The sequence below is a fragment of the Streptomyces sp. NPDC048106 genome (assembly GCF_040706415.1).
In the GTDB taxonomy this organism is placed as follows: Bacteria; Actinomycetota; Actinomycetes; order Streptomycetales; family Streptomycetaceae; genus Streptomyces.
The window spans coordinates 56,596-233,711 of record NZ_JBEZND010000008.1; the positions used below are offsets into that span (position 1 = coordinate 56,596).

156 protein-coding genes, 4 tRNA genes, 5 pseudogenes and 1 riboswitch (1 of these 166 running past the window's edge) are annotated in these 177,116 nt (G+C 71.7%); of the genes and pseudogenes, 67 read left to right on the plus strand and 98 right to left on the minus strand.

The features are described 5' to 3' along the window. Window positions 1-340: the final stretch of an acetyl-CoA C-acetyltransferase gene (locus AB0927_RS10485; protein ID WP_366667156.1), read on the plus strand. 881 nt of this gene lie to the left of the window's left edge; the window shows 340 of its 1,221 coding nt (coding positions 882-1,221); the start codon falls outside the window, past its left edge; the stop codon is at window positions 338-340. A gap of 307 nt (window positions 341-647) precedes the next feature. Next, window positions 648-1,427 carry a hypothetical protein gene (locus AB0927_RS10490; RefSeq protein ID WP_366667157.1) on the plus strand — a complete coding sequence of 260 codons (780 nt, stop codon included), beginning with the start codon at window positions 648-650 and terminating at the stop codon, window positions 1,425-1,427. Between the two features lie 12 nt (window positions 1,428-1,439). On the opposite strand, the gene AB0927_RS10495 is transcribed toward AB0927_RS10490, so the two are convergent. Further along, window positions 1,440-1,751 (minus strand): hypothetical protein, encoded by a 312-nt coding sequence (locus AB0927_RS10495; protein WP_366667158.1) that lies wholly within the window; start codon window positions 1,749-1,751, stop codon window positions 1,440-1,442. A gap of 99 nt (window positions 1,752-1,850) precedes the next feature. Between AB0927_RS10495 and AB0927_RS10500 the strand changes: the two genes are divergently transcribed. Beyond that, window positions 1,851-2,081 (plus strand): DUF4287 domain-containing protein, encoded by a 231-nt coding sequence (locus tag AB0927_RS10500; RefSeq protein WP_366667159.1) that lies wholly within the window; start codon window positions 1,851-1,853, stop codon window positions 2,079-2,081. A gap of 79 nt (window positions 2,082-2,160) precedes the next feature. Here the strand turns inward: AB0927_RS10500 and AB0927_RS10505 are convergent, their stop codons facing one another. Both AB0927_RS10505 and AB0927_RS10510 read right to left on the minus strand, forming a co-directional pair. Next, window positions 2,161-3,051: a Bax inhibitor-1/YccA family protein gene (locus AB0927_RS10505; protein ID WP_366667160.1), complete on the minus strand. Its 891-nt coding sequence runs from the start codon at window positions 3,049-3,051 to the stop codon at window positions 2,161-2,163. 191 nt (window positions 3,052-3,242) lie between these two features. Next, a tRNA-Leu gene (locus AB0927_RS10510) sits at window positions 3,243-3,329 on the minus strand. Window positions 3,330-3,700: 371 nt separating this feature from the next. Here AB0927_RS10510 and AB0927_RS10515 point away from each other — a divergent pair. Next, window positions 3,701-4,501 carry an ABC transporter ATP-binding protein gene (locus AB0927_RS10515; RefSeq protein ID WP_366667161.1) on the plus strand — a complete coding sequence of 267 codons (801 nt, stop codon included), beginning with the start codon at window positions 3,701-3,703 and terminating at the stop codon, window positions 4,499-4,501. Then, window positions 4,501-7,029: an FtsX-like permease family protein gene (locus AB0927_RS10520; RefSeq protein ID WP_366667162.1), complete on the plus strand. Its 2,529-nt coding sequence runs from the start codon at window positions 4,501-4,503 to the stop codon at window positions 7,027-7,029. Before AB0927_RS10515 ends, AB0927_RS10520 begins: the two co-directional genes overlap by 1 nt. Window positions 7,030-7,116: 87 nt before the next feature. Here AB0927_RS10520 and AB0927_RS10525 read toward each other — a convergent pair whose 3' ends face one another. From AB0927_RS10525 to AB0927_RS10565, 9 genes are all read right to left on the minus strand, one after another. Next, entirely contained in the window at window positions 7,117-8,418 is a 1,302-nt protein-coding gene (locus AB0927_RS10525; protein WP_366667163.1) for a class I SAM-dependent methyltransferase, read from the minus strand. Between the two features lie 197 nt (window positions 8,419-8,615). Then, the gene (locus tag AB0927_RS10530; protein ID WP_366667164.1) at window positions 8,616-9,992 is read right to left on the minus strand and encodes an NAD(P)/FAD-dependent oxidoreductase; all 1,377 of its coding nucleotides are present in this window, start codon (window positions 9,990-9,992) and stop codon (window positions 8,616-8,618) included. Window positions 9,993-10,446: 454 nt separating this feature from the next. After that, a complete protein-coding gene (locus AB0927_RS10535; protein ID WP_366667165.1) occupies window positions 10,447-10,890 on the minus strand; it encodes a GNAT family N-acetyltransferase in 444 nt (147 codons plus the stop codon). Between the two features lie 5 nt (window positions 10,891-10,895). Beyond that, a complete protein-coding gene (locus AB0927_RS10540) occupies window positions 10,896-11,867 on the minus strand; it encodes a Ppx/GppA phosphatase family protein (protein ID WP_366667166.1) in 972 nt (323 codons plus the stop codon). Next, window positions 11,864-12,403, minus strand: coding sequence for a DUF501 domain-containing protein (locus AB0927_RS10545; RefSeq protein ID WP_366667167.1), 540 nt, complete (start codon window positions 12,401-12,403; stop codon window positions 11,864-11,866). The genes AB0927_RS10540 and AB0927_RS10545 overlap by 4 nt, the downstream gene beginning before the upstream one ends. Window positions 12,404-12,448: 45 nt before the next feature. After that, a complete protein-coding gene (locus AB0927_RS10550) occupies window positions 12,449-12,925 on the minus strand; it encodes a septum formation initiator family protein (protein WP_366667168.1) in 477 nt (158 codons plus the stop codon). A gap of 150 nt (window positions 12,926-13,075) precedes the next feature. Continuing rightward, on the minus strand, window positions 13,076-14,362 hold the full coding sequence (eno, locus tag AB0927_RS10555; RefSeq protein ID WP_366667169.1) for a phosphopyruvate hydratase: 1,287 nt from the start codon (window positions 14,360-14,362) through the stop codon (window positions 13,076-13,078). Window positions 14,363-14,805: 443 nt separating this feature from the next. Then, window positions 14,806-15,495, minus strand: coding sequence for a transglycosylase family protein (locus tag AB0927_RS10560; RefSeq protein ID WP_366667170.1), 690 nt, complete (start codon window positions 15,493-15,495; stop codon window positions 14,806-14,808). A 4-nt stretch (window positions 15,496-15,499) separates the two neighbouring features. Continuing rightward, window positions 15,500-15,669, minus strand: a riboswitch (cyclic di-AMP (ydaO/yuaA leader). Window positions 15,670-15,846: 177 nt separating this feature from the next. After that, window positions 15,847-16,941, minus strand: coding sequence for a transglycosylase family protein (locus AB0927_RS10565; RefSeq protein WP_366667171.1), 1,095 nt, complete (start codon window positions 16,939-16,941; stop codon window positions 15,847-15,849). A gap of 270 nt (window positions 16,942-17,211) precedes the next feature. On the opposite strand from AB0927_RS10565, the gene AB0927_RS10570 reads away from it, so the two are divergent. Next, window positions 17,212-17,895, plus strand: a complete 684-nt coding sequence (locus AB0927_RS10570; RefSeq protein ID WP_366667172.1) for a DUF899 family protein — start codon at window positions 17,212-17,214, stop codon at window positions 17,893-17,895. Here the strand turns inward: AB0927_RS10570 and AB0927_RS10575 are convergent. From AB0927_RS10575 to AB0927_RS10600, 6 genes are all read right to left on the minus strand, one after another. After that, a complete protein-coding gene (locus AB0927_RS10575) occupies window positions 17,889-19,172 on the minus strand; it encodes a cytochrome P450 (protein ID WP_366667173.1) in 1,284 nt (427 codons plus the stop codon). The genes AB0927_RS10570 and AB0927_RS10575 overlap by 7 nt on opposite strands. Before the next feature lie 34 nt (window positions 19,173-19,206). Then, on the minus strand, window positions 19,207-20,175 hold the full coding sequence (locus tag AB0927_RS10580; RefSeq protein WP_366667337.1) for a nucleoside triphosphate pyrophosphohydrolase: 969 nt from the start codon (window positions 20,173-20,175) through the stop codon (window positions 19,207-19,209). 263 nt (window positions 20,176-20,438) lie between these two features. After that, window positions 20,439-21,092: a SurA N-terminal domain-containing protein gene (locus tag AB0927_RS10585; protein WP_366667174.1), complete on the minus strand. Its 654-nt coding sequence runs from the start codon at window positions 21,090-21,092 to the stop codon at window positions 20,439-20,441. Between the two features lie 188 nt (window positions 21,093-21,280). Continuing rightward, window positions 21,281-22,774, minus strand: a complete 1,494-nt coding sequence (locus AB0927_RS10590; RefSeq protein WP_366667338.1) for a protein kinase — start codon at window positions 22,772-22,774, stop codon at window positions 21,281-21,283. Window positions 22,775-22,812: 38 nt separating this feature from the next. Continuing rightward, window positions 22,813-23,496 carry a hypothetical protein gene (locus AB0927_RS10595; protein ID WP_366667175.1) on the minus strand — a complete coding sequence of 228 codons (684 nt, stop codon included), beginning with the start codon at window positions 23,494-23,496 and terminating at the stop codon, window positions 22,813-22,815. Window positions 23,497-23,597: 101 nt separating this feature from the next. Beyond that, entirely contained in the window at window positions 23,598-25,823 is a 2,226-nt protein-coding gene (locus AB0927_RS10600) for an N-6 DNA methylase (RefSeq protein ID WP_366667176.1), read from the minus strand. 273 nt (window positions 25,824-26,096) lie between these two features. Between AB0927_RS10600 and AB0927_RS10605 the strand changes: the two genes are divergently transcribed. The 3 genes from AB0927_RS10605 (at window position 26,097) to AB0927_RS10615 (ending at window position 29,802) form a co-directional block, all read left to right on the plus strand. Then, complete coding sequence (locus tag AB0927_RS10605; protein ID WP_366667177.1) at window positions 26,097-26,804, plus strand: hypothetical protein; 708 nt, start codon at window positions 26,097-26,099, stop codon at window positions 26,802-26,804. 72 nt (window positions 26,805-26,876) lie between these two features. Then, window positions 26,877-28,634: a M48 family metalloprotease gene (locus AB0927_RS10610; protein WP_366667178.1), complete on the plus strand. Its 1,758-nt coding sequence runs from the start codon at window positions 26,877-26,879 to the stop codon at window positions 28,632-28,634. 55 nt (window positions 28,635-28,689) lie between these two features. After that, window positions 28,690-29,802, plus strand: a complete 1,113-nt coding sequence (locus tag AB0927_RS10615; protein WP_366667179.1) for a hypothetical protein — start codon at window positions 28,690-28,692, stop codon at window positions 29,800-29,802. A gap of 72 nt (window positions 29,803-29,874) precedes the next feature. Here the strand turns inward: AB0927_RS10615 and AB0927_RS10620 are convergent, their stop codons facing one another. The 7 genes from AB0927_RS10620 to AB0927_RS10650 form a co-directional block, all read right to left on the minus strand. Next, window positions 29,875-30,591: an HNH endonuclease family protein gene (locus AB0927_RS10620; protein ID WP_366667180.1), complete on the minus strand. Its 717-nt coding sequence runs from the start codon at window positions 30,589-30,591 to the stop codon at window positions 29,875-29,877. Between the two features lie 213 nt (window positions 30,592-30,804). After that, on the minus strand, window positions 30,805-34,338 hold the full coding sequence (gene mfd / locus AB0927_RS10625; RefSeq protein ID WP_366667181.1) for a transcription-repair coupling factor: 3,534 nt from the start codon (window positions 34,336-34,338) through the stop codon (window positions 30,805-30,807). Between the two features lie 241 nt (window positions 34,339-34,579). Continuing rightward, complete coding sequence (locus tag AB0927_RS10630; protein ID WP_366667182.1) at window positions 34,580-37,162, minus strand: FtsX-like permease family protein; 2,583 nt, start codon at window positions 37,160-37,162, stop codon at window positions 34,580-34,582. Next, window positions 37,159-37,947, minus strand: a complete 789-nt coding sequence (locus AB0927_RS10635) for an ABC transporter ATP-binding protein (RefSeq protein WP_366667183.1) — start codon at window positions 37,945-37,947, stop codon at window positions 37,159-37,161. The genes AB0927_RS10630 and AB0927_RS10635 overlap by 4 nt, the downstream gene beginning before the upstream one ends. Window positions 37,948-38,408: 461 nt before the next feature. Further along, window positions 38,409-39,281, minus strand: coding sequence for a cellulose-binding protein (locus AB0927_RS10640; RefSeq protein WP_366667339.1), 873 nt, complete (start codon window positions 39,279-39,281; stop codon window positions 38,409-38,411). 169 nt (window positions 39,282-39,450) lie between these two features. After that, the gene (locus AB0927_RS10645; protein ID WP_366667184.1) at window positions 39,451-42,159 is read right to left on the minus strand and encodes an SUKH-4 family immunity protein; all 2,709 of its coding nucleotides are present in this window, start codon (window positions 42,157-42,159) and stop codon (window positions 39,451-39,453) included. Window positions 42,160-42,169: 10 nt separating this feature from the next. Then, window positions 42,170-43,192 (minus strand): SMI1/KNR4 family protein, encoded by a 1,023-nt coding sequence (locus tag AB0927_RS10650; protein ID WP_366667340.1) that lies wholly within the window; start codon window positions 43,190-43,192, stop codon window positions 42,170-42,172. A gap of 284 nt (window positions 43,193-43,476) precedes the next feature. On the opposite strand from AB0927_RS10650, the gene AB0927_RS10655 reads away from it, so the two are divergent. Both AB0927_RS10655 and AB0927_RS10660 read left to right on the plus strand, forming a co-directional pair. Beyond that, a complete protein-coding gene (locus AB0927_RS10655; protein ID WP_366667185.1) occupies window positions 43,477-43,989 on the plus strand; it encodes a YwqJ-related putative deaminase in 513 nt (170 codons plus the stop codon). Between the two features lie 49 nt (window positions 43,990-44,038). Next, the gene (locus AB0927_RS10660; RefSeq protein WP_366667186.1) at window positions 44,039-44,533 is read left to right on the plus strand and encodes an SUKH-3 domain-containing protein; all 495 of its coding nucleotides are present in this window, start codon (window positions 44,039-44,041) and stop codon (window positions 44,531-44,533) included. Window positions 44,534-44,643: 110 nt separating this feature from the next. Here AB0927_RS10660 and AB0927_RS10665 read toward each other — a convergent pair whose 3' ends face one another. Further along, window positions 44,644-45,969, minus strand: a complete 1,326-nt coding sequence (locus AB0927_RS10665; protein ID WP_366667187.1) for a histidine kinase — start codon at window positions 45,967-45,969, stop codon at window positions 44,644-44,646. A gap of 166 nt (window positions 45,970-46,135) precedes the next feature. Between AB0927_RS10665 and AB0927_RS10670 the strand changes: the two are divergent. From AB0927_RS10670 to AB0927_RS10700, 7 genes and pseudogenes are all read left to right on the plus strand, one after another. Continuing rightward, window positions 46,136-46,524: pseudogene (locus AB0927_RS10670) on the plus strand (hypothetical protein); the annotation flags it as partial. 95 nt (window positions 46,525-46,619) lie between these two features. Further along, window positions 46,620-46,691, plus strand: a tRNA-Gln gene (locus tag AB0927_RS10675). Window positions 46,692-46,808: 117 nt separating this feature from the next. Next, window positions 46,809-48,257, plus strand: a complete 1,449-nt coding sequence (glmU, locus tag AB0927_RS10680; RefSeq protein WP_366667188.1) for a bifunctional UDP-N-acetylglucosamine diphosphorylase/glucosamine-1-phosphate N-acetyltransferase GlmU — start codon at window positions 46,809-46,811, stop codon at window positions 48,255-48,257. A 155-nt stretch (window positions 48,258-48,412) separates the two neighbouring features. Beyond that, window positions 48,413-49,393 (plus strand): ribose-phosphate diphosphokinase, encoded by a 981-nt coding sequence (locus AB0927_RS10685; RefSeq protein ID WP_366667189.1) that lies wholly within the window; start codon window positions 48,413-48,415, stop codon window positions 49,391-49,393. Window positions 49,394-49,593: 200 nt separating this feature from the next. Then, window positions 49,594-50,190 (plus strand): 50S ribosomal protein L25/general stress protein Ctc, encoded by a 597-nt coding sequence (locus AB0927_RS10690; protein WP_366667190.1) that lies wholly within the window; start codon window positions 49,594-49,596, stop codon window positions 50,188-50,190. A 156-nt stretch (window positions 50,191-50,346) separates the two neighbouring features. Then, window positions 50,347-50,949 carry an aminoacyl-tRNA hydrolase gene (pth, locus tag AB0927_RS10695; RefSeq protein WP_366667191.1) on the plus strand — a complete coding sequence of 201 codons (603 nt, stop codon included), beginning with the start codon at window positions 50,347-50,349 and terminating at the stop codon, window positions 50,947-50,949. An 83-nt stretch (window positions 50,950-51,032) separates the two neighbouring features. Continuing rightward, window positions 51,033-51,542: a hypothetical protein gene (locus AB0927_RS10700; protein WP_366667192.1), complete on the plus strand. Its 510-nt coding sequence runs from the start codon at window positions 51,033-51,035 to the stop codon at window positions 51,540-51,542. Window positions 51,543-51,610: 68 nt separating this feature from the next. On the opposite strand, the gene ppc is transcribed toward AB0927_RS10700, so the two are convergent. After that, entirely contained in the window at window positions 51,611-54,355 is a 2,745-nt protein-coding gene (gene ppc / locus AB0927_RS10705) for a phosphoenolpyruvate carboxylase (protein WP_366667193.1), read from the minus strand. Between the two features lie 304 nt (window positions 54,356-54,659). Between ppc and AB0927_RS10710 the strand changes: the two genes are divergently transcribed. Both AB0927_RS10710 and AB0927_RS10715 read left to right on the plus strand, forming a co-directional pair. Beyond that, on the plus strand, window positions 54,660-55,667 hold the full coding sequence (locus tag AB0927_RS10710; protein ID WP_366667194.1) for a fatty acid desaturase: 1,008 nt from the start codon (window positions 54,660-54,662) through the stop codon (window positions 55,665-55,667). Next, window positions 55,664-56,341, plus strand: a complete 678-nt coding sequence (locus AB0927_RS10715) for a TetR/AcrR family transcriptional regulator (RefSeq protein ID WP_366667195.1) — start codon at window positions 55,664-55,666, stop codon at window positions 56,339-56,341. The genes AB0927_RS10710 and AB0927_RS10715 overlap by 4 nt, the downstream gene beginning before the upstream one ends. Before the next feature lie 12 nt (window positions 56,342-56,353). Here AB0927_RS10715 and AB0927_RS10720 read toward each other — a convergent pair whose 3' ends face one another. Further along, window positions 56,354-56,713: a glyoxalase gene (locus AB0927_RS10720; RefSeq protein ID WP_366667341.1), complete on the minus strand. Its 360-nt coding sequence runs from the start codon at window positions 56,711-56,713 to the stop codon at window positions 56,354-56,356. A 2-nt stretch (window positions 56,714-56,715) separates the two neighbouring features. Next, window positions 56,716-57,528, minus strand: coding sequence for a trans-aconitate 2-methyltransferase (locus AB0927_RS10725; RefSeq protein ID WP_366667196.1), 813 nt, complete (start codon window positions 57,526-57,528; stop codon window positions 56,716-56,718). 103 nt (window positions 57,529-57,631) lie between these two features. Between AB0927_RS10725 and tamR the strand changes: the two genes are divergently transcribed. After that, entirely contained in the window at window positions 57,632-58,129 is a 498-nt protein-coding gene (gene tamR / locus AB0927_RS10730) for a MarR family transcriptional regulator TamR (protein ID WP_285563086.1), read from the plus strand. Here tamR and AB0927_RS10735 read toward each other — a convergent pair. Beyond that, the gene (locus AB0927_RS10735) at window positions 58,088-58,855 is read right to left on the minus strand and encodes a response regulator transcription factor (RefSeq protein WP_366667197.1); all 768 of its coding nucleotides are present in this window, start codon (window positions 58,853-58,855) and stop codon (window positions 58,088-58,090) included. The genes tamR and AB0927_RS10735 overlap by 42 nt on opposite strands. Before the next feature lie 106 nt (window positions 58,856-58,961). On the opposite strand from AB0927_RS10735, the pseudogene AB0927_RS10740 reads away from it, so the two are divergent. Beyond that, a pseudogene (locus AB0927_RS10740) lies at window positions 58,962-59,411 on the plus strand (GNAT family N-acetyltransferase); the annotation flags it as partial. Window positions 59,412-59,424: 13 nt separating this feature from the next. On the opposite strand, the gene galK reads toward AB0927_RS10740, so the two are convergent. The 3 genes from galK to galT are packed head-to-tail and all read right to left on the minus strand — an operon-like array spanning window position 59,425 to window position 62,596. Then, on the minus strand, window positions 59,425-60,576 hold the full coding sequence (gene galK / locus AB0927_RS10745) for a galactokinase (protein ID WP_366667198.1): 1,152 nt from the start codon (window positions 60,574-60,576) through the stop codon (window positions 59,425-59,427). Next, window positions 60,576-61,538: a UDP-glucose 4-epimerase GalE gene (gene galE / locus AB0927_RS10750; RefSeq protein WP_366667199.1), complete on the minus strand. Its 963-nt coding sequence runs from the start codon at window positions 61,536-61,538 to the stop codon at window positions 60,576-60,578. Before galE ends, galK begins: the two co-directional genes overlap by 1 nt. After that, window positions 61,535-62,596, minus strand: coding sequence for a galactose-1-phosphate uridylyltransferase (galT, locus tag AB0927_RS10755; RefSeq protein WP_366667200.1), 1,062 nt, complete (start codon window positions 62,594-62,596; stop codon window positions 61,535-61,537). Before galT ends, galE begins: the two co-directional genes overlap by 4 nt. 158 nt (window positions 62,597-62,754) lie before the next feature. Between galT and AB0927_RS10760 the strand changes: the two genes are divergently transcribed. Further along, entirely contained in the window at window positions 62,755-64,449 is a 1,695-nt protein-coding gene (locus AB0927_RS10760; protein WP_366667201.1) for a sodium:solute symporter family protein, read from the plus strand. A 20-nt stretch (window positions 64,450-64,469) separates the two neighbouring features. Continuing rightward, entirely contained in the window at window positions 64,470-64,787 is a 318-nt protein-coding gene (locus tag AB0927_RS10765; RefSeq protein WP_366667202.1) for a hypothetical protein, read from the plus strand. On the opposite strand, the gene AB0927_RS10770 is transcribed toward AB0927_RS10765, so the two are convergent. From AB0927_RS10770 to AB0927_RS10785, 4 genes are all read right to left on the minus strand, one after another. After that, the gene (locus AB0927_RS10770; RefSeq protein WP_366667203.1) at window positions 64,784-65,464 is read right to left on the minus strand and encodes a LuxR C-terminal-related transcriptional regulator; all 681 of its coding nucleotides are present in this window, start codon (window positions 65,462-65,464) and stop codon (window positions 64,784-64,786) included. The genes AB0927_RS10765 and AB0927_RS10770 overlap by 4 nt on opposite strands. Before the next feature lie 217 nt (window positions 65,465-65,681). Continuing rightward, the gene (locus AB0927_RS10775) at window positions 65,682-67,520 is read right to left on the minus strand and encodes a PQQ-binding-like beta-propeller repeat protein (protein WP_366667204.1); all 1,839 of its coding nucleotides are present in this window, start codon (window positions 67,518-67,520) and stop codon (window positions 65,682-65,684) included. A gap of 76 nt (window positions 67,521-67,596) precedes the next feature. Continuing rightward, complete coding sequence (locus AB0927_RS10780; RefSeq protein WP_366667205.1) at window positions 67,597-69,585, minus strand: PQQ-binding-like beta-propeller repeat protein; 1,989 nt, start codon at window positions 69,583-69,585, stop codon at window positions 67,597-67,599. A 271-nt stretch (window positions 69,586-69,856) separates the two neighbouring features. Next, a complete protein-coding gene (locus AB0927_RS10785; RefSeq protein ID WP_366667206.1) occupies window positions 69,857-71,665 on the minus strand; it encodes an ABC-F family ATP-binding cassette domain-containing protein in 1,809 nt (602 codons plus the stop codon). Window positions 71,666-71,822: 157 nt separating this feature from the next. Between AB0927_RS10785 and AB0927_RS10790 the strand changes: the two genes are divergently transcribed. After that, complete coding sequence (locus AB0927_RS10790; RefSeq protein ID WP_366667342.1) at window positions 71,823-72,416, plus strand: Uma2 family endonuclease; 594 nt, start codon at window positions 71,823-71,825, stop codon at window positions 72,414-72,416. Window positions 72,417-72,420: 4 nt separating this feature from the next. Here the strand turns inward: AB0927_RS10790 and AB0927_RS10795 are convergent, their stop codons facing one another. The 6 genes from AB0927_RS10795 to rsmI form a co-directional block, all read right to left on the minus strand. After that, on the minus strand, window positions 72,421-73,314 hold the full coding sequence (locus AB0927_RS10795) for a 4-(cytidine 5'-diphospho)-2-C-methyl-D-erythritol kinase (RefSeq protein WP_366667207.1): 894 nt from the start codon (window positions 73,312-73,314) through the stop codon (window positions 72,421-72,423). A gap of 31 nt (window positions 73,315-73,345) precedes the next feature. Next, on the minus strand, window positions 73,346-74,215 hold the full coding sequence (rsmA, locus tag AB0927_RS10800; RefSeq protein WP_366667208.1) for a 16S rRNA (adenine(1518)-N(6)/adenine(1519)-N(6))-dimethyltransferase RsmA: 870 nt from the start codon (window positions 74,213-74,215) through the stop codon (window positions 73,346-73,348). Window positions 74,216-74,406: 191 nt separating this feature from the next. Then, complete coding sequence (locus tag AB0927_RS10805; RefSeq protein ID WP_366667209.1) at window positions 74,407-75,606, minus strand: ubiquitin-like domain-containing protein; 1,200 nt, start codon at window positions 75,604-75,606, stop codon at window positions 74,407-74,409. A gap of 105 nt (window positions 75,607-75,711) precedes the next feature. After that, on the minus strand, window positions 75,712-76,617 hold the full coding sequence (locus AB0927_RS10810; protein ID WP_366667210.1) for a TatD family hydrolase: 906 nt from the start codon (window positions 76,615-76,617) through the stop codon (window positions 75,712-75,714). 140 nt (window positions 76,618-76,757) lie between these two features. After that, window positions 76,758-77,189 carry a hypothetical protein gene (locus tag AB0927_RS10815; RefSeq protein WP_366667211.1) on the minus strand — a complete coding sequence of 144 codons (432 nt, stop codon included), beginning with the start codon at window positions 77,187-77,189 and terminating at the stop codon, window positions 76,758-76,760. 330 nt (window positions 77,190-77,519) lie between these two features. Beyond that, window positions 77,520-78,368, minus strand: coding sequence for a 16S rRNA (cytidine(1402)-2'-O)-methyltransferase (gene rsmI, locus AB0927_RS10820; protein ID WP_366667212.1), 849 nt, complete (start codon window positions 78,366-78,368; stop codon window positions 77,520-77,522). 105 nt (window positions 78,369-78,473) lie between these two features. Here rsmI and AB0927_RS10825 point away from each other — a divergent pair, with 105 nt between their 5' ends. Further along, window positions 78,474-80,222, plus strand: a complete 1,749-nt coding sequence (locus AB0927_RS10825) for a phospholipid carrier-dependent glycosyltransferase (RefSeq protein ID WP_366667213.1) — start codon at window positions 78,474-78,476, stop codon at window positions 80,220-80,222. A gap of 243 nt (window positions 80,223-80,465) precedes the next feature. Here AB0927_RS10825 and AB0927_RS10830 read toward each other — a convergent pair whose 3' ends face one another. Genes AB0927_RS10830 through AB0927_RS10850 form a run of 5 tightly spaced genes read right to left on the minus strand, consistent with a single transcriptional unit; the run spans window position 80,466 to window position 84,899 of the window. Then, the gene (locus tag AB0927_RS10830; protein ID WP_366667214.1) at window positions 80,466-80,903 is read right to left on the minus strand and encodes an NUDIX domain-containing protein; all 438 of its coding nucleotides are present in this window, start codon (window positions 80,901-80,903) and stop codon (window positions 80,466-80,468) included. Between the two features lie 30 nt (window positions 80,904-80,933). Then, window positions 80,934-81,731: an SDR family NAD(P)-dependent oxidoreductase gene (locus AB0927_RS10835; RefSeq protein ID WP_366667215.1), complete on the minus strand. Its 798-nt coding sequence runs from the start codon at window positions 81,729-81,731 to the stop codon at window positions 80,934-80,936. After that, a complete protein-coding gene (locus AB0927_RS10840) occupies window positions 81,712-82,770 on the minus strand; it encodes a hypothetical protein (RefSeq protein WP_366667216.1) in 1,059 nt (352 codons plus the stop codon). Before AB0927_RS10840 ends, AB0927_RS10835 begins: the two co-directional genes overlap by 20 nt. Before the next feature lie 49 nt (window positions 82,771-82,819). Next, entirely contained in the window at window positions 82,820-84,727 is a 1,908-nt protein-coding gene (locus AB0927_RS10845; RefSeq protein ID WP_366667217.1) for a nucleotidyltransferase domain-containing protein, read from the minus strand. Between the two features lie 10 nt (window positions 84,728-84,737). Then, window positions 84,738-84,899: a hypothetical protein gene (locus tag AB0927_RS10850; RefSeq protein ID WP_366667218.1), complete on the minus strand. Its 162-nt coding sequence runs from the start codon at window positions 84,897-84,899 to the stop codon at window positions 84,738-84,740. Window positions 84,900-85,169: 270 nt separating this feature from the next. On the opposite strand from AB0927_RS10850, the gene AB0927_RS10855 reads away from it, so the two are divergent. Beyond that, the gene (locus tag AB0927_RS10855) at window positions 85,170-86,489 is read left to right on the plus strand and encodes a tetratricopeptide repeat protein (protein WP_366667219.1); all 1,320 of its coding nucleotides are present in this window, start codon (window positions 85,170-85,172) and stop codon (window positions 86,487-86,489) included. A 256-nt stretch (window positions 86,490-86,745) separates the two neighbouring features. Further along, window positions 86,746-88,410: a penicillin-binding transpeptidase domain-containing protein gene (locus tag AB0927_RS10860; RefSeq protein WP_366667220.1), complete on the plus strand. Its 1,665-nt coding sequence runs from the start codon at window positions 86,746-86,748 to the stop codon at window positions 88,408-88,410. A 9-nt stretch (window positions 88,411-88,419) separates the two neighbouring features. On the opposite strand, the gene AB0927_RS10865 is transcribed toward AB0927_RS10860, so the two are convergent. Continuing rightward, entirely contained in the window at window positions 88,420-88,758 is a 339-nt protein-coding gene (locus AB0927_RS10865; RefSeq protein ID WP_366667221.1) for an SsgA family sporulation/cell division regulator, read from the minus strand. Window positions 88,759-88,906: 148 nt separating this feature from the next. On the opposite strand from AB0927_RS10865, the gene AB0927_RS10870 reads away from it, so the two are divergent. From AB0927_RS10870 to AB0927_RS10885, 4 genes are all read left to right on the plus strand, one after another. Further along, on the plus strand, window positions 88,907-89,953 hold the full coding sequence (locus AB0927_RS10870; protein ID WP_366667222.1) for an energy-coupling factor ABC transporter permease: 1,047 nt from the start codon (window positions 88,907-88,909) through the stop codon (window positions 89,951-89,953). A 1-nt stretch (window position 89,954) separates the two neighbouring features. Then, complete coding sequence (gene cbiQ / locus AB0927_RS10875; protein ID WP_366667223.1) at window positions 89,955-90,716, plus strand: cobalt ECF transporter T component CbiQ; 762 nt, start codon at window positions 89,955-89,957, stop codon at window positions 90,714-90,716. Window positions 90,717-90,723: 7 nt separating this feature from the next. Next, entirely contained in the window at window positions 90,724-91,500 is a 777-nt protein-coding gene (locus tag AB0927_RS10880; RefSeq protein WP_366667224.1) for an ABC transporter ATP-binding protein, read from the plus strand. 100 nt (window positions 91,501-91,600) lie between these two features. Further along, window positions 91,601-92,779, plus strand: a complete 1,179-nt coding sequence (locus tag AB0927_RS10885) for a serine hydrolase domain-containing protein (protein WP_366667225.1) — start codon at window positions 91,601-91,603, stop codon at window positions 92,777-92,779. A gap of 6 nt (window positions 92,780-92,785) precedes the next feature. Here the strand turns inward: AB0927_RS10885 and AB0927_RS10890 are convergent, their stop codons facing one another. From AB0927_RS10890 to AB0927_RS10925, 8 genes are all read right to left on the minus strand, one after another. Continuing rightward, a complete protein-coding gene (locus AB0927_RS10890) occupies window positions 92,786-93,061 on the minus strand; it encodes a DUF1876 domain-containing protein (RefSeq protein WP_366667343.1) in 276 nt (91 codons plus the stop codon). A gap of 129 nt (window positions 93,062-93,190) precedes the next feature. Beyond that, window positions 93,191-94,159 carry an NAD(P)-dependent oxidoreductase gene (locus AB0927_RS10895; protein WP_366667226.1) on the minus strand — a complete coding sequence of 323 codons (969 nt, stop codon included), beginning with the start codon at window positions 94,157-94,159 and terminating at the stop codon, window positions 93,191-93,193. Beyond that, window positions 94,143-94,634, minus strand: coding sequence for a YbaK/EbsC family protein (locus AB0927_RS10900; RefSeq protein ID WP_366667227.1), 492 nt, complete (start codon window positions 94,632-94,634; stop codon window positions 94,143-94,145). Before AB0927_RS10900 ends, AB0927_RS10895 begins: the two co-directional genes overlap by 17 nt. 9 nt (window positions 94,635-94,643) lie before the next feature. Continuing rightward, window positions 94,644-94,835: a DUF397 domain-containing protein gene (locus tag AB0927_RS10905; RefSeq protein ID WP_366667228.1), complete on the minus strand. Its 192-nt coding sequence runs from the start codon at window positions 94,833-94,835 to the stop codon at window positions 94,644-94,646. A 4-nt stretch (window positions 94,836-94,839) separates the two neighbouring features. Then, on the minus strand, window positions 94,840-95,031 hold the full coding sequence (locus AB0927_RS10910) for a DUF397 domain-containing protein (protein ID WP_182788003.1): 192 nt from the start codon (window positions 95,029-95,031) through the stop codon (window positions 94,840-94,842). Next, window positions 95,028-95,879, minus strand: a complete 852-nt coding sequence (locus AB0927_RS10915) for a helix-turn-helix transcriptional regulator (protein ID WP_366667229.1) — start codon at window positions 95,877-95,879, stop codon at window positions 95,028-95,030. Before AB0927_RS10915 ends, AB0927_RS10910 begins: the two co-directional genes overlap by 4 nt. Before the next feature lie 150 nt (window positions 95,880-96,029). Next, entirely contained in the window at window positions 96,030-98,243 is a 2,214-nt protein-coding gene (locus AB0927_RS10920; RefSeq protein WP_366667230.1) for an MMPL family transporter, read from the minus strand. Window positions 98,244-98,356: 113 nt separating this feature from the next. After that, window positions 98,357-98,950 (minus strand): TetR/AcrR family transcriptional regulator, encoded by a 594-nt coding sequence (locus AB0927_RS10925; protein WP_366667231.1) that lies wholly within the window; start codon window positions 98,948-98,950, stop codon window positions 98,357-98,359. Window positions 98,951-99,165: 215 nt separating this feature from the next. Between AB0927_RS10925 and AB0927_RS10930 the strand changes: the two genes are divergently transcribed. Further along, window positions 99,166-102,450, plus strand: a complete 3,285-nt coding sequence (locus AB0927_RS10930; RefSeq protein ID WP_366667232.1) for a S41 family peptidase — start codon at window positions 99,166-99,168, stop codon at window positions 102,448-102,450. A gap of 89 nt (window positions 102,451-102,539) precedes the next feature. Here the strand turns inward: AB0927_RS10930 and AB0927_RS10935 are convergent, their stop codons facing one another. The 4 genes from AB0927_RS10935 to AB0927_RS10950 all read right to left on the minus strand — a co-directional run bounded on the left by AB0927_RS10935 (window position 102,540) and on the right by AB0927_RS10950 (window position 106,243). Then, window positions 102,540-102,764: a hypothetical protein gene (locus tag AB0927_RS10935; protein ID WP_366667233.1), complete on the minus strand. Its 225-nt coding sequence runs from the start codon at window positions 102,762-102,764 to the stop codon at window positions 102,540-102,542. A gap of 94 nt (window positions 102,765-102,858) precedes the next feature. Then, window positions 102,859-103,743 carry an SDR family oxidoreductase gene (locus AB0927_RS10940; protein ID WP_366667234.1) on the minus strand — a complete coding sequence of 295 codons (885 nt, stop codon included), beginning with the start codon at window positions 103,741-103,743 and terminating at the stop codon, window positions 102,859-102,861. Then, window positions 103,740-104,666 carry an alpha/beta hydrolase gene (locus AB0927_RS10945; protein ID WP_366667344.1) on the minus strand — a complete coding sequence of 309 codons (927 nt, stop codon included), beginning with the start codon at window positions 104,664-104,666 and terminating at the stop codon, window positions 103,740-103,742. The genes AB0927_RS10940 and AB0927_RS10945 overlap by 4 nt, the downstream gene beginning before the upstream one ends. Window positions 104,667-104,686: 20 nt before the next feature. Then, the gene (locus AB0927_RS10950) at window positions 104,687-106,243 is read right to left on the minus strand and encodes an NAD(P)/FAD-dependent oxidoreductase (RefSeq protein ID WP_366667235.1); all 1,557 of its coding nucleotides are present in this window, start codon (window positions 106,241-106,243) and stop codon (window positions 104,687-104,689) included. Between the two features lie 133 nt (window positions 106,244-106,376). Here AB0927_RS10950 and AB0927_RS10955 point away from each other — a divergent pair, with 133 nt between their 5' ends. Next, window positions 106,377-107,069 carry a MerR family transcriptional regulator gene (locus tag AB0927_RS10955; RefSeq protein WP_366667236.1) on the plus strand — a complete coding sequence of 231 codons (693 nt, stop codon included), beginning with the start codon at window positions 106,377-106,379 and terminating at the stop codon, window positions 107,067-107,069. Window positions 107,070-107,142: 73 nt separating this feature from the next. Next, entirely contained in the window at window positions 107,143-107,736 is a 594-nt protein-coding gene (locus tag AB0927_RS10960) for a recombinase family protein (protein ID WP_366667237.1), read from the plus strand. Here the strand turns inward: AB0927_RS10960 and AB0927_RS10965 are convergent. After that, window positions 107,654-108,448 carry an exodeoxyribonuclease III gene (locus tag AB0927_RS10965; RefSeq protein ID WP_366667345.1) on the minus strand — a complete coding sequence of 265 codons (795 nt, stop codon included), beginning with the start codon at window positions 108,446-108,448 and terminating at the stop codon, window positions 107,654-107,656. The genes AB0927_RS10960 and AB0927_RS10965 overlap by 83 nt on opposite strands. Window positions 108,449-108,532: 84 nt before the next feature. Here AB0927_RS10965 and AB0927_RS10970 point away from each other — a divergent pair, with 84 nt between their 5' ends. Beyond that, window positions 108,533-109,009: a GNAT family N-acetyltransferase gene (locus AB0927_RS10970; protein WP_366667238.1), complete on the plus strand. Its 477-nt coding sequence runs from the start codon at window positions 108,533-108,535 to the stop codon at window positions 109,007-109,009. 156 nt (window positions 109,010-109,165) lie between these two features. Here the strand turns inward: AB0927_RS10970 and AB0927_RS10975 are convergent. From AB0927_RS10975 to galU, 7 genes are all read right to left on the minus strand, one after another. Continuing rightward, window positions 109,166-109,239 (minus strand) — tRNA-Ala (locus tag AB0927_RS10975). A gap of 92 nt (window positions 109,240-109,331) precedes the next feature. Beyond that, window positions 109,332-110,510 carry a gephyrin-like molybdotransferase receptor GlpR gene (gene glpR, locus AB0927_RS10980; RefSeq protein WP_366667239.1) on the minus strand — a complete coding sequence of 393 codons (1,179 nt, stop codon included), beginning with the start codon at window positions 110,508-110,510 and terminating at the stop codon, window positions 109,332-109,334. A gap of 177 nt (window positions 110,511-110,687) precedes the next feature. Beyond that, the gene (locus AB0927_RS10985) at window positions 110,688-111,302 is read right to left on the minus strand and encodes a GNAT family protein (protein ID WP_366667240.1); all 615 of its coding nucleotides are present in this window, start codon (window positions 111,300-111,302) and stop codon (window positions 110,688-110,690) included. 26 nt (window positions 111,303-111,328) lie between these two features. Next, complete coding sequence (locus tag AB0927_RS10990) at window positions 111,329-111,829, minus strand: molybdenum cofactor synthesis domain-containing protein (RefSeq protein WP_366667241.1); 501 nt, start codon at window positions 111,827-111,829, stop codon at window positions 111,329-111,331. Further along, on the minus strand, window positions 111,826-112,338 hold the full coding sequence (gene moaC, locus AB0927_RS10995; protein WP_366667242.1) for a cyclic pyranopterin monophosphate synthase MoaC: 513 nt from the start codon (window positions 112,336-112,338) through the stop codon (window positions 111,826-111,828). Before moaC ends, AB0927_RS10990 begins: the two co-directional genes overlap by 4 nt. Window positions 112,339-112,440: 102 nt before the next feature. Beyond that, complete coding sequence (gene glp, locus AB0927_RS11000) at window positions 112,441-113,763, minus strand: gephyrin-like molybdotransferase Glp (protein WP_366667244.1); 1,323 nt, start codon at window positions 113,761-113,763, stop codon at window positions 112,441-112,443. Continuing rightward, window positions 113,760-114,671 carry a UTP--glucose-1-phosphate uridylyltransferase GalU gene (galU, locus tag AB0927_RS11005; protein ID WP_366667245.1) on the minus strand — a complete coding sequence of 304 codons (912 nt, stop codon included), beginning with the start codon at window positions 114,669-114,671 and terminating at the stop codon, window positions 113,760-113,762. The genes glp and galU overlap by 4 nt, the downstream gene beginning before the upstream one ends. Window positions 114,672-114,838: 167 nt before the next feature. Between galU and AB0927_RS11010 the strand changes: the two genes are divergently transcribed. Beyond that, entirely contained in the window at window positions 114,839-115,453 is a 615-nt protein-coding gene (locus tag AB0927_RS11010; protein ID WP_366667246.1) for a 5-formyltetrahydrofolate cyclo-ligase, read from the plus strand. Between the two features lie 61 nt (window positions 115,454-115,514). On the opposite strand, the gene AB0927_RS11015 is transcribed toward AB0927_RS11010, so the two are convergent. Next, the gene (locus tag AB0927_RS11015; protein ID WP_366667247.1) at window positions 115,515-118,391 is read right to left on the minus strand and encodes a penicillin acylase family protein; all 2,877 of its coding nucleotides are present in this window, start codon (window positions 118,389-118,391) and stop codon (window positions 115,515-115,517) included. A 217-nt stretch (window positions 118,392-118,608) separates the two neighbouring features. On the opposite strand from AB0927_RS11015, the gene AB0927_RS11020 reads away from it, so the two are divergent. The 6 genes from AB0927_RS11020 to mscL all read left to right on the plus strand — a co-directional run bounded on the left by AB0927_RS11020 (window position 118,609) and on the right by mscL (window position 124,631). Beyond that, window positions 118,609-120,201: a potassium/proton antiporter gene (locus tag AB0927_RS11020; RefSeq protein WP_366667346.1), complete on the plus strand. Its 1,593-nt coding sequence runs from the start codon at window positions 118,609-118,611 to the stop codon at window positions 120,199-120,201. 290 nt (window positions 120,202-120,491) lie between these two features. Further along, window positions 120,492-121,787, plus strand: a complete 1,296-nt coding sequence (locus AB0927_RS11025) for an MFS transporter (protein WP_366667248.1) — start codon at window positions 120,492-120,494, stop codon at window positions 121,785-121,787. A gap of 67 nt (window positions 121,788-121,854) precedes the next feature. Then, the gene (locus tag AB0927_RS11030; RefSeq protein ID WP_366667249.1) at window positions 121,855-122,178 is read left to right on the plus strand and encodes an FmdB family zinc ribbon protein; all 324 of its coding nucleotides are present in this window, start codon (window positions 121,855-121,857) and stop codon (window positions 122,176-122,178) included. A gap of 115 nt (window positions 122,179-122,293) precedes the next feature. Then, on the plus strand, window positions 122,294-123,127 hold the full coding sequence (locus AB0927_RS11035) for an S-methyl-5'-thioadenosine phosphorylase (RefSeq protein WP_366667250.1): 834 nt from the start codon (window positions 122,294-122,296) through the stop codon (window positions 123,125-123,127). 301 nt (window positions 123,128-123,428) lie between these two features. Next, complete coding sequence (locus tag AB0927_RS11040) at window positions 123,429-124,034, plus strand: hypothetical protein (RefSeq protein WP_366667251.1); 606 nt, start codon at window positions 123,429-123,431, stop codon at window positions 124,032-124,034. A gap of 138 nt (window positions 124,035-124,172) precedes the next feature. Further along, a complete protein-coding gene (mscL, locus tag AB0927_RS11045) occupies window positions 124,173-124,631 on the plus strand; it encodes a large conductance mechanosensitive channel protein MscL (RefSeq protein ID WP_366667252.1) in 459 nt (152 codons plus the stop codon). Window positions 124,632-124,635: 4 nt separating this feature from the next. Here mscL and AB0927_RS11050 read toward each other — a convergent pair whose 3' ends face one another. Continuing rightward, window positions 124,636-124,812, minus strand: coding sequence for a hypothetical protein (locus AB0927_RS11050; RefSeq protein ID WP_366667253.1), 177 nt, complete (start codon window positions 124,810-124,812; stop codon window positions 124,636-124,638). A 94-nt stretch (window positions 124,813-124,906) separates the two neighbouring features. On the opposite strand from AB0927_RS11050, the gene AB0927_RS11055 reads away from it, so the two are divergent. The 4 genes from AB0927_RS11055 to AB0927_RS11070 all read left to right on the plus strand — a co-directional run bounded on the left by AB0927_RS11055 (window position 124,907) and on the right by AB0927_RS11070 (window position 129,556). Continuing rightward, the gene (locus AB0927_RS11055; RefSeq protein ID WP_366667254.1) at window positions 124,907-126,145 is read left to right on the plus strand and encodes a low temperature requirement protein A; all 1,239 of its coding nucleotides are present in this window, start codon (window positions 124,907-124,909) and stop codon (window positions 126,143-126,145) included. A 40-nt stretch (window positions 126,146-126,185) separates the two neighbouring features. After that, on the plus strand, window positions 126,186-127,211 hold the full coding sequence (locus tag AB0927_RS11060; protein ID WP_366667255.1) for a P1 family peptidase: 1,026 nt from the start codon (window positions 126,186-126,188) through the stop codon (window positions 127,209-127,211). 223 nt (window positions 127,212-127,434) lie between these two features. Then, entirely contained in the window at window positions 127,435-128,652 is a 1,218-nt protein-coding gene (locus AB0927_RS11065; RefSeq protein ID WP_366667256.1) for an Ig-like domain-containing protein, read from the plus strand. A gap of 157 nt (window positions 128,653-128,809) precedes the next feature. Next, window positions 128,810-129,556 carry a DUF6227 family protein gene (locus AB0927_RS11070; RefSeq protein ID WP_366667257.1) on the plus strand — a complete coding sequence of 249 codons (747 nt, stop codon included), beginning with the start codon at window positions 128,810-128,812 and terminating at the stop codon, window positions 129,554-129,556. Window positions 129,557-129,605: 49 nt separating this feature from the next. Here AB0927_RS11070 and AB0927_RS11075 read toward each other — a convergent pair whose 3' ends face one another. Then, a complete protein-coding gene (locus AB0927_RS11075) occupies window positions 129,606-129,854 on the minus strand; it encodes a hypothetical protein (RefSeq protein WP_366667258.1) in 249 nt (82 codons plus the stop codon). 183 nt (window positions 129,855-130,037) lie between these two features. Here AB0927_RS11075 and AB0927_RS11080 point away from each other — a divergent pair, with 183 nt between their 5' ends. Continuing rightward, window positions 130,038-131,009: a WYL domain-containing protein gene (locus AB0927_RS11080; RefSeq protein ID WP_366667259.1), complete on the plus strand. Its 972-nt coding sequence runs from the start codon at window positions 130,038-130,040 to the stop codon at window positions 131,007-131,009. A 512-nt stretch (window positions 131,010-131,521) separates the two neighbouring features. Here the strand turns inward: AB0927_RS11080 and AB0927_RS11085 are convergent. Together AB0927_RS11085 and AB0927_RS11090 are read right to left on the minus strand one after the other, a co-directional pair. Beyond that, window positions 131,522-131,905, minus strand: a pseudogene (locus AB0927_RS11085) (TetR family transcriptional regulator); the annotation flags it as partial. Window positions 131,906-132,817: 912 nt separating this feature from the next. After that, complete coding sequence (locus AB0927_RS11090; protein WP_366667260.1) at window positions 132,818-133,816, minus strand: sigma-70 family RNA polymerase sigma factor; 999 nt, start codon at window positions 133,814-133,816, stop codon at window positions 132,818-132,820. 193 nt (window positions 133,817-134,009) lie between these two features. On the opposite strand from AB0927_RS11090, the gene AB0927_RS11095 reads away from it, so the two are divergent. Continuing rightward, complete coding sequence (locus AB0927_RS11095) at window positions 134,010-134,540, plus strand: N-acetyltransferase family protein (RefSeq protein ID WP_366667261.1); 531 nt, start codon at window positions 134,010-134,012, stop codon at window positions 134,538-134,540. A gap of 15 nt (window positions 134,541-134,555) precedes the next feature. Here the strand turns inward: AB0927_RS11095 and AB0927_RS11100 are convergent, their stop codons facing one another. After that, the gene (locus tag AB0927_RS11100; protein WP_366667262.1) at window positions 134,556-135,350 is read right to left on the minus strand and encodes a class III extradiol ring-cleavage dioxygenase; all 795 of its coding nucleotides are present in this window, start codon (window positions 135,348-135,350) and stop codon (window positions 134,556-134,558) included. Between the two features lie 144 nt (window positions 135,351-135,494). Between AB0927_RS11100 and AB0927_RS11105 the strand changes: the two genes are divergently transcribed. Further along, window positions 135,495-136,004, plus strand: a complete 510-nt coding sequence (locus AB0927_RS11105; protein ID WP_366667263.1) for a MarR family transcriptional regulator — start codon at window positions 135,495-135,497, stop codon at window positions 136,002-136,004. Between the two features lie 19 nt (window positions 136,005-136,023). Here AB0927_RS11105 and AB0927_RS11110 read toward each other — a convergent pair whose 3' ends face one another. Both AB0927_RS11110 and AB0927_RS11115 read right to left on the minus strand, forming a co-directional pair. Then, window positions 136,024-137,559: an MFS transporter gene (locus AB0927_RS11110; RefSeq protein WP_366667264.1), complete on the minus strand. Its 1,536-nt coding sequence runs from the start codon at window positions 137,557-137,559 to the stop codon at window positions 136,024-136,026. Window positions 137,560-137,896: 337 nt separating this feature from the next. Further along, the gene (locus AB0927_RS11115; RefSeq protein ID WP_366667265.1) at window positions 137,897-138,556 is read right to left on the minus strand and encodes a helix-turn-helix domain-containing protein; all 660 of its coding nucleotides are present in this window, start codon (window positions 138,554-138,556) and stop codon (window positions 137,897-137,899) included. 420 nt (window positions 138,557-138,976) lie between these two features. On the opposite strand from AB0927_RS11115, the gene AB0927_RS11120 reads away from it, so the two are divergent. From AB0927_RS11120 to AB0927_RS11130, 3 genes are all read left to right on the plus strand, one after another. Continuing rightward, window positions 138,977-140,209: a M6 family metalloprotease domain-containing protein gene (locus AB0927_RS11120; protein WP_366667266.1), complete on the plus strand. Its 1,233-nt coding sequence runs from the start codon at window positions 138,977-138,979 to the stop codon at window positions 140,207-140,209. 81 nt (window positions 140,210-140,290) lie between these two features. Then, on the plus strand, window positions 140,291-141,451 hold the full coding sequence (locus AB0927_RS11125; RefSeq protein ID WP_366667267.1) for an alpha-hydroxy-acid oxidizing protein: 1,161 nt from the start codon (window positions 140,291-140,293) through the stop codon (window positions 141,449-141,451). Window positions 141,452-141,590: 139 nt separating this feature from the next. Then, window positions 141,591-141,663, plus strand: a tRNA-Arg gene (locus AB0927_RS11130). A gap of 81 nt (window positions 141,664-141,744) precedes the next feature. Here the strand turns inward: AB0927_RS11130 and AB0927_RS11135 are convergent. Further along, the gene (locus tag AB0927_RS11135; RefSeq protein WP_366667268.1) at window positions 141,745-142,902 is read right to left on the minus strand and encodes a tyrosine-type recombinase/integrase; all 1,158 of its coding nucleotides are present in this window, start codon (window positions 142,900-142,902) and stop codon (window positions 141,745-141,747) included. Continuing rightward, window positions 142,902-143,075, minus strand: a complete 174-nt coding sequence (locus AB0927_RS11140; RefSeq protein WP_366667347.1) for an excisionase family DNA-binding protein — start codon at window positions 143,073-143,075, stop codon at window positions 142,902-142,904. The genes AB0927_RS11135 and AB0927_RS11140 overlap by 1 nt, the downstream gene beginning before the upstream one ends. Between AB0927_RS11140 and AB0927_RS11145 the strand changes: the two are divergent. Continuing rightward, window positions 143,064-144,296: pseudogene (locus AB0927_RS11145) on the plus strand (mobilization protein); the annotation flags it as partial. The gene AB0927_RS11140 and the pseudogene AB0927_RS11145 sit on opposite strands and share 12 nt — an antisense overlap. 106 nt (window positions 144,297-144,402) lie before the next feature. Continuing rightward, window positions 144,403-145,488 (plus strand): phosphotransferase, encoded by a 1,086-nt coding sequence (locus AB0927_RS11150; RefSeq protein WP_366667269.1) that lies wholly within the window; start codon window positions 144,403-144,405, stop codon window positions 145,486-145,488. Here the strand turns inward: AB0927_RS11150 and AB0927_RS11155 are convergent. The 10 genes from AB0927_RS11155 to AB0927_RS11200 all read right to left on the minus strand — a co-directional run bounded on the left by AB0927_RS11155 (window position 145,485) and on the right by AB0927_RS11200 (window position 153,379). Then, complete coding sequence (locus AB0927_RS11155) at window positions 145,485-146,516, minus strand: glycosyltransferase (RefSeq protein WP_366667270.1); 1,032 nt, start codon at window positions 146,514-146,516, stop codon at window positions 145,485-145,487. The two genes, AB0927_RS11150 and AB0927_RS11155, sit on opposite strands and share 4 nt — an antisense overlap. Before the next feature lie 6 nt (window positions 146,517-146,522). Further along, complete coding sequence (locus tag AB0927_RS11160) at window positions 146,523-147,137, minus strand: AAA family ATPase (RefSeq protein WP_366667271.1); 615 nt, start codon at window positions 147,135-147,137, stop codon at window positions 146,523-146,525. Beyond that, window positions 147,131-148,045 (minus strand): PIG-L family deacetylase, encoded by a 915-nt coding sequence (locus tag AB0927_RS11165; protein ID WP_366667272.1) that lies wholly within the window; start codon window positions 148,043-148,045, stop codon window positions 147,131-147,133. Before AB0927_RS11165 ends, AB0927_RS11160 begins: the two co-directional genes overlap by 7 nt. Beyond that, entirely contained in the window at window positions 148,042-148,773 is a 732-nt protein-coding gene (locus tag AB0927_RS11170; protein ID WP_366667273.1) for a glycosyltransferase, read from the minus strand. Before AB0927_RS11170 ends, AB0927_RS11165 begins: the two co-directional genes overlap by 4 nt. Further along, window positions 148,773-149,651: a phosphotransferase gene (locus AB0927_RS11175; protein WP_366667274.1), complete on the minus strand. Its 879-nt coding sequence runs from the start codon at window positions 149,649-149,651 to the stop codon at window positions 148,773-148,775. The genes AB0927_RS11170 and AB0927_RS11175 overlap by 1 nt, the downstream gene beginning before the upstream one ends. Then, window positions 149,648-150,535 (minus strand): glycosyltransferase, encoded by an 888-nt coding sequence (locus tag AB0927_RS11180; protein WP_366667275.1) that lies wholly within the window; start codon window positions 150,533-150,535, stop codon window positions 149,648-149,650. Before AB0927_RS11180 ends, AB0927_RS11175 begins: the two co-directional genes overlap by 4 nt. 65 nt (window positions 150,536-150,600) lie before the next feature. Next, the gene (locus tag AB0927_RS11185) at window positions 150,601-150,795 is read right to left on the minus strand and encodes a hypothetical protein (protein ID WP_366667276.1); all 195 of its coding nucleotides are present in this window, start codon (window positions 150,793-150,795) and stop codon (window positions 150,601-150,603) included. Next, window positions 150,792-151,238: a hypothetical protein gene (locus AB0927_RS11190; protein ID WP_366667277.1), complete on the minus strand. Its 447-nt coding sequence runs from the start codon at window positions 151,236-151,238 to the stop codon at window positions 150,792-150,794. The genes AB0927_RS11185 and AB0927_RS11190 overlap by 4 nt, the downstream gene beginning before the upstream one ends. 194 nt (window positions 151,239-151,432) lie before the next feature. Continuing rightward, complete coding sequence (locus AB0927_RS11195) at window positions 151,433-152,635, minus strand: helix-turn-helix transcriptional regulator (RefSeq protein ID WP_366667278.1); 1,203 nt, start codon at window positions 152,633-152,635, stop codon at window positions 151,433-151,435. Between the two features lie 90 nt (window positions 152,636-152,725). Further along, window positions 152,726-153,379 (minus strand): HAD-IA family hydrolase, encoded by a 654-nt coding sequence (locus tag AB0927_RS11200; RefSeq protein WP_366667279.1) that lies wholly within the window; start codon window positions 153,377-153,379, stop codon window positions 152,726-152,728. 496 nt (window positions 153,380-153,875) lie between these two features. Here AB0927_RS11200 and AB0927_RS11205 point away from each other — a divergent pair, with 496 nt between their 5' ends. The 7 genes from AB0927_RS11205 to AB0927_RS11235 all read left to right on the plus strand — a co-directional run bounded on the left by AB0927_RS11205 (window position 153,876) and on the right by AB0927_RS11235 (window position 160,809). Further along, a complete protein-coding gene (locus AB0927_RS11205; protein ID WP_366667280.1) occupies window positions 153,876-154,292 on the plus strand; it encodes a hypothetical protein in 417 nt (138 codons plus the stop codon). Continuing rightward, on the plus strand, window positions 154,289-156,988 hold the full coding sequence (locus AB0927_RS11210; protein WP_366667281.1) for a hypothetical protein: 2,700 nt from the start codon (window positions 154,289-154,291) through the stop codon (window positions 156,986-156,988). The genes AB0927_RS11205 and AB0927_RS11210 overlap by 4 nt, the downstream gene beginning before the upstream one ends. A 330-nt stretch (window positions 156,989-157,318) precedes the next feature. Beyond that, on the plus strand, window positions 157,319-157,651 hold the full coding sequence (locus tag AB0927_RS11215; protein WP_366667282.1) for a hypothetical protein: 333 nt from the start codon (window positions 157,319-157,321) through the stop codon (window positions 157,649-157,651). 104 nt (window positions 157,652-157,755) lie between these two features. Continuing rightward, window positions 157,756-158,091, plus strand: coding sequence for a deoxyxylulose-5-phosphate synthase (locus AB0927_RS11220; RefSeq protein WP_366667283.1), 336 nt, complete (start codon window positions 157,756-157,758; stop codon window positions 158,089-158,091). 78 nt (window positions 158,092-158,169) lie between these two features. Continuing rightward, the gene (locus AB0927_RS11225) at window positions 158,170-158,349 is read left to right on the plus strand and encodes a hypothetical protein (protein ID WP_366667284.1); all 180 of its coding nucleotides are present in this window, start codon (window positions 158,170-158,172) and stop codon (window positions 158,347-158,349) included. A 209-nt stretch (window positions 158,350-158,558) separates the two neighbouring features. Next, window positions 158,559-160,316: a DUF6528 family protein gene (locus AB0927_RS11230; RefSeq protein WP_366667285.1), complete on the plus strand. Its 1,758-nt coding sequence runs from the start codon at window positions 158,559-158,561 to the stop codon at window positions 160,314-160,316. Window positions 160,317-160,476: 160 nt separating this feature from the next. Next, window positions 160,477-160,809, plus strand: a complete 333-nt coding sequence (locus tag AB0927_RS11235; protein WP_366667286.1) for a hypothetical protein — start codon at window positions 160,477-160,479, stop codon at window positions 160,807-160,809. Between the two features lie 9 nt (window positions 160,810-160,818). Here the strand turns inward: AB0927_RS11235 and AB0927_RS11240 are convergent, their stop codons facing one another. Then, a complete protein-coding gene (locus AB0927_RS11240) occupies window positions 160,819-161,313 on the minus strand; it encodes a hypothetical protein (RefSeq protein ID WP_366667287.1) in 495 nt (164 codons plus the stop codon). 187 nt (window positions 161,314-161,500) lie between these two features. Here AB0927_RS11240 and AB0927_RS11245 point away from each other — a divergent pair, with 187 nt between their 5' ends. After that, window positions 161,501-163,831 carry a heavy metal translocating P-type ATPase gene (locus AB0927_RS11245; protein WP_366667288.1) on the plus strand — a complete coding sequence of 777 codons (2,331 nt, stop codon included), beginning with the start codon at window positions 161,501-161,503 and terminating at the stop codon, window positions 163,829-163,831. A gap of 131 nt (window positions 163,832-163,962) precedes the next feature. Here the strand turns inward: AB0927_RS11245 and AB0927_RS11250 are convergent, their stop codons facing one another. From AB0927_RS11250 to AB0927_RS11270, 5 genes are all read right to left on the minus strand, one after another. After that, on the minus strand, window positions 163,963-164,229 hold the full coding sequence (locus AB0927_RS11250) for a hypothetical protein (protein WP_366667289.1): 267 nt from the start codon (window positions 164,227-164,229) through the stop codon (window positions 163,963-163,965). 918 nt (window positions 164,230-165,147) lie between these two features. Next, the gene (locus tag AB0927_RS11255) at window positions 165,148-167,784 is read right to left on the minus strand and encodes an alpha-amylase family glycosyl hydrolase (RefSeq protein ID WP_366667290.1); all 2,637 of its coding nucleotides are present in this window, start codon (window positions 167,782-167,784) and stop codon (window positions 165,148-165,150) included. 259 nt (window positions 167,785-168,043) lie between these two features. After that, window positions 168,044-168,841: a DUF1963 domain-containing protein gene (locus AB0927_RS11260; RefSeq protein ID WP_366667291.1), complete on the minus strand. Its 798-nt coding sequence runs from the start codon at window positions 168,839-168,841 to the stop codon at window positions 168,044-168,046. A 60-nt stretch (window positions 168,842-168,901) separates the two neighbouring features. Continuing rightward, window positions 168,902-169,543, minus strand: a complete 642-nt coding sequence (locus AB0927_RS11265) for an FxLYD domain-containing protein (protein ID WP_366667292.1) — start codon at window positions 169,541-169,543, stop codon at window positions 168,902-168,904. 214 nt (window positions 169,544-169,757) lie between these two features. Next, window positions 169,758-170,972, minus strand: coding sequence for an MFS transporter (locus tag AB0927_RS11270; protein ID WP_366667293.1), 1,215 nt, complete (start codon window positions 170,970-170,972; stop codon window positions 169,758-169,760). A 101-nt stretch (window positions 170,973-171,073) separates the two neighbouring features. Between AB0927_RS11270 and AB0927_RS11275 the strand changes: the two genes are divergently transcribed. The 3 genes from AB0927_RS11275 (at window position 171,074) to AB0927_RS11285 (ending at window position 173,527) form a co-directional block, all read left to right on the plus strand. Further along, window positions 171,074-172,054 (plus strand): helix-turn-helix domain-containing protein, encoded by a 981-nt coding sequence (locus AB0927_RS11275; protein WP_366667294.1) that lies wholly within the window; start codon window positions 171,074-171,076, stop codon window positions 172,052-172,054. A gap of 43 nt (window positions 172,055-172,097) precedes the next feature. Further along, window positions 172,098-172,586, plus strand: a complete 489-nt coding sequence (locus AB0927_RS11280; protein ID WP_366667295.1) for a glutathione peroxidase — start codon at window positions 172,098-172,100, stop codon at window positions 172,584-172,586. 77 nt (window positions 172,587-172,663) lie between these two features. Then, the gene (locus tag AB0927_RS11285; protein ID WP_366667296.1) at window positions 172,664-173,527 is read left to right on the plus strand and encodes a MerR family transcriptional regulator; all 864 of its coding nucleotides are present in this window, start codon (window positions 172,664-172,666) and stop codon (window positions 173,525-173,527) included. Between the two features lie 101 nt (window positions 173,528-173,628). On the opposite strand, the gene AB0927_RS11290 is transcribed toward AB0927_RS11285, so the two are convergent. From AB0927_RS11290 to AB0927_RS11300, 3 genes are all read right to left on the minus strand, one after another. Continuing rightward, window positions 173,629-173,820, minus strand: coding sequence for a DUF397 domain-containing protein (locus AB0927_RS11290; RefSeq protein WP_366667297.1), 192 nt, complete (start codon window positions 173,818-173,820; stop codon window positions 173,629-173,631). A 190-nt stretch (window positions 173,821-174,010) separates the two neighbouring features. Continuing rightward, window positions 174,011-174,868: a helix-turn-helix transcriptional regulator gene (locus tag AB0927_RS11295; RefSeq protein ID WP_366667298.1), complete on the minus strand. Its 858-nt coding sequence runs from the start codon at window positions 174,866-174,868 to the stop codon at window positions 174,011-174,013. A gap of 300 nt (window positions 174,869-175,168) precedes the next feature. Further along, entirely contained in the window at window positions 175,169-175,924 is a 756-nt protein-coding gene (locus tag AB0927_RS11300) for a GPP34 family phosphoprotein (protein WP_366667299.1), read from the minus strand. Window positions 175,925-176,359: 435 nt separating this feature from the next. On the opposite strand from AB0927_RS11300, the pseudogene AB0927_RS11305 reads away from it, so the two are divergent. Beyond that, a pseudogene (locus tag AB0927_RS11305) lies at window positions 176,360-177,116 on the plus strand (hypothetical protein); the annotation flags it as partial.

A 177,116-nucleotide genomic window follows, 5' to 3' on the forward strand; every position in this document is an offset into this window, starting at 1 on the left:
CGCCCTCTCCCCCGAGATCATGGGCCTCGGCCCGGTCGAGGCGAGCCGGCAGGCGCTGCGCCGGGCCGGTCTGACCACGAACGACATCGACCTGGTCGAGATCAACGAGGCCTTCGCCGCGCAGGTGATCCCCTCCTACCGCGAGCTCGGCTTCGACCTCGACAAGGTGAACGTCAACGGCGGCGCCATCGCCGTCGGCCACCCCTTCGGCATGACCGGCGCCCGGATCACCGGCACGCTGATCAACTCCCTCCAGTGGCACGACAAGCAGTTCGGCCTGGAGACGATGTGCGTCGGCGGCGGCCAGGGCATGGCGATGGTCATCGAGCGCCTCAGCTGACCGCGCCCGCCCGCACCACCTGACCCACCGTCCGTAGCGAATCGGGCACCGGACGTCATGGATCGGCCCAGAACCCCGGAAACCAGCGGGTTCTGGGCCTTTCTGTGATCCAATCTCCCCCAGGATGTGACCTATCTCCCCCCTCCTGGTCATCGGCGCAGGTCAGCAACGGACGACACGCTGTCCGGCGGGACCATGAAGCCAAAGATCTGTCCGTTTCGTGACGTTACGCACTGACAGCTGGGTAGTCCGCCCTTCAAGCTGATGTAGGAAGTCGGGGGTCGACTTTGAACCTGGGAGTACGTCAGTGAGCGCCATGCCGATCGCCCTGCTGCTCACCACGGCCGCCACGGGCGCCGTGGGCGTGGCCGTCCTGCGCACCGTGCTGAAGCTGCGCCGCCAGCTCACCGAGCTGCAGGCCCAGCTCGCGGAGAACCAGTCCGCCGCGATGCACGCGCTGCTGCCCCACGCCCGTACGCACGCCGACACCGAGCGGATACGCGCGGCCGTGGCCGAGGCGCTCGCCGAGGAGCGGGAGCGGGAACTCGCCGAGGCGCGTGCCTTCTGGGCCGCGCAGGAGGCCCGGGACGCCTCCGACGCGCCCTCGGTGCTCGGCCTGTCCGACCACGAGCCGTTCATGCCGCGGCAGTCCGACTTCGCGGGCCTGGAGCCGGTGACGGAGCCGACCGCCGACGCCGACGAGTTCGCCGGAGACTCCCCGGAGCTGGCCGCGGCCCGCCGCCGGCATCCCTCCCACCCGGACTTCGTCCCGGCGCAGTCGGCCGCGGGCGACCACGAGCGCACGGCCTCCACGCTGGAGCACCTGGCCGACGAGCGGGTGGCGCTGTCCGACGTCCGCCCCGGTCCGCTCGGCACCCTCGACGTCTACGTCTTCGCCGACGGCACCACGCTGTGCATGACGCCGGGTCACCGCGAGACGGCCGAGCGCCTCGCGCGGGCCGTGGAGGCGGGCGACGCCCCCTATCTGCTGGGCGGTTCGGGCGTCTCCGGCGCCTACACCCTGACCTTCGCGTGCGGCGAGGACATGGTCTACATCCTGGCGGACCGCGTCATCGCGTCCCTGTAGCGAGGCGGCGGCTCAGACCCCCGCCCTCCCGCGCGCCTCCTCCACCAGCCGCACCGCCTCACCGACCTCGTCGTCGCTGTGGAGCACCAGCGCCAAGTCGTGTGCCGCCACCAGGATCTGATCCGCCACCGCGAACATCCCCGCGTCCGGCATCTCCCGCGGCTCGGCGCCCGGCTCCTCCACCGCCTGCGCCCGCCGGGACAACTCCCGGGCCAGCGCCAGCGCCTCCGCGGCGGCGCTGCGCTGCAACCTGCTCTGCGGTGCGGCGCGCAACCGGTCGGCGAAGTGATCCACTGCTTGGGTCAGGGGCGTCGTATCAACCACGCGCCGAGCGTAACGCGCCGCACTGTTGCCAAGAGGCGAACCCTCGGGCACGGTGACGTGAAGGACCGGCTTACATCCCCTTTGCGCCCGGAGGTGCCGATGTCCCAAGTCTTCTCCGAGGAGACCCATCGCAACATGCTCGCCCGCATCCCGCACTGCACCGGTCGTGAGGTCGCCGACTGGCTGCGCACCGTCGAGGAAGGCCCCGCTCTGTTCCGCTTCGAGGAGAAGGTCAGCTGGCTCCGGCACGAGTACGACCTGGCGTACGGCCACGCGAAGGCCATCGTGCACGAGTACGACCTGCGCAGGGCGGCCCGGAAGCTGCTCTGACCGCCCGCCCCCGGGGACGGCGAAGGGCCCCGGGCTCGATGCCCGGGGCCCTTCGGCCGCGCTACGCGCCGTACGCGCGCTAGTCGTTGTTGGTGAAGATCGCCACCAGCCGCAGCATCTCCAGGTAGATCCACACCAGGGTGACGGTGAGGCCGAACGCGGCGAGCCAGGACTCGTTGCGCGGGGCGCCGTACGCGATGCCGTCCTCGATCTGCTTGAAGTCGAGGGTCAGGAAGAACGCGCCGAGCAGGATCGCGACGATGCCGACGAGCGCGCCGAGCGGGCCGAAGCTGCGCAGGCCGCCGTCCTCGGCGACGCCGAACACGACCAGCAGCAGGTTGACCGCCATGACGACCACGAAGGCCATCGCGATGGCGAGGCCGATGCGGGCGTAGCGCGCGGTGACGCGGATCCAGCCCGCCTTGTAGACGAGGAGGGTGGCGCCGGTGACGGCCATGGTGCCGAGCACCGCCTGGAAGGGGGCGCCCTGCCAGCGGCTGTTGTACATCTCGCTGATGACGCCGAGGAAGACGCCCTCGAAGGCGGCGTAGCCGAGGATCAGCGCGGGCACCGGGGTGCGCTTGAAGTTCTGGACCATCGCCAGGACGAACGCGATCACCGCGGAGCCGACGGCCAGTCCGTAGCTCGTGGGCGAGACCGGCAGCAGGGCCCAGGCGAGGACGGCGCCCAGCGCGACGGTGCCCAGCGTCATGGCCGAGCGCACGACGACGTCGTCCATGGTCATCCGGCCGGTGGCGACCGGGGCCTGCGGCGGGGCGCCGTACGGGACGCCGGCCGGTCCGTAACCACCCTGCGCGTACGGGTTCTGGGCGTGGCCACCCTGTGCGTACGGGTTCTGCGCGTACGGGTTGCCCTGCGGGTACCCGGCCTGCGGTGCGGTGTTGAAGCCGGCGTAGCCGTGGTCGCGGCTGAACCCCCGTCGCGAGAAGACCGGGTTGCTGCTCCTCATCTCACTCCTCCATGGCTGCCTTGCGCAGCCTTGGTTCAAGCGTAATGGATTGGCAAAAGATCGATCGTGCTACCTGAGGAGGATCTTTCCCCTGCCGTATTGACCCACACGCTACGCGGAGCAGGGCGTCCCGGCCATGGGTGATCGCCTTCCATGACGAACTTGCTACCTGACCGAGCGCGGGGAGTGAGTGGTGCCCGGAGCCGGACTTGAACCGGCACGCCCGCGAAGGGGCAGCGAGGTTTAAGCTCGCCGTGTCTGCATTCCACCATCCGGGCAGGCCATGGGCTCCGCTTCGAGTGTCCGAGCCTATCGGGACGCATCCCCCGAACAGCGGAACGGCGGACCGATGTTGTCTTATTTTATTGACGTCTGAGGGTGCATCAGACCACGGGAGTGGCCATCCGCACTTGCCAGTAGCGTGACGTGACGCACGTGCACGTGTATGTGAAATGACGGAATTTCACCGCCCGAAGGAGGGCGCTCCCCCTGTTCTCGGGGCCGGGGTCCGCCTCAGGTAGGAGACGTCGCCCTCCTGGTCCGACCCGAGTCGCCCCCCGGAACCGGAACAGCGGCTGACTTCCCGTGCCCGGGGCGCCTAGACGATGGAGGGGACCCCCGAACACAACGCCCCGAGGAGCACCGTCCCGTGACCATCACACCCACCGCAGGCACGGCCACCGCCGTGGCCGCACGCGCCACGGAGCTGTCGAAGACCTACGGGCAGGGTGAGACCCGGGTGGTCGCCCTGGACCGGGTCTCCGTCGACTTCCGCCAGGCCGAGTTCACGGCGATCATGGGTCCGTCCGGCTCCGGCAAGTCCACGCTGATGCACTGCGTGGCGGGCCTCGACACCTTCTCCTCCGGCTCGGTGCGCATCGGCGACACCGAACTGGGCTCGCTGAAGGACAAACAGCTCACCAAGTTGCGCCGGGACAAGATCGGCTTCATCTTCCAGGCCTTCAACCTGCTGCCGACCCTGACCGCGCTGGAGAACATCACGCTCCCCATGGACATAGCCGGGCGCAAGCCCGACAAGGCCTGGCTGGACCGGGTCATCCAGATGGTGGGCCTGGCCGGGCGGCTGAGCCACCGGCCGTCCCAGCTCTCCGGCGGCCAGCAGCAGCGCGTCGCCGTCGCCCGCGCCCTCGCCTCCAAGCCGGAGATCATCTTCGGTGACGAGCCGACCGGAAACCTCGACTCGCGCTCCGGCGCCGAGGTCCTCGGCTTCCTGCGCAACTCCGTGCGCGAACTGGGCCAGACGGTGGTCATGGTGACCCACGACCCGGTCGCCGCCGCCTACGCGGACCGGGTGGTCTTCCTGGCCGACGGCCGGATCGTGGACGAGCTGTACGGCCCGAGCGCCGACTCGGTCCTCGACACCATGCGCAACCTTCCCGGAGGCACCTCCCAGGCGCCCGCGTCCGACGCGAAGGGCCGTACCAGCTGATGTTCCGCACCGCCCTGCGCAACGTCCTCGCGCACAAGGCCCGGCTGCTGATGACGGTGCTCGCCGTGATGCTCGGCGTGGCCTTCGTCTCCGGGACGCTCGTCTTCACCAACACCGTTTCCGACGCCTACCAGAACAGCGCCGCCAAGGGCTTCGACCAGGTCGACGTCGCCGTCGTACCCCGGCACCAGAGCTCCGAGGGCGACCGGGTCGGCAGGACGCCGGACCTGACCCGGGCCATGCTGGAGCGGGCCGCCAAGGTCCCCGGCGCCGCCTCCGCCACCGGGGTGGTCGGCGGCTTCACCGCGGTCGCCGACCGGCACGGCAAGCTCGTCGGCGGCGACTGGCAGTCCCGCGGCGGCAATTACTGGGGCACCGCGGACAGCCGTTACCCGCTGGTCAGCGGGCACGCGCCGCACGGCGAGCACGAGGTGCTGCTCGACTCCGGGACCGCCCGGCGGGCCGGATACAAGGCGGGCGACACCGTGCGGCTCTCGGTCGACGGCCCTGTGCTCACCCCGACCGTCGCGGGCATCTTCACCACCGACGACGGCAACGTGACCGCGGGCGGCAGCCTCGCCCTGTTCGACACGCCGACCGCGCAGAAGCTGTTCGGCAAGAAGGACACCTACGACGAGATCGACGTCCGGGCGAAGCCCGGCACCGGCCAGGCCGCGCTCAAGGACGCCCTCGACCGGGCCCTGCCCGCGCACCAGGTGGAGACCACCACCGGCCAGAAGCTCGCCGCCGACCAGGCGAAGAGGATCGCCGACTCGATGAGCAGCATGAAGCGCGGCCTGCTGGTGTTCGCCGGGATCGCCCTGTTCGTCGGCACGTTCATCATCGCCAACACCTTCACCATGCTGGTCGCCCAGCGCACCAGGGAGCTGGCCCTGCTGCGGGCGGTGGGCGCCTCCCGCCGCCAGGTCACCCGCTCGGTGCTGATCGAGGCGTTCGTGGTCGGCGCGGTCGCCGGGGTGACCGGTCTGGCCGCCGGCATCGGCATCGGCGCGGGCCTGCGCGCCCTGGTGGGCTCCTTCGGCGCGAGCCTGCCCGACGGGCCGCTCGTGATCAGCCCGGGGACCGTGGCGGCCGCCCTCGCGGTCGGCGTCCTCATCACCATGCTCGCCGCCTGGCTGCCCGGCCGCCGCGCCGCCAGGATTCCCCCGGTCGCGGCGATGAACAGCGTGTACGCCCAGGCGACCACCAGGTCGCTGGTGCTGCGCAACACGATCGGCGCGCTGTTCACGGCGGCCGGCGCCGCGGTGATCGTCGCCGCCACCTCGATGGACGCCGACTCCGGCGAGGGCCCGATGGGCCTCGGCGCCGTCCTGCTGATCATCGGTGTGTTCGTGCTGACCCCGCTGCTGTCCCGCCCGCTGGTCGCGGCCGCCGCCCCGCTGCTGCGCGCGTTCGGCGTCTCGGGCCGGCTGGCCCGCCGCAACTCGGTGCGCAACCCGCGCCGCACGGCGGCCACCGCCTCCGCGCTGATGATCGGCCTGACCCTGATCACCGGCATGACGGTGATGGCGGGCAGCCTCCAGTCGTCCATCGACAAGATGGCCGCCTCCGCGATCCGCGCCGACTACGTCGTCTCCATGGCCAACGGTTCCCCGCTCTCCCCGGACGTGGCGCGGAAGCTCGCCGCCACCGACGGCGTGCGCGCCGACAGCCCGCTGCGCAACGCCGAGTCCCGCGTCGACGGCAGGACCGAGTTCGTGACCGGCGTCGACGGCGCGTCCATCGCCGAGCTGACGGACCTGACCATGGACCAGGGCAGCTTCACGGTCGGCGGCACGAACATCGTCGTGGACAAGGACCGGGCCGAGAAGTACGGCTGGACGCCCGGCTCGCGCGTCACCGCGCACTTCGAGGACGGCAAGGCGCAGACCCTGACGGTCGCCGGGATCTACGACGGCAACGCCCTGATCCGCGGCATCATGCTCGACAACAAGGTGCTCACCCCGCACCTGAGCCACCCCACCGACATGCAGGTCATGGTCAAGACGGCGGACGGCGCGTCGGACGCGGCCAAGAACCGGCTGGCGGAGGCCCTGGGCGCCAATCCCGCGATCAAGATCCAGGACAAGAAGGACCTCTCCAACAGCATCGCGCAGATCTTCACCATGCTGCTGAACATGGTCTACGGCCTGCTCGGCATGGCGGTGATCGTCGCGGTCCTCGGCGTGGTCAACACCCTGGCCATGTCGGTGTTCGAACGCTCCCAGGAGATCGGCATGCTCCGCGCGATCGGCCTGGACCGCCGGGCGGTCAAGCGGATGGTCCGCCTGGAGTCCCTGGTGATCTCGCTCTTCGGCGGGGTGCTCGGCATCGGTCTCGGCGTGTTCTTCGGCTGGGCGGCCGGTGAGCTGATCGGCACCAAGATGCCCACGTACGAACTGGTCCTGCCCTGGGGCCGGCTGGCGCTCTTCCTGCTGCTCGCGGGCCTGGTCGGCGTCCTGGCCGCCCTGTGGCCGGCCCGCCGCGCGGCCCGGCTGAACATGCTGGCGGCCATCAAGTCCGAGTAGCGGACGGCCGTACGACAACACGCCGTACGGCACGCGGAAGGGCCCCGTTCCGTCACCGGAGCGGGGCCCTTCGTCGTGCCGGTGGGGTCAGGCCTGCCAGGTGCGGGTGCGCGGGGGCAGTCCGGGGGCGCCCGAGGCGGGGGTGCGGATCGCGAGGACCTGGTTGATGCCGATCCGGTTGCGCTCGAAGGCGAGTGCGGAGGCGGCCATGTACAGGCGCCACACGCGCGCCCTGCCGGGGCTGGTGAGCCGGACCGCGCGGTCCCAGTCGGCCTCCAGGTTGGCCACCCACTCGCGCAGGGTGTGCGCGTAGTGCTCGCGCAGCGCCTCCACGTCGCGCACCTCGAACCCGGCGCGCTCCAGTTGGGTGACGGTGGTGCCGATGGGGGCGAGTTCGCCGTCCGGGAAGACGTAGGCGTCGATGAACTCGTCGACGCTGTACGCCGATTCGTCGCTCTGCGGCCGGCGGGCGATCTGGTGGTTGAGCAGCCGTCCGCCGGGCTTCAGCAGGCCGTACAGCTGCCGCGCGTACTCCAGGTAGCGTTCGGCGCCGACATGTTCCGCCATGCCGATGGAGGAGATCGCGTCGAAGGGGCCGTCGGCGACGTCCCGGTAGTCCTGGACCCTGATCTCCACCCGGTCGGTCAGGCCCTCGTCCGCGACGCGCTTGCGGGCGTAGCCGGCCTGTTCCTGGGAGAGGGTGACGCCGACGACGCTCACGCCGTGCTCACGGGCCGCGTGCAGGGCCATGGACCCCCAGCCGCAGCCGACGTCCAGCAGCCGCTGACCCTCCTTCAGGCCCAGCTTGCGGCAGACCAGTTCGAGCTTGTCGCGCTGGGCGGACTCCAGGGTGGTGGCGTCCTTGTCGAAGGACTCCCAGTAGGCGCAGGAGTACACCATGGAGGGGCCGAGGACGAGTTCGTAGAAGTCGTTTCCGACGTCGTAGTGGTGGCTGATGGCCTGTCTGTCGCTGTGCCGGGTGTGCAGATGGCGGCGCCTGCGGACCTCCTCGCGCGGCGGCGTGGGCGGGATCGGCGGGCCGGCGAGCTTCAGCAACTCGCGGCCGGCGGACCGGACGGCCGGGTCGCGCAGCGCCCCGAGGAGCGTCCGGCCGTCCTCCCCGCGCTCCCAGATCAGCCCGGCCATCGCGTCCAGCGCCGTGTACAGGTCGCCCTCGATGCCCAGGTCCCCGGAGACCCACGCGCGGGCCAGACCCAGCTCACCCGGTTTGAACAGGATGCGGCGCAGAGCGCGCCGGTTGCGCACGACGAGCGTGGGGGCGCCTGGAGGCCCGGCCTCTGATCCGTCCCAGGCCCGCAGCCGTACCGGGAGCGGAGCCCCCAGCAGCTGCTCGGCAAGACTGCTCAGCCGCGACGCGGCGTCGCTCATGACGCACACCTCCAAGACGTGATCCCGGATGCCGGATACCACGTAAACACCGTCGGCCGTTCAGCACAGTCCCGCAAAGGAGTTACGACTGGGCAAAATAGTTGCAGTTGCCATCAGGACCGGTCCGGAAACGCCGAAGGACCTCCCGCACCACGGATGGCGGGAGGTCCTTCGGATGGTTCAGCGGGCGTGCGGACTCAGGAGGCCTTGGCCTCGGTCTTGCTCGCGGCGGCGACCGGCGCCGGCTTGGCGGCCTCGTAGAACTCCTCGCGGGGGTTCTCCATGGCGCCCAGCGACACGACCTCGCGCTTGAGGAACATGCCCAGCGTCCAGTCGGCGAAGATGCGGATCTTGCGGTTCCAGGTCGGCATGGCCAGACCGTGGTAGCCACGGTGCATGTACCAGGCGAGACGGCCCTTGAGCTTGATCTTCGTCTTGCCCATGACGATCATCGCCACGCCCTTGTGCAGGCCGAGACCGGCGACCGCGCCCTTGTTGGCGTGCTCGTAGTCCTTCTGCGGGAAGCCCCGCATACCGGAGACCACGTTGTCGCCGAGGACCTTGGCCTGGCGCAGCGCGTGCTGGGCGTTCGGCGGGCACCAGGCGTTCTCGTTGCCCGCCTTGCGGCCGACGAGGTCCGGGACCTGGGCGTTGTCGCCCGCGGCCCAGATGTAGTCGGTGCCGGTGACCTGGAGCGTCGGCTGGCAGTCGACGTGGCCGCGCGGGCCGAGGGGCAGACCGAAGCGGGACAGGGCCGGGTTCGGCTTGACGCCGGCGGTCCACACGATCGTGTTGGCGTCGACCTCAAGGCCGTTCTTGAGCACCACGTGGCCGTCGACGCAGGAGTCCATGGAGGTGGAGAGGTAGATCTCCACGCCCCGGCTCTCCAGGTGCTCCTTGCCGTACTGGCCGAGCTTCGGGCCGACCTCGGGAAGGATCTTGTCGGCGGCGTCGACGAGGACGAACCGCATGTCCTCGCGGGACACGTTCTTGTAGTACTTGGCGGCGTCCCGGGCCATGTCCTCGACCTCGCCGATGGTCTCCGCGCCCGCGAAGCCACCGCCGATGAAGACGAAGGTGAGCGCCCTGCGGCGGATCTCCTCGTCGGTCGTGGAGTCGGCCTTGTCAAGCTGCTCCAGGACGTGGTTGCGCAGGCCGATGGACTCCTCGATGCCCTTCATGCCGATGCCCTGCTCGGCGAGGCCGGGGATCGGGAAGGTGCGGGAGACCGCGCCCATGGCGATGACCAGGTAGTCGAACGGCAGCTCGTACGCCTCGCCCACCAGCGGGGCGATCGTGGCGACCTTGCGGTCCTGGTCGATGGTGGTGACCCGGCCGGTGAGGATCTCCGCCTTCGGCAGCACGCGTCGCAGCGGGACGACGACGTGGCGAGGGGAGATGCTGCCGGCGGCGGCTTCGGGGAGGAAGGGCTGGTAGGTCATGTACGACCGGGGGTCGACGACCGTGACGGTCGCCTCGCCGTAGCGCATCTTCTTGAGGATGCGCCGAGCTGCGTACAGGCCTACGTACCCACCGCCTACTACGAGGATCCTGGGACGCTCCGTGGTGCTCATGGCATCGAGTATCCACCCGGGGGAGGGGGGTGGCTCGTGCGCCCCTTCACAAGCTTCTGGAGGGGCTGTGTTAAACTCCGCGCCCCGCGTGACGCAGATCATGCGGCCGCGGAGGAACCGCGAACCGGTTCGTACCGTTGTCAAGGCCGCGTGAGCTGCTGGTCCGGGTCCGCGAGGTGATCACAGGGACCCCGGAGCGACCCGTGGAACCTCTCCTTCCGGCCACTTTCGCGCGCCTCATCTGAACATGTTCAAACGGGTTTTGACCCCTTGGAAGGGCCAACCGGCCCCTTCCGACGGCACCCCGGACCCATTTCCTTGTGAAGAACTTCACGAAGCTTTTCGCCCGGGTACGCACGAGGGGCCCGCAGGGGCCCCTCGGAGACGCTCAAACGTTATCCGGCCTGCTCAGCCAGATGCTACTGATGGGTAACAAAAGAGACCCAGACCACGCTCAGCGGGCCGGCTCGCGCACCATGAACACGTCCACCGGGTCCTCGGTCTCCACCGTGAACCCGTGGCGCTCGTACAGCCGCCGGGCCGGGCTGCCCCGCAGCACGTTCAACCGGACGGGGACACCGCCCCGGTCACAGCGCGCCAGCAGGTCGCGCAGCACGCCCGAGCCGATACCGCCGCCCTGAAGACGCGGCGCCAGGTAGAAGTGCTCCAGCCAGTGGGCGTCCTCGGCCGGCCGCAGCGCCACGCAGCCCGCGAACACGCCGTCCACCTCGATCACCCAGGTGTGTGCCGGCTCGAACCCGTCCCGCAGCCGCTGCCGCACCCGCTGCTCGTCGTACCGCCCGAGCCGTTCCAGATCCCGCCGCAGCACCACGGCACGCAGCTCGGCCACCGCCTCGACATCCGACGCCGAGGCCCGCCGGATGTCCCAGGCCGCCATGAGCGTCAGCCGCCCTGCTTGCCGTGCTCGGTCTCCTCGGCCACCTTGAACGCGATGCCGTCCAGGATGTCGTGCTCGCTGACGACGACCTCCTCGGCACCCGTGCGCTCCATGATCGCGAGGAGGACCAGGGAGCCGGCGCCGATGACGTCGACGCGGCCCGGGTGCATGGAGGGGATCGTGGCGCGCTCGGCGTGCGTGGAGTGCAGGAGGCGCTCGGTGATCTCCCGGACGCGGGCGCGCGAGACGCGGGAGTGGTGGATGCGCGCGGAGTCGTAGTCGGGCAGGTCCTGGGCGATGGCCGAGACGGTGGTGACCGACCCGGCGAGGCCGACCAGGGTGCGCGCCTCGCGCAGCGGGACCGTCTGCTCGGCGAGGTCCAGGGCGGCCTCGATGTCGGCCCTGATCGCGGCGATCTGCTGCTCGGTGGGCGGATCGGAGACCTCGCCGCCGTGCACCAGGTGCCGTTCGGTCATCCGCACGCAGCCGACGTCCACGGAGCGCGCCGCCCGCACCTGGCCGTCGCCGACGACGAACTCGGTGGAGCCGCCGCCGATGTCCACCACCAGGTACGGCGTGGCGAGGTCCGTGCGGCCCGCCAGTTCCCTGGTCGCGCCGGTGAAGGAGAACTCGGCCTCCTGGTCGCCGGTGATGACCTCCGGCTCGACGCCGAGGATGTCCAGGACGCCGCGCACGAAGTCGTCGCGGTTCTCGGCGTCGCGGGAGGCGGAGGTGGCGACGAAGCGCAGCCGCTCGGCGCCGTGCTCCTTGATGACCTCGGCGTACTCGCGGCACGCGGCGAAGGTGCGCTCCAGCGCCTCGGGGGCGAGCCGGCCGGTGCGGTCGACGCCCTGGCCGAGCCGCACGATCGTCATCCGGCGGTCCAGCTCGACCAGTTCGCCCGTCGCCGGGTCCGCGTCGGCGACCAGCAGCCGGATGGAGTTCGTACCGCAGTCGATCGCGGCGACCCGGGTCACTGCGCCTCCCCCTTCGATTCCTCCGGCAGCGTCACGCACGCGCCCTTGCGCCACCACTGAGGCAGCATCGCGAGCGCCTCGTCGCCGAGCGGGTTGACGCCGGGGCCCGCGGCCAGCGAGTGGGCCACCAGGACGTGCAGGCACTTCACCCGGTCCGGCATGCCGCCCGCGCTCGGGAAGCCCGCGAGGACCTCGATCTCGTCCCGGCGCCGGATGTAGTCCTCGTGCGCGGCCCGGTAGGCGGCGGCCAGCTCCGGGTCGCTCCCCAGGCGCTCGGTCATCTCCTTCATGACGCCATTGGCCTCCAGCGTGCCGATGGCCGAGGCGGCCTTGGGGCACGTCAGGTAGTACAGCGTCGGGAAGGGGGTGCCGTCGGGCAGGCGGGGTGCCGTCTCCACGACGTCCGGCTGACCGCAGGGGCAGCGGTGCGCGATGGCGCGCAGGCCCCGCGGGGGACGGCCGAGCTGCTGCTTGAAGGCCTCGACGTCCGCGTCGGTGGGCTCGGTGCGCGAAGTGGTGGGCGGGGGGGTTTCCATGACTGCTTTCAGAGTGGCTTTCTGTGGGTCACCGGCGCGGGCCGGTCACTGGTCGGAGGCGTCGGACTTGTCGACCCCGTCCCAGATGTTCGTGTACCAGGGCCGGCGGGCGGCCCCGAGGTCGGTGCGGGACTGCCGGGCCGCGCCCGGGTCGACCACCACGTACCCGGTCTCGCCGGGCATCACGTAGTGCAGACGTCGGCGGATCTGCTGCTCGGCGTAGGCGTCGTCCTGCCAGCGCGCCTTGAGGTCGCGCAACTGTTCGACACGCTTGCGGGCGTCGGCCCGCTGCCGCTGGAGGTCGGAGATCTGGGCGCGCTGTGAGACGTACTGCCGCATCGGGTAGGCGAGCGCGACCACCAGCGAGCACAGCACCAGCGCGAGCAGCGCGGCCCGGCCGGTCAGCCGGGAGCGCCGGGCCTGCCGCTTGGTCTGCGAGCGGTAGACCCGGGCCGCCGTCTGCTCGCCGAGCAGCCGCAGCCTGGTCGCGGTGGAGAAACGGTCCCGGTCCCTTGCCGCCATGTCGGCTCTCCGCCTCCCCTTTCACGCCCTTTTCGCGCCGTTCTCACGCGGTTTCTCACGTGGTCGCACACGTGCGTACGTCCCCGGACACGGTACGGGACCGGGTACGGGGACGTACGGACGACGGGCCAAGAGGTGGCCCGGGGCGGGTCAGCCCTTGAAGCGCGGGAAGGCGCTGCGGCCGGCGTACACCGCGGCGTCGTCCAGGATCTCCTCGATGCGCAGCAGCTGGTTGTACTTGGCGACGCGCTCGGAACGGGCCGGGGCGCCGGTCTTGATCTGACCGCAGTTGGTGGCGACGGCCAGGTCGGCGATGGTGACGTCCTCGGTCTCGCCGGAGCGGTGGGACATCATGCACTTGAAGCCGTTGCGCTGGGCCAGCTCGACGGCGTCCAGGGTCTCGGTCAGCGAGCCGATCTGGTTGACCTTGACGAGCAGGGCGTTGGCGGTGCCCTCCTCGATGCCGCGGGCCAGGCGCTCCGGGTTGGTGACGAACAGGTCGTCGCCGACGAGCTGGACCTTGTCGCCGAGCTTGTCGGTGATGACCTTCCAGCCGGCCCAGTCGTCCTCGAACAGCGGGTCCTCGATGGAGACCAGCGGGTAGGCCGCCACCAGCTCCTCGTAGTACTCCGTCATCTCGGCGGCGGAGCGCTCCTTGCCCTCGAAGAGGTACTTGCCGTCCTTGTAGAACTCGGAGGCGGCGACGTCGAGGGCGAGGGCGATCTGCTCGCCGGGCGCGTAGCCGGCTTCCTTGATGGCCTCAAGGATCAGGTCGAGCGCCTCGCGGTTGGAGCCGAGGTTCGGGGCGAAGCCGCCCTCGTCGCCGAGGCCGGTGGCCAGGCCCTTGCTCTTCAGGACCTTCTTGAGGGTGTGGTAGACCTCGGCACCCCAGCGCAGCGCCTCGGAGAAGGACTCCGCGCCGATCGGGGCGATCATGAACTCCTGGATGTCCACGTTGGAGTCGGCGTGCGAGCCGCCGTTCAGGATGTTCATCATCGGCACCGGCAGCAGGTGCGCGTTGGGGCCGCCCAGGTAGCGGAAGAGCGGCAGGTCGGACGCCTCGGAGGCGGCGTGCGCGACGGCCAGCGAGACGCCGAGGATGGCGTTGGCGCCGAGGGAGCCCTTGTTGTCGGTGGCGTCCAGGTCGAACATGGCCTGGTCGATCAGCCGCTGCTCGGTGGCGTCGTAGCCGACCAGCTCCGGGCCGATCTGCTCGATGACGGCGAGGACGGCCTTCTCGACACCCTTGCCCAGGTAGCGGTTGGGGTCACCGTCGCGCAGCTCGATGGCCTCGAAGGCACCGGTGGAGGCGCCGGACGGGACGGCGGCACGACCGGTGCTGCCGTCGTCGAGGCCGACCTCGACCTCGACCGTGGGGTTGCCTCGGGAGTCCAGGATTTCCCGGGCTACGACGACGTCGATGGACGGCACGAGCATCTCCTTCTTGGATGTGACGCTGGAAGTGCGGGGCGGCCTGCCTTGCGGCTGTGCCTTGCGACTAGAGCCTAACCGTCCCGGGGTCGCCGGCCACCGACCGACCGTCTGGTGGGCGACGGGGACGCAGGGAAACGGTACCCATTGTTCACCGCCGGAACAAAGGGGTTCGGGATGAGACCTCGCTGAAGTACGGGAAAACGAAAGACCCCGTCCCGGCGCGAACGGGGGAAAACGCGCCGGAACGGGGAGCCCGTGGGGACGGGGATCGGGCCCGGGTCCCGGGGGCCGCATGGGGGGTGCGGGCCCCAGGGCCGTGGGGGCGGGCCTCGGGGTGGGGGCGGAGCGGACTCTCACCGAGTCCGCCGGGGGCCGCCCCCTGGCGGGTCCGGCGGGCCGGGGCGGCTGTGAGCGGGGCCGTACGGCCCGGCGGCCGGACCGGACGGCTACTTCAGGTGGAGCTGCTGGCCCGGGTAGATGAGGTCGGCGTTGGCGACGATGTCCTTGTTCAGCTCGAACAGCTTCTTCCAGCCGCCGGCCACGTGGCGCTCGGCCGCGATGGAGCTGAGGGTGTCGCCCTTGACGACCTTGTACTCGCCGTCGCCCTTCTTGACCTTCTCACCGGTCGGGGTGGTGACGGTCTTGCTCGTGGACTTGGCCGGGGCGGTGCGCTCGGTGGAGCGGGTGGCGGCCTGCTGGTCCGTGGAGCGGGTGGCGGTGCTCTTCGACGCGCTGTCCGGCGTGGCGGCCGACGCGGCGGAGCCGCCGTACGGGGTGCTGGTCAGGCCCGTGCCGCAGACCGGCCAGGCGCCCTTGCCCTGCGCGGCGAGGACCTTCTCGGCGATGGCTATCTGCTGCGGCTTGGTGGCCTTGTCGGCGGTCGAGGCGTAGGCGGTGCCGCCGTACGCGGCCCAGGTCGAGGCGGAGAACTGCAGACCGCCGTAGTAACCGTTGCCGGTGTTGATGGACCAGTTGCCGCCGGCCTCGCACTGGGCGACCGCGTCCCACTGGGAGGCGGTGGCGGCGGAGGCGCTGCCGGACGCCATCAGCGGGGCGGCGCCGGCGACACCGGCCAGCGTGACGACGCGGACGGCCTTGAACGGACGACGGTGCTTGCCCTTGCCGGAAAACAGCATGGAACGATCCCCTCACCGACGCCTACGAGGTGAGCTGTCGGGTTCGGGCCGGTTGAGTTGCCCGGCCACCCCTCCGTCCGGAGGCGTGGCTTCACCCCAAGCCGGTCCGGCATCAACTGCCGGGCCCGGCACTTACCTTGGGTCCCCCGCTCCTGCCTGCGGCGCTTGACGCGACGACTGTTCCCGGGCAGCCGCTGGCAGGATTCGGCGTTGCGGCGGCCGGGGCCCGTGGTGACGAGCGGCCTTGACCGTAGCCACGTGATCCGCGGAATTTCAAAGACGATCAGGGCTTCTGAGACTCATCCCACACTTTCGCCAAAACGGACATTTAGCGATCAAATAGGGCGTCAACTAGCCCTGTTCCGCGCCCGTTTCGTCACTGACTTTCAGGGTCTGACCGGCGGTGATGTGGTTCGGGTCGGCGCCTACGACCTTCTTGTTCGCGGCATAGAGCGCGTGCCATCCGCCGTCGACGTCAAGGGAGTCGGCGATGGCGCTCAGCGAGTCGCCGCCGCGGACGGTGTAGGTGTCCCCCTCGCGGGACGCGTGCCGCCCGGCGGACGAGCCGTTCTGCCCGTTTGCCGCGCTTTCGTCCCCGTTGTCGCCGCGATGGCGTCCGACGCCGAGGGCTCCGGTGTCGACCAGGTCCCAGGAACCGACGCTCTGCTGGGCGTCGTCCGGGGTGCCGGTGGACGGAGCGGGCGCCTGGGCGGTGCCGGCCGGGGCGGACGGCGTGGCCGGGGCGGAGGGGTCGGCCGGGTAGGAGGAGTCGGACGGGTCCGGGGTGGGGACGCCGGTCTCGGGGGCGCCGGTGGGCCGGCCCTGGGTCGGGCTCGCGTGCCTGCCGGTCTGCTTGCCGGAGCCGTGGGCCGGGGAGCCGGAGGGGTCGGTGGGGTTCGAGGAGTCGGACGGGTCGGTGGTGGAGGCGCTGCCGGAGCCGGTGCCCGCCTGGTCGCCGCCCTGCGAGCCGGCCGAGGAGGAGGGGTCCGGCAGGCCGGACGAGCCGGTGGTGCCGCCGTCCTGGCCGCCGCCGGTGCCGCTGACACCCGGATCGACGTCCACCGAACCGGAGTTCGAGGTCAGCCCGGACAGCAGGGCGCAGGTGGCCCAGGGCAGGGTGCCCTTGTCCTTGAGGATCCGCTCGGCCACGGCGATCTGCTGCGAGCGGCTGGCCTGGTCGGCGGAGGAGGCGTACCGGGTGCCGCCGTACTGGACCCAGTCCTCCTGGGATATCTGGAGACCGCCGTAATAACCGTTGCCGGTGTCGGCGCTCCAGGAGCCGCCGCTCTCGCACTCGGCGATCTTGTCCCAGGTGGTGGCGTCGGCCGCGTGGGCGCCGGTGGCGCCGAGCAGCGGGATAGCGATGGCCGAGCCGGTCACGCCGGCCGCGACGAGGAGGGCCGGAGCCTGACGGGGGCGGCGGTGACGACCGTTCCCGGAGATCATGCGGAAGCCTTTCGTGCGACTGCTGGGGCCGGCGCGGCGGATGGTGCCGGGCCGCCACGCTGAGGGGTGAACGTATCGGCACCCGATGACTTGTCACAAGTTCATGCCGCGCGGATCACGTGAAGATCACAGAGACGGATGTTCCTCCTCCGCTCCGTCACACACCTTTTCACCCGTCGGGAACGGCGGCGCCTCACCCCGGGCGCACCCGGTGCCCGGAACCATGGAACCGACCTGTTCCGGAGGGCTTTTCATCCAGGAGGACACCCGATGCGGCACACCCGGTTGCACGGTGAGTCCGCGGAGTACCTCGCCGCCCGCGAGGAACTGCGCGGCGCCGAGATCGAGCTGATGCGGCAACGCGAACGGGTCGCGGCACTGCGCCGGTCGCTGCCGCCGGGGGCCGAGGTCGGCGAGTACGTCTTCCTGGAGGGCCCCGCCCGCCTCGACGCGGGCGACACGCCCGTCCGCGAGGTCGCGCTGGGCGAGTTGTTCACCGGCGGCCCGGAGCGGCCGCTGCTCGTCTACCACTTCATGTACGGCAAACGGCAGACCGATCCCTGTCCGATGTGCACCCTGTGGCTCGACGGCTTCGACGGCGTCGCCCGCCATGTCGCCCGGAACGCCGACCTGGTGGTCGTGGCCGCCGCCGACCCGGCCGCCCTGCGCCGGCACGCGCGCGCCCGCGGCTGGTCCCGGCTGCGGCTGCTCAGCGCCGGGGACAGCACCTTCAAGTACGACCTGGGCAGCGAGGACGAGGACGGCGTCCAGGACTCGACCATCTCCGTCCTCACCCGGGACGCGGACGGCACGGTCCGCCACTTCTACTCCGCGCACCCCCGGATGGCCGAGGACATCGACCAGCGTGGCATCGACCTCCTCAGCCCCGTCTGGCACCTGCTCGACCTGACCCCGGGCGGCCGGGGCGACTGGTTCGCGGGCCTCGACTACTGACCGGGCGGGGTGAACTCCACCGGCAGTGTGCGCAGGCCCCGCATGATGAGCCCGCCGCGCCAGCGCAGCTCGGCCGGGTCGGCGGCGAGCCGCAGGTCGGGCAGCCGCGTCAGCAGCGTGGCCAGCGCGGTCTGGCCCTCCAGGCGGGCGAGCGGGGCACCCAGGCAGTAGTGGATGCCGTGTCCGTAGCCGAGATGCTGGTTGTCCCGCCTGCCGAGGTCCAGCACGTCCGGGTCGGCGAACCGCTCCGGGTCCCGGTCGGCGGCGGCCAGCACGACGAGCACCGGGTCGCCGGGCGCGATCTCCTGCCCGCCGATGGTGAGCGGCTCGGTGGCGAACCGCCAGGTGGCCAGCTCCACGGGCCCGTCGAAGCGCAGCAGTTCCTCCACGCCGCTCGCCAGCAGGTCGTCCTCGCCGCGGGCGAGGGCGTCCTGGAAGCGGTGGCGCTGGTCGGGGTGGGTGAGCAGGGCGTAGGTGCCGTTGCCGATGAGGTTGACGGTGGTCTCGAAGCCGGCGAAGAGGAGGATGAAGGCCATCGCCGCGGCCTCGTTCTCGGTGAGGTGCTCGCCGTGATCGGAGGCGCGGATGAGGCCGGAGATCAGGTCCTCGCCGGGCGCGGGCTCGGCGGGCAGCGCCTCGCGCTTCTTGTGGATCAGTTCGGCGAGGTAGCCGCGCATCTTCTTCACCGACCGCGCGACCCCGCCCCGGGGCCCTCCGCCGTGCCGGATCATCATGCCCGCCCAGTCCCGGAAGTCGTCCTGGTCCTCGCGCGGGACGCCGAGCAGGTCGCAGATGGCGTAGATGGGCAGCGGGAAGGCGAACTCGTGGATGAGGTCGGCGGAACCGCGCTCGGCGAACTGGTCGATGAGGTGGTCGGTCAGCTCCTGCACCCGGTGCCCGAACTCGGCGACGCGGCGGGGCGTGAACGCCTTGCTGACCAGCCGGCGCAGCCGGGTGTGGTCCGGCGGGTCGATGTTCAGCAGGTGCGTCATCAGCTCGGCCTTGCGCTCACCCGGGATGCCGGTCTTGCCCCTGGCGTGCTCGGGCTCGTCGTGATGCGCCGGGTTCTTGCTCAGCCGCTGGTCCGCCAGCGCCTGCCGGGCGTCCGCGTACCGCGTGATCAGCCATGCCTCCACCCCGCTGGGCAGCCGCGTGCGCCGCACGGGCGCGTGCTCACGCAACCAGGCGTACGCCGGGTAGGGATCGGCGGCGAACTCCCAGGTGAACAGTTCGGGAGCAGCGGGAACGGTGTCGTCGGGGCGAGGCTGGTCGGTCACTCCTCGACGGTATCCGGCCGGGCGGAGGGGCGTGTCACCGCCGGTCGGCGGCCTCGCCCGGGTCCGGGTCCACCCCCTCCGCCCTGCGTATCGCGTCCCGGTAGACCCGGGCCGCCGCCCGCAGCGCGGTCTCCGGGTCGGTGCCGGTGGATTCGGCCCGGGCGGCGAGGGCGAGGAGTTCGTAGCCGATGTCGTCGCCCTGGGGCAGGGGGACGTCCAGGCCCCCGATGCGGGCGCGGGAGGCGAGCTTGGCGGCGAGGGCGAGGCCGGGCTGGCCGAGGGGGATGCCCTCGGTGACCGAGGTGCGGCGCTTCTCCTCGGCCTTGACCCGCAGCCAGTTCGCCCTGACCTCTTCCGGGGTCTCCGCCGTCTCCTCGCCGAAGACATGGGGATGGCGGCGGATGAGCTTGGCGACGATGCCGCCGGCCACGTCGTCGATCGAGAACGGCGTCTGCGGGTGCTCCTCGGCGATCCGGGAGTGGAAGACCACCTGGAGGAGGACGTCGCCCAGCTCCTCGCGCAGCTCCGCGCGGTCGCCGGCCTCGATCGCCTCGACCAGTTCGTACGCCTCCTCGATGCCGTACTTGGCCAGGCCCTCGTGGGTCTGCCGGGAGGACCAGGGGCACTCGACACGGATGCGGTCCATGACCTGGACGAGGTCCAGCAGGCGGGCGCCGGGCAGGTCGTACGAGGCGGGCAGCAGCTCCAGGGCGGGCATGCGGACCCGGCCGGAGCCGGCCAGCCGGGCGAGGCCGTCGGTGAGGGCGGGCTCACCCTCACCCGTCGCCACGACCACCACCGTCCGCCCGCCCGCGCAGGCGTCGACCAGCTCCTGCGCCGTGGGCGCCGACTCGGCCACCGCTATGCCGGCCTCCCGCAGATACGGAAGCTGCGGATGTGCGCCGTCCGCGCACAGCACGGCGTCGGCGGCGCGCAGGGCCTGCCACGCGGGCCAGGACAGCAGGCCGGGGGCGACGCGGTGGCTGGTGGTGAGCAGGACGATGCGGCCGGGGCCGGCGGCGGGCTCGGCGCCGGGACCGGTGGCTTCGGATCCGGTCGCTTCGGGTCCGGTGGCTTCGGGGCTGGATGCGTTCACGATCCGAAAGTAACCCACCGCCGCGACGGGCGGATTTGGTTGTCCACAGGGTCCAAGGAGTCCTGTGATCGTATGACCGCCCAAGCCCCGCCGGGCCCCGCACGCCCCGTCAGGCCCCTCCGGGCCCTGTCACGCCCTGCCGGGCCCGGACCGCGGCGCCCGCCCCCGCCCTACGCCGTCAGCGGTCCGCCGCCCGACACCGCCGTGACCTCCCGCACCCACGGCGTCTTCGCGTCCGTCCGGCTGCTCTTCTGCACGTCCCAGGTGCCGTAGCGCGGGTTGACGTCGATGCGCAGTTCCTGCGACGCCTGGGAGAGGGACTTCCAGAAGGCGGGCTGGGTGGTGTCGGTGCCGAGCCGGGCCGCGAGCTTCTGCGCCTCCAGTTGGAGGCGGAGGTTGTCGTCCAGGTGCGCCGGGGCGATGCCGTACTTCTGCAACCATGCGGTCTGCAGGCCCTTGGCGCCGCCCGCCTGCTGTTCCAGGCCGGCGCGCAGTTGCTGGACGTCCTTGCGGGTGACCGAGACGCCCTCGTCCTGCGCGGCCCGGTGGATCACCCGGTCGAGGACCATGTTGTGCAGGGTGTCGCGGGTGAGGCTGCTGGTCTCGGCGAGCACCTGCTGGTACTGGCCCTGGTCTGGTACCGCGGCCCGCTGGGCGTCACGGATCTCGTCGACCCTGTTCTGGAGCTGCGCGACGGTGATCCGCTGTCCGCCGACGACGGCCGCCGCGCCCGGGTGCGCGTCGTGTCCGCAGGCGGTCAGCAGGGGTGCCGCGGCGGCGATCGCGGCGGTGAGGACGAGCGCGGTGCGACGGCGGCGGTGCAAGGGATACCTCCAAGGGGAGATTGTGCGACGGTGCACAAAGTCTTGCGATGATCGATGGTAGGCAGCGGCAGTGCTCCGGCCAACCCATTCGACCAACGATTCACCGCGACTTCGGGCACCGTCACGCCCCCTCGGCTTCGGCCCGTGATCACCGGCCGCGGTTCCCGCCGCCGGCGCGGAAGCGCGCCCTAGCCGCGCACCTGGCCCAGCCAGTGCAGGGTGCGGCGGATCTCGGCGGCCATCGGGTGGCCGGGGCCGCCGAGGCGTTCCACGTCCAGCACCAGGCGGGCGAGCGTGTCGTGCGCGGCGGCCCGGTCGCCGAGGGCGAGCAGCAGATGGCCGATGCGCCGGCGGACCTCGTGGGCCTGCTCCGGATCGCCGGAGACGTACTGGTTCTCGTAGTACGGCAGCAGGGCCCGGTACTCGGCGAGCGCCGCGGCGGGTTCGCCCAGCTGTTCGAGGCATTGCGCGGCGTCGTACCGGAAGCGCAGGGAGGCCGGGTCGGCCTGGCCGGCCTCGGCGGCGCGTTCGTCGGCGAGCCGGCGCAGTTCGGGCAGCGCGCGCCGGTACTGGCCGTCGTCCATGAGGGTCGCCGCGTACTGCTTGCGCAGGGTCCGCACGACCGGGGAGTGCTCGCCGTGCTGTTCGGCCGCGGCGGGCAGGATCGCGCCCAGGATGTCGACGGCCTGGGTGATACGGCCCTCCCCCAGCAGGCGTTTGACCTCGTCGACGGCGGCGGCGACATCGGGCTTGCCGGTCGCCGGGGCCACCGGTGCGGCGGGGGCGGGCCGGGGCGCGGGGGTGCGCGCGCGGTCGGGCCAGGGGGCGTGCGGGCGCAGGAAGGGGCGTGTGGGGTCCAGGGGCGCTCCGCTGGGCGTGCCGCGCGCGGGCAGCAGCGGCACCAGGTGCTCGTACACCTCCTGCGCGGAGTCCGGCCGGTGCTGCGGGTCCTTGGCGAGCAGCCGCAGCACCAGGCTCTCCAGTGCCTCCGGGACCTCGGGGCGGATCCGGCGCACGGGCAGCGGGGGCTCGTACAGGTGCCGGTGCAGCACGCCGAGCGCGGTGGCGCCCGTGAACGGCACCTCGCCGCTGAGCAGTTCGTGCAGCAGCACCCCGAGCGCGTACAGGTCGGTGTAGGGGCCGACCGCGCCGCCCATCGCCTGCTCGGGCGCCATGTAGGCGGGCGAGCCGATCGGGGAGCCGGTGTGGGTGAGCCGGGTGGTGTCGGTGTCCATGACGGAGGCCACGCCCAGGTCGAGCACGGTGACCAGGCCGTCCTGCTTGACCATCACGTTGCGCGGCTTGAGGTCGCGGTGGACGATCGGCACCGCGTGTACAGCGCTGAGCACGGCGCACAGCTGCGCGGCCACCGCGACCGCCCACGGCCAGGGGTACGGGTCGTGCTCGGCGAGGTGGTCGGCGAGGTCGGCGCCGTCGACGTACTGCATGACGAGGAACAGCTCCTCGCCCTCGCTGCCCGCGTCGTGGACGGTGACCAGTCCGGGGTGGTCGACCTGCGCGGTCACCCGGCACTCGCGCTCGAAGCGGCGGCGCAGTTCGTCGGCCTCCTGGCCGGCCACCTTGTCGGGGCGCAGCAGCTTCACGGCCACGCGCCGGTCGAGCCGCTGGTCGTACGCCGTCCACACCTGGCCCATGCCGCCCTGGCCGATGAGGGTGGACAGTTCGTAGCGGCCGGCGACGAGACGTCCTGTCGCCACGGTCACCTTCCGCTTCCGTCCGCGCGCCGGTCGTCCCGCTGTCCGTCGGGCCGCCCGTCGTGCTTGCGCAGATAGTCGCTGAGCTCGTCCAGCTCGGCGCGTACCTGGTCGATGCGCGCGGGTGCTGGGCGGTGCGGCGGAGGCGGGGCGACCGGCGGCGGGCCGGGCACGTGGGTGTGCGGCACCGGCGGGGGCGGGGTGGCCGGAGCGGACGGGGCGGACACGCCGGATATGACGGGGGCGGAGGGCACGCCGGGGACGGCGGGCGCGGCGTAGGGAGCCGCCGGGCCGGGGTAGCCGTACGCCGGGACCGGTATGCCCCGCCGGGCCGCGAACTCCTGGCGGCGGCGCGCGTAGTGGCGTATCTCCACGACGAGGTAGTACACGGTCTCGGCGACCAGCGTGGCGAGCAGCAGGCACATGCCGACATTGCCGCGGACGGTCTCCACGTCGTCGGTGGGATCGCTCCCCACCAGGACGACGCTGAGGATGTCGAGCGCCAGCGCCGCCACGAACAGCCCCCAGTCCAGGGACCTGCGGGTGACGGTGGCCAGCCGCAGCTGCATCACCCAGGCCAGGAAGCCGATGCTGGCGAAGCCGGCGACCACGAACAGCACGCGCAGCAGGACCAGCACCGCGGGGTGCGGCGGCGACTGCGCCGGCGGTCCGTAGCCGTGGCCTTGCATGGCTGCTCCTGTTGCCTGAAGTCCCTGAAACGAGCGTGTGGATCGAGCATATGGCCCGGTACCGACAACACATCCGGGCTCTATCAAACCGTTGCCCGCGCTCAGTCGGGAGCGACGGTGCCGTCGGTGAGGCCGTCGTACATCCCGCGCACCAGGTGGTCCCCGAGCCGGCTCGCGTGGCGCAGCGCCCGCTCGAACTCGTCCAGGGCACGGAACCGGGCGCCGTAGCGGCGCTGCTCCTCCAGCGGCAGCCGGGGCAGCTGGAGCCGGCGCACGTCGAGGCGGGTGGCGGTGGAGGCGTAGCTGCTGGCCTGCCGGTTGTTGGCGGTGCCGCGCAGGAACCCGGCGAGGAACCAGGGGTCGAGCGCCGTGCGGTCGGGGCGCAGGAGGACGAGGTTGCGCCCCAGGGCGGCGCCCGCCGTCGCCTCCTCGATCACGCGCGCCACCGAGCCGCCGCCGAGCACCGGTACGACGACGTCGCCCGGCTCGGTCAGCACGGCCTCCTCGTCGCTCTCGGGGAGCGTGCCCGAGGGCGTGGTGGCGGTGAGGACGTCCGTGTCGGTGAGCACGGGCAGGCGCGCGTGGCCGCCGTTTCCGCCGTTGCGCATCACGAGTGCGCCGGCGCGCGCGAGTTCGCCGATGGTGGTGAGCGGCCAGCGCGCGGGCGCGGCCGGGTCGGCGGCCGGCGGGGTGAGGTCGGTGGTCAGGCGCAGCGTCTCGCCGAGGCGTTCGCGCACCGCGGCGAGCTGCTCGGCGCCGTCGGCCACGGCGGGCGGCGGCAGATGGCGGGCGGGCGCGAGGTCCACGTCGTCGTCGAGGAGTTCGATGACCGGCATCGAACGGGCCAGGCCCGGCTGCTCCGCCAGCCGCCCCGCGCGCGTGAAGGCGCGCCAGGCGTCCAGGACGGCGTCGCGCACCGCCGCCCAGTCCGGGCCCCCGCGCCCCTCCCCGGCGAACTGCCCGGTGTCCATGAGCAGCACCTCGGGCGAGGCCGGACTCCGCTCGGGCCGGCGCAGCACCCAGACGTGCAGCGGGATGTTGTACGGCGGCGCCGCGCCGACCGGTAGCGCGAGCACCGCCCGCAGCGCGCCCCGGCGCAGCAGATCGGCGCGGATCCGGCGCCCGGAGCGGCGGGAGGCGGCGGCCGGCGGCATCAGCAGGACGGCCGTGCCGCCGTCGGTGAGCCGGGCCAGGGCGTGCTGCACCCAGGCCAGTTCCGACTCGGTGCGCGCCGGGAAGCCGTACTCCCAGCGGGGGTCGTAGGCGAGTTCGTCGTGGCCCCAGTTGCGCTCGTTGAACGGCGGGTGGCACAGCACGGCGTCGGCGCGCAGTTCCGGGAAGGCGTCGGCGCGCAGGGCGTCCCCGGCGGCGGCGCGCACGCCGGCGCGCGAGTGCAGCGCGAGCCGCAGCGCGGTGAGCGCGGCGAGGTCGGGGGCGCTGTCCTGGGCGTGCAGCCGCTGCTCGGGGCGGGTGTCCACGGCGCGCAGCAGGGCGCCGGTGCCGCACGCCGGGTCCAGGACGCTGCGGGCGGGACCGGCCAGGTCGGCCATCAGGGCGGCGAGTTCGGAGGGGGTGAGCGTGTACTGGCGGGGGTGGGCGTCCAGGTGCCGGCCCAGGAGGAACTCGAAGGCCTGCCGCGCCCCCGACTCGGCGGCGAGTTCGGCGGCACCGCGCAGGAGGGGGGCGGAGGGGAGCAGCGGGGGCGGGGTGTCCACGACGGTGTCGGCGGGCTGCGCACCGGGGGCCGCCGGTGCCCTGTTCACACCGGGGGCCGCCAGTGCCGCGTTCACACCGGGAGTCGCCGGTGTTGTGTTCACACCAGGGTTCGCCGATCTCTCGTTCACCGCCTGGGGGTCCTCCGGCGTGTTCACACCCGCCGCCGCGCCGCCCCCGCTCGCGCCGCCGCCCCCGGGCATCAGCACTCCGGCCAGCTCGCCGAGCCGCGGGGTCAGCACCCGTTCCAGCGCGGTCGGCAGCAGCCGGGCCAGGCGCTCGTCGGAGCCGGCGCTCGCCTCCAGCCAGACGGTGGGGCGTTCATGGATCAGCAGCAGCGCGCAGCCGGCGTGCACCAGTGCCGTGAGCGGGCCCTCGGGATGTCCCGCGAGCTGCTGCCAGACCCGTTCGCGCAACGGGACTTCGGCGAGTTTTCCCTGCTTGCGCAGCCAGTCCTCGACCTCGGCGAGCGCGAAGGACGGGCTGGTCTCGGTGCCGCCGACCGGCTTGGGGAAATCGGCGTGCCGGCGGCGCCAGTTGCTGACGGCGGCCCGGCCCACTCCGGCGAGCCGCGCGATTCCGGCCGCGGTCACCTCTGTCGCCTGATCCTGCACCGGCCCCGCTCCCCTCGTCCCGTTTGCGCCGAGCATACCGGCGTACACAAGATCCCTGCATTCACGGCGTGTTCATCAGCGGCCTCAATGAACGGTGTTGACTCGGTTCACAGGCTCTGCTGTTATTGACCCAGCGAACGAGCGGTCACCGCAGGGGAAGACCGCCGTTCAGGGGAGGCCGCCACTCCTCTCACTCATCCGTCCGGACCCGCGCCGGACGCGGTACGGCACGCCGTACACACTTCTCCGTTCCGCCAGCCCTGAAGGACTGTCATGCGTCTCTCGTCCCGTGCCGCCACGCTGCTCGCCGTCGCGGCGGCCCTGCCCCTGGCCCTCACCGCCTGCTCCTCCGGTTCCACGGACTCCTCCGCCCCGAGCGCCAAGCAGACCAAGGCGAAGGACCCCAACGCCGGTCTGGCCACGGGCACGCAGCTGAAGAAGGCGCTGGCGCCCGCCTCGGCCTTCCCGGCCGGGTTCGCCATCGAGACCGACAACTCCGCGGACAGCGGTGCCCAGCTCATCACCCCCTCCGCCAGGAAGACCGGCAAGCCGGACTGCACCAAGCTGGAGGCCACGTCCTGGATCCAGGTGACCGGGTACGAGGACAGCGCCTCGTTCGCGCAGAACGACTACGTGAACGCGCAGAAGACCGAGGAACTCGCGCAGGAGATAGACGAGTTCCCGGGCGCCCAGGGGACGGCCGTGATGAAGCAGCTCGCGACCGTCGCCACCGAGTGCGCCACGTTCACGGACACCAGTGAGCACGCCACGGTGAAGGTCGCGGGCAAGGCCACCGCGGGGCTCGGGGACGAGGCGTACACGATCACGCTGACGAGCGGAAAGTGGCAGAACGGCACCACCCTCGTCGCGGCCCGCTCCGGCAGCTCCGTGGTCACCGTGCTGTCCACGGCGGGCAACGACAACGGCGCCGCGTCCGCCAAGAAGCTGACGACGACGCTCCTGGCCGCGCTGAAGAAGTAACCCCGCGCGCGGACGTCCGTCCCGTCCTCCCCGAAGGATCCGATGCGAAGGATGCCGATGCGAAGGACGCCGATGCGAAGGACGCCGACGCCTCACCGCCCCGCCGGCCCCGCGGCCGCGGACAGGGCCGCGGAGGAGCGTGGCGCGCCGGGAGCCTCCCCGCGCGCCGCGCTCGCCCTCGCCCTGCTGCTCGGGTTCTATCTGCTGGCCCTGCTCCTCCTGGTCGCCGTGGCGGTCCTGGACGTCGTCCTGGCCCGGGGCACCTTCACCGTCGTCACCGTCGAGGGCTACCTCGGCTCGCTGGCCGTCGCCTGGTGCGCGGTGCGGGTCGTCCTGCTCAGCCGGGCGCCCGAGGAGGGGCGGGCCGGACCGCCGGGACTGACCCTGACGCCACGGGAACAGCCGGAGCTGTGGCGGCACGTGCACGACCTGGCCGAGCGGGTGGGCACGCGGCCGCCCGGGGAGATACGGATCGTCCCGGGCGCCGTCGCCATGGTGCAGGAGGACGCCCGGTCGCTCGGGCTGGTCCCGGGCGAACGGCGGCTCTTCCTCGGCGTGGCCCTGCTGCTGGGCCTGCCCGAGGCCGAGCTGGACGCCGTACTCGGACACGAGCTGGGCCATTACGCCCATCACGACACCCGCCTCGGCAACCTGGTGGCGGCGCTGCGCGGCCGGCTGGTGCACACCGTGGCCACGCTGCGGGAGCGGGCCGCGCGCGAGGAGGCCGAGGAGAAGGCGCGGTTCGCCGCGAAGGCCGCCCGGCGCCGGGCGGAGGGCAGGCCGCCGCCGATGCGCCGGGCGCACACCCGGGGCCCGGACCACTACCTGGCCCTCGTCTTCACCGCGTACGCCAGGCTGTGCCTGCGGCTGACCGAGGCGGTCAGCCGCCGTCAGGAGTACGCGGCCGACCTGGTCGCCGCCCGGATCGCCGGTCCGGACACCACGGCCGGCGCGCTGCGCCGCATCCCCGCGCTGGAAGCGGCCGACAGCCTCTACCTGAACAGCTACGCCCTGATGGGCTGGGACGCCGGACTGCTGCCGCCGGAGGGACAGTTCTACGGCGGGTTCGCCCTCCTGCTCGCGGACGGCACCCGCCGAACCCGGCTTGCGGAACTGGCGCGGGAACCGCTGCCGGAGGAGATCTCCGAGGAACGGTCCCCGTACGACTCCCACCCGCCCACGGCCGACCGCGTCCGGGCGCTGGAGGCGATCCCCCAAGACGGCCTTGCCCGCACCCCCGTACGGCGCCCGGCCGCCGCCCTGCTCCAAACGCCCGAGCGCCTGCTGGCCGACCTGGAACGGGCCACGCTCAGCCCGGAGGCGCTGGCCAAGCGGCGGGTTCCCTGGGCCGAACTGCCCTGGCAGGCGCACCGGGAGACCCTCGCGCGGGAGGCGGAACCGCTGCTGGCGGCCATGGCCGGACTGACCGGCACCAGGGCCGCCCCCGGCGCCGCGTCCCTGCACCACCTCCTGGACCTGCTCGACCACGGGCTGCTGCACGACCTCGCCGCCCGGCTGCCGCAGTCCGAGCAGGCCGCCCGCAGCAGTGGCCGGGCGGCGCGCGAGTTCGCCCGGACGGCCTTCCGCTCGGCCCTGCGCCGGCTGGCCCTGCTCGCCGCGCTGGAGACGGGGCTGTGCCGCTGGGAACTGTGCTGGGCGGGGCCCCCGGTGCGACAGACGGCCCCCGCGTGGTTCACCGGGGACCTGCCGAAGGCACTGGACCAGGCGGTGGCCGAGCCGGCCGTCACGGCTCCGTTGCGTACCCTGCTGCGCGGCAGTTCCCACGGACCGTTCGACGGCACCGGGCCCGCACCCCGCACCCTGGCCTGACGGCCGCACTCCCCGGTCACCTCCCCAGGCGGCCCCGAACCCCGAAAGACCCGGTATGAACGTCCTGATCGACATAGCCGGCGCCGGCGCCCTCGTCTACGCGGCCGTCACCATCCCGCGCAACGCCCGCAAGGCACGCGCCCAGCGGGCCGAGGAGAAGGCCAAGGCGCCGGTCACCATCGACGCGGCCGCGTACGGCCTGGTGCCGGCCGCGCAGCTCGACAAGCGGTACGCGGGCCCCGACCCCGAGGCCGACGCGGTGGCCGCGGCCGCGCTCGCCGGTGACTGGCGGCGAGCCGCCGGCTACCTCGCCGAGGCGGGCCGCGACTGGGACCTGCGCTGGTACCGGACCGGCATCCTGGTGCACGCCGCCGTGGAGGACGACACCTGGGTCAAGGCCTGGCGCACGGAGTACCCCGACGACCCGTCCGCCGCGCTGGTGCACGCCGACGCGCTCGTCTCGCTCGCGGGCAAGGTCCGCGGCGCGAAGCTGGCGAAGCAGACCACGTCCGAGCAGTTCGAGGGCTTCCACCGGCTGCTGGCCGAGGCGCTGCCCGCCTGCCGGGAGGCCGCGCGGATGGCGCCCGAGGACCCCTGCCCCTGGATCGCGCAGATCACCATCGCCCTGGGCCTCGGCTGGTCGCACGACGACTTCCGGGCGCTGTGGGCCGAGATCACCGCGCGCGACCCGCACCACTTCGGCGCCCACGTCAGCGCCCTCCAGTACTGGTGCGCCAAGTGGCGCGGCTCGCACGAACTGATGTACGCGTTCGCCGAGCAGGCCGCGGCCGCCGCCCCGCCCGGCAGCCTGCTGCCCGTCCTGCGCCTGTACGCCCTGTACGAGCACGCCGTCCGCGAGCCCGATGAGCCCGTGTACGCCCAGCCGTTCGTCGACCCGGCCATCGACGCCACCCTGGACGCCGTGGACCGGGTCCCCGCCGGGCACCACCGGCTGCCGGTGGCACGGCACCTGCTGGCCAAGATGCTGTTCCAGAAGAAGCGGTACGCGGAGGCGGTGGAGCAGTTCCGGGCGGTCGGCGGCTACATCGGCAGCGTGCCCTGGACCTACTCCGCCGACCCAGTGAAGGCCTTCGTCCACGCCCGCACCAACACCTTCGTCTCCTGGGAGAAGGCCGGCCGCCCGGCCCCGCCGCCCCGCGTCCGCTGACGGACGCCGCCGGAGCCCTCGGTACTCGGCCGGCGGCGGCTCCGGCGGCTCCGGCTGTGGTTCGGCCGGGTCCTAGCGCGCCTTGAAGCGTGCCGGGGCCTCGGTCGGGTTGCCTCCGGAGGGCAGCTTCTGGTTCGGGCAGGCGGCGAGGACCTTCTTCATCGCCGCCTGCTCGCCGGAGGTCACCCACAGGCCGTACTTCTTCTTCACCGCCACCTGGGTCGCCACGTAGGAACAGCGGTAGTCCTTGTCCGGCGGCAGCCAGGTGGCCGCGTCGCCGTCGCCCTTGCCGCGGTTGGCGCTCGCGTCGACCGCGATCAGGTTGAGCGGGTCGTTGGCCAGCGCGATCCGCTTGCCCGCGTCCCAGTACTTGGCGCCCTTCTGCCAGGCGTCCGAGAGGGCGACGACATGGTCGATGTCGACCTTGCTGGCGCCGCGCCGGTAGGTGATCTCCTTGCCCGAGTACGGGTCCGGGTCCAGCAGTCCGTAGGAGACCTTGCAGGTGCCGCCGGTGAACTTCACGTTCTTCAGGTCGCGTTTGAGGATGTCGTCCCGGGTGTCGCAGGAGTTGGAGTCCGTGTCCGCCCAGGCGCTGCCGAACCGCTCCCGGGAGTAACCGGTCTTCGGGGCACGCCCCTTGACGGGCAGCGCCTCGGCGGCGGTCAGCACGACGCCGCCGCCGCTCTTCTCCTCGGGTCCCGAAGCCCCCTTGTCCTGCCCTGACTCGCAGCCCGCCACGGCGACCAGTACGACCACCGCGCCGACGGCACCGCTTTTCAGACGCGTCATGCCACGCCCCCCTCGCTCGCCCTGTGGGTCCGCCCTCGGAAGCGGGGCGGATCGTTCCGCCCCTTACGGTAACTGCCCGCTCCAGAGCGGCAGATGGGCCCGAAAGGGAGAATTCAGGGGCAAGCGGGGCGTGCGGTGGGGCACCCGGCGGCCGAGGAGCGGCGCACGGACGGAAAGTCCGTGCGCCGGCTCACACCCGTGGTCCCGGCGGGGTCACGATCCCAGCACCGACGCCAGGAACTCGCCCACCCACGCCAGCAGTTCGCGCCCGACCAGCGGCTTGCCGCCCACCTTCGCGGTCTTCGGGCGGGGCACCAGCACCTGGTGCACGGCCGGCTTGATGACCGTACCGGGGTACAGCCGCTTCAGGCGCAGCTCCTGCGACTCGCGCAGCTCGACGGGGGCGAAGCGGATGTTGGTGCCCTGAAGGACGATCTCGCCGACGCCGCACGCCCGCGCGAGCATCCGCAGCCCGGCCACCAGCAGCAGGTTCTCCACCGGCTCGGGCAGCTTGCCGTAGCGGTCGGTGAGCTCCTCGCGGACCGCCTTGACGTCCTCCTCCGAGTTGGCGGAGGCGATGGCGCGGTAGGCCTGAAGGCGCAGCCGCTCGCCGGGCGCGTAGTCGTGCGGGACGTGCGCGTCGACGGGCAGCTCGATCTTGACCTCCAGCGGGGCCTCTTCCTCGACCTGTCCGGTCTCCAGCTGCCGCCGGTAGTCCGCGACGGCCTCGCCGACCATCCGCACGTACAGGTCGAAGCCGACGCCCGCGATGTGCCCGGACTGCTCGCCGCCGAGCAGATTGCCCGCGCCGCGGATCTCCAGGTCCTTCATGGCGACGTACATGCCCGCACCCATCTCGGTGTGCTGGGCGATGGTCGCCAGCCGCTCGTGGGCGGTCTCGGTGAGCGGCTTCTCCGGCGGGTACAGGAAGTACGCGTACCCGCGCTCGCGGCCACGGCCGACCCGGCCGCGCAACTGGTGCAGCTGGGAGAGGCCGAAGGTGTCGCCGCGCTCCACGATCAGGGTGTTGGCGTTGGAGATGTCGATGCCGGACTCCACGATGGTGGTGGAGACGAGGACGTCGGACTTCTTCCCCCAGAAGTCGACCACGACCTGTTCCAGCGCCGCCTCCGACATCTGGCCGTGCGCGGTGGCGATGCGGGCCTCGGGCACGATCTCGCGCAGCCGGGCCGCCGCGCGGTCGATGGACTCGACCCGGTTGTGGATGTAGAAGACCTGGCCCTCGCGCAGCAGTTCACGGCGGATGGCGGCGCCGATCTGCCTCTCCTCGTAGGGCCCCACGAAGGTGAGCACCGGGTGGCGCTCCTCGGGCGGGGTGGTGATGGTCGACATCTCGCGGATGCCGGTGACCGCCATCTCCAGGGTGCGCGGGATGGGGGTGGCGGACATGGTGAGCACGTCCACGTTGGCGCGCAGCTTCTTCAGCTGCTCCTTGTGCTCGACACCGAAGCGCTGCTCCTCGTCCACGATGACCAGGCCCAGGTCCTTGAACTTGGTCTCGGAGGAGAACAGCCGGTGGGTGCCGATGACGACGTCCACCGAGCCCTCGCGCAGGCCCTCCAGGACGGCCTTGGCCTCGGTGTCGGTCTGGAACCGGGAGAGCGCCCTCACCTTGACCGGAAACTGCCCGTACCGCTCGGAGAACGTCCCGAAGTGCTGCTGCACCAGCAGGGTCGTCGGCACGAGCACCGCGACCTGCTTGCCGTCCTGTACGGCCTTGAAGGCGGCCCGCACCGCGATCTCGGTCTTGCCGTAGCCGACGTCGCCGCAGATCAGGCGGTCCATGGGGACCGACTTCTCCATGTCGTCCTTGACCTCGGCGATGGTGGTGAGCTGGTCCGGGGTCTCGGCGTAGGGGAAGGCGTCCTCCAGCTCGCGCTGCCAGGGCGTGTCGGCGCCGAAGGCGTGGCCGGGGGCGGCCATGCGGGCGCTGTAGAGCTTGATCAGGTCGGCGGCGATCTCCTTGACCGCCTTCTTGGCGCGCGCCTTGGTCTTCGTCCAGTCCGCGCCGCCCAGGCGGTGCAGGGTGGGTGCCTCGCCGCCGACGTACTTGGTGATCTGCTCCAGCTGGTCGGTGGGGATGTAGAGGCGGTCGCCGGGCTGGCCGCGCTTGGCGGGGGCGTACTCCACGACCAGGTACTCGCGGGTGGCGCCCTGCACGGTGCGCTGCACCATCTCGATGTAGCGGCCCACGCCGTGCTGTTCGTGGACGATGTAGTCGCCCGGCTCCAGGGTGAGCGGGTCGATGGTCTTGCGGCGGCGGGCGGGCATCCGGGCGCCGTCGCGGCTCGCGGTGCGCTGTCCGGACAGGTCGGTCTCGGTGAGCACGGCGAGCTTGAGCCCCGGGTCCACGAGGCCGTACTCGATCGAGCCGCAGGAGACGTGCACGACGGAGGGGCTCAGCTCGCCGAGGTCGGTGTCCATGCGGGCGGCGATGCCCTCGCTGCCGAGCACCTCGACGGTGCGGGAGGCTGGGCCGTGGCCCTCGGTGACGAACACCATGCGCCAGCCGTCGGCGAGCCAGCCCTTGGTGTCGGCGAGCGCCCTGGCGGTGTCGCCGCGGTAGGTGTCGGGCGCGTGCATGCCCAGCTTCAGGGTGTCCGCGTCCAGCTCCTCGCCGGCCGCGAAGGGCGAGACGGACCACCACATCATGTCCAGCTCGCGCGCCCGGTCACGGACGTCGGCGATGGACCGCAGGGAGGCCGCGCCGACGTCGATCGGGGCCTCGCCACCGCCCGCGGTCGCCGCCCAGGAGGCCTGGAGGAACTCCTGGCTGGTCGCCACCAGGTCGGCGGCGCGGGTACGGACCCGCTCGGGGTCGCAGACCACGGTCATCGCGCCCGGCGGCAGCACGTCGAGGAGCAGCTCCATGTCGTCCACCAGGACCGGGGCGAGGGACTCCATGCCCTCGACCGCGATGCCCTCGGCGATCTTGTTCAGGAGTTCGCCCAGCTCCGGGTGCTCCTCGGCGAGCACCCGCGCGCGTTCGCGCACGTCCGCGGTGAGCAGCAGCTCGCGGCAGGGCGGCGCCCACAGGCCGTGCTCGGCGACCTCAAGGGAGCGCTGGTCGGCGACCTTGAAGTAGCGGATCTCCTCGACGTCGTCGCCCCAGAACTCGATGCGCAGGGGGTGTTCCTCGGTGGGCGGGAAGACGTCCAGGATGCCGCCGCGCACCGCGAACTCGCCGCGCTTCTCCACCAGCTCCACCCGCGCGTAGGCCGCGGCCGCGAGGGCCTCCACGACCTCGTTCAGATCGGCGCTCTGACCGGTGCGCAGGGCCACGGGCTCCAGGTCGCCGAGGCCCTTGACCTGCGGCTGGAGCACGGATCGTACGGGCGCGACGACGACGGAGACCGGGCCGGTCTCGGGGTCGTCCGCGCGGGGGTGGGCGAGGCGGCGCAGCACGGCGAGGCGCCGGCCGACGGTGTCGCTGCGGGGGCTGAGCCGCTCGTGCGGCAGCGTCTCCCAGGAGGGGTACTCCGCGACTCCCTCCGCGGGCAGCAGCGAACGCAGCGCCGCCGCCAGGTCCTCGGCCTCGCGTCCGGTCGCCGTGACCGCGAGCACGGGGCGGCCGCTCTCGCGCGCCAGTCCCGCGATCGCGAGGGGACGGGCCGCCGGGGGGCCGACCAGGTCGACGTGCATGCGGTTGCCGTCCGCGGCCGCTGTGATCGCTTCCGCGAGGGCGGGGTCCTTGACGACGGCGTCGAGCAGACCGTGCAGGCTCATGGGGCTTTCCGTCCAGGGTGGGCAACGCAAGTAGCCCGGCGCGGGGCGCGACCGGGGGTGTCCAGCGTACGTCGCCTCCGGGGCTGCCGCCGGAGCCTGTGGACAACCCCGCCTCCCGCCGCCGCATCGGGGGGCGGCGAAACGCCGGAACCCGGTACCGGGAAGTCCTCCAGGACTCCCCGGCACCGGGCGCTCCCCCGCAACCCCCGTATGCGGTGGTCGTCGGCCCCGCCCATGGCGGCTAGTCCGTCGCGATGGCGTTCAGGATGTTCATGCGGCCGGCGCGGAAGGCGGGGATGAGGGCGGCGAAGAGGCCCACGAAGGCCGAGCCGATGAAGACGGCGATGATCGTCGGCCAGGGGATGTCCAGGATGTGCAGCCCCTCCAGGGCGAGGAGCTGCTGGGCGGTCGCCCCCCAGCCCATGCCGAGGCCGAGGCCGAGCAGGGCGCCGAAGACGGCGATCACCACGGACTCCAGGCGGATCATGCGCCGCAGCTGGCGGCGGGAGAGACCGATGGCCCGCATCAGGCCTATCTCCCGGGTCCGCTCGACCACCGACAGCGCCAGGGTGTTCACCACACCGAGGACCGCGACGATGATCGCCAGGGCCAGCAGACCGTAGATCATGTTGAGCAGCTGGCTGATCTGGTCCTTCATCGCCTGCTTGTAGTCGGTCTGGTCTCGCACGGTCAGCGCCGGGTCGGCGCGCAGCGTCCGCTTCAGCGACGCGTAGGCGGCGGCCTGCTGTCCGTCCTTGGCGGTGGCGAAGACCATCTGGTCCAGCGGCATCCTGTCGGCCGGCACGTACGTCGCGGCGGTCGCGATGGAGGCGTACATCGCGCCCTTGTCGATCACGACGTCGTCGCTGGTGATGGCGCGCACCGTCAGCTTGGCGGCCCTGCCGTCCTTGAAGCCGACCGTGACCGTGGAGCCGAGCTTGATGCCGTGCTCCTTGGCGAAGCCCTCGAAGACGGACATGGAGTCGGGCCGGAAGGCGTCGGCGAGGCCGCCGGCGACCGTCTTGGTGCGCAGGTCCTTCGCGTAGGTGGCGTCGGCGGCGTTGATCGTCTCGTTCTTGACGACCTTGCCGTCCGGGGTGCTCAGCGTCGCGTCGAGGAGCTTGTACTCGGTGACCCGCTCAAGACCCGGCGTGGCCTTGATCTGCCGCACCGTCTGCGGCTTGACGAAGGTGAACTCCTGGTCGCCCTGGATGATGAAGTCCGTGCCGACGGTCTTGTCCAGCTGGTCGGTGGCCGAGGCCACCATCGAGGAGCTGACCACCGACAGGCAGGCCACCAGGGCGAGGCCGATCATCAGGGCGGCGCCGGTGGCGCCGGTGCGGCGCGGGTTACGCAGCGCGTTGCGCTCCGCCATCCGGCCGACCGGGCCGAAGACCCGCAGGATGACCGCGCCGAGGACGCGGACCAGAGCGCCGGCGAGCAGCGGGCCGATGACGACGAAGCCGACCAGGGTGAGCAGCACGCCGACGCCCAGCAGACCCGAGCCGGACTTGGCCTTGTCGGCGTTGGCGGCGGCGTACAGGCTCCAGGCGCCGGCGCCGGTGAGCACCAGGCCGAGCACGGCGCGCACGACACCGGCCTTGGCGTCGCCCGGGGCGCCGGAGTCGCGCAGGGCCGCCATCGGGGAGACCTTGCCCGCCCGGCGGGCGGGCAGGTAGGCCGCGAGGACGGTGACCACGACACCCAGCAGCAGGCCGAGCGCGGGGGTGGTCCAGGCGATCGTCAGGTCGTCGGTGGACAGCTCCATGCCCATGCCGCTCATGAGTTTCATCAGGCCGACCGCGATGCCGACGCCCGCGCCGACACCGAGCACGGAGCCGAACACGCCGAGCAGCAGCGCCTCGACCAGCACGGAGCGGTTGACCTGCCTGCGGGAGGAGCCGATGGCGCGCATCAGGCCGATCTCCCTGGTGCGCTGGGCGACCAGCATGGAGAAGGTGTTGATGATCAGGAAGATGCCCACCAGGAAGGCGATCCCGGCGAAGCCGAGCATCGCGTACTTCATGACGCTCAGGAAGCTCTCGACGCTCTTCTGGTTGGCGTCGGCGACCTCCTTGGCGGTGCGCACCTTGTAGCCGTGGCCCAGGGCGGCCGTGACGTTCTTCTTCACCTGGTCGTCCGTCATGCCCCGGGCGGCGGTGACATTGACGTCGGTGTAGACGCCGGTGCGGCCGATCAGGGTCTGCTGGGCGGTCCTGGTGTCCAGGTAGAAGACCGCCGCGCCGGGGTTGGTCACCTTGAAGGCGGCGATGCCGGACACACGGGCGTGGTGGGTGCCCACGACCGAGATCACGCCGATGTCGTCGCCCAGCTTCAGGTGGTGCTTGTCGGCGGTGCCCTTGTCGACCATCACCTGGTCCGGGCCCTTGGGCGCCGCACCGGTGGTGATCTCCATGGTGCGGGCGTCATTGCCGTTCCAGCTGCCCACGATGGTCGGGGCGCCGCTGCTCGGCGACAGCTTGTCCTTCCGGGCGTCGATCACCGTCACCGAGGTGGAGAACACGGTGCCCTCGGCCGACCGCACACCCCGCGCACCGCGGATGGTGCCGACGACGGAGGCCGGCATGACCGGCGGCTTGCCGGTGCGGGACGTGGTCTGGCCGGTGTCGGAGGCACCCCCGGCGCTGACGGTGACGTCCGAGGAGGTCGCCTGGAACAGCTTGTCGAAGGTGGTGTTCATCGTGTCGGTGAACACCAGGGTCCCGGTGACGAAGGCCACCGACAGCAGGACCGCGACCGCCGAGAGCGCCATGCGGCCCTTGTGCGCGAAGAAGTTGCGCAGCGAGGTCTTCATGACACTCATGACGTACGCCCCCGGGCGTCGAAGTCCTTCATGCGGTCCAGGACCTGATCGGCCGTCGGCTGGAGCATCTCGTCCACGATCCGGCCGTCGGCCAGGTACAGCACCCGGTCCGCGTACGAGGCGGCGACCGGGTCGTGGGTCACCATCACGATGGTCTGGCCCAGCTCGTCCACCGAGCGGCGCAGGAAGCCCAGCACCTCGGCGCCCGCGCGCGAATCCAGGTTTCCGGTCGGCTCGTCGCCGAAGATGATCTCCGGTCGGGCGGCGAGCGCGCGGGCCACGGCGACGCGCTGCTGCTGACCACCGGACAACTGGGTCGGCCGGTGCTTGAGCCGGCCGGCGAGGCCGACGGTCTCCACCACGCGGTCGAGCCAGGCGCGGTCGGGCTTGCGGCCGGCTATGTCCATCGGCAGCGTGATGTTCTCGATGGCGTTCAGCGTCGGCAGCAGGTTGAACGCCTGGAAGATGAAGCCGATCCGGTCCCGGCGCAGCTGGGTCAGCTTCTTGTCCTTCAGGCCGGTGATCTCGGTCTCGGCCAGATGGATCTGACCGCTCGTCACCGTGTCCAGTCCCGCGAGGCAGTGCATCAGCGTGGACTTGCCGGACCCCGAGGGGCCCATGATCGCGGTGAACTGGCCTCTGGCGATGTCCACGTCGACATGGTCCAGGGCGACGACACGGGTCTCCCCGGATCCGTACGCCTTCACGACCTGCCGCGCCCGCGCGGCAACGGCCGTCAGCCCTCCAGTGCCCCCGTGCCTGGGAATGGTCACAGCCGATGTCACGGTATGTCTCCTATATCGGTCGGCAGATGCGTGTGCGCGCCCCGGGTTCCGGAGCATGCGGGTCCCGGCCACGTCGTGTGCGGTGCTGCCCGCGCCGTGCGTGGTTCCGGCTACATCGATGAGTCTCGCCCCCGGCGAGGGTGCGGCGCGCTGGTGCGGAGCCCCCTCTTCGGCAGGGGGAAAACCCCACCCCTCCAGTCGGGCCGGCCGCCCCCCAGCGGCGCGAAGCCAGCTTAAGAAACACCCCCGCCCCGGCTCGTCCTCCGCCGGAACGACCCCTCCCCGACCCCTGATACGGAGGTACCCCTAGGGGACCCCCGCCCTCAGACGGAGCCGTCTCAGGGTTCGCCTCCACCCCCGGACGCACAACGCCTCCACCCGCACGGGCGGTTCCCCGCGCCCCGACTGCCGGCCCCCGCGCTCCTCCGGGCGTCCCTCCGCTCCGGGCGACGAGCGCCCGGCTACTCCACGACCGCCTGGCCCGTCAGCGCGGTCAGTCTGCTGCGCACGTGGTCCATGTGGGCCTGCACGTCGTCCCAGGCCGCGCTGTGTTCGCGCAGGACCCGTTCCGTCTCGTGGGCGATACGCTCGGCGCGGGCGCGCGCGTCGGCGAGGATCGCGGCCGCGCGGCCGACCGACTCCTCCACGCACCGGCGGGCGTACTCCTCGGCCTCCCGCAACGCCGCCGCCGCGGCGGCCACTTCCGCCTCGGCCCGCGCCTCCAGCCCGGCCTGGCGCGCCTCCAGAGCCGCCACCGCCTCGACCGCCTCGCGCTCGGCCGCCGCCCAGCGCTCGGCCCGCTCCCGGGACCGGTCGGCGAGCAGGTCCGCGGTGCGCCGCCGTACCTCGCGCAGCGCCTCCAAGGACTCCTTGCGGCCCTCCTTCACGGCGCGCCGCGCGCCGACCCGTAGGTCGTCGGCCTCGGCACGGGCGGCGAGCAGGAGCCGGCGGGCGCGTTCGTCGGCCTCCGCACGCAGCGCCTGCGCCGCCTCCACCGCCGTCCTGCGGATCTCCTCGGCTTCCGCCTCCGCCCGCGCGACCCGCTCCCGCGCCTCGTCCCGCGCACGCTCCCGGAGCTGCCGCGCCTCCTCCAGCGCGAGCCGGAACAACTGCCGGGCGCCGTCGTCGAGCGTGTCGTACTCCTGCGGCCGGAGTCGGGAGACGACCTCGCGCAGCCGCGCGGCCTCCGCCGCCATGTCCTTGGCCAGCACGGTCAGCCGCGCGACGCGTTCCCACGCGGCGTCCCGGTCCCCGGACAGCGCCTCCAGATACGCGTCGACCTGCCCGGGACGGTAACCACGCCCCCGGACGGTCGCGAAGCCCTGCGGCGGCATCCATGCGCTGCTCACCTCGGGAACCCCTCTCCGACGGACATGCACGACAGCAAGAGTTCGCGCACATCGTGACGGATCAGGTGTAACTGTTCATAACGCGACACTCCGCAGCCGTGTCACGGGCGGAGTGCCGCGGTTCACCCTCCCCGGGCCGTTCCCGCGGGCCGGACTACAGCAGCCCGTCCCACATCTGCTCCAGCAGCACCGACCACCAGCTCTCCGGCGAACCCAGCGCCGCCGGGTCCAGCGCGGCCAGCTGCGCCTGGAAGTCGACGGTCCAACGGCCCGCCTGCTCCTGGTTCAGCCCGTACCGCAGCCGCCACATCCGGCCCAGCAGCGCCAGACAGCGCGCGAACTCCGGCAGCCCGGTGTTCACGAACTGCGGCGGCACCGGCGCACCGCCCGGACCGGCCTCCACCGGCACTGCCACGATGTTCGCCGTCCCGTACTGCACACACAGCGCCTTGCCGAAGTCCGTACCCATCACGAGGTACGACCCCGCGTCCGCCGCCGGCTGCACCCCGCGCTCGGCCGCCAGCTCCGCCAGCGTCGGCACCGGACGGCCCGGCTGCGCCTGCGCCCAGAAGAACGGGCCCATGTCCACCGGCAGTCCGGCCACCACCAGGGTGTGCGCCACGACCGGCGGCACTCCCTGCCGCGACACCGCCTGCTGCTCGAACCGGAAGACTCCGGGCCCGAACGCCGCCGCCAGCTCCTGCCCGACGGCCTCCGGCGGCACCGGCGGCGCGACCTGCACCGGCGGCAACGGCGCCCGCACCGGCGCGGGCCGCGCGGGACCGTCCGCCACCTGGTGCAACTCACCCTGATGGGCCAGCAGCTGCCGCATCCCCTGCTGCCGGCTCGCGTGGTCCGCGCCGTACGGCGCGATGCTCGTGATCCGCGCCTGCGGCCACTGCTCCCGGATCATCCGCGCGCAGTAGGCACCCGGCAGCTCGCACGACTCCAGCTCCGTGTGCAGCTCCAGCACCTGGTCCGGCGGCACGTTCATCGACCGCAGCTCGTGGAAGATCTGCCACTCCGGATGCGGCGTGCCCGGCGCCGAACGCCGGATCAGCTGCTGCTCCGAACCGTCCTGCGCGCGGTAGCGCAGCACCGCCTGGTAGCCGGGGCCGACCGTCGGCTGCCCGCCCTGCGGATACCCGTACGCCGCGGGCTGCCCCGGCATGGGGGCGGCCATCCCGGCGGGGGGCATCGGCGGCGGACCACCGGGAACCCCGGGGGGCATGCCCGGAGCACCGGGAGCGGCCGGCGGCGGGGGCGCGCCTGGCCCGCCCACGGGGGGCGCCGCCAGCATGGTCTCCGCCTGGTGTACGGCAGCACGGGCACCGGGCCCCGCGGGGGCACCCGGCATGCCCGGGGCCGCAGGGGGCTGGGGCGCGCCGGGGGCGGCGGGCATGCCGGGAGGACCCGGAACGCCGGGCGGGGCCGGCGCGTTGGGCGGGGCCGGGACACCAGGCGGGGTCGGCACACCGGGCGGGGTCGGCGTCCCCGGGGGCGCGGGAGGCGCCGGAGGCCGGGGGGCGCCAGGGCCCATCTGACTGGGATCGGCCAGCATCGTGGCCGCGTGGTGCACGCCGCCCGGAGGCGTCGTGGGCGGCGTGGGAGCACCGGGCGCACCCGGAGCGCCAGGAACACCCGGAACACCCGGAACACCCGGAGCACCCGGCGTACCGTCCTGCCCCTCAAGCCCCTCCGGCCCGAGCGCGGACACCATGCGCGTCGGCACGTACCCACCCGACGACGCGCCCGGCGTCCCCGGGGCGCCCGGCGGCGGAGGCGGCGCCCCCACCCCGCCGCGCGCCTTCTTCGGCGGCGGCGCGGCCTTGCTCGTCGCGGCGTCCGCGATGTCCCCGGCGTTCGGCGCGAGCCGGCGCTCGGACGCACCCGGATCAGCCGCACCCCCCGGACCCGCCGGAGGCTGCGGCGCGTTCGGGGCGCCCGGCGCCTGCGGGTAGCCGTAGACCGGCGCACCGGGCGCAGGAGTGTCGGAGCCCGCCGGCGCCTGCGGATAGCCGTAGGCCGGGGCGCCCGGAACCGGCGGCGGGGGCGGGGCACTGCCCTGCGGCACACCGGGCACCGGAGGAGGCGTACTCCCCGCCGGCGCGCCCGGCGCACCACCGGGAACGGGCGAACCACCCTGTACGCCCGGCGCGTTCGGCACGTCCAGCGCCGGTGCGACCGTCGTGCGCGGCAACTGGCTGCCGCCCGACATCAGCGCCGTCTTCGCGTCCGGCACGGAGGCCGGCGGCCGCGGCACGTCGTCGGAACCGCCGAGCGGCGGCGCGAACACCGTCGCGGGCAACGGCACCGAACGGTCGTCGTCCTCACCGCCACGCCCGTTCGTGTCCGTACCCGCCCACGGGGTCGCCCCCACGGGCGCGTCCACCGGAGCGGGAGCGGGGGGAGACACCGGCGCAGGGGCAGGCGCAGGGGCAGGAGCCGCGGGCTCGGCCGGCTCGGCCGACTGCCGCCGCTCCCCTATCCCCATCTTGTCCGCCGCCTCCTGCAACCACTCCGGCGGAGTCAGCAGGAACGACGTCTGATTCAGGTCCAACCGCGCCGCGGCCGGCGCCGGCACCGCGTCCTCGGGCCCGTCGGGACGGCCGTACTCCTCCTCGTACCGGCGGATCACCTCGCCCACCGGCAGCGCGGGCCACAGCGTGGCCTCACCGCTGTCCCGGGCGATGACCAGCCGCTGCGCGCCCGCGTCCGACCGCGGCCCCTCCGCCCGGTCCTCGCCCCACACCACGAACCCCAGCTCGAACTCCCGCACCCGCACCTCACGGTGCTGATACGCGGGCACATCGCCGTTGATCCACTCCTCGGCGCGCTCCTGCGCCTGCGCGTACGTCACCATCGCCGTCAGCTCACTCCCCCACCGGGCCGGAAGACACCGGGACGACACGCGCGAAACCGCCGTCCACCATCAGATTCGCCACCGTCTCCAACTCCGGCGGATTACCCGCCAGACGGGACAGGAAGGCATCGAAGTCGTCCCCGCACGGCAGCAGCAGACGCTCCACCCGCTCCGCCGGCGGCCACGACGGATCCACGTCCCGCACGTCGTCGTACGCGCAGAACCACACCGAACCGGTCCGCTCGCCCTTCACCTTCACCGCGAGCAACCCGCCCTGCACGAAAGCCACCCCGAGGTAGTCCTTCGTCAGATGGTCGCGCAGACACTTGTTCACATAGACCAGGTCGTTGACCGCGGCCTCGTCCCGCACCGTGAAGAACGGCTGGTCCACCAGCAGCCCCAGCCCGGCGTCCAACGCCGTGCCCACCGGAGCACAACCACCCGCCGCCTTCAGGAAGGCACGGTAGGCACCCGGCAACCGGTACCCCAGATCCTCCTCGACGCCCTGCACCTGCGCCTCGCTCACCGCCACACCCGACTTCGGCAGACCGAAATGCGCCGGCCGCGTCTCCTGCAACGGCCGCGTACCCCGCTTGCCGTGATCCACCGGCGCCGTCGCCACCCCACCGTGGTGCCGCAGCAACGCCTTCACGTCGACCGGGACCAACTCCAGCCGCCGCGTGCCCGCCACGTGATGCCACGTCCAGCCGTGCGGCGTCGCCACATCCGGCACCGTGTCCCACCACTCGTGCCCCGACGCCGCCAGCGCCGCGTTCGCCGACACGTAGTCCGTCAGCCGCAACTCGTCGACGCCGAAACCCTCCGGCGGCTCCGCGATCTCCACCGCCACCCGCGCGTACGGCGAGAAATCCGGGAACCCCCGCTCGTCGACCCGCACCCCACCGGGGTGACGCGCCGCCCGCACCGGATCCGGGAAGTGCACGACCTGCCCGGCATACGCCGCGTTCGGCGGCACGGCCTGTCCCCCCTGGCGGCCGGGAGGTGTCCCCAGCCCGAGCCGACCTGTCGTCATGGCGGTTGCCCCCTGGGCGTTCTCTTGAGCCTGAACGGCGGTGTCCATCACGGATGCCGACAGCCTAAGCGGTACCCGAACCCCGGTCACCGGCCCACCACATCCCCGCGCCACCCACCACGACCGCCACCCACCACCCCCACCCCACCTCCGTGACCGGCCGTCACCCCACCGTGACCGAACCCACCCCTCACGGGCGTGTCGCGCCGCCCCAGCTTCCGTGCGGCCCACGGCATTTGGCACCCTGTGTCCTTCGGGGGACAGCCCGGGGAGGGAAAGCCAACATGAATACCTTGCAGACCGGAGGTACCGACGTGCGCGCCGGCGACCCTCGCATCGGCTGGAGCGGCACCGAGACACCCGCCGCCCCCGCCCTCCGGCAACGCCGCGACGGCATCCTGCCCACCGTCGCCGCGGCCCTCTCCGTACACGGCACCACCCTCACCGGCACCGCCGCCCGCGGCGAGGACCCCCCCACCCTCCACCCCCTCGTCCAGGACTTCCTCGACACCCTCCCCAGCGGCCAACGCGACCGCTTCACCGGCCGCTGCGCCGAGGCCATCCTCATCTCCCGGCACCTCGCCGCCGCCGACGCCACCCGCAGCAAACGCGCCGCCCGCAAACCCATGACCAACGGCGAGGCCCGCAAAGCCCTCAAACACGCCAAGCTCACCGCCCGCCGCATACGCGAGGACGGCGACCCCCTGCACGGCAGCTTCGCCACCCCCTGCCGCGCGTGCACCGCCCTCATCGCCCACTTCGGCGTCCGCGTCGTCGACCCCACCGCCACCGGCTGACCGCACGGACACCCCGTACCACCCCACCAGCACGACGAACGAAGGGCAGATGCACCCCGACCGCACCTCCACCACGCGCTTCGCCGTACCCGTCGACGCCGCCCTGCGCGCCGCCGGCTGGCAACCCGGGCGCTGGGACATAAAGCAGGCCGAGATCTGGGCCGACACCCTGCGCGAACACACCTCACCCGCCGGCCACCAGCACACCGTCTTCCCCGCCGCCGTCGAGGCCTGGGCCGAATTCGGCGGCCTGCGCATCGCCCCCGGCGGCAACGGACGCCAGATCGCCCCCGCCACGCTCCACCTCGACCCCCTCAACGGCCGCCACCTCGCCCGCACCCTCGGCGACCTCGGCCGCGCCCTCGGCACCGAGCTCTGCCCCCTCGGCACCGAGCCCGACACCACCACCGCCCTCGCCATCGACGCCGAAGGCCGCGTCTACGCCCTCGACCACACCGGCGACTGGTACCTCGGCCCCGACATCGACCACGCCCTGGCCGCGCTCATCACGGGGATAGAACCGGTACGGCTCACGGCGGGGTGAGCACGGGCAGGGACCGAGGGCCGCGGAAGAAGAAGGGGACGAGGGCAGAACGGACCCCGGCCCGGACCCACGCCGGACCGAGGCCGGACCGGGCCGGGCCGGGCCGGGTCCTACGCCGCCGGGATCACCGCCGACACCCGGAAACCCCCCGCGTCCGTCGGACCCGACACGAACACCCCGCCCAGCGCCAGCACCCGCTCCCGCATCCCCAGCAGGCCATTGCCACCCGACGGCAGCCCCGCCGCCGACGCCGAGCCCGGCTCCAGCGGCGGCTCGTTCTCCACCTGCATCGCGATCTCCGACACCCGGTGCGCCAACCGCACATGCGTCTTCGCCCCCGCCGCATGCTTGTGCACGTTCGTCAGCGCCTCCTGCACCACCCGGTACGCCGTCTGCTCCACCTCCGCCGCATACGACCGCACCTCCCCCTCCACCGACAGGTCCACGGCCATCCCCGCCGCCGCCGACTGCCCCAGCAACTCCTCCAGCTCCGACAGACACGGCCCCTCGCCGGCCTCCTCGACCACCCGCGAAGCCGCCGCCGCGGCCGCCGCGGCCGCCTGGCCCACCGCCGCCAACGGCACCCCCACCGCCCGCCGGCCCGCGACCTGGTCCGCGTCTCCCGACCGCAGCACCCCGAGCATCTCCCGCAACTCCGTCAACGCCTGCCGGCCCATGTCCCCCACCAGCGCGGCGTTGCGCACCGCCTTCTCCGGATCCTTACGGGCCACCGCCTGCAACGCCGCCGCGTGCACCACCATCAGACTCACCCGGTGCGCGACCACGTCGTGCATCTCCCGCGCGATCCGCGTCCGCTCCTCGTTGCGCGCCCACTCGGCCCGCTCCTCCGCCCGCTCCGCGAGGAGCTGAAGCTCCCGCTCCAGGCTGTCCGCCCGCTCCCGCAGGCTCTCCATCAACCGCCGCCGCGCCCCCACGTACAGCCCCAGCAGCACCGGCGGAGCCGTCAGCCCCAACGCCGTCGCCACCGCGGCGAACGGCACGAACCAGTCACCGAGCGTCAGATCGCCCCGCGCCATGTCCTGCTGGACCCGTACGAACGTCACCACCGCCTTGCCCGCCAGCGCCATCCCCGACAGCACCCCGATCACCCGCCGCGGCACCTCCGCGGCGGCCAGCGTGTACAGGCCGACGATGCCCAGCAGGAAACCCATCTGCGCCGGGATCACCGCGATCCCCACCAGGACCACCGCGACCGGCCACTTGCGCCGCACCAGCAGCACCACACCGGCCACGACACCGAACAGGACGCCCGTCCACACCGGGATCCCCGCGTCCCGGGCGAAACCGATCCCCTCCGCGCCGCACTCCAGCGCGGACGCCAGCGCGAGCGCGCCGTCGAACACCGCGCTGCGCCGGCGTGGCCACCACCAAGGGCCGGTCAGCGCCCTGGCGTGCTCTTCCCCCGTCATGGTCATGCGTCCAGCCTACGGGCGACGGGTACGGCTTTTCCGGTGACTTTCGCCTACCTCCACACACCACACTCCGTGACCAGACGGCGTCGAAACCTCCCGCTATCCCTCGAACTGGTGAACTCGCTCCGTTCGATCCCGGAACCATGCATTCCGCCCGGACGGTATGCCCATGACGCACACCCACGGCAAATACGCCGACTTCGAGGGCCTGCGGGAGCGGGCGGTGGCGCTGCGGCGGGCGGGACTCAGCCTCCGGCAGATCCGCGATCAACTGAAGATCTTCAGGTCGAGCTGCGCTGCTCCAAGAGTTCGATCTCGCTGCGGGTACGGGACCTGCCGAAGCCAGAGTCGAAGTGCACGCCGGAAGAACAGCGGGCCCAGATGAACGCGGGGCTGGCAAAACTGCGGGCATCCCAGGACCGAGAGAGGGCGGCGGCGAAACAGGAGGCGGCAGCCGTCATCGGCGAACTGACAGACCGGGAACTCTTCGTCACGGGCGTCGCCCTCTACTGGGCAGAGGGTGCCAAGTCCAAGCGCCACCGCCGAGACAGGCAGAGCGCCGCCTTGTACCGTCGCATGGAAGGCGCTTGGTACGGCATAGTAGGAGGCGCCGTTCGACAGCCGGACCGAATGTCCGGTTTAGTCGAACATGTTCCCCCGTGGTGTAATTGGCAGCACTGTGGCTTTTGGTGCCATCTGTCCGGGTTCGAGTCCTGGCGGGGGAGCAACTGCCGAGTTCGGGTCCTGACCGGCCACCACCCCTCAGGGCCCGCCCCCATACCCCCCAAACCCCGCCCCGGTATCCTGCGGCTGTTCCCACCCTCAGAGCCGAAGGGCAAACCGTGAGTGCCATCCGCCCGGCAGCCGTCGTCGTTCTCGCAGCGGGTGAGGGCACCCGTATGAAGTCGGCGACACCGAAGGTGCTGCACCAGATCTGCGGCCGCTCCCTGGTGGGCCATGTGCTCGCCGCCGCCCGAGAGTTGAAGCCCGCGAACCTGGTCGTCGTCGTCGGCCACGCCCGCGAGCAGGTCACCGCGCACCTCACGGAGACCGACCCGGCCGTCCGCACCGCCGTGCAGGAGCAGCAGAACGGCACCGGACACGCCGTGCGGATGGGGCTGGAGGAGCTGGGCGGCCCGGTGACCGGCACCGTGGTCGTCGTCTGCGGGGACACCCCGCTGCTGACCGCCGAGACCCTTCAGCTGCTCACCCAGACCCACCACGCCGACGGCAACGCCGTGACCGTGCTGACCGCCGAGGTCCCGGACGCCACGGGTTACGGCCGGATCGTGCGGGACGAGGCCTCGGGCGCGGTGACCGCGATCGTGGAGCACAAGGACGCGAGCGAGGCCCAGCGGGCGATCCGGGAGATCAACAGCGGGGTGTTCGCGTTCGACGGGCGGCTGCTGGCGGACGCGCTGACGAAGGTGCGCAAGGACAACAGCCAGGGTGAGGAGTACCTGACGGACGTCCTGGGGATCCTGCGCGAGGCCGGGCACCGGGTCGGCGCGTCGGTGGCGGCCGACCACCGGGAGATCGCCGGAATCAACAACCGGGTGCAGCTGGCGGAGGCCCGCCGGATCCTGAACGACCGGCTGCTGACGCGGGCGATGCTGGACGGCGTCACCGTCGTGGACCCGGCGACCACCTGGGTGGACGTGACCGTGACGTTCGAGCGGGACGCGGTGGTGCATCCGGGCACGCAGCTCACCGGCACCACGCATCTCGCGGAGGGCGCGGAGGTCGGCCCCAACAGCCGGCTGAAGGACACCAAGGTGGGCGCGGGGGCGCGGGTGGACAACACCGTGTCGGACGGGGCCGTGGTGGGCGCGGACGCGAGCGTGGGGCCGTACGCCTATCTGCGTCCGGGGACGCGGCTCGGCGCGAAGGGCAAGATCGGGACGTACGTCGAGACGAAGAACGCGCGGATCGGTGAGGGCACGAAGGTGCCGCACCTGTCGTACGTGGGCGACGCGACGATCGGTGAGCACACGAACATCGGCGCGGCGAGCGTGTTCGTGAACTACGACGGTCAGGACAAGCACCACACCACGATCGGGTCTCATTGCCGTACGGGTTCGGACAACATGTTTGTGGCGCCTGTCACGGTCGGGGACGGCGCGTACACCGCCGCCGGGTCCGTGATCACGAAGGACGTGCCGCCCGGTTCGCTGGCCGTGGCCCGTGGTCAGCAGCGGAATATCGAGGGGTGGGTGGCGCGGAAGCGGCCGGGGAGCGCGGCGGCGAAGGCGGCCGGGGAGGCGTCCCGGCAGGGCGTTGACGAGGACTGACCGGAAACGAGTGCGTCAAACTCGGCGTACCGTGATAAGTGCACATCCGGACGTGTGCACCCGCACCCCTACCAGCTGATTCGGCCTCTCACGCTCGGACGGGAGGCCGGTCGAGCAGTCGGCTGGGTTGAGACAACCTCTGAGGAGACAGTGCTGTGACCGGGATCAAGACGACCGGCGAGAAGAAGATGATGTTCTTCTCCGGCCGCGCCCACCCCGAGCTTGCCGAGGAGGTCGCCCAGCAGCTGGGTGTCGGGGTCGTCCCGACGAAGGCCTTCGATTTCGCCAACGGTGAGATCTACGTTCGTTACCAGGAGTCGGCCCGCGGCGCGGACTGCTTCCTGATCCAGAGCCACACTGCTCCGATCAACAAGTGGATCATGGAGCAGCTGATCATGATCGACGCGCTGAAGCGTGCGTCGGCTCGCTCCATCACGGTGATCGTGCCGTTCTACGGTTACGCGCGCCAGGACAAGAAGCACCGGGGTCGTGAACCGATCTCGGCGCGTCTGATCGCGGATCTGATGAAGACGGCGGGTGCCGACCGGATTCTGACGGTGGATCTGCACACGGACCAGATCCAGGGCTTCTTCGACGGTCCGGTGGACCATCTGTTCGCGCTGCCGCTGCTGGCGGACTACGTGGCCGAGCAGGTGGACCGGAACAAGCTGACGGTGGTCTCGCCGGACGCGGGCCGGGTGCGGGTGGCGGACCGGTGGTGCGACCGGCTGGGTGCGCCGCTGGCGATCGTGCACAAGCGGCGTGACAAGGACGTGGCGAACCAGGTGACCGTCCACGAGGTCGTGGGTGAGGTCAAGGGCCGCGTGTGCGTGCTGGTGGACGACATGATCGACACCGGTGGCACGATCTGCGCCGCCGCGGACGCGCTGTTCGCGCACGGGGCCGAGGACGTCATCGTGACGGCGACGCACGGTGTGCTGTCGGGTCCGGCGGCGGACCGGCTGAAGAACTCGCGGGTGAGCGAGTTCGTGTTCACGAACACGCTGCCGACGCCGGCGGAGCTGGGCCGGGACCAGGACAAGATCACGGTGCTGTCGATCGCTCCGACGATCGCGCGTGCGGTGCGTGAGGTGTTCGAGGATGGTTCGGTGACCAGCCTCTTCGACGAGCAGTGAGGTTTCTGCCGGCCGGTCCTCCCGGCTAGCTGAAGATCGTTTTGGGTGCGGCCTCCCGGTCCGGGTAAACTTCTGGAGTTGCTCGGCGAGGGAGGCCGTACGCATGCGTACGGCGGTCCGTTATCGACGCGCTCTTCGTAGCAGGCCGTTCGTGGCCGGGTGACCACGTCCGTTCCCAGTTACTACGAGGAGTGATCCCTATGTCCGAGGTGAAGATCGCCGTCGAGTCCCGCACCGAGTTCGGCAAGGGTGCGGCCCGCCGCATCCGCCGCGAGAACAAGGTTCCGGGTGTTCTGTACGGCCACGGTTCCGACCCGCTGCACCTGACCCTGCCGGGCCACGAGCTGCTGCTGGCGCTGCGTACGCCGAACGTCCTGATCTCCCTGGACATCGACGGCAAGACCAACGAGCTGGCGATCCCGAAGTCCGTGGTCCGCGACCCGCTGAAGGGCTTCCTGGAGCACGTCGACCTGCAGCTGGTCAAGCGCGGCGAGAAGGTCACGGTCGAGATCCCGGTGCACACCGAGGGCGAGCTGGCCCCGGGTGGCAACCTGCTGGAGCACGTCCTGGCCGCGCTGCCGGTCGAGGCCGAGGCCACGCACATCCCGGAGTCGGTCACCGTCTCCGTGGAGGGCCTGGCGGCCGGTGCCTCCATCCACGCCAAGGACATCACGCTGCCGAACGGCGTGTCCCTGACCGTCGAGGAGGACGCGGTCGTGCTCCAGGTCCTGCAGGCGCAGGCCGAGGAGACCGCGGGTGAAGAGGCCGCCGCGGGCGAAGAGGCCGCCGAGGCCTGACCGGCGGTTCGGCCGTGACAGAGCTTGGCCCTCGTCGGTAGGCGCCCGGCGCTGTCGGCTGTGCCCACCCGTTCCGCCTTGCGGAACGACTGCCCACAGCGGTATACAGCCGCTGCTTCCCCCGGGGAGCAGCGGCTGTATCGCATTTGAGGAGACATGGACGTGACCACCCCCGCCAGTGCCCCCTGGTTGGTTGTCGGGCTCGGGAATCCCGGGCCGGAGTACGCGATGAACCGGCACAACGTCGGTTTCATGGTGGCGGACCTGCTCGCGCAGCGGATCGGGGGGAAGTTCAAGCGGGCGGGGAAGGCTCAGGCGCAGGTGCTGGAGGGCCGGATCGGTCCCGCGGGCCCCGCCAACCGCCGGGTGATCCTGGCGAAGCCGATGTCGTACATGAACCTGTCCGGTGGCCCGGTGAACGCGCTGAAGGACTTCTACAAGGTGCCGGTGGCGAACATCGTGGCCGTGCACGACGAGCTGGACATCGACTACGGCACGCTGCGGCTGAAGCTGGGCGGCGGTGACAACGGGCACAACGGCCTGAAGTCGATGACGAAGGCGATGGGCGCGGACTACCACCGGGTCCGGTTCGGGATCGGCCGTCCGCCGGGCCGTATGCAGGTGGCGGACTTCGTGCTGAAGGACTTCTCCTCGGCGGAGCGCAAGGAGCTGGACTACTTCGTGGACCGTGCGGCGGACGCGGTGGAGGCTCTGGTGATCGAGGGCCTGGAGCGGGCGCAGAGCACGTACAACTCCTGAGCGGGGTGTCCGGGGTGCGTACACCTCCGGACTTGTACGGCTATGCCGCCCGGCCGAGTTGACCGGTCGCGGGGGTATGGCCAATGATCCCGGCCATGCCTGCCACCGCCAGCCGTTCCGCTGTCCAGGCGTCCGTGTCCGCGTTGCGGTTCGGGCGGGTCGCGTTGATGGGCGCGCTCGCCGCGCTGATCGTGTTCGCGGGGCTGTGGGGTTCCTGGGGGAACGCCCAGCATGTGCTGCTGACCAAGGGCCGGGAGCAGGGCACGGTGCGGGTGACCGCGTGTGCGGACCACGTGTGCGGCGGTCCGTTCACGCCGACGTCGGCGGGGGCGCGGGCCCGTGCGCGGGTGGAGCTCACGGAGACGGTCGCGGTGCGCAAGGGGCGGACGTACGAGGTGGTGCTGAAGCCGGGCGGCTCCGAGGCGCTGCGTTCGGGTCCGGCGGGGATCCTGTACGCCTGGGTGCCGCTGGGCGGGGCGTTGCTGCTGGCCTCGGTGGTGGTCGCGGGCGGTATGCGGCTGAGGCGGGTGGCGTGGGGGCTGGGGCTGTCGGGGCTCGCGGTGCTGACGGCGGCGTTCGTCGCGGTGCAGTGAGGCGGGACGTGAAATGAGGGTGCCCCCGGGGTCGTACGACCTCGGGGGCACCCTCGTGTGTGTGCCGGTCAGCCGGTGTTGCGCAGGCCCGCCGCCACGCCGTTGACGGTGAGGAGCAGGGCGCGGGAGAGCAGCGGGTCGGGGTCGGCGCCGGCGGCGGCCTCGTCGCGCTGGCGCTTGAGCAGGGCGACCTGGAGGTAGGAGATGGGGTCCAGGTAGGCGTCGCGGATGGTGAAGGTCTGCTTGAGGACGGGCTGGGCGTCGAGGAGTTCGTCCTCGCCGGTGATGCGCAGGACCTCGTGGAGGGTGAGTTCGTGTTCGGCCTTGATGGTGTCGAACACGTGCTTGAGTTCGTCGGGGACGAGGGTGTCGACGTAGTGCTGGGCGATCCGCAGGTCGGTCTTGGCGAGGGTCATCTCCACGTTGGAGATGAAGTTGCGGAAGAAGTGCCACTGTTCGTGCATCTCGGCGAGGACCGCCTCGCCTTCCTGCCGCAGGCCCGCCTCGCGCAGGGCCTTGAGGCCGGAGCCGACGCCGAACCAGCCGGGGACGATCTGCCGGGACTGGGTCCAGCCGAACACCCAGGGGATGGCGCGCAGTCCGTCGAGCGAGACGCCCGAGCCGGGGCGGCGGGAGGGTCGCGAGCCGAGGTGCAGGTCGGCGAGCTGGTCGACCGGCGTGGAGGCGAGGAAGTACGTCGGCAGGTCGGGGTCCTCGACCAGGCGGCGGTAGGCGGCGTGGGCGGCGTCGGAGACGACGTCCATGGCCGCGTCCCAGCGGGCGCGGGCCTCGTCGGACTGGCGGGGCGCGGTGTGCAGGGCGGAGGCCTGGAGGGTGGCGGCGACGGTGAGTTCCAGGTTCTCCCGGGCCAGGGCGGGGATCAGGTACTTGTCGGAGATGACCTCGCCCTGTTCGGTGACCTTGATCTCGCCTTCGAGGGTGCCCCAGGGCTGGGCGAGGATGGCGTCGTGGGAGGGGCCGCCGCCGCGGCCGACGGTGCCGCCGCGGCCGTGGAAGAGGCGCAGGCGTACGCCGTAGCGGTGGGCGACGTCGCGCAGCCGGCGCTGGGCGCGGTGGATCTCCCACTGGCTGGTGGTGATGCCGCCGAACTTGGAGGAGTCGGAGTAGCCGAGCATGACCTCCTGGACGTCGCCGCGCAGCGCGACCAGGCGCCGGTAGGACGGGTCGGAGAGCATCTCCTCCAGGATGGTGTCGGCGGCGCGCAGTTCGTCGGTGGTCTCCAGGAGGGGGACGATGCCGATCTTGGCCCAGCCGGCGTGCAGGTCGAGGAGTCCGGCCTCGCGGGCGAGGACGGCGGCGGCGAAGACGTCGTCGGCGCCCTGGCACATGGAGATGATGTAGGACTCGATGACCTCGGGGCCGAAGACGTCGAGGGCCTTCTTGACGGTCTCGAAGACGCCGAGGGTCTTGGCGCCGGCGGCGTCGACGGGGGCCGGGGTGGAGGCGAGCGGCCGGCGGGAGCGCAGCTCCTTGGCGAGGAGTCTGGTGCGGTAGTCGCGGGGCATGTCGGCGTAGCGCCAGGATTCCTCGCCGAGCCGGTCGAACAGCTGGCCGAGGGCGTGGTGGTGGGCGTCGGCGTGTTCGCGGACGTCCATGGTGGCGAGCTGGAGGCCGAAGGCGGCGAGGGTGCGGATGGTGCGGCTGAGGCGGCCGTCGGCGAAGAGGGCGCCGCGGTGCCGGCGCAGGGATTCCTGGACGAGGCGCAGGTCGGCGAGGAGTTCGCCGGTGCCGAGGTAGTCGCGGCCTTCCTCGTGGGGGATGCCCTTGGCGAGGCGCAGCTTGGTGTTCTCCAGCTTCTGCCGGATGCAGGTGGCCTTGAGGCGGTAGGGCTCTTCGGCGTTGAGGCGCTTGTAGCGGGGGCTGATCTCGGGCAGCCGCTCCAGGTCGGCGCGCAGGGAGTCGAGGAGTTCCTCGGTGGCTCCGGTGTAGCGGATGGAGTTGGAGAGGAGTCCGCGCAGTTCGTCGATCATCTCCAGGGCGTCGTTGATGCCGTGTTCGTGCTGGAGGATGAGGACGTCCCAGGTGACCTGGGGGGTGACGTTGGGGTTGCCGTCGCGGTCGCCGCCGATCCAGGTGCCGAAGGTGAGGGGGCGGGTGTCGTCGGGGAGGCGGACGCCGACGCGCTCCAGTTCCGCGGTGAGGTCCTCCAGGACGTCGCCGACGGCGTCGGCGTGCAGTTCGTCCAGGTAGTAGATGGCGTTGCGGGCCTCGTCGGCGGGTTCGGGGCGTACGACGCGCAGCTCGTCGGTCTGCCAGACGAGGTCGATGTTCTCGGCGAGGCGGACGTCGTGGCGGCGGCGGTCGGAGTCCAGGACGGGGGTGTCCAGGAGGGCCGCGATGCGCCGGAGCTTGTTGAGGACGGAGCGGCGGGCGGCCTCGGTGGGGTGTGCGGTGAAGACGGGCCGGACGTTGAGGTTGCGGACGGTGGACCGCAGGTGCTCGGGGTCGGCGTCCTTGAGGCGGTCGGCCGTCCGGGCGATGAGGCCGCCCTCGGCGGCGCGCCGGGCGCGCAGTTCGCGGCCTCGGTGCACCTGTTCGGTGATGTTGGCGAGATGGAAGTAGGTGGAGAAGGCGCGCACCAGCTTGGCTGCGGTCTCCAGTTCGGTGCCGCGCAGCAGCTCGGCGGCGGCCTCGCCGTCCTCGCGGGTGAGGCGGCGGACCTTTTCGACCAGATCGAGGAGTTCGGGCCCTTCCTGCCTGACCAGGGTTTCTCCGAGGAGATCACCCAGGCGGCGGATGTCGGCGCGCAGCTCGGTGCTGGTCGTGGTGGTCTGGTCGTCGGCACTGCTCACAGGTGCGGCTCCTTGCAGTGTTGAAGCTCGACTGAGTGGAAACCCGGCCGTCTGCCGCGCGGCCTGGTGCCGCATACGGGCCGGAGCGTCCGGGAAGGAAACTTCAGCGGACCGCGCTGTCCGACCGATTCCAAGGATAGGTGGCGATGGGGACGCGCAGGATCTGGGGCTCTTGCCGCCGCGCGACACGCTGCCATACTTACGATGCCGTAGGTTACGGAACCGTAGGGATGCACGGACTCCTCGCGTCCGGTTCCGGTGGCCCGGCACCCACCCCCGACCCTCGACCCCACAGGGGACGCGCATGACCTCACATTCCGATGTGATCGAAGAATCCCGTAAGGCCACTGACACTTCTTCTCCCCTGGCGACGCTGGGCGGTGAGCAGAAGCGCTCGATCGAGCAGATCACGCTGCTGCTCTTCATCACCGTGCCGTTCCTGGCGCTGGTGGCCGCGGTGCCGCTGGCCTGGGGCTGGGGGGTGAGCTGGCTCGATGTGGGCCTGCTGGTGTTCTTCTACTACCTCGGATGCCACGGCATCACGATCGGTTTCCACCGGTATTTCACCCATGGTTCGTTCAAGGCGAAGCGGCCGCTGCGGATCGCGCTGGCGATCATGGGGTCGATGGCGGTCGAGGGCCCCTTGGTGCGCTGGGTGGCCGATCACCGCAAGCACCACAAGTTCTCCGACGCGGAGGGCGACCCGCACTCCCCGTGGAAGTACGGCGAGACGGTTCCGGCTCTGATCAAGGGCCTGTGGTGGGCGCACATCGGCTGGATGTTCGACGAGGAGCAGACGTCGCAGGAGAAGTTCGCGCCGGATCTGATCAAGGACCCGGCGCTGCGGGCGGTCTCCCGGCTGTTCGTGCTGTGGACGTCGGTGTCCCTGCTGCTGCCCGCGCTGATCGGCGGTCTGGTGACGATGTCCTGGTGGGGCGCGTTCACCGCGTTCTTCTGGGGTTCACTCGTCCGGGTGGCGCTGCTGCACCATGTGACGTGGTCGATCAACTCGATCTGCCACGCGGTGGGCAAACGGCCGTTCAGGTCGCGGGACCGCTCGGGCAACGTGTGGTGGCTGGCGGTGCTGTCCTGCGGCGAGTCCTGGCACAACCTGCACCACGCCGACCCGACGTCGGCGCGGCACGGGGTGATGCGCGGGCAGATCGACTCCTCGGCCCGGTTCATCCGGATCTTCGAGCAGCTGGGATGGGCGTACGACGTGCGCTGGCCGTCACGCTCGCGTATCGATTCGCGCCGCAACTCCGCGGATGACGGCTCCCGGCGCCGGAAGGACACGGCCGAGGCGGCATGATTGACGCCGTGTCGACCGATTCGAGCAGCAACCCAGGAACTGACAAGCAGAAGCGGCCCCGCCGGACCCGTATGACCGGTGCGGAGCGCCGCCAGCAGTTGCTGGAGATCGGTCGCACTCTCTTCGCGGCGAAGGGGTTCGAGGGCACGTCGGTGGAGGAGATCGCGGCGAGGGCCGGGGTCTCCAAGCCGGTGGTGTACGAGCACTTCGGCGGCAAGGAGGGGCTGTACGCGGTGGTGGTCGACCGTGAGATGCGGCGGCTGCTCGACATGGTGACCAGTTCGCTGACGGCCGGCCATCCGCGTGAGCTGTGCGAGCAGGCCGCGTTCGCGCTGCTCGACTACATCGAGGAGTACACGGACGGGTTCCGCATCCTCGTCCGCGACTCGCCGATCCCGCAGTCGACGGGGTCCTTCGCGTCGCTGATCTCCGACATCGCCACCCAGGTGGAGGACATCCTGGGCCGCGAGTTCAAGTCCCGCGGTTTCGACCCGAAGCTCGCCCCCCTCTACGCCCAGGCCCTGGTCGGCATGGTCGCCCTGACCGGCCAGTGGTGGCTGGACGTGCGCCGCCCGAAGAAGGCGGAGGTGGCGGCGCATCTGGTGAACCTGGCGTGGCACGGCCTGGACGGCCTGGAGCAGCGGCCGCGGCTGATAGGCCACCGCAAGGCGTAGGTACGTCCCCGGCTACCGGGGTTCCAGGAACTCCAGCCGGTTGCCCACCGGGTCCTGCGAGTAGAAGCGCAGATGGCCGGGGAGGTTGTCGTCCCAGGTCACGGGCGCGCCCCGGGCGGCGATCCGGGCGGCGTAGGCCTCGATGCCGCGGACCCGGAGGCCCGGGTGGGCCTTTTTCGAGGCGCGGAAGCCGGGTTCGACGCCGAGGTGGAGCCGCACCGACCCTGCCTCGAACCAGCAGCCGCCACGGGCCGCGAGCACCGGCGGCTTGGGGACCTCGGTCATGCCGAGGACTCCGACGTAGTACGACCGCAGGGCGTCCTCCGCTCCGGGCGGCGCCGCGAGCTGTACGTGGTCGACGGCCGCGAGCATGATCACGCCCCCTTCACGGCGACGGCGAACAGGCGGCGGAAGGGCAGCACCGTGCCGTAGGGCGCCCTCGGGTAGGCCTCGCGGAGCAGGTCGCCGTATTCGGCGAGGAACGCGTCCCGGGCTTCGGGGTCGTCGGCGAGCGCGGTCAGGACGGGCCGCAGGCCGGTGCCCTTCATCCAGTCGAGGACCGGGTCCTCGCCCTCCAGGACGTGCAGGTACGTGGTCCCCCAGACGTCGGCGGCGCAGCCGAGGCGGGCGAGCCGGTCCAGGTAGGTGCCGGGGGTGTGCACGGAGTCGGTGCCGCGCAGGACCCCGGTGAGCCGGGCCCGCCAGCGCGGGGTGGCGGCCAGTTCGCGCATGAGGACGTGCTGGGGGGCGTCGAAGTTGTCCGGCACCTGGAAGGCGAGGGTGCCGCCGGGCGCGAGGGCCGCGGTCCAGTCGGCGAGCCGGTCGAGATGCCCCGGTACCCACTGGAGGGTGGCGTTGGAGACGATCAGGTCGTACGGCTCCTCGGGCGTCCAGGTGCGGGCGTCGGCGTGGGCGAAGTCCAGGCGGCCGCCGCCGGCCGTGGGGCCCTCGTGCCCGGTGCGGGCCCGGTCCAGCATCTCGGGCGAGTTGTCGTAGCCGGTGATGTGCGCGGTGGGCCAGCGTCCGGCGAGCGTGGTGGTGACGTTGCCGGGGCCGCAGCCGAGGTCGGCGATGCGGGGCCGGGCGCCCGGCAGGTCGGGGACGCGGGCGAGGAGGTCTGCGAAGGGGCGGGCCCGGTGGCCGGCGTGGCGGAGGTACTGCTCGGGGTCCCAGGTCGGTGTCGTCATGGTGTCCACCTTCCCGCCCCCATTATCTTGATGTCAAGATACTTGAGCAAAAGATACTCGGTTCCAAGAGACTTCACGTCGACACAACCACTACACTGATCTCATGGAGGACGAGGTCGATCGGCTGGTCGCAGCGTGGCGCCGGGAGCGCCCGGACCTCGATGTGGAGCCGCTGGAAGTGCTCAGCCGGGTAAGCCGGCTCGCCCGGCACCTGGACCGCGCACGCCGGCTCGCGTTCGCCGAGCACCAGCTGGAGCCCTGGGAGTTCGACGTGCTGACCGCGCTGCGGCGCGCGGGCACGCCGTACCAGCTCTCCCCCGGGCAGCTGCTGACCCAGACCCTGGTCACCTCGGGCACCATGACCAACCGGATCGACCGGCTGGCGAAGAAGGGCCTGGTCGAACGGCTCCCCGACCCGAGCGACCGGCGCGGTGTGCTGGTGCGGCTGACCGACACCGGCCGGGACCGCGCCGACGAGTCGCTCGCGGGGCTGCTCGCGCAGGAGCGGGCCATCCTCGGCGAGCTGTCCCGGGCCCAGCGGGCGGAACTGGCGGGATTGCTACGCCAGTTGACCGCCCCGTTCGACAACGTCCCCGGCTAGGTCCACCGGGCCCACCCCGGCCCGCCGGGCGAGGGCGACGGCGGCCAGGGTGGAGTGGACACCGAGCTTGCCGAGGACGTTCTGCATATGGGTGCGGACGGTGTGCGGGGAGAGGAACAGCCGTTCGGCGACGGCCTTGCGGCCCAGGCCCGCGACCATGCAGCGCAGCACCTCGCGTTCCCTCGGCGTGAGGGACTCCACCAGGCGCTCGCTCTCGGTGCGGTGCCTGCGCGCGGCGGTCAGCTCCTTGAGCACGCCGGTCAGCAGGGCGGGCGGCAGATGCGTCTCGTCGCGCAGGACGCCCCGGATCACCGCGAGCAGCCGGGACAGGGAGCAGTCCTTGGCGACCCAGCCGCAGGCACCGGCCCCCAGGGCGAGGGCGGCGCGCCGCGGATCGTCCTTCTCGGCGAGCACCACGGTGCGCACGGCGGGCTGGGCGGCCCGCACCCCCGCGACCAGCGAGAGACCGTCGACCAGCCCCTCCTCGTCCGCCTCCCGCACGGGCACCGGCGACCGGCCACCGGTCGGCCGCGTGCCCAGTCCCGCGTCCACGAGCAGGACGTCGTAGCGGCGGCCCTCGGCGACGGCCCGCTCCAGGCAGCGCAGCGCGGCCGGGCCGCTGCCTGCGGCGGCGACCTCGACATCGGGCTCGGCGGCCAGAGCGGCGGCGAGCGACTCGGCGAAGATGCGGTGGTCGTCCACGACCAGGACTCGGATACGAACCACAGAACCCCCTGAACGGCACCGGCCCCCACCGGTCGCTGTATCTCAGCGTACGGATACCGGCACGCAGCGGAAGGAGATTTACAGAACTGGCTTGTCCGGCACGTTTATGGTGTGCCGCATGTTTCGTATCGAGGCGGAAGTCGACAAGGCGCGACAGGATCTGCTCCGGACCCGGCTGATGGACACCAACACGGCGGCCTCCCCGGTCCTCGCGGCCCTGCGCGGCGCCCCCGCCGGACGCGAAGTCCCCCTCCACGTCTGGGCCCTCGATCCCTCCGGTGCCCTCGCGGGCGGTCTGGTCGGCCACACCTGGGCCGGCTGGCTCCACGTCACCTACCTCTGGGTGGACGCCCCGCACCGCGGCACGGGCCTCGGCAGCCACCTCCTGGGCCGGGCGGAGCACCTCGCCGTCACCGACCGCGGCTGCTCGGCGTGCCGCCTGGAGACCTGGGACTTCCAGGCCCCGGACTTCTACCGCGGCCAGGGCTACGAGGTGGTCTGCGAGATCCCCGACTATCCCCCGGGCGTCACCGAGTACACGCTGGTGAAGCGCCTGGTCCGACGGGGGTTCACAGGCGGCGCGCGCCCGCCGACGGCACCGCCTCGAACACCCGCGGAGCCCTGCGGTCCGCCGCCGCGAAGGCCGCCTCCAGGGACGTGGTCAGCGAAGGGACCGCGGCGGACTCCGTGAGGACGATGGCCGAGCCGCCGAAGCCGCCGCCGGTCATGCGGGCGCCGAGGGCGCCGTGCGCGAGGGACGTGTCCACCACGAGGTCCAGCTCCGGGCAGGAGACGCGGAAGTCGTCGCGCAGGGAGGCGTGGCCCTCGGTGAGGATGGGGCCGATGGCGCGGGGGTCGCCGGCGCGCAGCAGCTCCACCGTGCGTTCGACGCGCTCGTCCTCCGTGACGACGTGCCGGACCAGGCGGCGGATCTCCTCCTCGTCGCCCAGGCGGGCGAGCGCCGCGTCCAGGTCGGCGTAGGCGATGTCGCGCAGGGCGTCGACGCCGAGCAGGGCCGCGCCCTTCTCGCAGCCGGCCCGGCGCCTGCCGTACTCGCCGCCGCTGTGGGCGTGCTTGACCTGGGTGTCGACCACCAGCAGGCGCAGGTCCTCGGCCGCGAGGTCGAAGGGGATCTGCCGCCGGGACAGGTCGCGGGTGTCGAGGAAGAGGGCGTGGCCCGGTTCGCAGCACGCGGACGCGGTCTGGTCCATGATGCCGGTCGGCGCGCCGACGTAGACGTTCTCGGCGCGCTGGCAGAGCCGGGCCAGCCTCGGGCGGGAGATTCCGAGGCCGTACAGGTCGTCGAGCGCGAGGGCGATCACGACCTCCAGGGCGGCGGAGGAGGACAGGCCCGCCCCCGCGGGGACGGTCGAGGAGAGGTGGACGTCCGCCCCGGTGATCTCGTGACCCGCCTCGCGCAGGGCCCAGACGACGCCCGCCGGGTACGCCGTCCATGCGGGGTCGCCGCCCGGGGCGAGCGCGTCGAGGCGCAGTTCCACGACGCCCCCGCCCATGTCCGCCGAGTGCAGGCGCAGCAGGCCGTCCGTCCGGCGGGAGACCGCCGCGACCGCCTGGTGGGGCAGGGCGAACGGCATGACGAAGCCGTCGTTGTAGTCGGTGTGCTCGCCGATCAGGTTGACCCGGCCCGGCGCCGCCCACACGCCCTCCGGACGCGCCCCGTACAGCTCGGTGAAGCGCTCGGCGACCTGCTGTGCCCCCACTAGTCCTCCTTGGCCACGTGCTGTGCGAACGCCCAGGCGTCCGCGACGATGCCCGCGAGGTCCGCGCGGGTCGGGTTCCAGCCCAGTTTCTCGCGGGCGCTGTCTGCGGCGGCGACCAGGACGGCCGGGTCGCCGCTCCGGCGCGGGGCGGTGACCTCGGGGATCGGGTGCCCGGTGACCGCGCGGGCGGTCTCGATGACCTGGCGCACGGAGAAGCCGTTGCCGTTGCCGAGGTTGCAGATCAGGTGCTCGCCCGCGCGGGCCGCCGGCAGCGCCAGCAGGTGGGCGTCGGCCAGGTCCGCCACGTGGATGTAGTCGCGCACGCAGGTGCCGTCGGGGGTCGGGTAGTCGTCGCCGTAGACGGAGATGGCGTCGCGGCGGCCCTGGGCGACCTGGAGGACGAGCGGGATGAGGTGCGACTCGGGGTCGTGGCGCTCGCCGTACGCGCCGTACGCGCCCGCCACGTTGAAGTAGCGCAGCGAGACCGCCGCGAGGCCGTGGGCGTGCGCCTCACTGGTGATCATGTGGTCGACGGCGAGCTTGGTCGCCCCGTAGGGGTTGGCCGGGCGGGTCGGGGCGCTCTCCGTGATCGGAACCTGCTCGGGCTCGCCGTAGGTGGCGGCCGTAGAGGAGAAGACCAGCTTGCGCACGCCCGTCTCGCGCATGGCGCCGAGCAGGGCGAGGGTGCCGGCGACGTTGTTCTCCCAGTACTTCTCGGGCTTCGCCACGGACTCGCCGACCTGGGAGAACGCGGCGAAGTGCAGCACGCCGTCATAGGAGGCGTCGAGCCACTTGGCGGCGTCGCGGATATCGCCCTCGACGAAGGCGGCGCCGGCCGGGACGCCCGCGCGGAAGCCGGTGGAGAGGTTGTCGAGGACCGTGACCTCGTGTCCGGCCTCCAGCAGGTGCTGGGCCACCACGCTGCCGACGTAACCCGCGCCACCCGTCACCAGGTACTTCATGAAGTCGCTACCTCTCGCAGTCGCTCGGCCGCCCGTTCCGGCGGCACGTCGTTGATGAACACGCTCATGCCGGACTCGGAACCCGCGAGGAACTTCAGCTTGCCGGAAGTGCGGCGGATGGTGAAAAGCTCCAGATGGAGCGCGAAGTCGTCCCGCGTGACCCCCTCGAACCCGTCGAGCGCGCCGAACGGCGCCTGATGCCAGCCCGAGATGTACGGCGTCGGCGGCTCGCCGGGGCCGAAGATCCGGTCGAAGCGCCTCAAGAGTTCCAGGTACACCTGGGGGAATTCTGTGCGCGCCGCCTCGTCCAGGGCGAGCAGGTCGGGGACGCGGCGCTTGGGGTACAGGTGGACCTCGTACGGCCAGTGCGCCGCGTACGGCACGAAGGCCGCCCAGTGTTCACCCTCAAGGACGACCCGCTCGCCGGCGAGTTCCCGCGCCAGGACCGCGTCGAACAGGTTCTCCCCGCCGGTGGCCTCCTTGTGGGCGGCGAGCGAGCGGAGCATCAGCGCGGTGCGCGGGGTGGTGAAGGGGTAGGCGTAGATCTGTCCGTGCGGATGGCCGAGGGTCACGCCGATCTCGGCGCCGCGGTTCTCGAAGCAGAACACCTGCTCGACGAAGGGGAGTCGCGACAGCTCCGCCGTCCGGTCGGTCCACGCGTCCAGCACCAGGCGCCCCTGTGCGGGGGTCAGGTCGGCGAAGGAGGCGTCGTGGTCGGAGGTGAAGCAGACGACCTCGCAGCGCCCGGAGTCGCCGGCGAGCGAGGGGAAGCGGTTCTCGAAGACGACGACGTCGTACGAGGAGTCCGGGATCTCGCTGAGCCGCTCCCCCTCGGTCGGGCAGAGCGGGCACTGGTCGGCCGGCGGGTGATAGGTCCGGCCCTGCCGGTGCGAGGCGACGGCGACCCGGTCACCGAGGAGCGGATCGCGGCGGATCTCGGAGGTGGTGGCCGTGCGTTCGAGCGGGCGGCGGTCGGCGGCCTCGCGCACGGTGTCGTCCCGCAGGTCGTAGTAGATCAGCTCACGGCCGTCGGCCAGCAGGGTCGGGGTCTTCTTCACGCCGGACTCCTCTCAACAGAATCAAACATAACAGACCACAACCCGACACAGAATCAGATCATCACAATCAAACAAAGAACATCAACAGAAGTGTTCATTTTCTAAACACAGAGGCGTAGGTTCCGCACTGTTCAGTTCGCGCAACGAAGCGAGTTCACATGCACACCCCCACATACGCGCATACGTATCTGGCGGCGGCCGGGCTACGGCTCCCGACCAACTGGCTGGACTACACGATCCTGGCGATCTACTTCGTCGTCGTGCTGGGCATCGGCTTCGCGGCCCGCCGGTCGGTACGGACCAGCCTCGACTTCTTCCTCTCCGGACGCTCGCTGCCCGCCTGGATCACCGGCCTCGCCTTCATCTCGGCGAACCTGGCGGCCACCGAGATCCTCGGCATGGCCGCCAACAGCGCCCAGTACGGCGCCTACACCGTGCACTGGTACTGGATCGGCGCGATCCCCGCCATGGTCTTCCTCGGCCTGGTGATGATGCCCTTCTACTACGGCAGCAAGGTCCGCTCGGTCCCCGAGTTCCTGCTGCTGCGCTTCGACAAGGCAGCCCATCTGCTGAGTTCGATCCTGTTCGCCTTCGCCGCGATCCTGATCGCCGGCGTCAACCTGTACGCCCTCGCGATCGTGGTCGAGGCGCTGCTGGGCTGGCCGCAGTGGGTGGCCATCGTGGTCGCCGGCGCCTTCGTGCTCGCGTACATCACGCTGGGCGGCCTGTCCTCGGCGATCTACAACGAGGTGCTCCAGTTCTTCGTGATCCTCGCCGCGCTCATCCCGATCACCATCCTCGGCCTGCGCAAGGTCGGCGGCTGGGGCGGGCTGACCCACAAGCTCGCCGAGACCCACGGGCACAACTTCACCACCGCGTGGGGCGGCACCGGGATCGGCAGCGCCAACCCGCTCGGCGCGAACTGGCTGACCATCGTCCTCGGTCTCGGCTTCGTGCTCTCCTTCGGCTACTGGACCACCAACTTCGCCGAGGTTCAGCGCGCCCTGTCCGCGAAGAACCTCTCGGCGGGGCAGCGGACGCCGCTGATCGCCGCGTACCCGAAGATCTTCATCGTCTTCCTGGTGATGATCCCGGGCCTGGTCGCGGCCGCGCTCGTGCCGAACATCGGCACCAGCGGCTCCGGTCTCCAGTACAACGACGCCATCCCCTACCTGATGCAGGAGCTGCTGCCCAACGGTGTGCTCGGCATCGCGGTCACCGGTCTGCTCGCCGCGTTCATGGCCGGCATGGCGGCCAACGTGTCGTCCTTCAACACCGTGTTCACCACGGACATCTGGGCGAAGTACGTGGTGCGCGGGCGGGAGGACGCGTACTACGTCCGGTTCGGCCGGTGGATCACCGTGATCGGCGTCTGCGCGTCCGTGGGCACGGCGTTCCTCGCGTCGTCGTTCTCGAACATCATGTCCTACCTCCAGACGCTGTTCTCCTTCTTCAACGTGCCGATGTTCGTCGTCTTCGTCGTCGGCATGTTCTGGAAGCGGGCGTCGGCCAAGTCGGGCTTCTGGGGGCTGCTCGCGGGCACCGTCACCGCGATGGTCAACTACTTCCTCCTCTACAAGAAGGGGATCATCGGCATCCCCTCCGACCAGGGCGCCAACTTCGTCTCCGCGATCGCCGGGTTCGTCGCCGGCGCGGTCGTGATGGTCGTCGTGTCCCTGTTCACCAGCCCGAAGCCGGCGAAGGAGCTCCAGGGGCTGGTCTACGGCACCCGGTCGCCGGGGATGTCCGAGCCGCCGGCGCCCGGTGACGACGCGTGGTACCGCAAGCCGGCCCTGCTGGGCTGGGGCGCGGTCGTGCTCGCCGCCGCCTGCTACATCCCGTTCTCGTTCTGACGCGGGAGGATCGAGGGAACATGTCCGAGAACTCCGAACACCATTACACCGAGGGCGAGATCGCGCGGGAGGTCACCGAGCTGGAGAACAGGTCGGCGACCGCGGCCCGCATCTTCGATCTGCGCCGCATCATCGGCGGGCTCTTCGTGGTCTACGGCGTGATCGTCACGATCGCCGGCATCACGGACTCCCAGGCCGCGATCGACAAGGCCCAGGGCGTCAACATCAACCTGTGGACCGGGATCGGGATGCTGCTGCTCGGCGTCTTCTTCCTGGCCTGGCTGAAACTCCGGCCCACGGCCCCGCCGGTCCCTTCCCAGGAACAACCGGAGGACTAACGCGGCGGGGCCGCCGGGCCCACCCGGTCCAGCAGCCCCGTGCGCGCGGCCAGCGCCGCCGCCTCCAGCCGTGAGCCCACCCCCAGCTTCATCAGCACGCGCTGCACATGGGTGCGGGCCGTGCTCGGGGCTATCCGCATGCCGGAGGCGATGACGCGGGTGTCCTCGCCGTCGGCGACGCGGACGAGGACCTCGACCTCGCGCGGGGTCAGGACGCCGAGCAGGCGCTGGGCCTCGTCGTCGGGCTGGGCGGTGGGGTGGAGGAGCTCGGCGAACGCCTCCTGGAGCAGGGCGGGGGCCACCGCCGACTCCCCCGCCCGTGCCTTCAGGAGCGCGCGCTCGACGCCCTCGATGCGCTCGTCGTGCCGCACGTAACCGGACGCCCCGGCGGCGAACGCGGCGGCGATCCCGCGCGGCGACGGCACCGGGCCGAGCACCACCACCGCCACCTGCGGCCGCTCCCGCTTGATCTTCACCACCGGGTCGAAGACGCCCGGTTCGGCCGGGGCGGCCGTGCCCAGCAGGCACACCTCCGGCGCCCGGGCGATCACCAGGTCGGCCGCGCCCGCGGCGGGCGCGGCCGACGCGAGCACCCGGTGCCCGCGCAGTTTCAGCGCCGATGCCAGCGCCTCCGCGAGCAGGCGATGGTCGTCCACGACCATGAGCCGTACTCCCATAGAGAAACCCCCCAGTCCCGCCCATGGACGCCCCACTATGGACGTCCACCGGCCCGAAGGACAGAGGGCCCCCCGGCACCCCGCCCCTTTGCATGCCCCCGGAAGCTACACGCTTGTTCGACGCCGCGCTGCCCCTGGACAGCAGAAGTGCCCCGGATCGACGACATCCGGGGCACTGCTTGCCGAGTCACCCTTTCGGGTGAACGTGCGGGGGCGGTCAGCCGTCCGTGCCGAAGGCCAGCACCAGGTACGACTTGTCGTCGCCCGGGTCCGCCTTGTCGACGAAGACGTCGGACATGTACAGCCGGCCGTTCGCGTAGAGGATCTCCGCGTAGTCCGGCAGCATGCCGCCCTCCGCCCGCCGGACGCTCTCCGTGGAGGGGTTCTCCAGGAGCTTGGTCTCCTTGAAGGTGGAGCCGTCGATGCTGACGATCTGTCCGCCCTTGTCGTAGGGCGGCTTCTTGTAGGCGATCAGGTTGGGGCCGTCCGTGCGCAGCGGCGACAGCAGGTAGCCGTCCCCGGCCTCGGCGCGCTGGCCGGTGGGCTTGCCGGTGGCCAGGTCGAAGGCGACGACCTCGTTGGTCGTGCTGTAGGAGGTCCCGCTGCCGTCGTGCTCCTCCGTCGGCACGAACAGCTTGCCGCCGCCGACGGCGATCTCGTGGCAGTCCTCGATGCGGGTGATGCCGTCGCAGCGGCCGCCGTAGGTCTTGCCCGGCGCGGAGATCCGGGCGAGCAGCTTGCCGGTCTTGTTGTCGATGGAGAAGTAGTCCGAGATGCCGCTGCCGTCGCCCGCGCTGTCGCCGACGTCGGCGGCCACCACCAGGGGATCGGTGGAGACGACCGAGGCGTACTCGATGCCCGGGTCCATCTTGTACTCGGAGAGGACCTTGCCCGACTTCGGGTCGATGGTCTGGATGGACAGCTGGGTGTTGTCCGAGTCGCCACAGCTGCGCACCGCGACCAGCTTGGCGCCGCCGCCGTAGCCGGCGTCGTAGCAGTCCTCGCCCGGCTTCGGCTGCCACAGCGGCTTGCCGGAGTCGATGTCGAAGGCCGCGCCGCCGTTGCTGTCGCCGAGCGCGACGGTGTGCTGGGACACCGTCACGTTCTGGTAATTGACCGGGTACTCACCGGAGTTGACGGTCCGCGTCCACAGCTTCTTGCCCATGTCGAGGTCGATCGCCGCGATGTCGGAGCAGCCTTCGTACTTCTTGTTCGTCGGCTGGTAGGTGATCGCGGTCTTGTTGTCGTCGGTCAGGTGCCGGCTGGCCGCGCAGACCGGGCCGGGCAGCTTGACCGTCCACAGCTTGGTGCCCTTGACGGGGTCGTAGCCGTCGATCTCGTTGACGCCGGTCTTGGCGTACACCTTGTCGGTCAGCCAGGAGCCCGAGGTGGTCACCGTGTCCTGCACGGAGGGCGTGGGTATCTGGAAGAGGACCTTGGCCGCCGGGTTCGCCGGCGCCTTCTCCTTGCCGCCGGTCGACCCCCCGGAGCCCTTGTCCTGGCCGCCGCCGCTGCCGCCGTTGCCGCCGGAGGAGGAGGCGGTGTCCTGCTTGGTGCCGCCGTCACCGGAGCCCGCGTACCAGATGCCGCCGACGACGATCAGCGCGATGACGACGACCGCCGCGATGACGATGTACAGCGCGGTGTTGTTGCGCCCGCCGCCATTGCCCTGCTGCTGCATCGGCATGGTCGGGGGCTGGCCCGGATAGCCGTAGCCCGGCTGCGCGGACGGCTGCATGGGCTGGGCGGGCATGGCGTACGGGTTCTGCTGCGGCGCCCCGTAGGGGCCGGGGGGCTGCTGGCCGTACGGGTTCGGGGGCGCGGCGGGGTAGCCGTAGCCCGCGGGCTGGGCCGGGGGCGGCGGCTGCGTCGGCTGCGGGTAGCCGTAGCCGGGCCCCGGCTGCGGCGGGGGTCCGGCCGGCTGGGGTTGCTGCGGGGGACCGGCCGGCGGCGGGGGCTGCTTGTCCGGGGAGTGCGGCGGGTTCTGCGGGGCCGGCGGGCCGAAGCCCCCCTGCTGCGGGGGCTGGTTCGGCGGGGGCGGGGGTGGCTGGGTCATGGCTCGGGTACCTCGGTGACACTCGGAAGGCCGGACGGCGGACGGGACGGGCGGAGGGCCGGGAAGCGGGCCGGACTCAGTTGCCGAAGGCCATGATCAGCTTCTCCTTGGCCTCGTCGCTGCCGTTCAGCCGGCCGGACGAGATGATGAAGCGCCCGTCGGCCCAGTCCACGACGCCGTCGAAGAAGGTGTCCTCGATCTCCGCGGTGCCCTGCGGGTTCTGGAGCAGCTTCGTGGTCGTGTGGGAGGAGCCGGTGGTCGGGACCGAGACCACCTGGCCGCCCGCGTCGTACGACGGCTGCACGTACGCGATGAGCTTGCCGCCCTCGACCTTCACCGGGGACATCGGCTCGTCCGCCGGGGACTTGACCCGCCACTTCGCGGTGCCGTCGACGAGGCTGATCGCGACGATCTCGTTGGCGCTGGAGGTCGCGTCCGTGGGCAGGTAGAGCGTGTCGGCGTCGGCCGCGACGCCCTGGCAGCCCTGGAGGTCGCGCTCCAGGATCGCCCAGCCGCAGCTGGGCGAGAACTTCTCGTCGACCTTGACCTGGGAGCGGAACTTGCCGTCCGAGGTGAAGGTGGAGATGTTCCACACCTTCTTGTCCTCGTTGGTCAGGTAGACCACGAGCGGGTTCATCGAGTACACCCGGCTGACCTGCCAGCCCTTCTTGAGGGGCTGGGTCCACTTCACCTTGCCGGTGGCCGGGTCGAGCGCCTGCAACTCGTCGTGCTCGGTGCTGGTCCCGGCCCCGCAGGACGCCACCTGGACGAGCCGGCCGTCGCCGCCCGCGTACCCGGCCGGGAAGCAGGCGTTGCCGTAACGCTTCTTGTCGTACAGCTTCTTGCCGCTGTCGATGTCGTAGGCGGTGCCCGACTCGGAGCGGCCCACCATCAACGTGCCGCCGGCCACACTGAGTTCGACGTTGAGCGCGCTGTCGAACAGCCCGCCGTCGGCGACCTGGGCGGTCCAGCCCTTCTTGCCGGTGGCGAGGTCGAGCTGTTCGAGCTGGTTGCACTTGGCGTTGTCACTGGTGCCGTTCATGTACGCCACGACGACCTTGCCGTCGTCCGACTTCTGCGGGGTGACCGCGCAGATCTTCTGCGGGAAGTCGACGGGGCCCCAGGGGGAGCTGCCGTTGCCGGTGTCGTAGGCGAAGACCTGCTTGTACGCCGCCTTCACCACCGTGTTCCCGGCGATCCACATGCTGGGGGCGTCGGCGCCCGAGCCGGGGGCGTCCGGTGCCGACTTGTACCAGAGCACCTTCGCCTCGCCGGGCGCGCGGCCCTTGTTGAGGTCCTCGGGGTCGTCACCGCCGGTGGACGCGGAGGGCGAGGGGGTGCCGGACCGGGTCGGCGCGCCGCTGCCGCTCTGCTCGGCCACGGGCTTCTTCTTGCCGTCGTCGCCGCCGCTGGTGACGGCGTAGACGGTGCCGGCTATGACGAGCAGCGCGGCCGCCGCGGCGCCCACGATCAGCGCCGTCTTCTTCTTGCCGCCGCCCTGGGGCGGGAAGGGGCCGCCGGGCACGGTGCCGGGGGCACCGGGCGCGCCGGGGTACGGCGGCTGCGGCGGGAAGCCGTAACCGGGCTGGGGCTGCTGCCCGTAGGGGCCCGGCTGCTGCGGATAGCCGTAGGGGCCGGGGGTCCCGGGTGCCGTAGGGGCTCCGTAGGGGCCGGGGGCGCCGGGAGTTCCGGGTGCCGTGGGGGCGCCGTAGGGGCCGGGGGCTCCAGGCGTTCCTGGTGCCGTGGGGGCGCCGTAGGGGCCGGGCTGCTGCGGATAGCCGTAGCCGGGCGCCGGCTGCTGCGGGGGCTGGGGCGGCTGACCCGGCTGCGGCGGCGGGCCGGGCTGGGCCTGGGGCGCGGGCGGGGTCGCGGACGGCTTGGAGAGGACCGTCGGCGGCGGGACGGCCGGGGCCGCGGGGGCGGTGGGCGTCGCCTGCTGGGGCGGGGCGCCGAAGCCACCGTCTTGCGGAGGCTGGTTCCGCGGGTCCCTCGGGTCCCTGGGATCTCTCGGGTCCTGCGGTGCTCCGAAGCCGCCGTCGGGCGACTGGTCGGGCGGCTGAGTCATCAGCGCTCTTCCCCCTCGTTCACTGATTTTTAGCCACGCCCTGAGGTTCTTGACGGACCCAAGGTCGTTGTGGAGACGTTTCTCAGACGGTCTTTCTATCACTCGGCATGGACAGCACAGCGGGCCGGATCCTCCCTGTTCCCAAGGGAGAACCGGCCCGTGATGCCGTCGTTACGCGCCTTCACGCCCCCTTCACGCGGCGCACGCGCGGCCCGTCGGGCGCCGGGGGCGAACCGTCCGCCGCGCTGGCTGATTCGCGGCGGACGGGGTGTTACGCGTCCTCCGCCAGCTCCAGCCAGCGCAGCTCCAACTCCTCGCGTTCGCCGGAGAGTTCCCGCAGTCGGGCGTCCAGCTCGGCCACCTTCGCGAAGTCCGTCGCGTTCTCGGCGATCTGGGCGTGCAGCTTGGTCTCCTTCTCGGAGACCTTGTCCAACTGCCGCTCGATCTTCTGGAGTTCCTTCTTGGCGGCGCGCTGGTCGGCGGCGCTCTTCTCCTGCGTGGCCGGCTTGGGCGCGGCGGCGGCGCTCCGCTCGGCGACCGCCTCCTCCATCCGCCGACGGCGCTCCAGGTACTCGTCGATGCCGCGCGGCAGCATCCGCAGGGCGCCGTCGCCGAGCAGGGCGAACACCCGGTCGGTGGTGCGCTCCACGAAGAACCGGTCGTGGGAGATGACGATCATCGAGCCGGGCCAGCCGTCGAGGACGTCTTCGAGCTGGGTGAGGGTCTCGATGTCGAGGTCGTTGGTGGGCTCGTCCAGGAAGAGCACGTTGGGCTCGTCCATCAGCAGCCGCAGCAGCTGGAGGCGGCGGCGCTCACCGCCGGAGAGGTCCCCGACCGGCGTCCACTGCTTCTCCTTGCCGAACCCGAAGGTCTCGCACAGCTGACCCGCGGTCATCTCGCGGCCCTTGCCGAGGTCGACGCGCTCGCGCACGCGCTGCACGGCCTCCAGGACCCGCCAGGTGGGGTCGAGTTCGGCGACCTCCTGGGAGAGGTAGGCGAGCTTGACCGTCCGGCCGACGGCGATCCGGCCGGCGGCCGGCTGCTCCTCGCCCTCGGTGCGGGCGGCCTCGGCCATGGCGCGCAGCAGCGAGGTCTTGCCGGCCCCGTTCACGCCGACGAGGCCGATCCGGTCGCCGGGGCCGAGCTGCCAGGTGAGGTGCTTGAGCAGCACCTTCGGGCCGGCCTGGACGGTGACGTCCTCCAGGTCGAAGACCGTCTTGCCGAGCCGGGAGGAGGCGAACTTCATCAGCTCGCTGCTGTCGCGGGGCGGCGGCACGTCGGCGATCAGCTCGTTGGCGGCCTCCACCCGGAAGCGGGGCTTGGAGGTACGGGCGGGCGCGCCGCGGCGCAGCCAGGCCAGCTCCTTGCGGATCAGGTTCTGCCGCTTGACCTCTTCGGTGGCGGCGATGCGCTCGCGCTCGGCGCGCGCGAAGACGTAGTCGGAGTAGCCGCCCTCGTACTCGTACACGTCGCCGCGCTGCACGTCCCACATGCGGGTGCAGACCTGGTCCAGGAACCAGCGGTCGTGGGTCACGCAGACCAGCGCCGAGCGGCGGGTCTGCAGGTGCCGGGCGAGCCAGGAGATGCCCTCGACGTCGAGGTGGTTGGTGGGCTCGTCCAGGACCAGCAGGTCCTGTTCCTCGATGAGCAGCTTGGCCAGCGCGATGCGGCGCCGCTCGCCACCGGAGAGCGGGCCGATGACGGTGTCCAGGCCCTTGGGGAAGCCCGGCAGGTCCAGGCCGCCGAACAGGCCGGTCAGCACGTCCCTGACCTTGGCGTTGCCGGCCCACTCGTGGTCGGCCATGTCGCCGATCACCTCATGGCGGACGGTGGCGGCCGGGTCGAGCGAGTCGTGCTGGGTGAGCACGCCGAGGCGCAGCCCGCCGGAGTGGGTGACGCGGCCGGTGTCGGCCTCCTCCAGCTTGGCGAGCATCCGGATCAGGGTGGTCTTCCCGTCACCGTTGCGGCCGACGACCCCGATCCGGTCCCCTTCCTGCACACCGAGCGAGACACCGTCCAGCAGGGCACGGGTGCCGTACACCTTGCTGACGTTCTCGACATTGACCAGATTGACGGCCATTTCACTCCTGCGCGCGGGGGTCGGTCAGCCTTCTAGCGTAGGCCCTCGGAGGAGGGGGACGGCGCGCGAGGAGTTGGTCACTCTTTGTGATGACATGATCGAGAAAGGGCCGCTACCGTGGAGGGCAGGCAGCAGGATCCCGTCCATGGGAGGAACCATGACCGCCGAGTCCGGAGAGCACCGGGTCCACTGGCCGGTGCCGCCGCACGACGGCTACACCGTGGACGACCTGTTCACACTGCCTGATCTCCCGCCGCACACCGAGTTGCTCGACGGGAGCCTGGTCTTCGTGAGTCCGCAGCGCTATTTCCACTCCACCGCGATCGACCTGCTGGTCAGCGGGCTACGCCGCACTCTGCCCCCGGACCTGAGGGTCGCCAGGGAGATGACCGTCGTCATCGACAGGCACAACGGTCCCGAGCCGGATATCTCCGTCGTCCGCGCCGAAGCCCTCATCGATCGGTGTCAGACCCACTTCAAGGCGGCCGATGTCCTGGTCGCCGTCGAAGTCATCTCACCTGACTCCAAGGCCCGCGACCGGGACTACAAGCCGCACAAGTACGCGGCCGCCGGTATCCCTCACTTCTGGCTGGTCGACATGGCGGGCCAGGACGACCACCCTGTCGTCCAGGTCTACGAACTCGGCGAGGCCACCGGCACGTACGCGCTGACCGGCATCTACCACGACCACGTCAAAATCAGCGTTCCCTACGACATCGACATCGACCTGACCGAAATCGACGCCCTCTGAAGCCCTAAAGGACCGTCGCCCCCGCCACCGGCCCCGCCGCCGTCCGTACCGTGCGGCAGGTGCCCGACGACCGCAGGGCCCCCGCGACCGTCTCCGCCGACTCGGCGTCCCGCGTGAGGAAGGCCGTCGTCGGTCCCGAGCCCGAGACCAGGCAGGCGAGTGCGCCCGCGTCCTGGCCGGCGGCGAGCGTGGCGGACAGTTCGGGGAAGAGGGACAGCGCGGCCGGCTGGAGGTCGTTGGTGACGGCCGCCGCCAGCGCGTCGGCGTCGCCCTTCGCCAGCGCGTCCAGCAGGTCCTGCGAGGCCACCGGCTCCGGGATCGCGCGGCCCTCGGCCAGCCGGTCGAACTCGCGGAAGACCGCCGGCGTGGACAGCCCCCGCTCGGCCATCGCGAACACCCAGTGGAAGGTGCCGCCGACGTCGAGGCCGGTCAGCCGCTCACCGCGGCCGACGCCCAGCGCGGCACCACCGACCAGGCTGAACGGCACATCGCTGCCCAACTCAGCGCAGATCGCGAGGAGTTCGGCCCGCGATGCTCCCGTGCCCCACAGCGCGTCGCAGGCGAGCAGCGCGCCCGCGCCGTCCGCGCTGCCGCCCGCCATCCCGCCGGCGACGGGGATGTCCTTGTCGATGTGGAGGTGCACGTTCGGCTCGATGCCCCGGCGCGCGGCGAGCGCGAGGGCGGCGCGGGCGGCGAGGTTGGTGCGGTCCAGGGGGACCTGGGCGGCGTCCGGGCCCGCGCAGGTGACCCGCAGTCCGGGGGCGGGGGTGACCGTGACCTCGTCGTACAGGCCGACGGCGAGGAAGACGTTGGCGAGGTCGTGGAACCCGTCGGGGCGGGCGGCGCCCACCGCGAGCTGGACGTTGACCTTGGCGGGGACGCGGACCGTGACGCTCACTGCGCTCCTTGGGCTGTGCGGGGTGCCGGCGTCACGCGCCGGTCTGGGCGTGCTCGGCGATGCGGGCGAACTCCTCGACCGTCAGCGACTCGCCGCGGGCCTGCGGGGAGACCCCGGCGGCGACCAGCGCGGCCTCGGCGGCGGCGGCCGAACCGGCCCAGCCGGCGAGCGCGGCCCGCAGGGTCTTGCGGCGCTGCGCGAAGGCCGCGTCGACCACCGCGAAGACCTGCCGCTTCGTGGCCGTCGTCTTGATCGGCTCGGCGCGCCGGACGAGGGAGACGAGCCCGCTGTCGACGTTCGGCGCGGGCCAGAAGACGTTGCGCCCGATGGCGCCGGCGCGCTTGACCTCGGCGTACCAGTTGGCCTTCACGGACGGGACCCCGTACACCTTGGAGCCGGGGGCGGCGGCGAGGCGGTCGGCGACCTCGGCCTGCACCATCACCAGGGTGCGCTCGATGCTCGGGAAGGTGTCGAGCATGTGCAGCAGCACGGGGACGGCGACGTTGTACGGCAGGTTCGCGACGAGGGCGGTCGGGGCGGGGCCCGGCAGCTCGGTGACGTGCATCGCGTCGGAGTGGACCAGCGCGAAACGGTCGGCGCGGGCGGGCATGCGGGCGGCGACGGTCGCGGGGAGGGCGGCGGCGAGTACGTCGTCGATCTCCACGGCGGTGACGCGGTCGGCGGCCTCCAGCAGCGCGAGGGTGAGCGAGCCGAGCCCCGGGCCGACCTCCACGACGGTGTCGTCGGGGCGCACCCCGGCGGTACGGACGATCCGGCGGACCGTGTTCGCGTCGATCACGAAGTTCTGGCCGCGCTGTTTGGTGGGGCGGACACCGAGCGCCGCCGCGAGTTCGCGGATGTCGGCGGGGCCGAGGAGGGAATCGGGGGTGGGGCTGCTCACGGGACAAGGGTACGGGGCGGGGGGCGGCCCCCTTGCCAGGTCCCCGGAGCCGGGCGCCGCGCAGGGGTGCGGGACCGGGCGCCACGCAGGGGTGCGGGACCGGGCGCCACGCAGGGGTGCGGGCGGTGCGGGCGGTGCGGGCGGTGCGGGCGGTGCGGGCGGTGCGGGCGGTGCGGCGGTACGGCCCCGGCCTACCCGTGCAGCCGCGCCCCGCAGTGCGGCCAGGGGCTCTCCCCGCGTCGCCGGTACAGCTTCTTCGCCCGCGCGGTCTGCTCGGCGGCCGACGCGTCCTGCGGCCGCCCCATGCCCCCGAGCGCGTGCCAGGTGCGCGTGTCGAACTGGTACAGCCCTCCGTACGTCCCCGAGGCGTCCACCGCGCGCGGATCACCGCCGGACTCGCACACGGCCAGCCCGTGCCAGTCGAGCGCGTCGACCCTCGCGGCCGAGCGCGGCAGCGCCTTCGTGCCGACCCGGACCACCTGCTCGCGCGGCGACCGCACCAGCCGCGTCCGCTCCCGGCGCGGCGCCTGACGCACCCCGTCGACCGTGCGCAGCAGGTACGTGATCCGCCGCAGCCCGGGGCGTCCGGGGCGCTCGACGACCTCGGTGCCCTTGAGCAGCGTGGAGTCGTACGTCCGCTCGACGCGGTACGGGATCTCCTCCTCGCGGGTCTGCCGGCCCCCGGTCACCCGCAGCACCGTGACGGTCTGCCCGTCGCGCGGGAAGCTGCCGGCCGGGACGGAGAGCCTGTCGTCGGCGTCCAGGGTGATCCCGGCCTCCTCGACCGCCTCGCCCGCCGTCGCCGCGTTGGTGCGCAGGGCGCGGGCCCGCCCGTCGGCCATGACCGTGACCGCCCGCTCGGTGCGGACGTCGAGCGCGAGCCCCGCGCGGCCGATGCTCCGGGAGCGCGAGGCCGACAGATACGCGCCCTCGGCGCGCACCCCCAGCTCCCGCAGCGCCCCGTCCACCGTGCGCGCCGTCGTCCAGACCTTGTGCCGCCGGCCGTCGAGGGTGAGCCGCACGGGACGGCCGTAACGCACCGCGATCGCGTCGCCGCCGGTGAGGGGCGTGTCGGGGGCGGGCGCCACCAGGTCGTGCTCCCCCACCCGCACGCCCTGCTCGGCGAGCAGCGCGTTCACGTCGTCGGCGAAGGTGTGCAGCGCCTGCGGCCGGCCGTCGAGTTCGAGCCGGATCGCCCGGTCCTGCGCGACGAACGAGGTGGTGCCGCCGGCCAGGAAGGCCACCACCAGCGCTTGCGGCAGCAACCGGCGCACCACGGAGTCCGGGCGCCCGGCCGCCCGCGCCCCGCGCCGGCGCGCGCGCCGTCCACCAGGTCGCTCCGGCGACGCCCCCGACGCCGCACCGGTCTCCAATCGCGGTTTGCTGCTCACGCCGACACGCTCCAGAGGGGCCGAAAGGTCCGGATCGGGGGCAGAACCTAGCGGAGCCCCGGTCACTCTCCAAGGCGACGCGACTACGGAACGCTATCCAGTTCCCTACGCCTGGTAGTCGAAGGCGCGGGCCGTGTTCGCGTTCAGGGCCGTCGCCAGCGCGTCTTCGTCGATGCCGCGTACGGCGGCCATCGCGCGCACGGTGACCGGAACGAGGTAGGGCGCGTTGGGCCGTCCGCGGTACGGCGCCGGGGTGAGGAAGGGCGCGTCGGTCTCCACGAGGACCAGTTCCAGCGGGGCGACGGCGAGGGCGTCGCGCAGGTCCTGGGCGTTCTTGAAGGTGACGTTTCCGGCGAAGGACATGAAATAGCCCTCGCGGGCGCAGATCCGGGCCATCTCGGCGTCGCCGGAGTAGCAGTGGAAGACGGTGCGCTCGGGGGCGCCCTCCTCCGCCAGCACGCGCAGCACGTCGGCGTGGGCCTCGCGGTCGTGGATGACGAGCGCCTTGCCGTGCCGCTTGGCGATCTCGATGTGCGCGCGGAAGGACCGCTCCTGGGCGTCCTTGCCCTCGGGGCCCGTGCGGAAGTAGTCGAGGCCGGTCTCGCCGACGCCCCTGACGTGGGGCAGGGCGGCGAGCCGGTCGATCTCGGCGAGCGCCTCGTCCAGCGCCCCCTGGCCGCCCGGCTCCCTGGCCGCCTGCCGGGACCAGCCGTCGGGGTCCCCGTGGACGATGCGCGGGGCCTCGTTGGGGTGCAGGGCGACGGCGGCGTGCACGCTCTCGTGGGCCTTCGCGATCTCGGCCGCCCACCGGGAGCCGCTGATGTCGCAGCCGACCTGGACGACCGTGGTCACCCCCACCGACGCGGCCTTCGCCAGGCCTTCCTCGACGGTGCCGGACTGCATGTCGAGGTGGGTGTGGGAGTCGGCGACGGGCACCCGCAGGGGTGCGGGCAGCGGCGGGGCCGCGTTCTTGTCGCCCCGGGAGCCGCTCTGGCCGGCGTTCGAAGGCATGCCCCGATCCTACGAAAGGGGCACGACCACCTCCCCACCGGAACCACGGGCCCCGGCCACCTCACCACCGAACCTCAGGCCCCGGCCGCCTCCCGCCGGAACGCCGGGGCTGAGTCGGCCTCCCGCCGGAACGCCGGCGCTCAGCCCGCCTTCCGCTGGAAGGGGTGCAGCAGATCCGACAGATGCCAGTGGTGCTGCGCCCCGGACCCGGCCACCCCGGCGGTCCCCTCGCCCGCGACCGGCACCTGAGGCACCTCCACCGGCCCGGCCAGCGGCGCGCTGTGCGGCCGGCGCGCGCCCGCGCCCCGCACCGACGACACCTGCCCGGCGCGCATGATCCGCAGCACGTGGCCGTCGCAGTTCTGGCAGGTGGGGCGGCGCAGCGGGGACGGCACGACGCGGCCGTCGGCCACGTACACCACGTACCGCTGCCCGTCGGCGTCCGTGTGGTGCTCTATCGCGTACGACTGCTCCCAGCCGTGCCCGCAGTTCATGCAGGCGAACGCGTACGACTCGTGGACGACGGCGGCGGCCGTACCGCGGAGGCCGGTCCGCCCTGCGATCTCACCCATGCCAGCTCCTCGTTTCCGCTGGACGAGTACCCCTGAGCGGGGTCCCTTCGACCAGTGGACGCCTTCGCGGGCGCGAACGCATCAAGGCTGTCGAGTGTTGGAGGCGATTTGGCTCTTCCTTGCCGAAAGGCCCCCGCTTGCCGCCTCTCGGCTTTGCCAACGGCGACAGCCTTTTGCCACCCGTTGGCCCATCTGCTCATCCGAGAAGATCGCTGCTCGCAGGGGGTGCGGGCGATCGACGCGTGGCTCCGCCGCGCGGGCGCGAGCGACCCGGAACCACCCGTATCCCGCGGCGCGCCGCTCCCCGGCGGCACACCCCGAACCGCGTCCTCAGCCTGCGGAGCGCTTCGCGGCCACAACGGCGTCGAACACCACTCTCTTGGGCAACCCGGCCTCCACCGCCACCGCCGCGATCGCCTCCTTGCGCCGCTCCCCGGCCTCCTCGCGCACCCGCACCCGGCGCACCAGTTCCTCCGCGTCCAGCTCCTCCGGCCCGGTCTCGGGCGCGCCCTCGACCACCACCGTGATCTCGCCGCGCACCCCCTCCGCGGCCCACCGCGCCAGCTCGGCCAGCGGGCCGCGGCGCACCTCCTCGTACGTCTTCGTCAGCTCCCGGCACACCGCGGCCCGCCGCTCGGCGCCGAAGACCTCGGCCATCGCGGCGAGGGTGTCGTCGAGGCGGTGCGGGGCCTCGAAGTAGACCAGCGTGCGCCGCTCGTCGGCGACCTCCCGCAGCCGGGACAGCCGTTCGCCCGCCTTGCGCGGCAGGAAGCCCTCGAAGCAGAACCGGTCGACGGGCAGCCCGGACAGGGCGAGCGCGGTGAGCACGGCGGACGGGCCGGGCACGGCGGTGACCCGGATGTCCTTCTCGACGGCCGCCGCGACCAGCCGGTAGCCGGGGTCGGAGACCGACGGCATGCCGGCGTCCGTGACGAGCAGCACCCGCGCCCCGCCGAGCAGCTCCTCGACCAGCTCCGGCGTGCGCGCGGACTCGTTGCCCTCGAAGTACGACACCACGCGGCCGCCCGGCGTGACGCCGAGCGCCTGGGTGAGGCGGCGCAGCCGGCGGGTGTCCTCGGCGGCGACCACGTCCGCGGCGGCCAGCTCCTGGGCCAGTCGGGGCGGCGCGTCCGCGGTGTCGCCGATGGGGGTTCCTGCGAGGACAAGGGTTCCAGTCACGCCCCCATCCTCGCAGGGGCCCTCGGGCCGGAGGAAAACGACCGCTTCGCGGTCCGCGCCGCGCTTGCACGGGACTCGCACAGCACCGTTCCCTACGATGGCGCGGTGACCAGTACCGCGTCCTCCATGGATCAGAGGCAGGGCCAGGCGCCGCACGACCGGCGGCCGCCGTGGCAGCAGCGGCTGCGCCGGTTCGGGTACGCGCCGGCGGCCGACGCGCCCGCGGGCGACGTCCGGGACCGGCTGGTGCCGCCGTACACGGAGCCGAGCCCGCGGCTGTGGCGGGCGATCGGCGCCCCGCCGGTCCTGGCCGAGCGGATCACCCGCTGGTCGGGCTGGGTGGGGCCGCTGCTGGTGACGCTGGTCGCGGGCGTGCTGCGGTTCTGGAACCTGGGCAGCCCGCGGGCGGTGATATTCGACGAGACGTACTACGCCAAGGACGCGTGGGCGCTGGTCCACCGCGGTTTCGAGGTCAACTGGGACAAGAACGCCAACGACCTGGTCCTCCAGACGCACGGCCATCTCGCCATCCCGGCCGACGCGGCGTACGTCGTGCACCCGCCGGTCGGCAAGTACGTGATCGGGCTCGGCGAGCTGATGTTCGGCTTCAACCCGTTCGGCTGGCGGTTCATGACCGCGCTGCTCGGCACGCTGAGCGTGCTGATGCTGTGCCGGATCGGGCGCCGGATGTTCCGCTCGACGTTCCTGGGCTGCCTCGCGGGCGGGCTGCTGGCGGTGGACGGGCTGCACTTCGTGATGAGCCGCACCTCGCTGCTCGACGGCGTGCTGATGTTCTTCGTGGTGGCCGCGTTCGGCTGTCTGCTCATCGACCGGGACCGGTCACGGGCGAGACTGGCCGCCGCGCTGCCCGCGGGACCGGACGGCCTGGTCCGCCCGAACGCGCGGGTGGCGGACTCCTTCCGGTTCGGGTGGCGCCCCTGGCGCTGGGCGGCCGGGCTGATGCTGGGCCTGGCCATCGGCACCAAGTGGAACGGCGCCTACGTCATGGCCGCGTTCTGCGTGATGGCGGTCCTGTGGGACGTCGGCGCCCGCAAGGTGGCCGGCGCCCGGCACCCGCGCCTGGCGGTCCTGAAGTACGACACGGGGATCACCTTCCTCGCGACGGTCCCGGTCTCCATCGCCGTCTACCTCCTGTCCTGGCTCGGCTGGATCCTCTCCCCGACGGACGGCACCGGCGGCTACTTCCGCAACTGGGCGATCACCGACGGCAGGGGCGGCTTCTGGTCCTTCCTGCCGGACTGGGTGCGCAGCCTGTGGCACTACGAGCACGAGGTGTACGAGTTCCACCTCCACCTGGACTCCCCGCACACCTACCAGTCCAACCCGTGGAGCTGGCTGGTGCTGGGCCGCCCGGTGTCGTACTTCTACGAGTCCCCCGACCCCGGCACCGGCGGCTGCCCGGCGGACGCGGGGCAGAAGTGCGCCCGCGAGGTGCTGGCGCTCGGCACGCCGCTGCTGTGGTGGGCGGCCTGCTTCGCGATCCTGTACATCCTGTGGCGGTGGGCCTTCCGCCGCGACTGGCGGGCCGGCGCCATCGCCTGCGCGATCGCGGCCGGCTACCTGCCCTGGTTCCTCTACCAGGACCGGACGATCTTCTTCTTCTACGCGGTCGTCTTCGTGCCCTTCCTGTGCCTGGCCGTGGCGATGATGATCGGCGCGATCATCGGCCCACCGGGCTCCAACGACACCCGCCGCGTGATCGGCGCCACCTCGGCGGGCATCCTGGTCCTGCTGATCACCTGGAACTTCATCTACTTCTGGCCCCTGTTCACCGGCACGGCGATCCCGATCGACCAGTGGCGGGCGAGGATGTGGCTGGATACGTGGGTCTAGCTGGACTGATGCCCCACCGCACCGCCGCGGACGGACACTCGACCGTGGTCGTCGTCGGTCATCGGTGGCCGTCCTTGGTCCCCCTCGGACGGCCCCGAGCAGCCGCGGGCCCGGTTCGCTGCCTGGTACTCCGTCAAGTGCTTCCGACAGCAAGACGGTGTCAAGCCAGCAGTGCATGGGAACGCTGCCAGGGCCGGCTCATCCCAGTGCCGGCCCCAGTGGTGCGTTGATGTGCTCGAAGGCTCAGAGCGATGCCTCGCCTCCGATGCTTCCGGCGCTGATGGCTCCCCGCAGGACGTGGGCGATCTCCTCGGGCTTGAGGTCAATGCCATCGAGCCCTTCCATGGTCAATGGGATCTCCTCCAACGCGTATTCGCCTCTCCCTTCGGCGCTGAACTCCGGCCCGGTACGATCAGCGAAGGACCAGGTCGCGATGCGGGCAAGGTAGAAGAGCTGGCACTCGTCGTCGGACTCCATCGTGTGGAGGAGGCGGATGATGTCGGCCTTCCCCGCGATCTCCTCTTGGATCTCCCGGTGGAGGGCGGCCTCCCGGGACTCGTCGCCGGGTTCAACGCCGCCGCCGGGCAGGACCCAGTACTCGGGGATGCCGGGCCTGGTGCGGCGAATGACCAGCATCGTGTCGTCGGCGGTGACGAGGACGGCGCGGACTCGTTCGATCATTTCTGTTTGTCTCCTTGCTTGTTGGCAGTCTCAGTGCAGCAGCCAGCCGCCGTCGACGTGGACGGACTGCCCCGTGATAAACGAGGCGGAGGGGCCCACGAGGAACGCCACCAGGGCCGCGACATCTTCGGGCCGGCCACGGCGAGGAACGCACTGGCGCTTGATCTGGTCCTCCGGCCGCGCACGGTGCTGGGTGGGGATGGTGTTCTCGGCCTCGACCTGGATGGCGCCGGGCATGACCGTGTTGACGCAGATCCCGTACGGGCCCAGTTCGCGGGCGAGGGAGCGGGTCAGGCCCAGCATCCCGGCCTTCGCGGTGCTGTACGCGACGAGGTTCGTCCGGCCGACGCGGGCATTGACACTGCCGATGTTCACGATCCGGCCCCAGCGGCGTTCGACCATGCCGGGAGTGAGCGCGTGGCAGGTGCGGTAGTGGGCGGTTAGGTTCACGTCGAGGGAGGATTTCCAGGCGGTCTCGTCGGTGTCCTGCCAGGGGACTCGGGGGTAGGCGCCAGCGTTGTTCACCAGGATGTCGACGGGTCCGATCTCGGCGCGGACGAGGTCTGCCATGGTCTGGACGGCACCCGGATCGGTCAAGTCGGCGTTCACCGCGATCCCGGGGCTGCCTGCGCGCTCGAAGGCGGCGAGGAGGGCGTGGGCGTGGGCGTCAGTATCGTGGTCGAGGTAGTTGACCGCGACGGTCGCTCCGGCGGCGGCGAGCGCCCGTCCGATCTCGGCACCGATCCCGGTGGCCCCGCCGGTGACGAGGGCGTTGCGGCCCTGGAGCGGCCGGGTCCGGAGAGGGGCCTCAAGCAGGGACAGGGACATTGCTGCTCCCTTCACCGGGATGGGGGGCCGACGCGGTCGTGAAGAAGGTGTCGATCGTCGTGAGCGGGTCCTGGCTCTCGGCAAGCTTGATCAGGACGAGCAGGAGATCGTGTCCGGTCAGCCGGGAGACCGGAATGACCCCGAGGATCCGTAGGGCGAGGAAGGCGTGGATCTCCTCCAGGCCGCTGCCGTTCTCCCCGCGAAGACCGTCCAGGGCTCGTGTGATGGCCGCACCGCGGCCGGGGCCGGTGTTCCAGGAGTACCGGACGTCGATGTGCCGATTGCTCTGGTGCAGTTCCAGGTGCTCGATGCGCGGGCGGGACAGTGGCGGCAGGGCGAGGCGGAGGGTGCGGGCGTACACGTCGGGCTGGTAGCGGGGGACGAGCCAGCCGCCCAGGGCCATCAGGTACCAGAGCAGGTTGGCGGCCTCGCCCGCGACGGTGTTACGGCCGGCGAACTCGAAGTCGAGCCAGCACAAGGGGTCGGCGATGTTCGGTTCCGTGGGGTCGCCTTGCGTCATGCCGGCGGGCCGACGGCGGTCGGGAGCCAGGGCGAGGCGGAGGCTGTCGATGGTGTCGGCGACGTTCACCGTCAGCTGCCTGCCGTTGGCGGTGAGGGTGAAGTCGGCCAGCTCCCGGAGGGTGAGGGTCGTATCGGTATGGGGCAGGGCGAGCGGCAGGTCACGGCGCAGGTACCAGCGGTCCAGCCGACCACCGGGACGGATGCGGTCGAGGTAGAGGGCCGGGATGCACTCGGCCAGCGGCACGCTCTTCCCGGTCTCCTCGGCCGCCGCCCGCAGGTCGGCGCAGACGCCGCCCACAAGGCGGTCCAAGCGGGGCTGCATGGCCGGATCACGGTCGGCGAGGGCGATCACGTCTCCCATGAGCAGCTCGCACCGATCGGTGGCGAAGACGTCCTCATAGGCGAGGAACTGTCTGTCCGGCAATGCGATCTGCCCGTGAAGGGCCGGAACCACGATGCGGGAGGCGAGCCGCGCCCATCCCTTCGCCTCGGCTCCGGCCTGCTCGCGGGTCGCCACCGGTTTGTGGAAGGCGCCCGCGCCGTCGGGGACCGCCGGGCGCTCGCGCTCACCGTGTCTCCCCGGGGAGGGTGTCCAGCCAAGCCTGGAGAACGAGGCGTGCGAGTACTTCGGCGGCGGGTCGCTCGGTGCGGGCGGTGGCGACCACGCTCGTGTCCTGCCGTTCGGCGTCGAGGAGGACGATGAGGGCGTCGCTGTCGGAGGGGCACTCGATCCCGCTGAAGCGGAGCTGGATCTTCGCGAGCAGCGCGGTGACCTTGTAGAGGCCGCGGAGGTCGGGTGTTCCCTTGAGGAGCTGGCGACGGATCTCGATGGCGGCCTGGATGCCGTCGCGCAGGCTCACGGCGACGTCGGTGACCGCGTCTGGAGCGGGCAGAGCCAACCCGGGGGTGGACCACAGAGGGGCCAGCGCCCCGCTGCCGATGAGCGCGAGGACGTGGAGGATTCGGGAGGTGACGGCGCCGACCCGGCACTCGGCTCGGGTCAATACGGTCATGCCCAGTTTGACCCCGCCGAGTTCGGCCTCCAGTTCCGCGAGGATCTGGCGCATCTCGTCGAGGGCGGAAGTGTCGGCCACGACCAGGACGTCGAGGTCGCTCCAGCCGTGCTGGTACTTGCCCCGGGCGCCGCTGCCGGTGACGGCCAGCAGGTCGATCAGCGGGCGCATGCCGGTGGTGCGGTCGAGGAACTCGGCCAGGTAGGACTCCAGGTGCACGGGGAGTCCGAGTGCGTTGACCGGCATGGTGCAGGGCTGGTGCTCCGGCCAGCGGCGGTCGAGCGCGACGCGGTCCAGCCGGCGCTCCAGCTCCAGGCGCGGCCCGTCGTTGCCGATGACCTCGTGGGCGATGGAGGCGATCTTGTCCGCGCCTCGTGCGCTCTTGACGAGGTCGCGGTTGGCGACATCCCGGGCTCCTGCGGTGCCCCGCCTGGTGCGCGTGGCCTCGGAGGCGTCCAGGTAGGCGATGCTGAGCTGAGGTCCGAGCATCCGAGCGAGTTCGGCGGTCGAGTCGAAGTCGTGCAGCGACTCGATGCTGACGGAGTCGAGGAAGTGATGGGCCTGGCAGAAGCGGTCCAGCGCGTCCACGATCAGCTCGGCCTGCACGATCGGTCCCAGCCGGTACGGATCGTGAATCCCCGCCCGGCCTGCCGCGTCCTCGATGAGGTATCCGATCTTGAGGCGGGCGTGGCCGTGCTGTGTGCGCAGGTACTCGCCGGCCGTGCTCTTGCCGCTCTCCGACATGCCGCCCAGCGCGGTGATGTGCACTCCTGCCAGAGCCCTGCCGGGCACCTCCGGGTGCAGGGGCGCCAGGAGCCGGCGCACCTCGTCCTGGATGGTGACGGTGGGCCGGTCACCGATGCGGATCGACATCGCGAAGCGACCGTCGCGGACAAGCCGGTTGATCTGCTCGTGGAGGTGGCGCTGGTACGCCGCGTAGATGTCGGTGACGGTCACCTCGTGGGACAGGCTCCGGCGGGTGCCTTCCTCGGAGTCGTCGCAGTGCAGAAGGACGAGGGCGTGCTCGCCCTCTTCGGCGGCCCGTAGATCGGTCTCGTACGGGTCCAGCAGGAGTCGGGCCCGGTCTGCGGCCTGCGCGGCGTCCAGGTCCTCCCGTACGGCGACCGTCGCAGCGACGGACGCCTCCAGCATCGGGATGCCCCGGTCCAGCAGGCGCACCGGCGCGGAGAAAGGGTGTCGGGAGCGTTCCAGGTAGGAGGTGGCGAGGACATCGGCGACCTCCTCGACCGGGCCGGTCTCGAACCACCAGCGGGCCATGCCGTCACCCTTGATGGCGCCCCAACGGGGGTCGTAGTGGTCGAGCGGGCCTGCCGAGGTCGCGGCCCGGCCCATGCGCCGGGCCAGGATTCCGATCTGTTTGGTCTTCCCGGTGTTGTCGGGGCCGCTGAACGCGACCGAGACGGGGAGGGGGTACGTGTCGACGTTGTACTGACCGGACATCGGCTTCCCTTCACTGGTGATGCGGAGCGTGGACGCCGGCAAGGTGCCCTGGTGCGGAGGAGTGCTCGGTGTGGGCCAGAAGGCCGACCATGGCGAGACCGGCAGCCGCGCCGAGGGCCCAGACCCGGCTCAGGGCCGTCTCCAGCGGGTCGGATAACGGGGAACGGCTCACCGGATCGCCTCCCGGGCGGCGGGGAGCTGTGCCGCACCGGGCCGTCGCGAGGGCGGGACCGTGCAGGTCCGTGCACTGTCAGTGGGCATCGCCGCCGTCGGTTCCTCTCACGCGTCCGGGCAGGCGCCAACAGGCCCTGAACGGGGCCTGTTCGAGCCATTCGGAGATCTGCAGGGTGATGTTCAGTCAACGGCGACCCGTGGTCCCGGGACAGGGCCCACGATGTAGTCCTGCGTAATCCCGCGTAATCCAGGTGGGGAGGGTGACGGGGTGCCGAGGAACCCTGCCGTCGCGGAACTGATCAAGCGAGCCTGCCAGGAACGTGGCTGGGGGCCTTCGGAGTTGGCACGCGCCCTCGGCCTCGCCGAATGCGGTGACCCGCGCCGCTTGCAGCGCCAGCACGCCCGGCGGTGGATCGAGGGCGAACGGACCCCCGGCCACTGGTGGCCCTACATCGCACGGGTGCTGGCGCTGGATCCCGAGGCCATCAACCTCCTCGAGCCCATGTCTGCGGCACTCCACACAGATACCGTTGCATCTGTCCTGCACCTGGGAAGGAGCGATGTGGAACGTCGGGAGTTCATCCTCGCCTCCAGCGGATACGCGCTGTCCGCACTCGGCCTGCCCGACATGGACAGCATCACCCGCCGGACCAAGACCGCGCTTCCCGGAGCCGTCCGCGTCGGCCAGGGCGAGGTGGCCGCCGTACGCCACATGGTCAAGGCCCTCGGCGACTCCGCTTCCGAACTCGGCGGCGGGCACGCCCGCCACCTGGCCGTCCGCTACCTCACCCAGGACGTCGCCCCCTGGCTGGAGGGCCGCTTCACCGAAGCAACCGGCCGTGACCTGTTCGCCGCCACCTCCCAGCTGGTCCACCTCGCCGGCTGGATGGCCCAGGACGAAGGCGGCACCCCCGAACTGCGCGGGCTCGCCCAGCGCTACTACGCACACTCCTTCCGCCTGGCCGCCGAGGCCGGCGATCCGGAGCTGTCAGCGACCGCTCTCCGCGGCCTCGCCGTACAGTGCGTCGACCTCGGCTACCGGGCCGAAGCCGTCCAACTGGGCGAAGCCTGCGTGGACTACGGCCGCCACCTCGACAACCCGCGCGCCGTCGCCTACTACGAGGCCACCCTCGCCAACGCCGCCGCCCAGGACGACGACCGCCGCATGGCCACCAAGCACCTCGCCATGTCCGAGACCGCCATCGGCAAGCCAGCCACCGCCGACGGCGACTCCTGGGCCGCCCACTACTCCCCCGGCCGCTGGGCCCACGAGTCCGGCATGATCCTCGCCCGCCTCGGCGACCTCGACGCCGCCGAGGAACGTCTCCACCTGTCCCTCGACATCCACGGCCTCGACCGCCGCCGGACCCGCGCCATCGTCCTGGCCGACCTGGGCGGCGTCCGCCTGCGCCAAGGCGACGTGGACGGGGCCATGGCCACCTGGCGTGACTTCCTCGACTGCGCGGACGGCATCCGCTCGGTGAAGGTTCAGGCCGCCTTGCAGGACATGCGCGTCCGCCTGCGCCGGTACAGCGGAGTCCCAGGAGCTGAGGAGCTCCGTGAGCGGGCGGCCCGCATCGCCGGCTGAGGGGCGGCCCCTATGAGGCGGACGCGGGCAGGAGCTGCCGCGCACGATGTGACAGCGTGCGATCCGTGGCGTTCGGCCGGACCTGAAAAATTCGCAGCACTGAGGCACACCCCGCCACGCCGGTCCGTTTGTCGCAACCGTGCTACGAAATGACCGGGGACGTCACCCGTCGCGCTCGGGACTTTAGGGTGAGTGCCGTCGTTGGGGAGGCGAGGGGCTGCGGGGGGCCCTGGGAGAGCGCGGAGGAACAGAGGCTGTGGGCAAGAGAAGACGGGTCGCCGAACGGCGCACGGCCCCGCCCGGCGTGATAGGCGGAGTGATCGCCCTGGTCGCCTGTGGTGCCGGACTCATCGTCTACACGCTGTACGACGGCGGTTCGGCGTCCGGTGACACGAGCGCCACCGCGCACCACGAGCAGGTCAAGACCGGCCCGCTCAGCGCCGCCGAGGTGCAGACCGCGGCCACCCGTTTCCTGACCTCCTGGGAGCGCGGCCAGGTCGCCGACGCGGCGGCCGTGACCGACGACGCGCCGGCCGCCGCCGCCCTGCTCACCGGCTACACCAAGGACGCCCACCTCACGGGCGTCACCCTCACCCCGGGCACCGCCACGGGCGCCAAGGTGCCCTTCTCCGTCAAGGCGACGGTGTCGTACAAGGGCGTCGACAAGCCGCTGGCGTACGGCAGTTCGCTCACCGTCGTACGGCGGGCGAGCGATGGCAAGCCCCTGGTCGACTGGCACTCCGCCGTCGTCCACCCTGATCTGCGGGACGGCGACACGCTCGTCACCGGCGCCTCCGGCACCCCGCCCGTCAAGGCCCTGGACCGCGAGGGAGGCGAGCTGACGGCCGCCAGGTACCCGTCGCTGGGCACCGTTCTGGACGGGCTGCGCGAGAAGTACGGCAAGAAGGCGGGCGGCACGGCCGGCGTGGAGCTGCGCGTGGCGCGCGGCAAGGCGTCGCAGAAGGCGAAGCTGTCCGACAAGACGCTGGTGACGCTGAGCCAGGGCACCCCGGGCACCGTGAAGACCACGCTGAACCCGGCCCTCCAGGCGGAGGCCGAGCGGCAGGTCGGCAAGAAGAAGCGCGCCTCCGTGGTCGTCCTGCGGCCCTCCACCGGCGAGATCCTCGCGGTCGCCAACAGCGAGCACGGCTTCAACGTCGGCTTCCAGGGCTCCCTCGCGCCCGGCTCCACGATGAAGATCGTGACCTCGACCATGCTGTTCGAGAAGAAGCTCGTCGCCCCGGACGCCTCGCACCCCTGCCCCAAGACGTACAAGCTCGCGGGCTGGACGTTCCACAACGACGACGACTCCGAGATCAAGAAGGGCACGTTCAAGACGTCCTTCGGGGCCTCCTGCAACAACGCCTTCATCAACTTCGCGCCCAAGCTGTCCGACAGCGACCTGACCAAGGAGGCCCAGCAGGTCTACGGCCTCGGCATGGACAACTGGGCCATCGGCGTGCCCTCCTTCGACGGCTCCGTGCCGGTGCAGAGCGGCGCGCAGATGGGCGCCTCGCTGATCGGGCAGGGCGGCGTGCGCATGAACCCGCTGAACATGGCCTCCGTCGCGGCCACCGTGCGCTCCGGCCGCTTCCACCAGCCCTACCTGGTCTCCCCCGACGTGGACCACCGCACCCTGGCGACGGCCGCGCGCACCATGTCCGCCAAGACCCAGTCCCAGCTCAAGGAGGTCATGAAGTTCACGGCGGACTACGGCACGGCCGCCAAGGCGATGGCCGGCCTCGGCCCGGACTACGGCGCGAAGACCGGCTCGGCCGAGGTCGACGGGCAGAAGAAGCCGAACGGCTGGTTCACCGCCTACCGGGGCGACCTGGTGGCCGCGGGCGTGGTGCAGGCCGGCGGGCACGGCGGCGACACGGCGGGCCCGATCGTGGCCGACCTGCTCCGGATGGGTGGCTGACCGGCCCCGTCAGTGGTGCACGGGCACGGCCGTGTAGGTCCGGCGCAGGAAGCGGATCAGCGCCTTGGAGTCGAACTGGAGCACGTCGACACCGTTGTCGGAGTGGAACTCCACGACCGCCTGGACCCGCCCGCACGGCCACACCCGGACGGAACCGCTCTCGGCCGGTGCCCGCAGCCCCCGCTCCAGCAGGGCGCGGGAGAAGGTCCACTCGTGGGTGCCCGGGAGGTCGATCCGCACCGAGCGCGGATCGCCGTCGGGGTCGTACCGCAGCCGGACCGGGACGGCCCCGGGGTCCACGTCGTCCGTGACGACATGGGCGCGCGCGTACTGCTCGATCACGGACATCGACCGCCCTTCACACTGAGTGACCTATGCGAAAGCTGTTCATCCGCTCACTCTCCAATGTCGCACATTTCCGGCGGCGCGCCCCCGGAGGCCGAAGGCCTGCGACTAGTACTTGCGAATCATTCGCAATAAGCGTTCTAATCGAGCCGTGCATGTACCTGACGGATTCATCGACGCCCCCACCTCGGCCGTCACCGGGGTGATCGCCGCCGGCGCCCTCGCGGTGAGCCTGCGCGGCGCCCGCCGGGAGCTCGGGGGCGCCGCCGAGCGGACGGCCCCGCTGGCCGGACTCGTGGCCGCGTTCATCTTCGCCGTGCAGATGCTGAACTTCCCCGTCGCGGCGGGCACCAGCGGCCATCTGCTCGGCGGGGCGCTCGCCGCGATACTCGTCGGCCCCTATACCGGCGTGCTCTGCGTGTCCGTGGTGCTGCTGATGCAGGGTGTGCTGTTCGCGGACGGCGGGCTGACCGCGCTCGGCGTGAACATCACGGACATGGCGCTGGTCACCACCGTGGTGTCGTACGCCGTCTTCCGCGCCCTGCTCGCCGTGCTGCCCCGGAAGCGCCGCTCGGTGACCGTCGCCTCCTTCGTCGCCGCGCTGGTCTCCGTGCCGGCCGCGGCCTGCGCCTTCACCCTCATGTACGCGGTCGGCGGCACCACGGACGTCTCGATCGGCAAGGTCGCCACCGCGATGATCGGCGTCCATGTGCTGATCGGCCTCGGCGAGGCGGTCATCACGGCGCTCACCGTCAGCGCCGTGATCGCCGTCCGCCCGGATCTGGTGCACGGCGCGCGCGGGCTGCGCCGGCGGCTCCAGTTGCGGGTGAACGGCGAGCTGGTGGACGCGCCCGCGGCGCCCGTCGCGGCACCGGCCTCGCGGCGCAAGGTGTGGGTGACCGGCCTCGTCGCCTCCCTCGTCCTCGCCGGCTTCGTCAGCTTCTACGCCTCCGCGAACCCCGACGGCCTGGAGAAGGTCGCGCACGACAAGGGGATCGACACCAAGGAGGAGCGGCACACGGCCGCCGGTTCCCCGCTCGCCGGCTACGGCGTCAAGGACGTCTCCGACGCGCGGCTGTCCGGCGGGCTCGCGGGCGTGATCGGGGTCGGGGCCACGGTGGTGGCGGGCAGCGCGGTGTTCTGGGCGGTGCGCAGGCGCCGCGGCACGGACGTCTCGCCGGCCAACTCGGGTATCTGACATGGGAGCTGGACACGCCCACCGGCTGTACCGGCGCGCGGAATCGCCCGTGCACGCGCTCCCGCCGCACACCAAGCTCGCGGCCGCCTTCCTCTTCGTGCTGGTCGTGGTCTCCACCTCGCGCGAGGCGATGTGGGCGTTCGCGGTGTACGCCGTGCTGCTCGCGGCGGTCACCCGGCTCGCCCGCGTGCCGGCCCCCTTCCTGCTGCGGCGGCTGCTGATCGAGGTGCCCTTCGTGGCGTTCGCGGTGCTCATGCCGTTCGTCGCGGAGGGCGAGCGGGTGCACGTCCTCGGCCTCTCGCTGAGCGTCAACGGGCTGTGGGGCGCCTGGAACGTGCTCGCCAAGGGCACCCTCGGCGTCGCCGCCTCGGTGCTCCTCGCCTCCACCACCGAACTGCGCCAGCTCCTGCTCGGCCTGGAGCGGCTGAAGCTGCCGCCGCTGCTGGTGCAGATCGCCACCTTCATGGTCCGCTACGGCGACGTCATCACCGACGAGATGCGCCGGATGCGGATCGCCCGCGCCTCCCGCGGCTTCGAGGCGCGCGGCGTACGGCACTGGGGGGTGCTCGCCAAGTCCGCCGGGGCGCTGTTCATCCGCTCCTACGAGCGCGGGGAGCGCGTGCACCTGGCCATGGTGAGCCGTGGGTACGCCGGTTCCATGCCGGTCATCGAGGAGGCGACCGCGTCCCCGGCGCAGTGGCGCCTCGCCCTCGCGCTGCCCTGTTCGGCCCTCGTCGTCTGCCTGTTGGGATGGACCCTGTGATTTCGGGATGGACCCTGTGAGTACCACCGCTGCTTCGCTGGAGGTCTCCGGCCTCGCCTTCGCCTACCCCGACGGCCACCAGGCCCTGTTCGGCGTCGACTTCACCATCGGGCGCGGCGAACGGGTCGCGCTGCTCGGCCCCAACGGCGCGGGCAAGACCACCCTGGTGCTGCACCTCAACGGCATCCTCGGCGGCGGCACCGGCACGGTCACCGTGGCCGGACTACCCGTCGGCAAGCGGCACATGGCGACCGTCCGGCAGAAGGTCGGCATCGTCTTCCAGGACCCGGACGACCAGTTGTTCATGCCGACGGTGCGCGAGGACGTGGCGTTCGGCCCGGCGGCGGCCGGGCTCAAGGGCGCCGCGCTGGCGGAGCGGGTACGGCACGCCCTTGACCTGGTCGGCATGGCGGAGTTCGCCGACCGGCCGCCGCACCATCTCTCCTTCGGGCAGCGGCGGCGCGTCGCGGTGGCCACCGTGCTCGCGATGGAGCCGGAGATCCTGGTCCTGGACGAGCCGTCCTCCAACCTCGACCCCGCCTCCCGGCGCGAACTGGCCGACATCCTGCGCTCCCTGGACGTGACGGTCCTGATGGTCACGCACGACCTGCCGTACGCCCTTGAGCTGTGCCCGCGCTCGCTGGTCCTCAGCGACGGCGTGATCGCGGCCGACGGCCCGACGGTGGACGTGCTGTCCGACGAGGAGCTGATGCGGGCGCACCGCCTGGAGCTGCCGTTCGGCTTCGACCCGCGCTCGGTGGCGCGGCTGCTGCCCCAGGGGTGACATAGGTAACGATTACGGTCACCCGATCTCGCCGAGGAATCGCAGGCCCCGACCCGCTGTTGCACCCATTGTCGCAGGCGAGCGGAAGGGAACGCGAGACATGGAGGGCGGGGACGTGGTCGTGAACGGCACGGTGGCCGAGGGCTTCGAGCCGGTCAGGGAGGCGTTCGCAGCGAACTTCGCCCTGCTCGGGGAGCGCGGCGCGGCGGTGGCCGTGTACCGCGACGGACGGCGGGTCGTCGACCTGTGGGCGGGCACCAGGGACGTGGACGGTACGGCGCCGTGGGAGCCCGGCACCGCGCAGATCGTGCGCTCGGCCACCAAGGGGGTCGTGGCCGCCGGGCTGCTGCTGCTCCACCAGCGCGGCGAGCTGGACCTGGACGCGCCGGTCGGCACGTACTGGCCCGAGTACAAGGCGGCGGGCAAGGAGCACACGCTCGTGCGCGACCTGCTCGCGCACCGCGCGGGCGTGCCGGTCCTGGACCGCCCGCTGACCCCGGCCGAGGCCACCGATCCGGACCTCGGCGCGGCGGCCGTCGCCGCGCAGGCCCCCGTGTGGGAGCCGGGCGCGGACCACGGCTACCACGCGCAGACGTACGGCTGGCTCACCGGGGAGCTGATCCGGCGGGTCACCGGGCGCCCGGTGGGCGAGTGGCTGGCGGACGAGATCGCCGGGCCCGTCGGCGCGGACCTGTGGCTCGGCCTGCCCGAGGCCGGGCAGGGGCGCGTCGGGCGGGTCGGGGACGTCGAGGCGCCGCAGTCCGCGGGCGCGCTGAAGCTGCGTCCCAAGCGCGCGGTGGCCGCGGCCTACGCCGACCCGGACTCGCTCACCCGTCGCGCCTTCGCCGCGATCACCCCGCTCCCGGACGAGAACGACCCCGCCTACCGGGCCGCCGCCCTGCCCGCCTCCAACGGCATCGCGACGGCCGACGGACTGGCCCGCCTCTACGCCTCGCTGATCGGCGAAGTGGACGGCGGGACCCGCCTGTTCACGCCCGCGACGACGGAACTGGCCCGCGCCGAACAGTCGGCGGGACCCGACCGGGTCCTCGTGGTGAACACCCGTTTCGGCCTCGGCTACATGCTGCACGGCAGCGCGTCACCGCTGCTGGGCCCGGGCTCGTTCGGCCACCCGGGCCGCGGCGGCGCGCTCGCCTTCGCAGACCCGGAGTCGGGCATCGCCTTCGGCTATGTCACCAACGGGTTCCGCGCGAGCGTGACGGCGGATCCGAGGGCGCAGGCGCTGGTGCGCGCGCTGCGCACGACGCTCGGGAGCTGACGGGGCTCACACGTGGATCGGGTGCGAGGTGCGCCCGGAATCCGCGTCGATCTCGCCGTGGGCCTTGTCCAGCAGCTCCATGGCGATCTGGTTGAGGGCCCGGGCCCCGGCGATCTCCTCGCCGACCCTGGGCTGGTCGTTGTCGATGTGGTGGCGGCTGGCGTGCCCGTGTCCCCGGATCTCGGAGCCGTCGGGCAGCCGCACCAGGGCCGCCGCACGCGTGTGCTGACCATCCTCCTCGAACTCCAGCTCGATATGCCACCCGACAGCGGTGTGGCTCACGGTCCGTGTCTGCTGCATGGTCTGTGTCATGGCGGCCACCTCCGGGAAACACTCGTTCCGGCTGTTTCCAGGGTGCCTCCCGGCCACGGGTCACGTCATCTCGGCGGCCCGGTCGAGTCGCGGCCCGGTTCAGTCCTCGCCGTCGAAGCTGGCGAAGTACGCGGCGGCCATGTCCTCGTCGGCGTGCCCCTGGGCGGCCGCGCGGGCGAGCCGGTCGGCGGTGGCCTCGGCCACGTCCAGCCGTACGCCGCTCCGCCGGCCCGCGGCCACGATCAGCCGGGCGTCCTTCTCGGCGGTGGTCACCGCGAACGACGGCGGGGTCAGCCCGCCCTCCAGCAGCAGCGCGGACTTGGCCCGCAGGTACCCCATGTCGAGCGGGCCGCCGCCGATCAGCTCGAAGAACTTGCCCGGGTCGACGTCGAGGCCCTTGGCGAGGGCCAGCGTCTCGCCGGCGGCCGCGGTGACGGCGAGCACCCAGCTGTTGGCGACCAGTTTCAACTGGCTGGCGCTGCCCGCGGCGCCGTCCTCGCCGGTCCACAGGGTCTTGGCGCCGACCGCGTCGAACACCGGCGTGACCGCCGCGCGCCCCTCCTCGGGCCCGGCGGCCAGCACGGTGAGCTTGCCCGCCTCGGCGGGCTCCTTGGTGCCGAGGACGGGGGCGTCGTAGAAGAGCAGTCCGTGCTCGCGGGCGAAGGCGGCCAGGTCGCCGGTCAGCTCGGTGCCGGCGGTGGTGGACTGCGCCCAGGCGGCGCCGCGGCGCAGCGCCGGCGCGGCCTCCCGCATCACCTCCAGGACGGTGTTGCCGTCGTACAGCATCGTCAGCACGACATCGGCGCCCTCGACGGCCTCGGCCGGGGTGTCGGTGATCCGGGCGCCGTCGGCGGCGAGGGGCTCGGCCTTGTCGCGGGTGCGGTTCCAGGCGCGCACCTCCAGCCCCGCGCGGCACAGATTGCGGGCCATGGCGGCGCCCATGATGCCGGTGCCCAGGACGCCGACGGTCGGCTTGTCGCTCATTGACGCTCCCTGAAGTCGCTGTGTGTCTCCAGCTTCCCGTACGGCGGCGGGCGCCGCAGACACGGCGTCACGCGGGCTGCTCACGCACGTCCACGAGCGTGGCCTGTGCGTGGGCGACGAGTTCCTTCGGTTCGATCGGGAAGACGGCGTACGGTGTCCCGGCGGCGGCCCACACCACGTCGTGCGCGAGCAGCGACCGGTCGGCGAGCACCCGGGTCCGGGTCCGGTGCCCGAAGGGCGGCACGCCTCCGATGGCGTACCCGGTGACCTCCCGCACCACCCGCGCGTCGGCCCGGCCGACTTTTTGAACCCCGAGTTCCTCGCGCACCCGTTCGACATCCACCCGGGACGCCCCGTCCATGAGCACGAGGACCGGCACACCGTCGGCGGCGAAGATCAACGACTTGCAGATCTGGCTGAGTTCACACCCCACGGCCTCGGCGGCCTCCACGGCGGTCCTGGTCCCCTCGGGGAACGTCCGGGCCCGCCCGAGGACCTCCTCCAGGCCCAGTTCCTTGAGTGCTTCCGCGAAACGGGGGTGCGTGGCTGCTGTCGTCATACGGGCACGTTAACGAGGCTCTCCGACCAGAGCGAGGAAATTTGCCCAGGCGGCGGAGGCGACGGTCAGATGTGCGGTGTGGGGGGTCTTGGAGTCGCGGACGTGGACCGCGGCCGGGGTGGTGGCCACCTCGACGCAGTCGCCGGGTTCGCCACTGCTGCTGTAGCTGCTCTTGAACCAGTGCAGTTCCGCAGTGCTCATGGTCCTAGCGATGCCCACCGACCTGGGCGACGAAATCCACCCAGGCGGAGGGGGCGACGGTCAGATGCGCGGTGTGGGGGGTCTTCGAGTCACGGACGTGGACCGTGGCGGGAGTGGTGGCCACCTCGACGCAGTCGCCGGGGTCGTTGCCGTCGCTGTAGGTGCTCTTGAACCAGTGGAGTTCCGGAGTGCTCATAGTCTCCCCAACATCTGCTCGATGAAGGCCAGTGACCCTCTCGGTGTGAGAGCCTGCGCTCGGATCATGCCATAGCGCGATTCGAGGATGCGGAGGTCTCTGGGGCTACCGACCGGGCGGCCGTGGAACATGCCGGTGGCCCGCCCGGCTCCCGAACCGTCGGCGAACTTGAATACATGGAGTTGGCCATCTCCTGTCATGCCAGCATGCTCCTCCAGCTCGGTCGGCATGATCTGGAGGGATACGTTCCTCAACTGGGCTACTTCCAAAATGTGTTCAAGTTGACGGCGCAACACCGCCTTCCCTCCGATCGGCCGCTCCAGCGTCACCTGTTCCTGGACGAAACTGATCACCGGAGCCGGATCCCGCTTGAGCACTGCTTGCCGGTCCACGCGCCCGGCGACCTCCTGCTCGATGACGTCCTTCGGATGCGGCGGGTGGCGCACCTCGTACAACGCCCTCATGTACTCCGGCGTCTGTAGCAGGCCGTGGAGGTTGTGGGTGCTGTACAACAGCATCTCCACCGCGCGGCCTTCCATCTCGACCAGTTCCCGGATCTTCTTCGGGTACCGCGCCCGTCTCATGTCCTCCATGAAGGCCCGCAGATGGCCGTTCGCATGCAGCACATGGTCGGCCTTGTCCAGGAACTCCGGGCGTGGAATGCGCTGGCCCCGCTCGATCTTCCGGATCAGGTCCTCCCCGTACCCGAGCGCTTCCGCCAATTCGCCGGGCCGCAACCCCGCGGCCTCCCGGCACACCTTCAGCAGGCGTCCCACCGCCTGCACCAACGGTTCGATCTCCTCCCCGGGCTCTACAGACCAACCCGACTCGTCCACGTCATCGACCATGGCTCCTCCTTCGATGCGCACGCATACCCGTACAACGCGGCGAAGAGCCAGGACAGCACGGGACAGACCCCGGACAAGAAAAAGCCGGTGAGGGTGCAGCCCCGTCCCCACGGGCACCCTCACCGGCAGTTCAGCCGCAGGAGCCGTACGTCAGACCCGTACCAGCTCCCGCTCGTCCTCCGTGCCGTCCGCAGAGGAGGCGACCCGCAGGCCCTCGCCCTCGACGTCCACGTTGGGCAGGATCCGGTCCAGCCACTTCGGGAGCCACCAGGCGCGCTTGCCGAGGAGGGCGAGCACCGCCGGGACGATCGCCATGCGGACGACGAACGCGTCGAAGAAGACGGCGATGGCGAGGCCGAAGCCGATCATCTTGACCATGGACTCGCTGGAGCCGATGAAGCCGGAGAAGACGGCGATCATGATGACGGCGGCGGCGGTGACGACGCGGGCGCCGTGCCGGAACCCCGTCACCACGGCCTGGGTCGGCTTCTCGCCGTGGACGTACGCCTCGCGCATCCGGGTGACGAGGAAGACCTCGTAGTCCATCGCGAGACCGAAGACGACGCCCACCATGAAGATCGGCATCATCGACATGACCGGGCCGGTCTGCTGGACGTTCATCAGGCCGGACAGCCAGCCCCACTGGAAGACCGCCACGACCGCGCCGAGCGCCGCGAGCACGCTGAGCAGGAAGCCGAGGGCCGCCTTCAGCGGGACGAGGACCGAGCGGAAGACCACGATCAGCAGGAGGAAGGCCAGGCCGACCACCAGGGCGAGGTAGGGGAGCAGCGCGTCGTTCAGGCGCTGGGAGACGTCGATGTTCATCGCCGTCGAGCCCGTCACCAGGAGCTTCGCGTCCGTCTTCGCCTCGATGTCCGCGCCCTTGCCGCGGATCTCGTGCACCAGGTCCTCGGTGGACTTGGAGGACGGCTTGGACTTGGGGACGACCGTGATGATCGCGGTGTCGCCCGCCTTGTTGGGCGTGGCCGGGGTGACCGCGACGACGTCCTTCAGGCCCTTGATCTCCTTGCGGACCTCGCTGAAGGCCGTCTTGGGGTGCGCGCTGCCCTCGGCGTCGACGACGACCATCAGGGGGCCGTTGAAGCCGGCGCCGAAACCGTCGGACAGGAGGTCGTAGGCGCGGCGCTGGGTGGTGGAGGTGGGCTGGGCGCCGTCGTCGGGCAGGCCCAGTTCCAGGGACGAGACCGGGACCGCGGCCGCGCCGAGGCCGATCACTCCGAGGAGGAGGACCGCGGCGGGGCGTCGTACGACGAAACTCGCCCAGCGGGTGCCCATGTTGGGGCGGGCCGGCTTCCTGGCCGCCCGGCCGCCGCCGAGCAGCTTGCTCTTCTCGCCGGCCGGCTTGACCTTGCGGCCCGCGTAGCCGAGCAGCGCGGGGATCATCGTGAGCGCGATCAGTACGGCGATGGCGACCGTGCCCGCCGCCGCGATGCCCATCTTCGTCAGCATCGGAATGTTGACGACCGACAGGCCGACCAAGGCGATGACGACGGTCAGGCCCGCGAAGACCACCGCGGAGCCGGCCGTGCCGACGGCGCGGCCGGCCGCCTCCTCGCGCTCGCGGCCCTCGGCGAGTTCGGCGCGGTAGCGGGAGACGATGAACAGGGCGTAGTCGATGCCGACGGCGAGGCCGATCATCATCGCCAGGGTGGAGGTGGTGGAGCCCAGGTCGAGGGCGGAGGCGAGCGCGGTGATGGAGGCGATGCCGATGCCCACGCCGACGAGCGCGGTCAGCAGCGGCAGTCCGGCCGCGAGCAGGGAGCCGAAGGTGATGACGAGGACGACGGCGGCGATGCCGATGCCGATCAGCTCACCGGCCCCCTCCTGGGGCACGGAGCTGAGCGCGTCACCGCCGATCTCGACGGTCAGCCCGGCGTCCCGCGCGTCCTGCGCGGCCTTCTTCAGGGCGTCGCGCGAGGAGTCCTCCAGCTCCATGCCGGAGACCTTGTACTTCACCGAGGCGTAGGCGATGGTGCCGTCCTGGCTGACGGCGTGCCCGGTGTAGGGGTCGGCGACCGAGGTGACCTCGGCGTCGCGGCCCAGTTCGCGCACGGTCTTCTCGACGGCGGCCTTGTTGGGCTTGGCGGTCATCTTCTCGCCGGCCGGCGCCTTGAAGACGACCCGCGCGGTGGCGCCGTCGGCGCTCATCCCGGGGAAGCGCTGTTCCAGCAGGTCGAAGGCCTTCTGGGCCTCGGTGCCGGGGATCGAGAAGGAGGTGCTGCCGGCGGGCGGCGCGGAGGCGGCGCCCACCCCGGCGAGGGTGAGCAGCGCGACCCATATCAGGGCGACGAAGTGCCGTCGCCGGAAGGCCAGACGGCCGAGTCGGTACAGGAATGTGGCCACGGAGGCGTACTCCCGGTCAGGTCGTGGGGGTTCATCAGGGCAGGGGTGATCAGCCCGACGACGTGAGCGGTGACGTCAGATGGTGGGCTTGACGGGTTGGTGCGCGAAGGGGGTCAGGCGCCGAGGGCGGGGAGGACCACGGCGTCGATGTAGGAGGTGAGGAAGTCCTGGGTGGGCGGCTGGTCCTCCAGGAGGGTGCGGGTGGCGAAGCCCCCGACCATCATGTGCACCAGGAATCCGATCGCCGGGCAGTCCGGGCGGACCTCGCCCCGGTCGATGGCCCGCTGGAGCATCTGCCGCCCCTTGCCGATCTCCGCCTCGACGATCTGCTCCCTGAAGGCCTCGCGCAGGTCCTCGTTGTGGTGCATCGCCATGGCGACGCCCCGCATCAGGGCGGAGTTCCGCGCCATCGCGCAGTCGTCCTCCATCGCCACGAGGGCGTGCAGGTCGCCGCGGAGCGAGCCGGTGTCGATGTCCTCCAGGTCGCCGCGCTTGGTGTGCCGCAGCGCCCTGACGACCAGTTCGGCCTTGCCGCCCCACTGGCGGTAGAGCGTGGCCTTGCTGGACCGGGTGCGGGCGGCGACGGCGTCCATGGTGAGGGCGTCGTAACCGACCTCCCGGAGCAGGTCGAGCACGGCCTCGTACAGTTCGGCCTCGCGCTCGGGGGTGATCCGACTGCGACGTCCAGCCGTGACGGCCTCGGTCATGTCGCCCACCCTTCCGCTCCGGAACCCGGGGGGTCCGAAGCCGCCTCGCGTTCGTCCGTCCTGGTGCGTCCGTGCGTTCGTACGTCCACGAAGATACCCCCACCCCTCCTGCGAAACGAAACCGTTTCGTACGTGTGCTCCGTCACGAACGTGAGGAACGCATAAGAACGGCACATAAGTTGCCCGCCCCCCGCGCGCGGAAAAGCATGGGGAGGGTGAGCTATCTGCGCTTCCCCCACCTCAGCGGCGACCTGCTCTGCTTCGTGGCCGAGGACGACCTGTGGCTGGCCCCCCTCGACGCCCCCGGCCGCGCCTGGCGGCTCACCGCGGACCGGACGAAGACCGGGCACCCGCGCTTCTCCCCCGGCGGCGACCGGATCGCGTACACGAGCTGGCGCAGCCTGGTCCCCGAGATCCATCTCGTGGACGTCACCGGCGGACCGCCACGGCAGCTGACGTACTGGGGCAGCACCGACACCCAGGTGTGCGGCTGGTCCCCGGACGGCGACATCCTGGCGGTGGCCTCGCACGGGCAGCCCTTCTCCTACTTCACCTGGGCCTACAAGGTGACCCCCAACGGCGATCCGGGCGGCCGGCTGCCCTGGGGGCCGGTCACCGAGATCCAGGTCGCCGACCTGGACGGCGAGCGCAGGACGCTGCTGCTCACCGGCACCCCACCGCACGAACCGGCCTCCTGGAAGCGCTACCGGGGCGGCGCCATGGGCCGGCTGTGGCTGCACGGCGAGCGCCTGCTGCCCGGCATCGAGGGCCATCTGGCCAGCCCCGTCTACGTCGCCGGGCGGATCGCCTTCCTCTCCGACCACGAGGGCGTCGGCAACCTCTACTCCTGCGCCTACGACGGCACGGACCTGCGCCGCCACACCGACCACGACGCCTGCTACGCCCGGCACGCCTCCAGCGACGGCACCCGGGTGGTCTACCAGTGCGCGGGCGACCTGTGGCTGGTGGACGACTTCTCCCCGGGCGGCGTCCCGCGCAGGCTCGACGTCCGCCTGGCCGGTCCGGCCGCGGGCCGCCGCCGCTACCAGGTGCCGGCCGCGCAGAACGTGGACGGCATCTCCGTGGACGAGACCGGCCGGGCCAGCGCGGTCGTGGTGCGCGGCAGCCTGTACTGGCTCACCCACCGCGACGGCCCGGCCCGCACCATCGCGGACACCCCCGGCGTCCGGGTCCGGCTGCCGGAGATGCTGGGCTCCATGGGGCAGGTGGCCTATGTGACCGACGCCGAGGGCGAGGACGCGGTGGAGATCGCCCAGCTCCCCCGCGCCACCGGCGACCGCCCGCACCGCCGGCTCGCCCAGGGCGCCCTCGGCCGGGTCCTGGAGATGGTCTCCGACCCGCTCGGCGAGCGCCTGGCCGTCGCCTCGCACGACGGCCGCCTGCTGCTGATCGACGTGCCGGAGGAGCCCGGCGCCGGGGCCCCCGAGTCGCCCGGCACCGGCGTGGGCGCGGAGTCCGAGGAGGGCGCCGTCACCGAGCTGATCCGCTCCGTCAACGGCCCCGTGCGCGACCTCGCCTTCTCCCCCGACGGCACCTGGCTCACCTGGTCCCACCCCGGTATCGGCCGCTCCCTGCGCCAGATCAAGCTGGCCCGCATCAAGGACCGGCTGATCGTGGACGTCACCGACGGCCGCTTCGAGGACGAGACCCCCGTCTTCACCCGCGACGGCCGCTACCTCGCCTTCCTGTCCTGGCGCGGCTTCGACCCGGTCTACGACGTCCACACCGGCGACCTGTCCTTCCCGCTCGGCAGCCGCCCCTACCTGGTCCCGCTGTCCTCGGCGACCCCCTCGCCCTTCGCCCTGAACCCCGAGGGCCGCCCGGCGGCGGGCGGGCTCGACCCCGTGGAGGACGAGGAGAGCGGCGAGGCGGGCGCGGTGACGGTCGAGGTGGAGGGCCTGGCGAACCGGGTCACCCCGTTCCCGGTGATCGCCTCCAAGTACTCCTCGCTGTACCCGGTCGCGGGCGGCGGCCTGGTCTGGCTGCGCTGGCCGATCTCCGGCGCGCTCGGCGAGACCTTCGCCAACCCGGCCGACACCAGCGGCCGCCCCACCCTGGAGTACTTCAACATCACCAAAGCGAAGAAGTCCGAACTCGTGGGCCACCTCGACTGGTTCGCGGTGAGCGGCGACGGCACCCGGCTGGTCGTGGTGGACGAGGGCGAGCTGCGCGCGGTGCCGTCCACCGAGGTCGGCGACCTCGACAGCACCGTCTGGATCGACCTGCGCCGCATCCTGCACGAGGTGGACCCGCCCGCCGAGTGGCGCCAGGCCTACGACGAGGCCGGCCGGCTCATCCGCGCCTACTTCTGGGACCCCGGCATGAGCGGCATCGACTGGGACGCGGTGCTCGACCAGTACCGCCCGCTCGTCGAACGGGTCGCCTCTCCCGACGAGTTCGCGGACCTGCTGCGCGAGGTCCTCGGCGAACTCGGCACCTCCCACGCCTACGTCACCGCCTCCCGCCGCAACGAGGGCCCGCCCCACTACCAGCGCTGGCAGGGCCTGCTCGGCGCCGACCTGGTGCGCCGCGACGCCGGCTGGACGGTACGGCGGATCCTGCCCGGCGACTCCTCGGACTCCAAGGCCCGCTCCCCGCTGGCCGGCACGGGCATCCGCGAGGGCGCGGTCCTCACCCATGTCGACGGCCGCCCGGTCGACCCCGTGCGGGGCCCCTTCCCGCTGCTGGCGGGCTCGGGCGGTACGACGGTGGAGCTGACGTTCAGCCCCGCGGAGGGCACGGGACCGCCCCGCCGGGTCGCCGTCGTCCCGCTGATCGACGACCGGCCGCTGCGCTACCAGCACTGGGTGGCCAAACGCCGGGAGGTGGTCCGGGAGTTGAGCGGCGGCAAGTGCGGCTATCTGCACATCCCCGACATGGGCGGCTCGGGCTGGGCCCAGTTCAACCGCGACCTGCGCATGGAGGTGTCCCGGCCCGCGCTGATCGTGGACGTGCGCGGCAACGCGGGCGGCCACATCAGTGAGCTGGTCATCGAGAAGCTGACCCGGACCATCCTGGGCTGGGACCTGACGCGCAACGCCCAGCCGGTGTCGTACACCTCGAACGCGCCCCGGGGCCCGGTGGTGGCCCTCGCCGACGAGGCGACCTCCTCCGACGGCGACATGATCACGGCCGCGTTCAAACTGCTCAAGCTCGGCCCGGTGGTGGGCCAGCGCACCTGGGGCGGAGTCGTCGGCATGACCGGCCGGCACCGCCTGGGCGACGGCACCGTCATCACCGTCCCCATGAACGCGGCCTGGTTCGACGCGTACGGCTGGTCCGTGGAGAACCACGGCGTCGCCCCCGACCTCGAAATCCTCCGCACCCCCCTGGACTGGGCCGAGGGCCGCCACGCCCAGATGGACGACGCGATCCAACTGGCCCTGGAACTCCTGGAGTCCAACCCGGCGGCGATCCCCCCGGACTACACGGACGTCCCGAACCGGACCCGCCCGGAGCTTCCCCCGAGGGCGACCTGACCGCGGGGGACCTGAGGCCGGCCGCGCGGGAAAGAACGCGGGAACGCACATGGGGCGCCCTTCCGGAAGAAGGGCGCCCCACGCGTCAACTACACGTCGTAGTCATGGTCGAGCCGGTCCTGCGCCTCCGTGTCGTCGATGTCCTGACGACCGCGGTTGGGCTGCTGCGAGCTGCGCTGGCCCTGCCCCGACTGGCCCGGCTGCCGCTGCTGGGACTGGCCCGGCTGCTGACCGGTGCGCTCACGCGACTGGCCCAGCTTGTCCTTGCCCTGACGCTGGCCCTGACCCTGGTGCTGCTGGTCCTTCATACCCATGTGGGTTCACTCCTGTGGTGAGTGAGAGTGGGGAAGTCGGCCCCTTGCGGGGCCACGACCAGATTCACACGACCGGCCACGCTGCGCATGTGGATCAGTCACGGTGCGTGACGCGCGCCGCCTCGTCCGCCGCCCCGCCCGCGCCGACCAGCCCGGACCGCATCCCCTCCAGCCGGGGCGCGAACCGCTTCATCTCCCGCTGCCCGACCGAGCCGATGAGCCCCGGCAGATACCCGCGCACGCTCTGCATGCCCCGCAGCCACCACTGCGCGTACACGTGCGAGGAACGCCGCTCGATCCCCGCGACGATCCGGTCCACCGCGGGCCCCAGCGGATACGTCTTGTTCGACGGCCACGGCAGCCGCTGCCGCAACTCCCGCATGACGTCTTCCTCGTCGGCCCCGCGCACCATGTCGGTGTCGGTCCACGACAGGTACCCGACGCCGACCCGCACCCCCTGGTAGCCGACCTCGGCACGCAGACTGTGCGCGAACGCCTCCACACCGGACTTGGAGGCGCAGTACGCGGTCATCATCGGCGCCGGGGTGATCGCCGCGAGGGAGGCGATCTGGAGCAGATAGCCCCGGCTCTCGACCAGCACCGGCAGGAACGCGCGGGCGGTCACCGCCGAACCGATGAGGTTGACCTCGATCACCCGCCGCCAGGCGCCCGGGTCGGAGTCGACGAACGGACCGCCCGTCGCCACACCGGCGTTGGCGACCACGATGTCCACCTTGCCGAAGCGCGCCTTCACCTCCCGCGCCACCCGGGTCATCGTCTCGTGGTCGGTGACGTCGGCGTACCAGTAGGCGCTTTCGCTGTGCAGCCGCCCGGAGACCTCCTTGAGGGCCTCCTCCTCCAGTCCGACCAGCGCCACCTTCGCGCCGCGCGCGGACAGCTTGCGCGCCAGCAACTCGCCGACGCCGCGCGCCGCTCCGGTGACGACCGCGACCTGTCCTTCGAGATCGACCCTGCTCATGCGCCCTCCTTGGTCCGCTCGGGAGCGGGTTCGCCGGCCCCCGTGACATACGTGGTGACGAGTTCCCGGATCCGGCCGGTGACCCGGTGGGGTACCTCGACCGGGGTCATGTGGCCGGCGCCGGGCAGTTCGGTGAGACCCGCGCACCGGGGCAGCCCGGCGACCAGGGCATGGGCGTGCACCGGGGGCAGGAGGCGGTCGGCCGTGCCGTGCAGCACCGCGGTGGGCATGTCCAGCTTCCGCACGCCGTCTTCGAGGTCGAGCGTCGCCAGCACCTGGGACCAGGCGTACCGCACGCCGGTCGGGCAGCCGTGCACGATCCGCGCGCAGGCCTCCACCATCTCCGGTGTCGAACGGGCGCCCATCGTGCCGTACTTGAGGACGCGCTTGGCCAGCGGCGTGACCGGGCCGAGCGGGGCGCGCGAGCCGAGGACGCGCGCGCTGAGCCGGGTGCGCAGCGGCCCCTCGCGCAGCGGCAGCACCCGGGCCTCGGCGACCAGCCGCGAACTTCCGGTGCTGGCCAGCAGGACGGCCGCGGCGTGGTCGCGGAACCGGGGACGCCCGGCCGCCGCCATGACCGTCATGCCGCCCATGGAGTGGCCGGCGATCAGGGCCTGTTCGCCGTCCGCGAGCGTCGCGGCGAGCACCGCCTCCAGGTCGTCGGCGAGCGCGCGGGTGGTGCACACGGGGCTCGCGGGGCTGCGCCCGTGCCCCCGCTGGTCGTACACGATCACCCGGTGGTCCACCGCCAGGTCCCGGATCTGCGCCGCCCAGAAGGCGGTCGAGCAGGTCCAGCCGTGGGAGAGGACGACGGGCGGCGCGTCCTTCGGCCCGTGCACCTCGGCGTACAGCCGGGCGCCGTCGGTGGAGGAGACGGTGAGTTCGCGGACGGGGGCGGGCGGGGCGTAGGCGCCGGAGGTCATGTGGGTGGCGCGGGGGCGGCTCACGCGGCGACCTCGTCCGGCTGTCCGCCCCTGGCCGGCTTGCGGGTCCTCGGGGCGGCGGCCGTCCCGGAGCCTTCCGGTGTCCGCGCCGCGCGCACGACCTCGTACTCGCCGAGGTCCACCTGCCGGGTCGCGCGCCGGAACTCGGTCGTCGTGCCGGGCCACACGGTGGTGTTGCGGCCGTTCTCGTCCAGGTACCAGCTCGTGCAGCCGCCGGTGTTCCACACGGTCCGCTTCATGCGCTCCTGGACCTTGTGGTTCCAGGCCGCGACCGCGCCGGGCCGGGCGTCGAGCGCGGTGCGGCCGCCGAGCACGTCGAGCTGGCGCAGATAGTCGGCCATGTAGTTCAGCTGGCACTCGATCATGAGGATCATGGACGAGTTGCCGAGGCCGGTGTTGGGCCCGATGACCATCATGAAGTTCGGGAACCCGCTGGCCGTGGCACCGCGCAGCGCCTGCATGCCGTCCTTCCACGCCTCGGCGAGGGTGATGCCCTCCGCGCCGACCACGCGCTCGGCGATCGGCATGTCCGTGACGTGGAAGCCCGTACCGAAGATGATCGCGTCGACCTCGGCCTCGGTGCCGTCGGCGGCGACCACGGTCGAGCCCCGGACCTCGCTGAGCCCGCTCGCGACGACGTCCACGTTGGGCCTGGTCAGCGCCGGGTAGTAGGTGTTGGACAGCAGGATGCGCTTGCAGCCGATGCGGTAGCCGGGGGTGAGCTTGGCGCGCAGGGCCGGGTCCTTGACCGCGCGGGCCATGTTGCGCTTGGCGAGCTGTTCGACCAGGCCGAGTTCGTCGGGGCGCTTGGTGAACGCCTGCACCTGGAGTTCCCGGATGCCCCACAGCAGGCCGCGCCGAAGCCGGGTGGTCAGCGGGAGCGCGCGGTGCAGCCGGCGCTCGGCGGGGCCGATGGCGCGGTCCGCCCGGGGCATCACCCACGGCGGGGTGCGCTGGAAGAGAGTGAGCCGGCCGACCTTCGACTGGATGGCGGGCACGATCTGGATGGCGGAGGCGCCGGTGCCGACCATGGCGACGCGCTTGCCGCGCAGGTCGTAGTCGTGGTCCCAGCGGGCGGAGTGGAACACCTTGCCGGGGAAGGAGTCCAGGCCCGGGATGTCGGGCGTCTTGGGGTCGGACAGCGGTCCGGTGGCGGAGACGACGACGTCGGCGGTCAGCGACCCGCGCGTGGTCTCGATGTGCCAGCGCAGGTTCTCCCGGTCCCAGGTGAGCAGCTTGACCTCGGCGCCGAAGCGGATCTGCGGGCGCAGGCCGAAGAGGTCGGTGACGTGCTCCAGGTAGGCGCGGATGTGCTTCTGCCCGGAGAAGGTGCGCGGCCACTCGGAGTTGGGCGCGAAGGAGAAGGAGTAGAGGTGGGAGGGCACGTCACAGGCGCACCCGGGGTAACTGTTGTCCCGCCAGGTGCCGCCGACGCTGTCGGCCCGTTCCAGGACGACGAAGTCGGTGATCCCCTCGCGGCGCAGCCGCACGGCGGCGCCCAGCCCGCCGAAGCCGGACCCGATCACCGCCACCCTCACATGCTCGTGCTCGGCCATCCCGGAGCCTCCACGCCTCGCTGAAAAATACTGCCAGTGAACACTGGCACGATGGGACTGTAGAGCAGCTCCGTACCGAGCGGTAGGGGGCGCGGGCAGGAAAGTTACCGGCGGTACACCATAGGCTTCGGGCGTGGCAGCAGACACCGGACACCCCGAGGCGGCCCGCCAGGGCCCGCGCGAGTACCGCACGGACGAGCTGGCGCGGCTGGCCGGCATCACCGTGCGCACGCTGCGCTTCTACCGCGAACGCAAGCTGCTGCCGCCACCCCGCCGCGAAGGGCGCCTGGCCTGGTACGACGACCACCACCTGGCCCGGCTGCGCACCATCGGGGCCCTGCTGGAACGCGGCCACACGCTGACCGGCATCGGGGAGCTCGCGGAGGCCCTGGACCAGGGCCGGGACATCACCGACCTGCTCGGCGTCGGCACCCCCACCGAGGAGGAGCCGATCCGCCTCACCCCGGAGGAGCTGGCCGCCCGCTTCGAGGGCGAGGTCACCCCGGAGAACCTGGCCGCCGCCATGAAGCTCGGCTATCTGGGCACCGACGGCGACAAGATCGTGCACATCAGCCGGCGCCTGCTGGACGTCTCCTCCGCCCTGGTCCGCGAGGGCATCCCGCTCGCCGAGGTCCTCTCGGCCGGCGCCCGCGTCCGCGAGCACGCCGAGGCCCTGGCCACCCTCTTCTCCGACCTGATCCTGCGCCACGCCCCGGAGGAGGACCTGCACCGCCTGCGCCCGCTGGCCCGCAGCGTGGTCGAGGCGGAACTGTCCCTGGCCATGGACAGACGACTGAACAAGGGGACCGGGGAGGACCAAGACTGAACCAGGACAGACGTTCACTCCATCGGGGCATATTCCAGGCAAGCATGGACGAATATCAATTCGGCCACCGAGAGTGAGACCGAGAATCGCCATCGCCCGCGACCTGAACAACCTGGGCATCCCCGTGCCCCGGGACCGCCACGCGCAGCTCCATGGACGCCCCACGGGCGGCCGACGCCACGGCCGGGACTTCGAGCGTTTCCGGTGGACGTCCGGCACTCCGTCCAAGGTACTGCGCAGCCCATCGCTGATGGGCCACCGTACCCACAGCGGCCAGACGGTCCGCGATGAAACCGGCGCACACTTCGCCGCGCGCAAGGGCTACTCGTACGGCGACTACGTGTGCCGGGCGACAGCTCGCGGTGACGTATGTCCAGCACCGGCTGGTGTGCGCTCGGACCGGCTCGATCAGTACACACTCGACTGCTACCGTCGGGCGACCGGGAAACACGCGACCCGCGAAAATCTCCTCCGCGACGGAGTCCACGTCACCGTCGCCAAGGGACGCCGCGGCGGCAGCCCCGCACGCAACACCGGACCCGATACCTCACGCCTGTTCTTCACGATCGGCCAAGGCGTCGGCATCACATCTCGAAAGTCACCGTCACCGGAGCATGGTCCGACCACCGCTCCTCGTGGCTGGCCGCTCGCTCAACCACAGCCTTGACCGCACGCCGGGCGAGCCCGGGGGTGGCCACGGCCAGATCGATCCTCCACCCCGAATCGTTGTCGAACGCCCGCCCCCGGTAGGACCACCACGTGTAGGGACCGTCGACGTCCGGGTGCAGGGCGCGTACGACGTCGACGTAGCCGCCGTCCTGCGCCGCGAACACCTGGCCCAGCCAGGACCGCTCCTCGGGCAGGAAGCCGGAGTTCTTGAGGTTGCCGCGCCAGTTCTTGAGGTCGGCCTCGCGGTGGGCGATGTTCCAGTCGCCGCAGACGACCACCTCGCGCCCCTCGGCGGCGGCCCGTTCGCGCAGCGCCTTGAGGTGGGTGAGGAACTCCGTCATGAAGCGGACCTTCTCGTCCTGCCGCTCGGTACCGACCTCGCCGGCGGGCAGGTAGAGGGAGGCGACGGTGACGCCGGGCAGATCGGCCTCGACGTAACGTCCGCTGCCGTCGAACTCGGCGGACCCGAAGCCGACCCGGATCCGGTCGGGCTCACGCCGGGTGTACAGGGAGACGCCCGCGCGCCCCTTCGCGGCAGCCGGGGCGTGCACGACGTGCCAGCCGTCGGGCCGCCGTACCTCCTCGGGCAGCTGGTGCGGCTCGGCGCGCACCTCCTGGAGGCAGACGACGTCCGCCTCCGTGGCGGCCAGCCACGGCACGAAGCCCTTCTTGGCGGCGGCCCGCAGCCCGTTCACGTTCACCGAGGTCACAGTCAGCACCGAAGCACGATACCGGCACACTGGACGGAGCCCTCCCGACGAGGGGTCCCTCCCGCATGGAAGCTCGATGCCCAGATGAACATTCGCCGCGTAGGTTTCGACCACCCCGACGCCATGAAGCTCAACGACGCGGTGCAGGCCGAATACGCCCTCCGTTACGGCGACGACGGCGATGAAACCTTTCTCACCCCGGAGGACTTCCTCCCGCCCCGGGGCATCTACCTGATCGCCTACGACGCGTACGACCGTCCCGTGGCCACCGGCGGCTGGCGCAGCCAGGAGCGCAACGACGAGGGCTACTCGGACGGCGACGCCGAGCTCAAGCGCATGTACGTGATCGAGGAGATGCGCGGCCGCGGTCTGGCCCGCCGGATGCTGGCCGCGCTGGAGGAGGACGCCCGGGCGGCCGGGCGCCTGCGCATGGTCCTGGAGACGGGCACCAAGCAGCCGGAGGCCATCGCCCTGTACGCCTCCAGCGGTTACGCGCCCTGCCCCAAGTTCGGCTTCTACCGCTTCCACGAGGAGAGCCGCTGCTACGCGAAGGCCCTCTAGCCGCCTCTAGCCGCCCTCCAGCGGCCCCGGGCTCCGGGGAGGGGAAAGCCGTGGCGGCGCTCCTCCTCGGAGGGGCCGGAACTCCCCGGAGGGGCGGAACCGTCGTACAACATGTCGAAGCCCCGGTCGGTTTCCCGACCGGGGCTTCGAGCTGCGTGGACCTGAGGGGATTCGAACCCCTGGCCCCCTCGATGCGAACGAGGTGCGCTACCGGACTGCGCCACAGGCCCTTGCAACGAGTGAAACTTTAGCATCCCGATCGGGGTGCTTGGAAATCCGTTCCCGGACTGGTCAGGGGGCGGCTCCCGGGGTGTGGCGGCCGTCACTCGTTGGCGGCGCGCGGACGGTCGCCGTCCTCGTACTGGTCGAACAGCGGGGTGCGGCCGCGCTCGCGGGACCGCCGGGCGGAGGCCGCGCGCCGCGCGCCGCCACGGCCGTCGGCCAGCCGGTCCGCCGAGGCCGGCGCCGGCTCGCCCTCCTCGGCGGCGGGCGCCTGGCCCGGCGCCTCCTGCTCCGGGGCGACCGAGCTGGACCGCGCCGAGCTCCAGGTGCCGGGCCCGCCCAGGTCGACGCCGGAGGTGGCCCGCGGCGCGACCGGCGCGGTCACGTACGTGGGCAGGGGCACCGGCACCGGGTCCCAGCTGTCCCCGTGTCCGGGGCGCTGCTGGCGCTCGCGCTGCTGGTCGACCCATTCGGCGTGGTCGGTCTGCTCGACCAAGGCGCGCCGGTCGGCGGCGAGCGTGGAGAGGCCGGGGTCCGTGTCGGTCCCTGTGGCCTCCTCCGGTTCGTCGGCGGCGGTGTGGGCGGCCTCCGGGGTGACGCGCCGGCGCGGCTGGCGCTCGCGCAGCCGCTGGGCGGCGGCCTCGGCGCGGCGGCGGTCCATCTGGTAGGCGAAGCGGCGGCGTTCCTGGGCGCGCAGATAGGCGATGTACGCGCTGAGGAGCACGGCGGGCGCGGCGGGCGCCCACAGGAAGGCGAGCCCGCCGACGGCGGCGACGATCGCGCCGACGGTGAAGGCGAGGAAGAGCAGCACGGTGGTGCGCCGGCGGCGCGCGAGCACCTTGGTGCGCCGGGCGCGCGCCGCGGCCGCCTGTGCCGAGGGTGCGTGCCGGGAGGCCGGGGCGTGCTGCTGGGCCCCGGCCGCGGCGGGCGCGGGGACCTGGTCCCGGTCGGATTCCGGGCTCCGGGACGCCTCGGGCTCCGCCTCCACCGGGAGCTGAGGGCGGGTCGGGGGCATGGCGAAGGCCCGGACGTCCACCGAATCGGTGACGGCGTCCGGATCGACGGCGCCCTGCTCCCCCTCCTGGGTGGAGCGCGCCCGCAGGTCCCTGGCGTACCGGCGCTCCATCCCCGCCCGTCCGGACAGCAGCCGGATGGCGGTGCTGAAGCGTTCCGTCGGACGGGCCTCATTCAGCTCGTCCTGCCTACGGAGCCACATCGGCACCAAGTAGGCGGCCCAGGCCCCGACGATGACTGCGTAGATGAGGCCGCTGCTGCTCACGCCTCACACGGTAGAGGGCTTTGGCTTGAGGCATCGGCCAATTGGGCCGGTGTGTCGCACGATCCGGCTGATATTTCCAGCATTTTTGTGGCCGATGCGATCACCGGACCGTCCCCGTGGGGTAATTCAAAGTCACGGAGACGGCCGGCGGCCCCTTAATTTCGAACACTTATTCAATTACGTGTTCTGGGGATTCCGTGGACCGTGCGACGTGGCACGCGCCCGCCGCCAGCGTCCGAGCAGCCCGTCCGGAACCTCCTCGGCGGTCAGCGCGAAGACCAGGTGGTCCCGCCAGGCGCCGTCGATGTGCAGATAACGCGGCCGCAGTCCCTCCTCGCGGAATCCGAGTTTCTCCACCACCCGGCGGCTGGGCCGGTTCTCGGGGCGAATGCACACCTCGATGCGGTGCAGCCCGAGGGTGCGGAAACAGTGGTCCGCCGCCAGCGCGACGGCGGTCGGCATCACCCCGCGCCCGGCCACCGCCTCGTCCACCCAGTAGCCGATGTGCCCGGAGCACATCGAGCCCCAGGTGATCCCGGCGACCGTCAACTGCCCGACGAGGCGCCCCTGGTACTCGATGACGAACGGCAGCATCCGGCCCGCGTGCGCCTCGCGGCGCAGATGCCGGACCATCTGCCGGTACGTCGGCCGGTGCACGACCGGGCCGTTCGGGGTGGGCGGCGGGATGGTGGCCTCCCAGGGGCGCAGCCAGTCGCGGTTGCGCCGGTTCACCTCGCGCCACTCCCGCTGGTCGCGCAGCTTTATCGGCCGGAGGACGACATCGCCGTCCACCAGCTCGACCGGCCAGGTCGACCCGTTCAGCTCGCACCCCCAGTGCTGGGTCTGACGTGGTCGCCGCCGCGGATCTGGTCGACGGCGTGGACCAGCAGGGGCTCCAGGACGGCGAGTCCGTCCTTCACCCCGCCCGTGGATCCGGGCAGGTTGACGATCAGGGTCCGGCCCGCGACCCCGGCGATGCCCCGGGACAGCGCGGCGGTCGGCACCTTGCCGATGCCGAAGGCCCGGATGGCCTCGGCGATGCCCGGCACCTCGTGGTCGATGACGGCGCGGGTCGCCTCGGGGGTCCGGTCGGTCGGTGTGAGGCCGGTGCCGCCGGTGGTGACGATCGCGTCGTACCCGGCGGCGGCGCCCGCGCGCAGGGCCGCCTCGACCGGCTCCCCGTCGGGCACCACCCGGGGGCCGTCCACGGCGAAGCCGAGGCGCGCGAGGCCGTCGGCGATCAGCGGGCCGCCCCGGTCCTCGTAGACCCCCGCGGCGGCCCGGTTGGAGGCGGTGATCACCAGGGCGCGGTAGCTCATGCCCGGCTCCAGTCGCCCGACTTGCCGCCCGTCTTCTCCTGAACGCATACGTCCGTGATGACCGCTCCCTTGTCGACCGCCTTGACCATGTCGATCACGGTGAGCGCGGCGACCGTCACCGCGGTGAGGGCCTCCATCTCGACGCCCGTGCGGTCCGTGGTCTTCACGGTGGCCCGGATCTCGACGGCGTCGTCCGTGACCGACAGGTCCAGTTTCACACCCGACACCGACAGCGGGTGGCACAGCGGGATCAGGTCCGGGGTGCGCTTGGCGCCCATGATGCCCGCGATCCGCGCGGTGGCCAGCGCGTCGCCCTTGGGCACCCCCTCGCCGCGCAGCAGTTCGATCACGCGGGGCGAGACCAGGACGCGGCCGCTGGCGCGCGCGGTGCGCGCGGTGACGTCCTTGCCGGACACGTCGACCATGCGGGCCGCGCCGGCCGCGTCGAGGTGCGTGAGGTGGTCCTGTGCGGGGGATCCGGGGGTCTGCCCCCGGGACGGTTCGGTCATGCTGTGCGGCGCTCCCGGTCCGGGCCCGCAGTGCGGTGCGCGGGCCTGCTGTGCGCGACACGGTACCGCCAAGTAGCCTCGCGCAGCCGCCCCGCACCCGCCTCAGCCGAGCGGTACGACCTCCACCTCGGTGCCGGGCTCGACGGACTCCATGTCCTCCGGTACGACGATCAGCGCGTCGGCGTGCGCCAGCGCGGCCACCAGGTGCGAGCCCGCGCCGCCCACCGGGGTGACCTCCCCGTCGGCGTACCGCCCCCGCAGGAACTGCCGGCGCCCCTTCGGGGAGCGCAGCGCCTTGTCCGCCTTCAGCGTGGCCCGTACCCGCGGCCGGTGCAGGTCGGTCAGGCCCATCAGGGCGCGGATCGCGGGGCGCACGAACAGCTCGAAGGAGACGTACGACGACACGGGGTTGCCCGGCAGCGCGAGCAGCGGGGTGTGGTCGGGGCCGATGGAGCCGAAGCCCTGGGGCTTGCCCGGCTGCATGGCCAGCTTGCGGAACTCGATGCCGCTGCCCGGCACGTCCTCGTCGCCGACGTCCGCCAGCGCCTCCTTGACCACGTCGTACGCCCCGACGCTCACCCCGCCCGTGGTGACCAGCAGGTCGGCGCGGATCAGCTGGTCCTCGATGGTCGAGCGCAGGGTCTCGGCGTCGTCGGCGACGGCGCCCACCCGGTAGGCGATGGCGCCCGCGTCCCGCGCGGCGGCGGTGAGGGAGAAGCTGTTGGAGTCGTAGATCCGGCCGTGGCCCAGCGGCTCGCCGGGCTGGACGAGTTCGCTGCCGGTGGAGACGACGACCACGCGCGGGCGCGGGCACACCCGCACCGTGCCGCGGCCGATCGCGGCGAGCAGGGCGATCTGCGGCGGGCCGAGGATCGTGCCGGCCTCAAGGGCGCGGTCGCCGGCCTTCACGTCGCTGCCCTCGGCCCGCACGTGCGCGCGCGCCTCGACGGGCCGGTGCACGCGCACCTGCCCCTCGGCGTCCTCGGGGGCGAGGCTGCGGGCCCGCATGCCGCCGGCCGGTCCCTCGCCGAGCCCGCCGTCGGTCCACTCGACCGGGACGACGGCCTCGGCGCCGGGCGGCAGCGGGGCGCCGGTCATGATCCGGGCGGCCTGTCCCGGCTCGACCCGCACCGGGTCGTCCGCGCCGGCCGCGACGTCCCCGACGACCTCCAGGGCGGCCGGGAACTCCTCGCTGGCGCCCGCGACATCCGCGACCCGCACCGCGTACCCGTCCATCGAGCTGTTGTCGAAGGGCGGCAGCGACACGGGGACCGTGACGTCCTCGACCAGGACACAGCCCTGGGCGTCGAGCAGTTGGAGTTCGATGGGCTCCAGGGGGTGGACGGCGGAGAGGATGTCCTCCAGGTGCTGGTCCACCGACCACAGGTCGTCTTCGCCGGTGGGGCGGGGCGCGGCGCTGCTCAACTCTGCTGCATCTCCTCGGCTACGTAACTGCGGAGCCAGGTCCGGAACTCCGGGCCCAGGTCTTCACGTTCGCACGCGAGCCTGACGATGGCACGCAGGTAGTCGCCGCGGTCGCCGGTGTCGTAGCGGCGGCCCTGGAAGACGACGCCGTGGACGGGGCCGCCGAGCTTCTCGTCGTCGGCGAGTTGCTGGAGGGCGTCGGTGAGCTGGATCTCGCCGCCGCGGCCGGGTTCGGTCCTGCGCAGGATGTCGAAGATCTGCGGGGCGAGCACGTAGCGGCCGATGACGGCGTAGTGGGAGGGGGCGTCGGCGGGGTCGGGCTTCTCGACCAGGCCGGTGATCCTGACGACGTCGCCGTCGGCGGTGGCCTCGACGGCGGCGCAGCCGTAGAGGTGGATCTGCTCGGGCGCGACCTCCATGAGGGCGATCACGCTGCCGCCGTGCCGCTCCTGGACCTCGATCATGCGCTGGAGGAGGGGGTGGCGGGGGTCGATGAGGTCGTCGCCGAGGAGGACGGCGAAGGGTTCGTGGCCGACGTGCGGGGCGGCGCAGAGCACGGCGTGGCCGAGGCCCTTGGGGTCGCCCTGGCGGACGTAGTGCATGGTGGCCAGGTCGCTGGACTCCTGCACCTTGGCGAGCCGGCCGGCGTCGCCCTTCTTCTGGAGAGCGGATTCCAGCTCGTAGTTGCGGTCGAAGTGGTCCTCCAGGGGACGCTTGTTACGACCGGTGATCATGAGGACGTCGTCGAGCCCCGCGGACACGGCCTCCTCGACCACGTACTGGATCGCGGGCTTGTCGACGACCGGCAGCATCTCCTTGGGAGTGGCCTTGGTCGCCGGCAGGAACCGGGTGCCAAGACCCGCCGCCGGAATGACAGCCTTGCTGATCCTGGGGTGCGACTGAGTCATGACCGTCACCTTAACCGGTGCTTTTATGAGGATCCCGGGTCGCGGCCGGTCGCCCCTTTTCGACGACGACCGACGACGACCGACGACGACTGACGACGGCCGACGACGACTTGGACGGCGTGAGCGCCGTGAACCGACGCAGGGCAGGAAGGGTGCGGGAACGACCCGTGGAATTCGACGGACGCGTGGACGAGCCGGACAAGAAGACGCTGCGGCGGGGGCTCCTCGCGGCGCGGGACAGGCTGCCGGACGAGGACCTGCGCTCGGCGGGCCGGGCGCTGGCCGCGCGCGCCCTGGAACTGCCCGAGCTGGCGGGGGCGCGCACGGTCGCCGCGTACGTCTCCGTCGGCTCGGAACCCGGCACGGGCGCGCTGCTGGACGCGCTGCGCGCGCGGGGCGCCCGTGTGCTGCTCCCCGCGCTGCTGCCCGACAACGACCTCGACTGGGGCGAGTACACCGGGCCCGCTTCGCTGGCCCAGGTCCGGCACAGCGGGAAGATGGAGCTCTTCGAGCCCTCGGGCGCGAAGCTCGGCCCGGACGCCGTGACGGGCGCGGACGTGGTCCTGCTGCCCGGACTCGCGGTGGACGCGCGCGGGCTGCGGCTGGGGCGCGGCGGGGGCTCCTACGACCGCGTGCTGGCCCGGCTGGAGCGCGCAGGCGCGCGCCCCCGGCTTGTGGTGCTGCTCTACGACACGGAGGTCGTCGCGCGGGTCCCGGCGGAGGAACACGACCGGCCGGTGCACGCGGTGGTGACGCCGTCCGGGGTGCGCCGCTTCGCCTAGCCCTACGCGAAACGGCCCTCCACGCGCGCGTGGAGGGCCGTTTCGCTTGCGGAGCCGGTGGCTACGGCTTGAGGACGAGGGTGTCGCTCGTGCTCTTGTCGACCGCCTTCGAGGAGTACGACCAGGGCAGCAGCTCGCCCTTGGCCCACTTGTCCGTCTGGTCCGTGTAGTGCGCGCTGAAGGCGTGCCCGGAGGCGCCGGTCAGGTTGATCCACTTGGACTTGTCGAGGTCGGCGAGGTTGACGACCATCCGCATGGACGGCACCCAGACGACGTTGTAGCCGCCCGCGGCGTTCCAGCCGGTCGCGTCCACGGCCGCCTCGCCGCCGTTGAGCTTCCAGGGGCCGCGGTTGAGCAGGTACTGCAGCGCCCTGGGGCCGTCGGTGCCGAGCGTCTGGTTCTTCAGGAACAGGCGGTGCAGCCGGCCCCAGCTCCAGGTGTCGATGTCCTTGCCGAGCTTGGCGGTCAGCTCCCAGCGGGCGTCGATCATGGCGCGCGCGAAGAGCTGGTCCATGTTGCCGGCCGCCGGGCGGGTGCCCTGCTTGGGCGTCTTCCACCAGTCGCTGTCCGGCTTCTTCATCAGGTTGCGCACGACCTCGAACCAGCGGTCGCCGCCGTCCGGCTGCGCCTGGTCGGCGGCTCGCTGGCCGCACTCGCGCACCTTGGTGTCGTCGTCCACCGGACCGGTGCTGTCGATCTTGTCGACCCACAGGCACTGGCCCTTGACGCGCAGCTCCTTGGGGAGCTTGTTGCCGAAGGCGAGCTTGAGGACGTTGCGCCAGACGGCGTTGAAGTACGCGGCGGCCGCGGAGTCGGAGTCCTGGGTGTAGTCCCAGCCCTCCAGCAGCTTCTGCGCGTCGCGCACGTTCTTGTCGTCCAGGTTGATCTTCAGCAGCTTCGGCACCATGAGCTTGGCGATCTCGCTGCTGTCGTCGAGCTGCATCTGCCGCATGTCGTCGGTGGAGATCTTGCCGCCGCCCTTGATCTTGGACTCGATCAGGTCGGTGATCCGCTGGCTGCGGGTGCCGTAGCCCCAGTCGGTGGTCAGGGTGTACGGGTACGTGTCCTTGTCGACCACGGCCTGGTTGGCGGTGACGATGTAGCCGCGCTTGGGGTTGTACTCGTAGGGCAGCTCGTCCTGCTGGAGGTAGCCGGTCCAGCGGTACTTGGCGTCCCAGCCGGGGGCCGGGACGGAACCGTCGTCCGCGGCGGAGCGGGTGGGGATCTTGCCGGGCAGGGTGTAGCCGATGTTGTCGCGCGTGTCGGCGTAGACCAGGTTCTGCGAGGGCACGTCGAACTTGGCGGCCGCGGCGCGGAAGCCGTTCCAGTCGCTCGCCTTGTCGAGCGCGAAAACGGCGTCCATGGTGGCGCTCGGGTCGAGCGCGGTCCACTTGAGGGCGACGCCGTAGCCGTCGCCGCGGTCGGGGGCCGCGCTGTTGACCGTGGCCCTCTTGCCGACCTGGACCAGCTCGTCGTCGCGGTCGGACACGAGCGGCATGCCGTCCTGGGTCTCGCGCACGACGATCGTCTTGGAGGCGCCGCCGGCGACCTTGATGGTCTCCTGGCGGGTCTTGAAGGGCCGCACCTTGCCGTCGTACAGGTAGCCGCCCGCGGTGACCTTCTCCAGGTAGAGGTCGCTGACGTCGACCCCGGAGTTGGTCATGCCCCAGGCGATGTCGCCGTTGTGGCCGATGATCACACCGGGCATCCCGGCAAACGTGTAACCCGTGACGTCGTACTGGCACTTGGCCGAGACGGTCCGGCAGTGCAGGCCCATCTGGTACCAGACGCCCGGCAGGGACGCCTCCAGGTGCGGGTCGTTGGCGAGCAGCGGCTTGCCGGTGATGGTGTGCTTCCCGGCGACGACCCAGGAGTTGGAGCCGATGCCCTGGCCGTTCACGCCGACGGCGGTCGGGAGGTCGTCCAGGGAGCTGTAGAGGCCGCCCAGTTGGCTCGTGAGGTCCGAGCCGCCGGTGGCCGGGGTGCCGGAGCCGCCGGTGCCCGTCGTGCCCGCGGACGAGCCCGTGGCACCGCCGGCCGTGCCCGCCCCGGTGGTGTCCGCCGTGCCGAGGCCGGTGCCCGCACCGGTCGTGTCCCCCGTGCCCGTGCCCACGGGCGTGCCCGGGGCGGCGCTCTGCTCGAAGCTCTTGGTCAGCGCGTCGTACTGGCCTTCCTGCACGATCGGCTTGTTACGGCTGTACGGGTACTCCGGGTAGAGGTCCCGGATCTGCTGCGGGCCGAGCCGGCTCGTCATCAGGGCGCGGTCGATCTCGTCCCGCATGTTGCCGCGCAGGTCCCAGGCCATCGCCTTCAGCCAGGAGACCGAGTCGACCGGGGTCCACTGCTGGGGCTTGTAGTCGTTGGTGAGGCCGAGGGCGGCGTACTCCAGGGAGAGGTCCTTGCCGCTCTTGCCCTTCAGGTAGGCGTTGACGCCCTTGGCGTAGGCGTCCAGGTAGCGCTTGGTGGAGGCCGACAGCTTGGTGTCGTACTCCTGCTTGGCGACCCGGTCCCAGCCGAGGGTGCGCAGGAACTCGTCGTTCTTGATCTGGCTCTTGCCGAACATCTCCGACAGGCGCCCGGCGGTCATGTGCCGGCGCACGTCCATCTCGTAGAACCGGTCCTGCGCCTGGACGTAGCCCTGCGCCATGAACAGGTCCTCGTCGGAGGACGCGTAGATCTGCGGGATGCCGTTGCCGTCCCGCTTCACGTCGACCGGGCCCGCCAGGCCGTCGAGCGTGATCGTTCCCGTGGTCTGCGGGAGGGAGGCGCGCACAGTGCTGACCGACCAGAACCCGCCGTAGCCGATGCCCGCGATCACGGCCAGGACCAGCAGCAGCACGAGCAGTCGGGCTTTGCGCCCCTTCTTCCTGCCTGACTTGGCGGGCGCGGCACCGGTGGTGGCGGTGTCACCCGTTGTGGCGGTGGTGTTCGGGGGCATCGCTGTCCTTGCTGTCCTAACGCGAGCGGCAGGTCGGGCTGTGACTTTGAATGAGCGCTGGAGCAACCATAGGCGCAGGACCCTGTGCGCCTTGACGCGGAGTCGGGAACAAGCGCGCACGAGCGTTCGATCTTCTCTCCTCATCGTCAAGAAAGCGTCAAGACTTAGGTAAAGTAACGAAGTACCTGGATGCGGTCCGCCGCAGCCCCGGATCCTGCTGTTCGCGCGTCCGCGCGCTCCGCGCTCGGGCCAAGGAAGGGAACTGCCGCTGACTGTTCACCACCTCAACCAGCTCCTGCTCGTCTGCTCCCTCGTCCTGCTGGTCGCCGTGGCGGCCGTGCGGATCTCCTCCCGCAGCGGGCTCCCCAGCCTGCTCGTCTACCTGGGGATCGGCGTGGTCATGGGCCAGGACGGCCTGGGCCACATCCGCTTCGACAGTGCCTCCATAACGCAGGTCATGGGCTACGCGGCCCTGGTCGTGATCCTCGCCGAGGGCGGCCTCGGCACCAAGTGGAAGGAGGTCCGGCCGGTCCTGTCCTCCGCCGCCGTACTCGCGACCCTGGGCGTCGCGGTCAGCGTCGGGGTCACCGCGGCGGGCGCGCACTATCTGGTCGGGCTGGAGTGGCGGCAGGCGTTCATCATCGGCGCGGTGGTCTCCTCGACGGACGCGGCTGCGGTCTTCTCCGTGCTGCGCAGGATCCCGCTGCCCGCGCGCGTGACGGGCACCCTGGAGGCGGAGTCGGGATTCAACGACGCCCCGGTCGTCATCCTGGTCGTCGCGTTCTCCACGGCGGGACCGGTCGAGCACTGGTACATGATGCTCGGCGAGATAGCCCTGGAGCTGGCCATCGGCGCGGCCGTGGGACTCGCGGTGGGTCTGGTCGGCTCCTGGGGGCTCAGGCACGTGGCGCTGCCCGCCTCGGGCCTCTACCCGATCGCCGTCATGGCGATCGCCATCTCGGCGTACGCGGCCGGCGCCCTGGGGCACGGCAGCGGCTTCCTCGCGGTCTACCTGGCCTCCATGGTGCTGGGCAACGCCAAGCTCCCGCACTGGCCGGCCACCCGCGGCTTCGCCGAGGGGCTCGGCTGGATCGCGCAGATCGGCATGTTCGTCGTGCTCGGCCTCCTGGTCACCCCGCACGAACTGGGCGACGACATCGTGCCCGCCCTGATCATCGGCCTGGTGCTGACCATGGTGGCCCGCCCGCTCAGCGTGGTGCTCAGCCTGACGCCGTTCCGGGTGCCCTGGCAGGAGCAGACCCTGATGTCCTGGGCGGGCCTGCGCGGCGCCGTGCCCATCATCCTGGCCACGATCCCCATGGTGAACGGCGTCGAGGGCAGCCGGCGGGTCTTCAACATCGTCTTCGTCCTGGTCGTCGTCTACACCTTGGTCCAGGGGCCGACACTGCCCTGGCTGGCGCGCAAGCTGCGCCTCGGCGAACGGGGCGAGGCGGCCGACCTCGGCATCGAGTCGGCGCCGCTGGAGCGGCTGCGCGGGCATCTGCTGTCCGTGTCCGTCCCCGAGGAGTCGCGGATGCACGGCGTGGAGATCGGCGAGCTGCGGCTGCCGTCCGGGTCCGCGGTGACGCTCGTCGTGCGGGAGGGCAAGTCGTTCGTTCCGCAGCCCAGCACCGTGCTGCGGCGCGGCGACGAGCTCCTGGTGGTCGCCACCGACCCGGTCCGCGACTCGGCGGAGGCGCGGCTGCGCGCGGTCGCCCACGGCGGCAAGCTGGCGAGCTGGCTGGGCACGGACGAGGCGGGGGCCGGCGGCTCACGGCCCGGCGGGTCGCGGCCCGGGGGCTCGCGTTAAGAGCGGGTTTCGTGCGGTTCACCCCTCCCGCGCAAGCCGCGGAATCCCAGGTGACCGACCCGATGGCGACCGCTTTCCCAGCCCCGGCGGGGGTGCTCCCTGTACGATGAAGGCGCACCCTGATCGAACCAACTCTGCCTGACGCAGAGCTGGCGCGACCGTATGGCGGCCGTGACGCCCCCCACCTTGCCGTGGGCGCCGGTATCTACCGCAGTCCGCGCAAGAGGACAGCTCTCGGCGCCCGGACCCGCACGGGCCGCGCGCTACCAGGCGGCGGAAAGGCACGGGCCGTGGGATCCACGGTCACCGACGAATCGGCGAAGACCTCGACGGCGTCCTCCCGCCCGGGATACGGGCCACTGCTGCGCACGCGCGGCGCCTGGACCTTCCTGCTCCCCGGCTTCGCGGCGCGGCAGCCGTTCGCGATGCTCACCATCTCCATCGTGCTGCTGGTGCAGCACACCACCGGCTCGTACGGCGCCGCCGGCGCCGCCGCGGCCGTCACCGGCGTCTCCATGGCGCTGTTCGCGCCCTACAACGGACGCCTGGCCGACCGCCACGGCCAGCGCGCCGTCCTGCTGCCCGGCGTCCTGGTGCACACGCTGTCGGGGCTGTCCCTGACGGCACTCGCGCTGGCGCACGCGCCCTTGTGGGCGCTCTTCCTGGCGGCCGTGCCGACCGGCGCCTCGGTGCCGCAGGTCGGGCCCATGGTGCGGGCGCGCTGGGGCGTGAAGCTCCAGGGCTCGCCGCTGATGGGCACCGCGGCGGCGTTCGAGTCGGTCACGGACGAGCTGACCTTCGTCTTCGGCCCCCTGCTGGCGACCGCCCTGTGCACCGCCGTCGCCCCGGCGGCCGGTCTGCTCACGGAGGCGGCGCTCACCCTTGTGGGTGGTTTGCTGTTCGCCGCGCAGAAGAGCACGCAGCCGCCGGTAACCGCACAGGACGGGCACGCGCGCGTGCGGCACGGTTCCGCGCTCCGGATCTCCGGTGTGCGCGTGCTGATCGTGACCTTCCTCGGCATCGGCTCGGTCTTCGGCGGCATGCAGGTCTCCCTGGCCGCGTTCACCCAGTCGATCGGCGAACCGGGTCTGAACGGCGTCCTGTACGGCGTTTTCGCCGCCGGAAACATGCTGTCCGGGATCGTCTGCGGCGCGATCGCCTGGAAGACGGCGCCCCAGCGGCGCCTGGTCGTCGGCTACACGGCGCTCGCGCTGACCGCGTCCGCGCTGTGGACGGCGCACTCGGTGCCGCTGCTCGCCGCGCTCGGCCTGCTGGTCGGCATGTGCATCGCGCCGTCGCTGATCACCGGCTACACGCTGGTCGAGGCCCTGGTCCCGGCCCGGGCCCGCACCGAGGCCTTCACCTGGCTGACCGGCGCGGTCGCGCTCGGCCAGGCGGCCGCGGTCACCGTCGCCGGGCAGTTGGAGGACCGGTTGTGGGACGGCTCGGGATTCCTGGTGCCGATGGGCGGCACGGTGCTCGCCCTGCTGACCCTGGTGGCGCTGCGATCCCTGCTGGTCAACCGTCAGGAGACGCAGACCGTGGCACGTGGCGTCGGTCACCGCACGCCGCTGACGGTGGACTGATCCCCGGGAATACGTCACTATGGATCGTCGTTAGCACTCAACGAGTGAGAGTGCCAGGAGGAAGACAGTGCCGACCTACCAGTACCAGTGCACCGAGTGCGGCGAGGGCCTCGAGGCGGTGCAGAAGTTCACCGACGACGCCCTGACCGAGTGCCCCAGCTGCCACGGGCGCCTGAAGAAGGTGTTCTCCGCGGTCGGCATCGTGTTCAAGGGCTCCGGCTTCTACCGCAACGATTCGCGCGGCTCCACGTCGAGCAGCAGCCCTGCGACGAAGTCGTCCGGCTCCTCGGCGTCCGGTTCGTCGTCGGCCGCCTCGTCCTCGTCGTCCTCCGACTCGAAGTCGTCGAGTTCGACGTCCACGTCGAGCTCGGCCGGCACGTCCGCCGCCTGAGGCCGTACGGTCCGTCCGTTCCGACGTTCCGCCCTGCCGTCGTGTGACGGCAGGGCCTTCGGCGTTCTCCGGCAACACCTCCTGCGCGGCGTCACGGCCAGCTAATGTCTTGGCCATGGCGAACGCAGAGATCGGCGTAATCGGCGGCTCGGGCTTCTACTCGTTCCTCGACGACGTGACCGAGGTCCAAGTGGAGACCCCCTACGGGCCGCCCAGCGACTCCCTGTTCCTCGGCGAGGTCGCCGGCCGGCGGGTCGCCTTCCTGCCCCGGCACGGCCGCGGCCACCATCTGCCGCCGCACCGCATCAACTACCGCGCCAACCTGTGGGCGCTGCGTTCCGTCGGCGTCCGGCAGGTGCTCGGCCCCTCCGCGGTGGGCGGCCTGCGCCCCGAGTACGGCCCCGGCACTCTGCTGGTGCCGGACCAGTTCGTGGACCGTACGAAGTCCCGGGCCCAGTCGTACTTCGACGGTCTGCCGCGGCCCGACGGCAGCGTGCCGAACGTCGTGCACGTGTCCCTGGCCGACCCCTACTGCCCCACCGGACGGGCCGTCGCCCTGAAGGCCGCCCACGGCCGGGACTGGGAAGCGGTGGACGGCGGCACGCTGGTCGTGGTCGAGGGACCGCGCTTCTCCACGCGCGCCGAGTCGCTGTGGCACCAGGCACAGGGCTGGTCGGTCGTGGGCATGACCGGCCACCCCGAGGCGGCGCTCGCCCGTGAGCTGGAGCTGTGCTACACCTCCCTGACCCTGGTCACCGACCTCGACGCAGGCGCCGAGACCGGCGAGGGCGTCTCCCACGAGGAGGTCCTCCAGGTGTTCGCGGCCAATGTGGAACGGCTGCGCGGGGTGCTCTTCGACGCGGTGGCCGCGCTGCCGGAGACCGGGGCGCGGGACTGTCTGTGCGTGAACGCGCTCGGCGGAATGGAGCCGGGGTTCGAGCTGCCGTAGCGGAGGCTGGGGCCGGCCGGGGGCTGTGGGGGTGGAGGTTGTGGGGCCGGGGGCTGTGGGGCCGGGAGTTGTGGAGCCGGGGGCTGTGGGGCCGGGGGCTGTGGACAAGTTGCCGTAGCGGGGGCGGAATTGCCCGTTCGGGTGGGCGAGTTGTCCACAAGCGGCCGGCGGTCCACCGGCTTCGGCGGACTCCGGCGCGAGGCGTCATCGTGGCATCGCAAGCCGATGTCCCTCGTCGCAGGCGGTGACCCCGATGCATCTCCCCTTCCCTTCTCTGCCCTCGTCCGCGCCCTCTTCGTCCGTGCCCTCTTCGTCCGCGTCCACGGCCGCCCCGCGCGCCGTGTTCCCCCCTCCCCTGCGCCTGCCGCGTCCCCTGGGCACGGACGCGCCCGCGACCTGCGAGGTGCCGCCGTTCCCTCCGGTGCGGGTGCGCGGCGGGCAATACCGGGTGCAGCGCCTCGTACGGCACCGTGGGCGGGCGGTGGCGGCCGGCCTCGTGGTGACCGCGGCCGCGCTGGTGGCGGCGGGCCCGCGGACCCCGGCGGCAGCGCACCGCGCCGACGCGCCACCGCACCCCGTCCGCGCCGCACGGGGTCACCCGCCCGCGAGCCCCCCGCGACGGCCCCGCCCGGCGGGACTGGTCGCGGCACCGGTGCGGATCGCCGACGCGGCCACGGTCCGGCTGCTACGCCCCGGCGACCTCGTCGACGTCATCGCCGCGCAGGACCCGGCGACCGGGGGCGGCGCCCGGGTGCTCGCGCGCGGCGTGCGGGTGACGCGGGTGCCGGAGCCACTGGACGGCGCGGCCGAGAGCGGAGCGCTGGTGGTGCTGGCGGTGCCGCGCGCCCAGGCGGCGGGGCTCGTCGGCGCGGGTGCCACGGCGCGGCTGGCGGTGACGCTGTGCTGAACCGTGTCGGACTTTTTCCCGGCGGCGCGCTGGCAAGTCCCCTCTTCGAGGGACAAGATTCGGCACTATGGCCGCACCGTGCCGTAGGTTGCGGAGCGTTTTGTTCCACAACTTGTGCATGCGAGGAGCGTCCCCAAGGTGAGCGCGAAGAAGGAACCGAGCGTTTTGGAGGGCTTCAAGGCTTTCCTGATGCGCGGCAATGTCATCGACCTGGCAGTGGCGGTCGTCATCGGCGCCGCCTTCACGAACATCGTCAACGCGCTGGTGAAGGGGATCATCAATCCGCTGGTCGGCGCGATCGGCACGCAGAACCTGGACAACTACAGCACGTGCCTCAGCGACTCGTGCCACGGAACGCACGGCATCCAGCTGATGTGGGGTTCCGTCCTCGGCGCGACGCTGTCCTTCCTGATCACCGCCACGGTGGTGTACTTCCTGATGGTTCTGCCGATGTCGAAGTACCTGGCCCGGCAGACGGCCCGCAAGGCGGCGCGGGAGGGCACGAAGGAGGTCATCGAGGTGACCGAGCTGGAGGTGCTCAAGGAGATCCGCGACGCCCTGGTCGCGCAGCGCGGCACCGGCCACGACGACCACTGAGGCCTCAGAGGTGGTGGGGCGGCTTCTCGTCGAGGAAGCGCTTGAGGTCGGCGGCGCTGTCGCCGTCCGGCCGCTCGCCCCATCCGCGGTCGGTGTCGTCCGAGGACTGCTGGTCCAGCGGATCGTCGAAGACCAGCGCGGGCTTCGGGTCACGCGGCTCGGGTTCGGGGGCGATGCTCATACACCCAGGGTACGGCCCCTGTCCCGGTGCGCCCCGGGCCACCGGGGAACGTCCTCGCAGGCCCGCGGCCCGGTTTTCTGCTGTGCTGAGAGGCATGACGCCGCGTTCCACCCCGGCGCCCGCGGCCCCGGGCGCACCACCCCCCTCCGGCCCTGTGAGACGGCTCACCGCGCGCGGGCGCGAGGAGGCGCATCGGGTCTCCTCCCCGCTGGAACTCCTCTTCGACCTGTGCTTCGTCGTGGCGGTCGCGCAGGCGGGCGTGCAACTGGTGCACGCCGTCGCCACGGGGCACCCCGGCACCGGGGTCCTCAACTACGCGATGCTGTTCTTCGCCATCTGGTGGGCCTGGATGAACTTCTCCTGGTTCGCCTCGGCGTACGACAACGACGACGTGCTCTACCGCGTCGTCACCCTGGTGCAGATCGCCGGCGTCCTGGTGCTGGCCGCCGGTGTCTCCCGGGCCTTCGAGCGGCACGACTTCATGACTGTCTGGCTCGGCTATGTGATCATGCGCCTCGCGATGGCCACCCAATGGCTGAGAGCGGCGAGAACGGCGGAGGGCACGGAACGCGAAGCCGCGCTGCGCTACGCGGGCGGGGTGCTGCTGTGCCAGGTCGGCTGGGCCGGTCTGGTGGTGCTGCCGCAGTCGGCGCGGCCCTGGGTGTTCCTGGTGATGGTGATCGCGGAGCTGTGCGTGCCGCTGTTCGCCGAGCGGAACTACGAGACCTCCTGGCATCCGCACCACATCGCCGAGCGGTACGGCCTGTTCACGATCATCGTGCTCGGCGAGACGATCGCCTCGTCCACGGTCGCCGTGAAGTCGGCGGTGGACGAGCACTCGGCCCTGGGTGAGCTGCTGCCGATCGCGGCGGGTGGGCTCCTGATCGTCTTCTCCGCCTGGTGGATCTACTTCGTGGTGCCCATCCACGGTCATCTGCGCTCCAGCGGCCGGGCGTTCCTGTGGGGGTACGGCCACTATCTGATCTTCGCCTCGGCCGCGGCGATCGGCGCGGGCCTGGAGGTGGCCGTGGAGGAGGCGGTCGGCTCGGCGCACATCTCCACGGCGGCCGCCTCCGCGGCGGTGACCCTGCCGGCGGCGCTGTATCTGCTGGCCGTCTGGGTCCTGCACGCACGGCACTTCAAGGTCGGCATCGCCCAGCAACTGGTGCTGCCGGTCACCGCCCTGCTGGTGCTCTGCTGCACCTTTCTGGGCGGCTGGTCGGTGCTCACGGCGGGCCTGGTCTGCGCCGCGGCGGTGGCGACCGGGGTGTTCCTGACGGCCCGCACCACCGGAAGGGGGCGCGCGGCGACGGCCGGGACGCCGGCCGGCTGAGCCCTTCGGCGGCGCGGGGGGCTCGGGCAGACTGGCCGGCATGACAGTTGACGCGTTGACAGATGTCGCCGGGGTGCGGGTGGGGCACGCCACCCGGACCGGGGACGGCCGGCTCACCGGGACCACCGTCGTGCTGGCACCGGAGGGCGGGGCCGTCGCCGCCGTGGACGTGCGCGGGGGCGGGCCCGGCACCAAGGAGACCGACGCGCTCGATCCGCGCAATGTCGTCCAGCGGGTCGACGCGATCGTGCTCACCGGGGGCAGCGCCTATGGACTCGACGCGGCGTCGGGGGTGATGGCCTGGCTGGAGGAGCGGGGGCGGGGCGTGCGGGTCGGGCCCGATCCGGCGCACGTCGTGCCGGTGGTGCCCGCGGCCTGCGTCTTCGACCTGGGGCGCGGCGGCGACTTCCGTGCCCGCCCGGACGCCGCGACGGGACGCGCCGCGGTGGAGGCGGCGGCCGCGACCGCCCCGGGCGCCCCGGTGCCGCAGGGCTGCGTGGGAGCCGGCACGGGCGCGGCGGCCGGCCGGCTCAAGGGCGGCGTGGGCACCGCGAGCACGGTCCTCGACTCGGGGATCACGGTCGCCGCCCTGGTGGTCGCGAACGCCGCGGGTTCGGTGATGGATCCGGAAACGGGGGTGCTGTACGGGGAGTTGTACGACGGCCGGGTCGACTACCCGGGGAAGGAGGTGCACGAGGCCGCGCTCCGCCGCCTGGAGGAGTCCGGCGCCGGCCGCACCCCGCCGCCGCTGAACACGACGCTCGCGGTCGTCGCCACCGACGCCGAGCTGACCAAGGCGCAGGCCCAGAAGCTGGCCGGCACCGCGCACGACGGCATCGCCCGCGCCGTCCGCCCGGTCCATCTGCTTCACGACGGCGACACGGTCTTCACCCTGGCCACCGGCACCCATCCGCTCGCTCCTCACCCACTCGCCCTCAACGACCTACTGGCCGCGGGCGCGGACCTGGTGACCCGGGCGATCGTCCGGGCGGTACGCGCGGCCGAGTCGGTGGACGGACCGGGCGGAGCGTGGCCGTCGTACGGGGAGTTGTACGGGCGGGGGTAGGGGCGTGGGGGGCGTGGGGAGGGGTGGGGGTCGGAGGGGGTGGGGCGGGGGGAGGGGGAGGGCCCCCCGAAGAGGGTCGAACGTCGCCACCCCATGGGGATTGTCGCGGTTCTGTCACGTCCCGCCTTTCCGAGAACTTGAGAGGAACCTCAGGGACTGTTTGCGCACTCTTTCTCGGCGCACCGGAACGGACCACGCACACCACACGAACCTGGAGCAGCCCGTGACAACGCCGGACATTGCAGCGCGGCGCGTACTGGGGGCCTGTGCCGCCCTGATGGTCGGCGCCCTCACCCTGACCGCCTGCGGCGGCGACGCCAACGCCAACGCCTCGAACAGCGGCGGCAAGGAGTCCCCGAAGACCTCGACGGCGAAGATCGCGATCTCGGCGAAGGACGGCGCGACGGACGCGTCCATCAACGCGACCGGGGTGAAGGTCAGCGGCGGCAGGCTGACCGAGGTGAAGATGACCGTGTCGGGGTCGGGGCAGGCCGTGCCGGGGGCGATATCGGCGGACGGCCACAGCTGGAGCCCGAAGCAGCGGCTGGAGCGCGGCACGAAGTACCGGATAGCCGCGACCGCGAAGGATGCCGGCGGGCGCCCGGCGGCGGCCAACGCCATCTTCACCACCGTCAGTTCGGCGAACAGCTTCATCGGCACCTACACGCCGGACGACGGCACCACGGTCGGTGTGGGCATGCCGGTGTCGTTCACCTTCGACAAGTCGATCAGCGACAAGAAGGCCGTGCAGTCGCACATCACGGTCGACTCCAGCAGCGGTCAGCAGGTGGTCGGGCACTGGTTCGGCGACCGGCGCCTGGACTTCCGGCCGCAGGAGTACTGGAAGGCCGGCTCCAAGGTCACGATGAACATCGACCTGGACGGCGTGCAGGGCGCCCAGGGCGTCTACGGGGTGCAGAAGAAGACCGTCTCCTTCACCATCGGGCGCTCGCAGGTCTCCACGGTCGACGTCAACACCGAGACGATGACCGTGGTGCGCGACGGTCAGACGCTCAAGACGGTGCCGATCTCCGCGGGCAGCCCGCAGCACACCACGTACAACGGGCAGATGGTGATCTCCGAGAAGTTCACCCAGACCCGGATGAACGGCTCGACGGTCGGCTTCGGCGGGGAGTACGACATCCCGGACGTGCCGCACGCGATGCGGCTGACGTCCTCGGGCACCTTCATCCACGGCAACTACTGGTACAGCCGGGGCAACCCGCCCTTCGGCCGGCAGGGCACCAGCCATGGTTGTGTCGGCCTCGCCGACGTGCAGGGCGCCCAGGGTGACACCCCGGCGAAGTGGTTCTTCGACCACTCGCTCGTCGGCGACGTGGTGATCGTGAAGAACTCCCCCGACTCCACCGTGTCCCCGGACAACGGCCTCAATGGCTGGAACCTGTCCTGGAGCGCCTGGACCGCCGGAAGTGCCGTCTGATCGGCAGGATTTGACGGGTTTTGGGGCCGCGCGGGAACTTTTCGCGCGGCCCGCGCGTTTTCCCGGCGTTCGTTTTCCTCATTCCCGGACATGATGTCCGGCCGAGGGGCTACGGTATGCACCCACAAGGTGACATGCAGCAACGCCGGGAGATGCCTTGAGCGTTCCGTACGAGACGGCAGCGTACGAACCAGCCGAGTCGCCCGAGTCTCCTGAGGAGCACCTCGCGCGACTCCTCGGCCGTGCCCTGAACTCCTTCGAACTGCCCGACGAGGTGATCCGGCGGCTCGACTGCGCGCTGGCGTACGACAGTTCGCTGCACTCCGCGCACCACAGCGCCGGTCTGCACCGGGAGACGTACCGGCACACCTGGCTGCTCGCCGACGGCTCGGCGGTCACGCTGTGGGAGCTGGCGCACAACGCCACCCCGGGCAGCGCCCCCGACCACGAGATCTACGCGGACGAGGAGGAGCTCCAGGCCGCCACGTCGCGGCTCGGCTTATCCCCGGACGCGCCCGAGCTGGAGCTGCCCGCGCCGAGCCGGCAGTGGGCGGTCCCCGCTCCCCGGCACGTGTTCGCCTCCGGGGACTCCGCCGATCATGTCCGCCGGCTGCTGCGCCGCGCGGAGAACCCCGACCGCCCCGACGCCCGCACGGCGGCCCTGCTGGCCACGGCGACGGCACACGAGATCACCCAGGCCTTCGGCCGTCCGGGCCGGGCCGGCCGCTCGGGGCTGAGTTATGTGCTGTACGAGCACGCGTTCCTGCTGCCGGACGACACCGAGGTCTCCCTGTGGGAGGTCGAGCACACGGCGACGCCGGACGGCCGTCACATGTGCGAGGTGTACCTGTCGGAGGGCGCGGCGCGTTCCGCGATGGAGCGGCGCGCGGCGCGGCAGGGCTGACGATCCCGGGCCCACCGCGCGGCGGGCGGAGGCGTGGGTGCCGGTCCGGTCAGCGGTGGCCGAGCTGTCGTATCAGCCCGGCGAAGGCGTCCTGTTCGGCCGGGGTCAGCTCCACCGACTCCCGCAGCGGGCCGGTCCGCTGGGCCGGGAGGAACGGCAGGCGGGCGGCCGCGAGTTCGCGAAGGGCCTGCGCGCGGAACCGGCGCAGCAGGCGCAGCACGCCGATCGCCCAGACCACACCGGCCAGGGTGAGGAAGACCGCGGCGGCCAGCTGGATCGTCGACAGATGCTCGGGCATACCCTCCAGTACACACCACGGCAGGGGACTTGACCCCGGACCGTGACGTATCTCGCAGGTGCCGTGAACAACACACACCGAATCAACCGGCTCAACCCGGCCGAAAGAGACCAGCGGTGATGAGGCGGACGCCCGCCGTGAGTAGGTCGGGTGCTGTCCTACTGGTGCGGCATCCTCGTACGCATGACGACCGCCACCCCGGCACGGCTGCTGCAGTTGCTTTCCCTTCTCCAGACGCCCCGTGAGTGGCCCGGCGGTGAGCTGGCCGAGCGGCTCGGGGTGTCCCGGCGTACCGTGCGGCGCGATGTCGACCGGTTGCGGGAGCTCGGCTATCCGGTGGAGGCGTCGAAGGGCTCGGACGGCGGGTACCGGCTGGTCGCGGGCAAGGCGATGCCGCCGCTGGTGCTGGACGACGAGGAGGCCGTCGCCATCGCGGTGGGGCTGCGGGCCGGCGCCGGGCATGCCGTCGCGGGTGTGGACGAGGCGTCGGTCCGGGCGCTCGCCAAGCTGGAGCAGGTGCTGCCGTCCCGGCTGCGGCGCCGGGTGTCCACCTTTCAGGCCGCGACCACGCCGCTGACCAGCGGGGACGGGGCGAGCATCGCGCCGGAGACGCTGACCGCGCTGGCGTCGTCGGTGGCGGGCCGGGAGCGGTTGCGGTTCGCCTACCGCGACAAGGAGGGCGACGCGTCCCGTCGGCTGACCGAGCCGCACCGGCTGGTGTCGACGGGTCGCCGCTGGTACCTGGTCGCGTACGACCTCGACCGCGCCGACTGGCGCACGTTCCGGGTGGACCGGGTCAGCGAGCCGTTCGCCACCGGTGTCCGGTTCGAGCAGCGGGAGTTGCCGACGGGCAGTGCCGCGGAGTTCCTGCGGCGGTCCATCTCCCAGTGGCAGGAGGCGTACGCGTTCGAGGTGCGGTTCGCCGCGTCGGCGGCGGAGGTCGCCGAGCGGGTTCCGGCGTCGCTCGGGGCGCTGGTGGACGACGGCGAGGGCGGCTGCGTCCTCGAAGGCGCGACCGGCGATCCCGTGGAGTGGCTGGCGGTCCGGCTGGCGCTGTCGGGCTACGAGTTCGCGGTGCGGGGACCGGACGAACTGCTGGCGTGTGTACGGGAGCTGGGCGGGCGGCTGAGCCGGGCCGGGGGTGCCGGTGCCTAGGACGAGTTCCGGTCCCAGGAGAAGCCGTCCAGGGCCTTGAGGTTGCGCAGGGCCAGGGCCGCGGGGCCGTCGGGGCCGGTGGGCGGGGAGGCGGTGGCGGCCCAGGACTGCACGGCGACGCGTACGGCACTGCCGGCGACGGCGGCGGCGAAGCGGAGGTCGGGGCTGATCACGGGGACGGGGTGCGGGGGCTCGGCCTGCTCCATGCCGATGCCGTGACCTGGGGCGGCTGCCGTCCCCTGCGCGGACCCGGTGGGGCCGGGTGCCGTGGCCGGCCTCTCCCCACTGGCCGCGCCGCGCGGCTCCCGGGCGGTCCCCGGCTCCCCGGCCCCCGGCACTCCGGACGGCCCCTCCTCGACGGCGGGAGCGGCTCCCGTCTCCCCCGCGAACGGCTCCCCCGCGGAGGTCTCGGCGAAGGTCTCGGCGAAGGTCTCCGCGGTCAGCCCCTCGGCAGCCGCTTCCGCCTCCCCCACGGACGGCTCGCCCCATCCGGGTGACGTCAGCCGCCCCGCCAGGATCTCCGCCAGCGCGTCCTCCGCGGTCTGGCCCACCTCGGCCCAGACCTTGCGCAGGGCGGGGCTGGTGTCGGTCAGGCGGATCAGGGTGCGGACCTGTTCCCAGGAGGCCGCCGAGACCCCGGCGCCGGGGGTGAGGGTGTGCTCGACGGCGTGTTCCAGGGCCTGCGGGACGGTGAGGCGGGCCGGGGCGCTGCGGACGGCCTCGGCCCAGCGCTGGGCTCCGGCGGCGTAGAGGGGCGCGACCGCCTCCTCCTTGGTGGCGAAGTAGCGGTAGAACGTGCGCGGTGCGATGCCCGCCCGCTGGGCGATGTCCTCGGCGCGGGTGGCGCGCAGCCCCTGGCGGACGAACAGGGTGGCCGCCGCGCGGGCGATCTCCATGCGGGTCTCGGCCTTGCGGCGCTCCGTGAGGGAGGGGACGGACGCGGCGCGGGAAGGTGGCTGCGGGGTGGAGCGGGTGGCGGAGCGGGGGGTGGCGGAACGAGGGGTGGAGCGGGGGGTCGAGCGGGGGGTGGGACTTGGGGTGGTGCTCATCTCGGCAGGCTATGTCGGTGTGGCAGAATCTGCCATCCGGCGGTTCACCCCGGGGTTCAGGTACGGGGTGGGCCGCCATTTGCCGTCCGCACGCGGTTCCGGCCCTCCCAGGGTCACATGGACCAGGCCGCGCCCGCAGGTGAAGACCGCACGGCGGGCCCGCACCGGACGACAGCGGCGGCCACGACGACCGGCCGCCCGTGATCCACGTCCCCACGTCCGGCTCCGCCTCTTGCCACGTGGCGTGGAAGTGCCGTTTCGAACCGGTCGGCCCGGTACCCGCCCGCGACAGCGCCGGAGTTTCCCCTCGACGGCCATCCGCACACGCTCGGGGGCGCCGCCTACGGCGAGTTGGCGAAGGAGGCGACGCCGAACACGCGGCGAGGCCGGCGCATCCCGTCCGGTGCGAAAGAAGCCGGGCTCCGGCGCCAGGGGGGGGTGGGCGCCGGAGCCCGGCTCTGGGAAGTCCCGGCGCCGGGGGGGATGTGCGTCGGGACATGGCTCGCGTGGGGTCGGCCGAGGTGTGGGGTCGGACGGCCGGATGTGACTCGGTGTGCCAGGTACGACGTGCGGCTCGGTGTGGGGAGTGCGGCGTTCGCGGGGTCCCGCTGGCGGGCCCGGAAGGGTTGTTCCCTCGGGCCCGGCGGTTGAAGCGGCGGGAGGGCGCCATGTTTGCGCCGTCTTTCACGACCCGGCGTACGCGGCCCCCGTCCCCTTCCCGCTCCCGTCCCCTGACCGTTCCTCAGCCCCCCGGATCCGTTACGCCGCCGCGTCGAAGCCGGTGTCCCGCGCCAGCTTCTTCAGCTCCAGCAGGGCGTGCTTCTCGATCTGCCGGATGCGCTCGCGGGTCAGACCGTGCTCCTTGCCGACCTCGGTCAGGGTGCGCTCGCGGCCGTCCTCGATGCCGTAGCGCATCTTGATGATGGAGGCCGTGCGCTGGTCCAGGCGGCCGATCAGGCCGTCCAGTTCCTCGCTGCGCAGCAGGGTCATGACGGACTGCTCGGGGCTGACCGCCGAGGTGTCCTCCAGCAGGTCGCCGAACTGGGTCTCGCCCTGGTCGTCCACCGGCATGTTCAGCGAGACCGGGTCGCGGGCCCAGTCGAGGACGTCGGTGACGCGCTCCGGCTTCGAGCCCAGCTCCGCCGCGATCTCCGCGGGCTCCGGCTCGCGGCCGTGCTCCCGGTTGAACTCGCGCTGCACCCGGCGGATGCGGCCCAGCTCCTCCACCAGGTGGACGGGGAGCCGGATGGTGCGGGACTGGTCGGCGATGGAGCGGGTGATGGCCTGGCGGATCCACCAAGTGGCGTACGTGGAGAACTTGAAGCCCTTGCGGTAGTCGAACTTCTCGACGGCGCGCACCAGGCCCGCGTTGCCCTCCTGGATCAGGTCGAGCAGGGGCAGGCCGCTGCGCGGGTAGCGCCGGGCGACCGCGACGACCAGGCGGAGGTTGGAGCGGATGAAGACGTCCTTGGCCCGCTCGCCGGCCTCGACCAGGCTTTCGAGCTCTTCCCGGGTGGCGTCCGAGTGCGTGTCCTCGAATCCGTCGAGAACCTGTCGCGCGAACACACCCGCCTCGATGGTCTGGGACAGCTCGACCTCTTTGGCGGCGTCGAGCAGCGGCGTGCGCGCGATCTCGTCGAGGTACATGCCGACCAGGTCGCGGTCCGCGATCTCGCCGCCATGTGCGCGAACACTGCTTGCCGAGTCGGCCGTCTCGCCGGAGGCGGACTTACGACGGGCGACGGCACGGGTTGCCATGCGTGCTCCCTTGCGATGGTGGGCTGGCGGGTGGTCCTGTTGAACGCTCGGCACTCCGGAGGGCTGTCCTGGGACTCTCCTCTGGGTGCCCTGCATCCGATGGAAACAACGACTGGAATCAGGACAGAATTCCCAACCCGCCCCTCGATTTTTCTGATCATGCAGTACCCTGTTCCGCCACATGGGAGACGAGATGGCATCCAGGCCCACAGATGTGCAGGTCAGACCAGGAGTCGAGGCGGACCTCGACGCCCTCACGGAGATCTACAACCACTACGTGCGCGAGACGGCCATCACGTTCGACACCGCCCCTCTCGCCCCACGGGACCGCCGTCCCTGGCTGCTCTCCCACCCGGAAGACGGCCCGCACCGCCTGATGGTTGCCACCCGGCCCGCGCCGGGCAGCGGCGGCGAGCGGATCCTGGGGTACGCCACCTCGGGCCCGCACCGGGCCCGGCCCGCGTACGCCACGTCCGTGGAGACCTCGGTGTACCTCGCCCCCGACGCCGGCCGGCGCGGCATCGGCACGCTGCTCTACGACGCCCTCTTCAAGGCGCTGTCCGGCGAGGATCTGCACCGCGCCTTCGCGGGGATCACCCAGCCGAACGAGGCGTCGGTGCGGCTGCACGCGCGCTTCGGCTTCCGGTACGTCGGCACGTTCGGCGAGGTGGGCCGCAAGTTCGGGCGCTACTGGGACGTGGCCTGGTACGCGAAGGAGCTGTAGGGACGCCGGTCCGGACTACCCGAACTGCACGGACCGCTTCGCCAGCCCCATCCAGAACCCGTCGATCACCGACTTCTGCGCGTCCAGTTCGCCGCCGGCCTCCGCCGCGCCCATGGTGACGAAGAGCGGGGCGAAGTGCTCGGTGCGCGGGTGGGCGTAGCGGCCGGCCGGGGCCTTGCCCAGGAAGTCGAGGAGGGCGTCCCAGTCGCGGTCCTGGAGGGCGCGCCGGCCCCAGTCGTCGAACTCGGTGGACCAGGTCGGCACGCCCCCGCCGGTGTGGCGCAGGGCGGCGAGGTTGTGGGTGAAGAAGCCGGAGCCGATGATCAGCACGCCCTCGTCGCGCAGCGGGGCGAGCTTGCGGCCGGTCTCCATGAGCCGTACCGGGTCGAGGGTGGGCATGGAGATCTGGAGCACCGGGATGTCGGCGTCCGGGTACATCTCGACGAGCGGGACGTAGGCGCCGTGGTCGAGGCCGCGGCCGGGGATGTCCTGGACGGGCGTGCCGGGGGCGCGCAGCAGCTTGCGGACCGACTCGGCCAGCTCCGGCGCGCCGGGGGCGGCGTACCGGACCCGGTAGTAGTGCTCGGGGAAGCCCCAGAAGTCGTACACCAGCGGGACGGTCTCGATCGCGCCGAGGGCGAGCGGGGCCTCCTCCCAGTGGGCGGAGACGATGAGGACGGCCTTCGGCCGGGGCAGTGCCGCGGCCCAGGCGGCGAGCTGGCCGGGCCATACGGGGTCGTCGGCGAGCGGCGGGGCGCCGTGGCTGAGGTACAGGGCGGGCATGCGCTCCTTGGCGGCGGCGAGGGACATGGCGGCTCCCAATCGTGCCCGGCGAACCCGGATGCCTGTCGTCGCCCGGTGCGGCCGGATGTTGTTGCTTTAACTCTCAAGTTCTACAGAACACGGTACGCCAACTAGTTCAAGTTTCAAAGAGACCTTTCGTAAAGTGGACACATGAACCCGGCATCCGACTCCGCCGCACCGCACCGCTGGCTCACCCCCGAGGAACAGCGCGTCTGGCGCGCCTATCTGCACGCCACCACCCTGCTGGAGGACCACCTCGACCGGCAGTTGCAGCGCGACGCGGGCATGCCGCACATCTACTACGGCCTCCTCGTCACCCTGGCCGAGGCGCCGCGCCGCCGGCTGCGGATGACCGAGCTGGCGATGAAGGCGAAGATCACCCGCTCCCGGTTGTCGCACGCCGTCGCCCGGCTGGAGAAGAGCGGCTGGGTGCGCCGCGAGGACTGTCCCTCCGACAAGCGCGGCCAGTTCGCGGTGCTCACCGAGGAGGGCGCGGCCGTGCTCGGCCGTACCGCCCCGGGCCATGTGACCGCCGTCCGCCAGGCCCTGTTCGACCGGCTCAGCCCGGAACAGCAGAAGGCCCTCGGCGAGATCATGGAGATCGTCACCGAGGGCCTTCAGCCGGACGGGGAGGGCGCCGACCTCCCCTGGCTCCGCTGAACTCACCGACGCACAGGGCTCAGTGGGCCACCACCGGCACCGGCACCTCGTCCTCGACGCCCGCGCCGGAGGCCACCGTGACGGAGCCCGGACGGCCGGCGTTGACGAAGGTGAAGGCGATCAGCGCGGCCACGCCCAGGATGCCGACGGCGAAGGCGATCGCCGTGCTGTAGCCGTGCACCATGCCCTGCAGCTGCACGAGCTGCTGCTGCGGCCTGGTGGCGGCACCGGCGAGGTGGTCCTTGAGGTACGACGTCTTCGCGGACGCGGCAATGGTGTTCAGCAGCGCCGTACCGATCGCGCCGCCCACCTGCTGCGAGGTGTTGACCATCGCGGAGGCGACACCGGCGTCCCGGGGCTCGACGCCCTGGGTGGCCAGCGACATGGCCGGCATGAACGCCGTACCCATGCCGAGGCCCAGCAGCACCATCGCGGGCAGCAGCAGGGTCGCGTACGACGAACCGATCTCCAGCTGGGTCAGCAGCAGCATGCCGAGACCCGCGACCAGGAAGCCGGGGCCCATCAGCAGCCGGGCCCGCACCCGGGTCATCAGCCGGGTGCCGATCTGGGTGGAGCCGGTGATCATGCCGGCCACCATCGGCAGGAACGCGAAACCGGTCTTGACCGGTGAGTACCCCTGCACGATCTGGAGGTAGTAGGTCAGGAAGAGGAACAGGCCGAACATGCCGATGATGGCGAGGCCGAGGGAGAGGTAGATGCCGCCGCGGTTGCGGTCGCGCACCACGCGCAGCGGCAGCAGCGGGGCCTTGACCCGGGACTCGACCAGCACGAAGGCCAGCAGCAGCACCGCGGACGCCACGAACATCGACACGGTCAGGGCGTCGCCCCAGCCGTCGGACTCGGCGCGCGTGAAGCCGTACACCAGCGCGACCAGGCCGAGGGTGGAGAGGACCACGCCGGGGATGTCGAGCGGGGAGCGGTTGCGGCCGCCCTCCGGCTCACGGATGACCAGGGTGGCGCCGAGCGCGGCGACGACGGCGAACGGCACGTTGACGAAGAACGTCCAGCGCCAGTCCAGGTACTCGGTGAGGAAGCCGCCGAGGATCAGACCGACCGCGCCGCCACCGCCCGCGATGGCGCCGTAGATGCCGAACGCCTTGGCGCGCTCCTTGGCGTCCGTGAACATCACGGCCAGCAGGGACAGCGCGGCGGGCGCGAGCAGCGCGCCGAAGACGCCCTGGAGGGCGCGGGCGCCGAACATCATCGGGCCCGAGACGGCGACACCGCCGAGCGCGGAGGCCAGCGCGAAGCCGACCAGGCCGACGAGGAAGGCGCGCCGGCGGCCCCACTTGTCGGCGATCCGGCCACCGAACAGCAGCAGACCACCGAAGGCGAGGGCGTAGGCCGTGACGACCCACTGCCGGTTGCCGTCGGATATGCCGAGGTCCTTCTGGGCCGAGGGCAGGGCGATGTTCACGATGGTCGAGTCGAGGACGACCATCAGCTGGGCGAGCGCGATGAAGACGAGCGCTTTCCAGCGGTTGGCATCACCGGTCGGCACGGTGATGCGGGGAGCCTTGAGGGCTTCGGACATGGGTGTACCCACTTCGGGACTTCGGGAGTTCACGAGTGCGGAACTTCGTGACCAGGTGACGGAAAACGAGTGAGGGAAAAACGATGAGAAATCGGCAGTGAACGGAAAGTGTCAGGACAGGAAAGCGAAAGGCGTCAGGCGTCAGGCGTCAGGCATGCATCAGGCATGCATCAGGCATGCGTCAGGCATGCGTCAGGCGTGAGACATCACGCGTCAGGCGTCGAGGCGTCAGAGGGCAGAACGTGTCGGGGCCGGGAACCTGTCAGGGCCAAGAGCCTGACAGGCTGCCGAACGGAAGGGCGGAAGCGGAGGACGAGGAGGGTGGGAGCTGACCGGACTACGCCGTCCGGTCGCACTGGCGGAGTTCCTCGACGGTGACGGCGCTGCCCGGCAGCACGGAGTGGGCGGGGGCCCGCAGGCCGTCGAGGAGAAGCTGAAGGTGGCGGTGGACGAACCGGTCGCCGCGCGGACAGTCCGTGCCGGCCGGGGGCCGGCTCAGCTGGGCCACGGCGATCATCAGATCGCCGACGCCGACGTCCGACCGCATCTGACCGGCCGTCACGGCCCGTGCCATGACCTCTTCCACGAGGCTTTCGACGCGCTCGCGGGCGGCCTCCAGGTCGGGGTGGTGCCGGTCGAAGGTGCTGGAGACCATGGGGCACAGCGCGCTGATCCGCTCGTCGGCGCAGGCGTGCACGAAGTGCTCCAGCGCGGCGAAGGCGTCCCCGGTCTCCGCGAGGGCGTGCTCGGCCGCCTCGGCCGTACGGTCCATCACGGAGCAGACGACCTCGCGTACGAGGGCGTCGCGGTCGGGGAAGTTGCGGTACAGCGTGGCGTTGCCGACGCAGGCCCGGCGGGCGATCTCGTCCAGCGGCACGTCCGGGCCATGCTCGACGAACATCTCCCGGGCGGCGGTGACGATCCGTTCCCGGTTGCGCAGGGCGTCGGCGCGCGGCCGGGTCACCTTGCGCGGCGCGGGCTGGGTCGCGGTCGTCACTGCGTACTCCTCTGTCGGTGGACTCGTACGAGTCCGGCTGCGGCTCCGGCGATCCGGGGAGCGAGTCCCCGTTTCAGGCGAACACACTTCTAAACGGGGACGGGGTCCCCACTTATTTCCCAGGGAGGGAAAGAAGGCGTGTGACCTGAGCCACACTCACCGCGGCCCGGAATTCACCCTCCCGCACCGTTCTCCCGCCCCCCGCGTCCCACGATCGGTCCCACCCTTCCCACGATCGGTCTCGCCCAGCGCGCGCCCGCCGGAGCGCCGACACAGGGTGATCGCAAGGGTGCAGCCGGGACCGGCGGCTGCCGTGGAGCGAAGGGTCCGTGCATGCAGCCGCAGCCGCAGTCGCCCCGCCGCGTACCCTCCGACCAGGACCCCAGTGGCATATGCACCCGCCGCATACGCTCGCGCCGGATGGCAGCCCTCTCCGCGGTGACCGCGCTGACCCTCGCGATCAGCACCTCGGCCGGGACCGCCCGTCTCACGGCGCCCTCCACCGCCGGGCCGGCCGGCCTGGCCCGCTCCCCCGCGTTCTCCCCCTGCATGATCCGTGGCGGCCCAGAGGTGCAGATGACCGAGGGCGTGCCCACCCCGCACGGTTACGCCCGCTCCACCGGCACGGTGCACGCCCTGACCCTGATGGTCGACTTCTCCGACGCGCCCGGACCGGGCAGCGCGATGGACCGCTTCCACGAGTTCTTCCCGCGGACGCAGGAGTGGTTCCGCACCTCGTCGTACGGCCGCCTGGACTACCGGGCCGAGACGCCGGTGCGCGACTGGCTGCGGATGCCGAAGCCGTTCAAGGAGTACGGCATAGAGCGGGGCGCGCCCTTCGACCCCGGTTACCGGCAACTGGCCCAGGACATCGTGGCCGCGGCCGATCCCAAGGTCGACTTCCGCTCGTACGACCTTCTGAACATCCTGGTCACCCCGAACGCCGGTCCGTCCGCGCTGGACACGGTGCTGTCGGTGACCTTCGCGGGGAACGGGGACGCGCCGGTGGCCGACGGGGTGCCGGTCGCCAACGCCTCCTTCATCTACTCCCGCCAGGACGACGGCTCCGGCTCCTTCCCCCACACCGGCTACCGGGTGCTGCCGCACGAGAACGGCCACACCTTCGGCCTGCCCGACCTGTACACCCAGGACGGCGGGGACACGGTCGGGCACTGGGACATCATGAGCGAGGACTGGGGCGCCAACAACGACATGCTCGCCTGGGACAAGTGGAAGCTGGGCTGGCTGGACGGCTCCCAGGTGGGCTGCGCGGCGAAACGGGGCGGCGTCGACTACTCCCTGACCCCGCTGTACAAGTCCGGCGGCGGCAAACTCGTGATCATCCCGATCGACGGCCACACGGCCTACGCCCTTGAGGTCCGGTCCCAGGGCGGCAACGACGAGGCGATCTGCTGCCCCGGCGTCCTCATCTACAAGGTGGACGCCGGCGTGGACACCGGCCGGGGCCCCATCACCGTCTTCGACGCCCACCGCGACAGCGGCGGCTGCACCCGCAGCCCCAACGTGCAGGCCGAACTCTCCGACGCCCCCTTCACCCCTGGCCAGACCTTCAAGGACCCTCGGCACGGGGTCGTGGTGCGCGTGACGGGGGAAGAGGACGGGACGTATCGGGTGCGGGTGACCCGGTCCTGACCCGCACTGTTGCCGGGGGGCGGTCGCGCACGGTAGGGGTCCAGGGGGCTCGCATCCGGCGGGCCGGAGCAGGAGAACCTCATGGCGTTCGCCGACTACCAGAACGAGATCTACCTCGACGGGCTGCGCGGGGTGATACCGCGGCTGCCGATGACCTTCGCCGAACTGGAGCCGCCGGCCCTGGCCGCGCTGACCCCGTCGGTACGGTCGTACGTCGCGGGCGGCGCCGGGGACGAGCACACCCAGCGGGCCAACGTGACCGCGTTCGAGGAGTGGGGCCTGGTCCCGCGCATGCTGGTGGGGGCCGACAACCGCGACCTGTCCGTCGACCTGTTCGGCATGCGCCTGCCCTCCCCTGTGTTCATGGCCCCGGTCGGGGTGATCGGCCTGTGCGCCCAGGACGGCCACGGCGACCTCGCCACCGCCCGCGCCGCGGCCCGCACCGGCGTACCGATGATCGCCTCCACGCTGACCGTCGACCCGATGGAGGAGGTGGCCGCGGAGTTCGGCGACACCCCCGGCTTCTTCCAGCTCTACACCCCGACCGACCGGGAGCTGGCGGAGAGCCTGGTCCACCGTGCCGAGGCCGCCGGGTTCAAGGGCATCGTGGTCACCCTGGACACCTGGATCACCGGCTGGCGCCCGCGCGACCTGGCCGCGAGCAACTTCCCCCAGCTTCGCGGGCACTGCCTGGCCAACTACACCAGCGACCCGGTCTTCCGCTCCCGCCTCGCCAAGTCCCCCGAGGACGACCCGTCGGCGGCGGTACTGCACTGGGCTCTGACCTTCGGCAACCCCCTCACCTGGGACGACCTGCCCTGGCTGCGGTCGCTCACCGACCTGCCGCTGATCCTCAAGGGCATCTGCCACCAGGACGACGCCCGCCGCGCCAGGGACGCCGGCGTCGACGGCATCTACTGCTCCAACCACGGCGGCCGCCAGGCCAACGGCGGCCTGCCCGCGCTGCACTGCCTGCCGGGCGTGGCCGAGGCCGCCGGAGACCTCCCCGTCCTCTTCGACTCCGGCATCCGCTCCGGCTCCGACATCGTCAAGGCCCTCGCCCTGGGCGCCACCGCCGTCGGCATCGGCCGCCCCTACGCCTACGGCCTCGCCCTGGGCGGCACCGACGGCATCGTCCACGTCCTACGCACCCTGCTGGCCGAAGCCGACCTCCTCATGGCCGTCGACGGCTACCCCACCGTCTCCTCCCTGACCCCGGACACCTTGCGTCGCCTCCGCTGAGCACCCACCACGACACCGTGCACCGCGGGAGGCGGCGTGCGGCGTCGGGGCTGAGCCCCCACCCCGATCCCCGTGCGCCGAGCGCACCACCCGCTACACTGACGACGGCGACCCAACCCTCACCGGTCGGTCACCATCCGCCTTCGTAGCTCAGGGGATAGAGCACCGCTCTCCTAAAGCGGGTGTCGCAGGTTCGAATCCTGCCGGGGGCACAGAGAGAAGGGCCAGCTCAGGAGGGTTTTCCTCCCAGGCTGGCCCTTCGGCGTTTCAGGGGTCGTGCCACAGGCGTGCCACTACGGGCCCGCAGGGCTCCTCTCGGCCGAGTCGGAGACCGCTCCCCCACCGCCCCGGATCATGGCCCCGAGCCGATCCGCGATGGCCCGGTCCCGGTCGCTGGTCATGTGCTGATAGATCAGCGCGGCGCGCGAGCTGCTGTGGCCCATGCGGGTCATCAGCTCGCGGGTGCTGGCGCCAGCCGTGGAGGCCAGCGTGTTGCCCGTGTGCCGCAGATCATGGAAATGCAGCTCGGCCGATACACCCGCAGCCTTCCGCGCCTTCACCCAGTCGTCCCGGAAGTTGCTCCGCCGCAGTTGCCCACCCTGGGGTCCGACGAAGACGTGACCGTCACGGCCAGGCGCGGCGAACTGCTCCAGGTGGCGCGTCACCTCGTCGAGGAGTTCGGCTGGGAAGGAGACGGAGCGCACCCCGGCCGCGGACTTCGGTGCCTTGTCGAAGAGTCGACCGTCCTGCAGCTCGGCTTGCGCACGGCCAACGGTGACCGTCAGTCCCTCCAGGTCGATGTCGCGACGCCGCAGGGCCGCCAGTTCCCCGAACCGTAGAGTAGTGAAGGCCGCCAAGAGGACGAGCAGCCGGTAGCGCGGCGCGATTGAGTCGGCGACGGCGAAGACCTCCGCCACCGTGAGGACCGGTCGCTCCGGCACGTCGTAGCGGTCCGCGCCCTTGATGCGGCACGGGTTGCGCCGGATCAACTCGTCGTCCACGGCCGTGTTCATCAGGGCCCGCAGCAGCTGATACGCCTTGACGACCGATGGCTCACCGACGCCGGCCGCCAGGAGCTTGCCGCGCCAGCTCCGCACGCGAGGGGTCGTCACGTCGGCCACCGTTCCAGCCCCGAAGGTGGGCAGGATGTACAGCCGCATCACCGACTCGTTCCGCTCGCGAGTACGGTCGGCCAGCTTGCGGTCCCGCAGCCATGCGGTGGCGTAGTCGGCGAAGTTCACCGCCCCGGCGTCCGGGTCCGACCACTGCCCGCGCGCGATGTCCGACTCGATGTGTGTCAGGGCGACCTGGGCGTCGGTCTTGGTGGCGTACGTCTTGTCAGCGGGACGCAGTTGCCCTGTCTCCGGGTCCCGGTAGCGAACCTGCCAACGGCCGGACGGCAGCTGTCGGACGGAACCGAATTCCCGACGCCTGCCCTTTTTGTTGGCCATCAGGCAGCCCTCCGAAACGAGCTACGCCGATGACCGATCGGCTGAATCGTGTGGGCGTCGATGAACGCGCTCAGCGAGCTTTCTGGGATGCGCACGTGCCGACCGACCTTGACGAAGGTGATGCGTCGTTCGGCGATCAGACGGCGCGGGAAACGCTCTTCCGCGCCGTCCAGCGCGAAGCACGCAAGATCGAAGCCGACCTCGGCCTGCGCCGCCTCAACCCCGGCGACGGAACCGCCGCCAAACGCCCCACCAGCAAGGAACACTTCAAGGCCAAGCGCCAGGGCCAGGACACCACCACCCGCGAGATCCTGCGCATGCGCGTACGCCGCGCCGTGGCAGCCGCCTCCACCGAGACCGAGTTCTTCGCCGTGCTGGAGGCGACCGGCGTGACCGTGCGCCCCAAGACCGGACCGTCCGGAGACGTCCTCGGCTACAGCGTCGCCCTGCCCGGCGACCTCAACAAGCACGGCGAACCGGTGTGGTTCTCCGGCTCCACCCTCGTCGGCGACCTCTCCCTGCCCAAGATCCGCCACCGCCTCACCGCCACCGGCCCCGAACCCATCGCAGCTCGGCCGGCCGACCCTTGGCACCAGGCCACCGACCGTATCCCCCACCACCTCACCCACGCAGACGACCACACCGCCCAAGGCCAGCTCGTCGCCCTCGGCGGAGCCCTCGACCTGCTGCCCCTCGCCGCACCAGCCGCCGCGAGGAGCGAGCTCGAACGGGCCGCCGCCATCTTCGAACGCGCCACCCGCTCCCGCATCACCGCCGACCTCAACAGCGCCCGCGTCCTGCGCCGCAGCGTCCAGGCGATCCTGCGCGCCCCCGCCCCGACGGGCGACGGCGCCGGGCTAGCGATGCTCCTGGACGCTGCCCTCATCGCCGTGGCGTTCGCGAAACACTGGCACCGCACCCACCAGCACGCCCAGCAGGGGGCAGCAGCCCAGCAGGCCCTCGTCCACCTTCAGACCGCGTACGCACACGTCGCCGTCCCGGTCCTGGACGACCTCGCCCGTCGTGCCCCTGGTATCCAGACCAAGCAGCGCTACGCCCGCCACCTCCAGCAGGCCGTCCCCGAGCACGCCGAACAGATCCTCCAGGACCCCGCCTGGGACGCCCTCGCCACCGTCCTCGCCAACGCGGAGACAGCCGGCCACAACCCGACCACCCTCCTCGATCAAGCCCTCGGCCAACGCGCTCTCGATGACGCCCGCAACCCAGCGCGCGCCCTGACCTGGCGCATCCACCGCCTCGGCCAACGCCACACACCCAGCCCCCGCGCCCAAGCAGCCATGGCCCGCAGCACCACGCGGCTTCCTGCCACCCCGGTCCACCCGCCAGCGGCCACACCGACCGTCGCACGGCAGCCGCAGGGGCGGCGGCGTTGACCGACCCTCATGTTGCCCGAGGGAACAGAGAAAGCGTTCCCTCGGGCAACACCTGATGCGTTCCCTTAGGGAACGGGCGCGTCCCACCGAGACAGACCAGTGATCCTTGTGCGTCTGCACGGCCGGCTCCCGTATCGTCGCCAGGGTGACCGACGCGAACGTGGCGGACAGGACGCACCTTCCCGCAGACGATCTTGCCGAGCTGATCCGGGCATACGACATCGACGAAGTGCTGGACCGACAGCACCTGGCCGATGGCCTCATGAACGTGAACTGGCGGCTGGACACCCGGGCCGGGAGGTTCGCCCTCAAGCGGGTCACGGACGTGCCGCTCGATCGACTGCGTCGCAACCTCGCGGTCCTTCCCGTCCTGGCTTCGTACGGCGTTCCCGTATGTGCCCCGCTCCCCACCATCCACGGCGATGTGATCGCCGACGTACGCGGTGGCGTCTACTGCCTCTTTTCCTGGTCGGTCGGGGACCATGTTCGCGGAACCGACCTGTCGCTGACGCAGACGTCCAAGCTCGGCACACACCTCGCGGGACTCCATACGGCACTCGGCCGTGCTGCCGATGAGGCCGGGCTGCCCGCAGCGCCGGCCTCGGTCACCGCTGAGGTGACCGAGGCCGGCCGAGCCGTCCAGAAGGCTGACCGGCTTGCTGGAGCCGTATCAGCCCGGGGTGCGGGCGACGCATTCGACAGGGCCGCAGGTACTGCCCTCGAAGAGCGCAAGATCCTCCTCGACAAGCACGCCCACCTGCGCCCCGAGGGAGACACCCCTGCGGGCCCACATGGCTGGACGCACGGTGACTTCCAATACCGGAACCTCCTCTGGGCGGACGGCGAACTGGTTGCCGTCCTGGACTGGGATCGGCTCGGAGTCCGCCCGTACGCGGAAGAGGTCGTTCGTACGGCGCAGGTGCAGTTCGGGGTGGAGGGCGTGTTCGACCTGGAGCGGGTGGCGGCGTTCGTGGCCGGCTACCGGTCGGTGATCCCGTTGGAACCGGCCGCATTGCTCGACGCCGCGCGACGACTGTGGTGGAAGCGGATGACGGACTTCTGGCAGCTCGAGTTCCACTACGACCGGGGCGACCACTCCTGCGACGAGCTGTTCATCGCCGACGAGGCGCTTCTTCACTGGTGGACGGAGCGGCTCGACGCGGTGGAGCGGGCATTCACCGGATCTGCCTAGATCCCCAGCTCCCGAAGCTCGGGCAGGCACGGTCGCGTGAACGTGACCGCCTGACGCCGGGCCCTCATGCCCAGCGCCTCGTGGTCCGCCTCCCGGATCGCGCTTGCCCACGTCTCGGGGCCGGCTGTGCCCGGCAGGACGATTCCGGCGTCCCCAATGGCTTCGGGGATGCCGCCCCGATCGGTTCCGATGCTCGGGACCCCGTGGAGCGCGGCCTCGATGATCACGCGGGGGAAGGCGTCTTCCACGGTGGAGGGGACCAGCAGCAGGTGGTGGCTGCGGTACAGAGGCCCCATGTCGTACAGGCGGGGCACGTACGTCACATTCGGGTAGGCGGCGAAGTCGACGGCGGTGTCCCACCAGCCTTCGACCAAGGTGAAGTGCTGTTCCGGCATGAGACGGATGAGCTGGTGCAGTAGCTCGGATCCCTTGGCGGGGATGGGGTTGATCATGAGGACGGACTCGGTGCGGGCCTCGCCCGAGCTCTCCCCGGGGAGCGCAAACGGCGGGTACATCACGGCGAGGCGAGTGCCAGGGGTGTGGGGTGCACGTGCCCGGACGAAATCCGACACGGCCAGGCCGTAGTGGGGGCGACCGGCAAGGACCCCCAGGCCGGTGGTGGAGACGGAGTGCAGGAGGCCGGCGACGAGCGCGGTCGGTCTGGCCTGCGCGGCGAGCTGCGCCGAGCCTTCCTGCGAGGTGAACACGACATCGGGGCTGAGGTCTCCCAGGAGGCTGCCCAGCGCGTGCTCCACGTTGTTCTGCATGAACGCCGCACACTCGACCCCGTTCCACCGGTAGCGCAGGATGCCGTCCGCCTCGTCGTACGGGACGCGATGCCTGTCGAGGTGGGCGCGCATGTCGGGGAGCTGGGTGGTTCCGTCCCAGGGCGCCTCGTGCGAGCCGAGGTAGGTGACGTGCCAGCCGGCGGCGGCGAGTTCTTCGGCGAGGAGCTGTTGGGTGACCTCGGCGCCGCCGATGAGGAACGGGGGCGGGGTGCGGCGCCAGGCGAACAGGGCGGTGGGCATCCTCCTTCACCTCGCCCAGAAGGTGACGAGGGCTTCCACGGCCTGGGCCACATCGTCCGGCCCCGCATCGGCGGCCAGGACCGTGAGCTCTCGCGTCACGGGCCGACGGGGCGTGTGAACGAAGTAGTCGCGTGCGTGGTGGAGGAAGCCCGGCTCGTGGAGGAAGTACTCGGACTCGGCGGCGGTGTGGCCGACGGTCTTGCGGCGGAGGTGGAGCGTCTCCGCCGGTACGTCGAGGTAGAGGGTGTGATCGGGGCGCAGGAAGGAAAGCGTCTTGAGGCGGTCGCGGAGCTGGTGGTGGACGCCGTACCCGAACAGGGCGTCCAGGGCATACGCGTGAGCGAGGAGGGTGTCCACGGAGCGGTCCAGGATGACGAACTGCCTGCCGCTCGCGGCAGCCTCGGCGACGCGGGTCGCCTCGATCTCCATGAACCTCTCGAAGGCAGCGAGTTGGGCAGCCGCAGAGTCGGTACGGGCCGGGGGGATGTCGTCGCGGTGGGCGATGTACTTGACGTAGCAGTCGGAGACGAACGCCCGCGAGCCGAGGGCGGTCTGGCGAAGGTGGCGTATCGCCGTGGACTTGCCTGCGTAGGAGGGACCTTCCAGGGCGACGATCAGCACGTCGGGTCCTCCGTCCGGTAGAAGCGTTCGGCGTAGAGGCCGGGCCCGTCGACGAGATCGGCCGACGTGGTGAAGGCGTGTCGGATCGGCCGGTACATCTTCCGGGCCGGGTGCATCTGCGAGCCGTGCATCCGCAGGACGGTGACCTTGTCCAGGACGACGTCGGTGATGTCGACCAGCTCGGGCCGCATCGTCGCCCCCGTACGCGTACGGAACAGCTGCTGGTCGCAGCCGGCGAGCGCGTACGTCGCCCAGAAGGCGAGGTCTTCCCAGAACCAGGTGCAGCCGAGGCGGACGGCCGCCTCGTGGACGAGGAGGTGATCAGGGTGGCGGGTGACGGCGGCGGGGGCGAGGAGCTCGGCGTCGGGGTGGAGCGCGGCAATCCGGCGCAGCTCCTCGGTGACCCGGTCGAGCAGCTCGGGGTCGTAGGGCTTGTACGGCGGCTCGGCGTCCTTGTGGCCGAGGAGGTGTCGGCGGGCGGCGAACGGCGCGAGCGCGGCGGCGCCCTCGCGGTCGCGCAGCTCGGACACCGTGTCGACGTCGGCGTACGTGGCTTCCAGAGCGGGGTGCACGCTCCGGGAGCGGGTGAAGACGGTGACCACGGTGAGCGGTCGGGGGTGGGTGAGGAAGGCACCCGAGGCCGAGAGGACGAAGTCGTCGTGGTGGGGTTCGATGACGAGGACCGGGCGGCCGGTGGGGGTGCGGACCTCGACGTAATAGGGGACGCGGGCGTGGGGCGCCGTCACCTCCAGGACACAGTGGTCCATGGCCCGGTGGCGGGCGGCGAGCTGCTGGGTGTGCGTCTGGTGGGCGCGGTGAAGGTCGTCGGGGAAGGTGTAGATGCCGTACCCGTCCGGCACCGGCAGGTCGACCAGGAACTGGGGCTGCACAGGAGTCTCCTTTGTCATCGCACGGTCGTCTCGTACCAGTGGCGCCACATGTAGGGCGACCGGAGGCGCAGGCGGGCGGTGACGGGGTTCTGCCACCAGAGCATCCGCAGGCTCGACCACTGGTCGTAGCGGCGGGTCGACGGGCGCACGCGCAGCTCGTCGAGAATCGTCACGGGCCGTCCGGTGACCTGGCCGTGGGCGGTGAGGCGGGCGAAGAACTCCACGTCCTCGCTCATGAACAGGTCGTCCCGGTACCCGCCGATGTGGTGGAAGGCGTCGGCGGTGCAGAACTGGTTGACGCCCTGGGCTCCGCCGCGCCGGGTGCGGTAGTGGTCCCAGTAGGCGCACAGCAGGCGGGCGCCGAGCCGCTCCGGGGTGTAGAGCGGCGGGATGGCGCCGCCGACGGCCCCGGCGTCCATGGCGGCAGCAGCGGCGGTGACCGCCTCCAGGGGCAGAGCCACGTCCGCGTCGGTGAAGAAGAGCCGACCGCTGCGGGCGACTGCCGCTCCTGTGTTGCGGACCCGGCCGATGTTGCGGACGGACTCGGTGACGACGTGGACGCCGAAGGAGGCGGCCATGTCGGCGGTGGCGTCGGTGCTGGCGTTGTCGACGACGATCACCTCTCCCGTACGGCCGGTGGTCTCCTCCCAGCGGGTGAGTGAGGCGAGGACGGAGGGCAGGTAGCGGGGCAGGTAGGCGGCCTCGTTGAAGGCCGGGATCACTACCGACAGGGCGGGGGTGCTCATCAGCGCGTCCTTTCCGGGTGGCGCGTACGGAAGAGGTGCGGGGTCCGTCGGCTGAGGTCGTCCAGGCGGCGGGCCCACAAGGCGCGGTCGTCGCCAGGGGAGGAATGCGCCCAGGAGCGCAGGGTGTGGAAGACGACCCAGGCGCCCAACAGGTGGTGATCGAGGGCAAGGGGGTAGGCGTCGGTGACCGTGCGGGCCCGGAGAGTCGAGAGGGCGTCGGTCATGACGAGGGTCTGGGCGACGTCGGATTCGCGGGGACCGGCTGCGGCGTCGGTGAAGTCGACCAGGTGGCGGATGGCTCGGGGGCCCGCGATCACGACGTTGTCGCCGTGCAGGTCGCCGTGGCACCACACGGGCGCCGTGTGGACGGCGTCGGCGATGGCGGCCAGCGCGGGCGCGATGCGGTCGAGGCTGCTGGGCGGGCAGCGGCGGCCCAGTGAGGTGACCTGCTCGTGGAGCGGCCGGCGCGGGACCCACGGCCGGACGGGCGCTCGGTGCAGGCCGCCGAGCAGGCCGGACAGGCCTTTCAGAGCTCGCTCGTCGGAGATCCGGCCGGAGCGCATGGCGCTGCCGAGGGTGAGGGGGCCGAGGTCCGCGGTGACAAGGGCGGTCGCCTCGTGGCCTGGAACGTGGCCATATCCGATGAGGGCCGGTACGGGGACGTGGTCGGCCACGGCCCGGATGGCAGCGCTCTCCGTGATCGCGTTGCGGCGTGCGGTCGCCGCGTACAGCTTGATCACGACACCGCGTCCGTCGGCCAGGCCCACCCGGTACACGACGGTGCGCGTACGTGCGGACAGCCGGCGGGCGGTGCGGGCCGGTACCCCGGTCAGGGCGAGGGCAGCGCGCGAGACAGCGGGCGGTACCCCCGCAGTCACCGCACACCCGCCGGTCCCACGCCGACGGCACCCAGACGCCGGACGTGACGCATGGCCCCGTCCAGGTGCCGCCGGTATTCGACGACTTCCTCCGTGACGGGGCAGTCCGCCTGCCACGGCTTCTCAGGACCGACGAAGTGCACGAGGGCGGCGGCCGAATCGGGCTTCGGCGACCGCGTGACGACCCGGCGCACCCAGTTCCCGCGTTCCAGGAATCGGCCGACCTCGAACCGGTTGAAACCACCGGCCACCGGGCGCACTCGGCCGGATCGCAGAAGCCACAGGTTCAGGGCGTCCTGGTCGTTGTGGAGGATGTGGTGCCGGGCGTGGATCAGGGACTGCTCGACGCCTCGGCGGATGCGGGGCATGTGGTCGGTGTGGGTCCAGAGCACGCCCGCGTTGAAGTAGGGGCGTCCACGCAGGTGGGGCCAGCGCTCGACGGCTCCGGGCAGCGCCGGGCACTCGCCGACGGCCGGGTTGAACTCGTCCCGCACGGCGCCGGTCTCGTCCGGCGCGAGTGAGCCGAGCGGCTCGCTCACGTCTCCGCGTACGAGCACGTCGGCGTCCACGTAGATCAGGTAGGGACGGCGGACGAAGCTTGGCGTGAACTCGAACCTCAGATAGGTGGTGACGGTGATGTACGAGGCGTCTGCCATGCGCGAGGAGCGCAGAGGGGCGCATCGGCGGAGGTCGAAGGAGCCGAAGCCGGCCCGCTTTGCGAGGTCGGCGAGGAGGAGGGCCTGCGCCGGTGCCAGGTCGAGGGTGAGCACCCGTACGGCAGCTTCGCAGCGGGCCGCCGGGGTGAGGCTGTCGGCCAGGCCGGCCAGGGCGGCGAGGCCGGGGACGAGGTACTGCTGGTCGATGCAGAGGCCGAACGCGTACACGGGGACTTCGCCTTTCGGGCGTGGTGCACGGGCGGGACGGAGGGGTCGACAGCGAGCGCGGGCGCTCACGGCCTGTCCCGTGCTTCGGAAAGGGCGAGGATTTCGAGGCTGTCGGGGTCGTCGGTCTCCCAGTGGGGGCCACCGCCGGTCGGCGGCCGCAGCACCCACACGGTGCCGCCGGCGCGGACGTCGGTGACGATCGCGCGCCGCCCCTCGCTGTCCCGCACAAGGTCGCCGACCCAGGCACGCTGGGCGCTCACGAGGCGCCCTCCTCGTGCGTGTCCGGCTGCGTGAACCAGCCGGAGGCCGCGTCCGCGATGTCATGGCGACGACGGGCCTGGCCGGGGGTTCGACGGGCCGGTATGCCGTTCGACGCGTCCGCGAGGAACCCTCCCCGATCGCGGAGGAGGACGCCAAGAGCCGCAAACTGGGCGGCGTCGGCAGCGACATGCGTCGGGACGCTGACGACAACGCCTCGGATCATCCCGGCGGACAAGGCGGCCGTGACGGCCTGCCACCCCGGCCGCTCAGCGAGCGGCAGCGCCAGGTCGGGGTCGGACCAGACGCCGGCGACGTGCCAGTGCCGGGCGTCGGCGTAGTAGCGGCCACGCTCCTCGCTCTCACCGAGGGCGGTGGATGTGGTGGCGCAGGAGTAGACGGCGACGGGTACGTGCCCGAGGCCGCCGGGCGGGTTGGTCGGCATGCCCACAAGGCTGCTGGGCTGCGGAGTCGGGGCCCAGGCACGGCCCGTCGCAGTGGAGAGACTCCGTACCCGGTCGGACCGCCACGCCGCGTGGCAGCGGAAGCAGGGTCGCCCGAAGGTGTGCCACGTCCCGTAGCAGTCGCGCTGATGGCGCGCCCGTACCTACTACGGGCCGTGGTACTTCGGCTGGTAGGTCAACGCACTCCGAGGGGTACGCCCGCGGAGTTCGCCAGTCCTCGCAGTCGGTTGACGGACACTCCGGCGAGTCGACTGATGATGACGCCGGGAAGCATCTGGTGACGCACCCATCCTGGGGCCATCGCGCAGACGGCCTGGAGGGTGTCGGCTGCGGCCTCCCACCGTCGGCATTCGACCTGGGTGAGCGCTACGTCCAGGCCGTAGCGGGCCCGAGTGGCCAGGGGCACCGTGTCGTCCAGGCGAACGGTGTCCGTGAGCCGCAGCGCTCCAGCCGTATCGCCGAGGGCCACGGCGATACTCATGGCCTGCGTTGCGGCGTACATCGGTCCGTACGGCTGGGCGTGCGCACCACGGGCATGCTCGTCCCCGATTCGGGCGGCGACGGCGTGCGCCTGCGAGAGGTATTCGCGGGCGTTGTCCGAGCTCGCACCGCCTCGGGACGCGGCGACGGCGGCGTTCGTGACGAGCTGCCCGTACACACTCAGCCGGTCCGGGTCGTGCTCGCTCATCTTGGGCTCGATCCGGTCGGCTTGTGCTGCGGCAAGGAGGAAGCCCTGCTTGGTCCGGCCGTCGCGGAGGTTGACCCACGCGGTGGTGGCGGCAAGGTGCGCGTCACGGAGATCATGTCCGCCCTGCACGGCGATCTGGCGTCCGTACGTCAGCGCCGCATACGCCAGATCTCGTGATCCGAGCACGTTGGCGGCCATGCCCGCCGTCTGAAAGGTGTCGATCAAGACGCCAGCGGCGGCCTCCCGCTCGTCGAGGCCGGCCATGTCGAACCTGGCCCGCGCCTCGGGAAGGAGCCGCCCAAGGAGAGTGCCGAGCTCGGTGTACCGGCCTCCCCAGTACGCGGCATCCGCGCGACGGACGACGGCGCGGAGCTCGTCGACGGTGCCCGGCTCGACCTCGGTGGGGATGCCGATGGCCGCGTCATGGGTGGCTGCGGAGACCAGGCGTAACGCGGCCCGCTCGTCGCGGTCCATGGACCGCCGTGGCGCCTGCTGACCGAGGAGCACGGCGATGTCCGTACCGAGCGCGTCGGCAATCGACAGCAGGGACGGCAGGGAAGCCGTTCCGCCGCGTTCGAGCTTGCGAACCACGCCGACGGACACGCCGGCCGCCTCCGCCAACTGCTCCTGCGTCATACCACCGCGCAGCGCCTTCAAGCGCTCAGAGGTGGTGTACTCCGACCACTGCATGCTCCAGAACCTCCGCGTGATGGGCCCCACACGGACAGTACTGGCTGGAGCAGTGGATGCCGACAGCCTTTGATCAGACCGCAGTTGGGTTCACGCGGCGAGCACCGCTGTGACACCGAGGAGGGCCTCCAACTCGGTCACGGCCTCATCCTCGTCCGTGACGTGGACCGTGGCGATGCCCAGATCGGCGGCCGGCGGAAGGTTCACCGCGTGATCGTCCACGAACACGCACCGCTCGGCGGGCAGCCCGATCCGCTCCAGGGCGAGTTCGTAGATCGCCGGATCGGGCTTCGCCATGCCGACCAGCTCGGAGACGACGTGCACGTCGAACAGGTCCCAGATGCCGACGTGTTCGTACGGGTTGAACGGGTCGAGGCCGAAGCTGTTGGACAGCAGGGCAAGCCGGTGGCCGGCGGCACGCGCGGCACGGGCGAGCGCGACCATCCGGCGGGCCGCGGGCACCCGGGCCCAGGCCCGCCCCATCAGGTTCACCGGATCCACGTGCGCACCCAACAGCGCGGCCGTGCCCTCGTTCCACTCGGCCTGCCCGATCTCCCCGATCTCCAGAGCCGCGTACAGACGCCGGCCCTCAGGGTGATCGTTGAGAGTGCTGCGCCACGCGCCCGGATCCAGCCCTTCTGACACGCACCAGGCGCGGTGGACATCGATCGGGCTGGCGGTAAGCACCCCGGCGAAGTCGAGGATCAGGCCGCGCCTGTCGGCGACGTCAGTCCTGTGCGGCATCCGGCGATCGTTCCTTCCCTGATGGGTTCTCCCGACGACGCTACCGCGCATCGACCACACGGCCGGGCGAAGCCTCCCTCACCGATTCGCGCGAGCAGCTGGCGTGCTGCCTTGAAGGAATACCTGACTGTCCGGCTTCCCCGAGCGGGCGACCAGCGCCCTCGATGCCGCCAACGTCGGCCTGGAACTCCTGGAGAACCGCGTCCGCTCCGACCGGGCACACGTCCGGCTGACCAAGTTCAGCAGCTATCTCGAACCGCACTCCACGGTGCCGGCCGTACGAGAGCTCCGCGACCGCCTCCGCGCACTCCTTCCTGCTACCTGACGAGCGCACAGGGACAACCGTCTGCTGCAGCCAGCCCATCACCGACAGATCGCCTACAACCCCAATGAGTTCGGGCCTTCACGAAGGCTCTGTGGGGTACTCCAACGAGGCTCGAGTGCATGACGACGTCGGCTACCGTGGACGGGATAGCACCTGCGGATGGGGGATCTCATGGAGCCACTGGTGTTGGCAGTGGGTACAGCGCTGGTAAGTGCGATGGCGACCGACGCCTGGCAGCAGGCACGTTCGTCAGCCGTTGCCTTGTGGCAACGAGTGCACCCGCAGCGAACCCCTGCGATCGAAGAGGAACTGGCTGAGGTCCGTGCCGAGATCCTCGCGGCTAGGGAATCGGGGGACGAACAGGCCGAGAGTGATCTTGCTGCGGACTGGCAGCGGCGACTGCGACGGCTACTGAGGGACGACCCTTCCTTGGGAGACGAGCTCCGTCGGGTACTGGATGAGGAATTGACACCGCTGCTGGTGGGTGAAGAGGGCAACGGCCTCAGGAAGGTCGAAATGCACGCCCGGGCCTCTGGCCGATCCCGTATCTACCAGGCTGCCGGCAATCAAACCATCAACGAATCGTGACCGAAGACCACACGCAAGCGCCGCTCCAGCAAAAAGCCAAGGCGGCAGATAATTCCCGAATTTACCAAGCAGGCAGAGATATCATCATCAATGAAGGCGTCACGCTTCAACGAGGCGCCTTCGTCCATGAAATTCCCGGGTGGCCAATCAGCCAGGTCGCCGACCCGTACTCGTTGAGTGTAAAGCAGGCCATCACTGCCGAGTCACGCAAAGGGATGGGAGACCTGCCTGAGTTGCCGGTCTACATAGCCCGGGATCACGACCTACGTCTACGCGAAATCACACAGCGGGCCATATCTGGCGCAAGTGGGATCGTTGTATTGGTGGGGGGATCGTCCACTGGAAAGACCCGCGCTTGTTGGGAAGCTGTCCAGAGACTCCCGTCTCCCTGGCGGCTATGGCATCCCATCAATCCCAGCGGACCTCAGGCGATCATATCGGCTGCGGATGAGATCAAACCGCACACCGTGATCTGGCTAGACGAAATCCAACACTACCTCCTTACTGCGACGACTTCCCTCGGAGAGCAGGTGGCCTCGAAGCTACGCGCACTTCTCCGAGATCCGGAACGCGCCCCTATATTGGCGTTGGGAACGACCTGGAACGAGTATTGGACAAGCCTTGCCACCCCTCCTCCACCCGGAGAGGTGGACTCTCACGCACAAGCTCGCGCTCTTCTGACTGGGAACGATCTACCCGTTCCCGAGGTATTTGGCGAGAGTGCACTCAGCTCTCTTCACACCGCTGCCGATACCGACCCACGGCTGGCGCTTGCTGCCAAGAATGCCGAACAAGGGCACGTCATCCAATATTTGGCTGCCGCACCAGCCCTTATGGAGCGCTACCGTAACGCTCCGCCCATCGCAAAGGCAGTGATCGACGCCGCCATGGACGCCCGGCGTCTCGGTCATAGCTTGGCCCTACCGCTCGCATTCCTGGAGGCTGCCGCGCCGGGCTATCTGACCGACTTGCAATGGGAACAAGCCGGCGATGACTGGATGCAGCAGGCACTTCAATACGCCACGATATCCCTCAACGGCGCACGCGGGCCATTGACTCTCATACGCCCGCGCCCTGGGGAGGCAGGACTCGACCAGCCGCATTACCGCCTCGCCGACTTCCTTGAGCAAAACGCCCGAACGGATCGCAAATTCAAGGTTCCGCCCACTGCTTTCTGGAGTGGGGCCGCCAAACACTGCAACAACCCAGACGACCTTGTAGCCCTCGCATCTGAAGCACAGAATCGGTTGCGCCTTAGACATTCTGCGCACCTTTACTCGCGAGCAGCCGAGATCGGAGATCTTAACGCACTCGTACGCGTGGCCGGTTTTCTGAGTCGAGCCGGCGACCCAATGGGCGCAGAAAAACTCCTTCTACACGCCGCCGCAAATGGACTTACAGATCCTTTGGTCAATCTCGCCAGGGTAAGCGAAGGAGGCGAATCAGCCCGCCTTTACCAGCTGGCAATAGAGGCAGGGAACCCTCAAGCCTTGGTCGAGCTATTCCACTTGCGGCAAGACGCTGGAGACACCCAAGGCGCCCAGCAGCTAATCCTAAGGGCGGTCAAGGATGGCAATATTGACGCCCTGATGTCGCTGGCCGAAGAGCTGGACTTTAGCTACGACAATCAAGCCGAAGCGAAACGTCTCTACGGGTACGCCTTCGATGCAGGGTACGTCGATGCGATGGTTGCACTCGCTGAAATGCTGGACGAGAACGGCGACCTCGACGGCGCCAAACGATCGTTTCAACAGGCTGCCGATGCAGGGAGCATTTACGCCTTGCAATGCCTGGCCCTCGCAGCGAAGGAGGCCGGTGACTGGGTGGAGGCCGAACGCCTATATCAGCGCGCCATAGATGAAGGGGATATCCACGCTCTCGACGGATTGGCCCGGATGCGAGAAGAGTCTGGCCAGCAGGACATTGCCGAACGCCTCGCGCATCGTGCCGCTGCCGCGGGGAATCCCACTGCCCTTCGGAGCCTGGCTGAAATGCGGGAAGAGGCCGGACAGCACGAAGACTCCGAACGCCTAGCCTTGCTCGCCATTCAATTTGGAGATTCCGACGCCCTGGTAGAGCTAGTCGACAACCGAGAAGATGACGGAAGGCCCGAAGAGGCCGAACGTCTCGCTTGGCTAGGCGTCGAGGCGGGAAGTAATGAGGCCCTGTTCCACTTGGTCAACGGAAGGGGCGAGGATGACGATTGGGATAGTGTTGACAGGATTTCCTTGCGCGCGGCTGGGATGGGAATAACCGACTCCTTCAGTCTTCGATCCCTCGCCATGATGCGGGAACATGCCGGCGACCACGAAGCTGCTGAACGCATCGCCCTCGATGCCGCCAAGGCCGGAGACACCGGCCATTTGAGAGAGATCGCCTTCCTACGAGATCGCGAAGATTCCAGGCGCCTCTTCCAGCTCGCTGTCGAAGCCGGTGACGTTCGGGCCCTGTTCAACCTGGCTTGGCTCGCTGAAGAAGATGGCGACTTCAGCAGTGCTGAACGGCTCGCGCGGCAAGCCGCTGATGCCGGCGACGCCGCTACGCTGCAGGCCATCGCTGGGGAACGCCGGTACGACCCTCGATGGCGGCAGATACTCGAGTACGGCCTTGAAGCCGATGGTGGTGTATGCGAGCCGTGGACCCTGTCAGCGCCAACTATGGAGCTCGCGGCTCCTGCAAGTTGCCCACCGCTCTGATCTAATCCTCGACGTCCCGCCCCTCTCTAGTGCCGCTCCTGCGTGCGCGATGCGTGAGCGGACGGGTCAGCACCAGGCGTCACGCGCAGGATCAGGCCCCGTGCCGCACAGCGCTGATCAGGCGGAACAGCACCGCGCGGCACGGACTGGAACCGCCCGGCACGGATTCGATCCCACTCCTAAAGCGGGTGTCGCAGGTTCGAATCCTGCCGGGGGCACAGAGAAACACCTGGTCAGAGGCCCTTCCGTCCGACGGACGGGAGGGCCTTCACACTCGCAGCACACATATGGCACACACGGGCTGTGGGCAGAGGTGGGGAGCTGTGCGAGATGCCCGCGAAGGACGAGCTGGCCCGGCGCCGGCACGACAAGCTGGTCAACCGCTTGGAGAGCCTGATGCGGGCTTCACTGAAGCCTCGCTACCGGGGCTACCACGGGCAGCTGATCCTGAGCAGCGGCGATCTTGAGGAGATGGGCGAACTGAACGACGTCCGTCGTGCTGCACGCGAGGCGGGCCGTCGTCTCGGCTGGCAACCGAAGACCCACGTCGTCGACGCAAGACTCTTCGTGTACGACGACCGCGAGGTCCCCAGAGAGATCAGCGAGCTGGCCGCGAGGGATGCTGCTGACGCCGTCGACGCAGCACTCCGAAGAGGCGAGTAGAAGGAAGTACGGTCGGCCGTCGGCGCTCCACCTTTGCCGAAGGGCCTGCGCCGCATGCCGGAAATCTGTCGAGCCCGGCCCTGTGGTGGCTCTACCCTTCCCGCATGGCCCATGGAAAGACCTCGTACGTTTGCCTGCCCTGCCGGGCCTCGTACAAGCAGCCCTACCCCGGCCACGACGACCACGACCGGGTCTGTCCACGCTGCGCCGAACCACTGATCCACGTCGGCTCCGCCTTCGCGGCACCCAAGAAGCGGGACACCGCCGCCTGGCGTGCTCTCTCCGTGCTGCTGCACGCCGGTGTCCGCTTCCACAAGAGCTGCTGCGGCGGCCCCGGCTACCGCCCACGCACCCTCAGCGAGGTGCGCGAGCGGATGGCCTACGCCCGGGCCACCGGAGAACCGTTCGCTCGGGCGTTGGTCCGGCGCGACCTGCCCTAGCGGCCCGAAAGCAGGGGGCGTTCCGCCGCGCGCGGAAGCGGCGCTTGCTGTCATACACAGCACGCATAAAACCTGGCCGTGCTCACCGAGCCCGCCGTCCGGGCCGCCCGGAAGGCGCCGCAGTCGGAGGTGGTCGGCCTGACGGGCCGTCATCAAGCCCCGTTCCTCGAATCGCATGAACAGGCCGCCGTGGAGGAATTCTCCTTCTTGGTCGAACATTTGAAGCCGCGCGATCCGGCACGCGTCCGGTATCCGTGAGGCCCGTCATTTCACCGAGGGGGCACGACGTGGCGTCGATCGGACGGGGCACGACAGGCGCAGTGGCGGGACCAGGCCGGTCCGCGCGGAGCTGGTGGGGCCGGACGCGGACGGTCCTGGCGGTGTCCCTTGGGGCGTTGTGGACCGCGGCGGCTCTGGCCACCGCACCTGGCGCCACGGCGGCCGCACCCGCGGTACCCGGCACTGCTGTGTCCACGGGGCGGACGATCACCGCGAGCGCGGCTCCGCAGGGCTTGTCTCCCGTGGTGCAGAGCGGGCCACGGAACATCATCACGCGGGTCCAGGACACGTACGTCAGCAGCACCGATCCCCGGGACCACTCGGCCGGCGCCGTGCTGCACATCGGCACACCGGACAACGGAGTGACGAAGTACCGCAGCTTCCTGCAGTTCGACGTCTCGAAGCTGCACGGCGCCGACATCAAGAGCGCGAAGCTGCGGCTCTACAACTCGTTCACGGGGTCCTGCGACGGCTGGTGGATGTACGCCGACCCGGTGGCCTCCGCCTGGCAGCAGTCGACGATCACCTGGGACAACAAGCCCGGCGTGGTGGCGGGCTACCAGGCGGCGGCGAACTTCGGCATCGGGCACCCTGACTGCCCGGACGTGCCCGACCCGGACAACCCCGACGACTCGAACGGTCTGCACCGCATCGACGTGACGGCCATGGTCGACGCCTGGGCCCAAGGAACCCTGCCCAACCACGGCATGCAGCTGTCCGCGGGTGAACTGGACAGCAAGGCGTACAAGGACTTCTGCTCCATGAACCCCGACGCGTCGGAGTACGCCTGCGCCATCGCCTACTACACCCCGACCCTGGAAGTGGAGTTCAACTCGGGGTCGACGGCGATCATGTCCGGCGACAACTTCGGGGTCCCCTACCCTGGCGGGTATCCGGCGACCAGCCCGGCGTTGGAGTTCTTCGACTCCACCGCCCCCTCCGTGTGGCCCGCTTCGGGGCCTTACCAGCGCTGGATCCCTGACGCCTACCACTCGGTCTCCGACCCCGATCTCGTCCCCGCCGGGACCTTCGGCGGCGGCACGGAGTTCAAGTTGCGGCCCATGGGCGCCTACGCGTCCGACGGCGCCCTCAGCAAGCAACTGCTGGTCGTGGGTGACGGGAACAGCGGCTTCGTCGGTGTCATCCCCTACCCGGCGCTCTCCGGCTACCGATGGGCGATCAACGTCGGTCACAGCGTGAACCTGCACGGAGTCGAACTGCTTCCCGACGGCAGCGTCGCGGTCGCCGAAGTCGGCGCGAACCGCGTGGCGCTCTACACGGCGGCCCAGGGCACACCCGGCAACGGTCCCAGCGCGTGGGCCACCCCGTACGACACCATGCCTCTCAAGGGTGCCCACCAGGTGCTCTGGGACGATTCGACAAGCCCGCCCTCCCTCTGGGCCATCGGCGACTCGGAGCTCGACCGGTACCAGATCGGCGCCGACGGCAAGTTCGACGCCTCTTTCACCTCCTATGCCCTGCCGACCAACGGCACGTCCCCCGCCTACGGACACGACATCTCCCCGGTGTACGGCAATCCGGACCGGCTGTGGGTGTCGACGAACGCGGGGGTGGTGCAGTTCTCCAAGAGCGGGCAGAGCCCCTGCTACGACAGCGGCGCCCGCTGGCCGAAGCCGGCCGACACCTTGCCCAGCGGCCTGACCTGGTGCACGGACTACCCGCACGAAGCGCTGGTGAACAAGAACACCCTGGTCAAGTCCACCGGGAACGACCCCGCCACCGGCCGGATCCTCACCGTCTGCGTGGAACGCGATCCGGGCACCTGCCACCCGCAGTTGTCCGGCAACACCGATGATCTGCCCTGGCTGGGGTGGACCACTCCGGACCTGGACTTCGTGGACGCCTCCGGCCGCACCTCCTACAGCTGGAACGACGCCCTGGCCTGCCACTACCGCGCCCGCTGGCTGGTCGCCGATTACGACTGACCCGAAACACCGGGCGCCGGCCGGAGGAACCCGGACCGACCGTGGTCCGGGGTCCTCGGCGGCTCGGACTCGGGCGGCGTGAAACGTAAATCCGTCTGCCCAGGTACGAGTTCGGACAGCCGGCCCGTCCGCTGTCAGACCCCGTCGCCACAATTCACCCATGCTGACAGCGACCAGCGGCCGTGGCCACGTAGTGAGGCGTCCCACGAAGCCGACCGTGGGGACCATGCTCGCCAACCTGCGGCGTGGCAACGAGCACTTGATTCTGGAGCGGCAGGACGAGGGGCGGGAGGGGGACTGGTACGTCCAGGTCTGGTTCCGCGACAACAACACGTACCAGTTGGAGTACCGCGACGGCGTGCCCGCGGAGCACTACCGGACCTTGACCGTGTCGCAGGAGAAGGTCCTGCGAGCGCTCCTGGGCTGGATGCTCGACAAGCCCGGGTGGCGGGAGGGGTTCATGTGGGACAACGTCGGCCAGGAGTTCATATGAAGCAGGAGTTCATATGAAGCGGAGCAGGATCACCAGGGCGAGTGAGGCGGGGAGGACGGTGCGGGTCACACGCCGGTGGAGGTCCGCGCGGGTGCCGAGGATCAGGAAGGCGAGGGGGTAAGAGGCCGCCAGCGGGATCGCCGAGAGCAGGCCCGCGGTCGGCGGCACATGGTGGCCGAGGACCAGGATCGCCCGCAGGGCGACCCACCCGGCCGTACCGGCCGCGAGTACCCGGAGCGTGAGCCGCGAGCGCCGAGCAGGGTCCGTGGTGGCGCGGGACTCGTTGATCGCGTCGCGGACGATCATGATGCCCGTCCAGGTGAAGAGCGCCACCACGAACAGGATGATGAGCAGCCCGAAGGCGGCGAGCCCGCCGTCACCGAGGACCGAGTCCGGGTGCCAGAGGATCTCGATGAAGATCCAGACGGGCACGCCCAGGATGAGGCCCGCGGCCCATAGGGAGACGATCTCCTTGCCCAGACGCTCAGACCACCACGTGCCCATGCCCCCGCCCTCCCCTGACCGTCCGCCCCCTGGGCCGGCCTCCGAGAGCGTGGCATACGCGGGGCTTCCGCGCCTCGCAGGACGCCCGGTTCGCCGGACTCCGCGCCGGGCCGGTTGGCCCCGCTGACGGGGGCTGCCCATGCTGGGAGGGCGAGCGGTACCCGGCGCCGGACAGACGAGGTACGTCATGAGCCTCCGCACCCCCAGCCCACGACTGAGCCGCCTGAGCACGGCGATCGCCTCCTCCCGGTTCGAACTCCTCCTGCTGGCCGTCACGGCGGCGGCCCTGATCGCCGGCGGCATCGCCTGGCTCACCGGGTCCGGCGGCCTCGCCGACCTCTTCTGGGGTCTGGGCACCCTGTCGGCCGTCGTGCCCGCCGTGGGATGGGTGGTCGGCGCGCTGCGGAGCGGTAAGGCCGGTGTGGATCTCATCGCCGTCCTCGCGCTGGGCGGCACCCTCGCCGTCCGCGAGTACCTGGCCGGTGCCCTGATCGCCCTGATGCTCGCCACCGGCCGCACCCTCGAAGCCGCGGCCCAGCGACGCGCCTCCCACGACCTGCGCGCCCTGCTGGAGCATGCGCCCCGCTCCGCGCGCCGGCGCACCGAGGGCGGCGTCACCACGGTGCCGCTGGCCGAGGTGGCGGCCGGTGACCTGCTCGTCGTCGGGCCCGGCGAGGTCGTCCCCGTCGACGGGCGCGTGGCGAGCGCCGCCGCGCTCCTCGACGAGTCCGTGCTCACCGGTGAGGCCCTCCAGGTCGAGCGGGCCCGGGAGGAGACGGTGCGCAGCGGGGTGGTGAACGCCGGCGGCGCCTTCGAACTGCGCGCCACGGCCACCGAACAGGACAGCACCTACGCCGGGATCGTGCGGCTGGCCCGGCAGGCCGGCTCCGAGTCGGCGCCCGTCGTACGGCTCGCCGACCGCTACGCCGCCTGGTTCCTGCCCCTGTCGCTCGCTGTGGCGGGCCTGGCCTGGCTGCTCAGCGGCTCCGCCGTGCGCGCGGTCGCCGTCCTGGTGGTCGCCACCCCCTGCCCCCTGCTGCTGGCCGCCCCGGTCGCCATCGTCTCCGGTCTCTCCCGCGCGTCCCGCCTCGGCGTCGTCATCCGCGACGGCGGCGCCCTGGAGAACCTCGGCCGCGCCCGCACCCTCCTGCTGGACAAGACCGGCACCCTCACCCGCGGCCGCCCCCGCGCCCTCGACGTGAGCGCCGCACCCGGCGTCAAACCGGCCGAGGTCCTCCGCCTCGCGGCCTCGCTCGACCAGTACTCCCCCCACATCCTCGCCCGGGCCATCGTGGACACCGCCCGGGAACGCGGACTGACGCTCTCCGTCCCGACGGACGTCACCGAGGAGCCCGGCCGGGGCGCCGCCGGGAGCGTCGACGGGCACCGGGTCACCGTGGGCCGCATGGACACCGCGCCCGACCAGCCGGACTGGGCGAAGGCGGTCGACAACCGCGCCCTCCTCGACGGCGCCGCCGTCGCCTGGCTCACCGTCGACGGGCGGCGCGCCGGCGCCATCCTGCTGCGCGATCCCGTGCGCCACGACGCCCCGCGCACCCTGCGCCACCTGCGCGCGGCGGGCATCGAACGGCTGCTGATGCTCACCGGCGACCACGCCGCGCCCGCCCACGAGGTCGCCGCCGTCCTCGGCCTGGACGGCGTGCAGGCCGGACTCAGCCCCGCCGGCAAGGTCGCCGCCGTACGCGCCGAACGGGAGCGCGCCGTCACCGTGATGGTCGGCGACGGGGTCAATGACGCCCCCGCCCTCGCCGCCGCCGACATCGGCGTCGCGATGGGCGCCCATGGCTCCACCGCCTCCTCCGAAGCCGCCGACATCGTCCTGACCACCGACCGCGTCGACCGCCTCGCCGACGCCGTCACCATCGCCCAGCGGGCCCGGCGCATCGCCGTCCAGAGCGCCCTGGGCGGCATGCTGATGTCGCTGGCCGCGATGGCCGCGGCCGCCGCCGGTCTGCTGCCGCCCGCCGCCGGTGCCCTTCTCCAGGAGGGCATCGACGTCGCCGTCATCCTCAACGCCCTGCGCGCCCTGCGGGTCGACCAGGGCGCGCGGCCGGCCGTCACGCCGGCCGCCGAGGCCCTCATCCGCCGTTTCGCCGCCGAACACGACGACCTCCAGGACGTCCTGGAGGCGGTGCGCGACGCGGCCGACCGCCTCTCCGACAGCGCCGGCCCGGCGGCCCTGGCGACGGTGGAGGAGACACACCGGCTGCTGACCGAGCGGCTGCTGCCGCACGAGTACGCCGAGGAGCACGAGCTCTACCCGGCCCTCGCGCCGACGCTGGGCGGCCCCGAGGCCACCGCCACCATGAGCCGCGCCCACACCGAGATCGAACGCCTCTCCCGGCGCATCGCCACGCATCTGCGGCTGGCCCACGCGGGCGGGGGCCTCTCCCCCGGGCAACTCGACGACCTGCGCGCCAGCCTCTACGGCCTCAACACCGTGCTGCGCCTGCACTTCACGCAGGAAGAGGAGAGCTACTTCTCCCTCGCTCCGTGAACCCCGCCCCTCGCTACGGACCCGGTGCCAGGGAGATCTTCTCCGGCGAGCGCTGACGGCCCGGGCCGTCGTCATGCGGAGCGGGCGGGGCGCTCATCCGGTGGTGAGGAGCGCCCCGCCCGCGGTCGCCGTCAGAAGCGGGGGATCTGGCAGCTTGCCCAGACTCGTACCTCGGCGTCGGTGGTGCCGGGGTTTTGGAAGAAGACCTCCGAGGGCTGGCCCGGGAAGTAGAGGCTGGTGCCGGTTTCGTGGACACCGGAGGCCGGGTCGACGGCGGCTCCGCCGATGGCGGCCATTCCCTCCGGGAACGGGCAGATGAAGTTCACCTGGACCGGGTAGTTGTCCGCCCCCGCGGGGATGGTGGCGAAGACTTCGTGGATCTCGTAGAAGGGGAACACGCCGGGTCCCGGGGGACCGGGCTCACCCGGTTCGCCCTGCGGGCCTTCGGGTCCGGGCGGTCCCGGCTCGCCTGGTTCACCCTGCGGGCCGGCGGGTCCCGGTTCGCCCTGGGCTCCGGCAGGGCCTGGCTCGCCCGGTTCGCCCTGGGCTCCGGCAGGACCTGGCTGGCCCGGTTCGCCCTGCGGGCCGGCGGGGCCTGGCTCGCCGTTCTGGCCCGCGGGGCCCTCGGGGCCCTCGGGCCCCGGTACGCCCGGTACGCCTTGCTGACCCGTCGCTCCCGTTGCCCCCGTCGCCCCGGTCGCTCCCGTCGGCCCGGTCGCTCCCGTCGGCCCGGTCGCTCCCGTCGGCCCTTCCGGTCCCGCCGGGCCCACGGCCCCGGTCGCTCCCGTCGCCCCGGTCGCCCCGGTCGCCCCTGCTGGTCCCGCCGGTCCCTCCGGGCCCGCGGCCCCCGTCGCCCCGGCCGGACCCGTCGCTCCCGTCGGACCCGAGGGCCCCTCAGGGCCCGCCGGTCCCGTCGGACCCGTCGGACCCTCCGGTCCCGGTGGTCCGGCCGGGCCTGTGGGGCCTGTCGGGCCGGTCGTGCCGCCGCCGTGAGTGCCGTAGTCGCCGTCCCCGGTGCCGCCACCGGCCTTGGGGCCCGAGGTCGCGGTGGTCCGGTGGGCCGGGTCGGCGGACGCGGTGGGGGCGGCCGCGAGGGTGGTGAGGCCGGCCAGCAGGCCCGGAAGTGCTACGGACGCGGCCAGGGCGCACCACCTGCGCCTGGGGGTTCGCCCGGATTGCCTTGTCATACGTGCTCCTCTCACGGCGGCAAGGATGCACGAAAGAGGGATCAAAACTGGCTAAATAGGGCACAACGTGGCAGAAGGTGCGGCACTCGGGTGACCAGTCCCCGAAGGCCGCACCTCCCCCGAGCCCGGTCAGCTCCGGGTGAAGACGGTCACCGCCTGGGGGTCGCAGGAGGTGCCGGTGGCGGAGGTGGCGCCGGTGGCGTTCAGGACCTTGGTCCAGGTGCCGGACGGCAGGCTGACGTTGTAGGCGCTGGTGGTCGGGTTGACGACGACGATCGTGTCGTAGGTCGTCGGGGCGCCCGGGTTGGAGCTGATCCGGGCGATCACCGTCGAGCCGTCGACCTGGGTCGTCATCTGGTTGTGGACCGCGGACCAGGTCGTCAGGCGCAGGGAGGCGGTGGCTTTGCGCAGGGCGATGGCGTCGCGGTAGTAGCCGAAGACGCCCGCGTTGGTGACCTTGTCGCCCCAGTGGATCGCGTTGACGCCGTCGGGGGCGTTGTAGGAGTTCTTGGCGGTGTCGTAGTCGCCGTTCACCACCTTGGAGCGCAGGAACTCGTCGCCCTCGGCGATGACGGGGACGCCCTGCGAGGTCAGGACGGTGCCGACGGCGAGGCGGTCGATGCGGCCGGCCGTGCCGGTGGCGCCGCCGGTCGCGCCGGAGTAGGTGATCTTGTCGTAGAGGTTGAGGTTGTCGTGGATCGAGACGTAGTTCATGGTCTGGTCGGGGCGGTCGGCGAAGGCCGGTGTCCACAGGTTCGCCAGGGTCGCGGTGCTGTCGGCGTCGGTCGGTGAACCGGTCATGCCGAAGGCGATGGCCGACGGGTTGCCCGAGCCGCCCATGAAGCCCATGACGTTGTCGTTGGTGCCGCCCCGGATGGCGTCGCGGTACACGCCATTGAAGGCGCCGAAGTGGACCGGGGCCAGGGCGGGCAGAGTGCCGTAGCGGACCTTCTGCGCCTCGTTCGCGTCGCTGCCGCCGCCGTTCCACGGTTCGCCGTAGAACATCAGGTCGCGGTCGGGGTAGGTGGTCTCCAGGTAGTTCGCCCAGTCGTAGGCGTCCTTGTAGTAGTGGACGCCCGCGAGGTCGAAGCGGAAGCCGTCGACGCCGTAGTCACGGACCCAGTGTTCGAGTGAGTCCTGGATCATCCGGGCGACCATCGGGTTGCCGTCGTCGATCGAGTTGCCCGTGCCGGACAGGTCGGTCCCGGTGTAGTACTTGCCGGTGATGTTCCCGAACACGCTCTTCGTGTAGGTGTGGTTGTAGACCACGTCCATGATCACGCGAATGCCGTTCCGGTGGAACTGGTCGACCATGTCCTTGTATTCGCGGATCCGGTCCTCGGGAGCGGTGAACTGCGAGTACTGCTCCTCGGGGGTGTTGTAGTCGACGGGGTCGTACCCCCAGTTCGGCACGGTGCTGCCGAAGTCGAAGGACGGCATCAACTGGACGGCGGTGACGCCGAGTTCCTTGAGATGGTCGATGCCGGTCTTCACCCCGCCGTACGTCGTCCCGGTCTGCACCAGGCCGAGGAACTTGCCGCGCTTCGCCGCGTCGACACCGGAGCTGGGGTCGATGGTGAAGTCGTGCGCGCTCAACTCGTAGACGACCGCGTCCTCTCGGTTGACCAGGGCGGGGCGGGACGCCCAGCTTCCGGCCGACGGGTTCACGGCGGCGGTGTTCACGACGACGCCCTGGGTGGTGCCGGGCTTGACCATCTGCGCGTACGGGTCCGGTACGGCGACGCCGTTGACCTGGAACTGGTACGGCTGGTCCTTCAAGTCGCCGGAGACGACGGCCTGGTAGACGTTGGTGTAGCCGCTGAGGGTGGTCGCCGTCATGGGATGGGCGGTGCCGCCGACGGTGACCGAGACGTTCGAACTGTCCGGTGACCAGAGGCGGAACGTGGTGGCGGACGAGGTGTACAGCGCGCCCAGGGTGTTGAGCGGGGCGGTGGTCCCCTGGTTGCTCACCACGGTCATCAGGTGGGTGGCCGAGTTGTACGAGAACGTCGTGCGCGCTCCGGCGGCCGGGACGGTGAACGGGATGTCGGCACCGCCCGCCGCGCCGCCCGCGCCGTAGTTGGTGTCCCAGGACTGGCCGAGGGTGACCTTGGTGTTCCAGTTCCCGGCCGGGATGGCGGTGGTGGTGTAGGTGTAGACGCCGGTGCCGTCGGGGTCCGTCATCGTGGTGGTGGCGCAGGTGGCGGACCAGTTCGCGGAGCAGCCCAGGCCGGACTGGTAGTCACCGGCGGCGGTGACGACCGGCATCGCCGAGTTGTCGGTGACCACGTGGGTGTCGGGGTCGTAGACGAAGCTGACCCGTTCCCCGCCGGAGGGGACGGTCAGGGAGATGTTCGCGCCGCCCGGGACGCCGCCGGCCCCGTAGTTCTCGGTCCAGCCGTTGTCGATGGCGGCCTTGTAGGCGTAGCTGCCCGCGGGCAGGTTCAGCGACGCCTTCCAGCGGCCGTCGGCCTGGAGGGTCATCCGCGCCTGGGCGCAGTCGGGTTGCCAGTCGGCGGAGCAGCCGATCACGCTGTCGAAGGTGCCCGGCAGGCTGACCGCGGTCGGCGCGGCGGCGAGCGCGGGGGCGGACAGGGTGACGCTGCCGCCGCCCAGGAGGGCGACGGAGGCGGCGAGCGTCGCCGCTCGCCGGAGACCGGTACGCCGGAGGCTGGTACGGGCGAGGCCGGTTCGGCGGAGGCCGGTACGCCGGGAATCGGTGCCGGGATACGGGAACCGTATGCGCCGGAAGGGTCTGCGGCTCATGGGTTGACTGCCTCCAGGGCAGGTCACGGCACCGGCGCAGCCGGCCGCACGCGGCCCCGGCACCGGCACCTCGCGCACGGTGGACACGGCAAGGCGGGCGTGGCCCTTGCCCGAGGCGCCGCGCCCTGACCGGTGGCACGGTTGCCCCGGGCGACGACGATCGCGCCGGGCCGACGGCACGTCAAGGTGTCGTGCAAATTCTTTCTGGAACTTGCAGGAAGTTCATGCAGGGCTGTCACCGGAACTCCGTGCGACGCGGTCAGCAACAGAGGGTCTGTGCCGTTGCCTGGCGGAAATCGCCGTTTGCGAGCGCCTTGGCCGGGATCGTGAAGTACAGCGTGCCGGCGTCTCCCCAGCCCCATCCGAGGTCCGCGTCCGCGGCGAGCTGGAGGAGATGGACCGCGGGCCCGGACTCGTCGCGGTGGGAGACCTTGAGGGTGTACGAGGTGTCCGGCCAGCCGAAGGCGCAGTGGCGGCCGGCGGTGTTCCCGTCGAGATCGCCCATCGCGTCGAGGATGAGCGACGCCGCCCCCCAGTGCAGGTCCCGGTCGAACTCCACGTCCTCGTCCTCGACGTCCCAGCAGTCCGGGAGCATGGTCACCGCCGCCGCGTGGACGGGCACCGCCGGATAGCTTCTCGCCGGTCCGGGTGCCGTGGTCCCGATCGCCCGTGCCGGGTCGGCCGGCAGGACCCGGCACACCCCGGGGCCGGACGCGTCCAGGCGGCGGTAGTCGTCGTAGGGGATGTCCGGGTCGAGGTGGAAGAAGTTGAGCAGGCCGGGGCCGGCGGGCGGTCCGGCGGCCGGCCAGGGACCGAGGGCGTCGGTGTCGAGCACGGCGTGCAGGGACAGCGGGACGCCGTCGTGTTCGGGCCAGGGGGTTCCCGGCTCCAGGAGGGCGGGGCCGCCGAGCCGGCACCTTCCGGTGGCCGGGAGGTCTCCCGTCGCGCGGACCAGCTCGAAGCCGCGGCGTGCCATGGCGGCGAACTGCCGCCCGGCCTTCTCGCCGAGGCGCGCCACGCAGATGCGGCTCATGTCGGCAGGGTTCCCGAACTGCATGCCGGGATCCTCCCAGACCTGCTCCCTCAGTACCGCCCCCCCCTCAGCACCGCTCCCCCCTCAGTACCGCTCAGCCTTGGCCACCACCGGGTTCAGGTGGGGCTGGGGGGGCTGGTGGCTGATGGCGTAGACGTGGACCGTCTGTCCGGCGCGGACGTTCTCCGCGCCCACGTAGCGGGTCTCCACGACCTTGCCGTCGGCGTCGCGGAAGTCGACCTGGACGGCGAAGTCGGCCGTTCGGTCCGAGGAGTTGTGGATGTTGACGTGGGCGGCCTGGAGGTCGCCGATCTCGGCGCGGGGGATGCCGCTGAGGGAGACGTCGGAGGCGGCGTTGCCCCGGCCCTGCACCTTCGCCAGCCGCTCGTGCGCCTTCTGGTTCGCCCGTTCGGCCGCCGCCGCGACCGAGGCCTCGAACTCGTCGGCCCGCGCCGACGCGGAGGCGGCCGCGGCGGAGGCCGACGCGCGGGCCGAGGCGATGGCGGAGGAGGCGGCGGAGGAGAGGGGGGAGGGCGGGGTGCCCGTGAAGGAGGCCGTGGCGGGGGGTGAGGGTCGGGCGGTGGGGGTCGCGCCGCCGCCGTTGTTGTTGCCGCCGCCGCAGGCCGCGAGGGTCGCGGTGCCCGCGGTGGCCAGCGCCGCGGCGGCGGCCACGCTCGCGCTCCGGTACCGCAGCCGTCGTCCGCCCCTCGGCGCGCCGCTACCCATGGCATCCGTTCCCTTCCGGCCGATCCCTTCCGGCCGCTCCATCGATGTCCGGTTGATCCGTGATCGTCCGGTTAACGCCTCATGCTGCCCCACGGGTGGCACTCACGCGACCGGGACGTGGGGGGCGGGGGACGGCGGATCGGCAGGGGACGACAGATCGGCGGAAGACGGCGGATCGGCGAGCCCCCGCTCCGGGGCACCGCCACCGGCAAGGTCATCTGGACGGAGCGGCCCCTTCCACCGCCGCCGGTGCGGGAGCGTGCCCCGGACGGGGCGTACGACGGCCCGCGACGGCCAGGACCAGGGTCACCGCCACGGATCCCGCCGCCATCAGGGTCATCCCGGTGGCCGGGGTGGTGAGCTGGGCCACCGCGCCCGCCGCCGCCGCGCTCACGCCCTGCATGGTCAGCATCCCGGACGAGTGCAACCCGAGGGCCTGGCCCGCGAGTTCGCCGGGGGTGAGGTCCATCAGCCGCTCCTGCTGAACGAGGCTCGCGCCGAAGCCGACGGAGGCGAGCGTCACGCACACGGCGGCCAGCGGCAACGGCGGGTGCGCGCTGAAAACCAGGTAGGGCACCGCCAGGACGAGCAGCAGGGGGGTGGCCAGCCTGCGGCGCACGGGGGGCGGCACCAGCCGGCCCACCGTGACGTCCCCGGCGAGCATCCCGACCGCCCCGCAGGCGAACAGGGTCCCGGCCGCGTGCGGGGCGTACGAGACGTACAGGGACTCGCAGCCGACGACCATGCCGTTGGGGAGCCACAGGCCCAGGTAGGTCAGGCGGCGCGAACGGTCCGACCAGAGCAGGGAGTTGGCCCGCCAGGTGGCCGAGGCGGAGGGGCGGCCCGCGGTCCGGGGCGGGCGGGCGGTCAGGCCGAGGCGCAGGGCGAGCCCGGCCGTCAGGTACAGGGCCGCGGACAGGAGCAGGCACACGCGTGGCGACAGCGCGGCCAGCAGGGCGCCGCCGGTGGCGAAACCGGCGATCTGCATCAGCCCGCTCATCATGTTGAACAGCGAACGCCCCGGCAGATAGCCGTCCTTGGTGAGGATCTCGTTCAGCAGGCCCCAGCGGACCCCGCCGCCGAGCGAGGCCACCAGGCCCAGCACGAGGAGCACGGCGAAGAGCGCGCCGACCGGCAGACCCGGCAGCGCCTGGAGCGCCGTGCCGGCCGCGAAGACGAGCGCGATCGCCGACAGGGCCGCGCGGGGCGGCAGCCGGTCGGCGCCGGACAACAGGACGGTGGCGCCGAGCACTTGGGCGAGCATGGGGCCGAACATGCTCACCGCCGACAGCAGCGGGGAGCCGGTGGCCCGGTAGACGAGCGTGCCGAGGGCGAGGCCGCCGACGGTCTGGGCCGCCGTCTGCGCGGCCGAGCCGAGGAAGAGCGGGGTGAACTCCGGGGTGCGGAACAGGGATCGGTAGCCGTTCATGCGGGGGAGTCTCGGGCGCGCGGGGGCGGTCCGGTTACTGTTTCGCGGCAGCGCGAAAGGTCGTACGACGGTCGTACGACGGGGAAGGGTCCGGGGGAGCCATGGGCTGGTGGGAACTCAACGCGGACACGCTCGCGCGCAGCCGGTTCGTGGTCTCGCCGCTCGCGGAGACGTTCGCGCGGCTGAAGCTGCTGCACGCGGGCGACGCGGCGCATCCCGGCGAGCGGGAGTGGCTGCGGGCCCGGCTGCCCGGTTACCGGGCCCTGCTGGCCGCCGACCCGGTGACGGACCGGCTGGTGCGGGCGGGCCTCGGCCGGGACTGGATCGCGGATTTCCTCACCCCCACACCGCGCGCCCAGGAGGACTTCGCCGAGGAGGTCGCCCGGGTGCGGTCGGTCGCGCCGGACCTGGCCCGCGCGCAGTTGCGCACCTCCCTCGCCGGTCCGCTGCCCGCCGTGCTGGACCGCGACGACCTGCCCGAGCGGGCGGCGGCGCTCCTGGAGTGGGTGTGGCGGGAGACCGTACGGCCGTCCTGGGGGCGGCTGCGGCGGGTGCTGGAGGCGGATGTGGCCGCGCGGACCGCGCAGGCCGGACGGGGCGGCTGGGTGAGCGTGCTGGACTCGCTGCGGCCCGGCCGCACCCGGTGGCTCGGGCAGAACCGGCTCCAGATCAACCTCCACGCCTACCCGCCCCGCGAGATCTCCGGCGCCGAGCTGCTCTTCGTGCCGGTCACCCCGCAGCGGCACGGCTGGGTGTCCTGGGACGACGGGGAGCGGTACGCCCTGGTCTACCCCTGCGCCGGCGCCCTGGCCGACACCGGCGGCCACCCCGCCCCGGCCGCGCTCGGCGCCCTGCTCGGGCCGGCCCGCGCGGGGGTGCTGGTCCTCCTCGGCTCGCCCATGAGCACCAGCCAGCTGACGGCGGTGACGGGGCAGGGGCTGGGATCGGTCGGGCGGCATCTGAAGGTGCTGAGGGAGGCGGGCCTGGTGGAGCGCCGCAGGACGGGGCGCTCGGTGCTCTACGGCCGGACACCGGCCGGCGACGTGGTGGTGGAGGCGGCCTCGCCCTGGGCGGCGGGGTGAAGGCAGCGCCCCGGAAAGGCGCCGGCCGCATACCATCGCGCCCATGACCACTGTGCTGAACACAGAGATCGGCGCCCTCACCGGCGGCGCCGCGAACCTGCCGCAGTACGCCGGCAAGGCCGTACTCATCGTGAACGTGGCCTCCAAGTGCGGCCTGACCCCCCAGTACGCGGGCCTGGAGAAGCTTCAGGAGCAGTACGCCGAGCGCGGCTTCACCGTGCTGGGCGTGCCCTGCAACCAGTTCCTCGGCCAGGAGCCGGGCAGCGCCGAGGAGATCGCCGAGTTCTGCTCGTCGACGTACGGCGTGACCTTCCCGCTGACCGAGAAGGTGGAGGTGAACGGCGCGAACCGGCACCCCCTGTACGAGCGCCTGGTGGACTTCGCGGACGCGGAGGGCCACAGCGGCGACATCCGCTGGAACTTCGAGAAGTTCCTGATCGGCCGGGACGGCGCCGTCGTCGCCCGGTTCTCGCCGCGGACCGAGCCGGACGCGGCGGAGGTCGTCGCCGCGATCGAGGCCCAACTCGGCTGACGCCGCTTGACCTTGTCCCTGGGGCAGGGCGGAGCGTCCATGTCGCCGGGCGGAAAGGAACCGCCCGGCGACGGAGGATGACATCGGTGCACGAGGATCTGCTCACCATCGGCGCGTTCGCCGCGCGGGCCCGGCTGTCCGCCAAGGCCCTGCGGCTGTACGACCGCCTCGGGCTGCTCGCCCCGGCGTACGTCGACGAGTCGAGCGGCTACCGCTACTACCGTGCCGATCAGGCCGAACGCGCCCGTCTGGTGGCCCTGTTGAGGCAGCTGGACATGCCACTGGCCGTGATCGCCGGGGTGGTCGGGGCCGAGGGCGCCGAGGCGGCCCGGCTGCTGGCCGCCTACTGGGCGGACGTGGAGGCCCGGCTGGCCGAGCAGCGGACCCTCGTCGAGTACCTCCGTGGACGACTGTCGGGCAGGAGTGACGAGATGTACGGGAAGTTCACGGTCGAGACGGTGGACGTGCCGGCGCGGGTGGTGCTCACCGAGTCGCGGCACATGCTGGCGAACGAGTTGCCGGCCTGGCTCGGCGCCTCGCAGAGCCGACTGGAGGCGGCCGCGCGGGAGTGCGGGGGCGTCGCCGGGGCGCCGTTCGTGATCTACCACGCCGAGGTGTCGATGGAGAGCGACGGGCCCGCCGAGGTCTGTGTGCCGGTGACCGACGAGGCGGCGGCGCGGGCCTGGGCGGCGCGGCACGGGCGGCCCCGGGAGACCGGGGTGCGGGTGGAGCCGGCGGCCCGGCTGGCGTACACCCGGATCACCAAGGCGCAGGTGGCGTATCCGCAGATCCTCGCCGCGTTCGAGGCGGTGGCTCAGTGGCTGGCGCGGGAGGGCCTGGAGATGGCCGGGCCCAGCCGGGAGATCTACTTCGCGGACTGGGTGACGGCCGGGCCCGAGGACCCGGTGTGCGACGTGGCGTTCCCGGTGCGGGAGCGCTGACACGACCGAGCCCTCTCGGCAAGGACGGCGACTGGTCGAGAGGGCTCTTGGTGATGCGTGTGCGGTTGTGATCCTCGGGCGAAGGGTCAGGGACGAGTCCCTTACGCCTTGACCGAGGCCACGAAGGCGTTCCACGCGTCGGCGGGGAAGGCCAGGACCGGACCCTCGGCGACCTTGGAGTCACGGACGGCCAGCTCGGCGGCGGCGGGTGACTTGACCTCCACGCAGGCGCCGTTGCCCGCGGAGTAGGAGGACTTCAGCCACGTCTCCGAAGCGCCCTGAATCAGTGCCATGTCCACTCCTGTGTGCGAGTTTGCGATAGTGCGGTTCACGCCAACCCGATGTCCCGATTGGCGTGATCGACGCTACCGGGCAACTGCCGTCGCCGGAGGGCGCGTTCACTCGACCGGATGGCGATTCCAAGCGTGCCTTCCACGGGAACGCACTCACCGTGTAGGATCACGCGCCCTCCGCGGCCGGGCCTTACTCCGCGAACGTTTTCGCCATCTTGTCGATGATTTGCCGGGATGCGTCCACATTGAGGGACTGGGCCCGCAGGTGCTCGTACATCACGGCGTACTTCTGCACGTCCTGGGCCTTCTCCAGGTAGAGGTCGCTGGTGACGCCCTCCAGGTAGACCACGCTGGAGTCGGCGGCGTCGGCGAACTCCAGGATCGCGTACTGACCGTTGAGCCCCGGGTGCGCGCCCACCTCGAACGGCAGGATCTGCACGGTGACATGGGGCAGCTCGGAGAGTTCGAGCAGGTGCTCAAGCTGCTCGCGCATCACCAGTTTGCTGCCGACCACCCGGTGCAGCGCCGCCTCGTCCAGGACGACCCAGAGCCGCAGCGGGTTCGTCTCGCCGGTGATCCGGTCCTGGCGGCGCATGCGCACGTCCACGCGCTTCCCGATCTCCGCGGCCGACGACTCGGGCAACGCGCCCCGCACCAGCGCCTCGGCGTACGCCGGGGTCTGGAGCAGGCCCGTGACGATCTGGGGCTCGTAGACCCGCAGCGACTCGGCGTCGGTCTCCAGGCCGATGTACACGCTGTACGGGATGTCCCCGAAGGTGTGCCACCAGCCCTGCTGCCGCGAGTCGCGGGCCATCTCCATCAGCGAGTCCACGACGCGCTGGTCCTCGACCTCGTAGACGCCGCACAGGTCGCGCACGTCGCGCTGGCTGATGCTGCGGCGGCCGTTCTCCAGACGGCTGATCTTCGACTGGGACACGAGCAGGCGATCGGCGACCTCCTCGGCCGTCATGTTCTTCTGCTCGCGGAGTTTTCGAAGCTCCTGGCCCAGCCGGCGCCGCCTTACGGTGGGATTGACATTGGACGCCACGGGACGCGCACCTCCGGCTGCTGCCTGTACTGACACTTTCCGTATCTGCTGCTGAGCAGATTGCCACCAACGCGCTTGTCAGCGCTGGGAAATGGTGGATATGCGGCACGCGTACGCGTCCGCTCGCGCGCCAGTTCGTGCGGGCTCCTCCGCGCGGGCTCCGCGGCGCACGCGTCCGTCCGGACACGCCCGAGCGGGGTGGCGGGACCCGGAGGTCTCGCCACCCCGCTCGGGCCTGCGGCTCCCGAACCGGGCCTGTGGGGACGGTTGTCGCGGCGCGGTGACCGGCCAGGTGACGGATCAGTGGGCCACGGCACGGGCCATGGACCCGTGATGCGGCTGCATCGGCACCCCGCGCGCGGGTTCGGCCGCGGGCCGGGCTCCCGGCGCCGCCGGGCGGCCCGCCGGGGCCGGAGCGCGGCGCGGCTGTGCGGCCGCGCCGTTCTGCACGTCCATCACGGCGTGCGCGACGAGCCCGCCCATCGGATCGTGCCGGATCAGATCCCGCAGCCGGGAACGGGACGATCGGCCCTCGTTGCCCGGATACAGGTGCTTGCCGAGCCCGACGGCGTGCGCCAGGGCGGCGAGCGCCGCGGTCCGCGGGTCCGGCGGCACGCCGGTGCGGATCGCCGAGTCCAGCCGGGAACGGATCTCCCGGCTGATGGCCGTCTCCGTCGCCTGGTAGCGCGTCGTCGGCAGCACCCCGCACATCTGGCCCGGCACGGCGGCGACCATGCCGCACCGCTCCAGATGCGAGAGGTAGATCTGGCGCAGCCCCAGCCGGGGCCCGCCGATCCAGTGGACGGCGCGTACCGGAGCGCCGCGCCTTCGCAGCAACTCCAACGCGCAGTCCAGAGTTGGATCTCCTGTCGGCCGTGGCACCACCACGGCGATACGATCCCCGTCTGGGGCTATCCGTCCGGCCAGCGCCAGCTCCACTAGCTGTGCACCGGCCAGACCGAGGTCGAGCGACTGCGGCTGCGCAGTGGTACCCGTGGTCGGGTCCAGTGCCAGCAGCAGAAGCTCCTCCGGAAGTGTTCTGCGGCTCCTGCCCATCCATGCCTCCCCGCGTGGATGAATGACAGGGTGACCCCTCTCACATTGGTCTGTCGAGGGTGCGTGACCGGTTCGTAAGGGAACCGGTAGGTATGTCGTTCTCGTCTACCGCAGGGGCCAAGTCCTCACACGGGACACTGGTACATGGTTCGGACAGGGCGCGCGCGTGGGCGTGCGGCGCATGAGGAGGCATCGGTGGCGGGCGAGTCCCCCGACAGGTCGAAGCAGCGTGAGTCGTCGGCGGAAGCGACGTCGGGGAACGCGGATTCGGTTCCCGAGGCCCGCGATCCCCGCCTCGCGGTGAGCCGGGGGGCGGGTGGCTCCGCGAGTGGCTCCGCGGGTGGCTCCGCGGGTGGCTCCGCGGGTGGCTCCGCCGGGGAAAAGGATTCCTCGAAGGGCGGCACGGACACCGCGACGAAGGTCCTCCGGACGCCGGTGGTCGAGGAGGACACGGCCCTTCGGAACGCGGTCTCGGCGTGGGTACGTGACGCAGGGGAGCCGGCGGACGCCGGGGCGGCGGAGGAGCAGGACGGTACGGACGCGGAGGATGCGGCGGAGGCCGGGGCGATAAGCGACGGGGCGGCGAGCGACACGGACGCGGGCGAGCAGGCCGACCCGACGGCCGCCGCCGGGGAGAAGGCTTCCGCGAAGCCGGACGAGGCCGCCGCCGACACCGGGGCCAACACCGACGCGGTCGCAAAGGCGGACGCCGATGACGACGTCAACGCCCCGAAGACGGACGCCGGTTCCGCCGCGAAGAGCGACCCGGCACCGACGGACGACAAGACGGACGCGGTGGCGGAGGCGGTCGCGGAGGCAGGGGCGGACGCGGACAGCGAGTCCGACGCGGGCGCGGAAGCAGCCACCGACGCGGCTGAAGGCCCGGAGGCGGACACCAACGCCGACACGGGGGCGGAGACTCCGGCGGACGGCGCGGACGCCGAGGCCGACACCCGCCCCGCGTCCTCCACAGACACCGAGGCAGCCACCGGCACGGACGGCAAGCCCGACACGGGCGCCGAGACCCCGGCAGACGGCCCGAACGCGGACGCCGAGGCCGACACCCGCCCCGCGTCCTCCACAGACACCGAGACGGCCACCGGCACGGACGGCAAGCCCGACACGGGCGCCGAGACCCCGGCAGACGGCCCGAACGCGGACGCCGAGGCCGACACCCGCCCCGCGTCCTCCG

Bases quoted from the DNA above. Each gene is read 5' to 3' on its own strand.
- AB0927_RS11190 (WP_366667277.1), bottom strand. From the start codon at position 151,238: ATGCCGACCAACCCGCCCGGCGGCCTCGGGCACGTACCCGTCGCCGTC.
- AB0927_RS10690 (WP_366667190.1), top strand. From the start codon at position 49,594: ATGTCCGAGGTGAAGATCGCCGTCGAGTCCCGCACCGAGTTCGGCAAG.
- AB0927_RS10560 (WP_366667170.1), bottom strand. From the start codon at position 15,495: ATGCTGTTTTCCGGCAAGGGCAAGCACCGTCGTCCGTTCAAGGCCGTC.
- AB0927_RS10940 (WP_366667234.1), bottom strand. From the start codon at position 103,743: ATGAGCAGGGTCGATCTCGAAGGACAGGTCGCGGTCGTCACCGGAGCG.
- AB0927_RS10725 (WP_366667196.1), bottom strand. From the start codon at position 57,528: ATGACGACACCGACCTGGGACCCCGAGCAGTACCTCCGCCACGCCGGC.
- AB0927_RS10700 (WP_366667192.1), top strand. From the start codon at position 51,033: ATGATCCCGGCCATGCCTGCCACCGCCAGCCGTTCCGCTGTCCAGGCG.
- AB0927_RS11200 (WP_366667279.1), bottom strand. From the start codon at position 153,379: ATGCCGCACAGGACTGACGTCGCCGACAGGCGCGGCCTGATCCTCGAC.
- mfd (WP_366667181.1), bottom strand. From the start codon at position 34,338: ATGAGCCTGCACGGTCTGCTCGACGCCGTCGTCAAGGACCCCGCCCTC.
- AB0927_RS10770 (WP_366667203.1), bottom strand. From the start codon at position 65,464: ATGGGAGTACGGCTCATGGTCGTGGACGACCATCGCCTGCTCGCGGAG.
- AB0927_RS10720 (WP_366667341.1), bottom strand. From the start codon at position 56,713: ATGCTCGCGGCCGTCGACCACGTACAGCTCGCGGCGCCGCCCGGAGCG.
- AB0927_RS10565 (WP_366667171.1), bottom strand. From the start codon at position 16,941: ATGATCTCCGGGAACGGTCGTCACCGCCGCCCCCGTCAGGCTCCGGCC.
- AB0927_RS10645 (WP_366667184.1), bottom strand. From the start codon at position 42,159: ATGGTGACGTACGCGCAGGCGCAGGAGCGCGCCGAGGAGTGGATCAAC.
- AB0927_RS10865 (WP_366667221.1), bottom strand. From the start codon at position 88,758: ATGTCCGTGATCGAGCAGTACGCGCGCGCCCATGTCGTCACGGACGAC.
- AB0927_RS10550 (WP_366667168.1), bottom strand. From the start codon at position 12,925: ATGGCGGCAAGGGACCGGGACCGTTTCTCCACCGCGACCAGGCTGCGG.
- AB0927_RS10905 (WP_366667228.1), bottom strand. From the start codon at position 94,835: ATGAGCACTGCGGAACTGCACTGGTTCAAGAGCAGCTACAGCAGCAGT.
- AB0927_RS10595 (WP_366667175.1), bottom strand. From the start codon at position 23,496: ATGCAAGGCCACGGCTACGGACCGCCGGCGCAGTCGCCGCCGCACCCC.
- AB0927_RS10810 (WP_366667210.1), bottom strand. From the start codon at position 76,617: ATGCCTTCGAACGCCGGCCAGAGCGGCTCCCGGGGCGACAAGAACGCG.
- galE (WP_366667199.1), bottom strand. From the start codon at position 61,538: ATGAAGTACCTGGTGACGGGTGGCGCGGGTTACGTCGGCAGCGTGGTG.
- AB0927_RS10845 (WP_366667217.1), bottom strand. From the start codon at position 84,727: ATGTCCGGTCAGTACAACGTCGACACGTACCCCCTCCCCGTCTCGGTC.
- AB0927_RS11090 (WP_366667260.1), bottom strand. From the start codon at position 133,816: ATGGCAACCCGTGCCGTCGCCCGTCGTAAGTCCGCCTCCGGCGAGACG.
- AB0927_RS10775 (WP_366667204.1), bottom strand. From the start codon at position 67,520: ATGACCCAGCCACCCCCGCCCCCGCCGAACCAGCCCCCGCAGCAGGGG.
- AB0927_RS10500 (WP_366667159.1), top strand. From the start codon at position 1,851: ATGTCCCAAGTCTTCTCCGAGGAGACCCATCGCAACATGCTCGCCCGC.
- AB0927_RS11050 (WP_366667253.1), bottom strand. From the start codon at position 124,812: ATGAGCATCGCCCCCGAACCCGAGCCGCGTGACCCGAAGCCCGCGCTG.
- AB0927_RS11240 (WP_366667287.1), bottom strand. From the start codon at position 161,313: ATGGGCACGTGGTGGTCTGAGCGTCTGGGCAAGGAGATCGTCTCCCTA.
- AB0927_RS11270 (WP_366667293.1), bottom strand. From the start codon at position 170,972: ATGAACGGCTACCGATCCCTGTTCCGCACCCCGGAGTTCACCCCGCTC.
- AB0927_RS11215 (WP_366667282.1), top strand. From the start codon at position 157,319: ATGCCCGCGAAGGACGAGCTGGCCCGGCGCCGGCACGACAAGCTGGTC.
- AB0927_RS10605 (WP_366667177.1), top strand. From the start codon at position 26,097: ATGCGTCTCTCGTCCCGTGCCGCCACGCTGCTCGCCGTCGCGGCGGCC.
- galU (WP_366667245.1), bottom strand. From the start codon at position 114,671: ATGACTCAGTCGCACCCCAGGATCAGCAAGGCTGTCATTCCGGCGGCG.
- AB0927_RS10780 (WP_366667205.1), bottom strand. From the start codon at position 69,585: ATGACTCAGCCGCCCGACCAGTCGCCCGACGGCGGCTTCGGAGCACCG.
- tamR (WP_285563086.1), top strand. From the start codon at position 57,632: ATGGAGGACGAGGTCGATCGGCTGGTCGCAGCGTGGCGCCGGGAGCGC.
- AB0927_RS10900 (WP_366667227.1), bottom strand. From the start codon at position 94,634: ATGACGACAGCAGCCACGCACCCCCGTTTCGCGGAAGCACTCAAGGAA.
- AB0927_RS11300 (WP_366667299.1), bottom strand. From the start codon at position 175,924: ATGGGCAGGAGCCGCAGAACACTTCCGGAGGAGCTTCTGCTGCTGGCA.
- AB0927_RS10655 (WP_366667185.1), top strand. From the start codon at position 43,477: ATGAATACCTTGCAGACCGGAGGTACCGACGTGCGCGCCGGCGACCCT.
- AB0927_RS11035 (WP_366667250.1), top strand. From the start codon at position 122,294: ATGGCGAACGCAGAGATCGGCGTAATCGGCGGCTCGGGCTTCTACTCG.
- AB0927_RS10525 (WP_366667163.1), bottom strand. From the start codon at position 8,418: ATGAGCGACGCCGCGTCGCGGCTGAGCAGTCTTGCCGAGCAGCTGCTG.
- AB0927_RS10665 (WP_366667187.1), bottom strand. From the start codon at position 45,969: ATGACCATGACGGGGGAAGAGCACGCCAGGGCGCTGACCGGCCCTTGG.
- AB0927_RS10620 (WP_366667180.1), bottom strand. From the start codon at position 30,591: ATGACGCGTCTGAAAAGCGGTGCCGTCGGCGCGGTGGTCGTACTGGTC.
- AB0927_RS11290 (WP_366667297.1), bottom strand. From the start codon at position 173,820: ATGGCACTGATTCAGGGCGCTTCGGAGACGTGGCTGAAGTCCTCCTAC.
- AB0927_RS10610 (WP_366667178.1), top strand. From the start codon at position 26,877: ATGCGAAGGACGCCGACGCCTCACCGCCCCGCCGGCCCCGCGGCCGCG.
- AB0927_RS11275 (WP_366667294.1), top strand. From the start codon at position 171,074: ATGGGCTGGTGGGAACTCAACGCGGACACGCTCGCGCGCAGCCGGTTC.
- pth (WP_366667191.1), top strand. From the start codon at position 50,347: ATGGACGTGACCACCCCCGCCAGTGCCCCCTGGTTGGTTGTCGGGCTC.
- AB0927_RS11170 (WP_366667273.1), bottom strand. From the start codon at position 148,773: ATGAGCACCCCCGCCCTGTCGGTAGTGATCCCGGCCTTCAACGAGGCC.
- AB0927_RS11205 (WP_366667280.1), top strand. From the start codon at position 153,876: ATGGAGCCACTGGTGTTGGCAGTGGGTACAGCGCTGGTAAGTGCGATG.
- AB0927_RS11220 (WP_366667283.1), top strand. From the start codon at position 157,756: ATGGCCCATGGAAAGACCTCGTACGTTTGCCTGCCCTGCCGGGCCTCG.
- moaC (WP_366667242.1), bottom strand. From the start codon at position 112,338: ATGACCGAACCGTCCCGGGGGCAGACCCCCGGATCCCCCGCACAGGAC.
- AB0927_RS11165 (WP_366667272.1), bottom strand. From the start codon at position 148,045: ATGACAAAGGAGACTCCTGTGCAGCCCCAGTTCCTGGTCGACCTGCCG.
- AB0927_RS11095 (WP_366667261.1), top strand. From the start codon at position 134,010: ATGGCATCCAGGCCCACAGATGTGCAGGTCAGACCAGGAGTCGAGGCG.
- AB0927_RS10950 (WP_366667235.1), bottom strand. From the start codon at position 106,243: ATGGCCGAGCACGAGCATGTGAGGGTGGCGGTGATCGGGTCCGGCTTC.
- AB0927_RS11285 (WP_366667296.1), top strand. From the start codon at position 172,664: ATGACATCGGTGCACGAGGATCTGCTCACCATCGGCGCGTTCGCCGCG.
- AB0927_RS10945 (WP_366667344.1), bottom strand. From the start codon at position 104,666: ATGACCTCCGGCGCCTACGCCCCGCCCGCCCCCGTCCGCGAACTCACC.
- AB0927_RS11100 (WP_366667262.1), bottom strand. From the start codon at position 135,350: ATGTCCCTCGCCGCCGCCAAGGAGCGCATGCCCGCCCTGTACCTCAGC.
- AB0927_RS10650 (WP_366667340.1), bottom strand. From the start codon at position 43,192: ATGACGACAGGTCGGCTCGGGCTGGGGACACCTCCCGGCCGCCAGGGG.
- AB0927_RS10885 (WP_366667225.1), top strand. From the start codon at position 91,601: ATGGAGGGCGGGGACGTGGTCGTGAACGGCACGGTGGCCGAGGGCTTC.
- AB0927_RS11260 (WP_366667291.1), bottom strand. From the start codon at position 168,841: ATGCAGTTCGGGAACCCTGCCGACATGAGCCGCATCTGCGTGGCGCGC.
- AB0927_RS10530 (WP_366667164.1), bottom strand. From the start codon at position 9,992: ATGAGCACCACGGAGCGTCCCAGGATCCTCGTAGTAGGCGGTGGGTAC.
- AB0927_RS10765 (WP_366667202.1), top strand. From the start codon at position 64,470: ATGTCCGAGAACTCCGAACACCATTACACCGAGGGCGAGATCGCGCGG.
- AB0927_RS10815 (WP_366667211.1), bottom strand. From the start codon at position 77,189: ATGGGTGAGATCGCAGGGCGGACCGGCCTCCGCGGTACGGCCGCCGCC.
- AB0927_RS10505 (WP_366667160.1), bottom strand. From the start codon at position 3,051: ATGAGGAGCAGCAACCCGGTCTTCTCGCGACGGGGGTTCAGCCGCGAC.
- AB0927_RS10790 (WP_366667342.1), top strand. From the start codon at position 71,823: ATGACCGCCGAGTCCGGAGAGCACCGGGTCCACTGGCCGGTGCCGCCG.
- AB0927_RS11135 (WP_366667268.1), bottom strand. From the start codon at position 142,902: ATGGCCAACAAAAAGGGCAGGCGTCGGGAATTCGGTTCCGTCCGACAG.
- AB0927_RS11060 (WP_366667255.1), top strand. From the start codon at position 126,186: ATGACAGTTGACGCGTTGACAGATGTCGCCGGGGTGCGGGTGGGGCAC.
- AB0927_RS11105 (WP_366667263.1), top strand. From the start codon at position 135,495: ATGAACCCGGCATCCGACTCCGCCGCACCGCACCGCTGGCTCACCCCC.
- AB0927_RS10535 (WP_366667165.1), bottom strand. From the start codon at position 10,890: ATGGCGGCCTGGGACATCCGGCGGGCCTCGGCGTCGGATGTCGAGGCG.
- AB0927_RS11155 (WP_366667270.1), bottom strand. From the start codon at position 146,516: ATGCCCACCGCCCTGTTCGCCTGGCGCCGCACCCCGCCCCCGTTCCTC.
- AB0927_RS10615 (WP_366667179.1), top strand. From the start codon at position 28,690: ATGAACGTCCTGATCGACATAGCCGGCGCCGGCGCCCTCGTCTACGCG.
- AB0927_RS10570 (WP_366667172.1), top strand. From the start codon at position 17,212: ATGCGGCACACCCGGTTGCACGGTGAGTCCGCGGAGTACCTCGCCGCC.
- AB0927_RS10785 (WP_366667206.1), bottom strand. From the start codon at position 71,665: ATGGCCGTCAATCTGGTCAATGTCGAGAACGTCAGCAAGGTGTACGGC.
- AB0927_RS10915 (WP_366667229.1), bottom strand. From the start codon at position 95,879: ATGGTCGATGACGTGGACGAGTCGGGTTGGTCTGTAGAGCCCGGGGAG.
- AB0927_RS10970 (WP_366667238.1), top strand. From the start codon at position 108,533: ATGAACATTCGCCGCGTAGGTTTCGACCACCCCGACGCCATGAAGCTC.
- AB0927_RS10935 (WP_366667233.1), bottom strand. From the start codon at position 102,764: ATGGGTATGAAGGACCAGCAGCACCAGGGTCAGGGCCAGCGTCAGGGC.
- AB0927_RS11245 (WP_366667288.1), top strand. From the start codon at position 161,501: ATGAGCCTCCGCACCCCCAGCCCACGACTGAGCCGCCTGAGCACGGCG.
- AB0927_RS11265 (WP_366667292.1), bottom strand. From the start codon at position 169,543: ATGGGTAGCGGCGCGCCGAGGGGCGGACGACGGCTGCGGTACCGGAGC.
- AB0927_RS11255 (WP_366667290.1), bottom strand. From the start codon at position 167,784: ATGAGCCGCAGACCCTTCCGGCGCATACGGTTCCCGTATCCCGGCACC.
- AB0927_RS11075 (WP_366667258.1), bottom strand. From the start codon at position 129,854: ATGCCCGAGCATCTGTCGACGATCCAGCTGGCCGCCGCGGTCTTCCTC.
- AB0927_RS11280 (WP_366667295.1), top strand. From the start codon at position 172,098: ATGACCACTGTGCTGAACACAGAGATCGGCGCCCTCACCGGCGGCGCC.
- AB0927_RS10710 (WP_366667194.1), top strand. From the start codon at position 54,660: ATGACCTCACATTCCGATGTGATCGAAGAATCCCGTAAGGCCACTGAC.
- AB0927_RS10520 (WP_366667162.1), top strand. From the start codon at position 4,501: ATGTTCCGCACCGCCCTGCGCAACGTCCTCGCGCACAAGGCCCGGCTG.
- AB0927_RS10660 (WP_366667186.1), top strand. From the start codon at position 44,039: ATGCACCCCGACCGCACCTCCACCACGCGCTTCGCCGTACCCGTCGAC.
- AB0927_RS10715 (WP_366667195.1), top strand. From the start codon at position 55,664: ATGATTGACGCCGTGTCGACCGATTCGAGCAGCAACCCAGGAACTGAC.
- AB0927_RS11235 (WP_366667286.1), top strand. From the start codon at position 160,477: ATGCTGACAGCGACCAGCGGCCGTGGCCACGTAGTGAGGCGTCCCACG.
- AB0927_RS10630 (WP_366667182.1), bottom strand. From the start codon at position 37,162: ATGAGTGTCATGAAGACCTCGCTGCGCAACTTCTTCGCGCACAAGGGC.
- AB0927_RS10880 (WP_366667224.1), top strand. From the start codon at position 90,724: ATGGACCCTGTGAGTACCACCGCTGCTTCGCTGGAGGTCTCCGGCCTC.
- AB0927_RS11125 (WP_366667267.1), top strand. From the start codon at position 140,291: ATGGCGTTCGCCGACTACCAGAACGAGATCTACCTCGACGGGCTGCGC.
- AB0927_RS10990 (WP_366667241.1), bottom strand. From the start codon at position 111,829: ATGAGCTACCGCGCCCTGGTGATCACCGCCTCCAACCGGGCCGCCGCG.
- AB0927_RS10910 (WP_182788003.1), bottom strand. From the start codon at position 95,031: ATGAGCACTCCGGAACTCCACTGGTTCAAGAGCACCTACAGCGACGGC.
- AB0927_RS11120 (WP_366667266.1), top strand. From the start codon at position 138,977: ATGGCAGCCCTCTCCGCGGTGACCGCGCTGACCCTCGCGATCAGCACC.
- AB0927_RS10545 (WP_366667167.1), bottom strand. From the start codon at position 12,403: ATGGAAACCCCCCCGCCCACCACTTCGCGCACCGAGCCCACCGACGCG.
- AB0927_RS10835 (WP_366667215.1), bottom strand. From the start codon at position 81,731: ATGTCCCTGTCCCTGCTTGAGGCCCCTCTCCGGACCCGGCCGCTCCAG.
- AB0927_RS10640 (WP_366667339.1), bottom strand. From the start codon at position 39,281: ATGCCGCCGCAGGGCTTCGCGACCGTCCGGGGGCGTGGTTACCGTCCC.
- AB0927_RS11110 (WP_366667264.1), bottom strand. From the start codon at position 137,559: ATGTCCGAAGCCCTCAAGGCTCCCCGCATCACCGTGCCGACCGGTGAT.
- AB0927_RS10760 (WP_366667201.1), top strand. From the start codon at position 62,755: ATGCACACCCCCACATACGCGCATACGTATCTGGCGGCGGCCGGGCTA.
- AB0927_RS10925 (WP_366667231.1), bottom strand. From the start codon at position 98,950: ATGACCGAGGCCGTCACGGCTGGACGTCGCAGTCGGATCACCCCCGAG.
- AB0927_RS11195 (WP_366667278.1), bottom strand. From the start codon at position 152,635: ATGCAGTGGTCGGAGTACACCACCTCTGAGCGCTTGAAGGCGCTGCGC.
- AB0927_RS11080 (WP_366667259.1), top strand. From the start codon at position 130,038: ATGACGACCGCCACCCCGGCACGGCTGCTGCAGTTGCTTTCCCTTCTC.
- AB0927_RS10830 (WP_366667214.1), bottom strand. From the start codon at position 80,903: ATGATCGAACGAGTCCGCGCCGTCCTCGTCACCGCCGACGACACGATG.
- eno (WP_366667169.1), bottom strand. From the start codon at position 14,362: ATGCTCGTGCCGTCCATCGACGTCGTCGTAGCCCGGGAAATCCTGGAC.
- AB0927_RS11055 (WP_366667254.1), top strand. From the start codon at position 124,907: ATGACGCCGCGTTCCACCCCGGCGCCCGCGGCCCCGGGCGCACCACCC.
- cbiQ (WP_366667223.1), top strand. From the start codon at position 89,955: ATGGGAGCTGGACACGCCCACCGGCTGTACCGGCGCGCGGAATCGCCC.
- AB0927_RS11015 (WP_366667247.1), bottom strand. From the start codon at position 118,391: ATGCCCCCGAACACCACCGCCACAACGGGTGACACCGCCACCACCGGT.